The sequence below is a fragment of the Geofilum sp. OHC36d9 genome (assembly GCF_052400685.1).
In the GTDB taxonomy this organism is placed as follows: Bacteria; Bacteroidota; Bacteroidia; order Bacteroidales; family Marinilabiliaceae; genus CAZHHH01.
Genome location: NZ_JBQTGJ010000003.1, coordinates 329 through 231,014, shown reverse-complemented (window position 1 = coordinate 231,014; position 230,686 = coordinate 329). Strand labels below are relative to the sequence as shown.

Genomic DNA, 230,686 nt, shown 5'->3' with positions numbered 1-230,686 from the left:
CCGACCTGTGAGGTAAGCGTCTTTAACGCCCTGATAGCCATAAATAGTTCCTCCTGTGGGGAAATCAGGAGCTTTAATAATACCGATCAAAGATTCGATATCTATCTCCGGATTATCAATATAAGCAATAATAGCATCTACCGAATCGGACAAATTATGAGGTGGCATATTAGTTGCCATACCGACCGCAATACCCGACGCGCCATTGACCAGTAAAAGCGGAATACGCGTTGGTAATACGGTTGGTTCTTTCAACGAATCATCAAAATTCAGTTGAAAATCAACCGTATCCTTTTCGATATCAATTAAAGCTTCTTCGGCTAATCGATTCAGGCGCGCTTCGGTGTAACGCATAGCAGCAGGGCTATCACCGTCAACTGAGCCAAAGTTACCTTGACCGTCGACTAATTGATACCGCATTGACCAAGGCTGAGCCATTCGAACCATCGCATAATAAACGGAAGTGTCTCCATGCGGGTGAAATTTACCCAACACCTCCCCTACAATACGGGCTGATTTTTTATACGGCTTGCCGGAAGTAACGCCTAATTCATTCATTCCGAACAATACACGACGATGAACAGGTTTCAAACCGTCGCGAACATCGGGCAGTGCCCGGGAAACAATCACCGACATCGAATAATCGATGTAGGCAGATTTCATTTCCTCTTCAATGTTAATTTTAATTATTCTATCTCCTTCAACCATTTAAATACCCTTTAGATGAGTCTGGAACACAAAAAAAGGCCCAATACAGACCTTTAAATTTGGCAGCCCTAAATTAATCATTTCTAGCGTAAGAATAAAATCTATGATACTTGTTTTTATTAACAATTGACGACTCTGGGAAAATTCTTCAAATTATACTAATTTTGTATCAGTCTCAAAGTTGCAAAAATTGAAATTAATGTAACATTAGGGTTAACAAAAGCTGTTAAACAGCGTTAAATGATAAGGAATTCTCCTTTTTTATAATATTTTTATGACATCAATTTTTGAAAACGAAGACGCAATTATATGGATTTAAATTTTTCGTCACGAGTCCGCGATGTTTTAGCTTACAGCAAGGCAGAAGCCATTCGGTTAGGTAATCAGTTTATAGCGCCGGAACACCTAATGCTTGGGTTGCTCCTGCAAAAAGAAGGGAAAGCCCTCAGTTTACTGGAAAAGCTTAAGGTGGACATAGACCAGTTAAAAGAAACGCTGGAAGACAAAGTCAGAGGCACCGGTGTCGTGACTGACACCACGCAGGTTCCGCTACTGAGATCGTCTGAGCAGGTTTTAAAACTGGTTCATTTAGAAGCACGTGCTTTTAAGTCAGACAAGGTTACGACCGTTCATTTGCTACTGGCTTTAATGCGCGATACAAATGGATCAATTGCAGAAATTATGGATACATTTAATGTTAAATACGATTCTTTGAAGCATTTACTCACCCGTAAAACACCAACGGCAAGAGCTCAAATGCCTGAAGATGATGATATGGACAGCCCTTTTGGTGGCAGTTCTGAAGGCAATAAGGCGTCGCAATCCGGAAAAACATCCAGCGACACCCCAGTGCTTGACAATTTTGGTATTGACATTACCAAAGCAGCTGAAGAAGGACGTTTGGATCCTATTGTAGGGCGTGAACGTGAAATAGAACGCCTGGCACAGATTCTTAGTCGCCGCAAAAAAAACAATCCTGTTTTAATTGGAGAACCAGGTGTGGGCAAATCGGCTATCGCCGAAGGGTTGGCCTTACGTATTATTGAGCGCAAAGTATCGCGAGTTCTTTTTAGCAAACGGGTGGTTACACTGGATTTGGCTTCTATTGTTGCCGGGACTAAATATCGCGGACAGTTTGAAGAACGTATCAAAGCCATTTTGAATGAACTTTCGAAAAACACCAATATCATTCTTTTTATAGATGAAATTCACACAATTGTGGGTGCAGGTGGTGCTACCGGTTCATTGGATGCAGCTAATATGCTTAAGCCGGCGCTGGCTCGAGGCGAAATACAGTGTATTGGTGCAACTACTCTCGACGAATACCGCCAGCACATTGAGAAGGATGGCGCATTGGAACGTCGTTTCCAAAAAGTGATGATTGAACCCACAACTGTTGACGAAACAGTGGAAATTTTGAATAATATCAAAAGTAAATATGAAGATCATCACAATGTGTATTATACACCCGAAGCTATTGATGCGTGTGTTAAGCTAACCGAGCGGTATATTTCTGACCGCCACTTACCTGACAAAGCGATTGATGCTTTAGACGAAGCTGGGTCAAGAGTACACATCTCAAACATTGTGGTGCCCGAAAAAATTGTGGAACTGGAACAAACGATTGAAGCGACCAAAGAGAATAAAATTAAAGCCGTAAAAGCTCAGAATTTTGAATTGGCAGCCAGCTTCAGGGACAAAGAAAAGCATTTGATTGAAGAACTGGATCAGTCAAAAGCCAAATGGGAAGAAGAACTACAGCAAAACCGTGAAACTGTTGACGCAGAAAAAGTGGCTGAAGTGGTTGCCATGATGACTGGCATACCGGTACAGCGTGTTGCACAAGCCGAAGGCTTTAAGTTGCTTCAGATGGGTGAACAACTAAAAGGCAAAATTATTGGTCAGGAAGAAGCCATTCAGAAAATTGTAAAAGCCATACAGCGTAACCGTGCGGGGTTAAAAGACCCCAACCGTCCCATTGGCTCTTTTGTTTTTCTGGGTCCTACAGGTGTTGGAAAGACTCATCTGGCAAAAATATTAGCCAAATATTTGTTTGACACCACCGATGCTCTGATTCGGATAGACATGAGCGAATATATGGAAAAATTCAGCGTCTCTCGTCTGGTTGGAGCACCTCCCGGATATATCGGTTATGAAGAAGGCGGACAATTAACCGAAAAGGTTCGGCGTCGCCCCTACTCTGTGGTATTGCTCGACGAAATAGAGAAAGCTCATCCCGATGTCTTTAATCTAATGTTACAGGTGATGGACGAAGGTCGGCTAACCGACAGTTTGGGGCGCAAAGTAGATTTTAAAAATACCATTATCATTATGACGTCAAATATCGGTTCTCGCGAATTGAAAGATTTTGGACGGGGAGTTGGTTTTAGTCATGCAAGTAATAATAACGAGGGCAGTCATTCCAGAGGAATTATTGAAAAAGCGCTGAAAAAAGCATTTGCCCCTGAATTCCTTAACCGGATTGATGATGTTATTATTTTCAATAGTCTAAGTGAGAATGATATTCACAAAATTATAGATATAGAATTGACAGGATTGTATGAACGTATAAATGCACTAGGCTATCAATTTGTTCTTAGTGATGAAGCGAAAAATTTTATAGCTTCCAAAGGCTACGACGTACAATACGGCGCCCGTCCTTTGAAACGAGCCATTCAAAAATATCTTGAAGATGAAATGGCGGAAGTTATCATTCAGGCTTCGGTGAGTGAAGGTGATGCAATCGAAGTGGATTTTGATAAGAAGAGTGAAAAGATTATTACTCGTATAGTTTCAAATTCCAAAAAGAAATCGATTGCAAAGACCCAAAGCAAAGAGTCGAGTAATTAAAGTCTGTTTGTTAAGTTATAATTTTGTCTGCATTACGCTTACAATAATGGCTATTTGCCATGTAAACTCATTTTGTTGGATTAACAAAGGCTTTGAGTTTGCATATTTATTTCATTTTTCAGGCGCTTGAGCTTTTTTACTGATTCAGACATAATTACAAAAAGAAAGGCCACCCGAAAATTCGGGTGGCCTTTCTTTTTGTAATTTATTAAAGTACTTGTGTACTAATTTTCAGCATTTAGCCGTTTATGAATTTCTGATAAAGAAGCTTCTGCATTCTGATTTGAAGCATCAATGGCCAGTACTTTTTCGAACCAGGGTTTAGCCGCAGCAAAAGCTTCATTTGCTTTGGCTGTTATTTCGGCATACTGTTCAGGCTGGGCGTTAGCAGCCGTTGCCAAAATTTGGTTTGCCTCGTTATACGATTCGGCACCTTTTTTCAAATAAAAAGTGGTTAGTTTCTTTTTCATATGTCCAACTACACCACTTGTTTTATAATCCTCAATAGCCTTTAAAAGGACAACTTCCATCTCCTCTTCATTTCCCATGTCTTCATAAGCGGAAGCAATATAAAAAGTTGCGAAATCGGGTTTATAATTTAATTCAACCGATTTTTTATAATATTCCAAAGCTTGCTCATTCATTTTTGCACGGCGTGCACAAGTTGCCATATTAAACACCATTGCAGCATCCATTTCTTCTCCTTCCGGCCACTGTTTAAATGACGACTCATACAATTCAAAGGCTTTGGCATAATTTTTACCTTTCAGCGCCTCATTTCCCTGATTTTTCAACTCGATATATGCTGTTTCGTCCTGAGCAAAACTAACCAACGAAAACATCAACATCCCTACAATAACAAAATACTTCATAACAAACTTATTTTATGTTTTTTACAATACTAATTAATTGATTTTCATAAATTAAACAACAGTACACAAAGACTGTTAACATTTGACTTGCAAAAATAGCATTTTTTTGAAAAAAGCCTAAGTTCAGTATGCTCAATCTTAAAATGTATTAACAAGTATTATGCCAGTCGTTCAATTTTAGATCGTAATTCCCGATACCCGGCATTCATCACAGCCGACGCATCCCTTACTGGCAGCTCAAATTCGATGGTATATCCTGCACCATTTAAACCACCATCAATTAACGGATCAATCACATCGCCAAATTTAAAAGGATGAGCTGTTGAAACAAAAACGCCGGTCTCGTCATTTTTAATTTCGTTTTTAAGAGCCAGATAGCCGGAAGCCGTATGCGGGTCCATCAGGTAATGACGCGATTTATAAACCGACTTAATTGTCGTTCTGATTTCTTCATCGGTTACAGATTGCGAAACCAGCTGTTTTTTCAATAATTCCAGATTATTGTTATAAATACGGAACATACGAGGAAAATTACTTGGATCGCCCACATCCATGGCATTTGCAATGGTTGCAATGGTTAAATGCGGATCGTATGCGCCCGACGCCATAAATCTGGGAACCACATCATTGGCATTGGTAGCTGCGATAAAACGTTTAACCGGCAATCCCATTTTGTGCGCCAGCATAGCGGCCGTAATATTACCAAAATTCCCGCTGGGGACTGTTACTACCGGCGCTTCAGTGAAACCCTGACGTCTTAATAACGCAACACTCTGGAAATAATAAATCATCTGTGGCAACAAACGGCCTATATTGATGGAGTTAGCCGATGTCATATACACTTTTTCACGCAGCTCATTATCTTTAAAAGCCTCTTTAACCAGGCGCTGACAGTCATCAAAACTACCTTTAACGGCATAGGCATGAATATTATCACCCGGACTGGTAATCTGGTATTCCTGATAAGGACTCACCTTACCATCAGGATAAAGCACAACCACTTCGATGCCTTTCACGCGATGAAAGCCATTGGCTACTGCCCCACCGGTATCGCCTGATGTGGCGGTTAACACCATTAATTTGCGCGACTCACCCTGATTAAAATACCCCAGCAATCGGGATAAAAAACGCGCTCCAACATCCTTAAATGCTTGTGTAGGACCATGATATAACTCCAACGCAAACATTCCATTTTCAACTTTAACCAATGGGATTTCGAAGGAAAAAGTTTCTTCAACAATGCGTTTCAACACATCATCGGGGACCTCAGCAGTCACATATGGCTTTAAAACTTCAAAAGCAATTTGTGGGAGTGATAAAGTATGAAAATTGGAAATAAAATCGGAAGATAAAGCCGGAATATTTTCAGGCATAAATAAAGTCCCGTCGGGTGCCAGTCCTTTAAAGAGCGCATCTTTAAGTGAAAAAGACTGATCAGGTGTACCCAAACTTACGTATTTCATGTATTTATAATTTTATTTTTAAGGTCACATGGAACTTATCGGAATTAATCTTACTCCTGTGTGTAAAGCAATTCCTAAGGCTCGTTTCATCTGTCTCAGGCTATTTAAAAAACAGATCAAGTAAACCATCTCCATTAATTTCTTTTAACGCCCCCTGTTTAACCGATTCTTCATTTAACCGTTCTACCCCATCGGCCGGCATTCCGGGTTTCAGCATCATAAACGGCACCGGCGACATGGTATGCGTGCGTAATATACAAGGCGTTGGATGATCGGGGAGCAATAATAACGAAAAAGGTTCGCCCATCTCATTCAATCCTTTCCAAAGCGGGTTGAGCAAGCGGCGGTCAAAATCTTCGATCACTCGTTTTTTAAGATTGTAATCCCCTTCGTGTCCGGCTTCGTCCATGGCTTCGACGTGCAGAAATACAAAAGAATGACGGGATAAAGCATCCAAAGCAGCAGCAGCCTTACCCTCATAATTGGTATCGTGAAGCCCTGTTGCCCCCTTCACGTGAATTAATTCAAGTCCAGCTTGCTGGCCGATACCAAAAATCAGATCAACAGCCGATATAACGGCACCAGAAGGAATGCCAAAACGCTTCTTAAAAGGCGGAAACTGAGATTTAAAGCCTGGCGACCATGGCCATATTGAATCAGCCGCTTTAAGCCCTTCGGCTCGACGTTTAACATTAACCGGATGTTGGGCCAATACTTTCAAAGATGCCATCATCAAATCATTAACCAAGCGAGCGGTTTCTTCAGCCTCAGGCACAAGGGCCACAGGCATCAACGGTTTAGCCGGTTTACCTGGATGATCGTGAGGTGGCGTACATTTTAGCTGTTTATTACCACCTTTAATAATCAAAATATGTCGGTAGCTGGTCCCTGCATAAAAACGGATATTATCGTTTCCCAACGACTCATTCAGAGCATCAATCAGCTCGGCTGCCTCCTGAGATGAAATATGTCCGGCTGAGTGATTAACTAAAATACCGTCTTCCAATGAAACAAGGTTACAGCGGAAAACCAAATCATCAGGATCCGCATCAATACCCATAGCGGCTGCCTCAAGCACGCCGCGACCATCAAAATATTTGGCTGGTGAATAGCCAAGAATATTCATATTGGCAATTTCACTTCCGGGATGAAATCCTTGCGGTACGGTGTGTACCAAACCCGTGGCCGATAGCCTGCAAATATCATCCATAACAGGCGTATTTGCCGCCATAACAGGCGTTAATCCACCAAACGCTTCGATGGGCTCATCGGCCATACCATCAGCTAAAACAACAATATATTTCATTTACATCTATTTTTCAGTTCCCGTTTATTCGGGTTAATACGGAACCTTTGGTAATTGACATCTGTTTTTATACGAACAATTTCAATACCGATATCCCTCATCATTTCGTAGCTGGTTTACTCAAATTCAAACAGATTTAATCTAATTCCGATTTATTATCACAAAATCATAAGAAAAGACCTTACAAAATTAACATTTTATCAGAACATAGAAAGCTCGCACTGTTGAAAAGAACAATAACATTTTATATTGGTTTATAATCGCCTCAAAAAAATGTAATTTTAAGGCAATATTCAGATAAAACAACTGCAATGTCGCAATTAAAAATATTTCGGGCCTCGGCGGGTTCTGGTAAAACTTTCACTCTGACTGGCGAATACATCCGGCTATTGTTTAAAGATCCGGCTAATTATCGACATACACTGGCCGTAACGTTCACAAACAAAGCCACGGCCGAAATGCGCTCCAGAATTTTACGCACGCTATATGCCTTATCGGATGCAAAAACAAAAAATCCGGATTATTTGAGCGACTTAAAAAAAGAGTTTAATTTATCAGATAAAAGTATAAGATCGACAGCCGGCTCATTACTGCGTTTATTACTGCACGATTACTCGCGATTTAGCATCAGCACCATCGATAGTTTTTTTCAGAAGGTAACACGTTCCTTTGCCAGGGAAATGGGCTTACCCATTGGTTTTCGACTGGAGCTGGAGGCCGAACAAATTATGCAACAGGCGATTGATCAACTGATACAAGAGATGGATCTACCACAGCATAAAGAGCTAAGGAAATGGCTTATTCAATTTGCCCGCGAACGTATTGAAGACAACAAAACCTGGAATATTGCCGGCGAAATTAAAAATATAGGGCAAGAAATTATTAAAGAAAACTTTCAGGCCAATGCTGGCACCATCTCCCAACAGATTAACGACCGTAATTATCTCAGCGTCTATAAAAAGGCACTGGAAGAAATCATACAAAACATTGACAAACAATTTATCAATATAGGACAAAAAGCTTTAAAAATTATTGCGGATTATGGATTAAATATTGAAACTGATTTTAAAAATAAAGGACGGTCGCCTGTCATGGTTTTTAAAAAAATGACAGAACTTAAGGATCATATGAAACGCGACCGCTACCTGAAAATTGTTGAAAATATTGATAATATAATCACAAAAACAGCACCCGACGAAATCCGAAGAGCCATTGAGGCAGCTTATAGCGGAGGATTGCATGATTTAGCCCAATCGGCTATTGACTTACTCAACGCCAAAGAAAAAGATTATAACACGGCCTTACTCATCCTTCCCAACCTTAATGCTTTGGGTATGATCAACGATGTAAATGAAAAGATGATGGAATTGTGCAGGGCCCAGAATGTTTTCCTTATTTCGGGCACCAATTATCTGCTCACACGCATTATCGACAATAATGAGACTCCGTTTATATACGAAAAGACAGGAACGCGGTATTCCAATTATATGATGGATGAATTTCAGGATACATCGACCCTTCAATATTTAAATTTCATTCCTCTGGTTAATGATTCGTTGGCAACAGGCAGCTATTCGCTGATGGTAGGTGATGTTAAACAAGCCATTTACCGATGGCGTAACTCCGACTGGAATTTATTGGCCGAAGACGTGGAGAGCGATTTTAACCGTTACGGAATAGATATTAAAACCCTTGACACCAACTGGAGAAGTGCCAAAGAAGTGATTCGTTTTAACAATTTGTTTTTTAAACTATCGGCAGAGGCCATGCAAACGCAATTTAATGGTCTCATACCAGGTGATACGGAACCTTCATTAACCGTCAAAAAGTTACAAAACAAAATTACCAACGCCTATAGTGATGTATTTCAGAAAGCTGCCGAAAAAGCAACCCTCAACGGTGGTGAAATAGAGATTAAATTTTTAGAAGGTGAAAATAAGGAAGACTTCTTTGAGGCCGCATTGCCCAAAGCCATTCAGCGTATCTCCGAATTGGTACAACAAGGCTTTCGGTTGTCAGACATTGCCGTACTTGTACGCAATAACAGAGAAGCCGTTTTAATAACCAATGCGTTATTGTCGGGCGATTACAGCGAAAACAACGAACATTTCCCCGTTATCAGCAACGAATCACTGGTAATATCCAATTCGGAAGCCATAAAACTAATCGTTGCTCAGCTAAAACTGATTCTTCGTCCCGATGATGCGGTATTAGAATCATTTGTACGACTGCATATTTTAAAATACCAGTCGTCGATCAATACACCGTTGGATGCCAGCAATGCCTTTAACAATTCAGACATTGAAACCACCTGGGATCTTTATAAACAAAAGCTATTCAGCCACCAACAGAAACCTTTATATGAATTGATTGAAAACATTAGCTTATTATTACCTGCCGGTTTATATGAGCAACACTCGGTTTATTTACAAGGTTTTATGAGTTTGGCGCTTAGTTATATTAATCAGGAGACCTCCGATCTAAACCAATTTTTGAATTATTGGGATCAAAAAGGCGCCAAAATATCACTAACCGTTCCCGACAACCAGGAGGCCATTCGTGTTATGACCATCCATAAATCAAAAGGACTTGAATTTGAGGCCGTTGTTATTCCTTTTGCCAGCTGGACCATGAACCATTTGAGTCATACGGATTTATTGTGGTTAAAGCCTGCTCAAGCCCCCTTCAATGCCGTTGCAATGGTACCGGTAAAAGGGGTGTCGGCCATGACCCGCTCTCATTTTGCCGATGACTACTTCCGTGAAACCCTGCTTCAATACGTCGACAATTTAAATGTAACCTATGTCGCATTCACAAGAGCCTGTCAAAGCTTATCGATCATTGCGCATCTAAAAAACGAAGACTACAAAAAAATTGATACCATTGCGCATTTGTTACATTTCGTTGTAACACAGCCGACGGTTTTAGAGCAATATCCGCAAGGCTGGGATGCCACACAAATGACTTTTAAAGTTTCAGGTGTTATTCAATTTAAAGCAACCAAAGAAGAAACCCATTTGCGGGCTCTGACACAAACAACCCCGCCCCCCATGAAACGTATTCCTGCAGGGACCCGAATCACAAATCATTTGGAAAGCTACCGTTCATTTGAAGACAGCACCCAGCACCAACAGCTGAACTATGGTAAAATTATGCACCAGCTTTTTGAACTGATTAAGACTGAGAAAGATATTGATCCGGCTCTATTACAACTACGATTACAGGGGAAAATCTCCGGTAATGAAATACCAGAACTAAAAAAAGGAATCTTTGAGCGCATTCATCATCCCAAAGCTGCACATTGGTTTGATAATACCTACCAGGTTAAAAATGAAGCAACTATATTATCGAAAGAAGTTAAACGCCCTGACCGTGTAATGCTTAACAATAATGAAGTGATTGTTATTGATTACAAATTTGGGCACCAGCGATCACCAAAGCATCACAATCAGGTTTTACAATACATGCAGTTGATTCAAAAAATAGAATCCAAAAAAGTAAACGGTTTTATCTGGTATATGGAAAAAAACGAAATTGTGGAAGTGAATACACAGGGCTCCTTATTTTGAACCGGATAAATCAGCCAACGAAGCCCTGAATAATATCAATAAGCAGTCACCGTGCATTTTGGATAAACTACACCCAGCCAGATCATGGCTATAGTGCAACAAACCGGCCGATTTGTAAGGCTTGTTATATTTTGTAAGAATTTTCAATTCTCAACCCCGTTTTTTCTTTTTAGACTTCTTTTTTTGTACCGAAAAGCCAAATTTGCCAATGGGTTTTCCTATGTCGAAATACCGACCATGGGAGTAGCAAATTAAATTGGCACGATCAAGTGCGAAGGCATTAGTTTTTGAATCCAGATATTCATCTTCGACCTTTACATTCAACACTTCAGCCAAAAACATATCATGCGACCCCAAAGGGATAATTTGAGAAATACGACACTCAATATTAACCGGTGATTCAGCAATAATCGGCGCATTAACCACCGATGCAGGTGCGGGGGTCAGTTTCATTTCCCCGAACTTATTGTAATCACGTCCCGAACGTACGCCGCACCAATCGGTGGCGAAAGCCAGGTCGTGCGTTGTCAGATTAAGCACAAATTCACCGGCCTTTTTCAGAAGCTCATATGAATGACGTTCGGGTCGCACCGAGATATAACACATGGGCGGATTGGAGCAGGTCGTTCCTGTCCACGACACCGTAATAATATTGTACTCATCCACAGAAGTACCAACCGAGACCATCACGGCTGGCAATGGGTAAATCATGTTACCCGGTTTCCAATCAATTTTAGCCATAGAAAGGTGATCCAAATAAAAAACAGTATCAAATCATTTTCAGTTCCTTACTGGTGGTTATTTTTTCGCAATAATGGCATTTCAGAGCCAAATTTGTCTTGTCCTGCACAGTAAAACGCGTAACAATTGCTTCTGTATTGGTAATACACTTGGGATTGAAACAGCGAACAATACCCACCACCTCGTCAGGAATTGTTACGTCTCTTTTTTCAACGACTTCATAATCGCGGATAATATTTAACTTGGCATGAGGCGCCACAAGTGCAATTTTATTAATCTCATCATCTTCAAAAAACTTATCTGAGACCTTAATAATCGCCTTTTTACCCAGTTTATGGCTGTCGAAATTAGCGCCAAAAGTAATTTGGTTTGTAATGTGATCAAGTCCCAAAATGGAGATAACGTAAAACAGTGATGGTGCCGGAATATGATCAATAACGGTTCCATTTTGGATGGCACTAACCTGTAATTGTTTTTGCTTTCCCATTTTTCAATTCTTAAATGCTAGTAAAATCTGTGTCAAATTATTTCAATCCCATAATAGCAGCAATGATTGCCATACGGGTATATACCCCATTTTTTGCCTGCTGAAAATAATATGCTTTGGGATTGCTATCCACCTTCACATCAATTTCGTTGACACGCGGCAGAGGGTGTAATACTTTAAGGTTATCGCGCGTATTTTTAAGCATCTTATTTTTAAGCACAAATGCATTTTTCACCCTTTCATATTCCATGGGGTCGGAAAACCGTTCTTTTTGAACCCGCGTCATATACAATATATCAGCCTGATCGAGTTCATCCATGGTTGTACTTTCAAAGAACGGGATGTCCCTTTCATTCAGAAATATTTTGTATTCCTGAGGTATTGCCAATTCTACAGGAGAGACAAAATGAAAGACTGGGTTAAAATGTGATAAAGCCATTAATAACGAATGAACGGTGCGACCATATTTTAAGTCGCCCACCATAAAAATATTCAAATTATCGAGCTTTCCCTGTGTCTTTTTTATGGAATAGAGATCGAGAAGTGTCTGCGAGGGATGCTGATTTGCCCCATCGCCGGCATTGATAATGGGAACAAGCGATTGTTCTGAGGCGTAACGGGCACTTCCTTCCAAAGGATGCCGCATGACAATTAAATCGGCATAATTACTCACCATTTTTATGGTATCCTTAAGTGTTTCACCCTTCGTGGTAGACGATGACGATGAATCGGAAAAACCAATGATGCGTGCCCCCAAACGATTAATAGCCGTTTCGAAACTTAATCGGGTGCGTGTGGATGGTTCAAAAAACAGGGTTGCCACCACTTTATCGCGCATGAGCGGCTGATTGGGATTGGCCTCAAAATCGGCCGCTAAATCTAAAATCCGAAGAATTTCTTCCTTCGAATAATCTGTAATTGAGACTAGACTTCTATTTTTCATGTGTTTATAATTTGTTTCTCAGTTGCCATATGGAACTCGCCGGAATAATCATTATCCTTTGTGAGAATCAAAGATCAGCGAAGCTAAATCTTACTCATGGCTCGTTTCATATTTTAACGAAAACAAAGCGTATAAAAAAAAGCAAAAAAATACCCAATCGAACCGACCGGGTAAAATTATTAAAACCATTTCTGAATATCTGAACAAAAAGGGAATAGACTATAAAGGGAGTCATTTCCCCGTAAAAATGTCTTCCAAAATATAAAGAAGACCAAAATCTGGCTGTTTTGTATTTGTACATATCAAAAAACAAAATTAACCAAATCATTAAATAAAGCGGAACAAAAGCCCGTTATTTTTTTCACAACTGCGAATATGCTTCAAAATTTTGATTGAAATAAAACTCAATCCAGTTCAACAAACACCACTTCCACATCAACAACCATTGTTAAATAGCTGCGGCCTGTACTAATGGTAGAAGGCAGAATTAAAGTACTTTTACCAAAATTCTTCATGTAACTCACACCCTCTTCCAGACCAGTATAATAAGCATCACCTGAGCCAACCACAAATGTATGAGGCGCAGGTGAATTTGTATTCGATTCATATAGAAAAAGAGCTGGCTTACCCAATGAATCCCGATCGAGCACATACGACGAAAAACGAACGCCCACTTGCTTTCCAACCAATACAGAATCGCCAGTTCCCTTAACCCGCTCCAAATACATCAGACCAGAAGAAGACCGTTTATCGATGGTATCAGTAGAAATCGTCAGAAGACTATCCCAAGCGTCCGAATTATCATAGAATTCGCCAAGAATAGCAAGCTCTTCGGCCTCCATCTCTTCATAATTAATGGAATTATAACTATTATCTTCGCAGGCTACAGAAATTGCGAGAATGGACAATAACAAAAACGGCAAACGGAAAATCGATACTTTCATTCTATTTTTATACTTAAACATAAACGCAATTTTATCTAATATTAATCAACTCAACCTCAAACATAATTGGTGCCCCCGGTAAAATAGAGCCTGAGGCAGTTCCTTCATCGCCGTAGGCTTGTTCGGCTGGTAAAATAAAGATGGCTTCACTCCCTTTTTTAATGTTTCCAAAACCTTTATACCACCCTGAAATATAACTTGTTAATGTGTCGTTATATTCAAAAACCATTAATGATTTACTGCCTATCTGTGGTAAATATTCATCAGCAGGTCTTTGATGTGTCGTATCAAAGGGTGTGCCATCAAGCAGTTTACCTTTATAATAACAATACAATGTTTCACCTTGCTGCGGTATATCTCCGGTTCCTTCTTTGGTCACTACCACATAAACACCGCTCTCATCGACAGGTTGAAGACCCGGATAATTTGTATCAATAAAATCTTGCAAAGAGATACCGGTGTATACTTCTTCAGGCTCACTGTCTTCATCTTTATCGCAAGCCCAAAACATTGTTATAGAAAGCAAAGCGCCGATCATCAAATATTTATTCATCTATCACGTTTTTTTGGTTACTCTTTTTACAATAACATTTAAATTAAACGATTCATCATACCATGGTAGTCATGGTCATTAACAATGACGAATCACTGCCGACTATTTATTTTTAACATCAATTACAGTCACTTCATAATGAAGAATAGCTCGTGCCGGAATTTTCTCACTATCACCTATCAGTCCATGCGCAAGATGCGGAGGCATGATAAAAGTTGCGTGGCTTCCTTTTTTCAGCAACAAAACACCTTCTTCCAAACCCGATTCCACCCCACCCTGTCCTACCAAAAAAGTCTTATAACCAGTGCTGTCAGAGCTATAGCAAATTGTCCCATCCAAAAGACTGACTTTATACGCCAAAGTAACGACTTTTCCTGCTTGAATAAGGCTGCCACTTCCTGCTTCATCAATATGATACCACAATCCGGTTTCAGAAGCCTTCAGGTTAAGGTTGTTCTCTTTTACATAGCGCGCTATTTCATTTTGCTCATTGTCAACCATTCTTCGGTTCATCTCAATGGTCTCGTCAAGAGTCAAAGGGGCGTGTTTTTTGTTACCTCTTTTGCTTTGCGAATTTGAACAACTGGTAAAACCGCTAAAAAAAGCAATAATAAGCACCTTAATCAAAAACGAATTCCATTTATTCATACCGAAGCCTCCTCATTGGTTTTGCTTGTATTAAACAAAAAAGACTCTACCGTTTTTTTAAACAAATTTACGGCTTCACTTAAAGGTGCATTATTAAACTCACCACCGGCAGCATTTTTGTGTCCGCCACCACCAAAGTATTTGCCCGAATAACTATTAACAGGCAAATTGCCTCGTGAACGAAAAGAAACCTTCACAAATCCACTCTCTTTTTCTATAAAAAGGGCAGCCACGTCAATGCCTTCAATCGATAATGGCTGATTGACGAGACCTTCGGTATCGCCTATGGTGTAATTGAAACGATCCAACTCTTCACGTGATAATGCGATTAAAGCCACCCGTTGAGACGGCAATATTTCCAGTTTATTACATAAAGCGTGCCCAAAAAGACGAGTCCTGTTTAAAGAATTACTATAAAACAGTTTCTTGTGAATAAATTCCTTGTCTATTTCTTTTTCAACCAAACGGGCTACCATGTGATATATTTCCGGACGCGATGAATTATGATTCAGTAGTCCGGTATCGGTCATAATACCTGAGTAGAGACAAGTTGCCGCTTCACGAGACACGGCCCAGCCAAGCGTCTCCATCACCGAAAAACTCAATTCGCAAGTCGATGAAACCGAAGGCTCTGACACCATAACATCAGCAACGCCGGCATCCGGAAAAGGATGATGATCAAACATAATTCTTTTACCCGATGATTTTTCTACCAACGACTTCATCTCCCCTATTCTTGTTAGCGCATTGAAATCGAGCAATATTATATAATTGGCGTTCGAAAGAATATCAGCAGCCTGTTTTTGTTGCTGCTTATAAACAACAATTTCGTTTGCGCCAGGCATCCACTTTAAATTAGACGACAATTCATTGGGACAAACAACCGTTACCCTAAGCCCTTGGTCCGACAGCACCTGCAACCAGGCCAAAGACGAACCGATGGCATCACCGTCGGGATCTTTATGAGGAATTACAACAATATTATCGAGGGCTGATATTTGATTAAAAAAAGATGAAATAGTTTGCTTATCCAACATCATGTCTGTTTATTCTTGAAACAACAAATATAAGTAAAATTGAAGGCCATTTATGACAATCAAAAAAAAAACGCTATTTTGGTGCATCGTGTCAGCAAGAAAACGCCATTTTGTTGTTACGCTCACCTTCAAAATGGTCATTTGTATCAGTAACTTCTCATTTTTCAAGTCTGGCAAGGCTTAAAAGTGAAGTTTTCTTGTTTGTCACTTGAGATTCGGTTAAACTACTGCATATAAAACTATACAATTGATAAACTTATGAGTTCAATGAAAAAAGGGAATATTACCTTAACTATGATCAAACCTTTCGCGGTAAAGGAACATCATATTGGTGAAATTATCACACAAATAGAAAAGGCTGGTTTCACAATCAGGGCTTTGAATATGACTCAATTGCCAGCCGAAAAAGCGGCACTTTTTTACAGCGAACATAAAGGCAAGCCTTTTTATGAGAGCCTGGTTCAATTTATGTCGTCGGGACCGGTTGTTGCCGCCATATTGGAAAAGGAAAATGCAGTGGAAGATTTCAGAACCCTTATAGGAGCCACAGACCCCTCTCAGTCGGCCGAAGGCACCATACGTAAGCTATATGCCAAAGATAAGACGCACAATGCTATTCATGGTTCAGACAGCGATGAAAGTGCCATTCGCGAGGCCCGGTTTTTCTTTAGTTCCATGGAACAATTTTTCCGTTGATTACCTCAGGATTATATCAAACACAATTTTTCCGCCGGCTTCCTTGTTAAGCGACTCAATAATATGATCTTTATGCATTAACAGTTCGCTGCGGATAATACTGGAATTAAGACTGACGAATAGATTGCCGTTTTTAAAGTGCAGTTGTGTTGTTATTCGGGCTACGGCAGGCCCCATGACTTTAGGCCAGGCCTGAATAACTCTTGTTTCACGTAAACCACGACTTAATTCAGGTCGTTCCACTATTTTAGCCAAAATATCGCCCAGCTGTTCGCTGCTATTGGCGCGTTTATTCTTTTTGTAATACATCATAATAAGCTAATTAGTGTTTGTCTATAAAGTCAACTTCTGCGTTACGCTTGTCATAAAAACAGTCATTTACGAAAAGTAAACGCCTTGATTTTTATGACTTCGTAAGCCTTGAATTTGAACTTTATATTTCAAACACTTAGTTTATAGGCAGACTCTAATTCGCGATTTCCACCCCGCCATCTTCGACTTTAAAAAACGTGTATTTTTTGCCCGTTTGTTCAACAATATTTTGCAGGCGGTTACGCTGCGTATCGGTAATAAAAATTTGTTTAAACGTTTCGCGGCTGACCAATTCAATCAAACGACTTGCCCGAATCTGATCCAGTTTATCGAACATATCATCGAGCAATAAAATCGGATAGAAACCACAATGTGACTGTAAAAACTCATACTGAGCCAACTTCATAGCCAGAAAGAAGGTCTTTTTTTGCCCCTGTGATCCGTCTTTTTTCACCGGATATCCATTTAAAAGCAGCTCCAGGTCATCGCGATGAATTCCTTTGGTTGTATAGCCTAAAACGCGATCCTTTTCAAAACTATCTTTCAATTGTTGCTCCAGGTCTCCCTTCTGGTGATGTGAATGATAAATCATCCGTACTTCATCGTTACCACCGGAAATAAAGGTATGGTATTTTTGAAAGACAGGCTCCATCTCTTTCAAGAAGTCAACCCGACGCTGATATAATAACAAGCTTATGCCGGCCAGTTGCCCGTCCCACACTTCTAATTGTCCCTGAATATTATGCGCCGACCCGTTTTGTGCCGATTTAAGCAGAGCATTTCGTTGGTTCAACCCCCTGTTGTAACGCAGCAATTGCTCCAGGTACTTCTTATCAAACTGAGAAATCACACTATCCAAAAATTTCCGACGCAAATCACTGCCTTCCATTATCAGCTTTTCATCACCCGGCGAAATCATCACCAGTGGCAATAACCCAATATGGTCCGACAAGCGAGGATACTCCTTTTTATTGCGTTTAAATTGTTTTTTTTGATTAAGTTTAAGTCCTGCATAAACAGCTTCTTCTTGTCCTTGTCGTTCATAATTACCCTGAATAACAAAGAAATCTTCACCGTGACAAATCAACTGGCTGTCGATGGCATTAAAATAACTTTTACAATATGATAAATAATAAACAGCATCCAAAAAATTGGTTTTACCCGCTCCGTTATTTCCCACAAAACAATTGAGACCTCCACTCAGCGTCACATCAGCCTGTCGGATGTTTTTAAAATTCAATAAATGTATATTTTTAAGATACATGGGTTATTTCTACAATTACAAAAAAAACAATAGTATAAAAGTGTCGGCAAAAAAGCCCCATTTCACTGGAATAAACTCACATTTTTCAAGCTTTGAAAGCCTTGAACCGGTATATTTCTTCTCAAGCTCCTGAGTTTTCGGGCAAGCAATATAATAGTACAAATGTAAGAAAAGTGTTTCAACTTTGGGATGAGAACAGAGAGAGTGCCCCAATTAATTAAAGTTTGGCCATAAAGCCCAAATTCTGCGTTACGCTTGCTCTTAAAATGGTTTTTACAGAAGTAATACCACATTGTCCGCAATGGTCAAGCTGTTAAGCAGGGTTTAATGAGTCAAACATCTGATTTGATGACGAGCCCTGGGAATCATTTCACACACAGGAGTATGATTAATTCCGGCGGGTTTCATATGACAACTGAGAAACAAATTATAATCATATGAATATTAATTAAACAGTATAAAAGAATGTAAAGCAAAGAGATAAACTCAAAATCAGATAATATTTTTAATAAAAGGCTGAAAAACGCAAACAGCTATTTTTAATTTACCTTAAATTACTAAATTTGCGCATTCAATAAAACCAATGAAGTATGTCTAAGAAAGAAACCAATACAGAAAATAATCTGGAAAATGTTGAACAGGCCCTGGGCAGGACTGAACAATTTATCGAGAACAACCAAAAAACAATTACAATAATCATATTGGCATTAATTGTAGTTGTGAGCGGTTACTGGGCTTACAAAAAACTATATGTAGAACCGATGGTAGCTGAAGCCCAACAACAGATTTTTCAGGCCCAGATCAGTTTTAACAACGATCAGTTTCAGGAGGCCCTGGACGGTGATGGTAACAGCCCCGGATTTTTGGAGATTATTGACAACTATGGCAATACTTCCATTGGTAACCTGTCATACTACTATGCAGGAATCAGCTATTTGCATTTGGGACAATTTGAGGAAGCTATTGAGTACTTAAAGAAATTTAATACCTCAAATATAGAACTCGAAGCCCTTGCCACCGGAGCAATAGGCGACGCCTATCTGGAGCTGGGAGATAAAGAGGAAGCTGTTGGTTATTACAAAAAAGCAGCCGCCGTTGAGAAAAGTGATATTACCACGCCCTACTATCTTTTTAAATCGGGTTTGGTTTACGAAGAACTTGGACAAAATGATATGGCGCTGCAGGCTTATGAAATGATTAAAAACGATTTTAAGAGCAGTACCGAAGCCCGTCAGATCGACAAATATATTACAAGAGCTTCCTTAAAGTAAAAATACTTTTACAAGTTTGATAAAATTTATAGAGAGATTGTCTGATAAAGGCAATCTTTTCTATTCTAAAAAGCAGCATAAATGGCAACCAATTTAAAAAATCTGTCTTCATACGATGAAAAGAGTGTCCCATCGGCTGAAAAGATGAAATTTGGCATTGTGGTGTCAGAGTGGAATCCTGCCATTACTGATGCCTTGTACAAAGGCGCCTACAACACGCTTCTAAAGCAAGGTGCCAAAGAAGAAAATATTCTAGTAGCCCATGTTCCCGGCAGTTTTGAACTTACAGCAGGTGCTCGCATTCTGGCAAAAAAAACTGATGTTGACGCTGTTATTTGTCTGGGGTGTGTTATTCAGGGCGATACGCCGCATTTCAATTATGTTTGCCAGGGTGTTACCCAGGGTATAACGCAATTAAATGTAAAATTTAAAATTCCATTTATATTTGGATTATTAACAACTCTGAATCAACAACAAGCAGAAGACAGAGCCGGTGGAAAGCTAGGAAACAAAGGAGATGAAGCAGCAATTACGGCGATAAAAATGGTTGATTTGAATTGCAGAATTAAAAAATAATTGTATTTTTGTGCAACGAAAATTCAGGGGGGGATACCAAAGCGGCCAACTGGGGCAGACTGTAAATCTGTTGTCTTACGACTTCGGAGGTTCGAATCCTCCTCCCCCCACGCTTAACAATAAGAATTATTATTTGCGGGAATAGCTCAGTTGATAGAGCATTAGCCTTCCAAGCTAAGGGTCGCGGGTTTGAGTCCCGTTTCCCGCTCAAAGAAAGAGAGATAGAAATTCTATCTCTCTTTCTATTTTCCGTCATCCAGACAAAAAGAAATTTGGTTCTGAAACAATCCCGGGCTTCAATTCGGTTTTTCTGTTATATCCCGTTATTTTAGTGTCGGATAAAAATCCCTTTTATTTAGTTCTGCTCGCATTCAAAACGGTGAGTTGCGTCAATAATTACCCTTTTTTACGGCTGTCTAAGCCTTGAATTGTAACTTTATAACTCAAACCCGGCCCTTTATAAACAGTCGCATTATTTTCCGTGAAATAATAAACAAAAGACAGGTCAAATCGTTGCTTTACATAAACGATTCTATTTCATGATCAAAAATTCAAAAAAAACAAGCATGTCATGCTACTAAACAGGCAGATATTTAGGTATCGCGACAAAATTATCATTGAAAAAATCATCTTTAGTGCACCTTATAAACAAGAAGTTGTTTTTCAAAACGGAGGCTGCTTCATGTACATCAAAGGTGAAGGTTCCAAACTGCTTTCAGTGGATGATAAAATTCAGGTAAAAAGTAGGGAAGCCGTTCTTCTTAAATGCGGCACCTACTTTTTAGATATGGTAAAAAACGTTGATGACGACGTATTGGAGGTTATTGCTTTTCATCTGTTTCCCGATATTTTAACGGATCTTTTCGCAGATCAAATACCGGAACTGATCGAAAAGAACACCCGTAATCCCGAAACACAAGTTATAATACCCAGTGACACTATTGCCCAATTTGTGGAATCATTAGAGTTTTATTTTAAAAATCCGACATTGGTCAGTGATAACTTGCTGGAATTAAAAATAAAGGAATTGATTCTTTTATTGGTTCAAACAAATAATGTAAAATCCATCATCGACTTACTTGCCGACCTATACTCAAGCAGGACTGTCAATCTACAGAAAACTATGACTTTACACATCTACTCCAATTTATCGATGAAAGAACTGGCCAAAATATGTAACCTCAGCCTGTCATCATTCAAGCGTGAATTTAAAAAAGCATTTAACGACAGTCCGGCCAATTACATACTTACTGAGAAGCTGAAAAAAGCCAAAAAACTTTTAGCCATATCTGATCTGCCCATAAATGAAATTGCTTACGAAACAGGATTTAATGATCCATTGTATTTTACACGACAATTTAAGAGTAAAACAGGCCTCTCTCCCACCAATTATCGCAAAATAAATGCTGTTGCGTAAAAAATATTTTGTTCTGTATTTTCAAAACTGAGACTGTCTTATAACTTTTTTGTATGGCGTTTGTTTCTGTTTTTATATCACTAAAATTGTGCCTGCAAGCAAAGTTCAATTTTGGCATTAGGCTGGTCCTCAATCTTGATCATTTTTATAGCATCAAAAAAAAAGCAGTTTCTTACTAACACAAAATAAAAGACAATGACCCGACAGCTCATAATCAGGAACTAATAATCCATTCAAAATCATTTGTTAACACTTAAGTTTGTATCCCTAATAATATAACTATTAACCATATCAGATTAAAAACATCAATTAATCTGACAGAAAATCATTTTATGGAAATATTTGAACGAAGAATCTATTTCTTAAAACTGTTATCAGAACACATCCTTATTTCTTTTGGCGCCCTGGCTATTACCACAATAGCCGGTATTGCACTGGGCATTTGGGTGTTTTATTCTTCCCGGTCGCGATCGCTGGTAATGCCAATCATCAATTTTTTGTATACCATTCCATCCATTGCCATGTTCGGTCTGCTGATACCACTGGTTGGCATCGGACTTAAAAATGCCCTTATTGTTTTGGTATTATACGGTTTGCTTCCAATGGTCAGGAATACGTTCACGGGATTAAACGAAGTACGGTCCGACATCGTGGAAGCAGCAGCAGGTATGGGCGCCACACGATACCAGATCTTTAAAGATGTTTATTTCCCATTGGCACTGCCTTCTATCGTCTCGGGGTTGCGCATTACCACTGTTATGCTGGTGGCCCTGACCGGATTGGCGGCACTAATAGGCGCCGGCGGTCTGGGACAGGCTATTTTCCGTGGACTAAATACCATGAACACCCCCATGATTGTAGCAGGCTCGCTGGGCATCTCTCTTTTTGCCATTTTAGGCGATCGGTTTGTGGGCGTTTTTGAAAATAAAATAGTCCGCATTGTCAGTCATAATGCCACCAAAAAGCAACGAATCAAAGTATGGATTAACATCGCGCTGCTGGCCATCGTGCTGATTTCCGCAGTGGCCAATACCAACCCATTTTCATCAACCAATAAAGAGACCGTAACCGTCGCTTCCAAGCCCACAGGCGAACAATTTATTTTGGGTGAGATAATGGCCCAGTTGATTGAAAATGAAACCGACTTACAAGTGATCCGGAAATTTGGCATTGGTGGTGGCACTACCAATATCCATCCGGCCTTGATGAACGGGAAACTGGATATGTATGTGGAATATACCGGAACCGGATGGATGAATGTGCTGAAAGAGAAATTGCCCGATGACAACCAGGTAAATTTCAAGGACATACAAGCCCTGTATCAGGATAAATTTCAGCTAAAATGGCTGGGGCTCCTTGGATTCAATAATACTTATGCACTGGCTATACCCGACAGTCTGGCCCGTAAGTTTAACATCAGCACCAGCTCCGATTTGGCACGTAACAGCGGCCACTTTAAATTTGGCGCCGAATTTGATTTCTTTGAGCGTCCCGATGGCTATCAGGGTCTGGTAAAAACCTACGGATTTAATTTCGCATCCATTCACGAAATGGATATTAACTTAAGATACAATGCCATTATTCAGGGCAAGGTAAATGCCATTGATGCGTTTACCACCGATGCCAAAATAGTAGCGCAAAACCTGAGAGTCCTGAAGGATGACTTGCACTACTTTCCAAGTTATGAAGCCGGAATCATTATTCGAATGGAAACCCTTGATAAACATCCTGAACTGGAGCCATTGCTAACCATGCTCAATGAAAAAATAAGCACCACTACCATGATGCAGATGAATTATGAGGTTGAAGTAGAAAACAAGGATCCTAAAGAAGTGGCTCAATCATTTATTGCAACGATTAAACAAGAAAACAAAGATGAATAATTCAGATAGCATTCATTTCGAGAAAGTCGATTTTTCATACGGCGAGCAAAAAATACTGCATGATCTCACTTTTACGGTTGATAAAGGCGAATTTGTTTGTCTCACGGGCAAGAGTGGCTGCGGAAAATCAACCTTGTTACGTTTAATAAACGGTCTGTTAAAGCGGCAAAACGGGCAAATAAAAGTGTTGGGTCAGGATATAGACAGCTGGGAGATACATCGCTTAAGAAGAGACATGGGATACGTACTGCAGGAAGGCGCCCTTTTCCCCCACCTCACTGCCCGCCAAAACATGTGTTACGGTATGAAACTGAATGGGTACAGCCATGAAAAGTGTGAGCAGCGAATCAATGAACTGCTGCCGCTGGTCAATTTAGACCCCGCTGTTTTAGATAAATTTCCGGATACGCTAAGTGGCGGACAGCGACAGCGCGTGGGAATTGTCAGAGCCATTGCGCATAATCCGGATATGGTGTTAATGGACGAACCATTCTCGGCACTGGATGCCGAAACCCGCAGAAACCTGCAGGACCTGGTTAAGAATATCCATCAAAAATTAAACACCACCTTTGTTATGGTGACCCACGATGAGGAAGAAGCCAAAAATCTGGGCACGAGGATTATACACATGGATGCCGGTAAAATAAAAACAATTAGTTAATCTTTGCAAGAAAAGGCCAAATACTGCGTTATTCTCGTTTTTGAAACAGTCATTTACGAAAAGTAAACGCCTTGATTTTTAGGATTTGACAAGCCTTGTATTTGAACTTTATATTTCAAACAGGTCGTTTACCGACAGACTTTAGTCAACAATAATTTAAAAAAACATTATTGCTTTAAACCAACAACTATGCACAAACTATTTATGGCATTGCTATGCCTTTTTGTTTTACAAAATACGGTCAAAGGACAAACATCTGCTAATAAAGATACACTTATTATAGGTGGCGCGTTCAGATATACCTATATGAACAACAGTTGGGACAAAACCCATCAAAAGACAGGAGGACGAGCCATTTTCGATGTTCTGATTTTAAGCGCAAAAGGACAACTAAAGGGAATTGATTTTGCCGTTGAAAACCGATATTATGCCGAATCGTATGGCGGATTTATGCTGCGTAACGGATATGTGGGCCTCCCGCTAACCAACAACTTAAAGCTTAAGCTGGGAATGCCCCGGACACCTTTTGGCATTATGCCGTTTACCAGCAACAGCTTCATGTTTAACATGCAGTATTATCTCGGTTTTGAAGATGATGCCGACATAGGCGCCCTATTGGAATACAGCAGAAATGAGTGGGAAGCTCAGCTTAGTTTTGCCAAAAATTCAGAAGATATTTTCAGCCAGAAAAACAATCGTTATGCTTACGACTTAAGCGGAAGCAATGAAGAAATAAATCAATTAACGGGAAGAACGGTTTATCATTTTGGAAGTTCAAAACAATCGCAAGTTGGTATTTCGGCACAGCTTGGGGGCATATACAATACCGACACCAAAACGGTTGGCAACAAATGGGCCGTGGCCGTTCATAGCGTGTTGACCAGGAACAACTGGGACTTTAAAGGCGAGGTGATGGCCTATGAATTTGCGGCCAAAGATACCGTGGCACGCAAGTATATTGATATGGGTGCTTTTGCGGCCGATTACCAGGTGGCCGACAAGGGCATCAGTTACAGTCTGGCGCTGGGGTATAAAATAAATGTTAACCATCTGCTTTTAAACGACATCAAATTTTATAACGATTTTTCGGCTCTGGAAAAGACCAATAAAGATTATGATGCGTCGTATATGAATGTTACCGGATTTATGATTCATACCGGGCCCATTTACATGCTGGTTGATTACGTCATTGCCAAAAACCATCCCTGGATAGGCTCCAATTATTCACAGGCACTGGCAAAGGGAGGCGATACCGAATGGAACAAACGCTTCAATATCAATCTGGGAATTTATTTTTAGCACAACGGCGACAATTATAGGTTAGTACCGGTCACCGCCCCGGGAACAAATACGAAAGCTCCATTTTTGGGGCTTTTGTTCGTTAATAATGAATCAATTTATTGGTCGTATATAATTCACAGTCCAATTTTCATTGAAATTCGTGTTTTTCATAATCTCTGTTGAACAATTCCCCGGTTCAGGGCAAACCAAGAATCAAATCTCATCTCATTACAGCCAAGTCTTGATCTTGTCACGGCGAAGTCCTGATCTCGCCGCAGCGAAGTCTTGATCTCGCCGCAGCGAAGTCTTGATCTCGCCGCAGCGAAGTCTTGATCTCGCCGCAGCGAAGTCTTGTTCTCGCCGCAACGAAGTCTTGATCTCGCCACAGCGAAGTCTTGATCTCGCCGCAACGAAGTCTTGATCTCGCCGCAGCGAAGTCTTGTTCTCGCCACAACGAAGTCTTGATCTCATCGCAACGAAGTCTTGATCTCGCCGCAACGAAGTCTTGATCTCGTTACAGCGAAGTCTTGTTCTCGCCGCAACGAAGTCTTGATCTCGCCGCAGCGAAGTCCTGATCTCGTTTTGGTCATAGGATGCCGGCACCAACTTCAACCAGCCAACCTTAAAACAGAAAAAGCCAGGCCCCCAATGGTGGCTTAGCTTTTTCTGTTTTTTATTGATCAATTTGCTGATATCAGGTTCGCCTTCACAAAAGACAACGCCTCATTCTGCAAAAAATTACTCCCACTCAATAGTTGCCGGTGGTTTTGAGCTGATGTCATACACAACCCGGTTAACGCCCCGCACCTTATTAATGATTTCGTTTGAAATGCGGCTTAAGAATTCATAGGGCAAATGAACCCAATCGGCCGTCATGCCATCGGTTGATTGAACAGCCCGTAAGGCAACCACGCTTTCGTAGGTACGCTCATCGCCCATCACGCCTACCGACTGAACGGGCAACAACATGGCCCCTGCCTGCCATACCTTATCGTATAAATCATTGGTTTTTAAACCTTCAACAAAAATATGATCAACCTCCTGAAGCAAAGTCACCTTTTCGGGCGTTATTTCGCCCAGAATGCGAATGGCCAAACCAGGACCGGGGAATGGGTGACGTCCCAGTATATTCATTGAAATATTAAGCTCTTTACCAACCCGTCGCACTTCATCTTTAAAAAGAAGTTTAAGCGGTTCAACCACTTTAAGGTTCATCTTTTTAGGTAAACCACCCACATTATGATGCGATTTGATGGTTACCGAAGGGCCGTTAACCGACACCGACTCGATAACATCAGGATATATGGTTCCCTGAGCCAACCATTTGACATTGTGTATTTTTTGAGCTTCAATATCAAAAACTTCAATGAAGGTGCCACCAATGATCTTACGCTTTGTTTCGGGATCGCTAACGCCATTTAACCCGTTCAGGAAACGATCCTTGGCATCCACCCCTATTACATTTAATCCCATGTGTTTATAGGAATCCAGAACGGTTTGGTATTCATTTTTCCGCAACAAACCGTTATCCACAAAGATGCAGGTAAGATTTTGTCCTATAGCCTGATGCAACAACATAGCTGCCACCGAACTATCAACGCCACCCGATAATCCCAAAACGACTTTATCGTTACCGATTTGAGCTCTTAAATCGTTTACAGTTGTTTCAATAAACGATGCCGGGCTCCAGTTCTGTTGGCAGCCACAAATATCAACCACAAAATTTTGAAGTATTTGAAGCCCTTGGGTGGTATGATACACTTCGGGGTGAAACTGAATGCCGAATATTTTAGATTCTGCCACATGGTAACCAGCTACTTCAACATCATGAGTACTGGCAATTATATCAAAACCTTTGGGTAACGACATAATTGTATCGCCATGCGACATCCACACCTGTGAACCGGTATCGACTTCCGAAAACAAAGGATTATCATGGTTAATATAGGCCAGGGTAGCTCGTCCGTACTCACGCGAATCGGACGCTTCAACAGAGCCACCTTTATATTGTGCCAAAAACTGAGCACCATAGCAAACCCCTAAAACCGGATATTTGTCTAAAAAGACACTGACATCAGGCACAGGTGCACCTTCCTCACGCACACTTGAAGGACTTCCGGAAAGGATAATACCCTTCACCGATTCGTCGAGAACCGGAATGGTATGATAAGGATGAATTTCACAATACACATTGATTTCCCTGACCCGTCGGGCAATGAGTTGCGTATATTGGGATCCGAAATCGAGAATGATGATTTTGTTCTGCATCTATCTGTTCTTAAAAATAGGTTACAAATGAATATCGGGTTATAAAAAATACAAGGGCAAAGATAGTCGAATTATAGCAAATGGCCGATGCCTTACCGGGGCGATTCATACGGAATCTCAAAGACAGACCCCTCTCTGGCCAGGCTGGTGTTTGGAAAAACGGCTTTCGCCTCTTCTTCAAATGGCGATAAATCGTAATACCTGGTACTGTAGTGACCTAATATAAGTTGCTTAACATTTGCTTTAACGGCAATCTCAGCTGCTTGTGAAGCGGTACTGTGATACGTTTTTTTTGCCAATACTTTTTGAGCTTCTAAAAAGGTTGATTCATGATAAAGTAAATCAACACCCTCTACAAGTGGAATGATTTTTTCAAAATAGGCGGTATCAGAGCAAAAAGCATAAGAGCGAGGCTTTGCAGCAGGCTTTGTTAAACGTTGATTTTGAACCACCTCACCCGAAGGTAAAACATAATCGGCCCCTTTCTTAATGGAAGGAATGGCTTTTACAGGCACTTCAAAAAAATCAATGGCATCACGCTTTATATGTAAATCGGATTGTTGCTCTCTAAAGAGAAAACCACAAGCCGGAATTCGATGACGTAATGGAATGGTTGTCACTGAAACTTTTGCATCTTCATAAATGACTTCACTCTCCACAGGATTGATGGCGTGAAAGATGACATTATAGGGCAAATCAGTGGCAAAATAGTCAAGCTGAGGCTGCATCATACGCTCCAAATCGGCATGGGCAAAAATGTGTAAATCGGCTTTACGGCCTAACAAACCAAACGTAGATATCAGACCAATAAGGCCAAAACAATGATCGCCATGCAAATGAGAAATAAAAATATGGTTGATTCGTGAGAATCCAATTTTATATTTACGCAATTGCATTTGCGTTCCTTCACCACAATCGATTAAAAAGAACCGCTCAGACACATTAAGTACCTGAGCGGTTGGATATCTTTCCGATGTTGGCAACGCTGAATTACTACCAAGAACTGTAACGGAAAATTGCATGCACTAATTAATTTGATTTCAAAGCATTACGCATCATTTCAATTCCGTCGTTAGTGGTTGGAGCAATGCTGATAACGGAATCGAGTTGCGATACCGTTATCAGTTTTTCAACAGCGGGTTGTAACCCGGCCAAAACAAAAGCACCTTCACTGTTTTTGCACAATCGATTGGCTACAAGGATGGCACTTAGGCCGGAAGAATCGCAATAATTACACTTACTCAGATCGAGAAGAATATTCTTCTCATTGTTACCAGCCAACAAAACCAATTCTGATTTAAGGGCGGGCGCAACCGAAGTGTCCAACTTCTCTTTAAGAAGTTGAACCATAACGAATCCATTCTGCTTTTCGATATTAAAATCCATTGTAAGACAATCTTAACTTAAACAATTAGGCCTTTTTTTCGTCGGCTTCCATTTGATCTTTCAAAGCAGCCAATTCAGAGATGTCACCAAGTGTGGTTTTCTCAAGATTGTCTTTGAGTTTTTTCACGTTTTTCTTGGTAGCTGCAGCAGCTTTTGCATGCTCTTTCTTAGCGGTTTGTTCTTCACCTCTTTTCTCATCTTCGAAGATGCGTGAGTGTGAAAGAATAATTCTCTTAGCGCCTTTGTTGAACTCAATGACTTTAAAGTTAAGTTTCTCTTCAACTTTAGCCTGAGTACCATCTTCTTTTACCAAATGACGAGGGGTTGCAAAACCTTCAACACCATAAGGCAAAGCTATTACAGCACCTTTATCAAATACGTCAACAATAGTACCTTCGTGAATTGAATCAACGGTGAAAATGGTTTCAAAAACATCCCATGGATTTTCTTCCAGTTGTTTGTGGCCAAGGCTCAAACGACGGTTTTCTTTATCGATGTCAAGAACAACCACTTCAATTTCAGCACCAATGGTCGTAAATTCAGCCGGATGTTTCACTTTCTTAGTCCATGATAAGTCTGAGATGTGAATCAATCCATCAATACCTTCTTCAATTTCTACAAACACACCAAAATTGGTGAAATTGCGAACTTTTGCAGAATGCTTGCTGCCGATCACATATTTCTTTTCGATATCATCCCAAGGATCAGCTTTCAGCTGTTTGATACCCAACGACATTTTTCTTTCGTCGCGGTCGAGCGTCAAAATGGTTGCTTCCACTTCATCGCCAACTTTCAGGAAGTCCTGAGCGCTACGTAAGTGCTGCGACCATGACATTTCGGATACGTGAATCAAACCTTCTACACCCGGTGCAATTTCAACGAAAGCACCATAGTCGGCCATCACAACAACTTTACCCTTAACAATATCGCCCACTTTAAGTTCCTGATTCAAGGCATCCCATGGATGTGGGGTTAATTGTTTCAAACCTAAAGCAATCCGTTTTTTCTCATCATCAAAATCAAGGATTACTACATTCAATTTCTGATCCAGTTGAACAATTTCTTCGGGATGAGAAACACGTCCCCATGACAGATCAGTAATGTGAATTAAGCCGTCAACACCACCCAGGTCGATAAATACACCGTATGAGGTAATATTTTTAACGGTTCCTTCAAGTACTTGTCCTTTCTCCAATTTGGAGATAATTTCTTTTTTCTGCTGTTCGAGTTCAGCTTCAATCAATGCTTTGTGTGAAACAACAACGTTTTTGAATTCAGGGTTAATTTTAACCACTTTAAATTCCATTGTTTTACCTACAAACACATCGTAGTCACGAATGGGTTTCACATCAATTTGTGATCCCGGAAGGAATGCTTCAATGCCAAATACATCTACAATCATACCACCTTTGGTACGGCATTTAATGTATCCTTTAATGACTTCATCTTTTTCCAAAGCTTCGTTTACCCTATCCCATGAACGCAATGCGCGTGCTTTTTTGTGAGAAAGAGCCAACTGGCCTTTTTTGTCTTCCTGACTTTCAACATACACTTCAACTGTGTCGCCTACTTTTAAGTCGCTATTGTAACGGAATTCGTTACGGCTTACAATACCATCAGATTTAAACCCGATATTGATAACCACTTCACGCTTGTTCATGGCGATAACCGTACCATCAATCACTTCTTTTTCAGAAATGGTAGACAGCGTTTGGTCATACATCTTTTCAAGATCTTCTTTTTTGGTACCTTCTAGAGCCAGATCGTTAGACTCATAGCTATCCCAGTCAAAATCAGCATTAGCCGTTTCAACTACTGTTTGCTGCCCTTTAGCAGCTGCTTTTTCGGTCTGAGCATTTTGTTGCTCCTGACCTTTTTCTTCTAATTCTGCCATTAATAATTAATTACAAAACTACTTGGTTAGACAATATATTACTTAAAAATTGCTGCAAAAATACGATATTAAGTTTAAATAAATATCAGAAAACCCGAAAAAGAGCAATATTTATTTACCAAAATTTATTTTCAATCAAAGTTTTACGTTATTACTTTTAAGATGAATGTAATATATCAATTTTCATTTCACTAGTCAATTCATTTTAGGCATGTCATTAAAATAGTGTTTGTCTATAAAGTCAACTTCTGCGTTACGCTTGTCATAAAAACAGTCATTTACGAAAAGTAAACGCCTTGACTTTTATGATTTTGCAAGCTTTGGATTTGAACTTTATATTTCAAACACTTAGTTTATGGACAGACTCTAAATAGAGTCTGTCTATAAAGTCCAACTTCTGCGTTACGCTTGCTCTCAAAATGGTCATTTACGGAAGTAAACTCACATTTTTCGAGCTGCGCAAGCCTTGAATTTGAACTTGATAGCTCAAACTCCCGACTTTATGGACAGGCACTAAATAAGGTTCGTTTAAAAAACACGACTTCGGCACTGAGCTTGCTCAAAAAATGGCCTTTTACACCAGTAAACCAGTTTTTTCGGAGCGACACAAGTATTCAATCAGTATATTTTAGTGTCTGGCACTTGAGCTTTCTTGCTGATACTACATTATAATAAACCAATTATTAGCGCATAAATGCCTCTGAACTGCGATGCGTCAATAAAGCATCTTTAAATCACAACCTGGCTTTGGCGAAAATGTTTAAAACCAACCATCTCGACGTTAATTCATTATGAATAAAAACAGGCGCAGCGCTCCAAGTCCACTCTGGTTCGAACATGGGGAAAAATTACGGCAAAGTATATTAAGTTAACAGATAAAGCCTTACTTTTGGGTTTAAATTGAAAGCAAAAACGAAAGACAATCAACTAATGAAAAGAATACTGATAACTGGTGGCGCCGGTTTTATTGGCTCACATTTATGCGACAGGTTGATTAACGAAGGCAATGAAGTCATCTGTTTAGACAATTACTTCACCGGCAGTAAAAGTAACATAGTGCATCTGCTAAATAATCCGTACTTCGAATTAATACGTCATGATGTGACGCATCCTTTTTTTGTTGAAGTCGACGAAATTTATAATCTGGCCTGCCCGGCTTCACCGGTTCATTATCAGTATAACTCCATAAAAACCATAAAAACGTCGGTAATGGGTGCTATAAATATGCTTGGTCTGGCCAAACGTATTAAGGCTAAAATATTGCAGGCATCTACCAGCGAAGTTTATGGTGATCCTGATATTCATCCACAACCGGAAAGCTATTGGGGGAAAGTCAATCCCATCGGCATCCGTTCCTGCTACGATGAAGGAAAACGCTGTGCTGAAAGTCTCTTTTTGAATTACCACCGCCAGAACAATGTCAATATAAAAGTGATACGGATATTCAATACGTATGGTCCACGAATGAACCCCAACGATGGTCGTGTTGTCTCAAACTTTATTGTACAGGCTCTGAAAGGAGAACCAATTACTATTTTTGGCAACGGAATGCAAACCAGGAGTTTTCAGTATGTTGACGATTTATTGGAAGGAATGATTCGTATGATGCAAACGGACAACTCGTTTACTGGTCCTATTAATATAGGTAATCCAAACGAATTTTCGATGATTGAGCTGGCCAAGGAAATACTGGATATTACCGGCTCATCTTCAAAAATTGAATACAAACCATTGCCCGAAGATGATCCTACGCAACGACAGCCTGATATTTCTTTGGCAAAAGAAAAGCTCAATGGCTGGGAACCAAAAATTCAATTAAGGGAAGGTTTGATAAAGACCATTCACTATTTTGATCAACTTTTGCAGCAATCATAAGCTTTTATTTAAAGCAATGTTATGCTTTAAGACTCGGGATTAATGTTTGTTTTTTAGCAATCATGAGTTTCGATGCTGTTCTAACAAAATAATTTCTAAACAGATGAAACGAACCATAATAAAGTATTTCTCTCATAGGGAAATATCTTTGCGGCGAGTTTCATGTGACCATTAAAATAAAAATTATAGACATATGAAGGGTATTATATTAGCCGGCGGCTCAGGTACACGACTGTATCCTGCCACCAAAAGTATTTCTAAACAAATAATTCCGGTATATGACAAACCAATGATATATTACCCCTTATCGGTGCTGATGCTGGCCGGCATAAGAGAAATACTCATCATTTCAACACCAACCGATTTACCACTTTACAAGCGGTTGTTCGGTGATGGCTCTGACTGGGGCTTAACGCTGTCGTACGCAGAACAGCCCTCGCCCGACGGTTTGGCCCAGGCTTTTCTTATCGGCGAAGCATTTGTGGATAACAGTCCCGTTTGTCTTATTCTTGGAGACAACATATTTTATGGCTTCGATTTTAGCAAAACACTTCGCGAAGCCAGTGAACTGACCAATGGCGCCTTAGTTTTCGGCTATTATGTAAACGATCCTGAACGCTATGGTGTGGCTGAGTTCGATAAAAACGGCCGCGTGCTAAGTTTGGAAGAGAAACCTTTGCAACCCAAAAGTAAATATGCGGTTACCGGACTCTATTTTTATGGTCCTGATGTCGTCGAAAAAGCTAAATCACTAAAACCAAGCAAACGCGGTGAACTTGAAATAACCGACTTAAATAAACTATATCTTGAAGAAGATAAACTGCATGTCAAATTGATGGGACGAGGCATGGCCTGGCTCGACACCGGAACACATGACAGCTTATTGCAGGCATCCAACTTTATTTCAACAATAGAGAAAAGACAAGGCCTGAAAATTGCCTGTATAGAGGAAATTGCCTATAAAAAAGGGTGGATCGATAAAACAACGTTGTTACGCCTGGCACAACCCCTACAAAAAAATGAGTATGGCAAATATCTGAAAGCCATTGCTGATGAAGATATTCAAGATATAAAAAACCAATTATAACATTATATAAAGCCAGGTAAAATGAAGGTACAAACCACGCCCATACCGGGACTTCTTATCATCCAGCCAAATGTATATGGCGACAGCCGGGGTTATTTTTTTGAGGCCTATAATGAATCCGTATACCGGGAAGCCGGTATATGCCAAAAGTTTATCCAGGACAACGTTTCATTGTCATGTAAAAACACGATTCGTGGTCTCCATTACCAACTGGCCCCATTTGCGCAAGCCAAACTGGTTCAGGTGCTAAAAGGCCGGGTTTTGGATGTTGCTGTTGATCTAAGGCAAAACTCACCAACCTACGGACAACACTATGCCGTAGAGTTATCGGATGAAAATCATTATCAGTATTTTATTCCCCGTGGGTTTGCTCATGGATTTAGCGTTTTGAGTGATGAAGCCACTTTTCATTACAAATGTGATAATCCCTATAATAAGGAATCAGAAAGAGGACTCAATTTTAATGATCCAACGTTGAACATCGACTGGAAAGTCCCTTCCGAAAAAATTATCATGTCTCCTAAAGACGAGGTTCTGCCCGGCTTTAACGAAGCTGATATGAATTTTTTCTTTGCAGAGGATTAAAATGTATCACCTAAAACACGGTAATTTCAACCTTTACATTATGAAACGAGCATGAGAGTGGTCTCTCACAAAGGGGAATGATTATCCCGGCGAGTTCCATGTGGCAAAAACAAACAAATTATAAACAGATGAAACGAGCCATGAGAGCGAATTCTCATAAAAGGACGATTATCCCGGCGAGTTCCATGTGACCTTAAAAATCAAATTATAAACACATGAAACGACCATGATATAAGAATTCTCACTTAAAGGATGATTATTTCCACGGGAGTTCCATGTGACCTTAAAAATCAAATTATAAACACATGAAAGTATTAATCATTGGTGGCGAAGGACAATTGGGAAGCTCATTGAGCCAACAAATACAAAATGAAACATTTGCCCAGTTTGAAATAACCACCATGAATGAATTGGATTTGAGCAAAGAAGAAAATATTAAAGAATTCTTTGAACACACCGATTTCAATTATGTGGTAAACTGTACGGCCTATACCGCTGTTGACAAAGCCGAAAGCGATCGTGTTATGGCACGGTTAATCAACGCAAAGGCCATTCAATGGATTGGACGACATGCAGCCGAAAAAAAAGCAGGCGTTATTCATGTTTCAACCGATTATGTTTTTAGTGGAGAGGGCAATACCCCCCTATCACCACGCGAACCGGTAAATCCGACATCGGTTTATGGTACTACCAAAGCTGAAGGAGAACAACTGCTGGCAATGGAAAATAACCAAAGTATTATAATACGTACCTCCTGGTTGTATTCGGAGTATGGTAATAATTTCATGAAAACCATGCTTAAACTGGGCAGCGAAAAGGAGACAATCAATGTGGTTTACGATCAGATTGGTACGCCAACCTATGCCGGTGATTTGGCCGCCGCAATTCTGCATATATTGCGAAAAACAGCTGCCGACGCTCAAAATTTTGTGCCGGGTATATACCACTATTCAAACGAAGGTGTGTGTAGTTGGTACGACTTTGCCAGTATGATTTTTAAAATTAAAGGCTTAAATTGTTTCATCAATCCTGTTCTGTCCGATGCGTTTCCGTCAGTGGCAAAACGCCCTGTCTATTCGGTTTTGGACAAGAAAAAAATACGGCAACAATTTGGGCTGACCGTCCCCTTTTGGGTCAACAGTCTCGAAAATTGCATTAAAAACATTTAACACGAACACAAATAATCAATATCTTTTCAAGGACCGATAATACTAAAAAAAACAAGACGATGGATAACAACGAAATTCTTGAACAAGTTAAAGCAAAAGCCCGGCAATGGCTTAATGGAGCCTACGATGCTGAAAGCAAAGCACAGGTAAAGGCCATGCTTGAAAATAACGATACCACCGAACTCATTGATTCTTTTTACAAGGATTTGGAATTTGGAACCGGCGGTTTGCGTGGAATCATGGGAACCGGATCGAACCGGATGAACAAATACACCGTTGGTGCTGCCACACAAGGGTTGTCGAATTACATTAACCGGGAATTTGCCAATTTGCCAGAGAAGAAAGTTGTTATTGGTCACGACTGCCGTAACAACAGTCGTTATTTTGCCGAAACAGCGGCAGCCATATTTTCGGCCAACGGCATTACGGCTTATCTATTCGAAGACTTACGTCCAACCCCCGAAATCTCATTTGCCATCAGGCATCTGGGCTGTCAAAGCGGAATCATTCTAACGGCATCGCATAACCCGAAAGAATACAACGGTTACAAAGCCTATTGGAATGATGGTGCTCAGGTCATTGCGCCACATGACAAAAACATCATTAATGAAGTCAACAAAATTACGGATGTCAAATCCATTAAATTTGAAGGCAATCCGGCGTTAATAAAAACACTGGGGACAGAAACCGACGAACTCTTCATCAATGAGGTGAAAAAAATATCGCTAAACCCCGATATCATCAAAAAGCAGCACGATCTGAAAATTGTTTTCTCGCCCATCCACGGAACAACCGTTAAAATTGTGCCTCAGGCGTTACACCAATTCGGCTTTACCAATATTATTAACGTACCCGAGCAGGATGTGGTAAGTGGTGATTTCCCGACAGTAATATCACCCAACCCGGAGGAGCCGGCAGCACTAAAAATGGCCATTGAAAAAGCAATTGCCACCGATGCCGAGCTGGTTGCTGCATCCGACCCCGATGGTGACCGGTTAGGTATTGCCATTCGTAATGACAAAAACCAGTTTATACTTGTTAACGGTAATCAAACAGCATTGTTAATTACGTGGTATATGTTAACTCAATGGAAAAAACTGGGTAAACTAACCGGCAAAGAATTTACGGTTAAAACAATCGTAACATCAGAGTTGATCAAGCAAATTGCGCTGAACAATAATATCGAGTGTTTTGATGTTTATACCGGCTTTAAATGGATTGCCGCTATAATACGTGAGCTGGAAGGCAAAAAGAAATATATTTGCGGCGGCGAAGAGAGTTACGGCTTTTTGCCCGGCGATTATGTCCGCGACAAAGACTCTGTGGGCGCCATCTGTATGATTGCCGAAGTAGCAGCCTGGGCCAAAGAAAACGGAAAATCACTATACCAACTGCTGCAAGATATTTATATTGAAAATGGTTTCTCGCAGGAGCGTCTCATTTCTGTGGTAAGAAAAGGCAAGAGCGGAGCCGATGAAATCAAAGCCATGATGGCTGACTTCAGAGCCAATCCGCCAAAGTCATTGGGTGGTTCAAATGTTTCGGTTGTAAAAGATTATGCCACTTTAACAGCAACCAATTTTCAAACCGGGAAAACAGAAAAGCTGAATCAACCAGAACCATCTAATGTGTTGCAATTCTTTACCGAAGATGGCTCAAAAGTTTCGGTACGCCCATCGGGCACTGAACCTAAAATTAAATTCTATTTCGAAGTAAAAGTAGATTTACCGTCACGCAACGAATTTGAGAAGTCAACCTCAGCAGCGCTGGCAAAAATTGATACAATTGTAGCCGACCTTAAATTAAATTAAGACCCGGTTGTAAGTCTAAGTTAACAAATGTCTTCTGAAAAGAATGACAGCCTTCACCCCCCGGACTCTGTCTGGGGGGTGATTTTTTTAGATCAAGCAAGAAAATACCATTTATGAATGAAATAAGCTACTCATAAAATGCCTTCGGAAAATTCACGAAATATAATCGCTCGGTAGCCCTTGTAACGGCCGTGTACAGCCAACGTACCATCTCACGCGACAAATATTCATCCGTAAAATAGCCCAAATCAATAAAAACAGCTTTCCATTGGCCACCCTGCGACTTGTGGCAAGTCATTGCATAAGCAAATTTCACCTGCAATGCATTATAAAAATCGTCTTCCCGCGCCTTTTCAAACTGCTGACGTTGTGGTTTCACATCCTGATAGTCTTCCAACACCTTTTGTAAGAACCCGGCCTGTTGTTGTTGCGTTAAACCAAGACCTTCGCTTTGAATACTATCAAGTATAATACGTACATCAATATCTACTTTACGGTAATCAACCAGTTCGCAGGTAATATCGGCAAAACGATAACCAAATAACTCGTAATGTCGTTTTACCCGGGTAACACGGGCAATATCGCCATTCGCAATAAAACTAACCTGCTTATCGTCTTTTAGCCAGTGATAATTATTTTTCATCACCAACAGATAATCACCATTTGTAAGTTCGTCTTCCCGATAAAGAACCGAATTACGGATACCCTGATTATACATATTGGCCCTTTTATTGGTGCGACATACAACCAATGTTTCCTCCAAACCAAAATTGTCGTAGCACCAATTTAGCTCTTCCATTAAATCGGCGCCCGATAGTTGTTTAACGTCATTTAGCCCGTCAACCTGAAGTTTGGGATAAAAGTCAATCTCTTCAAATTCGTCCAGGATACCACGTAAATAGGTGGCATTATCAAGAATTCCACTACCCATTTTTTGACGAACCACATCAGTCAATACAGCTTGCCAAAGTTCAACGTTATACCCCTCCAGATTAGCCGGTTCGAGAGCTGGACTAATGGCCAAACCAACGGGAGGTAACTGAGCCGTATCACCAATAAGTAACAAACGACAATTATTGGCTTCGTAAACAAACTGAATCAAATCATCGAGCACCCGACCAGAGCCAAACAAAGAGCCGCCTGCCGACTCATTTGATATCATGGAGGATTCATCTACAATAAAAATTGTGTCTTTATAAAAACTCTTATTAAGCTGAAAACCGCCAAATCCATCTTTTGACGATTGCTGGCGGTATATTTTTTTGTGAATTGTATAAGCCGGCTGCCCGACACTATTTCCCAAAACTTTAGCGGCACGTCCCGTAGGCGCCATCAATAAAGTCTTAATCCCCAGTCCATCAAGCGTTTTAACCACTGCACTCATCAGAGATGTTTTTCCGGTACCGGCATATCCTCGTAACAGAAACAAAGGCCGCTCCGAAACAGCACAAATAAAACCAGCTATTTGTTCAATAGCAAAAAGCTGTGAATTAGTTGGTTTAAAAGGCAAGTTATTTTGAATGTTTTGAAACAGGTTATCTTTTATCATTTTTCCGGTAATTATTTAAGCAAAAAAAAATGGATTGATTTTTTTTATATAAATTTGTGCATTGTTTCAAAAACTAAAATTCTAAAGCTCTAAAGATAATGAAAACAATTATTCAAGTCCTTCTGACCATTGCCATCATCGTGTTAGGCTATTTCTGCGTCGAAAGTATTAACAAACCGGTACGTTTCAAAAAAGAGTACCAACAAAGATCCGAAAAAGTAATCGAGCGTCTAAAAGACATTCGTTCAGCTCAGGTTGCCTTTAAAGCTGTTAACGGACGATACACAAGTAGTTTTGACACATTAAGCACATTTATAGCCAATGATTCTCTTCCTATGGTAAAAATGGAAGGAAGTTTGACTGATAGCATGATTGCCGCTGGCATGAATGAGTTGATGGCATTAAGAAAAGGGATTATACGAAGGGATACATCAAGAATAAGTGTGATGGATTCGCTATTTTCTCAGAAGCCCTGGATGCCTGATTCTATCGGCATTGTCCCATTTACCAACAATGCAAAATTTGAAATGGGTGTAGGCGTTATCGAAACAGCCTCAGGTGTTAATGTAATGGTTTTTGAAGCAAAAGTTCATAATAACGTATATCTAAATGGATTAGATCGGCAGGAAGTTATTAACATTAACGACAAACAAAGAAAAATGGAAAGATATCCGGGCCTTAAAGTTGGTTCATTGGAAGAAGCTAATAATAATGCCGGTAACTGGGAATAATTTTCCTCTCATGACTAATTTTTCAATTGTTGACGATTCATTTGATTACAACATAACATTATCCTATTTTTTATCCATCCGGATTACTCCGGATGGATTTTCTTTTTGTACGCTGGATCCGGTCAAAAACAAATTCATTCAGATTCAAAATATCATTTTTGATCCCTCTGGTGATCCTTTACAACAAGCAGAGTCGTGTTTTAAGACCATCGAAAAGCTTAATTTACCGTATAAAAAGACCTTAATACTGCTTCCCACCCAACATTCAACGCTGGTGCCTGCCGGTTTATACAATGATTCCAATAAGGAAACATGGATGCAATTTGTTCATTCATCACCTCAATCAGGCGGAACAACAAAAATTAACGAGGAGAGCGTTATTGTCAATTCTATAAAATTAGCTGATGCTGTCAACCTGTTTCACGTTAACAACAAATTGGCTTCATTAATGAAACGCCAGTTTCAGGAGCCTCAATTTTTTCATCAGCATACCCCTATTATAGAGAATCATTTATCAACCAATTTAACCGACGGCGATCGGCAATTAATGTTTATAAATTTGGAATATGGCTACTTTGACATTCTTATTTTTGGAAAGAATAACTTGAAGCTGTGTAATACTTTTAACATTAGCAACAGTAACGATTTTATATACTTCACACTATTTGTATTTGAACAGATGAAGCTTAACAGTTCAACAGTATCAGTTATAATAAGTGGTCATCATCCATCGTTCAAAGATATGGTTAACCATCTAAAAAAATATTTGAAGAACGTAAAATTAGCACAATTTCCGCATCAATTTCAATACAGTCATCTGTTCAGAGATATCGATGCTCCAGCTTATCATACATTACTAAGTCTTTCGGTATGCGTATAGTTAGTGGTTCACTAAAAGGGAGGCGTTTTTCGCCACCAAAAAACTTCAAAGCAAGACCAACAACCGATACAGCTCGGGAAGCGCTTTTCAATGTTCTGTCCCACTCCATGGATATTACGGATTTAAAAATTTTAGATCTGTTCTCCGGAACCGGAGCGATATCCTACGAATTTGCCTCAAGAGGTTGTTCAAATGTGACGAGCGTGGAAAAGAACTTTCATCACCAAAAGTTTATTCAGCAATGCATCAGTGAGCTCCATATGGAAGACGTGATTCATTCCGTAAAAGCCGATGTCTTTAGCTATTTAAATCATGCACCCAAAAAAACGTTCGATCTGGTATTTGCCGATCCTCCTTTTGAGATGAAAAATTTTGAAGAAGTTGCTGAAGCGGTAATAAAAGCAGACATTATTGTAAATGGCGGATTGTTTATATTGGAACATGGTCCGCAACGCGATTATTCAAGTCACACCGGCTTTGAACAAATACGAAGATACGGAAAAGTATGCTTTACCTTTTTTAGAATTTAGATTACGTTTTCAGATTATTGTAGTCCACACAAATAAAAGTCCAAGCGACGTGAGACTGTCAATACAGAATAGATTTTTGACGGCCAATATTGATTTTTTTAATACAAAAAAGCCTGATTTATATAACATAAATCAGGCTTTTTGCGGTTTGGACGGGACTCGAACCCGCGACCCTCGGCGTGACAGGCCGATATTCTAACCAACTGAACTACCAAACCAAAAAAATCAATAAATAAAATAATACATCCGGGCGGTTTGGACGGGACTCGAACCCGCGACCCTCGGCGTGACAGGCCGATATTCTAACCAACTGAACTACCAAACCAGTATGATGATTTTCTCTGTAGCCCTTTCTTTCAAAGGCGTTGCAAAGATAGTGCTTCTTTTTGTTTTTGCAATACCTGCCCCCTCATTTCATCGCTTTTTTTTGCTAATTTTTTAGTTTTAGCTTATTTGAGAAAAATAAAAAACCCGGAAGGAATAACCATCCGGGTCAGAACACTTTAATTATCTTTATTTAAGCTAATACTAATCTCTATAACATCGATAAATAAAAATTCTTATCAGTAGATTAATAAATTATGTTAAACTAATCAACGTAACGGTCTATTTTATTGAGTAAACCTGAAACCGTAATAATCTCCAGGTAGGTAGTGCCACCACCTATTCCGAAACTACCACCCAAATAGGCAACCAAATCATCGTCTTCGAGCACATTCTTTTTCTTAAGCTTAATAAGGGTATTGTGCATTATTTCACTTTTAGAGCTTCCTGGCTCGGTTAACCGGGGAAATACGCCATACGATAAAGCCAATTCACGACCAACACGCTTATTATAGCAAAGAGCCACAACGGGTAAATTACCCCTGAAAGCCGCCAGATAACGTGCCGTTTTACCGGTCAAACTATCGGTCAGAACCGTTTTAATGCACAATTCTTTGGAAGCTTTAACCGCGGTATCGGCCAAATAGGCAGTAATATCATGCTTAACAAGGTTTACAGGGATATCGTTACGGGAGTCTTTGGCAGCCTCAACTTCCTTGGCAATTTTAGACATTGTTTTAACCGCCTCAACGGGATAAGCACCATAAGCCGTCTCGCCACTGAGCATAATCGCATCCGTTCGATAATAAATAGCATTGGCCACATCGGTTACCTCAGCTCTGGTCGGACGCGGGTTTTTAATCATGCTATGGAGCATCTGTGTCGCTACAATCACCGGTTTTTTTGCCTCCACACACTTGCGGATTAGTTGACGCTGTACCAAAGGGATTTTTTCCTGAGGAATTTCAATCCCCAGGTCACCACGGGCAACCATTACACCATGTACTTGTTCCAATATTTCGTCAATATTCTCCACTCCTTCCTGATTCTCAATCTTAGCTATAATTTTTACAGCACTGTCCCGATCATCCAAAATTTTCTGAATTTCTTTAACGTCAGCGGCATTGCGCACGAAAGAGTGAGCGATAAAATCAATATCATTTTCAATGGCATAATTAATAAAATGAAAATCACGCTCCGTTAAAGAAGGCAAGTTAATACGCACACCAGGTACATTAACGCTTTTACGACTTCCCAACACACCATTATTCAACACACTACAGACCAATTCATTGCCTTTTTTCTCCTTTACCAATAAATCGATCTCGCCATCGTCAATTAAAAGATGACTGCCAACCGTGACATCGTCGGCCATCTTAAGATAAGAAACACAAATACACTCTTTAGTTGTTTGCTGGGTGGGCTCTCCAACCACTTTAACCACATCACCGGTATTAAGACTTATATTTTCCTCGCATACTGTGGTCCTAATTTCAGGACCTTTGGTGTCAATAAGCAAGGCAATCTTCTCCGATACTTGTCTTACATTGGTTACAATTTTATTCAACCCTTCAGTATCCAAATGCGCCGTATTCATTCGAACCACATTCATGCCCGCCTTGTAGAGTTCGCGGACAAACTCCACATCACAACGCTGGTCAGAAACCGTAGCGACAATTTTGGTATGTTTATTCATTTTCATGCGTAAATAATTTGTTTGTGTAGGTTGGAAGGAACTTCATGTGTGCTCTCTTCATTATATTTGTTTTATTTTGCAAACAGGATTATTTCTCCGTCCAAATTGAGTTTCAATTGTCGCATAAATCTTCCCATTTGTAATTGACTTCCATATTTAGTGTTTGCAAGAAAAGGCTGCCTTCTGCGTTATGCTGGTCAGCTAAATGGTCATTTACGGGTAGACTCACATTTTTCAAGGCTTCGAAAGCCTTGAATTTGAACATTTCTTATCAAACACTTGAGTTTTCTTACTGATGCCATTTAAGTTAATTCGCAAACAAAATGTTGGTAATCAAAAAAATCTGTTTTAAGAGACCGTTACCATGCCAAATTTCCTAAATTCAGCTTTGTATAATTTATCTTATCAAACAAATCATTTTAATAATAAAATAAATTTTAGATTAAATAGATAAGGAAAAAAATTACAAAATGTTCAAAAGGGCTTCCAGTGCCAGACGATATGAATCAAGTCCAAATCCCCCTATAATGCCATTAACCACTGGTGATAAAAATGAATGATGGCGATACGATTCACGTGTAAAAACATTGGACAAATGAACTTCAACCGCAGGAGACGAAACCGAACGTAAGGCATCTGCAATAGCCACCGACGTGTGAGTATAAGCACCGGCGTTGATAATAATACCATCACACTCCAATCCAAATTGCTGTATAATATCAATAATAGCCCCCTCGCTATTAGACTGATGGTAAATAATATCTACCTGTTTATAATTCTTCCGAAGTTCTACAAGGAAATCATCAAACGACCGGCTGCCGTATATCCCCGGTTCGCGAAGCCCCAGCATATTTAAGTTAGGGCCATTTATAATCAATATCTTCATAAGTAGATATTAGGTTTATTTGCACAAAAGTAAAACAACTGATTCAAATAAAAAAATAGGTTGTTGATTAAACTTTTACATAAAATAATTGCCTTTACATAAAAAAAAATGCAATTTTAGCAGCTTGTATTTTTTTGATCATATTATTATATTAGTTATAACGAAAACTGGTAGTTTTAAACGGGAAATAAAATAATACTATTATGAATTGGGAATCAGAAATTAGTGCATTTCGAAACTATCTGAAATTAGAAAAGGGGTTATCAGATAATTCGATACATGCATATGTTACAGATCTTTATAAGCTGGTTCAATTTTTACAAGATCAGGGATTAAGTTTAGGTCCCGACCAAGTAACACTTCAGCATCTAAAAGATTTAATGGGGTGGATCAATAACAGAGGAATAAGTCCAAGAACACAGGCCCGGATAATTAGTGGTATCAAATCATTTTATAAATTTTTATTAATAGAAGAGAAAGTAGAGAAAGATCCGACGGCACTTTTAGAGGCGCCCAAAGTGGGCCGTAAATTGCCCGAAATATTATCAGTTGAAGAAATTGATTTAATAATTAATGCGGTAGACACCCGTAAGCCTGAGGGTCAGCGCAATAAAGCAATATTAGAAACACTATACAGCTGTGGATTAAGAGTTTCTGAACTTATTGATCTTAAAATTTCTAATCTGTTTTTTGAATCTGGCTTTGTTAAAATTGAAGGAAAAGGTAGTAAAGAACGTTTGGTACCTATCAGCACCAAAGCCATCAAAGAAATTAATTTGTATTTGAGTGAATATCGGCGTGTTCTAAATATTCATCCCGACCATGAAGATGTTTTGTTTCTAAACCGACGTGGTAAAAAATTATCACGGGTTATGATCTTTACCATTATTAAAAATATTACCAATAAACTTAATATGGAAAAGAACATTAGTCCACATACTTTCCGTCACTCTTTTGCAACCCATTTGATTGATGGGGGTGCCAACCTTCGTGCTGTTCAGGAAATGCTTGGTCATGAGTCAATTATCACAACAGAAATTTACACCCATTTGGATAAGGAATATTTAAAAGATACCATCATTCACTATCATCCGCGGACATAAAATTTCAAATTGCAAGAATCTCAAAAACCGACTAAAGTCGGTTTTTTTTATTTTCAGAAATATATTTATGGCAACAATAAAACAAGCTTGAATAATCGTGATATCAACGAAATTAGAATGAATTTAAATCGTTTGATTATACAAAATTAAACCCTTTTTAACGCTCTAAAATTCGGTTAAAAACATTGGTTAGGTATCTTTGGGCGTTTGCATAGATTATTTCTTGCCGTGAACAAACATCCTAAATCAAGAATATAAAATGTGGTTATTAAACGATACGGTGATGACACTGGGTGGGACTTTCAAGAACAACTGAATCAGATTCTGCCCCAAGGAAAAGATACAAAAAGGTGTCTCACACCTTATTCAGAGGAATAATTAAATAGACCAAAACCAAACCCTACTAACAAATGTTAAAATTGAAATTCAATGGAGAAAAACATTAAAGAAATATTTCTTTAATGACTTTCTTTTATATATTTGCATCATTCAGGATGATGATAAAATTTATCTGGGAATAGCAATTGAATTAAAGACATAAATAGTTGAATAATAAATACAAACAATTAATTCTTATGGCAAATTTGGATTTAAGTAAGTACGGTATAACCGACGTAAAAGAAATCGTACACAATCCCTCGTACGAACAATTATTTGAAGATGAAACAAAACCAGGACTTGAAGGTTTTGAAAAAGGTCAGGTAACCGAACTGGGCGCAGTGAATGTTATGACAGGCATTTTCACCGGACGTTCACCCAAGGACAAATTCATCGTTAAAGACGACGTAACCAAAGATACGATCTGGTGGACCTCAGATCATGCAAAAAACGACAACAAACCGACCACACCAGAGGTTTGGAAAGAGTTGAAAGAGACAACCGTTAAACAACTTTCAGGCAAAAAACTGTATGTAGTTGACTCATATTGCGGTGCTAATGCCAACTCTCGTTTAAAAGTACGTTTTATTATGGAAGTAGCCTGGCAGGCTCATTTCGTAAAAAACATGTTCATCCGTCCTACCGAGGAAGAATTGGCAAATTACGGTGAACCTGATTTCGTATCATTGAACGCATCAAAAACCACCAATCCCAGATGGAAAGAACAAGGTTTGAACTCTGAAGTTTACACCGTTTTCAACCTGACAGAAAAAATGCACGTTGTTGGTGGTTCATGGTATGGTGGCGAAATGAAAAAAGGACTATTCGCCATGATGAACTATTACCTGCCATTAAATGGTATGGCAGCTATGCACTGTTCTGCCAACGTTGGTAAAGATGGTGATGTTGCTATTTTCTTTGGTTTGTCAGGTACTGGTAAAACAACTTTATCAACCGATCCAAAACGCAAATTGATTGGTGATGATGAGCATGGTTGGGACGATGAAGGCGTCTTTAACTTCGAAGGTGGTTGTTATGCAAAAACCATTCATTTGGATAAGGAATCAGAACCGGATATTTACGCTGCCATTAAACGCAATGCTTTGCTGGAAAATGTAACCGTAGATGAAAATGGTAAAATTGATTTCAATGATGGTTCAGTAACAGAAAACACTCGTGTTTCATATCCTATTTACCATATTGACAACATCGTTAAACCTGTGTCAAAAGCAGGACATGCTAAAAAAGTAATTTTCCTTACTGCTGATGCTTTTGGTGTAATGCCTCCCGTTTCAAAACTGACACCTGAACAAACTCAGTATCACTTTTTGTCAGGTTTCACCGCAAAGTTAGCCGGAACTGAGCGTGGCGTAACGACACCACAGCCTACATTCTCTGCTTGTTTTGGCGCTGCTTTCCTATCATTGCACCCCACAAAATATGGTGAAGAATTGGTGAAAAAAATGAACCAACACGGTGCTGAAGCTTACTTGGTTAACACGGGTTGGAATGGTACCGGCAAACGTATCTCCATTAAAGATACACGTGGTATTATTGACGCTATTCTTGATGGTTCAATCGAGAAAGCAGAAACCAAAATGATTCCTATTTTCAATTTGGAAGTACCTACCGCCTTACCTAATGTAGATCCTAAGATTTTGGATCCACGCGATACCTATAGCGATTCAAAAGAATGGGAAGAAAAAGCTATTGATTTGGCTGGCCGATTCATCAAAAACTTTGAAAAGTACACCGACAATGCAGAAGGTAAAGCCCTTGTTGCTGCCGGTCCTCAGTTATAATATAACGATTATAACCATATTAAAAAGTCTGCTTCGTGATGGAGCAGACTTTTTTTTAATAAATATTTAAAGCGGCTTATTCATTTTCAGATTTAAGGTAAAAAATCCATCAAAAAAAATCAAAAGCCTCATTCACAGCTTCACTCTCCTACTCTACCCATACAGGGTCTCTCACTATTACTATTGTAACTAAAAAAACGAATATCAGAAACGATTATTTCCCTTTTTTCAGTTTTTTCTTTTTCTCCAAAAACCGTTGATAATCTTCAGGCGTTGTTTTCCATCGTTCATGCATCCACACCCATTGGGTTGGGTTTTCATGTATAAAGCGGCTTATCACCCCTGCATAAATTCGTGTGTTTTCGTAAAGATCATGTTCTCTGTTACCGGTATCAATTAATTCCAATGACGGCAAAATTTTAAATAAATGTCGATTATTAGGCTGTCGAATCATAAACATGGGCACCACCGGCGATTTCGTATCCAGAGCCAACCTTGCGGCCCCAACAGGCGTAAAAGCCCGTTTTCCCAAGAAATCAACAAAAACACCTGGCGCCTGGGTATCCTGATCAACCATAATAATTAAACAATCGCCTTTGGTTAATGCCTCTATTAAGCGCGGATACGCCTTTCCTCGCCCAATATTCTTCATACCTCTTTTTTGACGAGCACCTACAATTAATTTGTCTATACGCGGATTTGGCATTGGCCGACTAAGGGCCGTTGTTTCATACCCCATTACGGGCGGCATTATAGCCGAAAACTCCCACGACCCAATATGACTCATTAAGCAAAGAACACCATTGCCTTTTGCATAAGCCGCTTTAAGATGCTCCTCTCCCTCAATATCAATAATTTTAGAAAAGTCGTTACGCGAAATATAATGCAGCGTTTGCACGTAGTCACCAAAATTTAAAGCCTGATTAATAAATACCTCTTTGGCCATTGCATATAATTCATCATTTGTTTTTTCACCGCCATAAATAAGAGATAAATTATTGATCGTTTTTAGTCGTTCCTTCTTCACCAACCGAAAAGCCAATGCTCCCAGACGACGATTAACTCTTAAAACAAAACTTCGGGGCACAAATCGCACTAATAAAATAAATAGACGTATAAAAAAAACAAGAATAGGATATTTGATACCACGCCTGATTTTTTTCCAGGAAATCTTCATGAGTATTATTTTTCTATTATCAAATTTAATTTTCTTAAACACTACAATTTACAAAAACAAGCCTAGCCGGACTTTTTCAGGATATTGGATAAAGCTTGTTCCAGCGCGGGAAATGAAAATCTAAAACCATCGGCCAGCAAACGATGCGGAATCACCTGTTGACCTTCCACCAATATCCCGGCGCCTTCACCAAAAATAAGATGTAACAACCAAAGAGGAATGCTAAATACAACCGGGCGATTGAGTACCTCACCCAAAGTCATAGCGAAAGTTTGGTTATCAACAATTTGAGGTGATACAGCATTATAAATGCCTTTCACCTCAGGCGTACGCATAGCCCAGACCAAGGCATTCACTACATCGGTGACATGAATCCAGGGAAACATCTGTTTTCCGGAACCAATTACGCCACCCAACCCGAGTCGAAAAGGCAGCAACATATGTTTCAAAGCGCCATTTTTAGAAGAAAGTACCACCCCAAAACGAAAAACAGCCAGGCGCACGCGTAAAGCATCCAGCTTAAAAGCCTCCTGTTCCCAGTATTGGCATACGTCTGATAAAAAATCATTGGCAAATTGAGATGAAAACTCATCATGAACATCAATATTATTATAGATACCAACTGCCGAAGATGATATAAAAACAGAAGGTGCCCGTTCCATCTTGTTAATAGCAACCACCAGCAATCGTGTCGTTTGAATCCTGCTGGATAAAATATCCTGCTTGCGACGAGGCGTCCAACGACCCAGAATTGGGGCGCCAGCCAGATTTACTACGACGTCAACAGACTCCAGACAACCCATTAAGTGGTGCAAGCCCTGTTGCAAATCCTTCCGACCAATAGGGACCAAAGTCCCGCCCAGAGAACGTATCTCGGCACCTAAATGTCTTCCTATTAACCCTGTAGCGCCACAGATTGCAACTTTCAAATTCATTGAATAATAATTTTCATAAAAACAACACTAGTTAGTGTTTGTCTATAAAGTCCAACTTCTGCGTTACGCTTGTCATAAAAACAGTCATTTACGAAAAGTTAGCTCCTTGATTTTTATGACTTCGCAAGCCTTGTATTTGAACTTTATATTTTAAACACTTAGTTTATGGACAAGCATTATTAAGTGTCGGCAAGGAAACGTCATTTCCTTCGCAACGCACGCTTTCAAAATAATTATTTACACCAGTATACTAATATTTATCGGGTTCGCAAGTCTTAAACTTGAACTTTTTCGATCAAATTCTCTACTTATGAACAAACACTATTTATCCCTTTCATCGCCTTCCGATAAACGTTTCTCAAGCTCATCGGACGATAAATTGTATTCACCGCGGCCATTGCGAAATAAAGAGATACGCCCCGTCTCTTCCGACACAACAATAGTGGTGGCGTCAGTGGCTTCGGTAATTCCCATAGCGGCCCGATGACGCAACCCCAAATGCTTGGGCAACTCCATATTTTGCGAGACAGGTAAAATACATCCTGCGGCTTTTATTTTACTCTGACTGATTATGACAGCCCCATCGTGTAAGGGACTATTTTTAAAAAAAATAGATTTAAGCAACTGCTTTGAAATAACAGCATTCAACAATTCTCCGGTCTGAACATAATCAACCAGTTCACTTTGACGCGTAATGACAATAAGGGCACCTGTGCGTGATTTGGAAAAATCTTCACAGGCCCGTATCAAAGGGCTGATATAAAAATTCATAATCCCGGGCGACTTGCTCTCAAACAATTTTTCAAACGAAAAGCGATGCGACAAATTATAACGACTTCCTATCATCAAAAGGAAACGCCTGATTTCCTGCTGAAACACAACAATAATTGCCAATACTCCAACATTCACAAAATTATCGAGAATGGTTGCCGACAATTGCATATTTAATGCCTTTATCATCAGCCACAAAACAATAAAAACAAATATGCCTATAAAAATATTAAGGGCCACCGTACCTTTTATCAGCTTATACAGCTTAAACATCAGGTAAGCCACCAAAACAATATCAATAATATCGATAAACCGAATATCGAGAAAAGTCATAGTAAATTCTTTAGTTATGCCTCTCTATTTTTTAATTGCGACCATAGCTTCACACACTCCACTGCTTCTTTCACATCGTGCACACGTAAAATGTCAGCCCCTTTTGATAAAGCAATGGTATTTAAAACGGATGTACCATTCAGGGCGCCTTCCGAATCGGTATTCAGCAATTTGTAAATCATTGATTTACGAGACAACCCGACCAGAATAGGCAATTGAAAATAACCCAGTTGATCCATTTCATCCAACAATTGAAAATTATGGTTGATCGTTTTTCCAAACCCGAATCCGGGATCTATAATAATATCCTTGACGCCCGCAGATCTAAGAATATCGACCCGACGCGCCAACGACAATGATACTTCGGCGGTTACATCCTTATAATAAGGTGCATTTTGCATATCCTGAGGTGTACCCTGCATGTGCATTAAAATATAAGGCACGTTTAACCTGGCCACCGTGTCAAACATCAGCGTATCCATTTCGCCGCCCGCAATATCGTTTATTATATCAGCTCCGCCATCGTTCACCGCCTTTTCAGCCACATCTGCCCGAAATGTATCAACCGAAATAACAATATCAGGAAAATGCTTGCGAACAAGCTGAACAGCAGGTACCAAACGAGACATTTCTTTTTCGGCCGAAATATACTCTGCTCCGGGACGGGAAGAAAAAGCGCCCAAATCAACCATATCGCCACCTTGCTTTAAAACTTCTTCAACACGCCGCATCACATCATCAAGACTCTTCATTCGGCTGGCCGGGTAAAACGAATCAGGCGTAACATTAACAATACCCATAACTCTAGGCGATGATAAATCCACCAGACGTCCCCTGCAATTAATATCTTTTTTCCTATTTAGAAAAGGTTCTATTTCATCTGCCGATAGTATCATAATCCTTTTAAATACATTGATCTCACAAATATAACCGAAAATGAACGATAATGAAGTGAAATATCTCAAACCTATAGCATAAAAAGCCCAGATATTGAATGTCTGACATCCACATATACGATACAGATATTTTAACAACCCGTTTTACAAAGAAAAGGAGGTATTCCAATAGCAACAACACTTACAACAAGTGTCTTAAATGTTAAAACAGCTGGTATTTAAAAAAATTTAACAATCAAATTTCTTCAAATTGTACAAAAATTGTTGTAGAGCCCCATAATTATTAAAAAAATTAAGGAGGATATTTTTATGAAAGTAAAAAAACTTGTTCAAAGCATGAAAATGCCGTTAATTATTGGGTTGATGATTTTAAATTCTTCGGCAGCATGGGCTGTTGACAACCTTATTCTTTACACTCCCAACACTAAAATATCAGTAGCGCCCGGAGCGACCATCGATTATACAATCGATGTCATCAACAAAAGTGAGGTTTTAAAAAATGAATCACTCGTAATCAGTCATTTACCACGAGGTTGGCGATACACCTTAAAATCGGGGGCCTACATTATTAATAACATAGCAGTATTACCAGGTGAAAAAAAGACGCTGAATCTGAAAATAGAAGTCCCCTTTCAGGTTAATAAAGGAGATCATTCATTTTACCTAAAAGCCAGCAGTACCAGTCTTCCATTGGTTGTCAGAATCACAGAAAAAGGATCGGACGAAACAGAGTTTACTACCACTCAAGCCAACATGCAGGGCAATAGCACCTCTACCTTTTCCTATAAAGCGACATTGCGCAATCGTACCGCCGAGACGCAACACTATGCTTTAATGGGCGATGCGCCGCGTGGCTGGTCGCTTACCTTTAAAGCCGACTATAAAGCCGTGACAGCCGTTGAAATGGAGCCCAACAGCACGAAGGAAGTCACCATAGAGCTCAAACCTTCGGCGCATGTCAGTGCCGGCACCTATAAAATTCCTGTCAGAGCTTTAACAGGCTCCACTTCCGCAAACCTAAAACTGGAAGCTGTTGTAACCGGTTCGTACGACATCGAACTTACCACCCCAGCAGGATTATTAAGCACAAAACTGACTGCCGGCAAAGAAAAGGAATTACAACTTATGATTCGTAATACCGGTTCTTCAGATTTGACCGATGTAGAGATGAAATCCTCTCTGCCTTCCAATTGGGAGATGGCCTTTAAACCGGCAAAAATTGACACCATTCGCCCTGGCTCTTCAGCCACTGTTAATGCGACACTGAAATCGCATAAAAATGCAATTCCAGGCGACTATATTGCTAAAATAGAATCCAAAACACCTGAAGCAACTTCAAAAGTATCTTACCGTGTCATGATAAAAACTCCTATGATTTGGGGATGGATAGGCGTCATTATTATTTTGGCAGCTCTGGCGGGTGTCTGGTATCTGTTCAGGAAATTTGGAAGGAGGTAAAATATGACAGATAACATTATCACATTAAAAAGACTTTCTAAAAAATACAAAGGCTTTACAGCTGTCGATCATTTGAATCTTGACATCCGTAAAGGTGAAATATTCGGATTATTGGGATCGAACGGTGCGGGAAAGTCCACCACCATACTGATGATGCTGGGCATGACAGAGCCCACTGAAGGTACGGCTGAAGTTTGCGGTTTAGACCCAACGCGTCAGCCGGTGGAAGTAAAACAACAAACCGGCTATCTGCCCGAAGATGTGGGTTTCTACGATGACCGAACAGGATTGGAAAACCTGATGTATACAGCACGCCTTAACAGTATACCTGATCGTGTGGCAAAAGAACGCGCATTGGAGCTCCTCGACCGTGTTGGGCTATCAAAAGCCACCGACCAAAAAACAGGCACTTATTCGCGAGGTATGCGTCAACGTTTAGGGTTAGCCGATGTACTCATCAAGGCGCCAAAAGTCGTTGTGCTGGATGAACCCACCTCCGGCATCGACCCACAGGGCGTAAAGGCTTTTTTGGAATTAATTGTTCGTCTCAGAGATGAAGAAGGTCTCACAGTCCTTTTTTCATCACACAATCTGAATCAAGTAGAACAAGTGTGCGATCGGGTGGGCATTTTTGTAAAAGGTCGATTAATGGCGACTGGTGATATAAAGAGTCTGTCACAGCAAATTTTTGGCAATGCAGGCCAGTCGCTGGATGCAATCTATAACCATTTTTTTGAAGGAGAATCAGACCATGAATAAAGTACTACCATTGACTCATAACAACATGGGAACCAAATGGATTTTCAGAAAAAGCAAAAAAGGAGATACGCTCAATCGGCATCCGTTATGGACTATGATTCAAAAAGAGATGTCAGATCAGATTCGAAGCTGGCGTTTCATAATACTGATAGGCATTATAGCACTCACATGCATGGGATCTATGTATGCCGCATTGACACAAATCGGCAAAGTCCCGGCAAAAGAACTGGCCAACGGTGCTTTCTTTTTTCTAAAACTGTTTACCCTTTCAGATGGCACACTGCCATCGTTCACGGTATTTATCGGGTTTCTGGGTCCCTTGCTGGGTATAGGCCTTGGTTTTGATGCCATCAATTCAGAATATAACCGTGGTACGCTGAGTCGAATCCTCAGCCAACCTATTTATCGCGATTATGTCATTAATTCCAAATTTATGGCATCGCTGGCCATCGTAAGTGCACTTCTGACGGCTTTGGTATTATTGGTTGTTGGCTGGGGACTGATAGCCATTGGTATTCCGCCAACACCCGACGAAATACTTCGCATCATTAGCTTTTTGATTATCAGCATATGCTTTGTGGCACTGTGGCTCAACCTGTCGTTGTTCTTTTCCATCAAATTCCGACAAGCATCAACATCAGCGCTGGCAGGGTTATCCATCTGGTTATTTTTCAGCATCTTTTATAACATGATTGTCAATTTGTTGGCCAAAGGACTGGCACCTAAAAGACTATTCAGTGAAGCACAGGCTGTCGCTTTTAAAAATTTCATACTAAACCTGATGCGTATCAACCCCATTTATCTGTTTAATGAAGCCACAGACATACTGCTGATCCCAACCGTTCGCAGTACCGGTGCATTAACGATGGAACAGGTGCAGGGCACTTTACCAACACCTTTACCAATTGGTCAGAGTTTGCTGATGGTATGGCCTCAGGTTACCGGGTTAATAGCAGGAAGTATTGTTTTATTTGCGCTTGGTTATTATACCTTCATGCGACGAGAAGTCAGGTCCAGGTAATATCGATCACTGCTGCAATCAATCAAAAAGACAGGAAACAAAAAATGTTTTCTGTCTTTTTTCATATTGAACTTTTCTTAAAAGAGTTAAAATCACTCATTCAAATAATTAACCAATCGTTGACGGTCAACAATTTTCACCATTTTCCCATTCACCTCAAGAACACGTGCATTATGCATTTCGCGCAGTGCCCGGCTCAAAGAAGGTCGCGCTACACCAAACAAATTAGCCAACACCGAATGAGGGACCGGCAATACTACCCATTCATTTACCTGATTCAGGTTTAAAATATAATTGGCCAGTTTGCTTTTAATACTTCTAAACGATAAAAACGACAACTTATCAGACAAAAATTGAGCCCGGTTAGAGACGGCATTTAGATAGTTAACTAAGAAACGGACATTTTGCTGCATCATGGTTAATACCAACTCACGTGAAATAACAGCCATCAGCGTCGGCTCATTGGTTGTTATAGAAACCGGATAATAATTTTTGGCTCCAAATAAAAATGCGACCGCCAAAGGACGTCCAGGGCTAATATCTTCAATCTTTAGGATTTTACCTGAGGCGTCAAGCATCTCTCCCCGTACCGAACCTTTCAGCACCACTTGAAGCGAACGGCAAATTTCTCCCGCCGTCACCAAAATTTGTTCAGCGGGATATTCCTTCGTCATTATCGAGTTATTCTGAAGTAATTCGATTAAATCAGACGCCTCAATACCCCTAAAAAGAAGCGTATGCTTCAGTAATTCTATGGTATCAGTCATACTAATTCAGTATATCCATTTACGCTGATGAACAATGTCAGCAAAAGAAAAATTTCGTTACGATCTCTCGAAAAATAGTTATTTACATCAGGAAACTCACATTTTTCAATCATCGCAAGCCTTAAAAATGCAGCTTCCTAGTCTGCTGCCAAAGTTTCTGGCAGTATTGGCGAATATCATCTTCTATTAAAAGCAACAGATATCACCAACTTGTTTAATAGATGCATAATATAAGATTCACATAGATGAACTAATCATCCATATATCCGAACTTTTGATTCATATATTCTTCATTAAAATGTAATAAATTTGCAGCATTGAAAGTCAAATATCCTCATTAAAAAAAGACAACTCTACTGAAAAGCACCTGGTTTTCAGCTGTATAATATCAGTCTAAGAATATTACTGATTTCGTTACTTTCATAAATATTTACACACAACTAAAAAACAACACAATGACCAACTTACAAAAAACAATCACCAGCATTGTGGCATTTTTTCTCCTCATTCCCGGATTGCTAAAATTTAGCGATCCTTTTAAGACAATGTTTACGATTCAGATAGAAAAAAGTGGACTTCCTTTTCCACACCTAAGTTTTATAATTGATCAGTCGAGTGAAATTTTAACCGGGATATTACTCTATAGCCTTTTATATTTCTGGAAAAAATTCCCTCCAAATTTAGGCAACCAGCTTTTCTACATCGGTTATATCATGGTTTTTCCAATCATGGTGTTAGCCATATATATACACCTACATCCCAATGTCCCTGCAAGTCTATTGCCATTTGAAAGTAAACTTCCCCTTTTATCTTTAACTCTACTGATTCTATCCGGTTTAAACCTTTATTTACAACAAATAAAAGGTACAGAACCAAACCAGCCTTTGAGAGTTAAACAAAGTGGATCTGATTAAGTCAAATAGCTATACCATTTTTATCTAAACGCCTGACATAATAGGCAAGTAATGTACTATCTATTCCTACAAAATTCAAATCAACGGAAAAATGGTTAATAGATCTTACAGGTCCTCTCACCCTTTAAAACTTCCAGAGCATTCATATTCAAGGCTTCCATTTCATCCTCGCCAGGGTATATTGTGATTTTGCCAAAACAGTTAATATGCTCACGTATAAAGCCCACAACCATTTTATTTTGAGCCATTCCTCCGGTTAAAATAATGCCATCGACCTCGCCTTTGAGAACGGCCCATTGAGCGCCAACCGCTTTAGCCACCTGATACGCCATGGCATATAAAATCAGACGTGCTTTTTCGTTACCCGCATTGGCCCATTCGGCCACAATATGAGCCTGATTCGTTCCCAGATGAGCCACAAGGCCCCCTTTCCCGGTAATCATAGCTTTCACCTCTTCGATGGTATATTTACCGCTGTAGCAAACATCAATCAGTCGGCCAGCCGGTACCGTACCAGCTCTCTCCGGCGCAAAAGGACCAAAGCCATCTAATGCATTATTAACATCAATAATTCGCCCTTTACGATGAGCACCTACCGAAATACCGCCCCCCAAATGTGCTACAATTAAATTCAACGCCTCGTAGGGCTGTTCAATGGAAGCCGCGAACTTACGAGCCACCGCTTTTTGATTTAATGCATGAAACTTCGATTCGCGAGGCATCAGTGGATGCCCCGTTATACGGGCCACCTCTTCCAATTCATCAACGACTACCGGATCGGCAATAAAAGCACGACAGCCATCTATTCCTTTGGCAATATCATGAGCAATCAAACCTCCCAAATTACTGGCATGCTGTCCCATTATGCCGTTAATTAAATCGGTTCGTAAAGCGTCATTCACCTCATAAACCCCCGATTCAATGGGACGAACCAACCCCCCACGACCGATTACACCTTTTAATTCATTAATATCAATATCAGCCGTTTCCAATTCTTTTAGTATCGCCTCTCGACGAAATTCAAACTGAGAGGGAATATTCTTAAATTGATCAATCTCTTGCGAAAAATGCCTTAACGTTTTTAATAACAAAACTTTGCTATCCTCATAAACAGCGATTTTAGTTGATGTGGAACCTGGGTTTATGACTAAAACTTTCAACATAGAGTATATTTATTTAAAGTTTGAATTTGGATATTTCACAATTATTACGATAAGGTTTGCACAAATGCAAAATTTCAAACATAGCTTACCATGCCTTTATTTATACAATAATAGGAATATTATTCTTGACCACATGCCATCAACAACCAATAACCAGATTCAACTTTTTCGTTACGTTTGCTTTTAAAATGATTATTTTAAGCATAAGAATAATTCATTAGCTGGACTTCTCTTGCAAGCACTAACTATAATTGAAATTAAAAAAAGAGTAAAACTTACCCTAAAGCTGCCATCAGAATGCTGTAATACTTACTATCATCCGAATCGGAGCGTGAGGTCACTACAATAGGTGCGGCAGCTCCAAGTACCAATGAAGCGACCTTAGCCTTAGCGAACCATACCAGGCTTTTGTAAAGCACATTACCCACTTCAATATCAGGCATTAAAAGAATATCAGTATCGCCTGCCACCTCGCTTTTAATACCTTTATTCAGGGCACTTTTAGTACTTATAGCATTATCAAACGCCAGTGGCCCATCAACAATACAGTTAACAATCTGATCGCGCTGGTTCATTTTACTTAACAGGGCCGCGTCAAGCGTGGCCTGCATATTTTCGTTAACCATTTCAATGGCCCCTAGCACAGCCACTTTTGGTCTTTCAATTCCAATTTTATTAAAATACGCAACCGAATTATTAATAATTGCAATTTTATCTTTCAGTGACGGGGCAATATTCATAGCCACATCTGTGACGCCAATCAACTTATGATAAGTGTCAACCTCGAAAATCGACAGATGCGAAAGAAGGTGTCCAGAACGCAACCCCCACTCTTTATTGAGCACCGCTTTCAGAATAACCGGAGTTGCCACCTTACCTTTCATGAGAATATCGGCCCGTCCATCGTGAACCATACGAACGGCAAGCTCGACAGCACGATCAGGCACAGGCTCATCAATAAAACTGGCACCGTAAAAATTAAGTCCCAACTCTTTGGCCATTTCAGCCGTATCTTTCTCCGAACCAATTAAAACCGGCTCGATAATTCCATTCGTAAAAGCTTTATGAACAGCTTCGAGCGAATAGCGATCGTGCGATACTGCCAAAGCCAACCGTTTGCGGGGCTTAGACGTATCAATTAATTTTTGTAACTCGTCAAGTTTCTTAAACATTCAGTATAAAATAAAAGCCGGTGGCTGTAACAATTGTAAAACAAATATACAACTGTTACGGTAACCGGCTTGTTCAATCGCCGCAGAACTTTAATAAAGTTCTGTTATTTTTTGATTAAACCTTCAACTATTTGCATGGTATCCTGTGCAATCACAAACTCCTCGTCGGTTGGAACAACCATAACGCTAACTTTTGCATCATCAACGCTGATTACTTGTTCCTCGCCTCTTAAATTTTCATTTTTAGAAGCATCCACCTCTACACCAATAAACTGAAGTCCTTCGCAGACATCAATACGTGTTTGAGTGTCGTTTTCGCCAATACCACCGGTAAAAATCAAGACATCAACGCCTCCCATAGCAGCCGCATAGCTACCGATGTACTTACGAATCCGATACGAATACATTTTCATGGCCATAATAGCCATTTCATCTCCTTTTTTAACAGCGTCTTCTACCTCGCGCATATCAGAAGAGATACCTGTTACGCCAAGCATTCCACTCTGTTTATTAAACAGCACACTGGCCGAACGAGTCCCAATTACTTCCTTATCCATAATATAAGTTGCTGCGCCCACATCTAAATCACCACAACGGGTTCCCATCATCAACCCTTCCACCGGCGTAAAACCCATGGATGTATCAATAGACTGGCCATTTTTTATGGCTGTAATTGAAGCACCATTACCCAGATGGCAGGAAATGATACGTTGCTTAGAATAGTCTACGCCCAAAATTTCACAAGCTCGTTGTGAAACATAACGGTGACTGGTACCATGAAAACCATAACGACGCACGCCATATTTTTTATACAAAGAATAAGGGATGGCATACATATATGCATGCATAGGCATCGTTTGATGAAAAGCCGTATCGAAAACAGCCACCTGAGGGACATGAGGCAATAAGTCAGTTATAGCCTTGATACCCTTAAGGTTTGGAGGATTATGAAGTGGTGCCAGGTCGATACATTCTTCCATCTTGGAAATTACCTCGTCGGTAATAAACACACTGGAGTTAAAAGCTTCACCACCATGTACAACACGATGGCCCACTGCGTCAATATCTTCCAGGTCGGTAATACAACCGTGTTTATCACTGGTTAAAACCCCCAGGATATAATCAATACCTGTTTCGTGATCAAGTATTTCACCTTCGAGCAACACCTTTTCGCCCGATTCTTTCGTGTGCTTAAGAAAGGATCCTTTCAGCCCGATTTTTTCAATACCACCCTTCGCCGTCACATGCGATGATTGGCCATTCATATCGAAAAGCTGATATTTTATGGAAGAACTGCCACAATTTAGAACCAATATTTTCATCCGTAAATAATTTGTTTATTAAAATCGGATCAAATGCTACGTCTGCAATTTTATCGATATTCGCATTTTTTACAAACCGCATTGTTATATCCGTATAATTTTGTTTAAAGGTTGTGTGAAACATTCCGTTAACGATATTATTGAATATCATCCATCGAAAACCGATTCATTTCTTCATATTTAGTACCAGCAAGAAAACGTCTTTTTCTTCATTTCCCGCTCTTTCAAATTATAATCGATGAAACAAACACCACTCAACCCATAAAAACGTCTCATCAAAATGTCAGATCGTCTTTTATTCAGTTATAATTTTACCATTATCGTCGTAACGATAAAATCCTGCCCCCGATTGAATCCCGAAATGTTTGGCACGAACCAGACGTTTAAGAAGTGGCGAAGGTTTATATTTAGGATCACCAAACTCTTCATATAGATTATCCATCCAACGAACGACCTTATTAAGTCCGATAAGATCAGCATGTCTGAAAGGACCAAAACGCATACCTAAACCAACCACCATTGTTTTATCGATATCTTCCAGTTTGGCCACGCCTTCCATCAGCGCTTCGCAAGCCTCATTTAGAAGAACAACATATAAACGAACACTGATTAAACCAGCTGACTCCTCAACATGAATGGCATCGCGGTTAATAAGCTTCACAAACGTACTAACCTTATTATAAACCGCGTCGGTTGTGTATAAGCCACGTACTACTTCAACAATACGCGCTTCGGCAGAAGTCACAAAAAAGTGTAAACTAACACATCGGTCAGGATATTGTAATTCAGCTGCCAACTCAGATATCACAATCGTCGTTGCATTGGTGGCAATAATGGTATCGCGTTCCACAATAGCTTCCACATCTCTGAATACCTGCTTACGACTATCCAGGCTACGAACGCCCGTATTATCGTCAGAACGAATCGCTTCAATAACAAAATCGCAACCAGCCAAATCTTTATAGTCTAGCGAACCGCGGATTCGACCCATGATAGCTCTTTTTTCACTTTGAGTCAGTCCCCAGTTCTCAATTCTATTATCCAATTCACGACCTATATTATCGATCGCTAATTCAATTTTATCGTGACTTAATTCTACAAAAACAACCTCGAGCCCATGCCAGGCAGCAATACGGGCAATACTTTGCCCCTCTTTGCCACAGCCCACAACCCCAATACGCGAAAACAAAGTTTTGGCTTGTTTTCTTTTGTTGAGGCCATATTTCTCAATGGGTTCCACCACTATTTCTGCCATCTTAATTTCTTTATAAAAATTTTAAATCAAATATATTTAGAGTTTGAGCCAGCAAGTTCAAATTCAGAGCATGCTTCCCTGCAAGCATAAAATTCACTTTCGTAAAAGACCAATTTAAGAGCAATAATAGCTCAAAAACCGGACTTTATTATAGCTCAACTTTATCGACTGGTACTAGTTAAAAGTGCCAGCTGCCTGATTTGCCGTAATTGCGATCATATTGACAATATCGCTTACCGAGCAACCACGTGAAAGGTCGTTAATAGGCGCAGCCATACCCTGAAGAACAGGACCTATAGCTTGAGCATCAGCCAGACGTTGAACTAATTTATAACCTATATTTCCGGCTTGCAAATCAGGGAATACTAAAACATTGGCATGCCCGGCAATTTTGCTACCTGGTGCTTTTTTGGCTCCAATAGCGGGAACAATAGCCGCATCAAGCTGAAGTTCACCTTCAATTTGAAGCTCAGGCTGTTTCGATTTAGCTATAGCAGTTGCTTCCACAACCTTATCGACAAAAGGATGCTTTGCACTGCCTTTAGTGGAAAAACTTAACATGCCAACACGCGGCTCTATGCCGGCGATGTTACGGGCTGTAGCTGCCGAAGCCAAAGCAATGTCCGCCAATTGATTGGCATCAGGATCTGGGTGAACAGCACAATCGGCAAACACCATAACGCCATTATCACCCCACTGCTTATCCTTAAGCACCATAATAAAAGCACCTGACACCACACTAATACCAGGTACTGTTTTAACAATTTGAAAAGCAGGCCTCAACACATCACCAGTTGCATTTTCAGCACCTGCCACTTCGCCGTCTGCATCACCGCTTTTAATCATTAATACTGATAAATACAATGGATTTTTCACGAGCTCGTCAGCTTGTTCAAGGGTTAATCCCTTGTTTTTTCTCAAGGAAAACAACAAATCTCGGTATTGTTCTTTTTTGGGATGATTTTCCGGATCCACGATCATCGCCTTATGGATATTTTTCAATTGCAAATGCGCTGCTTCCTTTTTAATAGCATCCGCATTGCCAATTAATACGATGTCAGCGAAACCTTCTTCCAGCACAATATCAGCTGCTTTAAGAGTTCTCTCCTCAAGCCCTTCAGACAACACAATACGCTGTTTCGACAGCTTTACTTTTTCCTTAAGTTGTTCCAAAAAATTCATATACACTTATATATTAATAATTTAATTAGATAATTTAAATTCATCTTAACTATAATACAAACGATTGTCTTCCATTCGCATTTAAAGAGCCATGCAAAAACAACTTTGAACAGCACACCAGATTATTATTATAAATTTGGGGGTAGTTGAAATAAATCAAATAAAAAACGGAGAAAAACAAACCCACAAATGGTCTTTGCACCTTTTCTATCATTAAACAACAGCACAAAAGTATAGAAAATAAGAATAAAATAAGAAAAAAGGAGGAATAATCCTCCCTTTTCAAATAAAGAAAAAAAGCTTTAATTAATTTGATAATCAACCAAATGGCGTCGAACTGATTAAAAGTACCAAATTTCACAGATGGTACCATATTAAGTAACTCCACATATGAGTACTGCCTCAAAATGAGGCTCATTTATCAATTATCGGACAGGCGGGGTTCCGCGCTTTGACTCAATAATAACCACTCCATTTTTAGCTTCCTCCCCAAAACGTTTCACCGCATCATCACCTTTTAAAACTCTAATGGATTTGATATTGTAGGAAGGAATGTGAACTCGTGACATCACCACTTTGTCATCTAAGACATAAAGTGGAGGATTAATGTCAAGACCATATTTCTTCATTGTTTGCACAAATTCACGTTCAGCAGGCGACAAGGAAAAACGAACCGGAATCACCACATTACAGTTCACATTAGCCCCATTTACCTGCGCCGGTTTCCACGTTGTCATCATCTCAACCACTCTTAAGGCTTCCATATCAAGTAATGGATCAACCGACTCTTTAATGGACAGATTCAAAAGTGAGCCATCTTTTGCAACCACACCCTGAACCACAACCACCCCTTCGATTTGCTTTCGCCAGGCTTCATCGGGATATACAATATGTTGATCCACAAACTTAGTCACATTGGCAGGTTTTCCTTTAAACTTAGGCAATTTATCAACCTTGTCATAAACATTGGTCGTATCATTACCATTAGATTGAGCTTGTACAAAAACAACTGATGACACACTAAAAAGAATCCAGTAAACAATCCATTTAAACCTTCGGATACCAATAAAAGAATGAATTAAAATTGCAGTTTTCATGGCTAAATAGTTTAAATTAACTACCAACGAAGTACAACAATTATACCACAATCATAAAAACTATTGCGACTTACGGTTTCTATCCCTCTGTGCTTCAATACGTGTCATTACTTCCCTTAGATTTTCCATAACCTCTCTTTTGCTCTCTGCACTATCAGTGCCTTTGGCACCATGCTGCCTGGTAGGATATTTTGGATGATTATCCTTGGAGCTCATTTCAAACCCAGGGTAAATTCTGGGCTCAGAAAACCCTTCAACTTGTTCATAATCACAGAAGTCTAAATATCTCATCAACTCCTCAAAAAAATCCGCCTTCTCCTGTCTAACCTTAACTCTGTAATTTTTCATAAAAAGTAAATTAAAGTACGTTGCTAACCATACTCGAAAATGTAGTCACATTTTACATAAAAATTTATTTGTAACAATCATTAACAAACCATTATTTGACATAACTATTATTTGAATACGCTTTCGTACGTAGAATACGTAATAGCAGCTAAAAGGTTATTATAAAATACAAAGCGATGTCTATTTCAAAGCAATTTTAAATTGGTCGGAATCCTGCCAAAAAGGAAACTGTTGTTTAAATAAATTAAGGGCATTAAAATTTAAGGAAATTTTAATAGTTTGGTTCTCTGACGTAGCCGGGCCATACAACATTTGGCCTTTATAATCGATAACCATTGAATGCCCCGGATAAGAATTTCCTTTCGGATCGACTCCAACTCTGTTAACACCAACCACATAACACTGATTTTCGATGGCTCGGGCCATTAGTAACGAATCCCATGTCTGTATTCGCGAAAGCGGCCAATTCGCAACATAAACGGCTAAATCATAACCGGAAGTATTGCGACTCCAGACAGGAAAACGAAGGTCATAACAAACAAAAAAAGCGATTTTCCATCCGTACACTTCAATCATCAATTGCGATTGGCCGGGAGAATAGACGTTTTGCTCGCCAGCAATTGTAAAGAGATGCCGTTTATCGTAAAAATGAATTTCACCTTTTGGATAGACTACCAACAACCGGTTAAAATATTTATCATTTTCGGCAATAGCCATACTTCCAGCTACAACAGCATTATATTGGGTGGATAGACGCTTCATCCACTCCACCCCCTCGCTATCCATCGTCACAGCAATGCGGGCAGGCTGCATTGAGAAGCCCGTGTTAAACATTTCAGGCAAAATAATGAGATCCGTATTACCTTGTGATGTTTGGAGCAGATCTTCTATCGCCTGAAAATTTTCCTTATGACTTTCCCATATAATATCAAACTGAACCAATGTTATATTTAGTGCTTGATTTTTTTTGCTGGTACTATGTAGCTGGTTTTTCATAAATGCCGCTGTTTACAATATTCAGCCTGCCATCTAATGTTTGTCAATAAATCTGGCAATGACCAATTCAATTTCTTTTTTAATCACAGAAGAGGATGCGTTAACATTATTGAGCATTATACAAAATGCCACCTTGCGCCGTTTGTTTGTAGTGAGATAACCTGCATAATTAACGATTCCGGTCATAGAGCCACTTTTGGCCTGTATTGCGCCCCGATATGGTTTCGATTGCCACATGTAACGTAAAGTACCTGACACCCCACTTATTGGCAACGATTGTTTAAAAATTTCGCCATCAGGCACCCCATTCATAAATTTCAATATTTCAACGATATAATAAGCCGACACCCGGTTTCCCGTAGACAAACCAGAGCCATCGAGCAGCCGAACCGGCTCATCAATACCTTGCTTCAACCAATAGTTATTAAGAGCAAGACTTGCTTTATCCCATCTTGATGGCGAGGCACTATCATCGCCCGCCATGGCCAAAAACAGATGGTCGGCCGGCAAATTCAGGCTTTTGTTATTAACAACTTTAATTATTTCACTGAGCGGTTCAGATTGCCACACCCATATTTGGTTGGCCAGTGCGGCATCTACCGACTGCTGTTCTACTACAACACGCACATTTTGAGTATGTTCAAAAAGAGACAAAAATTCATGCGCAAAAACTTTTTCCGGAAAGGGCAATGCCGCTTTAATAGCAAATTCATCGGCGCCAGCAGGTATGGAGCCTGTGATATACCAGTGTGAAAGTCCCGGATAGCCATAAACGTAAGCACTGTCGCGGTTAATGGATGATGCGGTTACGTAGCAGTCAAAATTCAACGCACTATTGGGTATGGATGTTGAGACTACCCGGCATAAAAGGCCTGACTGCAAAGGAGATTCAAGCGTTATGGTAAAAGTGTTATCGCGCCATGAAAGAGCCGAAGGAGGTGCTCCGTAATAATTAGACATGTCTTCCCACAGACGCGACGATGGGTATCCGGGCATTGGTAAACGAGACACATCAACAATCAGTTTTCCATTAAGTCCTTTAATCCCTGCACCATCGAGCTTTTTTTTTGCTTCAGCCAGAAACGTTTCGGGTGTAGAAGTGCTAAAATAAGAGGAACCCAGAGTCGGATCGGCCCCGGCCTTTATGATTAGTGCGCCATTTAAGGTATCGTTTACGATCGCCCCCTTCGCATAAAATTCAGTTTGAAACTTATAATCAGGCCCAAGAACTTTGAGTGCTGAAGCCGTAGTTACAACTTTCAGCAAACTGGCAGGCACCATCCACTTGTGGCTGTTAACATCAACCAACGTTTCATTTGTGTTTAAATCAACTGCATAAAAAGAAAATGCAGCTTCTGGAAATGTGGTTTCTACGGATTGAGAAAAAATAACAAAAACATTTGCTACCGAAAGACCCAGAAAGAGAAACAAAAATCTATACGCATTTCTATAAAGGTCCCAACTGACTTTCAAGCTTAACCTTTTCATCTTCTCTTTCTTTAAGTCTAAGATAATAATGCTGTGACTGTATTTTATACATCCCGGCGGCACTAACAGCTCCAGGTTTATCAAATAAATTACGACTCACATCCGCCCATGCCATTGCTTCTGAAAAATTATTTCTCATTTCGTATGACAAGGCAATATTATGAGCTGCCATTGCTTTTTGCTTTTTATTACCATGTTCGTATACATAATACCAAATTTTTGCCGCTTCATTCCAGCTATTGACCTTTGCTAAATCAGTTGCCCGTGAAAACAAATAGTGGCCGCCCACAAATAAAGTACGTTGTTCCACGTCCCAATGCGGAGCCAGACGATCGGTATATCTTTCGCCCATAAAGCCGGCCAGCGCATCGAGCGATTCACTTAATTCAGGAATAGTTATCTTCACCTTGCTTACAGGCTCTGTGTTATCCCAAAAAATAGAATCACGCTGCAAGTAAGCATCCAATAAACGACCATGCCTATCATAAACTTTCCAAAACGCGGTTCCAGCTACATCTTGCGACACATAATAATAATCGGACAATTTTTCAACCTTAATAGAGCTGTTATAGCGATAGCTTTCGATGGAAACAACCGCCTGTACCTGATATTTTTCAATTAATTTGGTCAAAGTATCCGCATGAAGAGTTGGATAAGGAATACTATCAGCCGGTCGGTTAACAGGATAGGGATAGTAATAAACGGTATCAAAAAAAGCGCGTTCATTTAGTGTTTTAGCCAACATGCGAGCCGCTTCGGCGCCAAAACTATCGAAGTATGTTGAGTCGAGATAACTCTTTTCTCCCAACAGATCCAGTTTATGAATACTGTCCGCTCGATATGGGTAGGTATTATTTACGACAACCACAGACACAATAGAGGGATCAACCGAATAACCTGCCGGTTTCATCACCTCAATAGGGATGGTTGAAAAAGACGAACAGGAGGAAAAAACAGTGGATATAACTAATACAAAATATATATGCTTAAAAGAAACACGCTTCATATCGTCAAATATTAACATAATAGGTACAATACATCAAAAAGTCTGTTTATAAAATCCAACTTCTGCGTTACGCTTCAAACTCCCGACTCAATGGACAGGCGTTTTTTTAAACAAACCAATGCTTTAAAGATAAATAAATTTCGTCTATTATGCCATTTTGAAGGAATGCTTTAAGGTAAAAAAAATCCCCATATCAGAATAGATACAGGGATTATAAAACAATTTAAGCCTATTACATATTCATTCCGCCACACACATGAATAACCTGGCCAGTAACATACGACGACAAATCAGAGGCCAGAAACACGCAGGTATTAGCCACATCATCAGGAGTACCGCCCCGACGCATAGGTATTTGAGATTCCCAGGCTTTTCTTACATCCTCGGGTAAAGCCCCTGTCATATCAGTAATAATAAAACCGGGTGCCACAGCATTATGTCGAATACCGCGCACCCCCATCTCTTTGGCAGCCGATTTGGTAAAACCAATGATACCGGCCTTTGAGGCAGAATAATTACATTGATTGGCATTTCCTGAAACCCCAACCACCGAACTCATGTTGATAACACTACCACCAGCCTGTTTCCACATCACAGGTTGAACAGCCTTTGTAAAGTTAAAAACAGATTTAAGGTTAACAGCAATAACAGCATCCCACTGATCTTCGGTCATACGTTTTAACGCGCCATCTTTGGTAATACCAGCATTATTAACCAACACGTCAATACGACCAAATTCTTTAACAATATCGGCCACAACTTTGTGGGTATCGTCATAATTAGCAGCATTAGAAGCAAATCCTTTAACTTTAACTCCTAAAGCAGCAATTTCCTTTTCAGTTTCCTGGGCAGCTTCATTAATTACCAAATCGGTAAAAGCAATATTACAGCCTTCGGCAGCAAAACGCAGTGCGATAGCCTTACCAATTCCGCGAGCAGCACCGGTAATAACAGCTGTTTTTCCTTCTAATAATTTCATCTTAATTTAGAATTTTAAAGTTACTTTGTATTCTTACAAAATAGATTTCCAATCAGTTACACAATCAGAACTCATTTAACATGCTTAACAAAAGCAAAACAAAGTTAGAAAAAAATGGATATTGAACAACTCAACAACTTCTCCTGCATGACCAGAACAAGCTTAAAAAAGGAAACGTGAAAAAATCTCAAAAAAAAACTTCTTATCTGTAACATTCCTTTTCGGGCTTACAGGAAATAACGATTAACGGTGGCGCCAAAAAAATCTTTGAGGTCTTCATCATGGCCTCAGCCACCCATCCCAAAAATTAAAAGAGAAACTTCTCCAGTTCTGAAAATACTTCACCGGCCTTGCCCTTTAGATGGATATCGGTGATATTTCCTGTAAAATGGGATTCATCCGGGTTAATTTCAATGACGACAGCCTTATTTCGTTTCGCTTCGGACGGAATAATAGCTGCCGGCATCACCTCCCCGGTGCTTCCAACAATAAGGCAGACATCGGCTTGTCGAGCTGCAACTACACTTTTCTCATAGGCTTCAACAGGGATTTGCTCACCAAAAAAAACAAAATCAGGTTTCAATAAGCCTCCACATTTGGGACACATCAAAGGCAATTTTGAAAAATCGGCGTCGGGTGCCATAACTCTATAATCGCATCGCGTACAAATAATGCGTTGCAAGTTACCATGAAACTCATACACCTCTTTTGATCCTGCATCCTGATGCAGATTATCAATATTTTGTGTTACCACACACTTCAGCATGCCTGCTTGCTCCATGCGCGCCAGCACCTTGTGTGCCTTATTAGGTTTAGCCAATCCAAAAAAATCGTAGAATATCTCCTTGATAACAGGCCATGATACTTCGGGTGACGCCTTAAAAAAATTCAAATCCAACACTTTAGGATCGTACCGATTCCACAAACTATTTTCGCCTCTAAAAGGTGGAATACCACTTTCGACGGACACCCCGGCACCTGTAAATGCGATGCACGATTTGGCGGACAAAATAATTTCTGCCGCCTTTTTAACACTTGATTCATCCATGAGGATCTATATCTTATAATTTATCTCAAAGGTACAAAAAAGAGATAAACATGAACCTACAGATTAATCCCCTTACACATGAAAAAATTCTGTATTGTGCACTATCATGACCTTCATCAAAGGGCAAAGCCGCCCAATACAACTACTCGCAACGTGCCTCCCTATAAACCGAAATTGACTTAAACATCAGCAGCTTTGCCCTTTCCAAAACGCAAAAAAGACAAAATGAATTATGAATGATCGTCCAACCTAAAATACTATTAAAAAACGCTTAATCAACCAGCGCCTTTTTCATGGTAATGCCAATATCGGCAGGACTTTCCACCACATGAATGCCACATTCTCTCATTATGGCCATTTTGGCCTCTGCTGTATCATCTTTACCTCCAATAATGGCACCAGCATGTCCCATACGTCGTCCGGGAGGGGCTGTTTGACCTGCTATGAAGCCAACAACCGGTTTGGTAGCATGTTTTTTAATCCAACGTGCAGCCTCTGTTTCCATATCCCCTCCAATTTCACCAATCATAACAATACCCTTGGTGCCGGGATCATCCATCAACAAGCGAACGGCATCCAACGTTGTGGTTCCAATGATAGGATCGCCACCGATACCAATACAGGACGATTGGCCCAGACCTAATTTTGTAAGCTGGTCGACGGCTTCGTAGGTCAGCGTGCCCGAACGGCTAACCACACCAACAGAACCCTGTTGATGAATAAAACCAGGCATGATACCCACTTTTATTTTACCCGGTGTAATAACCCCCGGACAATTAGGACCAATTAACCGGGTAGGACGACATCCCAAAAAGGATTTAACCTTGACCATATCTGCGACCGGAATGCCTTCAGTGATACAAATAATTAATGCAATACCGGCATCAGCAGCTTCCATAATAGCGTCGGCAGCATAGGCCGGCGGCACAAAAATGACAGACACATCGGCTCCTGTTGCTCCAATCGCCTCTGTCACCGTATGAAAAACCGGCAGGTCCAAATGAGTGGTACCACCTTTACCGGGTGTAACACCACCAACGACCTTTGTGCCATACTCAATCATCTGACTAGCATGGAAAGTTCCTTCGGCACCCGTAAATCCCTGCACGATGACCTTGGAATTCTCATCAATTAATACGCTCATAAAAAATGTGATTAACAGTTTATGATTTAGAAAATTAAATAATAGTAGCAAAAAAAGTGTCATTTACACAAGTAAACACACCACTTTCAAACCAGCAAGCCTGGAATTGAAATTTCGAGCTAAAACACCTGTCTATGATTGACAGGCACAAAACAATTTAACAGACAGCAAAAACAAAAGTTCAACATCGATCAACAAACTTAAGCCTTATATAGCCTCAGTGAAAAATACAATTTTTCATCACGCTTGCTTTCAAAATAGCCATTAACAACAGTAAGCTCAAATTTTTCAGAAATTGCAAATCCTAAAACTGAACTTTTCTTTTTAAGCACTTTTTTGCTGATACTATCAACCTCTCTTGTTTTAGGGCTGCCTGCAAAAATAAGGCTTCCTTAATATTAATTTAACAGAAAAACAGTCTTCCATGTTTACATTCGCGGTCAAACTAAACCTCAACAAATGAAACACTGGAATTCACTACCTATAAAAAAAAAGTTACTGCTAAGTTATGCCGCATTGATATTTCTTTTTTTAATTGGCGGAGGCGTTGTTATGGTTGCACTGATCCGTATAAACCAATCGGCAAAAATCATGCATCAAAAGCTTATACCTTCAGTGGCACTGGTCAACAACCTTGAATCAGCCTGGCAACAATCTATCTTCTACATGAGAAGTTATACCATTCATAAAGATACCGATTATTATAAAATATCTGAACATCATTTACAACGCACTCTTCTTTTAATGGATTCGTTAAAACAAACAGCTTCGACGGACAATAAATCATTGGTAAACGATATTGAAAAAGAAATAAACCGCTACAGTAACCAGTCGAATCTAATACAATCGGCCATTGGAAACATTAACAACAACTACCAGCGACTCGATTCCGCCAGTCGCAACCTACAGGCTTACAGCAACAAATACCTTAATCTTCAGTACAAAAAATTAAAGGCTGACATCGATAAAAATGAAGCCGATTACATCATCAAACGAAGGGTAGATAAAGTTAGTATGATGAGCGAAATAGTATCGGTAACCGAGCAGATAAAATCGACCATTGGAGAAGCCAATTATAACCATGACTATGAATTATTGGATTCGGTTCCCGACCGTATGAATATTATTTATCGCAATGTATCAACCATTCGTCCAATGACTACCAAGCAATACGACCTTGAATCGTTGAAAGCGATAGAGTCACTTACTCTAAAATGTAAAGAAGCGGTTAAACAACTCAGCAATAGTTACAAAAGCAGTAGTTTCCTGACCGACCACGACGAGACAAAAAAAGGCTTAGAACTGCTAGTTGAATTGGCCAACAAAACGGAAGAATTTGCAACGGGAGAAGCCGTGTCGTACCAGCAACAGACACAAAGAGCTCAAATAACATGGTGGATCTTTTTAGGCCTTATTATCGGCGCCGGCGTCCGCTTGTCAGTATTTATAAGTCGTTCGTTATCAACACCCATTGTTTATCTTACCCATATTATGAGCATGCAGGAAAAAGGATTATTTCCCGACATCGAACAACTTGCACGCAACGATGAAATAGGACAACTAACCAACGTCGTACGATCGGGACAGGAAAAGACCAAAGCGCTGGTAGAAAACCTGCGTAAGATGGCCGAAACCATCGACATTCTGATTAACAAGCTACATCAAAAAAGCGTTAAACTAAGTCATTCCGGAACAACACAAGCTGTTAACACAGAGGAGATATCGGCATCGATAGAAGAAATGGCCAGCCTATCGACCGGTAATGCCATGAAAGCTGGAGATGCTGTTAAAGAAATTCAAAATGCGGGCACCATTATTCATCAACACCTGTCACAAACCAAAGAAACAATGGAGATGACTCAGCAACTAATGGCCAAAACCGACAATATCACACTACTGGCCTCACAAACCTATATCTTATCTCTAAATGCCTCAATTGAAGCAGCACGTTCGGGCAACAAAGCCAGAGGCTTCTCGGTCATAGCACGTAACATGCGCGAATTATCAGAGCGGGTAAAAGCCACCGCGGAAGAGATGACAGCTATAACGGCTCATGGACGCTCAAGTGCTGCCGACACGATCGAAAACATACAATTAGTGGGTAGTGCCATCAACAAATCCATAGAAATGTTACAAGTATTTGCTGAAGCGGCGTATTTGCAAAATCATGAAATAACGCAGGTCAATCAATCTATTCAGGATCTGAATCATCATACACAACAGAGCTCTCTGCTGGCTGAAGAGTTAACCGACGAAGCTGCGAGGCTGGGTAAACAATCGCAATATTTACATGAGTTATTGGAATTTTATCAAACAGAAGAATCTATGTTCAATGAAATACCAATAAAACAAAATCCGGCCCCGCTGGAAGACCTCTCGGTGTACGAATCGAAACCTGATTTGTCTGTAAAGTCAGATACTTCGTTATGCTTGTCATAAAATTTGCAGCGACAGATTTGCCTCTGCCTTTACTTCGTTCGTCAGTTTCTTGGTTCCAAGACATTCGAACCGACTGACAAGGAGCTCATCAACACCATTAAAATAAATAAAGTCCTTTCTTTGACGGTATCTTCCAAAGACAAAAAAAAGAAATTTTGCTTTTCAGGCACGACTTATGAACAATGCCCATTCAGCAGCAAATTACCATAATAAACGACACCATTAAAATACAGCTTATAGAAAAATAGTAACTTTGCCGCAAAGAAGGTAAATTATGATGACTGAGGATACCATTTGCGCGATATCGACTGCACCGGGTATGGGGGCTATTGCTGTTATCCGAATGGCGGGTGACAAGGCGTTTGAAATAGGTGATAAAGTGTTCAGGCCTGCCGGAAAGGCTAAAAAGCTGCATGCACAAAATGCTAACTCCACTCATTTTGGGACGATTTACGACAACGATAAAGATCTGGATGAAGTGCTGGTGACAATTTTCAAAGCGCCCCACTCCTTCACCGGTGAAAATATTATTGAGATAGCCTGCCACGGCGCTCCATATATTCAACAACAACTGCTTCAGCTATTGGTTAAAAAAGGCGCCCGTTTGGCCCGGCCGGGTGAATTTACGCAAAGAGCTTTCCTGAATGGGAAGATGGACTTGAGTCAGGCCGAAGCTGTAGCCGACTTAATAGCCAGCGAAAACGAAGCCGCACGACGAGTCGCACTGCAGCAAATGCGTGGTGGCTTCTCCTCTGAACTGTCAACCCTGCGGGAACGATTGCTGTGGTTTATATCACTCATTGAACTGGAGCTTGACTTTAGCGAGGAAGACGTAGAATTTGCCAATCGCGATGAGCTCACCAAACTGGTGAATGAGATAGAAGCACATCTATCACGTTTAATTAGCTCCTTCTCACTGGGCAATGCCATTAAAAACGGAATCCCGGTTGCGATTGTGGGCCATACCAATGCCGGTAAAAGCACACTCCTCAATGCCCTGTTAAACGAAGAACGCGCCATTGTCTCCGAAATTCATGGCACCACACGCGATGCCATCGAAGACACCATCAACATAGGCGGTGTCACTTTCCGGTTTATCGACACGGCGGGCATACGTACCACAGCCGACAAAATTGAAAATTTGGGCATCAAACTCACCTACAGCAAAATGTCACAGGCTGCTATCGTTCTTCTGTTGGTAGATGCCACCGACAGCCAGCAAAAAATAAACGATGCCATTAATAATGTCAGGTCGAAGATAGACGCAGACCGTCAACATCTTATTGTGGTTGTAAATAAGATTGATTTGATAGACCAGCCTCAATCCTTTGCCATTACGGCCATGCCTAAGCCCACCCAAAACAGTTCCATCGTTACCATATCCGCCAGGAAGCAAATCAATATGGATCAGTTAACCAACGAACTGCTTAAAACTATAAGCCTGCATGCCATAGACAACAATGAGGTCGTGGTCACCAATGCGCGCCACCATGAAGCACTCACCAACGCCCTCGAAGGAATTGTTCGTGTTAAAGAAGGACTCGCGTCGGGTATCTCAGGCGATTTCCTGGCACAAGATATTCGCGAAGTGCTGCATCATCTTGGAACTATAACAGGACAAATATCGACAGATGAAGTCCTTGGAAATATTTTTAAGAATTTTTGTATCGGAAAGTAAGAATCCAATTTTCAACCTTCTTATTAACAACTTTTACTTAGTAGTATCCAATAGCTACCGACGTTACAAAAGCACATAAATTCGTAAAAAAAATTGGCTGGTAGTCAACCTTAATCTCTCCCCACAAATTCCACAAAGGGAAAGCTGTGTTTGTCCGCTTTATTCGCCATGCGTATTGCTAGCCGTTCCTCATTTTTTTAGATAATTCAAATTTAAAAATAAAAAAAAGCTGAATAAAACGGAGCATTACCACCCATTGTGAGTTAGTAAAGCCTAGAATAAAATTCATACCTAAGTTCTGCCACCCAGAGTGATCCTCCGTAACCCTTCGGCATTTTTCCTATTGTACCTATTTTTTTGAGCTATAGCTTTATTTATCGTAGAAAAACAATCAAAAAAGAGCGAACAGCAAAATAGTTTCTCTTTAGTCCGTTATAACAAATGCCAGAATAATGCCCAACTGGAGTTTGTTTTCCCAAAACAATGAAAGTGCTTCTTAAGAACAATATTGATATTATCTTACTAAGACTATTGTTCTTTTATTCGACTAAAGGCGGTGTCCTTTTCTTCATAAAGCCGCACCATCCTTCATCCTTTGGTACCCCTCATTGCTACCTTTATAAAAATAAAGAGTCATAAAAACTGATCGCAATGGACAAGCAAAAATATTTGATTATCACCATCGGTGACTCTGCCTGCCAAACAGACCAAAGCCCAAATGCAAATTTACCTACCACTCGTTTTTTAATCCGCCAAAGATGAATCCGGAGATTCACCATATCTACGTTCCGCCAACCGATAAGCTGATCAGAGATATTTGTACATATAGAAAATAGGTTATTAGATCCAAATGATAAAATAATACTCAATAATAAAACTATTGAACTATTTAACTTTGATGATCAATTCGTTTTACTGTCAGGTCTTAGCGGTTATGCCGGGGGCTTTATGACCAAAAAGTTAACGCTTAAACGTCATGCTTCAAATAAACATTTCAAGACAATCTGCCGTCCACCTTTCAAATTTTAAAACATAGTGAACCGCAACAATACCCTGGCAGCACTCAACCCTATCCGTCATCCTCCTGAAGAAGATACCTGGACCTTGAAGACCTACGACAAAAATATTCGGATTTACAATTAAGTAACTGCTTTGATTGTGCAAATATGGAGCTTTGGGAAACCTATAAATCATTTTAATTTCAATTGGCCAGATTCTATTGCTCGTCAGGAAAACAGCCAACTTCGTTCTCCAAACTAGTTAATGGCCCCCGAATTCCAACAAGAACCAGTATCACCAGATTATCCATCATATTTATTAAATATTCCAAAAAATCGATATCTTTCAGTAGTACCTTTCACTATTATCCAGTTTTTTTTTTGTTTCTAGTCCGTCCCTCACAAATCTTTAAACACTATATTTGATCTTATTTATAAAATTGTTCTGCCTCTTTATGAAGATTCAGTATTGTTCTGATTTACATTTAGAATTTGCACAAAACTCAAAGTTTCTGCATGAAAATCCGATCAAACCAATTGGTGATATTTTGGTTCTGGCCGGAGACATAACCTATTGGGGTAAAAGGCATTTTAAGCATTGGTTCTTCGATTATGTTTCCGACAATTTTGAGGCGGCTTACTATATCCCTGGGAATCACGAGTTTTATACCGGAAAGGATGTCCAAATATTGGATCATCCTGTATTTGAGCCGCTGAGAAAAAATGTTTTTTTAGTGAATAACAAGGTGCTTAATATCGAGGGTATTGATTTCTTTTTCACCCTATTTTGGTCACGTATTCCGAATAGTAAATCTTTGATTATTGAGCAAAGTATTAATGATTTTCACAAAATAAGGCATAAGGGGAAACAATTAAAAAGTGCTGATTTCAACAGGCTACATGAAGAAAGCCTTGACTTTTTAAGATATGAAATTAAAAATTCTACTGCTGAAAAAAAAATTGTGGTCACACACCATATTCCAACACAGCGTTGTAATCCGGAGCAGTTCAAAAACTCAATAATTAATACTGCTTTTGTCTCCGAGAATTATGATTTTATTGCTGATAATAATATTGATTTATGGATTTATGGGCATCACCATGTAAATATGCCGGAGACAGAAATAAAAGGGACAAAATTGGTGACGAATCAATTAGGGTATGTACATCTGGAGGAGCATTCTAATTATCGGAATACCGCTATTATTGAAATTGAAAACAGCGACCTTTAGATCGCTGTTTTCAATTTGTATTTTTTATTCTGTGAATCGACGTTTCAAAGAAAGAATAAATTCAGAATTATTTTCGTCAAGTAAATAACTGTATATTTTACTGTCATTATAAGAAGCGATTCTTTGCCAACTCCAATATTCGATCTCGTCAGGTAAATCTGGATTTATAAAAGTAATTTCAGAGGTGTTTATTTCTATAAAATTTGTCATTTGTGGAGTATAATAGTAATTTTGATCAACATCATTTTTATCTATAATTTTTTGTCCTGCAAAATATAATTCATTTTTAATAATCAGTACAAATTGAGCTGTATAAGATGAATTTGGTACGCCATCTTTATATATTTTATTTAGAAATACTTAATCCAGTATAAATTTTTACTGGTTGTTTTGAAGTTGATTTAAATAATACAACTTCAAATTCTTCATTTTCAACAAAAATTTGTGCTTCTCCTTCCCCATCTTCATCAAGAAAAAGAATAAGTTTTATATCATTAGTAGAATTAGAAAATTTAAGGTTGTTCAGAATTTCGCCTGGCTGCCAGGTTGTTTCTGCTGAAGACAGTTCTATATATTCATCATAATGAAACATATCACAAGTAATAGCATCATCTCCATTTTTTAAATTGATTCTAAAAATGTACTCTCCAGCTAAAGAAGAACTAAAATAGACGCCTCCGCTTATATCTTCCACCTCACTGTCGGAGACGTTTGGGTCTAAATTTATTTTATCATCATCATCTGATGAACAAGCTGCAAAAAACATTGCAATAAGGGCATAGTTCCTAATGACGGCAAACTCTGTTTTTAAATTCAAATACATATAAAATAAACATAAAAGCGACAACTATATCTTATAACATATAATCTCACTAGATTTGATGTGATTATATTCAAAAACATATAATGAATCAATTAGCTAACTTTGTAAAGCAACGCAGAAAGGAGGTGAACCTAACCCAGGAGGAGTTTGCTGAAAAAGCGGGTGTGGCACTGACCGTTATTCGCAAGATAGAACAGGGCAAAACCAACCTGAACGTGGAAAAGGTCAATCAGGTATTGGCAATGTTTGGTCATGAAATGGGACCAATCCCTATTCAGGCATCTTCAGAAAATGGTGAATCATGAGAAAAGCAAACATATACTATCAGGATGTTTATGCAGGCTTGCTGGTTGAGACAGACGATGGCGAATATGAATTTACTTAGGATAAGGAGTCTGTCAAGAATTTCCCTGACCGTTTCCAGACTTTTACCATACCTGTGTCAACAAAAAACTATCGTTCCAACCGCCTTTTCCTTTTTTATTTAAGGATTAATACCGGAAGGTTGACTTTGGGAGATCGCTCCAAAAAGCTGGAAAATTAACCAAACCGACCAGATGGAATTGTTATTGGCCTTATGCAAAAATTATATCGTTGACGTAAGTGTCATACCATCAATAGATCAAAGTATTTTCCGAGACTTCAATACGCAATTGAATCATATTGTATCCCACTTACACCCTGTCTTCATAAGTTATTGATTTTATGGTATATTTGCTTTCCGCATCAAAACAAAAATTATTTAACGGCATTTTAACCGATAAAAGTCATTTATGTGTATATTTACCGATAAATATCGACAATTATGTATCGTGCAACCATTTCGGCAGATGTAATTTCATATACATCTTTAAATGAGTATGAAAAAAGAGAATTAGAACAATCCATTCATCAACTTATCGATGAATTGAAAGAATTATACAAAGAAGAAAATTTCTTTGGAAGGCTTGTGCAAGGCGATTATATAGAATTTGCAATGGACACCCCCACCCCTTCACTTCGTATTGCACTTATATTAAAAGCTTTCGTTAAATCCCTTTCCTATGATGTCGATAAAAAAGATAAATCGAGATTACGATATTTCAACGAGCATGGTATCAGGTTAGCAATCGCAGTTGCCCCACTGGAAACTTTCAATCCTCAAAAAGGAATTATTGATGGTGAAGCGATTTATCTGTCAGGAAGAACAATTAAAAATTTCTCTACTTCCAACAAGCAAAAAGTAGTCATTAAAAACACAATGTATTTTTGTAGTTCCAATGAAAAATTACAAAATGAATTTGATATTATTTTATCCTTACTTGATACCATATTTACCCGGTTCTCAGCAAAACAAAGTGAAGTAATCTACTTAAAATTGCTTGGCCTTTCCGAAAAAAGAATAGCATCCAAATTACATAAATACCAATCAACCATTAGCCAACATTCCACAGCTGCCGGTTGGTTATCAATCGAAAAAGCTGTTAACTATTTTGAAAACTATTTCCAGCATGCTCATTAAATTAATTCTCTTATTATTCATAGCCCATTTGTTATCTGACTTTATTTTTCAATCTCAATCGATATCAGATAAAAAAAGCAGAAAAGCAATTACATGGTATCATATTTATCATGTAGCCATTGTTGGTGTGCTAAATTTCATCATATCAATGGATTTAAACTTCTGGAAAGCCGCTATCATATTAATGCTGCTTCACCTACTAACTGATATTGCCAAAAGCGCACTTCAATTAAAGTACTCTTCAAAAAACTTCTTTTTTATCGATCAGGCAATCCACTTAATACTAATAATTATTGTTGCATATGCCTATGCTTATTGGGGAGAAATAGATTTTTTGATAAACTTAAAAATAAAGACCATAGCCACAATTGCAGGTTTTATTTTCATCACCAAACCAACCAATATAATTATAGGTAATTTGCTCAGTGTATTTAAAATACAAATCTCAGATTCAACTGGTGAGAGTTTACCAAATGCCGGCAAATTAATTGGCATAGTAGAACGGTTGCTGGTACTTGCCTTGATATTGATAGGCGAATTTGCTGCAGTGGGTTTAATTTTAGCCGCAAAATCAATATTAAGGCTCAACGACACACAAAAAAGTGAATATGTACTAATTGGAACCTTATTAAGTTTTGGATTTGCCGCACTTGCAGGAATCCTAATCACCCAATTTGCATGTCAGTAACGGCAATTTTACCGATAACAATCATCTATCGGTATTTTTACTGATAAAAATTTCATATGTTTATAATTCGTTTTTCAGTTGTCATATGGAACTCGCCTAACTAATTATCCCCCTGTGTGTAAAACAATTCCCATGGCTCGTTTCATATGTTTATAATTTGTCTCTCAGTCGCCATATGGAACTCGACAAGACAATCATCCTCCTGTGTGTGAATTCATTCACATGGCTCATTTCATCACACAAATTCGACACAGAAAGGCGCTGTTCGTGCCTCCCCGGGTAAAAATAGTGACAACGCAATATCGATATGATCAGACCACGTCGCGCCTGCACTGCTGCACGTTATTGAAAGTAAATTTGTTTTATCTCTCAAGAAATTAAGTAATTTTACATTTCAACAAATAAAAAACTCCGACAGGCCGCTAAAATAAGACTTGGCCCGGTCACAAGATCAGCTAAAAATGGCAAAATTTGAGAAAATTGAAGAACTGATTGGTGATCTATATAAATACAGAAAATTGTTCGCTGCCCTATTCGACAAACGAATGTTTCCGATACAGGAGGAGATGATTTTACCCATAGTTGACCATGATACAGAAAAATTAGAACATCTGGCTGCCTATAATCTGCTTTTTCGAAATCAATCTCAAGTTAGCTTAGACTCTCGTTTGCAGGAATTCTTTGAAGAGTTTCTCGAAGTTGACGAAACCGTTCATGTCCTGTATATTCAAGAGAATCTAAATCAGATTAAAACAAATCAGTCCTACTATTTGAAGGAAAATCAAGCAACCAAACGGGAGCAATATCTCATAAAAATAAAAAAACATCTACGTCGCATTGACCAGGTGACACTTCAGAATGTTAAAACACTCCGAAACAATACCGACGAAACCTATAAAACGGAAACGAACTTCGAAATTAAAAAAGAAAAATTAACCAATATCAGAAGTCAGCGGGATGCACTCGAGGGTGTTATTAAAGCCGTTGAGCGATTGATTCAAGAGGATATATTCTTTAAAACAGCCACCGACTCCGAGTTACAACTAATCGTTCATCGGTTACGCATAACACTGAATAGCAGTTTTCACAATCTCATCGAAATCCAGCAACAAATCATTGAATATCTCAACCACATCGAAAAAAGAGTTCAAATCGTTGAAAAAGTGCTGCAATTAAAGTCGCTTAGAGACAAACACTACTTAAAAGAAAGAACAAATTTTTATCAGTTAGCGGCAACAAACCAGGATATTCCAATCAGTCAGGCAGAAAGCTACCGCACCCGACTCTCGATTTCGGTATTGCTCAATGATGAAGAGACCCAAAAACTAATTTTTAAAGTCCGCAATAAAATAAAAAACCGAAAATTGCTGGCCTTAAATATAGCCGGGGCCATATCGGAGGAAGCTTTAACAGATCAGGAACAAATTGAGGAAACCATTAATCTGCATGGGCTCAAACAAATTTTCATGGGAAAAAATCAGGATCTGTTTTCCTTTACCATGCAACATCGGTTTAACAAAGAAATACCAGCCAGCCAACGAATTAAACTTTTTTGTCACTTAGCCTCGCTCTTCGAATCCGAATTTTATTTCACCGACCAAACCGGAACCTACGAACAGGTGGAATACGCATTAATTTACCCTTCAAAGTTAAATGATCAGAGTTCAGCCGAACAACGGCGGACCAATTAAAAACTGCAATAACAATGAATAGCCGAACTCCCGAAATATTTGAAATACTGAGCAAAGGAAATTTCATTTGTTCGAATGCCGTCGACGCTCAGCAACGCTATCTTTACACCTACCTTGAAGAACATTTTGACGATCTGAAATTAAAATTTAAAGAAGTTGGCTTTCAACTCGAAGAGGGAAATAATTACTATTATTTTTCCAGAATTAACGAAAGCAATCAAAATATAGAGAATAAAATTGAGAAAGCGCTTCGCTGGTTAGATATCCTGGCCTTTTTTACCACCTTCCGAAAGGATCTGTGCCGGGGTGCCCGGTTTAAGCCTCTTGACATTCTTAACCAGATAGAAATAAACCTTTCACTGAAAGAACAATTGCAAAATCTCCAAAAAAGAACCAATAAGGGGAAAAACTATATCGAGATGCTCGACGATCTGCTTAAAGAAATGCAAAAAGAGGGCTTTATTGATTTAGAGAATGAGATTGAACAAACATGGAAAATCCTCGACGCATGGGATTATATGGAAAAGATGGTCTTAGCCGTCAATATTCAGGAAGAAGATGAAACCGACGACAACGACACACTTACTTCATTATAAATAAAACGTTAAGTCGACATCAAAAACCAGCGTTTCAACATAGAAATCGTTGAAGCGTAATACGAGAAATAAAAAAATAACGATAAAAAGGCATTAACCAGACATGAATCAACTAAATAAGATAATTCTGATTAATAGTGCAAAAGTAGATTTCCATGAAATCCAACTTGATGGAAATATTCATTTCATCGGCACACAAGGAACCGGCAAAAGCACCCTGCTGAGGGCTATTTTATTTTTTTACAATGCCGATGCCCGCAAGTTAGGAATCTCAAAAGAGAAAAGTTCCTTCAGCGACTATTACTTTCCTTATGCCGATTCATACATTATTTATGAAGTCCGTCAAAAAAATCGAAATTTTTGCGTTTGGCTCTACAAAAAGCAAAACAGATTGTGTTTTCGCTTTATCGACGGCCCTTATGGACGCGATATATTCATTGAAGACCGACGTCCATTGTCGGAAACTGAGATAATTGAAAAAGCCAATTTACTGGGATACAGAGTTCATCGACCAATCTATAGTTTCACCGAATACCGCGACATTATTTATGGCGCAAATAAAAGTATGAGTCGTTTTCACCTGCTACAAAATCCCACTTATCATAACATCCCAAGAACCATCTCCAATATATTTCTGAATTCATCGCTCGATGGTGGATTCATAAAAACGACCATCATCAATTCGTTGAGCGATGATCCCTTTGAGCTCAACCTTGACACCAACCGACACCATATTGAAACTGCAAGAAATGATTACAGAGATGTCTCTCAATTTGTGGCCCATGAAAAGATGGCTCACAATATCGTTTCCTCATACAATAATCTGCTTCAGATGGAAGAAGAACAAAAAAAGATGGCATGGGAAATAGGCGCTGCGTACAATAAGGCCCGGCATCAGAAACAAGAAAATGAGGATAGCCATAAAATCATTGAAGCTAAACTAAACGACCAGAACGAAAAATTAAAAAAAAGCAAAGCTGAACATTCCATAAACCAGAATCGGATTCGAAGCAGATTATCAGTAGTCAAAAGTGACATTAAAAAAGCAAATCAACTGGTAAAAGATTATGCAGAACAAAAAATCGACCATATCATAGCTGAAAACGAAAAAAAAGCATCCTATGAAGCACAACAATCGCAAATTCAAAATCAATTGCAATTGGCCACAGCAAATCTGAAAGATGTTGAAAAACAATACCAAAACGAGAAACAGAGACTGGAAAACGAATGCCAAATGCAAGTAATCGACTCCCAAAATTCAAAGTCGAAAGAAAAAGAACAAATTGGTAATAATATCGCGGAACTAAAGGATGCTTTTCACCTGCATAAAGAACAATTGGCCAACGAATTTAAGGCCGAATCCGACGAATTAAATTCGTCAAAAACACAAATTGTACACCAAATAAATGAATTGAATTTTAAAATACGAAGTATTTCGCAACAACAATTTTTAAAAGAAGAACAAGACGATCTGAACAATAAAATTCAGGCGGCTGAAAAAAGAAAGCAAGAGTTGGTTTCACAACAAGAAATCATTAATCTTAACAGGGAAAACAAACAAAAAGAAGGAACCAAAGAGCTGGAACTAATTGAACTAAAAAGCAGTCAAATAACCAAAGGTTTTGTTCGGCAGAAAAAGGAACTGGAACAGGAATTGGAACGAGTCAAATCGGAACTACAGGCATTATCCGGCTCCTTAATTGAATTTCTGGAAGAACATCAGCCGGCATGGAATCAGACCATCGGGAAAATAGCATCAAAAGACATATTACTACGAAATGACTTGAACCCGGAACTTTCCGTTGGCGATAACTGCTACGGATTAAATCTGAATCTGGAAAACCTGAATCCGGTTCAATTATCAAAAACAGATCTGGAGAATCAGGTAGAGACAATTACCCAAAAGCTACAAAAACTAAATATAAAAATTGACAATCATTCCCTTGAGGTACAGGATCAGAAGGACAAACTGCAAAAGAAATACAACAAGCAACTCTCTGATTTAAAGCAGCAAAAAATAGTCTCTGTTTCTGAACTTGAAAAAACGGAAATTAATCTTGAGAAATTCGGGCTCAGTCTTAACCAGATTGCAAAAGATGTCGAAAAAATAAAGCAGGAACAACAGGAACTGGCACAAGCTGAAAAACATAAGTTGGAACTGGAAAAACAAACGTTGATAAGCCTCATCACAAAGCGCACCGAACAATATCATCAAGCAATTAAAAGCCTTGAGGCCACAACCAAAACAAAAGAAAAAAAACTAAAATCGGAACAAAAAACGCTTGAGCTGAAAATTAACAGCGACGCTGAAAAAATCAGGAACGATTTCAGATCAAAAATTAAAGAACTGGAATCACAGCGCAATAAACTACTTGAAGATAAAGGCGTAGATACAAAAGAAATTAAAAATCTGGAAGAAAAACTTGAAACTGTCAACGCCAAACTAAAGGAAATTGAAACAAATTTCCCGTTGGTAATCCGATACAAAAAAGATTGTGAGGACTATATCGACAAATTGGCCGACTTTCAACAGACCAGAAAAGAACTGGAAAATGCGTTGGACCATGCTGAAAACCTCTTCCAAAATAGAATGGCCAGGGAACACTCTATTCTAAATGAGTTATTGACACAAAAAAATAAGATTGAAATATTACGAAAAGAGTTAAAACGAGAGTTGGAAGAATTTGATCAGTTCCGAAAAAGGCGGTTGTATGAAGAACTTCAAAACTTCATAGAGCATCACGATATTGGTGATTCCTGGCATTGTGTCGCAAATATCAGTCAACTTCAGGATCTGTCGTTGAGATATGAAAAACAGGATAAAACGCTCACCGAAAAAATCACGACCTTTGCCGGTTGCTTCAACCCAAACAATTGCCTTGGTTTTGAAACAAATTTATCCGGGAATCAACAATACAGAGCTTTCGCCGAAAATTTAAAAGAATTTGTGCATGAACAAAAAATTATTGACTATAAAACGGAAGTCACCCGTAAATATGCGATGGTATTGGCTAGTATCGTAAACGAAACCAATGAGCTGCTAAAAAGAGAAGAAGATGTACTCAAGGTCATTCAACGGATCAATGGTGACTTCCGAAAATCCAATTTTGTAGGAGTTGTAAAAAGCATTGAAATGCGAATTCAGGAAAGCTCCAATAAAATTATTCAACTGCTTCGAAAGATTAGAACCTTTCAGGCTGAACACAACCTCAATTACGGCGAAATAAATTTGTTTAATCAGGATGCAACAGGCTCAAATAACGAAGAGGCGGTAAATTTGCTCGAAAGTCTGCTCCAACAGATCGGACAAGCCAAATCGAAAACCATAAAACTTGAGGATGCCTTCGACCTCGAATTCCGCATCAGAGAAAATGAAAATGACACCAATTGGGTTAGCCGACTGGCAAACGTTGGCTCAAACGGAACCGATGTTTTGGTCAAATCAATGATATACATTAACCTGCTTCACATATTCAAAAGCAATGGCTCAAAACCTCAATCTGAGGCCATTTTACATTGTTTAATTGACGAGGTCGGCATTTTGCATGACAGCAATGTAACGGGATTAATCTCCTTCGCCGGCGAACGGAACATTCGATTGATTAACGGATCGCCCAACTCACATAACGAATCGGACTACAGACACATCTATATGTTCCGCAAAAACCCAAAATCGAATAAAACAGGCATTACAAAATTGATTAGCCATGAACTCTAAGCCGATCCCATTATCATTTGCCCGCTGCCTGCTGAGACTTGCCAATGGAGAAAAACTATCAGCAAGCGAAATTAGTGCCAAAGGTTTATTAAAACAGTTTACCGAAGATGGTATTATTCAAAAATGGCCCGTTGCCGGCCGCCGGGTAAATTACAGTTGCCCAAATTCATTGCGCCTCAAGACATATTTACAGGTTCAAAACGACATCCTTTCACTGGAAGACTATATCTCCCGCTTCGGGTCAACAGATGCCGATGGTGAGAGTTCCCTATCGGCATCAAAGTCCACAAAAACGTTTCGTGCTAAAAGTTTACAAGGATTTTTCATAAAAGCCTTTAAATCTGAAATTACCGTCTCAAATAAAACGGTTATGGCACCTCCCAAAGGAATTGAACTCTTTGTATGGCGTCCCGAACAGTTACAAATTTCACCATCGGCTTTGGTAGTAGGAATAGAGAACCCTGAATGCTACCTTAAATTTGACAAATTAATTAAGTTATTCCCTCAAAAAGAGCTCATTGTGGTGATGCGATACCTGAGTCAAAGTCCTAACCGATGGCTTCAAACCATTCCCAACAGTTATCTTCATTTCGGAGATTTCGATCCTGCCGGGTTGAGCATTTACATTCGGGAATATAGAAAGTTACTGCCGGCCAATCGTTGCCGCTTTTTCGTCCCGCCTGATATTGATCATCTAATTGATAAATATGGAATAGAGCATCTTTACAACCAACAGGTTCATCTTCTCGACTCAATTAACATTCATGAATACCCCGAAGTTGAAGAGCTTGCCAACCTATTAAGGAAGTATGGAAAAGGACTTGAGCAGGAACGTCTATTGAACGAACAGACACTTTAACGAATTGGTCTAAGTTGTGCCTGCCATAAAAGTCGGCCGTTTGAGCTAGAAAGTTCAAATTCAAGGCTTACGTAGCTCAAAAAAGACGCCTTGTATGTATAAACGCTAAAACATTGAAAAGTGGAGCTTTATACATATAATAATTGCGTCACCTACCAATTATTTTTTTTTGTGCTTGTTCAGACTGTGTATGTGTATGAAGTTTGGCCCAAAACGTTTAAAGTCTAAGTTTTCATTTTTGATTGATTATTCCGACCTTTTTGAGGTCGCAGGTTTGTAGCCAATAATTGGCTACAAACCTGCGAAGTTGGACTTCAGAGACAAACTTTAATTCGTTTTTCTAAAAAAAATAGCTGTACCTCCACCTTTTGCCTGATGAATCATTAAAACACTGTCGGCGGTGACCTGAGTCTCCTCAATAGCTATTGAATATGGATTTGTCAGATAACTCGCATCTTTTCCATCTCTGAATATTTTGGCTTCATAGGTGGTCTTTTCATCCAGAAAATGCAAAGGTAACCTCATCTCACGCTCAGACTCATTAGTAATGCTGCCCACAAACCAATTATCACTGTTTCTATCCTTTCGGGCCACGGTGACATATCGGCCTATTTCTGCTTCAGGCACCTCCGTTTTGGCCCAGTTAACCGGACAGGACGTAATAAACTCAAAAGGTTCAGGATTTTTCTCGTAATTTTCAATCATATCTGCAGCCATTTGCAACGGACTGTACAATACCACAAACAGAGCCAACTGCTTGGCCAGTGTTGTTTGCACCCTTGTACCTGGCATTGCTGTATTATCAAAATTAAAAATTCCTGGTGTAAAATCCATGGGTCCTGCCAAGCCGCGGGTAAAAGGGATTATCGTAGTATGATTGGGCGGATTACCCCCATCTTTGGCCCAGGCATTCCACTCCTGTCCACGCACCCCTTCCTGTGTCATCAAATTGGGAAAAGTACGCTGTAAGCCGGTAGGCATCACCGGCTCATGGTTATCGATCATAATATGATACTTTGCTGCCTTTTCAAAGACATTGCGATAGTGACGTACGGCAAACTGGCCACTGTGTTTCTCTTTTCCGTTGAGCAAAGTTCCCACGTAACCGGTTTTCACAATATTGACACCATACTTTTGATATATCTCAAAAGCAGAATCCAATTGGGCTTCATAATTATCAACATTGCCACCTGTTTCGTGATGGCCTATGAGCCTCACACCTCTCTGCGCTCCGTATTCTGTTACTTCTTTGAGGTTGAAGTCAGAATATGATTCTGTAAAACTAAAATTCCGCCAGTCGTCCCAACCTTTGTTCCATCCTTCTACTAATACCCCTGCAAAACCATGCTTCGCGGCAAAATCAATATACCGTTTGGTGTTTGCGGTGGTAGCGCCATGAATGGGACCTTCATGCCAGCTATATTTCTTCATGTGCATCCCCCACCATATACCAATGTATCGACCAGGTTTAATCCATGAGGTGTCCTCCAACCTGCAAGGCTCATTCAGGTTCAGCATTAATCGCGAAAGCATCAAATCACCGGCGCTATCTGCAATAATCATGGTTCGCCATGGCGTATTACCAGGAGCTTTCATAAACACTTTTTCGCCGGTTGACCAAGGTGTCAGATAAACTTTCAACTTGTTATTAGCTACCGGATAAAGATTCATACCAGCATAATTGGTCAGATTGGCTTCATGAATGGAGAGATACAGCCCTTCACTGGTTTTCATGGTGAGTGGCGTATTAACCGTATCCAATTCATTGATGGCGGTTTGCCGGTACAACCCTTCATAAGACTCTATATCGTATGGAATGGACCATGCCGTATGATTTGAAGGAAGAGCAAACTCTGTCAACTCGTCCATAATAACAAAATCAGTGAGATTCTTCTGCTCAGGAAATTCGTATCGGAAACCAAAGCCATCATTAAACAACCTGAAAGTAATGAAGAAATAGCGTTGTAAGCCACCTTTCTCTTCCACCCGAATCTTCATTTCGTTATAAATCTCATTCACTTCCAACACCTCACCCCAAATCTGTTGCCAGGTGTTGTTAAAAGAAGTATGAACAACCTCTTTCAAAACAAAACCCGATGCCAAATCAGGCGCATCTTTAAGCTTAAAGCCCAAAAAAGATTTATTAACTATAGGGTGCCCTTCTCTGGTCACTTCATAATAAATTTGCCCCTGATCTATACCCAGTGTAGCAGTCATTTTCGTATTGGGAGATTTCTCCTCATATCGCTCACCGGATTTACAGGCCACTAATCCTGCAACCAGACACAGCGCTAAATATTTTACACCTAAATTCATCAAACAGCTATCATTAAACAATTTAACACAAACAAATTTTATTCATTAATCAAGAGTTCATATTGAAACGGGTCAAGATTAATGGATTCAGCAATATGGACGGAATTGTTAGTTAACATATCATGCCAATCACTTCCGATAAATTTTTGCGGCACCGTAAACGATAATGCCTGATTACGTACATTGACCACTACAAGCGCCTCCTGTTGATCCAAAGTATGGGAAAAACAAACCACATCCTTATCACCAAAGAACTCAAGACTTCCATTTCTGAACACATCATACGTTTGATAAGCACTCATTATATTTTGATATTCAGAGTGAATGCTTTCATTTTCATCCCAGTTGACTGGCACATAATTAAAAAAGTCAACAGTATTCGCATAAGCCACCTCCTGCGAACTGTAGATAAGTGGAACCCCACCCATGGTAGATGAAATGACAAACGACGCCAAAGCACCCTGTGCATTCTGATACTTTGTAACCGGACTATATTCATTGGCCCTGTCGTGATTGGTATTATGTCTCAGTTTTTGTTTCCCGTCGGGTATTACCTCATACTCGTCGAGATGCGACTGATAAAGGCTGGCGATGGTTTTGGTGTCATTAAAGACACCCTCCAGTACATCGCAAAAATTCCAGCCGTAATCCATGTCGAAGCCGGCCTGCAAATTCTTTGGCTCCGTACCTTCGGCAAGCATCAGGATAGTGCGGTCTTCTTGCATATAACGTAGTTCGTAAATAGCCTCACGCCAGAAATCTATCGGCACCCAGTCGGCCGCATCGCAACGAAAACCGTCTATATTGGCTTCACGCACCCAGAACTTCATCATCTCAATCATTTCTGCCCTCATCTCGTGGTTGTTGTAGTTCAAATCCACCACATCGCTCCAATTTGTGCCGGCCGGCGCCATAGGATTACCGTCGGCATCACGGGTGTACCACTCAGGGTGCTCATCGAGCCAGACATTATCCCACGCGGTATGATTGGCCACCCAATCAATGATAACGGCCATCTCTCTGTTATGCGCTTCCTTAACCAGAGTTCTTAAATCGTCAAGAGAGCCATATTCAGGGTTGGTAGATTGATAATCCTTTACACAATATGGTGAACCAAAAGCATTCTCTTGCCCCTGCTTCGTAACCGGCATTAACCAAAGCACATTCACCCCAAGCGACCGGATCTGATCCAAACGCCCGGTAATGGCCCCGAAAGAGCTATTTGCCGCAAAAACACGTTCATTGGCCTCATACATAACCACATCTTTCAATGCAGGCATCTTGTCAAAAGGCTCACCATAAAACTCTTCCAACGGATCAGAATCATGAACAATGGAGTCGTCATCATCACAGGAATAAAGTGCCAAAAAAGACAGAAGAAAAAGTATACTATTAATAATATGTCCGCTCATTATTGAATTGGTTTGGGTTATATCGAGTCAACAAAAAAGGTCATTTTTAAAACTTCGGGAACGTCAAAATGAAGTTTCCTTATCTTGCACTAATGTTTTAGGCACATGAATTTTCTTACTGAAACGATATACCAGTTAATTTATTTTTCGGTCCTGACAGATAAACACCAATTAAGCGCCTATCTATCATGACCCTAAAAATAATTTATTAAGCTTTAAAACAGTCCGTTTTCAACCGTTTCATAATTATTCACAATCCACTACGGTATAGGAATCGGAGGTGATCTCGAAACAAGTATTCTCGGTCACAGTTATAGACACATCAAACTGGGCACCATCCCCGCCTGTTCCATTGTTAAAAATGATGTTGCCTGCCGTTTGTCCCGATGCAAAGGAGACCGTACACCAACCATTTGCGTCGGGTACTCCAACCGTTCCCGGCCACGCTCCAAAAGTTTCTCCGGTAGGCTCTCCGCCCCAGGCATAAATGGCCGAGGTAGTCCAGTCTGTCCCCGCATATTTCCATCTTATTGTAATGGGTAAAGCAGGGCACTCCACAGCGCTCCATGTGCCATCACTGGTATTCAGTTCATAACAGGCATCAGATACAGGGTCGGTTAAAAAATCCATCTGCTGTCCGTTACCATTATCATTAAGAATAAAATTGATGGGACGGTTTATGGGCACAGTAAAAGAGTACCAACCATCGGTTCCAACTTCCAACACTTGACCGGGCCACCCCCCATACACTTCCGAATCGCCATAGGCATAAACTGCGAACTCTTCCCAGGCGCCGGCAGTTTGTTTGAAGCGTATGGTTAATTCTTCCGGTTCTACGGTTTCTTCCTGCAAAAGCACCACCGTAACAGAGTTAGAAATAAGGGTATCTGAAGACCCATTATAAGTGGCTAAAACGCGCAACTCCAGATTAACAGTGCCGGCAAAATTTTCTTCAACCAATTCTTCAGCCACACGGTAAAATTCACCTGAATAGATATCGTCAAAAAGCTTATCCGTTTCAGTAATGGTAACCGCCTGTTCATATTCATTTCCCAGCACACCTGCCTGAAGTTCGTATTGTATGTTGGAGACTTCCACAGGCAGACCATTGGTGTAAGAGATACGGGGAGCCGTCCAGGATGATCTAAAAAGGAAGTCTCCATCTTCACCATCGACTGCCTTCTCAATTAAAAATTCATTTTGCGAAAGCATATTTAAAACCGGGTTATTGGATGTGATATCACCACCAGAACTTCTGTCATAGTCATCTGAACAGGCAAAGAAAATGACTGACAGAACCAAAAGATTTATTATATATTTAAAACTTTTCATGTGTTTATAATTTAATTTTTAAGGTCAGATGAAACGCTCCGGAATTAATCATCCTCCTGTGTGTAAGATAATTTCCATGGCTCGTTTCATCTTTTTCTTATTAAAAATTATTCCTGAATCAAAACAACGTAATGACCTGTTAAATCATTAAAACGAACATGGTATTGTCCCAATCCTTGTTCGGACAAATCAATATTATTGTCATGTGAAGAAGGGTTATAATCAGCTATACCATACGGGCTATCGGTGGGTACCTGCGGACACCAACGGTCGTCCCAGCCATTATTGGCTCTAAATTTCACCCCATAATCGATGTCCTCGAGGCTGATATCCAAAGTCCACTGGTGCGGATCGTAATCAGAAGCAACCATATCCGGCTCATTATCGACGCCCCAATTTGAAAATTGCCCCACAAAATTTATAACAGGCCAGATCACAGCACCACTGGCGTCATACGGTTCAAGGTTCCAGGTCATATTTTCAATATTTATATTGAGGGTATAATAACCTTCCGTTTCAATATAAAAGTCATTTTCAGGAGCTTCGCCAAACAACAGGACGTCATTTTCGCCGGCACCATAATAATTGTCGGTACCCAATTCACTTTGGGGAAATAATTTGAAACGGGTATCGTCATCAAACCGACCCGTGTAGGTATAAACATAATCGTCGTCGCTGCTACTGTTTCGGTACATCATAAACGCAGTATTTTCCAGTGTAGTCCCCTGCATATCGCCCACGAGGTAAACGGGCTCTATCTCTTTAGGCGGAAAATACGGAGTAATAGTTACCGGCAGCGAATTAGCCGAAACGACCTGCTGAGCTTCGGTACCTGCACCATAAGAAGCCACCACTCTGAGTTCGTAATTAACAGGCTCGCCGGCATTTGCGCCCAAATCGTTTAATAAAAAAGTATTGAGATCTGTCACAAGTATATCCGCAAACAAATTCCCCGTAGCAGCCAGAACAACCGCATTATTAAAGCTGTTACCTTCTTCATCCATTTGCAATGAATAGCTGACCGGTCCCACAGGAGTTGCCTGCCCGGCATGGTCGAGAATAAAAGAGGTCTCAGTCCAGGTAATTGTGAATAACAAAGGAGTGGTTCCGTCATCAGGTTTTTGCAATTCAATGGTATTGAAAGGCAAATAATCCAGTTCGCTGGGCTGTATATCGGTAAGTACCGGACTCTCATCCTCATCCTGACAACCGTAAAAAACGGTTATGCAGGCAAGAATCAAATTGACAATAAATATATTCAGTTTCATTTTTATCGTTTTTTATGAGTTAGTAACCCGGATTTTGTTTGATATTAGGATTTGCTACGAGCTCTGTTGCAGGAATAGGAAAAACCTTATAGACATTGCTGATGTTAGCGGTGCCGCTGTATACGCCATTTTTCCAGGGCCAGGTGTAATTAGTCGTAAAATGGTTAAAACGAATTAAATCGGTTCGGCGGTGACCTTCCCAATAAAGCTCACGGGCTCTTTCTTCAAGAATAAAATCGAGTGTCAAATCGCTCTCAGCAATACTTGTGGCCTTAGCTCGATCACGAATTTCATTCACATAGTCCAAAGCCGTTCCTATATCGCCCCCCTCGCCACCTCTCAGCACGGCTTCGGCATACATCAGATAAGCATCGGCCAGTCGAAACATCGGGAAATCGGTATCGGGAAACTGGGTATCCGACCCAAATTCTCTGTCATCAACAGGTACATTCAGGGGATCACTTCGTTTGATGTTAGTAAATTTAATGATGGAATAGCCTGAATTAAAATCGTTCAGAGTAGAGGTCTCCAGCGTTCTTTTATCGGTCCAAAACATGGCTCTGGCATCGTCGCCTTCGAACAAAGTACTCAGAGTTTCCTCTGCTCTTAATCCTGACCATGATTGGGAAAGGCCAAAATTACTTCCCGGTTCCATATCAGAGCCCCAGGCTGCGGCCATAAGGTAGGTCATACCGCCATAACTGGTGGCTTTTTTACCATCAAAAATAATCGGGAAAATAATCTCAGGCGACAAATGATTGTCGGCACCAAACAGATAACTGTATTTGTCGTCGAGGCTGTAACCAGCCCCTAATAGCTTATTTAAATAGGTGAGACATTCGGTATAATAATCCTCGCCAATATAAACTTCGGCATTCAAATACATTTTGGCCAGCAGCATCCAAACCACAGCATCCGTAACTTTACCATAATTAAGTTCTGAATTGAGAGGCAGCTGTCCTTCACAGGCTTTAAGTTCGCTCTCAATCCATGGAAAAAAGAAATCGCGTCCCTTTTGCTCTGGTAAAAAGGCTCCCACCCCATCTTCAGGTGTTAAAAAGGGCACATTGGCAAACAAATCCATCAAGAAATAATAATTCATGGCCCGAAGCACTCTCACCTCGTTACGATACTCCTGAATTTTAGTTTTAAACGACTCATCAACGCCTCTTTCTTCCAACAAATCATCCTCCGTTTCTCTCATAAACTCATTACAAAAGGCAATGGTTACCAGCATACGGTTATAACTCAATTCGGCAAACCGATTGCTGGAAGTCCATTGGCAAAAAGTTAGGCCATCGAGCCCATCATCAGACCAGGCACAAACCGCTTCATCGGTTGGCAATTCCTGCAGATTCCAGTAAGAGCGAAGAAAAGTGGCTTCACCCTGATCATCACTGGCAATGTCATCGTATCCGTTAGGTCCCTGATTTCCAGACAAAGCAAAACAGGCATATATTTTAGCAACAAATTTGTTATAAGTATCCGGATCGCTCCAGGCTTCTTCGGCAGTGGTCTCCTTGCCCCCAGGAGGTGTCGTATCCAGATCGTTCGTACAAGAACCGAACAACATAATGACAAGCAGGCAGATGCCCCATTTGGATATTTTATATATTGACTTCATACATGTAGTTTTTATTTATTAAGGTTGTATGTAACTCGTTTCGACGATTCGAAACGTTTCTCATTTTCTTCCCGATTTAAAAACTTAGACTCAACCCAATCATTGTGGTAATGGGACGCGGGTAAAAATTATTATCAACACCTCCGTATACTTCAGGATCCAATCCCTCGTAGGAGGTAAACACAACAGGGTTTTGAACCGAGCCGTAAACACGCCCCGTAATTTTTTGCTTCAACAGGTTCTTAAAAGAGTAACCCAGAGTGATATTATCAATTCGGAAAAAAGACGCATCCTGTACATAATAATCGGACAACACGCGTTTGTACTGGAAATTAGTCTCAAAGGCTGATTGATGACGATTACTTAAAAATTCATTGGCATAGACCCGGGCCGGAGCCAGCTCGGCATTATTGGCTGCAACAGCGTTGTAATTATAATTTCCAAAGCTACCATGCGACGAAAGAGACAAATCCCATGCTTTCCAACTCACCTTGGTATTAAAACCAATGTTCCAGTCGGGGGTAAATTTGTGATACAGATACAAATCTTCTTCATTGATCTGCCCATCGTTGTTACGATCAACATACATCCCTTCAATTGGTTTTCCACTATCATCGTAAACCTGTTCATATACATAATACATAGAGTGAGGATGCCCAACTGCATGTGCCAAAAGGTTAAAACCCCCATCACCACCGGTATTACCAAAGCGATTCAATGCTGATTTATCATTTTGCGTCAGAGCGGTAATCTCATTTTCATTATACGCAAAATTAAAGCCGGCCTCCCAATTCCAATCATCGTTAACCACCGGCACAAAATTGACGGAGAATTCAGTTCCAATATTTTCCAATGTTCCCACATTAGCTACCACATATTCGCTGAAGTTACTTCCGGCCGCCACCTTAACCTCAGCGTTGAACAGATCTTCTGTTTTCCGATAATACAAATCTATGGTACCATTGATGCGATTATTAAAGAAACCATAATCAATACCAGCATTCCATGTGGACGTTGACTCCCATTTCAGGTCTGCATTGTACGACAATGGTTTAACAAAGCCAACCCATCCCCCGTCTCTGTAATAATTTGCTGATTCGCCCACGCTATTTTGATAAACTCGTATAGCCGGGTATACACCACCAACATCCTGCTGTCCGGTAATACCCCATCCCAAACGGACCTTAAGATTAGATAAGGCATTAAATCCATCCATGAAAGACTCTTCATTAACGCGCCATGCAAGAGCCAATGCTGGAAAGATACCCCACCGGTTATCCTTACTGAAACGAGACGAACCATCCTGACGCAACGTAAGCGTCAAAAGGTATTTATTGTACATATTCCAATTTACCCTACCAAAAAAGGACACCAGGTAATACTCTTCAGCATATGGGGCATTGTCTTCAATCACTTCCGAATTACCATCCTCATCAGACAACTCCGGGTCGGTACGAACGGCTAAGTTGCTGTTTTCCCACCAGAAATGCTGCCATGAATACCCTCCCATCACATCAAAGGAGCTCTCCATAAAGGACAGGTCTTTTTTGTATCGGGCGTAAAAGTCAAGCAAAGAATTTCTTCTTTCATTATCCCAGTTGTTTTTATACCCACCTGCGTTGGCTTGGGCAGGTGCAGTATGTAGGGTCTTATTTTCGCCGGAAGTATTGGAGTAATCCAATCCTAAATTCAAATTCAGGTTAATGGCGGGAAAAAAATGCAATTTATAGTCTAACTGCGCATTTCCCATAAGCTGGTAGCCGTCGGAGACATCATTTCTCAACTCCAGCAACGAGAGCGGATTTTTAGTAGCTACACTCAAAATTTTACCATCATTGCCCACCCACGACCAGTAACCGCCATAGGGACTGTTTTCGTCGTAAACAGGTTGTGAAGGATCCATAGACACCGCTGCACCAATAGCTCCCTGATCGGCAAACCGATTCTTAATGTACATTCCGCGTCCATTCAAATCGATGGTAAGATGGTCGGTCAACAATTTTGGTTTTAGCGAAAAACTACCGGTGTATCGCTCCATATTTGAAGTTTTCAAGATACCATTCAAGTTGGTATATCCCATCGAAACCCTGTAAGGCATCATTTCGTTCACCGAACCCATAAAACCCAGGTTATGCTCGGTATTTATACTTGTCCGGAAAATTTCATCTTGCCAGTTGGTATTTGCTGTCCCCAGTTTGCTAATGACTTCAGTCTCGTTAGACAAACCTGAAAAAATTTCAGAGATGAAAGACCTGAACTCATCGCCATTTAACACGTCAATACCTTGCTTACGTTTACTTACCGACACATTGCCATCATAAGTAATCTGAAGTTTGCCAGAGGCGCCTTTACGGGTCGTAATTATGATGACCCCGTTGGAAGCACGTGAGCCATAAATAGCCGTGGCCGATGCATCTTTCAACACCGTGAACGACTCTATATCCGTTGGATTGATAGTGCTAAGCATGTTACCAACTCCACCGGGACCACCATTTAAAGGAATTCCATCGACCACGATGAGCGGATCGTTATTGGCCGACAGAGATGATCCGCCACGAATACGGATGGTGGATCCGCCACTTGGTGATCCGCCGCTTGTCACGACTTGTACGCCGGGGATTTTACCAATCAAAACATCCTGGGGGTTAGGAGCCATACCACGTCCGCCCAGATCGGGTTTAACTACCGAGACAGAGCCGGTTAAATCTTCTTTTCTCACAGAGCCGTAACCAATTACTACCACTTCGTTCAAAAACTCCATATCTTCTTTCAGCACCACCTTCAGAGGTTGCTGGCCGGAATAAACAACTTCCTGCGTTATAAATCCGATAGACGAAAAAACCAAACTGTCGCCCTCTTCTACGCCGGATAGATTAAAAGCGCCATCTAAATCGGAAACCGTACCATTGATGGTTCCTTTCACAATAACATTAACCCTGAGGATTGGCTCGCCGTTAACGTCGTAAACAAAGCCGCTAACAGAGTGCGACTGCGCATCGACATTGCTGGATAAAAAGAATAGAATTCCAATTAAGGGAATTATCCTTTTTAAATTAAATAACATTCGATTTTTCATGATTTGAATTTTAAATTTTTCTCTTGCAGTAAAAGATCTAAGCCACATTCAATGAATATCTGTCATTTTTTTGCAGCTTACCTTATAGAAACTATTTTTGGATTTAACCAGTTCCGGGTAATACAAAAATGGAAAGCGGTGCCTCTTTTTTAAGAATGGCACTCGTTACATTTAATAGCTCAACGTCTTATTACAATCATACCCCATAATCAATTTATGTTTAACAAGTTTATTTTTATAAATTTTAACACAAAACAAACTTATTCTGGTATAACCATCAATAAGAGGTAACTCTAAGGTAAATATTCTTTGCGTGGGGTAAAATGCAATATATTTAAAAAGAGGCAATTACAATAAGATCGCATATTTCCCAAAGTAAATAGGCCAATATGACAATTGTTATTAAATGTGGACTTTAGTTAAAAAAACGCGGGCTTTAAAAACAAAGCTGATGTACTTTCTCCTCAAAATTGTCATTCTGATTCAAAGCTTTTGATTTCACTTTACTGCGGTAGTTGTAAATGGTTCGTAAAGTGTAATGAAGAAATGTGGCTATTTTATTACTATCGGTAATGCCCAGCCTGATTAAGGCAAAAACGCGCAACTCATGATTAAGCGCCCCATCTGCCGACTCTTTATACTGCTCTTCAGGACGAAGCAATTTGTTAAATTCTTCAATAAAATTAGGATAGATATTAAGGAAGGCGCGGTCAAAATTCGCATAAAGCTCTTTGAGTTCGCGTGCAGTATCAGAGGCCGAATCGGTCATTCTCAACACATCCTTTATCTGCCCTGCGTTGACCTTTAAGTGAATGGTCTGCTTCAACCGTCCCAACTTATCAATGTACTCAGTACATATATCAAGAAAATTACTAATAAACTGCTCTTTGATGTGGTTTGCGTCTGCTAGCGACACATTGGTTTGAAGATATTGCTCATTGGCCAGTTGCAAGTTATGATTCAACACCGTCAACTGATCATTAATATGCAGAATTCGTTTCTGAGCTTTCGACAATTTAAACATCTGCCTTATAACAGCTAAAATGGCCACCAAAAGGATAAAAGAAAGAATACTGATAATAATTAACAGCAACGACAGTTTCTTTTCCTGGCGAGCCTTGTCTTCCTGATAGGCTTTGTCGATAATTGGCAGTATTCTGGACGTTTGAAGATTTCGTAGTCGGGCGTTAAAAAAGTTGGCATCGTCCATACATTTTTTAATGTACATATTGGGACGTTGCACCTTCCCTTCATTAAAAAGCAATAACGCAAGCGTTCGTAAAGACGTATTTTCCATTATCGCTCCCTTAATATCGGCCAAAGCAGAAAGGGCGAGAAATTGCTTCTGCTTCTCCGCATTTCCCTTCTGATCATAAAGATATGCAAGCAATGAGGTAAGAACAGCATAATCGCGGGTGTCAGGTTTAAGCCTGGGTAGAAATTTCATAAGAATTACCTCGGCCTGATCATAGATGCCCGATTCAATGAACCTGGTTCCATTATGAACGGCATATTCATATGAATCAACAGGAAGAAGTTGTATTAATGAATCCTGTACTCGACTTTTCTTTTCAACCAATGATGAGACATCAATCCCATCATTAAACTCCATCCAGTAAACATAGGTATCCGAATAGGCAATATAATAGTTGATTAATTGCGTCCGGGTAAGGATTTTTTTGTTGATGTCGTCTAAAATATCTACCGCCGAATGAAAAAAACCGGATTTTGCCTGCACCAGAGCCATATTAATTTTACTGTCGGTAATCCACTCCTTGTTGGTCGTAGCCATCGCTGCTGTCAACCTTTTCTGAGCATAAAACTTTAAAGAATCGGCTTGATAGGCCTGATATTCATCAGCCAGTTGTTTGTATATCAAATATTGACTTTCGCTGGTGAGATTGGAATACACTAACTGCGCTTTTATCTTTTCAATAAAAAGTTCTTTCTGCTTAACGATGAAATCTTGATTTTTGATGGCCACGTCAATTCGATTCAACAAGGAGTCCAATTTTGAGATCTCGGCAGAGAAAAGCGAGCCAGGGCACACCAACATGATCGGCAAAATGATTACAATTAAACAGCGAGAATATTTTTGAAACATACGGTTACATTAGTTTATTAATTTTTAAGCCAGACCTAAAGCATCATTCACTGCAAGCTTCTCAATTTGTGATCATCCACAACATGTTATTAGTGCATACCCGAAAATTGCCGAGGCAGATAAAAAAGCGTCATTTGAGGCTTGGTAATCTTGAAAAATGTGAATGGACTGATGTAAAAGGTCGTTTTCATATTAATTCAAATTTAACATTTATCTTCTAAGGAAAAAATGTCTGCAAATTTGTTCGACCACGCCCCTGCTGATTGATCAAGAATACTTAGTGTTTGTCTATAAAGTCAACTACTTCGTTACGCTTGTCATAAAAACAGTCATTTACGAAAAGTAAACGCCTTGATTTTTATGACTTCGCAAGCCTCGTATTTGAACTTTATATTTCAAACACTTAGTTTATGGACAGACAAACTCTAAATAGTTGAATTTCTATTTCCATAATCGTTTAAAACAGCTCGACAAAATTAATTAATACATTATATTTGCTACTACATAGTGCCTGTTCAGAAATTCAGAAATTAGAGCTGAGAAGTTCAAATTCAAGGCCTGCACAGCTCGAAAAAGGTTATTTACTATAGTAAATAACCTTTTTGAAAGTAAGCGTAACGTATAAATTGTGCATTATAGACAAACTCTAATTATTCTATCAATTAACGACCTATGAATATTACAATTGAAAACATCATATTAATCGGATCAATATTACTTTTTATCAGCATAGTAGCGGGTAAAACAACCTACAAATTTGGAATTCCAACATTGTTATTATTTCTTACGATAGGTATGCTTGCAGGGTCTGAAGGTATCGGTGGAATTCATTTTGAAGACTCTGCTATCACCCAATTTATCGGCGTAGTATCACTAAATTTCATTCTCTTTTCGGGCGGCTTAGATACTCAATGGAGTAATGTAAAACCCATACTCAAGGAGGGCTTGGTTTTATCGACAGTTGGAGTGCTTTTAACAGCAACTATATTAGGTCTTTTTGTGTGGAGAATTACTGATTTTTCTTTATTTGAAAGTCTGCTTTTAGGTTCAATCGTATCCTCAACCGACGCCGCCGCAGTCTTTTCCATTCTGAGAGGTCAAAACGTTCGGTTAAAAAATAATATTCGGCCAACCCTGGAACTCGAAAGCGGTAGTAACGACCCTATGGCTTATGTGCTTACGATTACCTTTCTGTCGCTGGTAATAAACCCTGAAAAAAGCTTCTGGTCCATTTTATTGTTATTTATACAACAAATGGCCATAGGGTCATTAGCCGGATATCTTTTTGGGCGGTTAAGTAAATGGACCATCAACCGCATTGGCCTCGATTTCGAAGGCTTATATCCGGTTTTGGCTATCACATTAATGTTTATAACATTTTCAGCCACCAATTTTATTGGCGGTAATGGTTTCTTAGCCATCTATATATGCGCGGTTTATTTGGGTAACCACAGCCTCATTCATAAAACCAATATCATGCGAATGTTTGATGGGCTGGCGTGGCTTATGCAAATTATACTTTTCCTCACCCTTGGATTGTTGGTATTTCCGTCTCAAATAGTGCCACTCATCGGTATTGGGCTGCTTATTGCTGCCGTTTTAATATTTGTAGCCAGGCCATTAGCAGTAATTATCGCAATGCTTCCATTTAAAACAAAATTCAGAAACAAGATATTTGTTTCATGGGTCGGACTAAGAGGTGCAGTCCCCATTGTTTTTGCGACTTACCCGTTACTGGCCGGAATTGAAAAAGCAAATTTAATTTTTAATATTGTATTCTTCATTTCCGTTACCTCGGTAATAATTCAAGGTACATCGTTATCTGTAATCGCAAAATGGTTAAAAGTAGGTACACCGGAGATTAAAAAATCGGCCTCGGCCACTGAAGCCTTAAAAGAAGAGCATCCGAGTAGCATCCTTAAAAAGATTAGAGTTAAAGAAACCTCTAAAATCATAGGTAAAAAATTGGTTGATTTAAACTTTCCTCAAAACTCAATTATTGCAATGATTGAGCGCGATAAAAAATATTTTACTCCCAATGGCTCAACCATCATCCATTCAAATGATGTTTTAGATATCATTACGGATAAAGAAGAAAACCTCTTGAAAGTTTATGAATGCTTATGTATAGAAAATAACGAAATATCATAAATAATGCTTACCCTAAAAACAGTCATTTACGAAAAGAAAACTCTTTATTTTCATGATTTCACAAGACTTGTTTTTCTACTTTATATTTTAATCTGTATCAAAACAAGGGATGATGTAAAGAGTTAATTTCGAGCCCTGGCTAAATTGGTTCTGACTGCCTCGTGATAAGAAGAAATGCTTTTAGCCTTTTTAATAATCTTATAAGTTTTATGCGGATTTTCAAACAAAGAGGAAAAATAAGCCCAAAAACTCTGCATTTTTAACACAATGTGTTTAGGCCCCGATAGTGCTTCATCGTAATATTGGAAAAGCGCATCGTGAAAATCACTGAATTGATCCATCCAATTATGCGGCAAATGTTCACTATCAGTTTTTATCATTTCTGCTAAAAAAGGATTGGAGACAACACCTCTGCCAATAGCCCATTCATGAATATCCGGGAAACGTTGTTTTAACTCCCGGAATTGCGTTACAGATTGGATATCTCCATTATAACAGACCGCATGGCTGGTATTTTCGACACATCGATGAAAAATGTCCAAATTCACCTCTCCTTTGTATAACTGTTTACCAATCCTTGGGTGAATGATAATACTCTTAATTCTGTGCTTTTCCAAAATGGGAAGCAAATTCAAGATTTCATGACTGTCTTCATACCCCAGACGCATTTTCAGCGAAATGTTAATATCCGATTCATCCGAGACTCTCTTTAACAACCGATCGATCTGCGCTGTCTCTTTTAGTAAACCTGAACCAAGTCCGCGTTTGGTAACCATAGGATATGGGCAACCCAAATTCCAGTTAAGCTCTGTATATCCCAATGTCTGAACATAATGAGCGACAAAAAGAAATTCCTCTGCAGAATTGGTCATCACCTGCGGTATTAGCTGCTTAACGTCATTGTTCAAAGGCGACAAATCTCTTTTATACGAATTTTTTATTTCCATCTGCCCCTGTAAATGGACATAAGGTGCAAAATAGGTATCCACTCCACCAAAAAACTTATCAACCGCGTTTCTAAATCTAAAATCAGTAAATCCCTGCAAGGGCGTCGCCAGAAGTTTAAAACTCATAAAAAATTAAATAGATAAGAAATTAAAACAAACATAACACAAAAGTTGGACTTTATAGTCTAGCAATACAGGGTCTCCCCTCTGAATACAATTTAAAGAATAGTCAACAAAATGAAACCTAAAATTCAGGTTCTGATATCACCAAACGAATGCCCTTTTTAAGCAGCCATTACAACATTCTCATAATCTTAAATTTGCAGAACCCCCAAAAAAATAGTATCTTTAACCAAATTGCATATTTACAGGCAATATAACCCAAAAACTCTCACCAACAAGACAACTGTGAAATAGCTCATTAAGAATACCCGACAACAACCAATGCGTGCTATTGATTATACGCATTTTACAAAATTATCCTTAAACACTATCCTTTTGCAACTGAATCTAAAACAGCAATAGAGATTTACAATAGATATTTATAAACCATTACTAATAATAGAAAGGGAACAAAATGCAGGATAAAAAAGGAAATACTATTAAATCGCCTGATTTAAATAAAATGAAAGCTATGGTTATTGATGCCAGAACAACTATTTACATCAGCGCTGATGCAAATGAAGAAGAAGCAAGAAACAGGTATCTGGCCAGAAAAAACGAAGGTAAAAAGCCGTGATATTAAATCAGCAAAAAAAATAGTATGAATTGGCTCACAAAAATCATTCTATGAATACATAAAAAATATCTGAATCAGGAAGTCAATTATATTATAAAAAAAATCCCTTTGCGAAAGCAAAGGGATTTTTTAATTCATAAATACTTATAATAATATAAACTTATGCAAGTTTAACATTTATTGCATTTAATCCTTTACGTCCTTCAGCTAAATCAAAAACGACTTCGTCATTTTCATTAACTGTGTCGATTAGACCTGAAACGTGTACGAAATACTCTTCTGATGAATCTTCGTCTTTAATAAATCCGAAACCTTTGGTTTCATTGAAAAATTTTACTACTCCTTTATTCATGGTAATATTGATATTAATTAATGGTACAAACGTACGGTAATAAATCTAATAAATCTAATTATTTCGTATAGACTCCAAAAAAAAATTTGAGTTGAGGACAAATAGCCTAAATTTTAGAATCCAGTTTTCAACCACAATACACTCACCCATGCCCTGCTTAAGACTAGCATAGCGCAGAAATTAGACTTTTCACTAAATATATTTTTGAGTCTTTATGAGCCTGTTTCTGCAGTATTGAATACTTATCACTATTATCCGGTAAAAAATATATTTTCCATTTAAGTGCTCAAGCCGCACGGGCTTTTACTTTTTTTACTCATTGAAGTTTTTATTTCAAAGGTATTCGTGATCCGCTTCGCTCCACTACAGCAAAAAAAAGTAAACAAAAATTTTGCGTTTAGTGAGTGCAGTGTACAAACTTGTTTGCGACAATGCCGAACGTAGCAAAATTCAATTTATTAAAATGCCGCCGCTGCAAGTAATTTCTTAAAAATCAATTTCATTGTCTAAAATCCGATACTCGCTTCGATCAAACAGCCCGGATTTCTTTACGCCAATAAAATTGTTTTTCTTAACGGAAATTTCTTGAGGCGGAAAGCAACCCCAATATCTCCTAAAATATCTCTGGCTCGCACATTGGAGCTGGATTCTAATCATTTCTCTAAATTTTTACCGGACACCAATGAATATTTACATAAAATCATCAGGTTATAAACAAAAAACACGCATCACCTTTTTCAAATGATGCGTGTTTTACTAAGTGATAATTTCACAAATATCTGACAAGCAGACTATACTGCGGAGAGTCAGGGATTCGAACCCTGGAAACCCTTGTGAGGTTTACACACTTTCCAGGCGTGCGCCTTCGACCACTCGGCCAACTCTCCAATAAAAATATAAAAAGCACGGGAGGAGAGGCTCGAACTCCCGACACCTGGTTTTGGAGACCAGTGCTCTACCAACTGAGCTACACCCGTATTTTTGTGCTTTACGGCTGCAAAAATAGAATTTTATTAGTATTTGAGGCAACTAAAGCAATAATATTTTAAAAATTTAAGCTAAACAACTGAATTTCAAAACTGTTTATTTAAACAACATTTTTCTATATTTCAAAATATTTCTGTTTAGCAGATATTAAAGCATTCAAAAATTTGTTTAGGTAAAAGCTCTGCCTATTTTTACGCCCAGTTCTATTAAAATTTAACCATACTTTTATGAAGAAATTACTCGCTATTTTAGGCGTTATTGCCTTTTTATTTACCGCTTGTAGCCCTACAAAAAAAATAACTGCAATTCAAACTCAGATGGGAATCGCCTATCAGCAAGATGACTATGAGACAGTTCTAACCCAATACGAAGCATTAAAACAAGTGGCTTCGACAAAAAAAATAGAACCCGCAAATACCGTCAAAACACAAGCCGCCAAATCAGCTTATAAACTAAAAAAATACGACACAGCCGCTTTGTTGTTTTCTGAGATACCTCAAAATTTGAAAGATGGTGAGTCCATTTATATGCAAGGCATTTCCTACAACAAAACCAAACAGTCAGAAATGGAGTACCAACACTGGCGGGACTGTATAAGACTGTTGAAAGAAAATGAAAATTATCCACTTGTTCTTCAACGACTCTTCTTACTCGAAACCGCCAACGGGAAGTACCATGAAGCTGACACATTATGGCGTCATTTATCAATTACCAAAGACGAAATTATCCTGTCGGCACGGCTGCAAGGATTAAAAGAATTAGGCAGAGAAAAGGAAGCACTTCAAATAACTAAATCAATACTTAAACTGAATCCTGAAAACACTGATGCTATCTACTTCAAGGCTGCGTATCATTATGAAAAAGGAGAAACACTATACCAATCAGAAATGACGAAATACAACAAAAACAGAAACTACACCACTTACGCCTATCTGCGTCGTGAATTAAAAAAAGTATCCATTCAGTTTCGAGCAGCTCGTGAACTTTTCGAAAAACTTCACCAACTAGAACCCAAAAATAAAACTTACATCAATTATTTAAAAAATTGCTATATCAGATTGGACATGAAATCCGAAGCCGCGAAAATGGATAAATTATTGTAAATAATACCATATTTGTAAATGGGAATACAGATATACAAACGACTGATCCTTAAATAATTACAATAGAAATACAGTTAATTGCCTCCAATTGCTTTAATAGTAGTTCTCCCTCCCAAATTTAAACAACAGATAATAAACCTTCATTTTTGAGGCTTGTGAGGCTAAAAATATGAATTTACCGGTGTAAATTATCATTTTCAACATGAGCGTAACTAACTAATTGGGACTCTCTTGATGACACTATATAAGTTTATTTCAAAACAATTTTTTATTTTAAAACACGCATAAATTACATGCCCAGAAACAAAAAAGCAGCGATAATATAGAACAATAAATAAAGCCCTATTAGTGACAAAAATGCACTTGGCATTTAAAATTAACTTACATCATTTCTTTTTACTATTATTCTTAACAATTCGAAACACTTCTTCAAGTAAAAACCCATTCAATACTCCTGTGTTCAAAGGCTAATTAGATAAATCAACTACTATATTTAGTTAATTAAGCACACGCTCATTTATTTTAATCGATGTAAAATTGTAAACAAAAGTTAATACATGTAACATCATGTAATAAACCTTAAAACAATTCAAAATGAGAAAAAAACTAATTAAATGTTTAGCGGTAGTTGTCTTATATTTAATATCAACTATTGCATACACACAAACTACCAGGACAATAACAGGACTGGTTGTAGACGGACAGTCACTCCCTCTGCCCGGAGTTAACGTTGTTATTCAGGGTTCGACTACAGGCACGATCACTAATTCTGAAGGAAAATTTTCATTAGAACTCAAAACTCCAGCTCAAAATTCATTAGTCTTTTCATTTATCGGATTTAAAGAGCAGGTGGTATCTATTGGTACACAAACGACACTAAACGTCACCATGGAGGAGGATTTGGTTGGTCTTGACGAAGTTGTCGCCATTGGCTATGGCGTCATAAAAAGACGTGACTTAACAGGTTCAGTCGGGTCGGTTGGCGCAGACCAAATATCAAAGACCACCGGCAGTAATGCCATACAAGCCATACAGGGACGCGTACCAGGCGTAGACATTCAACAATCAAGTGGAGAAGCTGGCGCAGGTATATCGATAAACCTGCGAGGCAACAGATCCTTAACTGCCAGCAATGATCCTTTAATTTTGGTCGATGGCATAGAATACGGCTCCACACTTGACATCAATCCTTCTGACATTGAAACGATGGACATCCTTAAAGATGCTTCATCTACAGCTATTTATGGCAGCAAAGGTGCAAATGGGGTAATTATCATCACCACAAAAAAAGGGAAAGCTGGAAAAACAGTTGTTAACTTCAATTCATTTGTTTCTTCCAACCAACCAACACATGTACCCAAAGTAATGTACGGATTAAAAGAGGTTCAAAGACTAATTGACAAATCCAATTATGCAGCCAATTATGAAGTGTACAAAACAACAGGACAATGGGGAGCAACCTCGTATTCCGTAGAGGATGTACTAACAGAAAGCGGGGTAGATTTTACGGAAATGGATGTTTACAATGATGGCTCCTACACGGACTGGTTAGATATCATCCTTCAAAATGGCCTTACGCATAGCTATGATGTATCGATATCAGGAGGAACAGAAAAAACTACCTTCAATATTTCCATGGGAGCGATGTATGAAGAAGGCCTTATGAAAAATGATGAACTTGACCGATACAATATCAAAACAACAATCGACCATAAAATAAGCGACAACTTTAAAGTTGGTACAAATATTATGTACACTTACAAAGATCATGATGCCCGTAATTCAAGCGTTTTCGGACAAGCACTAAAAATGACATCAATAGCGCACGCCTACACTCAGGATGGGGAAATTATTGAAACTCCGAACCCGCGTTATGCAGCTCACGCCAATCCATTACTGGATGAAGTGGAAGGTGCCTATCAAAAAAACACGGAATCAACTCGGTTTTTCGGTATTTCATACCTTGAAATTACACCTATAACAGGTATTCATTTTAAAACCACATTTGCATTAGACCGATCAAATTCCCGTATTGGGACGTATCAGGATTACCAAAGTGTAGCACGTTATCAATCTCCTGGCACCAGCTATATTTCTTCTGAATACCAAAATAGCACAAAATACACCTGGGAGAATATTTTAAGTTATCACACAAACTTTTCCGATTCATTTCATGATCTAACGGCCATGTTAGGACATAGTATGGATCAAAAAGTATACGAACAAAATATCACCTCCGGCGATGCTGGAAGAGAGCACTATTACGAAAGTGCCTTTTACGATCTCTCTAAAATTTCAACTTCCACAACAACCAGTGATTACGAAAAAGAATCTCGTATATCCTATTTTGGACGCCTTAATTACAATTACACAGAAAAATACCTATTAACAGCTTCAGTACGCGCAGACGGTGCCTCAACGCTTGCGTCTGGTAATAAATGGGGTTATTTCCCTTCCATATCAGGCGCATGGCGCATTAACGAAGAATCATTTATGTCTACCACTAATAACTGGTTGACGAATTTAAAACTTCGCTTATCGTGGGGTGCCACAGGAAACTCTGCCATCAAGCCATATGAAACGTTAGGTATGTTAAGTGAGCGCCAATATTACTACTATATCAATGGCAGCGATATACCGGCAAACCTTCCAAGCAACTTTGCCAATGCGAACCTAAAATGGGAAACCACATCTGCCTATAACTATGGAATTGACTTTGGACTCTTCAATAACAGAGTCTCAGGTAATATTGACTTCTTTACAAGTAAAACGAAAGATTTACTTTACTTCAAAAGCGCGCCTCCAACATCTACATACCCAAGTATCATCGATAATATAGGGGAAACAAAAGCCAGCGGAATCGAAATATCTCTAAACACTTATATCTTTAAAAGCACCAATTTCTCATGGGATATAAACTGGTCATATTCCTCCTTCAAGGATGAAGTTACAGGTCTGGCCGATGGCATTGAAAAAAACATTATTGGACGAACAGCTCACATCATCGGTGAACCAGTAAGTATTTACTACGATTACAAAGCCAATGGCAATTGGGATATTAATGAATATGCCAATTACCTTGCAGAATGGCAAGATCGTCATCCCGATAGCTCGCCCGAATATATTTCGGCATACGGCGCTCCCGGGACCATTAAAATAGTGGACCAAAATGACGATGGAAAAATTGACGATGAAGATAAAGTTGTATACAACCGATCACCAAAACATATTTTTGGAATGAATAACAACTTTAGCTATAAGAATTTAGCGCTATCTGTTCTTGTGTACGCACGAGTTGGTGGATATATGCAATATGATATGAATTCCCAATTAAATTTTGAATCAGCTAACTGGGGTGATCTGGACTACTGGACGCCAAATAACACGAACGCAAAATTCCCCAATCCGGGAACCGAAAGCGCCACATACGGAAGCTATGGCACTTCATTGCTTTACGAGAAAGCAAACTATTTAAAGATCAAGGATATTACCCTAGCATATAGTCTCCCAACAAATATGTTAGAGCGCGTAGGTATAAATAAAATAAAAATTTACGGGTCATTAAAAAATTATTTCACCTTCAGCAGTGTTAGTAATTATGACTCTGAACGAGACGGATCAATTAACTTTCCGTTAGCTAAACAAATGGTTTTCGGTATTAATGTTCAATTCTAATCCTTAAAAGGTATACAAATGAAAAAGAAAATATATAGTCTTATTACTGTTTTAGCACTAATAATAGTCACGCCTTCATGTTCTGATTTTTTGGAAGAAGAGGTGAAAGTTGGTGCAGCACCAGAGCTATCGTACGCAACAAGCGCAGGAATTGATGGCCTTGTCGCCTCTGCTTACAGCTTTGCACGCGGATGGTATGGAAAAGAAGCCGGATTAGGTTTATCAGAAATGGGAACCGATCTATTTTATTATGGTTACGACAACAAACAAAAATCGTTAAACTCCTATAATTTAACAGCCGAAAGTTTAGACATGAATACCAGTGATAATGCAAGCCTGGATCATTACTGGGAACTATTCTTCAGTGCTGTTGATGTTTGTAACAACGTTTTAAAATACGTCCCATTAAATGAGATTCTGAACGATACAAAAAAAAGTCAATATTTGGGTGAAGCATACTTTCTGCGCGCCTTTTATTACTGGCATATAGTAAACATCTGGGGTCCTGTACCATATAATGAAGAAGCTCAATCCTATATCGAATACAATCCCGACAGACTTCCTGAAGAACAAGTTTACAGTAAAATCTTAGCTGATTTAGATAATGCTGTAACCGCGTTTGAAACAGCCGGCTACATGACAAAAGCGGATGGTCGGGCAAACTATTGGGCTGCCCGCGCACTTAAAGCCAGAGTTTTGTTATATGCCGCATCCTGGTTAGGGCCAAACAGCATTACCTCAAATACAAAATATTCGGGTCAAAACCTTTATACTTTAGCTCAAACAGAAGCTCAAGATGTTATTGGAAGTGGAATTGCAGAATTTTACAGTAATTATGCTGACACCTGGACTTTAAACAACGAAGACGTCACATCCAATCTAGAAGCTATTTGGGGGGTTACATATTCTTCTGACATCTCCACAACGGCCAATTGTATCCCCAAACGGTATAGAAAAGACACAGAAGGGGAGCCTCTCGATTACAATTCTCTGATTACAAGAACCGGTTACTCACGAGGTGGAAATGCCATGCTTCTTATGTTCGTCGGTATGTGGAATAATGGAGCCTCTGACCTTGGAAACAATGGTAATGAAACGTTTGTACGTGCCCTCAACGAAAAAACATTCTATATTGAACACTACGTAACCAAAGAAATGATACGAGTTGCCGAATACTATTCTCCATATAGCCGTGGCTTTACCCGTTACCTGCCTTCATTATACCTTTGGCAACTCCTCGAAAAAAATCGCGACACAGATCAACGCCCGGAAGCGACTCTGTTAAACGCTTATACCATTGCACCCGGTTTGGAAGGCAGTTCTAAAAACTATCCAAACATACTGGATACGGCAATATTCTATGCCCCATTGGACGGTGATTCACCAGAAGGCATATCACTTCAGGCATGGGCAAAGGATCGTTATCGCGTTCAATTCATGGCAAATGGTGACATACCTATTTACACCACAATGAATCCAGCAACAGCTCTTCCTACGGAAACCGCTAAAGCAACATCAAGTGTATATGGTGATGATCGATACAACTCGTACAAAATCGGAGGTTGGTGTTCATTTCCTGGTATTAAAAAATTCCTAAACGATGTCTTTGACCCTAATTATCCCACACACGACATTTCAAAACGAGATGCAGTTGTGATAAGGTTAGCCGAGATGTACCTGATTAAAGCTGAATGCCAACTATATACAGGGAACGGAGATGCCATGAGCACCATAAATGAACTACGAAAAGTGAGAGCTATTCCTGGTATGGAAGATGAAAATCAATTAACTGGAACTGCAACTTTAGAAACTATTCTGGAAGAACGTGCCATAGAATTGTGTGGCGAACAACAGCGCTGGTTCGATTTAAAACGCACCAAAACACTGGTTAACAGAGTTAAATCCTATAATGCACAAGCCGCAGGACAAATTGATGAACATCACTTATTACGTCCGATACCACAAACTCAAATCGATGCCGTTACCAACTATAGTGTAACGCCAGGCAGTGGATTTTGGCAAAATCCGGAATACTAATCTATACCCTAAATCCAATAAAGGCCACCTTTCGAGGTGGCCTTTATCTTTTGCAAAATGACATAATAATCACATCTGTCGTAAATAAAACCAATTAGGCTTCAGTTTCTCGGAGCGATTATTTTTGTGGTATCAAAGCATAAAAAAACAAATTGGTTACCTCCTTGGTGAACGAGAGCTCCCTTAAAACTGACATCAACATATACGTGTTGACGAATACTTCGAACTGGAGTACGCGAAAACCCAAAGACAATATTAAAAAAGACTCAGACGTGTTGTTGTTTGGGATGAAATCAACCTACAAACCATAGAACAAATCACCAACCAATTTACTTGGTCAGCAAATACCACATCGGATCTGGACAAAACCCAATGGGTGATTGAGCAATTCTTCAAAGGCATAAAACAATTGCTGAACATCAAATTCTTTCCAGACGCATCGACTAACGCAGTTTTAATTCAGATTTGGACAGCAATGATTACTCTATATCTCAAGGCTTCTACAAAACATGACTGGTGTATGTCTAATCGGGTTGCCTTTCTAAAATTAAATCTCTTGGTGAAATTTGAACTGAACCGATTATTGGATAATCCCTTTGAACAGAATACAAAACCAATCCCAAAGATTTTATCAGATTCAATATTTAACTTTAGAGTCCTTTTGTCAACTCTGATAATAATATAAAACCATGCTAAAAATGGAGATTATGGCTCCGCCATTTTACTTGCACATAATCCTCCCTCACTAGCTATAACACAACAAACTAATACACAACAACAATCAATTAAACAAAATACCACACATAATTTATCAAATAAACACACTTTGAACTAACGAGAATTCGCTACAATTGCAAATAGATGTTAAAATCATTTATAACAACCATTAAATCTTAGAATATGAAAAAAAGTATTTTTAAATGTTTTGTTTTTGTCGCCACACTGATGCTTTCATCAGCTGTTCTGGCACAAACAACAAAATCAATCTCGGGGAAAGTTTCCGATTCCCAGGGGCTCCCATTACCAGGAGTTAATGTTATAATATCAGGAACCACCAATGGAACAATCACAAATGCAGATGGAGAATTTTCATTGAATGTTTCCAATGCAGAAAAGGCTTCATTAACCTTTTCATTCATTGGGTTTAAAGAGCTGACTGTACCCATTGGGAGCCAAACGATTTTATCGGTTGTGCTTGACGAAAGCTTCATAAACCTTGATGAAGTCGTCGCTGTAGGTTATGGCGTTATGAGAAAATCTGACCTTACAGGTTCAGTCGGTTCAGTTGAAAGCGAAAAACTGACGGCCAAAGGTTCAACCACCGTCATGGAATCTTTACAAGGGCAGGTAGCCGGCGTAGACATCTCACAAAGTTCCAGCCGGCCGGGCGACGGATTTAAAATTCAAATAAGAGGAAAAAGTTCATTACAGGGCGGAGAACCCTTATATGTTGTTGATGGAATTATAACAGACAATATCAACTTTTTAAATCCGTCCGATATCGAAAAAATTGATATTTTAAAAGATGCCTCATCAACAGCAATCTATGGTTCAAGAGCTACCAATGGAGTGGTATTGGTAACAACCAAATCGGCCAAACCGGGTAGTGGTAAGAAATTTACCGTGACCTACGATGGATACTACGGAACCAAAAAAGTAGCCCGCATGCCTGATTTTATGGACGGACGCGAATGGGCAGCTTATCGTTTTATGCGCTATACTGATACCACGATCAATCCCGATGGCTCAGTAACAAGATCAATTACCGACGGAAGTATTGCTAACGTTTGGGCTGGCAACAGTGATACCATGAAGGAAATGTATCGAAATGAAGATTTCATTGACTGGCGCGACTTAATGCTGACCGAAGGAACCCAACAAAATCATTATTTGAATATTGCAGGAAACACTGATAACATTTCTTACCACATGGGTATCGGTCGTCAGGAAGAAGATGGCATTCTGGGTGATAAATACGATCGCACAAACGTCAAAGCCGTCATCAACAGTGAGTTAAATGAAAAATTTACAACTGGAATCTCCATAAATCTGGCAGTAACGAATCAGGACTATGGCAGCCAAAATTCAGTCATTAATAGCTTTAGAGTTAACGACTACTGGCTGCCCTACGATGAAAACGGAGAACTCAATTACCAACCGGGTAAAGACGCTCGATATCCAACCGGATTCTCTAGTACGGTTAGTCCTTTGGTCGACAGACTAAATTCAGCCGACGAGACTCGGACATACAACATTCTCACCAACATATACTTACAATACAGTCCAATAAAAGGATTAAATTTAAAAACAACTTTTTCACCCAGCTATATGCACAGCAAACGAGGACAATGGTATGGACCTGATGCTGAAGTAAACTCAAAAACACGCACCCACCAGTCAACTATCACCAACAAGGAAAATTTCTCTTACACTTGGGATAATCAGTTAGAATATGCTAAAACATTTAACGACCATAACATTAACTTACTAGGAGTTGTTAGTATGTATAGCAGCGAGTACCAGGACGATGGCCTTACAGGAATTGATTTTCCTTTTGCCACAGAATGGTATAATTTAGGTGCAGCAGCCAGTATTCAAGATCCGAACAGCTCATACAGTAAGATTACTATGCTCTCTTACATTCTTAGAGCCAATTATTCGTTTAAAAACAAATATCTGGCAACCATATCTTCACGTTGGGATGGAAGTTCAAAATTTTCTGAAGACAATAAATGGGGCGCTTTCCCCTCTATGGCACTGGCCTGGCGTTTAAACGAAGAAAGCTTTATTAAAGACAACTTAGCATGGCTTTCAAACCTCAAAACACGAGTAAGCTACGGAGTTTCAGGCAACAACGCCTCTATTGGTGCTTACACAACCCAACCTCTGGCTAGTACAAAATACTGGTATTCATTTAATCAGGAGCTGGCAGGAGGCTATGGTCCTTCAAACTTTGTCAATGAAGATTTAACCTGGGAAAAGACCAAAGAATTTAACGTTGGTCTTGACTATGGTATTTTTAATAACCGTGTTAATGGATCTATCGACTGGTACAACAGAACATCTGAAGATCTGTTGATGGAACAAAAAATACCTGTTGAAATGGGTGCTTTAGGTGGCACAATGTGGAATAACGTAGGGAAAGTCAAAAATACGGGTATTGAACTAATGCTTAATACATTAAATGTCAAAACATCAAATTTCAGGTGGGAAACTTCTTTCACATTCTCCAAAAACAAAAATGAAATACTTGAACTGAACGGGAAAAAGGAAGATATTGTGGCCAACAAATGGTTTATAGGACAACCTATTGACGTTATGTATGAATTGGAGTATGATGGTATTACAACCGCACAGGATCTTGCTAACGACCCTTCATTATACACCACCTATGGCTTTTATGAAGGCAGCATGAAAATCGTCAATCAAAATGATGATAATGTCATTGATAGCGACGACAGAATCATTCAGGGACATGCTCTTCCAGACTGGACGGGAAGTTTCAACTCAAATATGACCTATAAAAACATCGATTTCTCATTCTCTATCTATACCAAACAAGGAAGTACTGTTGCTAGTCCGTTTATGGCTGAATTTACTGACTATTCAGACCGAGGTAGGACTAAATTAAGTATGGATTTTTATGTACCCGAAGGCAATCCCACTCTTGGGGGTCTAAACAGTGACGGTTCTACAATTATTAATACAGCAGGCCAAATGGGCTCCTATCCATATCCGGATAATGACCGACCCAATCACCATGGAGGTGGTTATGGCTGGGGAACAGGAAAACATAAAGAATTGTACACCAACCAATATGTTGATGCCTCTTTCGTTAAAGTTAAAAACATAACCATTGGTTACACCATGCCTCAAAAATGGATGGAGCAAATAAAAATTGCGCATATGCGTGTATACTGCAATGTACTAAATCCATTTACTTTTACCGATTATAAGGGTTTTGATCCTGAATGGGCTGACGCCAGCCTTACCGACGGTACTGGAGGACCTAGCTCTATTACATATCAATTTGGGGTAAACTTAAAATTCTAAAACTGAAATCTTATGAATTCAAATAAAATATTCTTGTTTTCGATCCTATTATCTTTTATGATTGCAGGCTGTTCAGATTATCTCGATCAGGATAATAGGTCAAATGTTCCGCAGTCCGATTTTTACGGGACAGAAGATGGCTTTACAAGCCTTATTAACAGTGCCTATTCAAGTCTGCGTACCACCTATGGCGGCGATCCCTGGGTCTTCTGTGCCGGCACCGACCTTTTTGCATCAGGAAGAACTGCCGTTGACGACATTGGCCTGTACGGCAGTGGCTACAATAATACTGTATCAAGTATTTCAACCTTCTATTCTGATTGCTACAGTGCCATTAGCCTTGCCAATGATGTAATTTATTATGGAAACATAGTTTCTGATTTTGCAGAAAAAGATCAGTATATTGATGAAGCCCGTTTTCTGCGTGCCTATTACTATTTTCTGCTAGTTGAACAATTTGGCGACGTAGTGTTAATTAAAGAACGTATATCGGGAGCAATGCCAGCAACACCTCGCACCGAAGCTGAAGAAGTTTATCAATTTATCATCGACGAACTGTCCGATCTATCGGGCTCGGGAAGTGCCCTACTTGACAAGGCTACCGATTCAAACTTTGGACATGCAGACAAACGGGCCGCTATGCATTTTTTAGCAAAAGCTTATCTTTCAATAGGATACCTCACAAACAGCAACGAAGATTTCAATAATGCCAGATTGTATTCCGATCAGGTAATTGCAGCCAGTGATCAGCTCACACTGCCCTTTGCTGAATTAATGGATATAGATAATGAACAAAACGATGAAATTATCTTTTCAGTAGTTTACAGTGAGACATCGGTCTCCGATCCCTCAAGTGACGGATCCAAACAACAAGCCCATTTCAGCACATACCTTGATGGTCCCGAAGCAGGACATAAATACTGTACCTCTACCCTTACCCCTACATTAAGAATGCATCAACTATTTGCCGATGATCCCAACGACGAAAGATATGAAGGAACTTTCATGGTTACACTTTATAACCATTACTTCGACTATTACAATGCTGATTTAGCCAACACCAAGGTATTTGCTTACTACCCACCCGAATGGCTAGTAAGCGACACCGCAGCCTGGCGTGCTGCCGACCCTGAAAATCGTGCCGACTCATACATTATACCAATGACGGAAAGCGGACCCAACTTTAATAAAGACAAAAGCGCCATCGTCGTTACTTCATATGAAGACAAAATGGTAAACGATGTATTTGGAGTCTCTTGCTTTAAAAAGTTTGATGATAAAACTTCTGCGAAGTATTTCAGCACCACATGTAGCATGCGCGATGTTTACCTGGCTCGGTTATCAGAAACCTATTTAATTGCTGCCGAAGCACTTATTAAAGCAGGCAAACCAGGGGAAGCTGTGCCGTATGTCAATGCTGTTCGCACACGCGCCAAAGCGTCTGAAGTAGCCACAGAAGACATGACTATTGATTTTATTCTGGATGAGAGAGCACGTGAATTAGCAGGCGAAAATCATCGATGGGTAGATCTTAAACGTACCGGCAAATTGATTGACAATTGTCTTATGTATAACCCGGATATCAACTCAAGCGATCTCTTTGTTGGCGCTGATGGTCAACAAAAGTTACTGCGCCCGATTCCTCTTTCGGCCATGGAATTAAATGAGGCATTAACTCAGAATCCCGGATTTACGAAATAAATAATAATGGAAGCAGCCGGAAAGATACCTTCCCGGCTGTTTTTTTCCTATGATAAGCCAATGGTTGAACAACTCATTAAAAAACTTGATTTCAAGCCACTTTAATAACTATATGGCCAACAAAAAAACTCCCGACTACTTTCGTAATCGGGAGCTTTTTTGTGCCCAGAACAAGACTCGAACTTGCACGCCGTAAAACCGGCACCAGCCCCTCAAGCTGACGTGTCTACCAATTTCACCATCTGGGCAATAAATGGAGCGGAAAACGAGACTCGAACTCGCGACCCCGACCTTGGCAAGGTCGTGCTCTACCAACTGAGCTATTTCCGCATAGCTGCTAATAATTATTAAGCGGTTGCAAAGATATAAAATTTTGCAACTCACAAAATGCTTTTCAACAAAAAATAAAAAATAATAAGTTTTGATGAATTAACCATTGAATTTGATACGTGCAAAGGTTTCAACAAGAGCTAACATTAAGCCTGAAAATGGATATAAATGACCAAATTATGATTAACCATACAGGATATCCACAAATTTTCTTAATTTTCGGCTTGAAAAATAAACCCTTTGAAAATTTTTCCGTAATCCAAAACTAGCAATTAAATCTAATCTACTCTAGAATGGCAACTTTCTTAGGCATTCCTTTTGGAAGCAAATATCCCTCAACTCAAAAGTATGAGGATAAAATCAATAAGCTTACATCAAATTTTGAACGCTTTACAGAATTTAAAACATCGCCATTACTGGCTCGTTTTTACGAACTTGACCAACTTGTTCATTCCGGCGAATTTGAAAAAAAAGTTCAAAACCTTAAACATTTAAAGTTTAAGAACAGCGAAGAATGGCGACAATTAGATCAATACAAAGCACTTAAGTCGTCATCCGACATTAAAACCTATCTTAAATTCATCAAAATAGGAAAACTAAAAAGGATGGAGCAAATAGCTGCCTCGCCAATTTTTGAAGAATTTCAAACACTTACTGACTATATCAATTCAGCAGAATTTCATGCCGTGAAAGCCGCAAAAGGTTTTAAAAACAGCGAGGCGTATCAAAAATATCAACGCTATAAGACTCTTAAAAAAGATACCGATTTAAAATTCTATCATAAAACGATACGGTCAAACCAATATAAAACCGTTATCAATTTAAAGGACAGCGATCGTTTAAATACCTTCTTTCAACTTGAAGCCGTTGTACAATCGCAGACTTTTTTAGATCAAAAAGCATTTTTGGAAGATAAAAAGCGGTTCGAAAAATCGGAAGAGGCTGCGCTTATCAACGAATATAAAACACTTGAAAAAAATGAAGAAATCAAATGGTTTCTGCAGATTCAGAAAACGAAGCCATTTGAAGAACTAAAAAAATGGGATCTCACATTTCAAGATGATTTTGACCAGCTAAAACTTAATGAATCCAAGTGGATGACTGGGTACTATTGGGGTAAAGCTCTCATGAACGATAACTATGTGCCGGCGAGCGAATACCAGATGTTTACCGATCTAAACGTGGAAATCCGCAATAGCATCCTAAAAATTATCACACGTAAAGAATCTATAAATGGAAAGTGTTGGGACACTACGCATGGTTTCATCGATAAATCCTTTGAATACACATCTGGATTAATCAGTACTGGACAAAGTTTTCGCCAACAATACGGTCTTTTTGAAGCAAAAGTCAAATTCGACCAAACCTTTCCTGCTGTCAATGCCTTTTGGCTGGTTGGAGAAAAACAGACCCCTCATATTGACATATTCAAAACGGCTTTTACCAGAAATAATGCCATTGAATGTGGCTTGTATAACGGATCGACCAAACTCACAAAAACAGTAAAAGGGGCAACTTTTACCAATCGTTATTACATTTACAGTCTTGAATGGACCAAAGAAGCCTTAATATGGCGTATTAACGGCGTCGAAGTTTGGCGTCAAACCGACAACGTACCTCAGGAACCAATGTATTTATCCCTGTGTACCATTCTCCCAACTGAACCCACAAAAATGCATCTTCCTGCTGAAATGGAAATTGACTGGATAAAATGTTATCAGAAAAAATAAAAAGTCTGGAACTGCTATCGCCGGCCCGTGATTTGGAATGCGGTTTCGCAGCTATTAATCACGGTGCCGACGCAGTATATATTGGTTCCGACAGGTTTGGGGCCCGTAAGCAGGCCGGCAATAGCCTGGGTGATATACAAAAACTCACTGAATATGCCCACCTTTTTGGTGTTAAAATTTATGTAACGATCAATACGTTATTGTTCAACGAGGAGCTTAAAGCTGCCGAAACTCTCATCAATGAGCTCTATAAAATAAAAGTTGATGCCATTATTGTGCAGGATATGGGCATACTGGAAATGAATCTCCCTCCTATCCCACTACATGCCTCCACTCAAACAGATAACAGAACACCCGAAAAAGTAAAATTTCTGGAAGATGCCGGCTTTAGGCAAGTGGTGTTAGCACGCGAACTAACTTTGGATCAAATTCGTGATATAAAAGCCAAAACGTCGGTTCCTCTCGAATTTTTTGTTCATGGAGCGTTATGCGTATGCTATAGCGGCAAATGCTATATGAGCCATCAAACGACGGGACGAAGCGCTAACCGTGGTGAATGCAGTCAACCCTGCCGGTTACCCTATACACTGACAACACCCCAAGGCAATGTCCTTATTAACAACCAGCATATACTGTCACTTAAAGATTTAAACCTGAGTAATAGTCTGCAACAGCTTATTGACGCTGGTATTACCAGCTTTAAAATAGAAGGACGCCTGAAAGATGCTGGTTACGTAAAAAATATCACCACCTATTATCGTCAAAAATTAGATGAAATTATTGACTCTGACGATCATCTAAAAAGAGCTTCTTCGGGAATCACCCATCCATTATTTGCGGCCAGTCCTGAAAAATCCTTCTCGCGCGGTTTCACCTCTTATTTCATCAATGGACGTCAACATTCTATCTGGTCGCCTCATAGCCCAAAAAGTATGGGAGAAAAACTGGGTAAAGTGATTAAAACCGGAGCTGACTATTTCATCCCGGAAAAGGGCATCTCCGTTAATAATGGCGACGGACTCTGTTTCCTGACAAAAAAAGGAGAATTAAAAGGCTTCCGGGTTAACCGTACCACCGGAAACAAAATAGAAGCCGACGACACAAATCAACTATATGCAGGCGCCACATTATTCCGAAACCATGATCAGGCCTTCGATAGGCAGTTAAACAAAAGCGAAGGCCAGCGAAAAATAACTATATCGCTACACTTTACCGAAACAGATAAGGGGGTTAAGCTATCGGTTACCGACGAAGATAAGATAACGACTGTTATTGAAAAAGCATTAAAAAAAGAACTGGCCCAAAAACCCGTGAAAGCGCTGGAACAGATACAAAACCAGTTAAGCAAATGGGGTAACACTATTTTTAAGCCCATAAACATACGAGTTGATTTAAGCCAGTCTCTTTTTATAACAGCCGGATTTATCAACCAAATGCGTCGCAATTTGTGTGATCTGCACCAACAAAACAGAATGAAACAATACCGGCAGGAGACAGCCGAATTATTACCGACAAACCATCCTTACCCATACAAGTTGGATGATTACAGCAGTAATATCACCAACACTCTGTCTGAAGAATTTTATCGACACCATCAGGTAGAAAAAATGGCGATGGGTCTTGAGCTTCAGCCTGCCAATGGAGAGATAAAAGTGATGACAACCCGCCATTGCATTCGCCACGCCAATAATTTGTGTCCACGTGAAAATAAAGATGTCAAATCGACACCATTAATTATGTCGCGTGGCGATCAAACTTTTGAACTTCGTTTTGACTGTGCAAAATGTGAGATGGAAATATGGAAAAAATCATAACCAGAAAACGATAAATTCGCCGCTTGTTAAGATAAAGCAACATCAATACCACGTTGCAATTTCAAATCTATTTTCTGCATCCGTCACAAAAACAAAAAGCCCCTGCCGAAACAGGGGCCATTATTAATAACAAGAATAGCAGAAATTAGAACTCTACTTGAAAGCATCTATTATATAAAGCTGTTATCAATTATACATAATCCTTACCGTAATTTTCCATCACAAAATCAATATCCTTATCGCCACGTCCACTCAGGTTAACAAGAATAGACTTTTGGGGCTGCTCCTGTGCCAGTTTAGTTGCAAATGCCACGGCATGTGAACTCTCCAGCGCAGGAATAATTCCTTCCAGACGACTTAACTCAAAAAAAGCATCAATCGCTTCCTTATCATTAGCGACCACATAATTGGCACGTTTAATATCTTTAAGCATACTATGCTCTGGCCCCACGCCGGGATAATCCAACCCACTGGCAACCGAATAAACAGGACTCGGATCTCCTTTTTCATCCTGTAATAAGTAACACTTAAAACCATGAATCAAACCAGGTGTTCCTTTGGCCATTGTGGCAGCATGATCACCCAGATTCATTGAGCGGCCACCGGGCTCCACGCCATACAGATCAACTTCTTCATCATTCATAAAACCTGAGAAGATCCCCATGGCATTACTACCACCACCAACACAAGCCACCACACTATCGGGCAATTCACCGGTCATCTCCAGAAACTGTGCGCGGGCTTCATCACCCACCACTTTTTGAAAATCACGCACCATCATAGGAAATGGGTGCGGACCAACCACTGAGCCGATGCAATAGATCGAATTAATAGGATCTTTCACGTAAGCCTCAAAAGCTGAGTCAACAGCTTCCTTTAGCGTTTTAAGGCCATGCGAAACAGGCACTACTTTTGCACCTAAAATCTCCATCCGAACAACATTAGGATGCTCCTTGGCGATGTCAACTTCGCCCATGTGAATTTCACACTCAAGGCCGAAATAGGCTGCGGCTGTCGCCAGGGCTACCCCGTGCTGTCCGGCACCAGTCTCAGCTATCAGCTTCTTTTTCCCCAAATATTTAGCCAACAACGCTTCTCCCATACAGTGATTCAATTTATGAGCCCCACTGTGGTTCAGATCTTCACGCTTCAAATATATGCGACCGCCATACTTCTCCGACAAACGGTTGCAGTAATAAACCGGCGTCGGACGGCCCTGATAATGTTTACGAATGCTGCGTAGTTCGGAGATAAAACTATGCGATTTGCTAATGGCAAAATAAGCATCGTTAATCTTCTTCATTTCAGCCTCAAGCGCCGGTGGTAAAAAAGCACCACCGTACTCTTTATAAAAACCATCTTTTGATGGATACTTCTTAAAATAGTTGGCAGACATAATTTCCTTTTTTTTTGATGCTTAAAATTAACAAATAAAATCTAAGCAGGGGCTTTTGGTTACAGTTTTTACAGTAAAAAATACAAATCAAAAAATATTGTATTATGCTACTCTAATTAGTGCATATCCATAAAGTCAGGATTTTAGAAAAAAATGAAATTAAAGGCTTGTGCAGATTATAAAATGTGAGTTTACAGATGTAAATACCAAATTTGAATGCTAGTGTAGCGTAATTTCAAAAATCACGGTGTCAAAAACATTCTGATTATCTACACTTAAATAAGGCAGGCTTCTCGGATACTATACATAGCACTTCCCTAAAAAATGAGAACCATTTTCGCGTTGTGTTGGGGGTATACGTTTCACCTCTCTTGCTTACATCTAAAGCTTCAACAATAGTCTCTTTTTCATCCTAAAACAACTTATTAGGCGAATCAGAATTTTCAAATTTTCATTAAATAACCTCAACATTTAAAAAAAAATCATAAAAAAAGGCATTAACCAAACGGCCAATACCTTTTTTTATTAAACGAATAACATTATTTTTCCTGCTCTTTCCACACCAAAGCGCTGGCGCCAACAATAGCAGCGTCGCCGGCCTTCAGTTTAGAAGGCAATACCTTAATCTTATTTTTAAAGATGGGCAACAAATGGTTCTCCATACTGGCAATGGTTGGTTTAAAAATATAATCACCTGCTGCTGTTGGGCCACCAAAGAGGAAAATGGCTTCAGGAGACAGGTGATGAACTGTATCGGCCAATCCTTGACCAAGATAAGCACCAGTAAGCTCAAAAACCTCCTGTGCAATTTTATCACCTTTCTCAGCGGCCTCAAAAATCATTTTGGAATTTAACTCTTTAAAAGACTTATCGGCCAAAAGACTATCACTGGCATTGTATTTAACCATCAATTCAAAAGCGGTACGTTTCATTCCAGGTGCCGAGCAATATGCCTCCAGATGGCCCTTGGCGCCACAGCCACATAAACGACCGTTGGGTATTAATGTAGTATGACCACACTCTCCGGCAAAACCATCGTGTCCATAAACCAAATCACCATTTACCACAATACCACTCCCTACGCCTGTGCCAAGTGTATACATTACAAAATTCTTCATGCCTTTGGCGCCACCGTAAACCATCTCACCAATAGCCGCAGCATTGGCATCGTTGGTTAAAGCCACATATTTATATTCAGGAAATTCTTCTTTCAGCAAAGCAACCAGATGTACAACACCTTTAAACGAAAGGTTAGGCGCGTATTCTATGGTTCCATTGTAATAATTACCGTTAGGTGCACCAATTCCAATACCTAATATTTCGGAATCATCGTTGGTCAACTTAACCGATTTGGCCATTTCACGGAGTGCGCCAGCCATCTCTTTTACATAACGATTAACATCCCCATGCGAAGGGGTATCAATGCGACCTTTGACCAATACATTTCCTGCTTCATCTACAATTCCGATAGCCGTGTTTGTACCACCAATATCAATTCCTACTGAAAATTTCTTCATTTTAATATTTTTAAAATTATCAACCCATTTAAGCTATTCTGATTTTACTTCCTTTAACTGCGAAGAAGAAAATATAAAGATAACAAATAGCCGGAACGATATAGGCATAAGTATAGCCATAGTTATCGGCAATTGACCCCATCAATGGAGGAATAACAGCACCACCAATAATTAAGGCATTAATAATACCTGAAGCAGAGCCCAATTCTGATCCATCTAAATCTTTCACCGCCAAAGCAAAGATATTGGGGAACATGATAGAGTTAAACAATCCTATTGAAACCACCGTCCATAAAGCCACATGACCGGTCGTAAATGTGGTAACAAGCCCCAGCATACCGGCCACCAATGCAAAGATAGCCAACGTACGGGCCGGCTTACCTTTACCAAATTGCATAATAACAAAATTTATAAATGCAATACCTGTGAATATAGCGCCGATAGTCCAGTTCCATTCGGTAACAAATGCTCCTGAGATAAAGGCCAAAACCAAAACCAACGCCACATAAATGTATTTCTTTGATTTAATGTCGGAAAACATAATAGAACCGAAGAAACGTCCTACCATAGCACCTCCCCAATAAATAGAAGCATATATAGCTGCCATTTCAGATGAAAGATTAAGAGTTCCACCTTTAAGATAGTTGGTCATCAAACCAGCGTTACCCGCCTCAGCTCCTACATAACAAAAAATGGCGAAAGCCCCCAAAAGAACATGTGGGTGTTTATATACACTTTTCCCCTTCTGCTTATTCTTGTCAATGGCTATAACCGGCAGTTTAATCAGAAACAGAGCTATAGCGACGACCACAACAATAATGGCCATGATAATAAAAGGAAACGGGATACGATCAGCCACCTGCAAACCATAATTAACCTTCATATCTTCCGTGGCATCAACAGGTAAATTTAACCCTTTAAAAACAACTACAGCAATTAGCCATGGGGCCACCATTGTTGCAATAGAATTTAAAGCCTGGGTAAGGTTAAGCCGACTGGAAGCTGAGCTCTCTGGACCAATAGCTGTTACATAAGGATTGGCTGACACCTGTAAAAATACCACGCCAATTGCCAAAATAAATGTTGCTCCCAAAAAAAGCGGATAAGAAGGCAATTTGGCCGCCGGCAAAAAGATAAGACTACCAATAGCCATCAAAATAAGACCTAAGCTTACCGTCCATTTGTATCCGATACGGTTAACCAGCATACCAGTAGGTATGGACATAATAGGATAGGCGATAAAAAAAGCCGAGGTTAAAAGTTGCGCCTGAAATTCAGACAAATCGAACACCGCCATTACCGGAGCGCTCAATTGAATAATAAACGTGGTGGCAAAACCAAAAATAAAGAAAATGGCGCCGAAGACCGACATGCCGACCATGACATTGTTGTTTTTATTTTCCATAGTTGTTTCTTGTTAGATGTGGATGCAATGTTAATTTAAATTTCAATTTTTTACAAAAATTCAGAGATTGATTAAGCCGTTCAGATTCTAATTATTTTTGATATATTTAACAAAACTGTATGAAACAAAAAAAACACAAACTAAAAAGACAAATACTTCTATAATTCAAACTAAAACAGTACTTTTGTGGCCGTTTCGTGTAATCTCTTGATGAACGTAGGGGTCAGACAATATTGCACGAATAAAGTTTAATCCTCAAAAACTAAAAAAATGGACTTGATTAAAGTTGCTCAAGAAGCAATGAAAACAGGTATTGAAATACCTGCATTTAAGTCGGGTGATACTATTTCAGTTCACTACAAAATTGTTGAAGGAAACAAAGAACGTGTTCAGATTTTCCGCGGTGTTGTTATTCAGATTAAAGGCTGTGGCGAAGGTAAACGTTTTACCGTTCGCAAAATGTCGGGTAACATAGGCGTTGAGCGTATTTTCCCAATGAATTCACCTTTTATTGACAAAATAGAAGTGAATAAAATTGGTAAAGTTCGTCGTTCAAGAATCTATTACTACCGTGATCTTACCGGTAAGAAGGCACGTATCAAAGAAAAAAGAGTTTAAGACTCCTTTTCAATTTAAACATAAAAAACCGCGGGCATTTTTTGTTCGCGGTTTTTTATGTTTAAGCAACACATTTATTATTATAACGGCTAACGATGAAATGTAATAATAAAACCACAACAAAAGCTTCTGTTTTATTAAATAGAGTCTGTCTATAAAGTCTAACTTCTGCGTTACACTTGCTCTCAAAATGGTCATTTACAGGAGTAAACTCACATTTTTCGAGCTGCGCAAGCCTTGAATTTGAACTTGCTAGCTCAAACTCCCGACTTTATGGACAGGCATTATCCAGTGATTGTCTATAAAGTCAACTTCTGCGTTACGCTTGTTCTTAAAATGGTCATTTACCATAGTAAACTCACATTTCTCAGACTTCGTATGTATTTCTAGCACTCAAAATTTCGGGCAAGTACTAATAATCAGCTTTTCGTTAATCGAAAAGGCCTTTCAATTTGTCACCTATTTCTTTTGCCTTTTCCTGTAATTCTGGATTATTTTTTATCTCTTCGGCAGCCTTTTCGAGCAATTCCTCAGCCTGCTGTTCTACCTTTTCACCAACAGCCTCCTTAAGAGCCGATTTAACACTTGAGCCGGTGTCGTCCATATTCAATTTCACCTTAGGATCGCTGACCTTACCGGTAATCTTCAGTCCTACCATAATGTCACCTGTCGATGCAGGTAAGGCCCCACCCAACAAAGAAGCCACACTATTAAGTTCAGCCCGGCTCACTGGCATCTTCATATTATAATCCATGGTTTGGTCAAGTCGTTGCGTTCCTTCAATGTTAACCTTTTTTCCAAAAACGTTAACATCAAAAGGCTTCACTTTAACATCACCATTTTCGATGGTAAAATTAACCAGCAAGTCTTTAACATCGGCCACGCTGTATTTGTCATTCTTAAGCAACGACACCATGGCCGATTGCACTTTTGTTCCTTCCACCTTAACACTCCTGGAAGAGAGCATTCCGCTTCCATTCATAGACTTCAGTATAGGTGAAAAGCCTTCGCCAATTAACGTCTCAAATTTCAGATTAGTAGACACGTTGCCCTTGGCCATTTTTGCCACCGGCAATAATGAATCGACCATGCTAAACGAATTGGCTGCCCTGTTAATATCTATAGATTTCACTTGCAGGTCAAAATCTGCAAAAGGCTTCAAAGTATCCTGTGTATTATACTGACCGTTCATAACCACCGAACCTTCTAGCATTTGACTGTTAAGATTTTCCAAACGAACCCGGCCATCTTTTACTATTAACCGGCCCTGCGTATTGTTCATCTCAAGTTTATCATACAACAAACGGACAATATTTGTGGTTACCACAAAATCCAGATTTTTAGGAACCAAAATCGTTTCAAGAGGTTCACTGACCTGCGTGGTATCTACCACCTCTTCTTCGCCCGATAAAGCCATGAGCTCATTACTATTAATAAATTTTGAACTGTGCGATAGCGACCCCTTCAAAATATCATTGCCGAGGGCATAGCCCAAATAATTTTCAAGTTTTCCATTTAAGGTAAAATCACTTTCGCCTAATAGAACCGACATATTACTAAGTTCTACCATACGAGGCGTGAATTGCATATCAGCTTTAGGAATCTGAACACCCATTGGTAAATCGGGACTCCTAAACTCAAAACCATCGAGCTTAATAAAACCATTGGCCTTAATATCTTCATATTTTTCTTCCTCTATGGTTTTATAATCACCATCAATGGTCAGGTCGGCTGCGACCAAACCCTTCAGCTCAATGCTGTCCAACATAACAGCATCCATCAAAGCCCCCAAATCAATACGTCCTTTCATTCCCCCTTTAAATGTAGCATTGGAAACAGGCGTTATCACTTTCAAATTGGCATCAAAAGGCGAATTATCAAGTTCAAAATGAAATTTTTTAATTTCGGAAATCGTATTATCGGGAGAACCACCAGGGTTGGACACAACCATATCTATGCCAATATTATCAATACTTTTGGGTAAATCGGGATACTGAATATAGCCACCGGCAACTTCAAATATCATATTAAAAGCCGGCAAATGATCGGCATCGATAAACACCCCTTTGGCTGCTGCTTCAAAAGCCAGCGTCCCTTTTGTTTTAAGTCCTTCTAAATCGGTCATAAAAACATCAGGAACCATCGCCAATAAAGTACTGAACTCGGTTGCTTTTGAAGCCAACTTAACATCCATATCATACCCCTCGTCCAACAATGCAAATGAACCGTCAAAAAACAGCGGCAGTTGATTAAACACGAACTCATTATCCTCAAAAACAAACTTCATAGTCTCAAGATCAGCTCCCACATTGGCACGTAAATCCACCGTACTGTTTGACAAATACTTAATGCCATCCATATTTACATTTAAGGCATCAATGGTACTTTGAATATGAATGGTAGTATAAGCCGCTGACAAATCGCCCTGCATGGCCAGATTAAAACCATCAATAGTGGATGAAAAATTCATTGTAGAATCAGCATAAGCCAGACGAGCCTCTCGTATTTCAAATGACTGAAGTAAAACTTTAAAGGAAGTAGAGCCTGCGGAGATGGTATCTTCCTCAACCATTTCATCCGTTGTTGGAACAATATCCCAGTTGGCAAGCGAGTCGGCATTAACCATTAAATTAATAAACGGTTGATCAATCAATACCGATTTAACATCAATGGCATCACCTGTTATCGCGCTCATCACATCCACAGCCAACGAAAACCGTCCCACAGACACCAAAGTATCTCCCTCAAAAGGCGCCTTATTAATAACAGATAAACCATCCAAACCGATTTCCAAATTAGGAAAATGACGAATAAAAGAGATGGAAAAATCATCCCAGGTCACAACGGCATTGACCTGATCGTTAATTACATCTTTAACTTTTTTCTCGATGGGCCCCTTAAAAATGATGGGAAGCACCAACAATAACAAAAAGATAACGGCAAGTGTGCCAAAAAAGATTTTTAGGAAACGTGTCATAATTAATGAGTTTTATGGGCTTTACAATAATCATCAAATTTAATAAAATGATGTGATTTACCTGTTAGCAGTCCTTAAAAAAACAAAATGCTTGCAAAAAAGCAATTTCGGCGTTTTACATATCCTAAAAATAGTCTATTGTCATAGTAAACTTAAAATTTTAAGAGTTCAAAAGCCTTAAAATTGAACATTTATTAGCAAGTACTAGTTTTATTGCTGACACAACAAATTATAACATTTGCAGCTGAAATACAATACATTACAAACACACAACTCGATTAATTTCAGTTGATATAAAATAAAACCCACGATTCTTATCAGAATACCTTCCTCTTAGCAAACAAAAAAAACAATCATTATTATGACTATGTTATAGAAAATCAATAACTTTCGTCTGATATTAAATTTCCTTATAATCTTAATTTCAACAAATCACTATGGACAAACTACAACCTTACGTGAATCTGTCTTCTCAAAAAGACAGTAAAGGCAACATTGAAGCCTTCATTATTAAAGCAGTGGCATTGCTCCCCAAAGGAAGCAAATCACAAATCACAGGCGGTGGCGATGTGGCAGACAATGTGACGGCCCGCCCGGTCGTCATTGAATATACGCCACTATTAACCAAAGACTTCGAAGTGGCTGAATTCGAACTGGTCATTAAAAGAGCTGAAATTGGACTATTGGAAAGAGGCGTTGAAATTCAGGTTAAGTCATCAGATATCACATTAAATATCGCAGAAAGCAAAGCGGGAAACCCTGAAAGCAAAGGAATAATCGTTGATTACGGTGACGATTAAACCGTCTGGTTCTTTAAACAATTGAAACGGCATTAGGCAACCAATCCGCCGTTTCAATTGTTTTCGATAAAAAAACTCTATGAAAAAACGGTTTTTAATTGGTATTCTTCAATGTGTTATTGTCTTTTACTTTAGCAGTGAAAACATCGCAGCAATAAAAGAAGATTCAGAATTTCCCGCATTTATTGACAGTTTACTGAAAATTCAGGACAGCCAATCAGTTGAAAAGACATCTCCCCTTTCGGCAGCTTTAACCAAAGCAATAGCATTTCAAAAAAGGAAAGAATATAAAGAAGCACTCACGCTATTCGAAGAAATAGAAGTCCAGCACAAAGAAAAACAAGAAATTACTTACTTCATATACGAGCAAAAAGCGCATATTTTTTGTTCGTTAAAAGAATATTCCAGAGCGCTTAATTACTCGCATAAAGCGATTGCCGGCTACGAAAAAGTACACAACACAGAAGGACTTAGCAGAATTTATAAACGAATTGGCTTAATTCACAACTACACAAAAAACTTCAACAAAGGAATAGACGCACTAACCACTTCTCTTGACTATGCAAAAGCCACAGGTAGCCCAGATTTAATTGTTGATTGCTTAGCTACAATGGCTACAACCTACCTGCTCACAGGAAATTTTCAGGAATCCATAAAAATCAATACTCAAATATTAAAATTCGAACAAATATCGGATTCTCAGAGAGCCACCGTGTTATTCAACTTAGGTTCAAGTTACCTGTCGACTCAAGCATACGAACAAGCTCAGGAAAATTACAACAAAAGTCTGGCTCTATTACTCGAGCTGGAAGACACAACTCGAATTATTAACACCAAAAACAATCTGGCTCATATTTACTTAAATACCGGCAAATGGACCGCGGCCGAAAAAATATTTAAAGAAGTCCTTCTATACGGAAAAGCAACAAATAATTATCAAACTCTGGTGGCCGTATATTACAACCTGACCAACCTGTATGGCCGGCTACAAAAACCGGATTCGGTTTTACGATACCTTGATTTATATAGCTCTGCCCGCGATTCAATATGGAATGAAACCACCACTCAAACCATTTTAGAACTGGAGCAAAAATATCAGGCTGAAGAACAGCAGCAACAAATAGCCATTCTGCAAAAGGAAGAACAACTGAGTAAAGCACAAATCCGTACTCAACGTGTTACCATAATGGGCATTAGCGCCATATCCATTTTACTGATGTTTTTTGGTTACATCATCAACAAACAGCGAATAAAACTCAAAAAAGGCTACCAACTACTTGAAAAAGGACAAAAAGAAATTGTGCGCATCAATGGAGAACTGAACCAAAGTATAGCCGCTAAAAACCGATTACTCTCAATTGTAGGACATGATTTACGCGGCCCAATACATGCCATTCGCGACATATCTGAACTATATCAGACGATGGAAGAGCCATCAACAAACGAAATAAAAGAATTTATAGGGCTGACCTACGAATCAACCTGTGCCGTATCGTTGCTACTTGAAAACCTTTTGACATGGGCCAATTCGCAAAAAGGGGCAATTGCCTTCACGCCTGTAGAAATTCAGATAAAACCTCTTCTGAATCAAATTGTAATGATGATGGACAAAACAATGAACCGCAAAAACATTATATTTTCACTTAATGTAGCAGATAAACTTGTATTGACCGCCGATCCGCAAATGCTGAAAACAATTCTTCGAAACCTGCTCTCAAATGCCATCAAATTCTCGCCTGAAAATACCACCATTAATATTTCAGCAGCTGAAAAAAATAATTTTATAGAAATTTCAGTTGAAGACCAGGGCTGTGGTATGAGCCAGGAACAGTTAATTAATCTTTTCGATAAAAAAGAAACCTTTTTTCTCGAAGGCAAAAACAATGTCAGCGGATCAGGACTTGGACTCATTTTATGCAAAGATTTTGTAGAACGCCATGGCGGAACCATAAAAGCCTTATCACAACAGGGTGTTGGAACCAATATAATATTTACGTTACCCAAAATACCAAAATAAACGCTTTATACCATCTGCGCTCAAAAAAACAATGGACGCATCACAACAATTCTTGGAGATTAACGACAAATAAGATTTAGAGTCTGTCCATAAACTACGTGTTTGAAATATAAAGTTCAAATACGAGGCTTGCGAAGTCATAAAAATCAAGGAGTTTACTTTTTGTAAATGACTGTTTTTATGACAAGCGTAACAAAGTAGTTGTCTTTATAGACAAACACTATTTAGGTAGTGCCTGTCCGTATAGACAGGCATTTTAGTACTAAATTTTAAACATCGGACTTTCGGAAGCTTGAAAAAGATCTGTTTACCGATGTAAATGACCTCATTGACGACAAGCGTAACACTAAAATTGGCCTTTCCCTGCAAAGACTATATAACACATTCGTGGCCTTGCATCACAAATAGGATTCAAAAAATATGTATTTTTGTATCAACACCATTAAAAGGACAAAAATGATCGGCACCTTAGTCAATGTCGCAACCGTAATAATCGGAGGAGCCATTGGCATACTCTTCAAAAAAAAAATCCCGCAAAAGGCAATGGGTATTGTTTTCCAGGGAATCGGACTTATTACACTCGGACTGGGTATTTCCATGTGGCTTAAGAGTGAGGCGCTTATTGTGGTTGTTTTAGCAATATTGGCGGGGGGAATTACAGGCGGCATGCTTCAACTGGAAGATAGAACCAATCACGCCCTGAATAGTATCAAAAAAAGATTTAAAAATACCGGGGAAAACTTCACGGAAGGACTACTGACTGCATTTTTGTTGTTTTGCATTGGAGCCATGACGATTGTCGGTGCCATTGATGAAGGGATGGGCAATGGTTCTGAGCTGCTGATTACCAAAGCCATTATGGATGGATTTGGCGCTATAGCACTGGCTGCCGCCCTGGGTATTGGGGTCTTGTTTTCAGCCATACCACTCCTTCTTTATCAGGGTAGTATAACATTGATGGCCCATTATCTCGGCCATTTTTTCGACCCGGCTATTGTTAACGAGTTGTCGGCAACAGGTGGCATCCTATTAATGGGACTGGGATTCAACTTAATGGGTATCATCAAAATTAAAATTATGGACTTATTACCCTCGCTGGTCTATGTAGTCCTGTTTACCTATCTCTATACCCTCTTTATATGAATATCAAAAACATAACACTGTGACTGCACCAGATAGCCTGATAACATTATTTGAGAAATGGGCCGACGAACCCGTCGTATCCATAATTGCCCTACCCCCTTCCGGATCGTACAGATCTTATTTTCGAATGAACGGGAAAACGGCAGGTGCCATGGGGGTTGTGAACAATGATATTAAAGAAAACAGAGCCTTTATAGAATTCAGTCGCTTTTTTAAACAACAGGGACTAAAGGTTCCGACCGTTTTAGCGGTAGATGATAATACAACCGGCTACCTATTGGAAGACTTTGGTAATCAAACTCTCTTCGACTGGCTAACGACAACCCGCACCAGTCAGGAGATACCGGGTGCAATCACCAATTTCTACAAAACAACAATTCAGCAGCTGATAAAATTTCAGATGACCGGTCGCGATCTGGATTTTTCACTATGTTATCCACGTGCCACCTTCGATAAGCAATCGATGATGTGGGATTTGCACTATTTCAAATATTACTTTCTGAAGTTAGCCAGGATTGAATTTGACGAACAGTTACTTGAAGACGATTTCAACCGTTTCTCCGATGATTTGTTACAGGCCGACAGCAATTATTTTATGTATCGCGATTTTCAGAGTCGCAATATCATGGTGGTAAATGAAATACCCGCATTTATCGACTACCAGGGCGGTCGTAAAGGTGCCTTGCAATACGATTTGGCCTCGCTGCTATACGATGGCAAAGCCGATTTGCCGGCTGCCTTCCGCGAAGAGATGTTAAGTTATTACATTTATCAACTTTCACAGGAAACCAAAGTTAATGAAGCTGCTTTCAGAAAATATTATCACGGTTTTGCACTCATTCGAATTATGCAAGCAATGGGTGCTTATGGCTTCCGTGGCTTCTATGAAAAAAAACTTCATTTTTTGAAAAGCATACCATTCGCCATCAGCAACCTGAAGTACGTGATGCAAAAATTGCCGCTTAACAATGACTACCCCATGCTGTATAAGGCTCTTTGTGACATTGCATCGTCACAAAGATTACTGGAAATAGCCGGCAAAACGCAGTTAACAGTCACCATCACCAGCTTTTCGTATAAACGGGGTATCCCCATTGATTATTCAGGTAACGGCGGCGGCTTCGTATTCGACTGCCGCGCCATCCACAATCCGGGACGTTACGAAGCCTACAAAAATAAAACCGGCAAAGACGCCGAAGTGATTGCCTTTTTTGCCAAAGAACCTGAAATGCATGAATTTCTTGAAAACGTATACCGAATGGTTAACGCTTCAATCAACAAATATCTGAGTCGAAACTTTAAACATTTAATGGTGAATTTCGGTTGTACTGGAGGACAGCATCGGTCGGTATATTGTGCCGAGCAGCTGGCAAAACACTTGTCGTCGACAAATGGCGTAAAAGTAATCATTAAACATGTGGAACAGGAAATGCGACAGTAAAAAGCGGTTTCCTGCGCCAGCAAAACAAAAGGCAATATGAGCAAAACAAAATGTAAAACAGGTCAGGCTAAAGAGTTGAAACCATCGCATCAATTTCTATGTAAAAAATGTGGTCGTTCAGCCAAAAAAAAAGACAAACTCTGCAAGCCTGTTAAAATTGACACATAGCATCACTGTTTGCGAAAATAAATAAACAGTTACAAACGCATTGCAAATAGGAATGACTGCCACTTAAAAAAAGGCTGTACTTCAATAGATAAAATAGTAATGCAAAAAAATATTACGAATTCAATTTGTCGCATTTAAAATCATTGTACTTTTTAACATTAACAAAACCGCCAGACCTTTATGATTAGTTTGCTACCGTTATTCATCATATTGATTCTTTTTTCCGGAGTGGCAATCCCTGTGACCAAAACGTATGGGCTGAAAAATCCCGGCAAACTATTGGCAATACTCCCACTCATTGTTTTCGCATTGCTGCTGCATGAACTTCTTAATCTGGGGCCACGTGAACTGGCATTACTTGAATCAGGTTGGGGGTTTATGAACGGCATGGAATTCACCTTTCGCATTGATGGGCTCAGTCTTATTTTTGGATTGATGATTAGCGGCATTGGAACGCTAATTTTGTTGTACGCTTCTTTTTACATGAAAAAATACCAACGTAAAGGTCATTTTTTCACCTATCTGATGGTTTTTATGGGCGCCATGCTGGGCATGGTTTTAACCGATAACCTGATGGTCCTGTTCATGTTCTGGGAACTCACCAGTGTTGCATCATTCTTTCTCATCGGATTCGACCATCACCTGGAGAAGCCACGTCAGTCGGCCCTGCAGGCATTACTTATCACCGGATTTGGTGGCTTGTGTTTGCTTTTTGCCACCATTCTGATTGGTCAAATTACCGGCACTTATCGCATTAGTGAGTTGCTCGACTCAAGCATTCATCTGGGCAACCATCCCCATTACTATCTGATGCTGGCATTGGTTTTGGTAGCTGCTATCACCAAATCGGCACAATTTCCTTTCCACTTTTGGCTGCCGGGAGCCATGAATGCCCCCACGCCTGTCAGTGCCTATCTGCACAGTGCAACCATGGTAAATGCCGGCATTTTTTTATTACTGCGTCTGCACCCCATTATGGGAGGCACTTTTATATGGCGTTACGTACTAATACTATTGGGCGGCATCACCATGTTTATTGGCGCCTTTCTGGCCCTCGGCGAACGTGACTTAAAACGCATACTGGCGTTCACCACCATCAGTGCACTGGGCACCATGACACTGCTCATTGGCATTGACACATCACAATCGCTCAAAGCGGCATTGCTTTTTTTCATCATTCATGGTTTATATAAAGGCGGTTTATTCATGATTGCCGGTATTATTGAAAAAAGTACCGGTTCACGCGACATATACAATTTAGGCGGTCTGTTCAAGCCACTGCCACTTACTGCCATCGCAACCTTTCTGGCCGTTATATCAATGGCCGGACTGCCTCCAATGATTGGTTTTATAGGTAAAGAACTTATCTACGAAGCCAAATTACAGCTGCAGGGCCTCAACTGGATTCTAATTCCATTAGGCGTCGGTGCCAACATATTTATGGTAGGCATTTCCATCATTGTATTTTTTGAATTGTTTATAAAGCGCCGCCGCGCATCAACTCCTGCCATCAATTACCGGGAGCACGATTTTCCCTGGTCATTTCTTATAGGTCCTTTGGTGCTTGCAGTGTTAGGCCTGCTGTTGGGAATTGCACCCCGCATACTGGAAATACCTATGACCAACGGTCTGTATTATATTCAAAGCCGCATGGTTAGAGTTGACCTTAGCCTTTGGCATGGTTTTAACGACGTATTGGTACTAAGTATCTTCACCATACTTTCCGGAATACTTGTATTTCTGCTGCGCCAACCCATTACCAGGTGGGCATCAAAAATATCCAAATGGCTCAACATATATCATTTACCCAGCCTGTTTTCTAATCTGATCAACAAATATTTAAAAACAGCCTCTAAAAACACCGACCGATTACAGCATGGGTATCATCGGTATTACCTCATGACCTTTTTTCTGGTCACAGTGGCACTGGCATCTATACACTTATTTGACATCAACGATTTCACTCACACCGATTTTCCGGCGTCGCCCATTCGTCTGCACGTCATACTCCTGCTAACAGTTGCATCGTTAGCCGTAACATTTACCGTATTTACAAAATCTCGCATTTCAGCCATTCTCTCAATGGGAATCGTTGGCTATGGCATAGGCTTACTCTACCTTTACTATGGCGCTATCGATCTGGCCATAACACAATTCCTGGCCGAAACTATTCTGCTGGTATTGTTTGTAATGGTCATATATTATCTGCCCGATTTTGCCATCCTATCAAGCAAGGCATCACGCATACGCGATGGTGTTATTTCGCTGGTAGTAGGTGTTTTTGTCACGCTGATTGTTTTAAAAGCCAATTTTATTAATATAGAGGCACCTGTCTCTGATTTCTTTTCGGCCAATGCACTTACCAAAGCCCATGGTCGAAATATTGTCAACGTAATACTGGTTGATTTCAGAGCTTTGGACACTCTGGGAGAAATTACGGTACTGACACTTGCAGCCGCAGGTGTATACTCCTTATTCCGATTCCAGATTAAAAACCTGAAGAACAAAAAAAATAAATCTTTAACAAAACACTAATTATCAAATACATATATAAACAAACTGAAAATTATTATTTTTATCTGTGTTGCATTATCCTGAGATAGCAAGTTTATGAGAAACATCATACTAGAAAAAATAGCCACTTTATTTCTGAGAGTAATGGCACTGGCAGCCATCGCACTTTTGCTGCGGGGGCATAATCAGCCCGGTGGCGGATTTATAGGGGGCATCATCCTCGCCACCGGCTTTATCCTTTACGGAATGGTGTTTGGCACATCCCAAATCCGCAAGGTCATGATTTTCAACAGCCGTACCTGGATGGGCATTGGCTTACTTTTGGTCGTAATAGCCGCGCTGATACCTGCCTTTGCAGGACAACTACCCTTAACAGGTCTCTGGATCACTGCGCAACTGCCGTTAATCGGAACATTTCATCTGGGCACACCCCTGCTATTCGACATCGGCATTTTTATCGCCGTGGTTGGGGTAATCCTTTCAATAATAATAACCATAATGGAGGTATTGCAATGGAATACGTAATAGCTATATTTATAGGGTTACTATACGCTGCCGGAGTATATCTGGTGTTGCGACGTAGTATCGTAAAAGTAATTCTAGGCATACTGGTGCTTAGCAACGCGACTAATCTCATTATATTTCTGGCCGGTGGGCTTAAAAACAGTGCTGCCGCATTTATCCCCGAAGGGGCCCAAACAGTTGATCCCACAACAGTGTCCGATCCTGTTCCGCAAGCCTTAATACTTACAGCCATCGTTATAAGTCTGGGGATATCAGCATTTTTACTGGCACTAAAATACCGCTATTTTGACGTGACTGGCACCCATGACCTCGACCAACTTAAAAATACCGACCAACGATGATGCTATTTAGCTTGATAATACTGCCATTAACATTCATGATTTTGTCGCTGCTGATAAAAAAGGCAGGGATAAAAAAACGATTGGCTATCCTTATGGCCGGTCTCAATTTTTTCTTAACACTGGTTTTAGTGCCGGTTGTCCATTTTAAAGAAATCATTGTGGTGAATATGGGTTCATGGCCGGCTCCTTATGGTATCAGTCTGGTTGCCGATCGGTTTTCCGTTTTCATGTTAGTGGTATCAGCGGTCATCTTTTTTATCACAATCATTTATTCAACGCAAGCCGTGGACAAACCACGACGCAAAAATGGTTTTTACTTCTTTTCATTTGGTATACTGATGGGCGTTAACGGCAGTTTTATGGCCGGCGACATCTTCAATCTGTATGTGTGGTTCGAAGTCATGCTCATGTCATCCTTCATACTCATTAGTCTGGGCGGCGAAAGAGCTCAACTCGAAGGGGCCATCAAATATCTGATACTGAATCTTATTTCATCTTTCTTTTTTGTAGCGGGAATTGGCCTGCTGTATGGTAAGTTGGGCACCCTCAATCTGGCCGACCTGTCCTACAAAATGAGCCAGATAAATGATCTCTCTCTGATCAGTCCCGCTCTTATTCTGATATTTGTAGGGTTTTCAATCAAAGGAGCTCTCTTTCCTTTTTTTTACTGGTTACCGGCGTCGTATCATACACCACCTCCAGCCGTTTCAGCGCTCTTTGCGGGATTGCTTACCAAGGTCGGCATCTACGCAATTATTCGTTTATACACCCTGCTATTATACCACAACGAACCCTTCTGGAGCGTGCTGTTATTCTGGATTGGCGGGCTGTCGATGGTGATTGGGGTAATTGCCGCATCGTCGCAGTACGATTTTCGTAAAATATTGTCATTTCATATTATCAGCCAAATGGGCTATGTGATAATATCACTGGCTTTTAATACTGTAGCAGGGCTCACCGCGGCCATTTTTTTTCTGGGTCATAACATGCTGGCCAAGACCAATGCGTTTTTGGTAGCAGGCTGGGTATATAAAAGCAGAGGCACGCTCAACCTGAAGTCACTGGGCGACGTATTCAGACAAAGCCGCATTTGGGGCTTTCTGTTCTTTATATCGGCCTTTAGTCTGGCAGGACTGCCTCCTCTCAGTGGCTTTGCAGCAAAATACCTTGTGCTGAAAGCCGGTATTGAAGCACACCACATTGGCATTAGTCTCGTTGCTTTATTCGTTGGCTTGTTTACCCTGTTCTCAATGGTAAAGATATGGATGGAAGTATTCTGGAAACCAACTCCCTCTGACACCATGATGCCGCTTCCACCGATGAAACAAAAAGACAAATGGATGGTGGTATCGTCCGTCATGCTGGCCATTGCAATTATTGGCATGGGTATCTGGGCCAAACCAATTGTAGACTATTGTGAACTGGCTGCCGCTGATTTATTAAACCCTTCAAAATATATTTATCATGTCCTGGGACTATAAACAAAACCATATCATAAGCTACATTATAAAGCTTTGGTACCTTGCCTACCTGATGCTGTATTTCATCCTGAATGTGATGGCATCCGGATGGGCAGTGGCCCTGCAGGTCTTAAAAGGATCAAAAGGAGACGAAGGCGGACTGATTGACTACCATACGAGGGTAAATAAACCATGGCAAATGATTCTGCTTTTCAACATGCTAAGTATGACGCCCGGCTCACTGTCGACAGATATTGACGAAAAAAATCAAATCATAAAAGTTCATCTTTTAAATATGGCGGAGAAAGAACAATTTTACAACGTAACCTCTAAAATTGAAGCATTGCTAATGAAAGCAATATAGTTATGGTAGAATTAATACATCAAAATATAATAACAAAGCACATTGTAACCCGAAAACCTGAATTGCCAACTAATATAAATGAAATAGCAGATCTATTATCTTAAAACTGATTCATCGCACAAAAAAAATAAAACATGGAACCAACTATATTTATGCAAAATGCGGCCCTAATAGCCATGTGGGTGATGACACTCAGCCTGTTTTTCCCTATGTACCGCGTGTTTAGAGGCCCTTCATTGCCCGACCGGATTGTTGCGCTCGACCAGATTACGGCAATAGTAGCCGGATTAATACTGGCCGACCTGATTTACACCGGCAACCGCCTTCTGTTGGATGTTGTGCTGGTAGTTTCATTTCTGATGGCTATGGGATCCATGATTATAGCCCGCTATCTATACAAACAAAGAAATAACCATGATTGAAATAATAATAGGCGTATTAGTCCTGATAAGTGCTTTGATTGTTTTAATTGCCTCAATCGGTATTGTCCGGTTTAACAATCTCTATGCCCGCATGCACGTTGTCACAAAAGTTACTTCTTTTGGATTGCTGACAATGCTTATAGCCGTTAACCTGCTATTTAGCCAGCTTTGGGTGCTCATTGAGTCGATTGTAATATTTCATGTTCTGATATTTTTATCCCCCATTTCGGCACACGTTATTGCCAAAGTATCGGCCTGGCTCGAAACAAATAAAATAGAGGATAAGTCATTTAATGATATAGAAAAACCAATGTCGTCTTCGACCAAAGACAACGATAACATAAAATAAGACCGTGATTAATGCCATGATATTAGCCGCAGGTTTAGGTACGCGCCTCAAACCATTTACCAGCCATCATCCCAAAGCGCTGGCAACAGTCATCAATCTGCCTCTGCTACATATTGCACTTCAAAAAATAAAACGTTTGGGCATTAAAAAAGTGGTTGTTAATGTGCATCATTTTGCCGAACAGGTAACCTCATTCATTCAGGACTATGATGCCGGCAATATGGAAATATTAATATCCGATGAAAGTGACCGATTGCTTGACACCGGAGGTGCCGTTCAAAAAGCAGCTCCACTCTTCGACCCGCAGGCCGACATCTTAATTTACAACGTTGATGTGGTTACCAATGCGCCACTTGAAGAACTGATAACCACGCATCAAAAGCAGCAAAACTTAGCCACTTTATGGGTGCAACCACGCACCACATCTCGTTTTTTACTATTTACTGACGACAACCAACTTTGTGGATGGCGCAATACCAAAACGGGTGATGAATTATGGGTAAAAGAGCCGGTCGCCGCCTCTCAACTGGGATTTAATGGAATTCAGGTAATCCAGTATCGTTTGTTATCACGACTCCCCCACAAAGGGGCATTTCCTATCATTCCCGAATATCTGAATCTGGCTGAAAAATATAAAATATCTGGATGGAGATCTGATGACAGTCGATGGTTTGATACCGGAACTCCTGAAAAATTAAAAAAGGCAACCGATTTTATAACCGGTTGCCCCTCCTCAGAACAATCTGAATTTTTATAATTACAGCCGACAAAAAAAACGCTTGAGGTTTTCTGCCTCAAGCGTTTTTTTTACAACATAGCCATTAAAATATATGTTCCGGCCCCGCCCAGATAACCAACCAAAGCCAACAAACTAATACGTTTCAGATACCAGAAAAAAGGAATTCCTTCCATGCTCATTGCAGCCACACCTGCAGCCGATCCAATAATCAATATACTACCACCCGTACCTGAACAATAGGCCAGGAAAGACCAAAAATGGCCATTTATAGCAAAATCAGAAACGACCCCTGCGGTTGTCGGAACCAGGTCGTACATCCCCATCGAAGCAGCCACCAACGGCACGTTATCAACCACCGACGACAGAAAACCAATTATTAAATTGATACCATATATGTTTCCAACATTTGCATCCAGCCATTGGGCCATCAGACTTAGGTGACCGGCTGTTTGTAGCGCAGCAACAGCCAGCAAAATACCTAAAAAGAAAAGGATGGTAGAAGTATCAACTTTCTCTAACACTTTAACGATACTTAACTTACGTTTATCGAGCGATGATTTACGTTTCAAACGACGATCGGTATAAATCCACAATGCACCTAAACCCAGCAACATTCCCAAAAATGGAGGCAAATGTGTCAGGCCTTTAATAACCGGCACGGCTACCAACGCAACAATACCCAAAATAAGAATAATTAAACGGTCTTTAAACGGTACAAACTCGCCCGATTCTTCTGGTATTTCTGCCGGACGGTGCGTTACACCTTTCATCATGCGACTTAAAATAAGTAAGGGAAGCACCATTGAAACCAAACTGGGTAACAATAACGATTTGACAATACCGGCAGCTGTTATATTGCCGTTAATCCATAACATTATTGTGGTCACATCACCCATCGGTGACCATGCACCACCAGCATTAGCAGCTATCACCACCATCCCGGTAAACAACCAGCGATTGTCCTGTTTGGTCAGTATCTTTTGGAGCAAGGCAATCATTACAATTGTTGTTGTAAGGTTGTCAAGGACAGCTGAAATGAAGAATGTAAGAATCCCAACAATCCACAGCAATTTAATAGGATTGGTGGTATGAATACGGTCGGTAATAATCCGAAACCCCTGATAACGGTCAATCACTTCAACAATGGTCATTGCGCCCAACAAAAAGAATATAATAGACGCCACATCCCCCAAATGTTCAATAACAGAATGCTGTGTTATAAACTCCATTGCTGAAGCATTTTCATGTGAAGCAGCAAACTTAATCCAGTTGCCATTTAGGTTTAAGGACATTAAATTAGGTCCATCAATAACAAGCATCATCCACAACAAAGCACCCACAAACAAAGCACTCCCGGCTTTGTCTATTTTGTTGACATGTTCAAAAACGATAAACCCATAGCCTATTATAAAGACCACGACCATTGCATAGAATAGAAACATAAACGAATAATATTAAAATGACTAAATTTTGAAGCGGCGAATTTAAGAATCATTTCGGGGGATTGTCACCAACATGGGTTCTTTTTTAATAATGTTTAACTGACTGGAACCAAATGTTAAGTAAACAGCTGACCCAAAGGCTGTGCAAAAAGAAAATTAAGCCACAAAAAATGTTTGTATATTTATCAAATTGTTAAACTTTTGCACTTGACTTAATTGATTTAACAAAATAGGATACACTATGAATCTAAGAAAAAGAAGAATTATCGTGCACCTTATTTCAAGTCCGTTCGACAAGTTTTTCAAACGACTATCGAGTGGCGGAATGCTCTTGATGCTTGTTACTCTGGTGGCATTAATTTGGGCCAATTCGCCCATTAAAGACTATTATCATTTTGTATGGCATCATCACCTGTCATTTAGTCTGGAGCCCTATCAGCTAAGCCTCTCGCTGTTGCATTGGATTAACGACGGTCTGATGGTTTTATTTTTCTTTGTCGTAGGACTGGAAATCAAAAGGGAATTTCTGGCCGGCGAGCTCAGTTCTTTTCGTCAGGCTGTCTTTCCGGTTTTTGCGGCCATTGGAGGAATGGTAATACCCATCCTTTTCTTCTTTTCGTTCGGGCTAACCGGGGATGCCAACCGGGGATGGGGTATCCCCATGGCAACCGACATCGCTTTTTCGCTTGCCATACTAAGCATGATGGGTCCAAGAGTACCTCTCAGCCTAAAAGTATTTCTAACCGCACTGGCCATTGTTGATGACCTGGGAGCCATCCTGGTCATTGCGTTATTCTATAGTACTCACATATACTGGCATTATCTGTTCATTGCATTCATACTGCTGTCTATTCTGGCAGTCGCAAACTATTATGACATTCAGATTATATCGCTATACATTGGTTTGGGTATCATTATTTGGTTTCTATTTCTACAGTCGGGCATCCACCCCACCATTGCAGGTGTTTTAGTGGCTTTAACAATTCCTGCCCGCAACCGGGTTAATATAAAATACTTCTCACCAAAAATAAAATGGCGCCTCAAAAAATTCTCCAGACTGCCTGGCAATGCTCACAGCTGTATTTTAACCACCGAACAACTCCATGCGATCGATGACCTCGAAAACATCGTTGAACGTGTGCAAAGTCCATTACAAAAGATGGAACACCGGCTAAGCGGTATGGTCAATTATCTGATACTCCCGTTATTTGCTCTATCCAATGCCGGGGTTACCATTCTGGCAACCGCAGCCCCTCTGTCGTCAGTTGTCGATGCACTAACACCATTGTCTCTGATTATAGCCATCAGCCTTATTTTTGGTAAATCCATCGGCATATCCTTATTCTCATGGTTGGCCGTAAAACTCAAACTAGCGGTCAAACCCAGAAACATTCCCTGGATGGCGTTTGTCGGATTAGGGCTGATAGGCGGAATCGGCTTTACCATGTCATTATTTATAGCCAATCTGGCCTTTGAAGCACCCGAATTACAGGATCAGGCCAAAATTGGCATTTTCATCGGCTCATTTATTTCCGGACTGGCCGGCTATCTTTTGCTAAAACGAGCACTTTCGCCAAATAAAAAACATAAAAAAAACGGCCAAATACTATTTTTCAGACGACTTAAACGAAATAAAACGATTGAATAAAAAGTGGAAAAGCAACAAAATTTTCAATAAAACAACAATACTTTGGAACAATAATTGATTACTCAAGCCCATATAAAATTAACTTAAAATGAAACGATCATGAATTTTGAATGGCCCGATTTTCAATCGGCACCATTAAAATTCATCGTAAATTCCATACGTCCCAAAAAAAATCATACGTATGATGAAACGACTATTCATTACAACTTTAATTTTCACACGAGTCACAAAGACTCCTTCTCAACGAACCCAACAATTCAAGGCTGATACCAATACGGCTGAATTCACAACTTGTGCTAAACGCAATCCTTCTGCAAGAGTGGCCGCAATCGCATCAGATCCTCCCAATAATCTCACGTTTCAACAATCACAAAACCTGTTAAAGGTAAGAGCAACCCTAGTAGGGTCAGCCATGCCTTTTGTTGCTTAAAACTGCTGTTTTCTTTTTTCATCTGCAATCACACCAATTTCAAAACAAAGGTTGGCCAACGGCAGGCGAAAAAACAATATCCAGCATTAAAGCAATATCCGGGTGTTGGAGTGTCAGCTCCTCTCCCATGCTATTCTGCGACATTAGCCGTATGGCTTTTGGCATAGCATAATCAAACAATTATTACGTGCATATAACCAAACAAAATAAGTGATATGGAAATTAATGTAAATGAGCTAAGCCATTATTATGGCCCTCAAAAAGCCCTTGATCGCCTTTCATTTAAAGTAAAGACAGGCGAAATTATGGGATTTTTGGGCCCCAATGGCGCCGGTAAAACCACCACCATGAAGGCCATAACCGGGTATTTAACGCCTTCGGACGGCGATGTCATGATTGATGGCATCAGTGTTTCCAAACATCCCGAAACAACCAAACAAACCATCGGTTATTTGCCCGAAAACAATCCGCTATACGGCGATATGCCGGTGATTGATTATCTCGTATTTGCAGGACAATTACAGGGTCTTGAAGGTGATAAACTAAAAAATCGGGTACACGAAATGGTCAAAGTGTGTGGCTTAAACGCCGAAAAACACAAAAAAATTGGCGAATTATCAAAAGGCTACAGACAACGAGTCGGTCTGGCTCAGGCACTGATTCACGATCCGGAGGTACTGATTCTGGATGAACCAACAACCGGACTTGATCCCAACCAAATCATTGAAATAAGGGAGCTCATAAAGCAAATAGGAAAAGAAAAAACTGTACTGCTGAGCTCTCATATACTGGCCGAAGTTGAGGCCACATGCGACCGGGTGCTCATTGTTAACAAAGGCAAACTGGTCGCCGATGGTACGCCTGAAGAACTTCGGCAACAAGCACACGGCAACGAAATTCTACATGTTTCAATTGCCGGCAACGAAGATCAAAACAATGTATTTAAAGCATTACAGGAATTACCTCAGGTTGCCGTCGTTGATTTCCGAAATGATAAAAAACATGGATTTGAAATTCAGAGCAAAACCGGAGAAAGCTCAACTAAAAGTATTTTCGATTTGTGTGTTAAAAATGGTTGGTATCTGACAGAACTTACTCCCTTCGAGAAAAACCTGGAAGATATTTTCCGCGAAGTAACCCGCGAGAATTAAAAGTACAGGATACATGAACCAAACATGTTTGTCCTCAAAAGCACCCTCTGTGCAAATGGCAAACAAATGTTTCGGTTCTGCTGATACCAACAGATTCGTGAAGAATGAAGACATACATTGATGCAGACATTCTATAAACAATGACTTAAATAAACTTTGTACGAATGAGTAAAACATTGATTATAACAAAAAAAGAGTTCAAAAGCTATTTTGATTCTCTTATGGCATACATCATGCTGTTCATGTTTTTAGGGCTAACAGGATTTTTCACCTGGCTCTACGGCACTGATGTTTTTTATACCAGCACAGCCAGTATGAGTCCCTTTTTTCAAACAGCATACTGGACACTCTTTCTGTTTATTCCGGCCCTGACAATGAAACATGTCGCTGAGGAGCTAAAAACAGGAACCATTGAACTACTGTTAACAAAACCTATCACTTACTGGCAAGTCATTGCCGGAAAATTTCTGGCAACATGGCTTCTCATAGCTGTTAGTCTGGCCCTCACATTGCCCTGGTATATCACCATTGCCAATCTGGGGCCAATTGATCACGGCAATGTGATTACAGGTTATCTGGGGCTTCTGCTCATGAGTGGCGCATACATCAGCATTGGTATTTTTACCAGCAGCTTAACACAAAACCAAATTGTAGCCTTTTTGCTGGCGCTGGTGAGTTGCATATTTTTTCAGATAATATTTGACATGCTGGCCTCTGTGTTTGACGGAACACTGGGAAACATATTCGAATATCTTGACCTCCGCGGTCACTATAATAATGTGACTCGGGGAATTGTTGACAGCCGCGATATTATCTATTTCCTTTCCGTAATTTCTATTTCGCTTTTTGGCGCCGAAGCATCATTACTTAAAAGGAACCTTAATTAAAGAATTGAAGCAATGACAAAAACAAAACTTAAAAATATTTTATTGCTATTGACAGGCATTCTGGTTCTGATCAACCTGATCGGGAGTGATCATTTTGTACGTTTAGATTTCACCGAAGACCAGCGCTACACATTAAGTCAAAGCACACTTGATCTAATCAACGACTTGCAGGATCCGGTGACGGTAACAGCATATTTCTCTGAAGATTTGCAACCACAGTTCGACCGTATGCGTCAGGATTTTAAAAATCTGTTGGAAGAGTATGCCACCCGCTCGGGCAGCAAAATAGTTTACACTTTTATCAACCCCAACGAAAGTGATGAATTGGAAAATGAAGCCCAACAAAAAGGGATTCAACCTCTGCTCATCTCCTCTCGCGAAAAAAACCAATCGGTGCAAAAAAGAGCTTACATCGGCGCCATCATCAACTATGGTGAAGCCACCGAAGTAATTCCTTTTTTGGAACCCGGCGCACAAATGGAGTATGCGCTGACCATGGCCATAAAAAAAATGACCGTTCCCGAAAAACAACCCATCGGAATTATTGAAGGTCATGGCGAACCGTCAATGGATGAAATGAATGAAGTTACCGCACAGTTACAAGTGCTGTATGCTCCTGAATCAACCTCTCTTGATGATTCGGTGAACCTAGACCGCTATAAAACACTGATTTGGGTTCGGCCAACCGATACCATTCCCCAGTCGCATCTCGACAAACTTGATTCATATATCAAAAATGGCGGGCACATAGTTATGGCAATTAACAAGGTTGACGCAAACTTTTCAAGCAGCATGGGACAAAATTTATATACCGGCATTGGCGATTGGCTCAAAAAACATGGCGTTAAAATAAACTCCGATTTTCTAATCGATGCCACTTGCGGAAGTGTCACCGTCAGACAGCAACAAGGTCCTTTTGTTATTAACACGCCGGTATCTTTCCCATATCTGCCGGTCATTTCTCAATTTGCCGATCATCCGGTAAGCAAAGGTTTAAGTGGGGTGATGTTACAATTCGCCAGTTCTCTTGAACCTGCCGATACCACGGTCAATTTTGTTCCTTTGGCTTTTTCAAGTAAACAATCGGATGTACAGCCGGCACCCACCTACTTTAACTTCCAAAAACAATGGAACGAAGCCGATTTTAGCCGGTCCAATATTCCGGTGGCTGCGCTGATCACAAAACGTGACGATGAATCAAATGGTGATTTTATTGTCTTTTCGGATGGTGACTTTGTAGTTAACGGAACCGGACAGGAGGCCAGACAATTGCAACCCGATAATATTTCGCTGTTTGTCAATTCTGTCGATTTCTTAAGCGACGATACCGGTTTAATGCAGTTAAGAACAAAAACAGTGAAACACCGCCCGTTAGATCAAATAGAAGAAAGCAAACAAACCTGGCTGAAAGCCCTGAATTTCGGTTTACCATTGCTTTTAATCATTATTATAGGAATTGTCAGATATCAGCAAAGCATTAATCTCAGAAATAAAAGAAGGGAGGAAAACTATGCTTAGAAAGATGAATATTAAAACTTTGGCCATTGTTTTCATCACACTGGCCGTTATCTACGCCATACAATTAATTATGGCCCCCAAAGGAACCGGGAATATGCCGACATACATCACGTCATTTAAACCTGATGATTGTAACCGAATTGTGATTTCTCCCAAAGAAAATGATAAGCCAGATATCATACTTCAGAAACGAGGCAATAACAGCTGGACTGTTTCTGACAGTAATGGACAGCAGTTTGCCGCAGATTCGAGCGTCGTAAATGGTGTATTAAAGACCATGAGCAGCTTAGCCCCCATACGTCTGGCAACACAAAACAAAGATCGGTGGAAAGAATTTAATGTAACCGACTCCACCGGCATTGAAATATCGATGTTTAAAGATGATGATGTGCTGGCAAATCTATTCATTGGTCGTTTCACCTATACCCAGTCGCCCATGGCCGCACAAATGGCTCAACGCAATCCGTATATGCGACAAAACCCGGGTACCATGAGCACCTATGTCCGAAACACAAGCGATTCGGAAGTATACGCCGTGGAAGGATTTCTGTCTTCGCAGGTGGGAACAGAACCCGATCGGTTTAGAGATAAATCATTCTTTTCAATGGATAAAGGTATTATTCAGCCGGTGGAACTGGCTTTCTCTTTTCCGGGCGACAGCTCATTTGTCCTCAAAAAAACCAATGAAAAATGGAAAATTGGGGATCTGGTGGCCGACTCGGCATCGGTAGTCACTTATCTTAGAGGGATTCGAAACTTAAGAGTTAGTAATTTTGCCAATGTAAAACCGCAGTCCATCTCTCATAAACTAATCATAAAAGGGCAAAAAGGAACCATTGCAACCATTGAGGCTGAATTAACTGATGACTCAACCGTAATCAGCTCCAGTCAATACCCGGAAAACATGGCGCTTGATAAATCACATTATCTGTTTGACAAACTATTTGTATCAAAAAATAAGTTTTTAAAAAATTAGATATTAAAGAATTTAGCTAACAGTTTTCTTAAAGGTAAGATAAGCTGATTCAGCTATAAATCGAAAACAGATATAAAATTGAAGCAGGCTGTATTGTCGCCAAATTAAAGACAACACAGCCTGCTTTTATTTTGCCTGTTACAAAAAAACTAAACAATATTATTATAGACAGTCACAAATGCCTGCTCCTGTATCTGATTTTTGTTTAAACTCATTTAACTTGTAACGCGTCTCTTTTTCCCTATTTTTGCATTCCCTATTCAACAAATGCAATAAAAAACCATGACAACAATCAATGGCATAACCCAAAATCACTACCAAGCCAACCTCAAGCTGGCCTATCCCGTGGTTCTATCGCAGGCCGGGCAAATGATTGTAGTTTTGGCTGATAACCTTATGGTGGGACAGTTGGGGGCAACCGAACTTGCAGCCGCGGCGCTGGCTAACAGCATTTTTATCGTTGGAATGGTATTTGGCATTGGTCTGACCATGGGACTGACTCCCTTGGCAGGCGCTGCTTTTGGCAGCGGTAACCGATCAGAAGCAATTAACTGGTTCAGACAAGGCCTTAAACTTTATCCATTACTGGCCGTAATTCAGACGCTTATAATGGCGATCCCGGCACTGTTCATGCCATACATGGGCCAAACCAATGAGGTTGTTCAACTGGCAATTCCCTATTATATAATATTGCTCTTTTCTATTCTGCCGTTCCAGTATTTCTTTATATATAAACAATATGCCGAAGGTCTGGGAAACACTAGAATAGCCATGACCATCACAATTTCCGCCAACCTCTTAAATATTGCATTTAATTATTTATTGATCTATGGAAAAATGGGCCTGCCCGCCATGGGCCTGAACGGAGCCGGTGTTGCCACGCTTATTTCGCGACTATTTATGCCACTGGCCTTTGTCTTTGTGTACCGTCGTGTCGACTTTTTTAAACCAGAAAGAATTTTCCATAAAAAAACAGTTCTCAACCGGGAAGCAGCAATAAAACTGCTTCGCATTGGTCTGCCAATTGCCGGTCAATCAATTGTTGAAGTGCTGACATTCAGTCTCGGAAGCATTATGATGGGATGGCTCGGCGAAAAAGCCCTCGCTGCACATCAAATTGTTCTGAGTCTGGCCAGTTTCACATTTATGGCGGCTTCAGGACTAGCTGCTGCAACGACTATAAAGGTGAGCCATTATAGAGGACAAAACAACAAATTAGCCATCGTTAAATCGGTCAGAGCATCCCTCCTGATGGTCGTCATTTTTATGTTGTGTAGCGTCACGGCCTTTATGCTGTTACGTTACAAAATACCCGGCTGGTTTGTGCCCGATGCCGAAGTGATTGAAATTGCAGGTAATCTCATGCTCATCGCCGGGTTGTTCCAAATTTTTGATGGACTTCAGGTCATCTCATTAGGCGCATTACGTGGACTGGAAGATGTAAAATACCCCATGCTCTTCCTGTTGATTGCCTATTTTGTAATTGCCTTACCCACCAGCTACATCGCATCCTTTGTCATCAAAGCAGGGCCACAGGGTATCTGGATGGGATACATGGTTGGTTTAATTATGGTGGCCACACTGTTACTATTTCGATTTCGATGGAAAATGAAAACGAATACAAGCGCGTAATTTAACTTTACAACAAATTCATCCATTATCACAAATAGATTACAAAGCCAGGTTCAATGACTTCAGCATAAACCTTATTATTTCCCTGAATTTCGTTTTTGGTCTTCGTTGTAAATTAGCTGTATCCTGAATAATACAGATTGCACCTGCAAGATTTCCAAATCAATTACCCTCTTTTTCTATTTCGTCGAAAAAGGACTAAAATAGGCTTTCATTATTCTTACACAATTCATAAACGTCTATTTGCGTTTCTTCAGGGATATGATTAAACAATATTAACGAATAACCCTTCAAAATATTTAGATATAGCTGAATTTGTTTTCATTTAGACCAAACTAAAATATAAAGTATAATCTAAAATACTTTGTTGAAACCGGAAAATCATAATTAATCCAAACACCAATATCTCTACTTCAAATTCATTCAAGCACTGAGTCCAGCATTCTTTCAAACGTGTACAAATGGCATAGCAATAAAGAAACAAAAACCTAAAGCACTCCGACTGAATGAATACTCCTTCCTGCCCGAAGAATTAAAACAAGGATGTTACTGTCATTGAATAGATGTTCGCAACGGCCAATATTGCGCGCGAAACAATTTACCAGGGTTGTGACGGGCTGCTAAAAGCCTGTGAAAAGGCTCGTATACGCCAAAGGTGTCGCGATGCTTCTACAGTCAAAAAAAAACAATGAAAAGAAAACCATAATACTCGCCTTTCACGATGGCATTTACCATTATTTCCAAATCACTTAAACAAATTATGTTAACAAAATGTTATCCTTATGTAAAAAAAACTCAAAATGGAAAACAAAAACTACAATGCAAGCAAAACTATTGACTTGACAAAGGACCTGGCAGATGAAAACAAAATTCAATCGAAGCCAAAATTATCAGCTAAAAAGAGTGTTAAAACAACTGCAGTAAAAAAGAGCGCTAAAACAACACCTATTAAAAAAACGGTTGAAACAACAGCTGTAAAAACGCCAAAAACAACTCTTAAAAAAACAACCGGTACAAGAGTCAAAAAAAACATTACCAAAGTGGCCCCGAAAACAACAACCTTAAAAAAAACGACAACTGCCGCAATTAAAAAGCAACAAAAGGCGCTTATTGATGCTCAGACTGAAGCAGATACCATAAAATCAGCCAAAATAGAGGAAATTATAAGTTCTATCCAAAATCAGAATAAGAACAAATCTGAAAAGGAACCTGAAAATAAGAAAACTAAAAAGAACATATCTGAGACAGTCTCAAAAACCAATAAGAAGATGAAAAAAGAAAAAAAACAAAGAAAAAAAGCGACAAAGAAAGTAGATGCTCTTAAAACCAAGCTTAAAAAAGCCAAAAAGAAGGATGCTAAAAAAAGCGACATCAAAAAAATGAAAAAGAAATTGAGCGGTTTAAAAAAAGCACTCAAAAAAATTGAGTCAAAAATGAAAAAGGCATTGAAAAAGAAAAAATAAAAAACAATGGCAAATCAGGATAGGAAAACAACAAACTATCTCTTTTTAAAATAAGTGGTTTAAGCAATGAAATTAAAAACCAAGGCTTAAACCACTTAAAAAATTAGAATTTGCCGGCATAAGCAACTGTTTTTTAAACAATATTCACTTCCATTTCCAAATCAATTCCAAATCGGGACTTCACATCATTTTGAATGGTTTCAGCCAAAGCGATGATATCATTCCCAACAGCGCCTCCCCTATTAATTATTACCAACGCCTGATTTTGATGAACCGCTGCCTGACCCATACTTTTACCTTTCCAACCGCACTGCTCAATAAGCCATCCGGCAGGAATTTTCACCAGCTTATGATCCGGTAGCCGGTAATATGGAATATTGGGATACAGAGCCACTAACGAATTGAACACGTCACCCGATACCACCGGATTTTTAAAAAAACTACCGGCATTACCCACTGTTTCGGGGTCGGGAAGTTTCGATTTCCTAATTTGAATAACCGCCTGACGAATTGTTTCCAGCGTAGCACCACCCAACGATTCTACAGCCTTCGATAAAGCGCCGTATTCAAAATTCAAAGAACCGTTTTTATTTAGTCTGAAATAGACATCTGTTAATACGACCTGTCCTTTCAGTGGTCCCTTAAACACACTGTATCGATAATCAAATCCGATTTCATCCTTTGATATTTCAAAATCGCCGCCTGTTTGTAGCCAGACGCCCGTTGCTTTTTCAAAAACATCCTTCACCTCCACGCCATAAGCACCAATATTTTGAACGGCCGAAGCCCCCACCTGACCTGGTATATATGATAAATTTTCGAGGCCATAAAAACCTTTTGCCACCGTCCAGGCCACCAAATCGTCCCAGGTTTCACCAGCAGCCGAACGAACAATCACCTCGTTGTCTGTTTCAGAGACCACTTCAACCCCTTTGGTAGCCGAATGAATTATCAACCCTTTAAAATCGCCAGCAAACAATAGATTACTGCCACCACCCAAAACCAAGATCTCACAATCGGGCTTCTGCTGCGACCGCAGAAAACGTTTCAGCTCTTCAACAGATCCATATTTGACGTAAAAATCAGTTTTAACATCCAGTCCAAACGTATTTAGTTGCCGAAGCGAATAATTCTTTTCAATCATCATAATCGTATTCTACCCTCTTTTTACGCCATCCGAAAAATACCCCGAAGTGTTATAACCATACCCCTGAGGCACCTCATTTACATCATTCAAGACCAACCCCAAACAGGATACCTTCTCATCTATTAAGCTTCGAATCGTTGTCTCAAAATGCTCTTTTACTGTTACGCCAGCTCTAACGATGTACAAATGACAATCAGACAAATCCATTACAATACGGGCATCAGAAACCAAACCTACAGGAGGCGTATCAACAATAACAATATCAAACTCCTGACGTAAGCGCTTAAAGAGTTCAGCCGTAGCCGGGCCCGATATCAACTCCGAGGGATTAGGAGGCACATCTCCACCATGTAGCACCCAGAGATTATCAAAATCAGTCTTTACCAACACGTCATCCCATCCGGCCTGACCTATCAGATAATTACTCACACCTGGCTTTTTGTCAAGATTAAATACGGGACTTAAACGAGGCTTACGCAAGTCAAGTCCCACTAAAATCGTCTTCTTCCCCGATATGGCAAAAACAGATGCCAGATTCACCGCACAAAATGTTTTTCCTTCTCCTGTGTTGGTTGATGTAACACTTATTACCTTACCCGGTGCTTGCAGCATAAACCGCAAACGCGCCCTTAGCGACCTAAACGACTCACCAATAAACGTATTCTGCTGCTCCATTACAACCAGTTCCTGTTGAAACTTATTATGCAAAATACTACCCACCAGAGGCAAACCCAACTTTAGCGACTGCAAATCATCCTTGCGCCGAATTCGGATATTAAAAAATTCTTTCAGTCCTATAATTAAAGCCGGCAACAACAATCCCACCAGCAATCCCTTTGTATAATCGTTTTTTTTATCGGGTAAGATAGGTCCATATACATAAGCCTGATCAAGCACTTCGTTATCTGGAACATTCGAAGCCTTCGCAATCTGATTTTCAGAAGCTTTCTGCAATAAAAAAGTGTAGATGGCATCATTAAGCTTATGCGTGCGTTCCAAAGCCAAAAAATCACGTTCCAACTCAGGCAATTCTGATATGCGACTCGTTAACTGTGCCTCGTGACTATCCAACTCGTCGCGACTCAGCTCTATATTCTCCATTTGTTTACCGATGCCCGTCATCAGTGACTGCTCTGACACCTCTATTTTCTTTTCAAGTTCGGTAATATATGGATTTGAAGCACCCGATTCTTCTTCCATCAGTGAATACTCTTTCAGCAATGTTAAATGCTCGGTGATAAACTGCTGCAATATGGGACTGATTTTTTCAGAGAAAGCCGGTAACATAAAATCATTCTCATCACGACTATTATTTTTCAAACGTCGTCTGATAATATTGAGATAGTCGTATTGAAAATCAAGCATCCGTCGTTCCTTTTCCATCTCAAAAAATTCGTCCGACAAACGTTCCGACACTTCCGAGGGCATCATAAAACGATTTGATTTTCGAAAATCAATGAGCTTTTGCTGAATCAAACTTAAAGTATCGGCCACAGTGGCCAACTGACTTTGAATAAAATCAATGGATCGGTTGGCCATATCGTTTTTACGCTCCAAATTGTTCTTCACAATTTCTTCGGCCAGCACCTGCAAATAACTCTTCAGTTTTTGAGGTTGTTGCCCGCTTACGGTAACAAATACGATAGAAGACCCTTCGCTGTATGGCGTAACCGCTAATGAAGACCGGTATTTAGAGGCGACCGCACTTTGAGAATTAAACTTCACATAATATTCGCCAGCCTCAGGCCACGAACCTGTTTCCGACAATTCAACACTAAATTTAAACCACGGATGTTTAACCTCCTCTCCTCTCGTAACCGTTGTTTCAAAATTTAAAGCGTCGGTATATCCAACATCTGAATCGTCAGAGTAACGATGTAACACCGAGCGTTCGGTCTGAATTGAAACATGGACTTTATCATCACCCAAAAACTTCAGAAAAACGGGTGTATTTAACAATTGTGGATGAACCGAATCAAATCGTATAACGAAAGGAAATGGGTGGTACAACTCTGAGTCCTTAAGTCGTCCTTTGGAATAGTAGGAAACGCCAAAATCCAATCTGTTGATGGCTCGTAACGACATGGCATGACTGCGTATTATAAAACTCTGATTTTCGATACTTCGCATTTCTGCTGACAAGCCAAACCCTTCGGTAATAACCGATCGTGACAGATCCTGATTGGAATCGTCTTTAAATAATATCGTCACCGAAGCTTTATAAACCGGTAACGTATAACGATGATAAAGCCAGACGGCCGACAGGCTAAGAAAAAAACAAATAACGAACAGATACCAGTATGACAAAGCCAACCGTGTCATTTTTCGTATATCTGACAACCCATCACTCCCTTTATACAAAGGATTTGGCGAGCTGGCTGATTGTAAAGATGAAGCCATATCTGTCTATTTATTTAGTGCGTGCAAAAAATGTTAACTTCTGTGTTTCGCTTTCTCTCAGAAAGGTTATTTACCATAATCAAATTGTCCGGGTTGTAAAAACCTAAAATTTAAACATTTCTTATCAAGCACTTGCGTTTTCTTGCTGATACAATATAAAAAAGGACACCCTACTATACGGGCTACAAACATCAAAATAATACTCTCCATCGTAAAACTAATTATTTTTACGCGAAAAGAACTGCCCCACTTTACGAATATTCTTCATTATCAAAATAGGAAAATAACCCGACAAATGTTTTTTTATGGCACGCCAGTCTTCCCGCGATTTCCGAATCATACTACGCAAGTCTTTATTGCTGGCCCCTCCAATACGCATTTGCACAGCAACCGTGGGCATATACACCACTTTTACGCCGGCCGTAAGCACGCGTAACATCCACTCATAGTCAGCCGAAATACGGTAAGACGTATCAAAATCCCCAAAACGCACCAGCAATTCACGTTTAAAATAAACCGTTGGATGCGGCGGCATCCAGCCCTGACGAAGTTTATTCATCGAAAAAACACCACTCTTCCAATATCTCACTACCTTAGGGGCAGCCTCATTGGTAACATACTCTAAATCGGCATACAAAAAATCGGCTTCATGGTTAAAAAAGAATGCCCTGATTTCTTTCAAAATGTTGGCATCGGCAAATGTGTCGTTCGCATGCAAAAAACCAACCACATCGCCGGTTGCCATTGCCAATCCTTTATTCATCGCCTCATAAATACCATGGTCAGGCTCACTAACCCATTTGGTTACCCCAGTATTCCCGTCCTTTAACCATTCAGCCGTACCATCCGAAGAGCCCCCGTCTACCACAATGTATTCAAGATTATCAGCAGACTGAGATGCGACCGACTTTGCGGTTAACATCAGCTCATTCAGGCAATTATAAGAAACAGTAATGAGAGAAACCCGCATAAAAAAGCTAATTTTTATCTTTAGGCGATAATCCTTCCTTACGCATCTTTTTCATTCTAAAATGAATTAACAAAGAAGGTATTTGAAACACCAACCATCCGGTTACAAAATTAAGAACCAACAGCCGAACTGTTCCAAAATTACGAAGCCAAAAAGAAAGAACAATAAAGAAAATATTTACTGAAGCCAACACCAAAGATATTTGGAGATGTGTAAGTCCGAGGGTCAGCAAACGATGATGAATATGTGATTTGTCCGCTACAAAAGGCGACTGCCCCAGAGAAATTCGTCTAAAAAAGACCCGAAGTGTATCAATCACAGGAACGATAATAACACCAAGCGTTACAGCAGGCGCCGAAGTCATGGTAAAAAACTTTAAGTGCTGACGCATTGGCTCAGTATTTGCTTCCATAAATTTAATAGCAAATACTGCGACAAACAGACCGATAAGTAAAGAACCCGTATCGCCCATAAAAATTTTTTGCCGCACAGAAAAAACGTTATAATAAACAAAGGCCGTCAGGCTGCCTACAATAATAGTTCCCAACACCGGCATAGCCTCAAACCCGTTAAAATAAAACCAAAAAGAGAACGTGCTAATGGTGATAATACCTGCAAATGCCGCCAATCCATCCACCCCGTCAATTAAATTAAATCCATTTAAGATAAATACCACAAAAAGAATGGACAAAAACATACTCCAAAAATAATCGGGCTCAAGACCAAAAAAACCATGAAAATCGGTAATGCGAACGTCGCCCAGCCCCACAATTATAAAGGCGGCCACCAACTGTCCCAAAAGTTTCATGATAGGTGCCGTAATCAGGATATCATCTTTAATACCAATCGCAAAAATAACGATAGCAGCCGGAATCAAAAATGGAATATCGCGACTATGAAACAAGTCACCATATAAAAGGAAAGTAAAAACCACTCCCAAAAAAATACCCATACCGCCCAGGTTTGGTATTTTATGTTTATGAACTCTTCGTTTTCCCGGCTCATCAAAAAGATTTTTAAAATAAGCCACATTCAAAATCGTTGGTATCGAAATAAATACAATAATAAATGCCATCAATCCCGCCCCAACAACTTTTATAAAAAGGATATAATCATTCATGAAAAAGGCATTTCTTTGCACAAAGATAACTAAAAACAGTAGTTGTGAATAATTATCGTCAATTAAACCAACCAATTTTACAAACGAATTTTTATTGTTGACAGCATTTAATCGAAGGTGGTCTGCTATATTTAAAAAGAAACCCTAAATTTGCCCTAAGACAGGGTATTGACCGCAGTACATATTTTAAGGCATTCCTGCACAACGTGATAAACAAAATAATATAATTCATCCACCAACCATCATTCAGGTAAAAGCTATGAACAAAATAAAGCTATTGAGTTCCTTCGTTCTAAGACTAAGCATCCTGGCTCTTATTGCTGGATCGGGGTGTATTCCTCAAAAAGAGATCATTTATTTACAGGATAAAACGTCAAATAAAGACTATGTCAATCCGTATCAGAAAAATGAAATCGTAACAGAAAAATACAAACTTCGCCCCAACGACATTTTGTTTATACATGTAAATACCTCCAATCCCAAGCTCTCCGAATTCTTCAACCCCAACAGGACAGGCTCGGGTAATGCCGCTAATTTAAGCGCGCTATACAACTATCCCATCAACGACGACTATGAAATTGATTTCCCTTTTGTTGGAAAAATAAAACTCCAAAACTGTACCCGAAGTCAGGCTGCCGACACCATAAAAAAAGCCTTAAAACCTTTTTTAACCGATGCACAGGTAACAGTACGGCTTTCTGAACCTTCATTTGTGGCGCTGGGAGAAGTTACCACTAGGGGAAACATCGCTATGACTAAAGAACAGGTCACTATCTATGAGGCGATAGCTTTAGCGGGCGACCTCCGCACTTTTGGCAAACGAAAACAGGTAAAAGTGGTACGCCCACAGGGCGATTCTTTTGAAACATTTTATATTGATTTAACCGATAATAATTTGTTAGGTTCCGACAAATACTACATTTATCCCAATGACGTGATATACGTAAGACCGATGAAAGCCAAAGCATGGGGCATTGGTGAATCGATCTCCTTTGGTATTTTTTCATCAGCATTGGCATTGTATCTGACCATTGCGACGCTCATTAAATAAACCTTATTTAAGGCCGTTGTTTCAACCAAAGTATAAAAGTAAAAGCATTATCAATGAATACAACTTATAAGGGATCAATCAACACTCCAACACCATCTGTTAATAAAGCAACCGGAAACCAGTTTACCATTGATTACCGCAAACTTTTAATGGACGGCGTTCAGTATTGGTGGTTATTTCTTGTAACGATTGGGCTGGCACTTATTATAGTAACACTAAAGCACCGCTACGTACAGCCTCTCTACAACGCCACAATGACAATTCTGATGGAAGACCGGGGCACAGAACAACCTCAGAGCGATATGATGGAAGGCTTCGGACTTAGCAGTGCCATGCGTAGTCTTGAAAATCAGATGGCCATACTGTCGTCGTGGCGCACTATGCGACAGACCATTTCTGAACTCAATTTTAATATTTCATATTACAAAACCGGACGTGTTAAAAACTCTGAAATGTATGGAAACATACCCTTCACAGTTCAATATGATCCTTTTGTTCCTCAATTAACTGATGTTGATATCTATCTCAGCGTTATTGATGCCAAAACATTCAAGCTAACATACAGCACCGAAGGCGCAAACTATTATCTTTATAACAAACAAAGCCAGTCTGGCAATTCTGGCGCCATAAATTACGACAACACACATCACTTCGGCGAATGGCTTGATCTGCCGGGAATGCGAATCATGATTGAGAATCATTCGCTGTCCAAACCGGAAGAAAAAGGTTATTATTTTCACTTTAACAACCCCGACGTTCTGGCGGCTGAGTATCAAAGAAATTTTAAAAGCCTTCGCTCCAACGAAAACACCAGCATCGTAAAGTTATTCCTTACAGGAAAAACCAGCGCTAAAAACATTGATTTTCTGAATAAATTAGCCGCAGTATTCATTCGCAACAACCTCGACAAGAAAAACCAGATTGCCACAAACACAATACGTTTTATTGAAGAGCAATTAATCATTATATCCGATTCCTTGTCTGACAAAGGAACCGAATTAAGCCATTTCAGAACATCCAACCAGATTCAAAGTGTCCCGGCACAAGCTGAACTACTATTCGGAAAACTGGAACAACTGGCGGGACAAACCTCTCAAATAAAACTTGAGAAAAACTATTACCAGTATTTAAACACCTATTTCAGTAACGATAGCTTGTTTAATCAAAGTCTCGCGCCGGCGAGCTACCCCATACAAAACAGTGCAGTTACCACACAAACCGCCAACCTCATTGAATTAAGCATGGAATTCCAGACGCTTAAAGAACAGGGAAGTCAGGAAACGGTGAACCCCTACATTATTGAGTTAAAGGCTAAAATGGAAATAGCCAGGCAAACCTTGCTAAAAGCCATCAATAACCAAATTGCAATGATAAACCGGGAATTGCTCCGAATTACCGAGGAAGAACACAAAATCACAACCGAATTATACCAACTACCGGAAAAAGAACGTCAACTTTTTGGAATTGAACGGGAATTCTCTCTTAACAACGAGGTTTACACCTTTTTATTACGAAAACGAAGCGAAGCACAAATCCAAAAGGCTTCAAACACTCCTGACCACAGTGTGCTGGAGGAAGCACGGTATGCCGGACAGGTTTATCCCATCGAAGGAAGCGACCGGCAAAAAGCTCTGCTGATTGGTCTCTTTTTACCATTTCTGTTTTTAGTTGGAAAACAGGTGTTAAATAATAAAATCGGTGGAACTGATGATGTTGAAAGACTCACCGACCTCCCAATCATTGGCAATGTTATCCACAACAACAAAGAGCTTCCAAATGTTGTTTTTAACCATCCAAAATCGGTTATTACAGAAGCATTCAGAAGAGTACGCGCCAGGCTGGAATACTTTACGGGCAGCGAAAAATGCCCGATTATTGCCATCTCATCATCAATGCCGGGCGAAGGGAAAACTTTTTGTGCCCTCAATATCGCATCGGTGTTTGCCATATCCGGCAAAAAAACTCTCCTGATGGGTTTTGATCTGCGAAAACCGGGCTTAAACAAAGTTCTTAATATACCTAAACACAATGGCATCTCTAACTATTTAATTGGTCAGGCGGTGCTGGAAGATATTATACAGCCGCACTCCGACTTACCTAATCTTTATATTTTGCCTTCGGGCACAATACCTCCCAACCCCTCCGAACTGATAGGATCACACAAAACAACAGAGTTGCTCAATCACCTAAAGCAGCAATTTGAGGTTATTATTATTGACACCCCGCCTATGGGAATTGTTTCGGATGCCTATCTCTTGGCCAGACATGCCGACTCAATGATCTTCCTGTCACGGCAAAACTTCACCGTACGCAGTGTCTTTACAAATACAATTAAACAGATGAAGGATGAGGGTATAAGTAATATCGGCATTCTTTTAAATGACATTCCCGTTAAAAAAAGTGTTTTCGGGTATAACTACTATTATGGTTCTAAATACGGTTACGGATATGGCGTATACGGTAATAATCATGGCTATTACGAAGATTAAACGCAACGCATTTAAGGTGCGGAATCGGGCTATAAAACTGTTTTTAGCAATGGGGTGGCTTCTCATTGCCGGCTCTCTTACGGGACAAACCTACAGTATTTATCAGAACAATACCTACGATCCGGTTACCAGAGCCTTGTTTCAACCGGGGATTAATATTCACACCGCCATACGCCCATACCGAAATGATCAGTTAGCAGCATATTACAATATCGACTCACTGATTCAAAGAGGGTTGAACCAACCTTCAGGCCATCAAAACATCTTAAAACGATTTGTTAACAGTGATCTTCTAAGTTGGAAAACCGGAGAGGCGCCTGAAAAAACGATTAAAATACGTATCAACCCGTTGTTTCATTTTGAGGCAGGCAAAGAAAATAGTACCGGCAAGTCAACCTGGATCAATATGCGAGGCGTTATGCTCCAAGGTCAACTGGGACGAAATCTGGGCTTTTATGTCGATATCTACGAAAATCAGGGCGTATATGGTGGCTATATGAACGACTATATTCAGGCCAACGGCGTTGTTCCCGCACAGGGACGAATAAAGCAAATGCAACCCGACACACGTGACTATTCACAAAGTACCGGTTACCTTTCATACAACGCCGGACCATGGATCAACCTGCAGGCCGGATATGGCAAAAACTTCATTGGCGACGGCTATCGAAGTCTTTTGCTTTCCGATAATGCCTATAGTTATCCATACTTTAAGATGACGGCCACTTTTTGGAAAATTGAATATATGGTGATGATGTCCCAATTTCTCCACATCAACGAGCTGGTACGATCGACTGACGATCGATACGACTACAAATATGGCGTATTTCACTACCTGTCGTGGAACATCGGAAAACGCCTCTCTCTGGGACTGTTCGAAAGCGTTATTTATGCCGCTCAGGACACCACCGGATACCGTGGATTAGACATGAATTACATGGTGCCTTTCGTTGTTTACCGTCCGGTGGAACACGCCCTTGGTTCGCCCGATAATGTTACCATGGGCCTTAATATTAAGTATATTCCCTGGAAAAATGCCGCTATCTACGGCCAGTTTGTTATGGGAGAATTTAAACAGGACGAAGTGTTTAATGCAACAAAATGGTGGGGCAACAAACAAGGCTTTATGCTGGGCTATAAAAATTACAACTTTTTAAGAATAGAAAATTTAGATGTCAGGACTGAATACAGTCAGGTACGACCCTATACGTATTCGCATTATGAGCCCATTACCAACTACGGTCACTTAAATCAACCGCTGGCACATCCGCTGGGCGCAAATTTCAGAGAAAGCCTTTCGTCCTTGACCTACCGTGTGGGACGATGGTATCTCAACCTTGAAGCTATGATCGCCATGCATGGTGAAGATTACGACGAAACAACCAGCTACGGAAGTAATATTTACCGGCCCAACACCACCAGACCTGCCGATTATGGAATTTATATCGGACAAGGACTTAAAACGAATATTCAAAATATCTCAGGATCCATCTCTTTTCTAATTAACCCCAAAACAAATATGAATATCAGCATAGGTGGCAGGTACCGAAAAACGAGCAACGATATTGAAACCATTGAAAACACATTTATCAACCTTTCACTCAAAACATCACTCCGAAATGTATACTGGAATTTTTAAAGTTTGCGATGGTGAACTTTAACAGCCGGATTCCCTCGATAAATAGAATAAGCCTCCAAATTTGAAGACGCCACACTGCCAACGCTCAATACGGCGTGAGAATGACAGATAACACCGGGCGTCACACTCGAACCGGCTCCAATCCATACACCATTTTCCAAAATAACCGGTTTTACCATTAAATTGAAAATGGGCGATGAATAATCATGATTTCCCGTGATAATGACAGCCCCCTGCGACAAACAACAATGGGCACCTATGGTTACTTCACACAACGAATCAATCCATACATTTTCACCGATCCAGGTGTAATCACCAACCGTTAAATGCCATGGATACTTTATATTTACGCCTGGTTTAATCACAACCCCTCGACCAATATGACCGCCAAAACACCGCAACAACCACACCTTGAGTTTCGAAAATGGATTCAATGGATTGATAAAAAACAAAACATTAACGATGAACCACATCGACCGAATAAGGACTCCCCTGCCCGCGTGGTACCAGCTATTATCGTATTTTGAAAGATCGGTTGTTGACATTGTGTTTGTTTAAAATGCGATGTCGAAGATACAAAGTAAATTTTATTTGGCAGCAACAAAACCCGCTGTTATCAATCCGAACAAAGTAGAGCAAGCGTCTCTGAAACCACTTCAGCCACCATCCCGATAAGAGTCGGCCAACGATGACCTGAGTTTTCGTTATACTTTCGCTTAATATGTTCACTCACAACAATATTACAGTATTTTTAAACTTCCTAAACCTCAAAATTTAACCCCTCTGCTTTGTCGAGAGTCATAAAATAAACCATTAAAATATAATTAGGACTAAAAACTCTTGTTTATCTGATTCCAATTGTTTTAATTTGTAGTGTCATAAAACAAAAAGCTATGGAAAATAAATTTGAGACAGAAAAAGGCGAAGTTTACATCTATAATGATCAGTCGAAAGAGCCGGGCACTTGTGCTTGTGGCGGTAACTGTGGTTGCAAAGATGGAACAAAACAAGAGCCATGCTCATGTGGCGGAACCTGCAATTGCCAATAACATTTTATCAAAAAAAACTTTAGTTGTTACTTCCTCCAATTGTAACAACATCTTTTGTAGTTAATCTGGTTTAAGGGAAAAAGAGACTGTTTGAAAAAGCAGTCTCTTTTTTGTTCTCAGCAAATCAATAAAGCTAAAAATATTGTTACTTTGCCAATTCCGAAAATCATATTAAAAACACGCGACAAATGCACGACTACATAGCCAGCCATATAGGAGAAATAGCTGCACTTATGACGGCTGTATGCTGGACTTTTACAAGTTTAGCCTTCGAATCGGCCGGGAAAAAAGTAGGTTCATTACAGGTTAATATCATCAGATTGGTAATAGCCCTCATCTTTCTAGGCATCTACACAGCCATCACCAATGGCAATTTCTTTCCTGCCAATGCCGGAATGCATGCCTGGCTATGGTTAAGCCTTTCGGGACTGGTAGGATTTGTCGTGGGCGATGTGATGCTGTTTCAGGCATTCGTGGTCACTGGGGCCCGCGTTTCCATGCTCATCATGTCGCTATCACCACCTCTAACCGCCTTTTTCGGATGGCTGATACTGGGCGAAAAAATGTCGTGGAGCAACATCCTCGGCATGACCATCACAATTTGGGGAATTGCCATTGTTGTGCTGGCCCGTTCAGCCAAAGGACAAAAGATGCATTTCAATTACCCCTTAAAAGGCATCTTACTGGCACTGGGTGGCGCTATGGGGCAGGGGTTAGGACTTGTATTAAGCAAACTGGGGATGAAGCAACTCGACCCGTTTATGTCGACTCAAATAAGGGTTATTGCAGCAATAGCCGGGTTCACAATACTATTCACCATCACCCGACGCTGGCCGATGGTCTTTAAAACCATAAAAAACAAAAGCGCCATGATACGCATAGGTACGGGTGCGTTTTTCGGCCCATTTCTTGGTGTCTCATTAAGCCTATTGGCCATACAATACACATCCACCGGTGTGGCCGCAACACTTAACAGCCTCACCCCTGTTTTAATTATTCCACTGGCCTATTTCTTCTTAAAAGAATCAATAACATTTAGAGAAATAGCAGGAGCTGTGCTGGCAGTTATAGGAGTTTCTATATTTTTTATTTATTGAATATGATAGTGGACCACACACAACACTAAAGTCGTAAAGTTTAAAACCATAACGCAAACAACCGACTTATATGCACTGATATTTTTTAGTGCTTGCAACAAAAATAGGGGTAACCGGCTAAATTAAAAGTGTAACACAAAAAGCAGACCCTAAATAGAATCTGTCCATAAACTAAGTGTTTAAAATATAAAGTTCAAATTCAAGGCCTGTGAAGTCATAAAAATCAAGGAGTTTACTTTTCGTAAATGACTGTTTTTATGACAAGCATAACGCAGAAGTTGACTTTATAGACAAACACTAAATAGAATCTGTCCATAAACTAAGTGTTTGAGCTATAAAATTCAGATTCAAGGCTTGCGCAACTCTAAAAATGTGAGTTTACTCCAGTAAATGACCATTTTGAGAGCAAGCGTAACGCAGAAGTTGGACTTTACAGACAGACTCTAAATAAAAACCGCAGTTATTGTTAAACTTTAAAGCCCTGACCACTGAATTGGTCCACCATTGACCAGGAAAAGGCGGGGCGAAATACCCAAATACCTCAAATAAATAAAAAGCACCCACTCTGACACGCCAAATGGCAACCTTTATACATATAATAATCTGTATGCCCAACATCAAAGTTTATCAGACACGCATAGATGCTCGTCTGACACAGTTAGAAACTTATTCTCAGACATAGAAGCTTATCTGACACACTTAGTTACTCATCTGGCACACTTAGATGCTTATTCTCAGACATAGAAGCTCATCTGGCACACTTAGGAGCCCATCTGGCACACTTAGTTACTCATCTGGCACACTTAGATGAGCATCTGGCACACTTAGGAGCCCATCTGGCACACTTAGAAGCTCGTCTGGCACACTTAGATGCTTATCTGGCACACTTAGATACTCAAAATGTAAGTATTAAATTGTAAATGACCACTTTTTTGAATCACAACGCAGAAGTTGACTTTGCAGACAAACGCATTTATCCTTTTCCAAACAAAAGAATTAAAATACCCACAAGAATCCCCATCATAAAAATTCCTTTACGCCACAAATTCCGTTCGTGAAAAAACATTGCACCCAGAGCAAACGCCACAATAACACTTCCACGTCGCAGGGCCGACACCACAGAAATAAGACTATCGGGGTAGTCAAGCGCCAGAAAATAAAGAAAATCGGCTACTATTAACAAAACAGCAATGGCAGGTACACTCCAACGCCAACGCATGGGCAGCGCATTGGGATTGTTTCGACGTATTATAACAACCACCGGAAACAACAGCACCACCTGGTAAATAGAAAAATAAGCCTGAACAGCCATCCGATCTACAGTATGTATCAAAAACTTATCGAACAACCCACTGGCCGAAGAAAACAAAGTACCCAAAACTGCCAGCCAGACCCAATGATTACGACGGAACGAAATACCCTCACGTTTCCCGGCGGTCGAAAACAAAAAGAAAAAGATTAGCGTGACCAACAAACCAAGCCATTGAGTTGATGTTAACTTTTCATGATAAATAACCAACGCTCCTATTAAAGTCCATACCGGTCCCGTTGAACGAATAGGTGAAGCAATCGTTAACGGCAAAAATTTTAATGAAAAATAGGAACAAATCCAGGACGTCAATACAATGGCAGTCTTCAAAAGTATAAAAAGGTGCTCTTTTAATGTAATGGAAGGAATAAATAACACATCACCCGGTTCAAACCACCCAACCATTGATGCACCGACTATCGGCACAAAGATTAAAGCTGCCGTTAGTGTGCTGTATAACAAAACCAGCCACACCGCATTATCACGTACAGCATGTTTCTTCGAAAATTCGTACAAGCCCAGAAAAAAAGCAGATGCTGCAGTGAGAAATAACCAAATCATACATACATAAATTAGCTACAAAGATAATGCGATCCTCAAAAAGAACCGTGAAATTAAGATTCATTAAACAATTCACTGAATAGATTCGGGGGCGGCTTTTGGTTAAACAAAAATATATCTTTATTAAGCATGGGGCTAAAACCGACAAAACCCCTCAAAACGAATGACAAACATCTATTGTTCGACTCATCACTTTTACGAATCAAAACACGCTATCAAAAAATAAAATTCATTAACTTTCATACGAAAACAATTTGTTTGCCAGTGTCAGCAGAAAAACACCATTTTTTCGTCACTCTCGCTTTCAAAATGGTTATTCATACAGGCAAACTAACATTTTTCAAACTTCGAAGGCCTCAAAAATGACGCTTTTATCTGCCAACAAAACTTTCAGGCAAGCACAAGTTATAATAAAACAAAATAGTCTGACTTGTTTGTGTATTACTAAACATGGTCGTTTCAAACATTCAAAGACCTTAAAACAAATTAAAAGATGGAATATCTTCTACTGAAAAACGGACACCTGGTAACGTCAGCATCAGGTATCTTAAAAAATGCAGATATACTATCTGGAAACGGTCGAATCATGGAAATTGGCCACAATATAAAGGTCCCCAATTACCAAACCAGAACCCTCGACCTCAATGAGCAATATGTATTGCCGGGAATGATTCATTATCTCTGTCCATTTATCCGGCAAGAAGAACGAAACTCTTTGTCAATCATCGACAAAGCCCTGGCGCAGGGCGCAACAGCAGTACTCGACCACATAAAAAAAAGTACTACCCCCATTTCGTTATCTCGTATCAAACAACTACAAAATGAATTTTCGTTACTGCTACCTTCGTTTGGGTTTCATTTATCGTTAAGAGAATTAACCCATCAGTCAAAAGAACAATTAATCAGCAGATTTGCACACAGCGGATGCACGAGTATGATTGTTCGATGGAAACACATTGAATTAGTATACAACGATGAATACCGGCAAATCCTCCAAAACATCTCTGACCTTAATTTTCTACTGATAATAAGAACTGAAGGCATAAAGCAATCATCGCTAATAACAAGACGTCCGTTTTTTAAGGCTTATCTAAACAGACTAAAAAAAACAGCATCTTATTTGCAGCAATACCGCGTAAATGTGTTATTCACAGAAATCTCATCACACGAAGAAATAGCCGCTATCCAGTCAGTTGACGTTAACAATCCGGAACATATAAGCATGGCTCTGTTGCCTGGCTCTGACTTAATACCATCGCCACTTACATTAACCAACATCATAGAATTGGGACGGCAAAATCAGTTTATACTTCAACCTCCCACCCTGACATCGTCGGGACCTCTAAACGCCATATTTCCGCACAATAGTGAAAATTCTTCTTTCATAAAGCAATACATTGATCCGATCAGTTTAGAAGAAAATTTAAAAGTATTAATTGAGATGTATGCCACACGGCCCGCAAAACTCCTGGGTATGCACCCCAAAAAAGGCGGTATTATAATTGGCGCTGATACAGACCTGATTATATGGAATCCCGCAGGCAACACGCAAAATGCCAACTCCTTACTGCGCCACGACATAAAATACCTGGTAATTAGAGGGGCGGTGGTGGAACAGTCTCAATTGATAATGCCCGAGGTACAGGCCGATTATTTATACAGATTTCCGGTTATGGCACCATGAACAAATTACATTACACGCTGTTATATAAGCCTGCATGCATTAACATGAATCCGGAAAACTCGTTAAGACACTTCAAATTGCAAAAGCAGGTATTCCCATATTCCCAACCAGCTCTTAAACGAGTCATTCGAAAGCTTCCTCTTACGGGAGATCAGGATTGAAGGGTTTCATCCAATGCGTGTAAATGACAAAATAAGTATAAACATATGAAACGAACATGAATTTTAGCATTCTAAAATACACACAGTAGAATGATTAAAATTCATCGAGAGTTCCATATGACCATTGAAAAATAAATTTAAACATATGAAACGAGCCATGGGAATTGATTCACACACAGAAGTATGATTATCCTGGCGAGTTCCATATGACCTTAAAAAACAAATTATAATCATATGAAACGAGCATGAGTGTAATCTCTCACACAGGTGGATGATTATCCGGTGAGTTCCATATGACCATTGAAAGATAAATTTAAACATATGAAACACCTCCTTTTAACAGTCGCAACAATGATATTGATGACAACAGCTGTAAACTCGCAAAAACCAGAAACCGGCTTTTACCAGCTGGAAGCCAAAACAATTGACGGAGAAGCATTTAACTTTGACAGTCTGCGCGGTAAAAAAGTAATGATCGTAAACACAGCTAGCAAATGCGGTTTTACGCCGCAATACGAGCAGCTGCAGGAACTGTATAAAACCTACGGTGACAACGATTTTACCATCATTGGTTTCCCTGCCAACAATTTTTTGCGGCAAGAACCCGGCACAGCTGAGGAAATAAAAGAATTCTGCCGCTTAAACTATGGCGTTACCTTCACCATGATGGAGAAAATTTCAGTCAAGGGTGACGACATGCATCCAGTGTATCAATGGTTGACACAAAAAGCCCAAAATGGTTTTGAGGACAGCAAAGTACAATGGAACTTTCAAAAATATCTGATCAATGAAAACGGGCAATTGGAACAAGTCATCCCGCCAAAACAAAAGCCCAACGACCCCGCAATCATTTCGTGGATTACAAAAGAATGATCAATGTATAACGGTCATAATATAATATTAAAAAACCGACCATAATATAACATTTAGCTTCGCTGATCTTTGATCCTGACACACGGAGACAATTATTGCAGAGGTATTCCCTCTGGCGTTTTAAAAAAATCAGGGAAAGATAAAATTCAATAAAAAACCCGCCGATTACAGCGGGTTTTTTATTGAAATGAAAACTATCAACCAACACTCATATTACCTAAACAAATATGAGTATTATTGACTGAGAACCGATGTTTACTTTAAATCAGAATAAAGCTTTATGGCTCTGACATTACTTGAGCCCCATACGCTCCAGCAACGGTTCAATTGAAGGATCCTGACCACGAAACTTACGGTATTGATCCATTCCTTCGCCCTCACCCACTTCTGACAAACAATACTTACGGAATTTTGCGGCCAATTCCGGGTTGAACAGGTTACCCGATGATTTAAACGCATTAAAAGCATCGGCATCCAGCTGTCCGGCCCAGTAATACACATAATAGCCGGCAGAGTAACCGCCATCAAAAATATGCCCAAAATAAGTAGACCGGTATCTCGGTAAAATTTCATCAATAAGGCCAATGCGATCCATGGATTCTTTTTCAAAGGCATCAACATCGTCGATAACCGTACCTGGTACAATGGTATGCCAATCCATATCTAAAATGGCAGCTGCCAAAAACTCGGTAGTATTAAATCCCTGATTAAAGAGACTGCTATTTTGAAGCTTCTCAATCAACTCATCGGGTATCACTTCTCCCGTTTCAAAATGATGCGCATAATGACGCAACACTTCAGGCTCAGCAGCCCAGTTCTCCATCACCTGCGAAGGTAATTCCACATAATCACGCGGCACAACACCCGCTGTGCGACGATATTTGCCATCGGTAAACAAGCCATGCAACGAATGGCCAAACTCATGAAACAAAGTTGTTACCTCGTCCCAGGAGAGCAATGCAGGTATGGCTGAATCGGTAGATCGGGTAAAGTTACAGGTAACAGTTGCAATAGGATAAATACGTTTATCGCCATCGTAACCGGCATCACGGAAACTTGAACACCAGGCCCCTACCCCTTTGCTGTCGCGAGGATAATAATCGAGATACAACAATCCTACATGATCGCCATTGGCTTCTTTCACTTCAAAGACTTCTACGTCGGACTGAAAAACAGGCATATCATCCAACCTGGTAAAGGTTATACCATAAAGCTGATTGGCGACCCAAAACATCCCATCACGTACGTTATTCAAAGCAAAATATGGTTTCAACAACGATTCGTCCAGGTCATATTTCTCTTTACGAAGTTTTTCGGCATAGTACCACCAGTCCCACGACTGGATTTTAAAATCACCGCCTTCACGATCAACAATAGCCTGCATTTCGGCCAACTCACTTTTGGCGCGTTTCAACGCCGGTGTCCAAAGCTCGTGCAAAAAATCGTAAACGGCATCAGGTGTTTTGGCCATATTAACATCAAGCACAAATGCCGCATGATTTTCATAACCAAGTAACTGAGCCCGTTCAGCACGCAATGTCACCATCTGACGGATAATATTTTTATTATCGAACTCATTGTCATTGTCGCCACGCATAAAATAACCGCGGTAAAGTTTTTCACGCAAACTACGGTTATCGGCATAAGTAAGAAAAGGTAGCAAACTGGGTTTTTGAAGCGTAAAAAGCCATTTATCCTGATAACCAGCTTTTTTTGCTGCCTCTAAAGCGGCGCTCTTAACCGTTTGGGGTAATCCGGCAAGATCGGCTTCATCATCAATGACCAATTCAAAATTCTTATTGGTTTCGGCCAATTCATTTTCGCCAAAATGAAGCGTTAACATTGAAAGCTCATGATTGATTTCCCGTAAACGGGCCTGATCCTTATCCGACAGATTAGCACCATTGCGTTCAAAATCGGAGTAATATTTCTCCACCACACGAATCTGAGAACTATCCAGCTCCTGATCAAAACGTTGGTTATAAACGGCCTTAATACGCTCAAAGAGTGCCTTATTCATCATGATATCATCAGAATGGGCAGTCAAAAGCGGCGTTATTTCTCGTGCTGCTGCTTGTAACGCATCGTTGGTATTAGCAGACCGCATATTATCATAAACCAATGAAACCCGATTGAGCAGCTGACCCGACTTATCGAAAGCCAAAATGGTATTATCAAAAGTTGCCGGTTCTGAATTAGCAATAATTGCATCAATTTCAGCCTTTTGTTCGGCAATACCCTGCTCAATGGCCGGCTTATAATGTTCCACCTTAATACGCTCAAAAGGAGGAACTTCAAATGGCGTATCATACGCCTTCAAAAACGGATTATCAGTTCCGGCTGTTTGACAACCAGACATCATCGAAATCGCCATAATAATAACTACTGGTAAATACTTCATGTGATAAATATTAATCGTTACAAAAACATGTAAAGAAATTAACAAACAACAAACTCTTTACTCATCACCCCCAAATTAAATCGATCAATCACCTATAAATGTAACCATCAATTGAAAATCAATACCCATTAAAAAATATTCTTCAAAAAAAGGGCTAACCAGTCAATTCAAATAAAAAATATATCAGAGCACTAAATTAAAAAATTAGTTGCAAACACAAAAGAAAAGTGCCACCCTTAACGGAATGGCACTTTTAATAACAAAACAAAAAAAATTATCCCAGCATTGATATTAATACCCCTGCAGCAACAGCTGATCCAATAACACCCGAAATATTTGAAGCCATACAATATTGCAAAATATGGTTACTGGTGTCGTGCTTCAAAGCCAATTCATTGGCCACACGCGAAGCCATGGGTACAGCACTTAAGCCGGTAGCACCAATCAACGGATTAATTTTCTTTTTAGCCATCAGGTTATATACTTTAACAGCAGTAATTCCGCCCGCAATAGAAATAGCGAAAGCCAAAAAGCCACCAACAATAATAGCTATTGTTTGAAAATCAAGAAATACTTCTGATGTCATGGTTGCTCCCACTGCCAGTCCCAAAAAGATAGTAGCTGTGTTCATGATTGGGCCGGTGGCAGCATCTGCCAGTCGTTGCGTAGTCGTTCCTATTTCTTTAATAAGATTACCAAAGAGCAACATTCCCAACAATGGTACTGATGAAGGCACAAAAAGAGCAATAATAACACCAAGAATGATGGGAAACATAATCTTCACCATCTTCAAATTTTTAATCTCATGTTTGGCAGGATAAAGCTTATCCTGTTGCTTCATGTTGATTTTAAATTCTTTCTTGGTCATCAACAAATTAGCGACCAATGGCACAATCACCGGAACCAAAGCCATGTATGAATATGCAGCAATAGCAATAGGACCCAACAAATGCGGAGCCAGCATAATGGTGGTATAAATGGCAGTAGGTCCATCAGCCCCTCCAATAATACCTAACGAACCGGCTTCCTTGGGCGTAAAACCAAGCGCAATGGCAGCCATTATAACGGTAAAAATACCGATCTGAGCGGCAGCACCAAAAAAGGCCAGACGTAAGTTACGCAGCATCGGACCAAAATCGGTTAATGCGCCAACTCCCATAAAAATAATAGGCGGTAAAAAGCCCGTTTTAATGAGCGAATAATAGATATAGTTCATGATTCCATATTCATGAGCGATCTCAAACAGGTTCAGATACCTGTGATTATCGAGTTCGACCATGGATGCCGGCACAACCCCCATGCCACCGCCGGGAAGGTTAGCCAGGATTACACCAAAAGCAATGGGCACCAATAAAAGCGGCTCATACTTTTTAGCAATTCCCAGATATAGCAATACGAAACCTATTAACAACATCAGTAATACTCCCGGATCATCAGCGATGGATCCGAAAGCCGTCATTTTATAAAGTTGATCTAATATGTTCATGAGAACAGTTTTTGAAATAACACAGCAGATCGTTCAATCGGCCGGTATTGAGATAACAATTTCGGGTTTTACCGATTTATTTCAACAAAAAACAGCTTATAGAAAGAATAACAGGTTACCCCTGCTATTCTTTGTTATGTAAGCAAAGCTTATTGAATATAAACCAGTACATCATCTTCTTCGACATCGGTACTGTTAGTCGCCTCAATTTTTTGTACCACACCGTCGCGATCGAACCTAACGGCGTTGAACGTTTTCATGGCCTCAATGTAACCAACCAGGTCGCCGGCTTTAACTTTATCGCCAACTTTAATGGCCGTTTCACTGCTATCCTTGGTAAAATAAAACTTACCTTCCAAAGGAGCTACAACCGGTTCACCTGCCCCACCCGTTGCCGGTGATGCAGCAGGAGCTGCCGGTGCCGATGCTGCGGGCGCTGCCTGAGCACCATCATAAGAAACCGTCACAACAAAGTTCTCTCCATTCACATTAACGTTCATGGTCGAAGGTTTCCAGTTGGCCGGCATTGCTGATTCGACAGGTGCTGAAGCGGCCTGTTTCTTGGCTTTAAGTTCGGCTATTTCTTTATTAAAGTTTTCCTTAGCCTGACCCGATTTATACATCCGGTACTGCTCAGGATGCATAGCCAGTTCAAATAGCTCTTCGTCATCCTGACCATACTCCCAACCATTCTTATCCATTTCGGCACGGAAAGTATCCAAAGCGTCGGCATAAGGCGTTTGTGGATGACCCGTATAAAACTCACGACCTTCTTTTTTGGCAATGGCTAAAATCTCATCACCCACTTTACCGGGCAATTGACCGCTCTTACCCAAAACCATATCCCAGATGTTATCAGCGACCATACTCCAGCGTTCACCACCTTTTTCAAGCTGAATAACGTTCATCAGGGCTACATTCTTAACATACTGGCTGAAAGGTGTCACCAATGGCGGATAGCCTAATTTTGGCCATGCATACTGCACTTCATCAAACAATTTAATGAGCAAATCGTCTTCAGTCAGCTCTGGCTGATTGTGTTTAACTTTCCACTTATTCAAACTGGCCAGATTGTTGGTCAGGTCAGCCATTAAGCTACCCATCATACCACCGGGCAATCCGGGACCTATGAGCAATGAATTCATCAAACGATTTTTGGGGCTTATGAAATAACCCAGAAAATCATCCATAAATTCTTGCGTAAGTGAACGTACCTTCATGTAAGCCTTCATGTTAATATCCGGCACATCAAAGCCTGCATCTTTCAACATAGCCTGAATAGTGAGCAAATCGGCATGCCCTGTACCCCATGAAAGCGGCTCCATAGCCACATCAACATAATCAACGCCTTCGCGGCATACTTCAAGCACCGTTGCGACAGAAAAACCCGGTCCGGCATGACCATGATACGTTAAAGGAATTTCCTTATTTATGGCACGAATTCCTTTCACAATTTTACCCAACCAGGCAGGACGGGCAATGCCGGCCATATCTTTCAGGCAAATTTCGTCGGCGCCACCCTCTATCAAAGTCCTGGCCAAATTGACATAATAATCAATGGTATGAACTTCAGAATAGGAAATACTCATGGCAGCCTGAGCAATCATGCCGCCTTCCTTGGCGTATTTAATGGAATCGATAATGTTACGTGGATCGTTTAGACCACAGAAAGAACGGGCAATATCTGTTCCCTGTTTCTTCTTGACCTTATACATCAGCTTGCGGATGTCGGCAGGAACAGGAGACATGCGAATGCCGTTCAATGCACGTTCCAGCATATGTGTTTGAATCCCGGCATCGTTAAACGGTTTTGTCCAGGCACGTACAGCCTTATTGGGGTTCTCCCCAAACAACAGATTAATTTGTTCAAACCCACCACCATTGGTCTCAACACGGGCAAAACAACCCATTTCAACAATATGTGGCGCCACTCTTACTAATTGGTCCATCCGGGGTACATATTTACCCGATGATTGCCACATATCTCTGTAAAGCAGAGAAAATTTTATTTTCCTTCCCATAAAATAATCAATTATAGTAGTTGATATTATTTCTTTTCAATGTTCACAACCCGGCCCTGGCCAGTTGTAACAATATTTACGGCGGCTACAATAGCTGCCGTTTTAGAGGCACTAATGCCCATGGAAGCAGGCTTGCCTTTAGCAACTATGCTTTCCGGAAAAAACCGATTTACAAAGGCAATTATTAAATTACCTACCCATACTACCAAAAGCAGAATGATAAAAACTGTAACCATTCCAACGCCCAATAATTCAATAGCAAGTTCAAAATTCTCACCCATATCCAAATATTTAGTATCAAACTGTAATTAATTGACTTAAAATCACACCTTTTGGATTGCAATGATAGAGATTTAATACGACTTTAAAAACGATTTATCACAAAAATTCATGGTTTTTAAGCACTCATGCTTCATGAATTACTATAATACAAGACCTTATGTTTATTAAAGATTTTTTTACGTATTTACTATTTTAACCCATAAAATTTGTTAATTTATAACTAAATATTGTTAATATGTGCATATTTAAACCGTCACTAAAAAAAAAATTTTACACAAATAAAACACAAACACATACAATACAATAACTTAGCACCAATTTCTCATTCAAATAAAAACAACTATCAATTTTAAATCTTATACCTGAATATTGGCTTACATTATTTTGTAATTTAGGTAAAAATTTTAGCCATGAAACAACCTGCCGCCTCCAACTACACCCTACAAAATGGCGTCATTTCCGAAATGCCGGTGAACGAAAACATCTTTGATAACCGCGAAATTATTTATGAAGTATTCAGAATTGAACAAGGAATACCACTGTTTATCGACGACCATCTCCAACGGCTGTATTCGGGTATAGATCAATGTGGATATCAATTTAGTACGGACCAACAAAAATTAAAAACGTTACTCAGTCAACTGGCCGCTCAGTCAAAAACCGGGATCGGCAATATCAAAACAGAATGTTTTTTTAAGCAAGGAGAGACGAGAGAAAGAGGCTATCATGCCTATTTTTTATCCACCAACTATCCGGATAATCATTTATACCAAGATGGCGTTCACTGTCAGTTGCTGGAAAAATCACGCCCACTGCCATCCGTTAAAATAGCCAATCCAGCTTTACGAAAACTGTCAGACAGCATCATTCAGCAAGAAAACGTATTTGAAACCATCCTGCACCACAATGGAATCATAACAGAAGGGAGTCGTTCAAACCTTTTTTTTGTTAAGGACAACACCCTGATAACAGCCCCCGACGAGCTGGTATTACCCGGGGTGATGCGTAAAAAAATTTTGCAGCTGATTAATGAAAAACATTATTCCATTAAGATGACTGCACTAAAGGTTAGCGAACTTAATTCCGTTGATGCGGCATTCATCACCGGTACATCACCACGAATTTTGCCAATACTTAAAATTCAAAACATAGTCCTGAACCCTTTGCACCCAATCATTATAAGCCTAAGAAATGGTATTAGCCAACTTATCCAAAACGAAATTGAAAGCCGGCAATAACAAAAAAGCGAACAAAGAGAATGCTCTGGCATTCCATTGTTCGCTTTTTTAAAAAATCCGGCTAATTAGTGTTTGTCTATAAAGTCAACTTCTGCGTTACGTTTGTCATAAAAACATTCATCTACAAAAAATAAACGCCTTGATTTTTCAGACTTCGCAAGTTTTATTTTTAAACTTTGTACTTCCATTCGCGTGCTGCCTCATACATCGCAACAACATTTTCAACCGGCGTTTCAACTTTATACTTATGTGAAGGACCTAAAATAAAACCGCCTTCAGGTGCCATTATATCGAGGAGCTCATTAACGCCCTCCTTAACACGCGACGGTGTTGACTTACGCAGTAACATTTCTTCGTCTAACCCTCCGCAAAAAGTTATGTAGCGACCAAAATCCTTTTTTAATCCTTGAGGAGACATACCTACTGCGCGGGTCTGCATGGGATCAAGGACATCGGCACCGGTAGTAATAAATTCAGGCAATAATTTACGAACTCCCCCACAACTGTGCATATAAAACTTCACGCCCAACTTACGTGGGATTTGAAGAAAACGATCATAAACCGGTTTAACTACCTCTGCCCAAGTCTCATTGCTGACAATTAAACCATCAGGCGAACCAAAATCATCCGAAAACCGGATAAAATCCACCCGAGAGCCAGTCACTTCAAAAAAAGCTTCGATAAAACGCTCATAAAATTCAGAGACTTTATCAATAAGGTGATTAAAAAATTTGGGATGGTACATCATAACATCTAAAAACTCATCCTGACCTATCAAACGCTTTATGATGCGAAACAAGCCAGGTGAAGAGAATCCGGGTGCTGTCATGATGGCAAAATCTTTATACTTTTCAACCTGAGCATCGAGAACCGAAAAATCAAATAAACCGATAGTAGGCCAGGTATAGTCATCCAAAGCCACCGGATCGGTAACCCCCTTTAGCGGGGAGCTTAAAATGTCCCAATATTTAAGGTCACCTCGACCCACCAATTGGTATTCAACCCCCCATATATCTTTCTTGCGGCCTTCGGCCAGATTAATTAATTCGGGCCCGATGTAATCAGGCTCAACCCATCTAAAATCCACATCCAAAAACTCCAGCAGCTCATCGCGAGTAGAAAAGCCAAAATGATTCATCATTTTTGTTGTGAACTCAGGGACGCCCCAATAAAAAAAAGGCACCCTGTCGGGTTGCTCATGGTTAAGTGTTTTTAACACTCTTTCCTTATTAGTCATAATAATAGCATTAGTTTGTTAAAACCCCCTGACAGAGGTCTGTAAAACCGGATTTTTCAACGTGATGAAAAACCATTGATCGTTTCAAAACTATGAGTCAATCAGGATCGCATAAAGCAATTCAGAAAGACCCAAAAACAGCCCAATTTAGATAAAAAAAAAACCAAACGCCAAATATGCTTTAAGAAAAGAGCTCATCAAGAGTTCGTCGCAACACGTAACATTCTATTTCATAATTTCATAAATAAGAATACCGGCAGCCACAGAAACATTAAGAGAATCAATCTCACTTTTAACAGGTATCGCCACCTGTTGATCAACCATCTTCATGACTTGCGACGAAATACCGGTATCTTCGGCTCCCATAACCAGGGCTATAGGTCCGGCATAATCAACCTGTCGGTAATTAACACCGGCCTTTTCGGAAGCCGCAATAATGGTGAAATTATGGCTTTTAAGAAACTTCATGGTATACCAAAGCCGCGGCACACGACAAACCGGAATCCGAAACAGAGCGCCCGCCGATGTTTTAATGGCATCACCGTTAACCGGTGCACTCCCCTTTTCGGGAATAACAATAGCAGATACGCCTGCACATTCAGCCGTACGTGCGATGGCACCAAAATTGCGCACATCGGTAACGCCATCCAAAATGAGAACAACAGGACGTTCCCCATCTTCCATTTTCTTCTGCACTACCGTCTCAACATCCTGATATGACACTGGAGAAACCAAGGCGACTACGCCCTGATGATTTTTGGTCGTAACACGATGAATGCGTTCAATAGGTACCAGCTGAAAGGGTGTATTATTATCTTTCAATGCCTTTTTAAGTTCATTGAATAGCTCTCCCTGCAAACCATTTTTTACCAGAACCTTTTCAATGATCTGATCACTCTTCAGAGCTTCAATAACAGCTCGTATTCCAAATATCACATTACTTTCTGCCATAATTATTTTATATTTTTAATGACGACCAGATATTTTCCAGATATCCTTACGGTACGCAACCCATATATTCCATTGATATTCATGCCATGATATTATTTAATGCTTGCAAGGAAAATACAACTTCTGCGTTATGTTTATCCTCAAAATGCTCATTAACTAAAAAACTAACAACTAATGGGCACATTAAGTATGCACGAAAGGTAATACCAAAATAGTTATTTACCCAAGGACTCCAATTGAGATTCAACCAAAGCCATTTCGTTATGTAACTCTTCCCATCGTGCCATTTTCTGATTTAACTTCTTACCAATATTCTCGTAATCAGTATATAAATTCAGATTTCCAGCCTCTACAGGATTTTGAAGTGCTATTTCCAACTCAGCATGCTTCTGCTCCAGTTCTTCAATTTCCTTCTCTACGGCAGCTACGTCGTTACTGAACCGCTTTAATTGCCGGTTTAATTCCTTACGCTCTTCAAAAGAACGCTTATTGGCAGATACCTCGGAAACATCGGCCATTTTTTCAGCCTTACCGGAAATTGAAGGCGACGCCTCCAATTCTCGAAAAGACTCAATTTTTTTATTTTTAAGAAATTCATAAATTCCGCCCAGATGCTCTTTAATATTACGGTTGGTAAATTCGTAAACCTTATCCACCAAACCATTTAAGAAATCACGATCGTGAGAAACCAAAAGAACTGTTCCATCAAAATCAAGCAAAGCCTGCTTCAAAATCTCCTTCGATTTAAGATCGAGATGGTTGGTCGGCTCATCCAGAATAAGAAAGTTAACCGGTTCAAGTAACAACAATACTAATGCCAGACGGGTTCTTTCGCCACCTGATAAAACAGCCACTTTTTTATCAACGGCTTCACCACTAAACAAAAAACCGCCCAATAAATCTCTTATTTTGGTTCGGATATCACCTACAGCAACATTATCAACCGTTTCGAACACCGTAAGACGCTCATCCAAATTGTCAGCCTGATTCTGGGCAAAATAGCCAATTTTAACCTGGTGTCCCAACTCCACGGTTCCGGTATGCTCCAATTCATTTAAAATAATGCGGGCCATGGTTGTTTTACCTTCGCCGTTTTTCCCTACAAAAGCGACTTTTTCACCACGCTCTATCTGAAAATCGACCTGTTCAAGTACCTTGTGATCTCCAAAAGCTTTAGAAATATTACGACCTTTCACCGTTATACTTCCAGCGTGTGGGGCCGGCGGAAATTTAATGCGAAGAGCTGATTTATCAAATTCATCAACCTCTATTCTTTCAATTTTATCCAACTGCTTGATGCGCGATTGCACTTGTACTGACTTGGTGGCTTTGTAACGGAATCGTTCAATAAAAGCTTCTGTATCCTCAATCTTTTTCTGCTGATTTCGAAAAGCAGCCATCTGTTGTTCGTAACGTTCAGCGCGAAGCGTCAGATAATTGGAATAAGGCACTTTATAATCGTATATTTTACCCAACGAAATTTCAACAGTCCGATTCGTAATATTATCGAGAAAGGCCCGGTCATGCGAAATCAATACCAAGGCACCACCAAAAGCTGACAGATAATCCTCCAACCACTGAATCGACTCAATATCCAGATGATTAGTGGGCTCATCCAACAAAAAAACATCAGGCTTTCGTAAAAGAATTTTAGCCAACTCAATCCGCATGCGCCAACCGCCACTAAACTCAGACGTTGGCCTGTCCAAATCACTTTGTTTGAAACCAAGTCCTTTAAAAGTCCATTCCAATTGAGACTGGTAATTATGCCCGCCTAAAATTGTGTAGCGTTCATTTTTTTCAGCCAGCAGATCCAACAATTTAAGATAACTCTCAGATTCGTAATCGTCGCGTCCACTAATTTCCCGGTTAAGATCCGACAATTCATGCTCCAAAGTAATAATCTCTTCGAAAGCACGCTCCGCCTCTTTCCTAACGGTCAAAGTGTCAGAATAGGTCATGTGCTGAGGCAAATAACCCAGAGTAATATCTTTTGGCTTAGAAACAAGGCCTTCGGAAGGCTGCTGAAGACCTGCAATAATTTTCATCAAAGTGGATTTTCCTGCACCATTTTTCCCTACCAGTCCAATACGGTCTTTCGTATTTATAAGGAAAGAAACATTATCGAATAAAAGAAAACCACCAAAATTAACGGTTAATTGGTTTATTGAAATCATTCAAAAAAATCAAATTACATGTAAAAATTGACTTACTCGCAGGTTAAAGGTTCTTGAATGGTCTGTAAATCGGGTGTGAACCGAAGTTTAAACAATCCATTATTATAAAAGCCTCCCCAATTAGAAACGCGTTTAAAATCAAATCTAAACTGAATTTCATCGTGTTTAACCAGCGGCAAACAAAGGTCAAAATTACGCCCATACTGAACCATTGCAGAAATAAAAAAAAGCGTCACATCATATCCCCAAATACCAAATCGACTGTAGGCCGAAGTCGCATCGGAATATTGAAAATAAGGCGATATAGCATGTGGCTCAGTATGAAACCAGCTACGATATCGACTGATAAACCTACGCGTTGCAGCATCATTATAATCAATAATAAAGCTATTAAACAATGTAGTATTCAAGGCATAAATATTTTCAGGTTCGATGGTTTGCATACGCAACCATTCCGAACGGCCAAACAAACTAAGATTAACTCTGGCCTTTTCTTTAACGCCGGTTAAAACCGGTATGATTTTAGATATTTCGGCGGGAACAACAGAAGGTACCACAATATAATTTTCCGAATTTTTGCTCACCAATGTTTGTATAGACACAAGATCATTATTCCCCGGACGATACTCCTGATATTTAATTTTGCGACCTTCAGCCAATAATCGGCTGGCACGTTCCTTTATTTTAAGCACTAACAGATTTGCCTCAATTTCATTTTCAGGCGGCAAAATCACCAACAAACTACTTCCCGAGGCCTGTTTAACAATGTCATCGGCCATTTGATCGAACATCAACGAATCGGGTGTATTAACCTGATACAGATACGGATTCGAATACAATTCATTCCTCGAATTATTTGAAATAGGATAAACCAATGGAATTGAATGCGTCTGCGCAAATTTTGAGACCAACGGCAGCTCTCCGGCCAGACCCGGTCCTATTATTAAATCGCACTGCGCCAGCCATGGATTGGACAGAACACGCTTGAGCACCAAAGAATCGGGCGCAATATCAAAAACCGACATTTCAACATTTACACCGGCACGCTTCAAACTATCCAAGGCCAGCAATGTACCGCTGTAAAACTCCATAAACACCTTGGATCTCCGTTGAGCTGTTTGAATACTACGCGTAAACCTCAAAGAATCCTTATCATCGTAATACAAACTGCTTTGATTAGCGTCAAAAGGTAACAGCAATGCCACACGTACAGGCCTGGCGTAACCAATTTCCTTATTGGGCACACAATGGGTAAAATCATAAGCTGCGCCAAGTGTGCTATCGGTCGACAGCTGTTTTTGCTGCTCAACCAAAGCCATACGAGCATTACCTGCAAACCACTCGTCACGGGGAATACGAATAATCGTTCCTTTGTTTAGCGAGCTGAAATTTACCCCGGGATTAACCTTTTTGATAATATCCATATCCACATGATATTCGCGGGAAATACCAAAAAGCGTCTCCTTTCGTTTTACCTTATGATTTACAAACAACTGAGAGTCATCAGTTTGTTGATCAAGTGTCATAGACTGAATTCCGCTGCGTGGTATCCGCAACAGATAACCTACTTTTAAATCATCTTCATTTAAGCCCGGATTTGCCGCACGAAGCTCTGCCACATCAATTAAATAACGTCGGCTAATAGAATAGAACGTTTGACCGGGTTCAATCAAATGGTATAAATAATTATCTCCGGAAATAAAACCGGCTGATGTTTCTCCGACAGAAGGTGCGTTTTGTTCATTAGAAACACTTTGCCTGGCGGGTATTTTTATCTTATCGCCAATACCAAGAATTCCGTCACGAAGACCGGGATTATCATGTATAATAGCATCAACCGAAGTCCCATACAAACGAGCAATTCCGTACAGAGTTTCTTTAGGCTGGACAATATGTGTAACGCCACTATTAATTTTATTACCATCGCCATCAGCAGGTTGCAGTGCATTAGTATTATTCCCTTCCACCGGAATTTGGAGAATTGCTCCCAAAACCAACCCATTTTCAGTACCCGGATTAAACGAATAAAGCTGCTCAACAGTAATACCATATTTACGTGCCACAAAATAGGCTGTTTGCCCCTTCTCAACGGTGTGAAAAATAAAAGCACGAGACTGCTGCAATTCTGAAGAATCACTATTCCGGCCATCAATAACAGGAATTCGGATAATTTGGCCGACCTGCAACTTCTCATTAATATCGTTATTGGCTTTTAAAATTTCGCTCATTGAAACACCGTAATCAACGCTGATACGATAGAGACCTTCGCCGTTTTTTACGACATGCAGATAATACTCTTTCCCGTTTAACTGGATTTTATTAGTGCTGTTATTTATGGTTTGTGTTTGCGACAAGCCGGCATCAAAAGACGCGAGTATTAAAAACAAAACCATTAAAATTTGCAATCTTAGTTTCATCCGTACGTAAATAATTTGTTTATAGAGTGCTTGCTACAAAAGTCCAACTTCTACATTATGCTTGTCCTAAAAATAGTCATTTACATTAGTAAACTCACATTTTTCAAACTTCAAAAGCCTCATAAATGAAGCTTTCTTTTCTGCCAAATGAAGTTCTAAGGCAAGCACTTATTTCATAGGAGTTAAGATTCCTTGGCAAACATGATCATTTTATCCCATCCTTTTTTTAAAAATGTATTACAATTTCAAAAAACAAACAAACAAGCATGTACATGCTTAAAAACAAAATTTCATAAAGCAAATACCCTGACTGTATAAATTAAAATTCAAAGATAACCAAAATCCCCAATTACACACATTACGTCTAAAATAATGGCCGAATCGGTTAGAGATAATGATTTTATGACCTTGCAAAGCATAACAATAACACAATACGAAACAACAAAAAAACAGTGCAACTATAAGAGATTAATAATTGCACTATTTCTGTATATTTAACTGAAAACGGAATTTAAGATTTTAACTGGGCTTCGATCTCCCTGATCTGTGACTTAAAGTCACGGTCGGTTTCAATAAGATTAGAAATTGTTTTACAGGCATGCAACACCGTAGCATGATCTTTCTTCCCAATACGGGAACCAATGGCAGACAAAGAGGAATTTGTCAGATTTTTCGAAAAATACATAGCAATTTGCCGCGCCTGAACAATCTCTCTCTTGCGGGTTTTCAACTGCAAAGAATCAGGTTCAAGGCCATAATAATCACAAACAGTCTTCTGAATATAATCGACAGATATTTCACGTTGTGAACGTCGTATTAACTTATCAACTACATTTTGGGCTGTAGAAAGCGTTATTTCGTTTTTATCAATGGTCGATAAAAACAATAAAGAAATAAGAGCACCTTCCAGTTCACGAACATTACTATTGATATGGCTAGCCAGATAATGAATAACATCAGCAGAGATGCTAATACCATCCTTATGTATCTTCTGTTTCAGAATATCAATACGGGTCTCATAATCAGGAGCCAGGATTTCGGCCGGCAACCCCCATTTAAAACGAGACAACAGACGATCTTCCATCCCTTGCAAATCCGCCGGTGCCATATCAGAGGTCAAAATGAGTTGTTTGCCACTCTGGTGCAAATGGTTAAAAATATGAAAGAAAGTATTCTGGGTTCCTGTTTTTCCTGCAAACTCCTGTATATCATCAACAATTAACACATCGATCATCTGATAAAAATTAAGAAAATCGTTTACGGAATTGCTGCGAATGGAATCGGTATATTGAGTTTGAAATTTATTGGCACTAACGTACAAAACAGTCTTTTCCGGCGAAACATTTTTAACTTCTACGCCAATGGCCTGCGCCAAATGTGTTTTGCCTAATCCTGACCCTCCATACAAAAACAAAGGGTTAAAAGCGGTTTTACCGGGATTTTTAGCGACTGCAATACTGGCCGAACGCGCTAATCGGTTACAATCACCTTCAACATAATTATCGAACGTATAATCAGGATTAAGCTGGGGGTCAACATTCAACTTGGCGATGCCGGGAATCACAAATGGATTCTTAATAACAGTTTCAGAAGCATGATTGGTACTCACGGCTCGATTACGTAAATCGACTTTATTAGACGTTGGAAAATTAACTGTGATAGCATCATGTTTAGACACGGCTGAACGACCTTTGTCCATAACAACACTGTATTCAAGTTTAGCCGTAGGTCCAAGAATAGAACGTAAACCCTTACTAACCAACTCAATGTACTGCTCCTCTATTATTTCATAAAAATACAAACTGGGAACCTGTATCGTTAACACATCGCTACGTAATTGCAACGGAACAATGGGGTCAAACCAAGTTGCAAAAGCCATGGGCTCTATGGATTGTTTAACAAAATCCAAACACTTACTCCAGACTTTATGGTGATCCGGTTTCATTATAATCTGCCTTCCTTTATATTTATGAATTATTTTTCCCTAATCGAGGTAAGACAAAAATTGTGAAAAAAAACCTGATAAAAAAACCAAAAGAGACTTGCTTTTTCAGAAAAAGGCTATGACTTTAATAGTCAAAGACTTCAATTCGGCAATCATAAAGCACTGTTTGTCAAGTGACTTAATAGTTCATTTAACTTCACTTAACATTAACAAAACATTGAGATATAACATCTTGTGAAGCATTGTTTAAAAAAAATAAACGTTCGTCAATTTTTTTTTAAAGCAAAAAATTATACCACAAAATCAATTTTTCAAATTTACTTTTCGTAGGGCTTTTTTAACCTTTATAGGTTGCCCTTTCCGAAAAGCCAATAAGGAAGCAGAAGGATATTCAGGCAGTAATTTATCCAATAAAAACAAAGCCTTAGAGTATGAGTTGGTTTCACCTACAGTATATATGTATTGTTGCCCATTGGTATCTTCAAAGACAGGATACTCACCCAAAACAATCTTATTCCGCAAATCATCCAAAGGTTTCTGCGATTGATCAATTTTTATTTTAAAAACGATATCTTTCTTATCAGCTAAATCTTCATCGGCATTAACATAGATCTTACGCCCCAGATTAATCGCAGAAAAGCTCACGTAACGTTCGGGATTATGCCTTACATCAGCCAGTAAACGATCCAGATTAGCCGAGGCATCCGTCAAATTATAGTACAATTTTGGATCGTTGAGTAACAAACCCGCCGAGCCTTCACCTTCAGCCACCAATGACAAAACGGTTTGAACAGTGGCCAGAGTAGAATCGGCTTGCGTAACCAACCCTTGCATATCAGCTTTTCTAAGACCATTGGTGATGGCCTCAAGATTTTGCATTGTCGCGGATAAAGCGTCGGCCTGCTGGCTCAATGTTCCGGTGAACGACTGAATATTTTCAAGACTTTTAGTTATTTCGCCATTGGGCTCCAACGATTGATTTAATTTGGAAGTCATTTCCTGAATATTTTGCATGGTGATGGTAAAATCATAGATGGCCATATCAAGACTCTTCTTGTTGCGGTCTGAAAACACCTCTCCGATATTTGTCATAACAGTGTCAAGTCGAACCAGCAAACGCTCTGCTTTATCTTTCAACGGCAAAACTTCCATTCCCATTTGATCAATCAAATCGCCCATTACATTCGTCTTCAACGTATCACCAGGTACTAACAAAGCCTCACTGTCGCCTTCCTGCAACTGAATCGCTTTACTCCCCATTAAATCAACACTATACAGCTGAGCAATCGTATTGGCCGGTAAAGGCAGATCTTCAGTTAAAATAAACGAAATCAAAAAACGCCTTTTCTGAACAGGGTGTAATTCAATACTCTGCACACTTCCCACTTTAAAGCCCTTATAATAAACCGGACCGCCTTCGTTCAACCCTACCACTTGTGAATATACAGCATAATACCTATCACCTTTTAAAAGCAAATTACGCCCTTTCATAAAATGAAATCCCCAAATCAGGACTGCCAAAGCAACCATTACCAATAAAGCTATTTTGTACTCTTTCTTTATCATGAACTATATTTTACAGCTATTTTAACAATATAAAGAGCTTCAAATATACAAAGAATAAGCCATTCAACCTGTCAATAAAAATATTTAGTGCCAGTAAGGAAACGCCATTCTTTAAATTATAATCACTGTCAAAATAGTTATTAACAGCAGTAAATTAAAGAAAATTCAACCTTCAACACAAACAGATCTGCGTAAAAACGCAAATCCAATAAATAATCGGAGAATGGGTTTCAGCCCAGCTATCAAACACAAACTATTTATTATCAGCAATAAAACCAGACTGCTTAACAAATCCGGAAAAGGTAAGTGTCCCTATTGGGAAGACAAAAATAACAGAAGTAAAATTTTTCAGACAGACTTTAATTACTCTACCGATGAGACAGGCACCCGCTCCGAACCATCAAAAGCAACAATAAAGCTATCGGGGACTTTCTTTCGGACTTCAGCCAAAATATCACAAATCTCTTTGTAGGACGAAGAACTACCAGTGGTATACTTATACATATTATTTTCTTGATACATCCACACATCATTAAATAGGGCCAAAACACCATACTCATTAGAGACCTTCTGAGAAGAAGAGGCTATTTGAACACGAAACAAAATCTTTGAAGCCTTCTTTTCTTTTTTGCTATCGTCTAAAGCTGAATCCGACTGTTTTGCGTGGTCGGATTTCAGTGCTGGTGATGAAACAGAAATATTATTACGTGCTTCAAAACGATCACGGTAATCTCGAATAGCTCTAAAAATACCAGATGCAATATAAGATTGTCCATCTTCAGACATCATGTATTTTTCTTCTTTGGGATTACTTAAAAAACCGACTTCCACAAGAATTCCGGGCATTGAGGTTTTTCGCAAAACCAAAAATCCGGCTTGCTTCACGCCTCTGTTATGACGTCCCACTCTTTGTTCAAACTGATTCTGAACCAATGATGCCACAGCAATACTTTGGTCGAGATAAACATTTTGCATTAACTCAAAAATAATATACGACTCAGGTTGTGTAGGGTCAAAGCCTTCATATTTTGTGGTGTAATCATCTTCAAGAATAATCACAGAATTCTCCTTTTTAGCGACTTCGAGGTTCTCTTCCGAACGGTGAAGTCCCAAAACAAAAGTCTCGGCACCATATATTTTAGGATTGCTAATCGAATTTCCATGTATCGACACAAATAAATCAGCTTTAGCTTTATTGGCTATCTCAGCCCGCTCATCCAAAGGCACAAATACATCAGTAGAACGTGTATATACCACTTCAACGTCTGGCATATTTTCTTTAATATAAGCACCTACTTTAAGAGCTATCGACAAAACAATATTTTTTTCCTGTGAAAGCTTTCCTACAGCTCCCGAATCCTTACCGCCATGCCCCGCGTCTATAACAACGGTCTTAAAACGAATTGGCGAATTATCCTGAGCCTTAAGCGGAATAATAAATAAAAACAATAATAAGAGACAAACTTGAATCTTTGGGACAGTATTTGTATATAAAGTCATATAATTTCCGGTAATTTATAAAAAGACAATAATAAAAGCTCCCCCAAAAAAGGATAAAACCGTTATGCAGACAAAGATAAAAAATATCTGACTGTAAGCCAGACCATACTTAAAGTTTTATACATCGGAAATACCTGTAGACCGAAATTTTAATTTATTTTTGTGGCACACCAAAAGGCGAGAATATTTTGACACCCTTAATAAACATCCATTCAAATAAAATAATGCGAGCGGGCATACTATCTGTATTAGCAACATGGATGGCTGTTGCTGGGCCTATAAATGGTCAAACCAACGAACTAATCCAAACTGAAAACGTCACATTTTCAGATTCACTGGCAACACCATCTGACTCATTATCGCAACCCCGTGATTCAACCACCGCAGCCAATAAAAATACCAGTTCCCCTTTTATTGATGCAGAAGTTAAATACAGCGCTAAAGATTCCACTCTCTTTGATCGTGGAAAAGTATTTTTATATGGGGATGCCTCTGTTAGTTATCGCGATATTTTACTGACGGCTTATTACATTGAACTTGATCTGGACAGCAATTTGGCCTATGCGGCCGGAACACGTGACTCACTTGGAGTTGAGCAAGGCCTTCCTGTTTTTAAAGATAAAGGCGGTGAATACACCATGCGCCGTTTAAAATATAATTTCGAAACAGAAAAAGCCATTATTGAACACGTTGTAACCGAGCAAGGTGAAGGATATATCATAGGTGAAAAAGCCAAAAAAAATGCTGACAACACTTATTTCCTGAAGGATGGGCGCTACACCACATGCGATAATCATGACCATCCCCACTTTTATATTAATATGACAAAAGCCAAAGTGATTCCGGGCGACAAAGTGATTACTGGTCCGGCGTATCTGGTGGTGGAAGATGTGAAAATATTCCCATTATTTGTCCCCTTTGCTTTTGTTCCAATGACCAGCTCATATCACTCGGGATTTTTAATGCCCTCGTATGGAGAAGAGAGCACCCGAGGCTTTTTCCTAAAAGATGGTGGATACTATTTTGCTTTCAACGATTATTTTGACATGGCCCTGACCGGCGATATTTATGGCAATGGTTCCTGGGGTATGCGTGCCTCCTCTAATTATAAGAAAAGATATAAATTTGCCGGGAGTTTCAAATTTCAACATATTACAAACCTTACAAGCGAAAAGGACCTGCCCGATTTTGCGAAGCAACAGGATATGAGCCTGAACTGGACGCACAGACAAGATCCCAAAGCCAATCCGAACCAAACATTTTCGGCCAGCGTTAACTACTCAACCAGTTCATTCGACCGTAACAATGTGGGAAGTATAATTAACCCTGAGGTTTTGGCAACCAACCAAAAACAATCCAGCGTCTCCTATTCGCGGAGCTTTCCAAATTCGCCATTCAACTTTTCAAGTACTTTAAGACATTCACAAAACAGCAAAGACAGCACCATAAGCCTCACGCTGCCAGATGTTACATTAACCATGAACCGAATATATCCATTCAAACAAAAAAACAGACTGGGAAAAGAAAAATGGTACGAGACCATCGGTTTTAGTTATACCGGAAACATGAGCAACTCAATTAGCAACGCCAAGGAAAGCGAATTAAGTCTTACACCCAAAAGTTTGAACGATGACTGGAAAAACGGCGTAAAGCATTCAATTCCGGTTTCGATGAATCTCAAATTGCTAAAATATTTCTCATTAACACCCAACGTAAGCTACACCGAACGCTGGTATTTTAAAAGTATCTCGAAACAATGGGATGAAGACGAGAATAAAATCGTATCGAAAGATACCACATCTGGATTTAACAGGGTGTACGACTACAGCTTTGGGGTGGGAACATCCACTAAAATATACACCTTCTTCACGCCAAGCAGAGCTATTTTCGGAGATAAAATAAACACCATCAGGCATGTCATGACGCCTTCAGTAAGCTTTAGCTATCGGCCTGATTTCTCGGATCCCAAATACGGCTTTTACGATTGGTTTGAATATTATAATTCCACACAAGACCGTGTAGTAAAACATGAATATTCATATTACGACGGCTCACTATACGGTACAGCAGGCAAAGGGAAGTCCGGATCAATGAGCATTGGACTGGGGAACATGCTCGAGATGAAAGTTAAAAGTGATCGTGACAGTACAGGCTTCAAAAAAGTAAGCATTCTGGAATCATTAAACTTCAGCACGTCATATAACTTCCTAGCCGACTCACTAAATTTATCAAACATTTCAATGAGTGGCAGGACTAAAATTTTTGGAACTAGCATCAGTTTTGGGGCCACATTCGATCCATATGCCCTCGATACAATCCCCACAAACACAAGCACCGTCTCGGTTTACCGATCAAGACACTACGAAGCATCTAAAAACAGTCGTTTGGTCAGACTGCAAAATGCCAATCTGAGCTTTGGTTTAAACTTTGATTCCAAAACTTTTAAAAAAGATAAAAAAGAAACAGAAGAGGCAGCTGCGCCGCCAGACGATCCTAATTACGATCCAATGTTTCAGGATCAAATGCAAAACGAACATACACAAGGAAGTCCCATGCCAGACAATGTGAAGGCAGCCTCGATGGATGACGATGGTTACACTAAATTTGAGATGCCGTGGAATGTCTCAATCAACTACAGCATGCGTTTGGTACAAAGTGATTTTAACAAACAAAAAATGGCCTATGACCATGATGTCACAGCAGATATAAACCTGTCGGGCCGCATTTCACTCACACCCAAATGGGATATTAGCATGTCAAGTGGTTACGATATTATACAGAAAGAAATTGCCCACACCAACTTACGGATAAATAGAAATCTGCACTGTTGGAGCATGAGCTTTAATCTGGTTCCTATCGGTAATTACAAATCATTTTTCTTTTCTATCGCCGTCAATAGCAGTCTGCTGAGAGACCTGAAATACGAAAAAAGAAGCAGTGCAAGAGACAATCCGGGATGGAATTAAAGAGACATCAGATTGTAAAATACATCAATAATAAATTTTGTATGAAACGAATTATTAACACGCCAAAAGCACCGGCCGCCATAGGTCCATACAGTCAGGCCATCGAAGTAAACAACACACTTTACATTTCAGGACAAATTCCGATCAATCCGGCTACCGGAAAGCTCGTAGAGGGCGATATCACATCGCAGACTGAGCAGGTTATGAAAAATATAGGGGCCATTCTGGAAGAAGCGGGATACTCTTTTTCGGATGTCATAAAATCAACTTGTTTATTGGCGTCCATGGATGATTTTAAGGCCATGAACAGTGTATATGGAAAATATTACAACGAGAAAGAACCGACACGGGCCGCTTTTGCCGTAAAAGCATTGCCGCTGGGAGCTTTGATAGAAATAGAAACCATCGCTTCAAAATAAAAACAAATAATAGTGCGTAAAATAGAAAAGCCCGGTGGTTAGCCGGGCTTTTCTTTGTTTGAAAAACGTAGTATGTTTGAAAATCTAAATTATTCGCTAACAACTTCAAATTCGACAGTTGCTTTCACATCGCGATACAGTTTAACAGTTGCAGAGTAGGTTCCCACTTCTTTAACCTGATCTTTAATCGTGATATTTTTGCGCTCAATGGTGAAACCATCTTTTTCCAATGCTTCAGCAATCTGAATATTATTAACAGAACCAAAGATTTTACCAGTAGAACTGGTTTTAGCACCAATGGTTAACTTTTTGCCATCCAATTTACCGGCCAAAACAGTAGCTTCTTCACGCAGTTTGGACTCTTTATGAGCACGTTGCTTTTGGTTTTCGGCATGGACTTTACGAGCTGACTCGGTAGCCAAAATACCTATTCCACGAGGAATCAGATAATTTCTTCCATATCCGGGCTTAACGGCAACGATATCGTCTTTGTGACCCAAATTAGTCACATCTTCTTTCAAAATTACATCCATAATGGTCTTTTCCTCCTTAATTTATTTCATTAAATCGGTTACGTAAGGTAACAGGGCCAAATGACGAGCTCTTTTAATAGCTTGAGCCACTTTACGTTGATACTTCAAAGAGGTACCGGTTAAACGACGGGGTAAAATTTTACCTTGTTCGTTCAAGAACTTTCTCAAAAAATCCGGATCTTTGTAATCCACATATTTAATTTTGTTCTTTTTGAAACGGCAATACTTCTTCTTTTTAATCTCTACCGATGGAGGGGTAAGATATCTTATTTCGCTTTGATTTTGTGCCATAGCTTATTTCTCCTTTTCAGTTTTTGATTTTGATTTTGCATTTCTTCTTTTTTCGCTGTATTGAATAGCGTATTTTTCCAACTTAAAGGTCAGAAAACGGATTACGCGCTCGTCGCGACGATAATTCAACTCCAGTTTCTCGATGAAAGAGGGTTCAGCTTTAAACTCTAACAGGTTATAAAAACCTGTCGATTTCTTCTGAATAGGATAAGCCAGCTTACGGAGACCCCAATTTTCTTCATTGACAATCTCGCCTCCGCTTTCCAGGACCATGTTCCTGATTTTTTCGACCGCTTCCTTCATCTGAACATCAGACAAAACGGGAGTTAAAATGAAAACGGTTTCATAATGGTTTAACATAGAAACAAATTTTAATGATATAAATGTTATTTGCGGCGCAAAAGTAAGAATTATTTTTGATTAAACAATAACTTATACGACCTCTTTAAAAGACGACACGATCTGCATCAGATCAATGAGTCCGCATCAAAATCACATTATTAAACAGAGCCATTCCAAGTGCCATTGCCCGCTTAGTGCCGGCTCTTAAAATCAAGAGCTTAAGCCAGAAAATCCAAGACTGCGTATGCCAGAAAGAATAATTTACTGGAGTGACCATCTTTAAGACAGACACAAAACAGAAGTTAGCCTTATCATTCAAAAACTAATTATTACGTTTTTCTCTAATCTCCACACGACGAATTTTGCCACTGATGGTTTTAGGCAACTCCGTTACAAAATCAATAATTCTGGGATATTTGTATGGAGCTGTTACCGTCTTCACGTGTTCCTGAATTTCTTTCACCAGCGCGTCATTACCAGGGCAATATTCTTCGGCAAGAATAACTGTGGCCTTAACAATTTGCCCCCGAATATCGTCGGGAGCTCCGGTAATAGCACATTCAACAACAGCCGGATGAGTCATCAACGCATTTTCCACTTCAAAAGGACTAATCCTGTATCCTGAACTTTTAATCACGTCGTCAACACGTCCAACAAACCAATAATAGCCATCTTCGTCGCGCCACGCCAAATCGCCTGTATGATAGTTTCCGTCATAGTGGCAAGCTGCATTTTTCTCATCATCCATATAGTAGCCCAAAAATAACCCAACGGGCACCTTATCGGCTGTATGAATGGTTATTTCGCCCACTTCACCATCTTCGCAAGGCTGACAATCTTTATTTAACAAACGAATATCAAATATAGGCGAAGGAATACCCATAGACCCCGGTTTTGGTTCCATCCATGGGAAAGTCGCTATTTGCAAAGTCGTCTCTGTTTGTCCAAACCCTTCCCGAAGCTTTAAGCCAGTCTGTTTATAAAAGGTATCGTAAATAACCGGATTTAATGGCTCGCCAGCCACCGAGGCCCATTTAAGTGCCGAAAGATCGTATTTAGAGAAATCTTCACGAATCAAAAAGCGGTAAATGGTAGGTGGTGCACAGAAACTTGTGATTTTAAAGGCACTAATTTTTTCAAGCAAATTGGCTGGAATGAATTTATCAAAATCATAAACAAATATAGCCGTTCCGCACAACCACTGCCCGTATAATTTTCCCCAGACCGACTTGGCCCAACCAGTTTCCGAAACTGTAAGATGAAGACCATTATCCTGAACATTCTGCCAGAATCTGGCGGTAACAATATGACTAAGAGGATAAGTAAAATTATGAGCCACCATCTTGGGGTTAGCCGTCGTTCCGGAAGTAAAATAGAGCAACGAAATATCTGAATTCTCAGGAGCACCATCACCCTGTGGCCGGACAAATGGCGCAGCTTCCTCAATTCCCTTATGAAAAGACAGCCAGCCTTCGGGCACAGTATCTTCAACCGTTACCAGCTTCTCAACAGTTGGAGAATCAGCCATCGACTCATTGATACTATCAACCAAATCAGGCTCTGAAACCGCTAGTATCATCTTAATCCCGGCCGCATTATTTCTATAACTTAAATCTTTGTGTTTTAACAGATGCGTAGCAGGGACCCCAATGGCCCCAATTTTATGTAAAGCAAGTATGGAAAACCAAAACTCATATCGTCTTTTAAGAATCAGCATCACCTTATCACCCCGACGGATGCCCAACGATTGAAAATAAGACGCAGTTTTATCACTGGCTTCTTTAAAATCAGCAAACGTAAAATTATGCGTTTCTCCTTCATCATTAACCCAGCACATAGCCCTTTTTGAAGGGGAAATACGGGCATATTCATCAACTACATCGTACGCAAAATTAAACCGCTCGGGAACAATTATTTCAAAATTTTCCTGAAAATCAGTTAGCGATGAAAACTCCGATTGTTTTAAATACTTTTTAAACATGCAAAAAAAAATTTTAAAGAATAATGGCCAAAAATGTGGCCGGTTGATTATCCATAGCGACCATGCCATGATTCAACTCGGAATTAAAATAAATAGAATCGCCCGCTTCGAGGATCATCTCTTTACTGCCGATAAAGAATTGCATTCGACCGCTTATCATATAGTTAAACTCTTGTCCTGGATGTGCATTAAAAGCCATTTCCTTGTTTTCTTTGGGCTCAACCGTAACTAAAAAGGGTTCGCACTTACGATTTTGAAAATTACCGGCTAGTGCCTGATAAATATAGGCTTTCTGTCTATCAACACTGCTGCCCTTACCTTTACGGGTCAGCGTATAAGAACGCATCAGGGGCTCTTCGCCCGATAAAAGCGCCGTAAGATCGAATTTATAACGTTGAGCCATACAAAAAAGAATACTCACGGGAATATCCACTTCTCCACTTTCAAATTTCTGATATTGCGCTTGCGTAACACCACAGGTCGCAGCAGCCTCTTCGGTCGAAATCTCCAAAACTTCACGCATTCCGATGAGACGATCGGCTATTTGTTTTATTTGTTCTTCCATAGATCTAAATATTGTTCGCTTAATTTATATCGATTGGATAAAAACAGCATTTGTTATAAACCTTAACACCAAAAATAAAATTAACACATATCATGCAACACATTGATAGAACTACCTTTGGATAACTTTTTAAGTAGTAGAATAACGACTAATTCACAAGGATAAGAGGTTCTAAAAATAAGCATTTTTGTAACCAAATGACAAAACAATTTACAAGTTCAAATAAAATATCCTATCAAAAGGCTGTTACTTTGATCAATTCACAAATAATTATTACGTATTTTTAATTAAATTTGAATTACTGATATTCAAAAAATTCCACAGCTACTTCATCAAATATTCATATAAGATCAGTATAATGTTTCAAATCAAATAAAGCTTGCGCAAAAACGTCTGCGAAAAATCACACAGCTTCATTTATCAGGCTTTAACAACATGAAAATGAATCCTTACAATTACAAATAATCATTTTGAATACGAACGTAACGAAAAAAACAAGAATATTTCACAATATCAATGGTACAAAAAGAGGAAACGTCCCCTCGGCCATACAAAAATAATGTTGTTCTCCTGAGCAACACCAGATGAAAAATATCAATTCGGACTACCGCACTATCTTATATATTTAGTTTTGAGAAATAAAACAAATCATTATGCTTGAAAAAATAATTGATTTCAGCATTAAGAATAAACTAATTGTTATTCTGTTTACCCTGACTATTGCCGCCTTTGGATTATATGCGGTATTCAAAATACCGGTTGGAGCGGTGCCTGATATTACCAACAATCAGGTTCAGGTTATAACAACTTCAGGAAATTTATCGACGCAGGAGATAGAACAATATATTACAGCTCCTGTGGAGATGGAAATGGCCAATCTTCCGGGCGTCAATGAAATCCGCTCTATCTCAAAATTTGGCATCTCATTGGTGACTATCGTTTTTGATGAAGAGATGGATACCTACCTGCCGCGCCAACTTATCGCCGAAAAAATCAAAAGTGCTACGGCCAAAATCCCGGAAGGGTTCGGAGAACCCGAAATGGGACCTATTACAACAGGATTGGGCGAGATTTACCAATACACACTCGACCTAAAAGATGGCTACGAAAACAAATACACGGCAACCGACCTGCGCACCATTCAGGATTGGGTTATCAAACGAAGGTTGTCTGGCATCAAGGGTGTCGTTGAAATTAATAGTTGGGGTGGCAACTTAAAACAATATGTCGTATCAATAAACCCGACACAGCTTTCGGCCATGCATATAACTCTTTTAGAAGTGTTCAATGCATTGGAAACGAACAATGGCATATCCGGTGGCTCATATATCGAAAAAGCTAACCAAAGTTACTTCATTCGAGGCGATGGACAGGTTAAATCGGTTGAGGACATAAAAAATATTGTTGTTAGCACTAACGATGGAATCCCCATTCTCATTAAAGATATTGCAAAAGTAGAATTTGGTCACGCCAACAGATACGGGGCAATTACTGCAAACGGAAAAGGTGAAACCATCCTCGGGCAAGTAATGATGCTAAAAGATGCAAACTCCAAAGAAGTTATCAATGAAGTTAAAAGCCGGGTTGCCGAAATTCAAAAAAATCTACCGGAGGGTATTTATATCAATCCAATCGTTGACAGAAGTGAACTGGTTGCCAAAACGACTCTCACTGTAACTGAGAATCTTATACTTGGTGCATTCATAGTGATGCTCATGATGATTTTATTGCTCGGGAACATTCGCGCAGCATTGGTAATTACCTCCATGATTCCTCTGGCACTTCTTTTTACCATTTCAATGATGTATATCTTTGGCATCGATGCCAATCTGATGAGCCTTGGAGCTCTTGACTTCGGGATTATAATAGACGGAGCCGTTATTATTGTTGAATTTATAGGGATTAAAATAACCGAACGAAAAACTGACCTAAAAGACGCCAATGGTGACACAAGGGCGGGCATTATGGATGCAATATCTTTTGAAGGGGCATCAAAAATGATGAAATCGGCCATATTTGGACAAATTATTATTCTTATTGTATTCATTCCCATCCTCTCATTAACCGGGGTGGAAGGCAAAATGTTTAAACCGATGGCCTTATCATTCTGCTTCGCTATCATTGGCGCAATGATAATGGGACTAACGTGGTTACCTGTTGCCTCCTCATTATTTCTAAAGCCAACCACATCCAACAAAAAAAATATTGCCGACTGGGTTATGAAAATGGCACAAAAATCCTACTCCCCGGTCATTCGTTGGGCCTATATACACAAAAGAATGGTTCTTGGAGCGGCCATTCTCTCATTATTCGTAACGGCTTTTCTTTTTACAAAAATAGGGGGTGAATTTGTTCCCACACTAGACGAAGGCGACTTTGTTATCCAGCCCGTTTTAAAAACAGGCACATCGCTCTCAAAAACCATTGAGACGACCACCCAAATGGAACAAATTCTCATAAAAAAATTTCCGGAAGTAGAAAAAATTGTTAGTCGGATTGGTGCCGCAGAAGTCCCTACCGACCCAATGTCGATGGAAGAAATTGATATGATTATTAAATTAACCCCACGTAAAACATGGACTAGTGCTACAAGTAAAGAAGAATTAGCCGACAAATTTAAGGATGCTCTGTCGGCAATTCCGGGTATTGATTATGAATTTACCCAACCAATAGAAATGCGCTTTAATGAGCTAATCACCGGCGTACGTTCCGACATCGCCATTAAAATATTTGGTGATGATTTAGCTTACATCGATCAAAAAGCACTCGAAATAAAACAAGTAATAGAAGGAATACCCGGTGCAAGCGACATCATTCTGGAGAAAACAGCTGGTTTACCCCAAATCAAAATTAATTACAACCGCAGTAAAATAGCCTACTACGGCGTCGATGTTACTCTACTGAATCGTTATCTGTCTACAGCTTTTGGAGGGGATGCCACCGGCGTTGTTTTTGAAGGGGAAAAACGATTCGATTTAGTGGTTCGTTACAATGCGCAAAACAGAACAGACATCAATGACATTAAACATTTGAAAATACCAATACCCAACGGCAGCCAAATACCGCTATCAGAACTTGCCGATATACAATACGCGCAAGGTCCTGCCAAAATATCCAGAGAAAACACGCACCGCAGAGTCGTAGTGAGTGTTAATGTACGAAACAGGGATCTTCAATCAGTGGTAAAAGACATACAATACACCATTGATAAAAACATCACCTTAAATCCCGGCACTTACATCGCCTACGGAGGTCAATTTGAGAATTTGCAAAATGCAACAAACCGACTACTGCTGGCTGTCCCTGTAGCCCTATTGCTCATATTTATTTTTCTGCATTTTGCCTTCAAATCGCTAAAAGACGCGATCATGATCTTTTCAGCTATTCCACTGGCTACTGTTGGAGGTGTTCTTTTGCTATGGCTACGAGGCATGCCTTTTAGTGTATCGGCAGGCGTCGGATTCATAGCCCTTTTTGGTATCGCGGTACTCAATGGAATTGTTTTAATAGAACACCTGAAGGAACTTAAGCACAATGGAACAATGAGTATGCGTGAAATCATCATTCGGGGAACAAAAGACAGGCTGCGCCCTGTTATGCTTACAGCCGGAGCCGCTGCAATGGGATTCTTACCGATGGCAATATCAACCGGCGCCGGAGCGGAGGTACAACGCCCATTGGCAACAGTAGTCATTGGCGGGCTATTCACATCCACCATGCTGACGATGATTGCTCTTCCTTTGATGTTTGAAATTTTCTACAACGTGATAGGTATAAAACTATTTCCCTTAAAATTTATAAGAGCCAAACAGGGATTGGTTCTCTTACTTCTGCTTCCGGCCTTTAGTTTATTCTCGCAAAATAGTGAAATAAAAATGGATAAAGCGATAACTATTGCGCTGCAAAACAACAAAGAGCTTAAAGCCTATTCGCTTAAAGTGGATGAACGAAACACATTAATAGCCTCGGCCCTGGCACTGGATAAAACAACTTTTACATTTGGTACCGACCAAAATAATATAGCGGAAAACAACCATCCTTTAAAAGTTTGGGGCGTAGAACAGAATTTTAGCTTTCCAACGCTGTATCGTGCAGAATCGAAGGCAAAAAAAATTGAACGCAACATAGCCGAGGCCGAACTGAAAATTCAAATTGAAAACATCATCAAACAAGTTTCTTTAAATTACATTGAATTACAAATACTTAACAAAAAACGTGATATTTATGATAACATTGATAGCCTGTACCGCAATATTCTAAGAGAAGCCATAATAAAATACAGCAGTGGTGATATTAGCAATCTCGATTTGCTAACCATTAAAGCCAAGCAAAAACAAACAAATAACCTGCTCAACGAAATAAAACATGACATTGATAATACCTATTCACAACTTAAAAATATAATGGGGTATGATAGTTCATTTGTCGTTTCGCAGGAAATAACCCAAATAAACTATACAAACCGAACCATTGACGCAACCCCCTCTTTTTCATGGTTAAAAAGCAAAGAGGAATTGGACAATGCCAATATTGGCATCGAAAAAAATAAGCTCCTACCCGACATCTCGTTCAACTATTTTATTGGAACAAATTTTTTTGAAGATGCAAAATACTACCACGGATTTGAGGCAGGGCTCTCCATTCCAATATTCTTCAACGCCCAAAAATCCATCATCAAAGCATCAAAAATAGCCTTAAATGCTACCAGACAATTTTCAGAATATGACATTGACCTCCTTAAAATTAAACAGAAAGGACTTCTGGACTCACACATAAGACTAAAGGCACTCTTAAACGACTATGCCGATAATAGCAGCAAACTTTACGATGAAATTATCAGAACGGCGCAATTAAGCTTTGACAATGGTGATATTGATTTTTTTAAATTCGCATCAAGCACCGAAACAGCTCTACAAATAAAGCTGAACTACCTCAACAACCTTATGAATTACACCAACGTGACACTTGAACTTAATTATCTCTCAAAATAAAACGATATGAAAACTCTAAAACAGATCTTATATAACGTCAGCAAAAAAACGCCATTTTTTTCGTTACGCTCACTTTCAAAATGGCCATTTTCATCAGGGAAAAGCAATTTTGAGGAAAAGCACAACACCGATGTTCGACTTTTCAAGCAAGCTTTATATATAATAACAATTCCACTCATCGTACTATCGTGTGCAAGCGAACCTGCAACAGTTGAACAAGAATCAAACCTGATTGAAATAACTGAACAGCAGTTTACCACAGAGGCAATGCAAGTGGGCAAAATAGAACGTCAAATTTTTGAAAAAACAATAAAATGCAATGGCAGCATCGTTCCATTACCTAACGGGAAAGCAAAAATTAGCACACCACTACCCGGTGTTGTTAAGGATGTTTACTGTCATAACGGTCAATTTGTAGAAAAAAATCAAACGTTGCTAATGGTATCAGGAAACCAAATAATTGATATCCAAAAAGATTATGCCGAAGCCTCGGCAAATTACAACCGTTTGAAAAACGAATATGATAGGGTCAGTTTACTTTACAATGAAAGAGTGATACCTGAGAAAGAATATATTATTACCAAAGGAGATTACGAAATTTCCAGAGCAAATTATATCGCATTAAAATTGAAAATTGAAGCCCTGAATTTGTCAATTGCAAAAATCGAAAATGGTAATTTTTATGCTTCATATCCAATAAAATCACCCATTAGCGGCTATATTTCCAACCTGAAAGCCAACATCGGCAGTTACATAGATCAACAATCGGCACTCATTGACATAACAGATCCATCGATGTTTCAGGTAGAACTATCGGTGTTTTCGGCAGATATCGCAAAACTAAAAAAAGGACAAACCGTTCGCTTTAAACCTGTCAATTCAGAAAACCCACATCTGGCTGTAATTACTTCACTGGGCGTTGCCATCAGCGATGAATCAAAATCCATATATTGTTATGCCGCGTTATCAGATAAAATTACGAAACCCATTGCCAATGAATTTATTGAATCAGAAATAATACTCAGCACAGACACCGTAAATGCGCTACCTGCAGAAGCCATTATAAATTCAGATTCAAAATATTTCATTTTGGCCCTTAATAAAAAAGAAGACGCAAAATACTATTTTGATAAAATTGAAGTCAACATCGGACAGCAATACAATGGCTACACGGAAATAATAAATCCAAAAATTGATGGGTTAGTCGCATTAAAGGGGGTGTATAACATTCAACTTTAAAAGGTAGAATCTGTCTATAAACATTAGTGTCCAAAATATCAAGTTCAAATACAAGGCTTGTGAAGCCTTAAAAATAAAGGCGTTTACTTTTCGTAAAAGACTATTTTTATGACAAACATAACGAAGTCGTTGACTTTATAGACAAACACTAAGAAAAATGCTGAATGATTAACGAAACCTCAGACGCTTCAATAAAAATAAAAGGTACTTAATTTGGAATAATCATTCCAAATTAAGTACCTTTGCCACATGACCAAGAAGAAAGCCATACTATTGAGCGCGTTAAACCTTCTAACAGAGAAAGGCATTCACAATACCCCTATGTCGGCAATAGCTAAAGAGGCAGGCACAGGAATGGGAACCATATATAATTACTTCTGCAGCAAAGACATACTCATCAATGAAATTTATGTAGATATCAAGGAAAAAGAAAAAAGTCTATTCCAAAACTTTGATAATGATCAGCCCCTAAAAACGCAATTTGATAATTATCTGGCTTCAACTATCGATTTTTTCATCAACAACAAAGTCTATTTTGTGTTTATGGAGCAACTTCATGCATCACCCATAATTACAGATGAAAGCAGAAACAAAGGACTAGAAGCAGTTGGTCCGGTCATTCAACTCTTAGAAAGAGGAAAACAAGAACGAATTGTAAAAAGTATTGATACCGATGAGTTACTGCAATTTATAGGAGGTGCAATATTGGCCTACTTAAGATGGTATTTCAACCAAAATAAACCAGTTAGCAAATCCATCCAAAATCAGTTAACAATGGTTTGGGATGCCATTAAAGCGTAAAAAATTTTCAACAACAATTGGAATGAATGTTCAATCCAATATAACAATTATACGATGAATAAAAATGTATTGATTACCGGCACGTCAAGTGGCGTCGGATTGGAAAGTGCCGTACTGTTTGCACAAAATGGATACAAGGTATACGCTACCATGCGAGATATTAATAAAGCCCAGGCACTTAAAGAAAAAATAAAAAAAGATAATCTGAATATTATCTTGCTCCCGCTTGATGTGACGGATAAGCAAAGCATACAAACGGCAATAGAAACCATTATTGAAAAAGATGGAAAAATAGATGTATTATTGAACAATGCAGGAGCCGGCTTTGCCAAAACGACCGAACAATCGAGCGAAGAAGAAATAAGATGGGTTACGGAGGTTAATTACCATGGCGTTGTATTTTGCACCCAGGCCGTATTGCCTTTTATGCGCAAACAAAAATCCGGGCAGATCATTTCAGTCACTTCGGTTGGAGGGTTAGTTGGACAACCGTTTAATGAATTATATTGCGGGGCCAAATTTGCCGTTGAAGGGTATATGGAAGCGCTTGCAACCTATGTGAGCGATGCGTTCAACATTAAAATTAGTTGTGTAGAACCTGGTGGCATTAGCACTGAGTTTATGAAGTCAGCCATAGGAAAAACGGCCGTAGACGGACAATTCGCAACGGGCGAATACTTACCTATTTTTGAAAAATACATGGCCGGAAATCAAAAACGAGCCAACGAAAGCGGCGAATCAGTATATCAAACCGGACTTGAAGTGGCGGAAGTCATATTAAAAGTGGCACAGAATGAAAACCCGCCTATTCGCATTCGTACTTCGAAATGGGCTGAGGACTTTTGTCGTTTAAAAACACAAGCCGACCCCGACGGGACAAAACTGGTCAGTGAAATTAAAAAGAGCTTTTTATAATAAACACCTAATTTTCATTGGCATTTACGCTTTTCTGCAATGATATTCGTCTCACAATTCTCAAAATGTGAAGTTCCTTTCGTTAATGATCATTTTAAGGGCAAGCCCGACAAAAAAAATGGAGTCGTATTGCAGACTCCATTTTTTTCGTTGCGATTATTTAATGCTTGCTAGAAAAACCCAACTTCCACGCTATGCTTATCCTCAAAATAACCATTTACCAGAGTAAACTCCCATTTTTCGAACTTCGCAAGCCTTGTATTTGAACGTTATATTTCAAACACTTAATTTTAGAGAGACACTATTTATAATCACTAAAATATTTCATAAACTGCACCCTTTCAAACATCTCTGGATTTGCAGGTATCAGCTGTTTTCCTAAAGCGTGAACATCAGCCACCGTAGCCAACCCTTTGTCGTCCATCCACTTTTCTAAAGAACGAACAAAATCGATGATATAACCGGGTCCATTTTTATAGATAGCTGTTACCACCTGAACAACAGAAGCACCCGCCAAAAGCATTTTAATAAATGTTTCGGGGCGATGAACGCCGGTAGACGCAGCAATATCCGCTGTTACCACATCCGAAAGCACCGATACCCAACGTAAAGGCCACACATAATCGCCAGGATTGGAATACACCTGTCCGGAAGTCAAACGCATGTTGTCAAGGTCAAAATCAGGATTGTAAAACCGGTTAAACAGTACTAACCCGTTAACGCCTGATTTGTCGAGACGTGTCGCCACATTGGCCAGGTCGGTAAAAAAAGGAGACATCTTAACCGATACCGGAATGGAGACATGCTGACGCACCTTATCCACAATTTTCAGATACCGATCGGTAATCGCAACGGCATCTTCGTCTGGCGACACGGGCATACGAAATAGATTAAGCTCCAGCGCATCGGCTCCGGCAGTTTGCAGACGACTGGCATAAGCAAACCACTCACCAACCGACCGGCAATTTATACTGGCAATGACAGGAATATCACTTTTGGCTTTCACATCCGAGATTAATTCGGTAGTACGCAAAAGCATATCATCCTTGAGTTTATAATCATAATAATCAAAGAACTCAAGATTATTCTCCATATCACCCAACTGTTCCTTAAAAGTATCACGAAATTCCATCTGAATTTCCTCTTCAAAAACAGACTTAAGCACTACCGCACCTACCCCGCTGCGAATCAGCTTATCAATAGATTCTGCGGTAGCGGTAAGACCAGAACTGCCCACGATTAAAGGATTTTTCAGCTCCAGACCTAAATATTTTGTTGTTAAATTTGCCATTTCTTCAACTTTTTGATTTAAGGGTTTTCGAAACAGTGTTTTGAAGAAGTCAATTGCCAAAAAAACAGGACAAACCTATTGGCAAAACTTATACGCAAAAACGACTATTTCAACACCTTCTATCTGATTATATCTAACGATTCATAAGATACTCATTCATTGATTTAGCGGCTTTACGACCATCGCCCATGGCCAAAATAACGGTCGCCCCACCCCGAACAATATCACCACCGGCAAACAAATCCGGGATTGATGTTTGCAGTGTATCAGGATTTACCTCTAAAGTTCCCCAACGGCTGACTTTTAAATCGGGTTGCGACTGAGGAATAAGTGGGTTGGGCGAAACACCGACGCTCACCACAACCGTATCGGCATCGATGATATACTCAGAACCCTCTACAGCCACAGGCGACCGTCGGCCACTTGCATCCGGTTCACCGAGCTCCATTTTTTGTAGCCGAATCTGTTTGACACGTCCTTTTTCATCTCCAATGTATTCAATGGGATTATGTAGCATCAAAAAATCAACCCCCTCCTCCTTGGCATGTTTAATTTCTTCCACACGAGCGGGCATCTCCTCCAACGAACGACGATAAATAATGACGGCCCTCTCAGCTCCCAAACGAAGGGCAGTCCGCACCGAGTCCATAGCAGTATTACCACCACCAATTACCGCCACATGTTTACCTTTCACCACAGGGGTATCCATTCCATTTTTAAAAGCCCCCATGAGATTCACACGCGTCAGATATTCATTGGAACTTAAAATACCCACTAAATTTTCACCCGGGATATTCATAAAACGGGGCAAACCGGCACCACTGCTGACAAAAAAGCCTTTAAAACCTTCAGTTCGCAGCTCATCGATAGTCGCTGTTTTCCCAACAATAAAATTGGTTTCAAATTGGACGCCCATCGTTTTTAAGCTATTAATTTCAACGTCCACCACACGATTGGGTAAACGAAACTCCGGAATACCATATTTAAGTACGCCGCCTATTTCGTGCAACGCCTCAAAAACCGTCACATCGTAGCCACGTTTAGCCATATCTCCGGCAAAAGCTAATCCGGAAGGTCCGGATCCTATAACAGCAACTTTAACACCGTTGGCAGGCCCCACTTCGGGTATGGAAACCGACCCGCTCTGCTGCTCAAAATCAGCCGCAAACCGCTCCAGATAACCAATAGCCACCGCAGGCTTATTCAGTTTTATGGTATAAAAACAATGGGCTTCGCACTGTTTCTCTTGTGGACAGACGCGACCGCAAACAGCCGGCAACGTACTCGTTTCTTTGAGCACATGAGCTGCCTCCAAAAAGTTACCCCGCTCAATATTCTTCACAAACTTGGGGATATTGATCTCCACAGGACAACCGGTGACGCAAGTGGGATTAGGACAATCAATACAACGTGAAGCTTCACGTAAAGCCTGTGCCTCCGACAAACCAGAATTAACCTCGACATAGGAATGCCGACGTTCGTCAGCAGGTGCTTCCGGCATTTTTACACGAGGCGTATCGGTACGCTCTTTATTCTTTTTTTTACTTCTCAGGTCCGCGCGCCACTGGGCACTACGTTCTTGTTTATAATATTCTTCAGAATTCATGAACAGTTACTTTTTAATAGACTGACAGGTATACGCTTCATTGGCCTTTTGCTCTTCATCACGATAGCCACCCAACCGTGATAACATCTCGTCAAAATCGACCTGATGTGCATCAAATTCAGGACCATCAACGCAAACAAACTTTGTTTTGCCGCCAACTGTGACGCGACAGGCACCGCACATACCGGTTCCATCAACCATAATGGTATTCAAACTGGCAATGGAAGGTATATTGTATTTTTTAGTGGTTAAAGACGCAAACTTCATCATAATACCCGGACCAATAATCACAGCCTGATCAATTTTTTCCCGCTGAATTATCTGCTCCATCCCTTCGGTAACGAGACCTTTGCGTCCATACGACCCATCATCAGTCATGACAATAACCTCATCAGAATACTTTCGTATCTGATCTTCCAGAATGATTAAATCTTTGGTACGTGCCGCCAATACCGAAATGACCCGATTGCCAGCAGCCTTTAGTGCCTCAACAATAGGAAGCAATGGTGCAACACCAACACCTCCACCACAAGCCAGTACCGTGCCATATTTTTGAATATGCGTGGCTTGACCAAGTGGCCCCACCAGGTCGAGCACCGTATCTCCCGGCTCAAGTGCCGCCAGTTTACGCGATGAAACCCCAACGGTCTGAACCACTAACGTTATCGTTCCTTTTGACACATCTGCTCCTGAAATAGTCAACGGAAAACGCTCTCCATGCTCATCCACCCGAACCATCACAAAATGGCCTGCTTTTCGTGCTTTTGCAATACGGGGCGCCTCTATTTCAAGACGAACCACATTTTCCGAAAAATAATGTTTACTAATAACTTTATTCATTACCTAATGCGTTAATTTACCTGGTAAAACAATCAATTTTTCTTCCGCAATAAATAAAAAACTGATAAACTAATTTTTCATTTTTCATCATATAAAAAGAAAAAACCAATGATATTTTTCATAAAATATGACAAAATTAGTGATTATTAATATGCCAAAAAGGTCCAAACTTGAGTCTTCTTCTTATTTACAACTATTCTAAATTACTAAGGCCGATATTGTGTCGGGACTTCGGTGATGTTAAGCAAAATGAATATATTTTTCTATTTTTGCCACAAAGCAATAAAAACATGTCAAAAAAAAAATCAACTGGCGGAATAATTTACAGCACCAATCCAAACTTCCAGCCAGATATTACAAATGACGAAGCCGGTGCACTTCCTCCAGAAAAACAAGACCTAAAAGTCTGGCTTGATAAAAAACAGCGCAAAGGTAAAATTGTGACACTCATCACCGGTTTTGAAGGACCTTCGAATGATTTAAAAGCGCTGGAAAAGCAGCTTAAAAACCATTGTGGCAGTGGCGGCAGCTCCAAAGACGGCGAAATATTAATACAGGGCGATCACAGAGAAAAAATTTTAACTTTTTTGATCTCCAAAGGCTTCAAAGCAAAAAAAGCAGGTGGATGACAGCGTCGCATCAACTAAAAAACGATTAACCCGTTAGTTAAATAAAACGACAAAAATGCCTAATAATTGGGATTGCGGGTTGTAGTTTTTTTGTACAATTTTGCAACATCCAAAAGAAAAGAATGAACAAGAAGCATAATATTTTTATACGTCTTCATCTGATTAAGCCAACCGGATTCATGCTGTTGGCCATTCACTTGTTCATTGCATTGTCATATACGTTATTTCTACACTCCCACACGCTTGATAACGGGGAAGTCATCACCCACTCCCACCCCTACGCACATCCCTTTGCGCCTCTTGGCGAAAAAGAAAAAGGAGGTCACCATCACAACCATTCTGCTTACCAGATTCTGCCGAACCTGCATCATTTTATGCTTCAGGAAATACCGGCAGGCCTGTTCATTGTTACGGTAAGAACATATATTTTTCTTCTACCACAACCACCTTACCACAATGTACAACCAACAACCAATCTACTGCGGGGTCCTCCCGCCTTTATTGCGTAATAAATTATTTCTTTTTAAACCATCCATTTTCCGTGTAAAAACACAAAAATGGGTATTTCTGTGATTTAACGAGTTGACAGCAATCAGCGTTAGACCTTACAATATGATATTGCCATAGACAAAACATTCCGATGGCGGATATTAGCATATTGATTGAGTTAGCCGTGTCTTGCTCTGCATTGACTCATCGTAAAAATAAAACAAAATAAAATGAAGTTCAGAATACTATTATTCCTGACCCTGGCATTGGTATATATTAAAACATACGCCGGTACTGAAAAGCCTCCCGTCAACATTATAAAAGGAAAAGTGACTACCAACGGTTCACCTTTACCTTATGCTACCATTCAAATAAAATCCACCACTATCGGAACGTCCTCCGATGTCAATGGGACATTTTCCCTTGAAGTTCCTGATGGCGATCACAAATTAAGAGTACAAGCAATGGGCTACAAGCCGATTGAAATCTCGCTTAACACTGAGAACCAAAATCAGAAAACACTAAATATCCCAATGGAGGAGGACGCTTTACTACTTGAGCAAGTGGTGGTAACCGCCGACCGTAACGCCAGAAAACGCACCGAGTCGTCGGTTGTCGTTAACACACTCGACGCCGACCTGCTGGCACAACTTCAGAGCACCTCTCTTAGCGAAGGCCTCTCTTTTTGTCCCGGATTAAGAGTTGAAAACACATGCGGAAACTGTGGCTCCAATCAATTGCGCATGAATGGACTTGATGGCCCCTACTCCCAGATACTCATCAACGGCCGACCCATCTTCAGTGGACTGGCATCGGTTTATGGTTTGGAATTGATGCCGGCCAACATGATTGAACGTATTGAAGTGGTACGTGGCGGCGGCTCAGCATTATACGGCAGCAATGCCATTGCCGGTACCGTAAATGTAATTATGCGAGAACCCCTGATCAACCAATACGAAGTTCAGCTGCAATCGTCGTTAATTGGTATTGGCGGCCAGCCGGAACCCGATAACACCATCCGGTTCAATACCACCATCACATCCGACGATCGTAAACAAGGACTGGCATTGTATGGCTTTTATCGAAACCGTTCGCCCTACGATGACAATAATGATGGTTTTTCGGAACTGGCTAAAATACGCAACACCACAATGGGTTTACACTACTCACTAAAAACGGGCTATAAAAGCAAAATTACGGCAGACTATTTTCACATCAATGAAATGAGGCGTGGTGGCAATGCTTTCGATAAACCATTACACGAAACACTCATTGCAGAAGCAACCGACCATCAAATCAACTCGGGAAATCTGACCTATCACCTGTTTACAAAACCCGATCACGAACTAACCCTCTTCATGGCAGCTCAAAGCGTTGACCGTGATTCGTATTATGGCGCTTCACGTGCTTTAGACGCTTATGGCACCACCAACGATCTCTCAATTTCAGCAGGGAGCCAGTATAAAATGACGACCGGCAGCAACACGCTAATTTTTGGTGCCGAACTGAATGGCAGTCAGCTTGAAGACGAAAAGTTAGGCTATAGAACAAATGAATATGATGCCGTACAAGACAAAATTACAGAGATCTACCACGACAACCGCCAGGTTGCCGATCAAAAAAACACCGTGGGTGGGGTCTTCTCTCAATGGGAACGTCGGATGGGAACCTTTTCTCTGTCTGCAGGATTAAGATTGGATTATTACGACATAAAAGACCAACTATCGGCGGCTCCAGACATTTCGAACACCGTCTTAAGCCCCCGGTTGAATCTGCTATATGGTCTCAACAAACCAATTCAGGCACGAATTTCTTATTCAAAAGGCTATCGTGCACCACAAATTTTTGACGAAGACTTGCACATCGAGACCTCTGAAGCCCGACAGATAGTACACGTAAACGATCCCACTCTGAAACAGGAAACAAGCAACAGTTATATGGCATCGTTAAATTACCAACTGCAAGGTGCTTCAAATAATATTGAATTGTTAGCCGAATTCTTTTACACCGATCTGCAAAATCCATTCTACAACGACATTGGATTACCCAATGAAAATGGTGTGGTAACCTATACAAGGGTAAACGAAAAGGATGGCGCGATAGTGAAAGGAATTAACATGGAAGCTACATGGCTACCGTCGTCTGAATGGCGTCTAAACGGCAGCTACACCATTCAAAGCAGCGAATATGGAGCGCCGCAGGATTTTAATGAAACTCGATTTTTGCGCACGCCCAACCAGTATGGCTATTTCATGATAGAATGGAATCCTCTTTCTACATTTTCTTTAAGCAGCAATGGCACGTACACCGGCGAAATGTTAATTCCCTATTTTGGCCCGACCATTGCAAATCCGGAAATAGGCGAATTACGAACCTCCGATACCTTCTTCGACTGGTCAGTAACAACCGATTACACACTGGAGACTAAAGCCGGTCATTTTCAATTTATCATCGGGATGAAAAACATTCTAAACAGCTATCAGGACGACATCGACATTGGCAGCAAACGGGATCCCGGCTACATATATGGCCCGATGACGCCACGCACATTGTTCTTTGGAATAAAAATCAGCAATATATAGCTTTCAAAATGGTCATTTACAGCAATAAATTCACTTTTTGAATGCTACGTAAGCCTGGGAGTTTGAACTTTAAAGTTCAAACTCCTTACTTTATGAACAAATACTGAATATCGCCGGCATCAGTTAATCCGTAATTACAACTTCAGGTGTTATTCCACTCGGAATAACCACTACGCATTAATACCCAATTTAACTCAATCGGGTATTCAATTACTAATTAATAGCTATTTTTACAGTTATGAGCATTTAGCTATCTTATAAAAAAAGAGAGCTAGGGTAATAAAAAATATAAACAATCAGCCGAAAAGTACTTAATGGATTTTTCAATAGTTAATCACATATTACTCCCGTATATCATTGCCATGTTTTTGGCTATTAATATGGGTGGAAGCGGAACAGCACCATCATTTTCAGTAGCCTACGGCGCAGGTCTGATTCGTCAGAATCTCATCCCCGGACTTTTTGGTATTATGGTATTCCTGGGCGCGGTGATAGCCGGTAAAAACACCTCAATCACCATTGGCAGCAGTCTTCTTCCGGCAGAAATGATGAATTATGCGCTGGTAAGTATCATTTTGCTGGCAGTAAGTATATCGCTGCTATTTGCCAATCTCACAGGTATTCCCCAGTCAACCAGTCAGGCAACAATTCTGGCAGTCACAGCTCCGGCTCTGTATTTTAACACATTAAACACGCATGTGCTATTAATAGACATTATCCCCACCTGGTTCATTCTTCCATTGGTATCGTTCGTGGTTTGTCTGCTAATCGGAAAATACATCTATAATCCAATTCGTCGCCGCGGCTATTTGATGTCGCCAAAAACCTACAATCACCCAATATTAAAAATTCTTGTCATTGCAATGTCGCTATACGTTGCTTTTAGCATCGGAGCCAACAATGTGGCTAATGCGGCTGGCCCCATCGCCTCAATGACCATGAATGAGCTGGGCATCACCAACAACGAAAATAATTATAAATTGATCTTGATGCTGTCTATTTTAATTGTAGCCCCGAACTTTGGAATTGGCAGTTCTGTCTTTGGCAAAAAGATCATGGAAAATACAGGTAAAGAAATTATCCTTTTCGGTAAAATTGAAGCCATTATCATCGCGTTTGTTACGGCCAGCTTGTTGCTTGTAGCATCGCTTACCAAAGGAGTTCCCACCTCACTGGTGCAGCTTAATGTAGGCGCTATTTTAGGTATTGGCGTTGCAAAACTTGGCGCCAAAAACATCTTCAAAAAAACACAGGTCAACAGATTTTTTATTGTCTGGCTAATTGCACCGGCCATTGCCTTCTCCACATCGCTGCTACTTACCTGGATAGCTGATAACAGCGGATGGCTCACGCTTTAGAAGTTTTCAACTGATTCTTCAAGACCATACTTCTGTGTGAAAATTCGGGATTTTAAATAAAATCAAATTATATGTATTGAGCCAGATTAACACAATTAATCTGGTTTATATTAAGTTGGCACGAAAACGCTATTTGTTTATTCTCGCTATAAAAAAAATTATGTAGACAGAAGACTGCTGTTTTTAAAGCTGCGCAAGCCTTGGATTTGAACTTTTTAGCTTAATCTTCACACTTTATGTACAGGCAGTAACTTGTCATAACAAACAAACTTAGCATAGACATTAGAAGTTATATTGTTGCATCTATTAATATTTATTCACAATATTGCACAATAATTTTTTCATGATGCCGATTGAAGCCATTCTAATAGAAGAATTAAATAAAGGAAGTATCGAAGCTTTTGACGAATTGTTCAGAAGGTATGCACCACGCCTACATGCCTTTGGCCTAAAATATTTAAAATCAAACACAGATGCTGAAGAACTGGTGCAGGATGTATTTTTAAAAATATGGAAAAACAAAAACAAACTAGACAAAACCCAAAATTTTAAATCTTACCTTTTCACAATAGCTTTTAACCAAATCAAAGACTATTTTACACACAAACTTTTATATCTTGAAACAATCAACGACACCCTATTGCCTCCCGACCTATCTCCATTGGAATCGATCTCTTACCAATCAATTCTTGACAATATTTCTGTATTGATAGAACGGCTTCCTTCACGAAAAAAACAGATATTTAAACTAAGCCGTTTTGAAGGTAAAAGTTCTGCAGAAATAGCTGCCTTACTTAAAATTACACCTAAAACGGTAGACAATCAAATATCTGAAGTTATTCACCTCCTTAAATCAAAAATTAACCCATCAGATCTTTTAACCATTCTATTTTTCTACCTCTTTGTAAATTAATGACTTTCTACTAAATTTCATTACCTGAATTAAACTTAAAACCTGGTAACAGCTACGTGATCAAATATCTATTTATCAATCAATAATTGCAAATAAATGCGAGTCGCAAGCAGATTTTCAATCCATCTTTTGTAAGAAAATTTTTATAGTTAAAAAAGCTTCATTTCTAAGGCTTGCAAAGCATAAAAAATACTACCAAAGGACGCTGCTATCAATTTCCCAATTTAAAAAAAATATAAAAATTATACGGGAGATTTTTATATTCAAAGGGTATAATTATTAAACAGCAGAATTAGACCTTCCAAATAATATTCGAAGGCAAGCATAAAAAGCTGCTAAAATAGTCAAACAATCGAAAAAATATCAAGATTGATCTGACTAACAAAAAATATATTTACGCATGAAAAACAGATGAACGAGACGCAACAAAAATTAAAAAAATTAACGGATTTTACGAGAAAAAATGATTCTTCATTTGTCAAAGGAATGACCAAACTGTTGACCTCTCCACGAACAAGAGGCATCGTCAAATTAGAGATGCAAAAAGATTTGGAAGAGATGAAGGAAGATCATTTTTTTTCCGAAGAAAAGAGTAATCGTCTCTTAATTAATATTCATCAAAAAATTAATAAGGATGTTCTTTTCCGGGAAAGCAAAGCGATCTATAAAATTATTTCGTGGTATACCAAAGTGGCTGCCATTCTGTTACTTCCATTATTGACATGGGCCATTATAGCCCAACTGAAACCGCAATATAATGCAAAAACAACAGCGTCAATAAAAATTTTTGCACCAATGGGTTCCAGAATACAATCAAAACTGCCTGACGGTTCCAGAGTTTGGCTAAACAGTGGTTCTTCACTCGAATATTCCCAACCATTCTATCGCCGCAATGTGAAAATTATGGGAGAAGCTTACTTTGAAATTGCAAAGGATATGTCACACCCATTCGTTGTAACAGGACCCAATGCTGACATTATTGTTACCGGCACGGCTTTTAATGCCATAATGTGGCCTGATGATAACTTAACAGAAATAGCCCTCTCCAGAGGATCTGTAAAGATGAAACCTCATGGCAGTAAAAAAATATTTTCAATAAAACCAGGCGAACTGTTAACATATCAAAGACACGAAGCCGTCATTACAAAAAAACAAGTTAATCCGGAAAATTATTCAGCCTGGCGGGAAGGAAAACTGATTTTACGAGATCAAAACATGAGTGAAGTTGCTAAAAAACTTGCACGCTGGTTCAATGTCGATGTAGAAGTCCAAAATAGCAAATTAGATCAATATTGTTTTCATGCCACCTTTAAAGATGAAAAAATTGAAGATGTCCTGCGATTGTTAAAAATGACGTCACCAATAAATTATGAAATAATTAACAACCATCAAGAATCAGATGGTACTTTTTCGAAGAAGAAAATTATCATTAAATAGAGTCTGTCCATAAACTAAGTGTTTGAAATATAAAGTTCAAATACGAGGCTTGCGAAGTCATAAAAATCAAGGAGTTTACTTTTCGTAAATGACTGCTTTTATGACAAGCGTAACGAAGTAGTTGTCTTTATAGACAAACACTAAATAGATAAATGCCTATGTGAAACAAAAATGGGGAACAGAAAGCGGTCACTTTCTATCCCCCTAAAAAAAAGAATTTAATTGTGTAATTAAAATCAAACAAAACTATGAAAAAAAATCATTTTTTGCAGATAAGAATACCGATGGTCTGCACCAAAACATTTAGAATTATGCGACTGACACTGATTCTTATTTTCGTTAGCGTAGGACAACTTTTTGCAGAACCTTCCTATGCACAAACAAAAATGCTCGATCTGAATATTGAAAATGAAAGCGCTGAAAAAATCCTAGAGGAAATAGAAAATCAAAGCGACTTTTATTTTCTTTATAATAAGAAGATGGTAGATGTGAATTTTATCACAGATGCAAAATTTACCAATACAAATATCTTTCAAATTCTGCATAAGATATTTGACGACAGAAATATCACTTACAAAGTTGAAGGGCAACAAATCATTCTAACAAAAGAATCCAATACCCAAACTCAACTTCACAAAATAACAGGAACGGTAACTGATAGTTCAGGGGAGCCTCTTCCTGGTGTCAGTATTGTGGTTAAAGGCACTACAACAGGCACTATCACAGATTTAGATGGCAATTTCTCCATTCAAACCAAAACCGATGATCAAGTATTAATTTTTTCATTTATTGGTTTTGAGAATCAGGAAATCATAGTAGGTAATCAATCGAAACTGAATATCACCTTACAAGAATCAAACATCAATTTAAAAGAATTGGTGGTAATAGGTTATGGAACGATGCGTAAATCAGACGTAACCAGCGCAGTAGCATCGGTTAAAACGGATGATTTTGTTAAAGGTAGCGTTCAGGACGTAGGACAACTTATACAGGGAAAAGTGGCCGGTTTAACAATTGCTTCAGTTAGCGGAGACCCAACTGCTAACACCCAAATACGGTTACGGGGCAACACGACGTTATACGGAACAAGCACTTCTCCGCTGATCATTATCGACGGCGTTCCAGGAGACTTCAACTCAGTGGCACCAGAAGATATTGAATCCATTGACGTATTAAAAGATGGCTCAGCAGCTGCCATATATGGTACCCGGGGAACAAACGGCGTTATCATTATCACAACTAAAAGAGCTAGTGGCAACTATAACTCAACAGTTGAATATTCAGGGTACACCAGCACACAGGTGATTGCCAAACAACTCAACATGTTAACAGCAAGCGACTACCGCCAACAAATCGCAGATGGTACGAGGAACGCAGAAGATGATTTGGGTGCCTCCACCGATTGGCTGGATCAAATTACCAGAACCCCTTTTACCCATGTGCACAATCTTATTTTTAGAGGAGGAAACGAAAAAACCAATTACCTCGCTTCTGTTAACTACAACAATGCCCAAGGTATTTTTTTGAAATCTGATAAAGAAACATTCACTGTCAGAACCGATGTTAATCACACGATGTTTGAAGGCCTGGCTAAAGTTAATATGGGTATCATTTCAAGAAACACCAAATATACCACCACGGGTGATGGTTATGGATTCAATGGTTACACATACCGACAAGCGGTTATTTACAATCCAACAACGCCCATAAAAGATGAAACAGGCGAATGGACCGAAAACACGGGCGCTTTTAACTATGACAACCCCTTGGCTAGGCTCATGGAATGCGATGGTAAAAATAGTGATCAATGGACTCGTTTCAACAGTACAATATCAATTTTTCCTTTTAGCGGAATGGTACTAAAGGCGCTGATGAGCTATTCTAAATACAATCAAACCCGAGGCTATTATGAAACATCAAAAAACATTTCAACCAAAAGAAGTGGTCTTAACGGATATGCGTCTAATGGAGCCGTTGAATCAATTGATCGCTTGGCTGAAATAACGGCCGAATATTCAAATAACATAAACGTGCACCGCTTTTCAGTTTTAGGGGGATACAGTTATTCTGAAAATGACTGGCGCGACTTTTACCAGACAAATCAAGATTTTCCAACTGACGCGTTTGGTTATAATAACATTGACCTGGGGCAAGGTATCGACGAACAAGGCACTTCATCAGGCATCGGAAGTTCCAGAACAGAAACCAATCTGATTGGATTCTTTAGCAGAGTAACTTACAGCTATGACGACAGATACTTGTTTATGGGAAGTATGCGATACGAAGCAGCCAGTCAACTTTGGGGCACCAAAGAACCTTGGGGATTATTCCCTTCAGCTTCGTTAGGATGGCGCATTTCAAACGAATCCTTCATGGAAAACATATCATTCGTCAACGATTTAAAACTTAGAGCCGGATACGGCATCACGGGCACACAGCCGGCCTCATCCTTTCTTGGGGTCGCAACAATGGGCTACACTGGGCAAGTGTATTCCAATGGTGGTTGGGTTCAAACCATTGGCCCAACCCGTAATGAAAACCCTTACCTAAAATGGGAAGAAAAAAAAGAAACGAATATAGGACTTGACTTCGGATTGTTTGACAATCGGATTAGTGGAACAATTGACTATTACAATCGCGACATAGATGGTCTGTTATGGGACTATGCCGTACCAGTGCCACCAAATATGGTTAGCACCACTACCGCCAACGTAGGTGTAATGACCAACCAAGGTTATGAAGTGTTGATCAACAGCATTCCCATTCAAACCCAAAAATTCAAATGGAACACCACTTTGAGTTTCTCAACTAATAGTAATACGCTCAAAAGCCTTTCAAATGATCTGTATCAAAGCGATAAAGATTATTTCACGACCGGATCGACCGGAGAGCCTATTCAAACTTATACCCACCGTGTTGACATTGGCGGTCCAATTGGAAATTTCTTCGGCTTTAAAGTCATAGATGTTGACTCTGAAGGCAAATGGGTTTACGAAGATGCAGAAGGCAATGCCATAGCTTATGATGATTTTGAAAAATCTGACGAAAACAAACAAATTCTGGGTAATGGGCTACCTAAATACTATGCGTCATGGAATAATACCTTCAAATACAAAAATTTTGACCTAAACATCTCTATGAGAGGCGCTTTCGATTTTCAAATTTTAAACTTTGATCGGATGTATCTGGAAAACACAAAAACAGTGCAGTATAACCGCCTCAAATCAGCTTATGACAAAGTTTTTGGCAAAGCTGTGTTAAGTGATGAAGTAGACTTAGAATACAACAGCTACTACATTGAAGATGGAGACTTTTGGAAAATTGATAACATCACCCTAGGATATAACATTCCGGTGAGCAGTCAATATATTAAAAATCTAAGAGTTTACGCATCATCATTAAATACAGCAACATTTACCGGCTATAAAGGTATTGATCCGGAAGTAACGGTAAATGGCCTTGCTCCGGGCAACGATTACAGAGATAAATATCCCACGACCCGAACCTATACTATAGGTGTAAATGTTAGTTTCTAATTCTAAAAACAGACATCCGATGAAAAATAATTATATAACCCATCGCATTCTTTTATTAATAGGCATCATTATGATAATGAACGCCTGTACTGAACTAAAGGATGAAAATTACAGTGAATTTATAGCAAGTGAATTCACCCCTACAGAATCTGATCTCCCGCGTATCACACTTGCAGCCTATGGAGATTGGCGTAAAATAGTACTATTTTGGGATGGTTTTTGGCGTGCACAGGAAGTTAGCGCCGACCAAATTGTTATTCCATCACGCCCAAATGGTTGGGTAGACGGTGGTGTATACAAACGCCTCTTCCAACATTCATGGCTATCAAGCGATGCCATCGTTAATGAAACATGGTACCGAACCTATTCAGGCATTAATAATTGTAACAGAGTTATTTACCAATTGGAAAACCTGTTAGGTGAAGAAGACGCTGCTTCCGCAATTTCAGAGTTAAGAGCATTAAGAGCCAGCTATTATTACGTTCTTTGCGACATGTATGGAAACATACCTATTGTAACAGATTTTGATGTTCCTGAAGGATATCTGCCTGAGCAATCCTCTCGTAAGGATGTTTATAACTTTATTATCCAGGAATTAACCGAAAGTATTCCGTATCTCACAGAAGACAATAATGTAGAAACATACGGACGCTTTAACAAATGGACGGCTCGGACGCTACTTGCAAAAATGTATCTAAATGCTGAAGTCTATTCTGGAACACCTCAATGGGATAAATGCATAGAACAATGTGACTCCATTATAGAATCAAATAAATTCGAACTGGAAGCAGACCAAAAGGATGTTTTTGTCACCGAAAACCAAAATTCCAAAGAAATCATTTATGGTATTTCCATTGACGACACATACACCACCGACTGGAATACTTTTGACATTCACATGCAAACATTACAACCGGCTAACCAGGCTACCTACGACTTGACCAGTACGCCTTGGGGCGGCATGTGTGCTGTACCGCAATTCATAAATACATTTGATGCGGATGACAAACGTCTAACGAATAATTTTATTTATGGACAGCAATATTCCATCTCAGGCGATATGCTATATTGTACAATGGGCAATTTAACAGGACAACCATTAGCCTATACCAATGAAATACCGAGCATTGACCAATCAGAGGAAATACATGGCTATCGGTTTGGCAAATTCGAAATCGCTATTGGCGCGTCCAATATTCTTAACAATGACTTTCCGCTATTTAGATATGCAGATGTACTAATGATGAAAGCTGAATGTCTTCTTCGAACCGGTCATGAAGACGAAGCAGCAATCATTGTTTCAGAAGTCAGGAACAGAGCTTTTGACAACAGTACCAATAAAGCAAATGTATCAGGAGAGGAGTTATTACAAGGAAGTATTTATGATTATGGACTAAGAGATAATAATGCATCAACATCCGAAGGTGGTGAAGATATTGCATATGGTCGCTTTTTGGACGAACTAGCGTGGGAATTTAATCAGGAAGGCCGACGGCGTCAGGATATGATCAGGTTTGGAGTATTCACAAGCAAATCATGGTTTTCTCATGCGCCAAACGGAAATTATCGTCATCTATTTCCTATACCTTTAAATGCTATGGAAACGAACTCTAACTTAACCCAGAACTCTGGATATACAGATTAGTGAGGTAAAAAATACCATCTCGTTTTTTATATTGACCTTAGAACTTTTTCTAATTTTAATTTTATAACAACCTGTAATTTATGCCTTTAAAATATTTAAAAGATATAAATTACAGGTTTGTTTACAATGAGATGATAATATACCACCGGCATCGCATTTGATTTAGTTTCAAGAATCATCTGGTAACACAGATCTCTCAATTATAAATTTCAAGTGATTTATAATTTATCGACTAAAATATTGTCTCAGCACAAAAAGCCTTTAATTTCGTTGCTCTCGCTTTCAAAAGGGTGATTTACGACTATAATGTCATATTTCTAAAACTTCGAAATGAACCTACTTGCTAAATAATGCAGCTTTTTTATCTGCCGCAAATGTTTTCGGGTAAGAATTACTTAAAAAATTTCCTACTACAAAAACATTTTAATAAAAGTATTTTATACCTTTAAACTAAATTTTACAAAAGCAAACAGACGTAACAAATACTGATAATACTATCCATGAATGAAGAAAATAAAATTCAGTGACGCTAACCGACTCTTTCCAACAAATTTCATATGATTATAATTTGTTTTTCAGTTGCCATATGGAACTCGCCGAAATTAATCATTCACCTGTGTGAGAGATCACTCTCATGGCTCGTTTCATATGATTATAATTTGTTTCTCAGTTGTCATATGAAACTCGCCGGAATAATCATTCACCTGTGTGAGAGAGTACTCTCATGCTCGTTTCATATAATCATTACAAATCAAATTCCAAACGAATGAAAACGATTAATTATCTTTTGTCATTGCTTCTCGTAATCCCTCTATTTTCCTGCCAAAATCAAAAGCATCCGGCACCTTTTAAAGTGGGCGAGTTTAAGACCTGGGCAACGACACCTCCCATGGGTTGGAACAGCTGGGATTGCTACGGCCCTACGGTAGAAGAACACGAAGTGAAAGCCAATGCTGATTACATGGCTAAATACCTGAAAGATTATGGATGGCAATATATAGTTGTGGACATCCGTTGGTTCGTTGAAAACGATAAAGCTGGTGGCTACAACCAAACTGATCCACGCTATGTGCTGGATGATTATGGCCGGTACCAACCTGCCGTCAACCGATTTCCTTCGGCCAAAGATGGCAAAGGTTTCACAGAACTGGCAAAATATATACACAGTAAAGGATTAAAATTCGGTATTCACATTATGCGCGGGATACCCAAAGTTGCAGTTGAAAACAAATTACCCATAAAGGGCACCAACGGCATTACCGCCGACATGATATATTCCACCGAACAACAATGCCCATGGCTGCGTGACAACTACACCATTGTTGCTGACCAACCGGGAGCTCAGGAATACTACAACTCAATCATTGACATGTATGCCGATTGGGGCGTCGATTTCATTAAGGTGGATGACTTATCGCGCCCCTATCATCAGGCTGAGATAGAATTAATCCGTAAGGCCATTGATCAAAGTGGACGCCCCATCGTTCTCAGCACCTCTCCAGGCGAAACACCCATTGACGCGGCCAAACATATTAGCAACCATGCAAACATGTGGCGAATGGTTGACGACGTGTGGGATACCTGGCACCACATTACACATCTTATGGATGTTTGCCAAAAATGGTATCCATATATTGCACCAGGCACATGGCCCGACTGTGACATGATTCCTCTGGGACGACTATCTATCAGAGGCGAACGTGGCAATGACCGTATGACCCGATTCACTCAAGATGAACAGTACTCGTTAATGACGCTATTTACCATTTTTAAATCACCTCTATTCTTTGGTGGCGACCTTCCCAGCAACGATGATTTCACCCTTTCATTGTTAACCAACAAAGAAGTGCTAAAAATGCATCGGGAAAGTAGCAACGTGCGTCAACTTTTCCAAAAAGATGGAAAAATTGCGATTACTTCACTAAATCACAACACCGGCGAAATCTATCTGGCCCTATTTAACATTACCGACAACGAAGAACCCATTGAAATTTCGGTTGCATTAAAGGAGTTGGGAGTACAACCTGGTTGTGAGGTCACAAACATGTGGAATGGGGGAAAAGAGATTCAGAATTCTGATATGTTTAGCAAAAAACTATCGGCACATTCCTGTGGGTTATTCAAACTAATGCCATAAATAAAATTTAAAAAATCATCCGATGAGATTTCCTTTTGTAAACCAAACAGCGCTAAAAAATCTGGTAGTACTTATTATCATTATTAGTCCGCTAAGGTCAATAAATGGACAAACAAAAGATGTCGAAACATTTGCGCTTTCGCAAGTTCGATTACTCGATAGTCCTTTTAAAACAGCCATGCTGACCGACATGAAGTACATTCTGGCCCTCGATGCAGACCGTTTACTGTCTCCCTATTTAAGGGAGGCAGGCTTGACCCCCAAAGCTCAAAGTTATGGCAACTGGGAAAACACCGGATTAGATGGTCATATAGGAGGTCATTATCTGTCGGCCGTATCAATGATGTATGCAGCCACCGGCGACCAACGCATGAAAGAACGTATGGAATATATGCTTTCAGAGCTGCGGCGTGCTCAAATAGCCAATGGCGATGGATATCTGGGCGGTATTCCGGGTGGCAAAGCCATGTGGCAGGAAATTTCGGAAGGCCATATAGATGCCGGATCATTTAGTCTTAACAAGAAATGGGTACCTCTCTACAATATCCATAAACTATTTGCCGGACTACGCGATGCCTGGCTATATGGGAATAGTGAGATAGCAAAACAAATGTTGATCGAGCTTTCAGACTGGATGATAAATTTAGTTAAAGACCTCTCGGACCAACAAATACAAGAGATGCTTAAAAGTGAACACGGCGGTTTAAATGAAGTATTTGCAGATGTGTCAACTATCACCGGCGACAAAAAATACCTCCACCTCGCCATTCAATTTTCACACAGAACCATACTGGAACCGTTAATAAATGGGGAAGATAAACTGACCGGTCTACATGCCAACACACAAATACCTAAAGTAATAGGCTACAAACGTATTTCTGAAATAAACGGTGATAGCGCCTGGGCGAATGCCGCACGTTTTTTTTGGGAAGATGTTATTGACAAACGTTCTGTTTCAATAGGTGGTAACAGCGTACGCGAGCATTTTCACCCTGTAGATGATTACTCCGAAATGATATCCAGCGAACAGGGTCCGGAGACCTGTAACACCTACAACATGCTGAAACTGACAAAACATCTTTTCCTGTCAGATCCTCAGGTAAAATATACCGACTATTATGAGCGGGCTTTGTACAACCACATTCTTTCAACCGAAGAACCTGAGCATGGAGGCTTTGTTTATTTCACACCCATGCGCCCTGGTCACTACCGCGTTTATTCACAACCCCAGACCAGCTTTTGGTGCTGTGTGGGATCCGGCCTCGAAAACCATACCAAATACGGCGAAATGATTTATGCCCACTCCGGTAATGATATTTATGTCAACTTATTTATCCCTTCGGTGCTAAACTGGAACGAAAAAAAAATCCAAGTGACGCAGGAAACAAATTTCCCGGATGCAGAAGAAACGACATTGACGATCAATCCTGCTAAAAAAAGCTCTTTTGCTCTTTTGATACGCTACCCCCAATGGATGAAACCGGGAACGCTCAAAATAAAGGTAAACGGAAAAATGCAGACCATAAACGCCAGCCCAGGACAATATGTATCACTCAGACGTACCTGGAAAAAAGGTGATAAAGTAGAACTGCAACTGCCCATGCAAACCACTGTTGAGCAATTGCCCGATGGCGAAAACTACTTCTCCTTTAAACATGGTCCCATTGTATTGGCGGCTAAAACTGACACGTTGCACATGGACGGCCTCTATGCCGACGACAGTCGCGGCGGGCACATCGCGGCAGGACAAAAATACCCGCTTGACAAAATGCCGGTGATTGTAGCCTCCGACGAGCAACTTCCCGCTCTGGCAAAACCAATTCCAGGCCATGCATTGACTTTCAGGCTCGATAGCATATACCCTGAGAAGTATGCCGGGTTGGAGCTGATGCCATTCTTTAGGATACATGAATCAAGATACATGATTTACTTTCAGGTTATAAAACCCGAAGAGCTAAAGATGAAAGAAGCTGAAATAGCACTTATTGAAGCAAAAAAACAAGCTCTGGAACAATCCACCGTCGATCTGGTATTCCCTGGCGAACAACAGCCCGAGTCCGACCACTTTATTGAAAGCAATCAATCCAACTCAGGCGTTCATCTGGGCAAACACTGGCGCGATGCATCAGGTTGGTTTAGCTATCTGCTGACCGACAAAAATAAAGAAGCCACGAAATTGCGGGTAATGTATTACGGTGCCGACAACAATCGGGAATTCACAATCAGCATCAACGAGTATAAAATTGCAGCAGTAAAACTGGATGGCTCCAAAGGTGACAACTTCTTTACAGTTGATTACACGATCCCTCAAGACATGATTAACCAATCGAGTGGTAAACTAAGGGTGAAATTTGAAGCCCATCCAGGGTCCATCGCCGGTGGCATTTTTGAAGTGAGGCTTATGAAATAATATATGAATAGTGGCAGCAGGAGAATACCATTTTGTTAGTTATTCAAAATGGTCATTTACGACCGTAAACTCAAAGATAAAGTCTCGTATCTGCTGCCACTGTCGCTTTCGGGCAAGCACAATTATAGTAACCAATCAAACATCGCAGCATGAATCGTATAATATTCGCAATTTCACTCCTTTTATCCATATTTTGGAGCAATAACGTAAAGGCATCAAAACTACCTGCCGATTCGGTGTATCTGTTTGCATACGCCACCACTAAAAATGATAACCACAACGGGTTGCATTTTGCCTGGAGTGACGATGGCAAACATTGGAATACCATTGGCCCCGAATTCGCTTTTATAAAAAGTGACTATGGCGCCTGGGGTAGCGAAAAAAAAATGTTTTCCCCATTTCTATTTCGCGACAAACAAGGACTGTGGCATTTAATATGGAGCCTGAACCAGTACGACGATGTATTTGCACATGCGGCTGTCGATGATTTAATTCATTGGCGCAGACAATCGTACCCCCAGGCGGCAAAAGGACTAAACTGCCTGATGCCCGAAGTCTTTTACAATAACAAAACCGACAAATACAACATCACGTGGCTGTCGGTCGTTGATAATGACACCATCTGCTACAACTCGACAACCAGCGATTTTAAAAACTACACACCAGCCATACAAATCGCCACTGAGAAACGTAAGAATCTGAGACAAACCTTTATTGTCTCAGGGAAACGAGAACAGGGAACTCTGCATAAAGTAAAACGGGCTGTTGTTGAAAAGCTGATTGCGGAACATCAAAAAACAGTGCAGCGCAATAAACTTTGGTCGGAAACAACCAAAGATGATTCGGTTAGATTTGCATCTCTGAAGTCTCTTGAAATAGCCATTACCGCCGATGCTGGTAAGCCAAAACAGATTAGTGACAAACTCATTGGTGTCTTTTTTGAAGACATTAACTACGCAGCCGATGGTGGAATTTATGCAGAACTAATTGAAAACAGGGGTTTTGAGTACAACCCTTCAGACAAAAAAGGACGTGATACCACATGGAACAGCCTTAAAGCATGGTCGGTTACCGGCAATATGGCTCATAGGGTTGACACCGTTAACCCGCTACATCCCAATAACCCGCATCATGTGGTGCTCACCGTTAACCACAAAGGCGGAAGCTTAGTCAATGAGGGTTTCAACGGGATTGCAGTCAAAGCAGGCGAGAAATACAATTTCTCTATATTTGCCAACGTTACAAAAGGTAAAAAAAGCCATATCGTCGTACGACTTTCAGACAGCCATAACCAAACCATTGCCGAAACTACCATCAATAAAATTACCTCCGGCTGGCATCAATACAATGCAATTCTCTCAGCCAAAACTACTGACAGCCATGCCCGACTGGAGATCATTCCACAAACGCCGGGAGAACTGGCACTGGATATGATCTCATTATTTCCCCAAAAAACGTTTAAAGGGCGTAAAAACGGACTAAGAGCCGATCTGGCACAAACCATTGCCGACATCAAACCACAGTTCGTAAGGTTTCCCGGCGGATGCGTTGCCCATGGCGACGGATTGGGGAATATATACCACTGGAAAAATACCATTGGGCCATTAGAAGCGCGTAAACCGCAACGTAACATCTGGAACTACCACCAATCAGCAGGTCTGGGCTACTTTGAATACTTTCAATTTTGTGAAGATATTAATGCTGAGCCTGTTCCTATTGTGGCAGCAGGCGTACCGTGCCAAAACTCTTCATGTGGTGGTGCCGGACAACAAGGCGGTATTCCGATGTGTGAGATGGACAACTACGTTCAGGATGTGCTTGACCTGGTTGAATGGGCCAATGGATCTGCCGATACTTATTGGGGGCACAAACGAGCCGAAGCAGGACATCCCGAGCCCTTTAATCTCAAATACATCGGCGTAGGAAATGAGGATCTCATTACCGACATTTTTGAAGAACGTTTCACTATGATTTATAACGCCTTAAAAGATAAACACCCCGAAATTACTGTAATAGGTACCGTTGGTCCCTGGTTTGAAGGCACAGACTACCGTGAAGGTTGGGCACTTGCCAACAAGCTTAACATTCCTATGGTTGACGAACATTATTATCAATCGCCGGGTTGGTTTATCTACAATCAGGATTTCTACGATAGCTACGACCGCTCAAAAACAAAAGTTTACCTTGGCGAATACGCAGCTCACCTGCCGGGACGGCCCAATAATTTAGAGACTGCTCTGGCTGAAGCTATTTATCTTACTTCGCTGGAACGAAATGGAGACATTGTTGCGATGGCCTCCTATGCCCCTCTATTGGCTAAAGATGGCTTTACCCAATGGAATCCCGATCTCATCTATTTCAATAATAGTGAAGTAAAACCAACTGTTGGCTATTATGTGCAAAAATTATTCGGAAACAATGCAGGCAACACATACATTAACAGTCACATTGATCTGAAGGAAGAATACTCCGAAGCCGTAAAAAAACGTATAGCAGCGTCATTCGTACACGACAATAAGACCAACGATCTGATAATTAAACTGGTTAATATCCTTCCGGTACAAATAAAAACCAATTTAAACCTTCAAAGCCTGCCAATCAGTTCGTCTACGGCGACCCGAACACTGTTAACCGGGAAGCCGGAAGACAAAAAAGCACGTCCAAAAAATGATATGATAACCATTAGCAACAATTTTGACGTAGAGCTTCCACCCTACTCATTTACTGTTATCAGACTAAAAATGAAATAAAACATCTGCACAGCAAAAAAAATGAAAAAGATAAGTTTAATTATGGCGACTGCAATATTGGGAGCCTGTCAGGTAAAAGAACAACCACAAATAGCGACTGATTACCCAATCAGTCCGATTCCTTTTAACGAAGTACACCTGAACGACCAATTTTGGTTACCAAAAATCGAAACCAACCAAACGGTAACAATTCCTGTTTCATTTGCAAAATGCGAAGAAATGGGACGCATGGACAACTTTCTTATTGCCGGCGGTGTACTCAAAGGAACTACCAAAGGTGCAATGCCATTTGACGACTCAGATGTTTATAAAATTATAGAAGGGGCGTCATACTCTCTTACAACTCATTATGATAAGGAACTGGATGCCTATTTAGATTCCATTATTGCAATCATAGCCATTGGACAGGAGGAGGATGGTTATTTAACAACATGGAAAACCATCGATCCAACCCAATCGCCCGCATCGTGGTGTCCTCCCGGACAGCGTTGGGAAGGATTGGCTTCGAGTCACGAACTCTATAACAGCGGTCACCTTTTTGAAGCGGCAGCAGCCCACTATCGGGCTACCGGCAAATCCAACTTCCTAAATATTGCCACAAAAAATGCCGACCTGCTGGTGAGCGTTTTCGGTGATTCGCCGGATAAAAATCCGGAGGTGCCGGGTCATCAAATTGTTGAAACAGGTCTCATAAAACTCTATCTAATCACCCAAAATAAGTCCTACCTCAACCTGGCCAAGCATTTTCTGGACCAACGGGGCGATAGTACCAAACGACAGCTATGGGGTGCCTACAATCAGGATCACCAGCCGGTGGTTGAGCAAAAAGAAGCCGTTGGTCACGCCGTCAGAGCCGTCTATATGTATGCCGGGATGACAGATGTTGCAGCTCTATTCAACGATTCGGCCTATCGGCGTGCTGTGGACAGTCTGTGGAAAAACGTGGTTGACAAAAAAATTTATATTACCGGCGGCATTGTCGCACGCCACAACGGTGAAGCATTCGGCGATAATTACGAATTGCCAAATCTTACGGCATATAATGAAACATGTGCTGCAATAGCCAATGTCTATTGGAATTATCGAATGTTTTTGTTGCATGGCGAAGCCAAATACATCGACGTGTTGGAACGAAGTCTTTACAATGGTGTTATTTCAGGTGTCGGGATGGATGGCAAAACCTTCTTTTACCCCAACCCGCTTGAATGCGACTTACAATATCAATTTAACCAGGGAGCGCTCACACGCCAGCCATGGTTCGATTGCTCATGTTGTCCAACCAACCTGTGTCGCTTCATGCCTTCAGTACCGGGTTACATCTACGCCCACAATAACGACCAGTTATTTGTTAACCTGTTTGTTGCAAGCAATACGGTCATCAAAATTAAAAACAGAACTGTTGCGGTTAGCCAGCACACCAACTATCCATGGGAAGGAAATATAACTCTAGCAGTAAACCCTGATAAACCGGCATTATTTACCCTTAAGCTGCGTATTCCAGGATGGGCCGAAGAACAGCCGGTACCAAGCGATTTATATACCTTTTCTTCACCAGCCTCGACGCATATAAACATCAAAATTAACGGTAACGAAGCCGATTTTTCCCGGGCTGACGGATATGCCGTGCTAACCCGTAAGTGGAAGCAAGGCGATGTAGTTACTTACACACTGCCCATGGAAATAAGAAACGTGCTTGCCAACTCAAAGGTAAAAGACGATAAGGGCAAAACAGCCATTGAAAGAGGTCCCATTGTCTATTGCTTCGAAGGCGTTGACAATCCTGCCATTGATCAGTTGATCTATTCACCCGGGATGAAACTGACAAATCGTTTCGAGGCCCTATTACTTGACGGCATTGAAACCCTACAGCTATCGGATGGCACCATAACTTATACCGCCATCCCTTATTATTCCTGGAACAACCGTGGCGTCACAAAAATGAAAACCTGGATTCCACAAAAATAAATCAACTTCAGAGACACCCATTTTCAGGAATTCGCCACATCCCCAAGGGGAGAACCATTATTCCCAAGGGGAGAACCATCATTCCCAAGGGGAGAGCCATCATTCCCAAGGGGAGAGCCATCATTCCCAAGGGGAGAACCATCATCCCCAAGGGGAGAACCATCATCCCCAAGGGGAGAGCCATCATCCCCAAGGGGAGAATCATCATCCCCAAGGGGAGAACCATCATTCCCAAGGGGAGAACCATCATCCCCAAGGGGAGAACCATCATCCCCAAGGGGAGAGCCATCATCCCCAAGG

Annotated in this window: 169 protein-coding genes and 8 tRNA genes (1 of these 177 only partly in view); 92 read left to right on the top strand and 85 right to left on the bottom strand. The window is 39.8% G+C overall.

Annotation, left to right across the window (positions count from 1 at the left end):
• Nucleotides 1–708, bottom strand: partial view of a DNA gyrase subunit A gene (gene gyrA / locus ACT3CD_RS05850; RefSeq protein ID WP_444643826.1) — the 5' portion only. Its footprint begins 1,833 nt before the window's first position; 708 of the gene's 2,541 nt are visible here — the first part of the coding sequence; it begins with the start codon at nucleotides 706–708; its stop codon lies off the left edge, out of view.
• A 309-nt stretch (nucleotides 709–1,017) separates the two neighbouring features.
• On the opposite strand from gyrA, the gene ACT3CD_RS05845 reads away from it, so the two are divergent.
• The gene (locus tag ACT3CD_RS05845) at nucleotides 1,018–3,558 is read left to right on the top strand and encodes an ATP-dependent Clp protease ATP-binding subunit (RefSeq protein WP_444643824.1); all 2,541 of its coding nucleotides are present in this window, start codon (nucleotides 1,018–1,020) and stop codon (nucleotides 3,556–3,558) included.
• A 224-nt stretch (nucleotides 3,559–3,782) separates the two neighbouring features.
• Here the strand turns inward: ACT3CD_RS05845 and ACT3CD_RS05840 are convergent, their stop codons facing one another.
• The 3 genes from ACT3CD_RS05840 to ACT3CD_RS05830 form a co-directional block, all read right to left on the bottom strand.
• On the bottom strand, nucleotides 3,783–4,430 hold the full coding sequence (locus ACT3CD_RS05840) for a tetratricopeptide repeat protein (protein ID WP_444643822.1): 648 nt from the start codon (nucleotides 4,428–4,430) through the stop codon (nucleotides 3,783–3,785).
• Between the two features lie 158 nt (nucleotides 4,431–4,588).
• The gene (gene thrC / locus ACT3CD_RS05835; RefSeq protein WP_444643821.1) at nucleotides 4,589–5,893 is read right to left on the bottom strand and encodes a threonine synthase; all 1,305 of its coding nucleotides are present in this window, start codon (nucleotides 5,891–5,893) and stop codon (nucleotides 4,589–4,591) included.
• A 100-nt stretch (nucleotides 5,894–5,993) separates the two neighbouring features.
• Complete coding sequence (locus ACT3CD_RS05830) at nucleotides 5,994–7,199, bottom strand: cofactor-independent phosphoglycerate mutase (RefSeq protein ID WP_444643819.1); 1,206 nt, start codon at nucleotides 7,197–7,199, stop codon at nucleotides 5,994–5,996.
• Between the two features lie 311 nt (nucleotides 7,200–7,510).
• Here ACT3CD_RS05830 and ACT3CD_RS05825 point away from each other — a divergent pair, with 311 nt between their 5' ends.
• Nucleotides 7,511–10,768: a UvrD-helicase domain-containing protein gene (locus tag ACT3CD_RS05825; RefSeq protein WP_444643817.1), complete on the top strand. Its 3,258-nt coding sequence runs from the start codon at nucleotides 7,511–7,513 to the stop codon at nucleotides 10,766–10,768.
• Nucleotides 10,769–10,918: 150 nt separating this feature from the next.
• Here the strand turns inward: ACT3CD_RS05825 and ACT3CD_RS05820 are convergent, their stop codons facing one another.
• The 7 genes from ACT3CD_RS05820 to ACT3CD_RS05790 form a co-directional block, all read right to left on the bottom strand.
• Entirely contained in the window at nucleotides 10,919–11,509 is a 591-nt protein-coding gene (locus tag ACT3CD_RS05820; protein ID WP_444643815.1) for a flavin reductase family protein, read from the bottom strand.
• A 28-nt stretch (nucleotides 11,510–11,537) separates the two neighbouring features.
• Nucleotides 11,538–11,996, bottom strand: coding sequence for an aspartate carbamoyltransferase regulatory subunit (gene pyrI, locus ACT3CD_RS05815; protein ID WP_444643813.1), 459 nt, complete (start codon nucleotides 11,994–11,996; stop codon nucleotides 11,538–11,540).
• Nucleotides 11,997–12,033: 37 nt separating this feature from the next.
• Nucleotides 12,034–12,939: an aspartate carbamoyltransferase gene (pyrB, locus tag ACT3CD_RS05810; protein ID WP_444643811.1), complete on the bottom strand. Its 906-nt coding sequence runs from the start codon at nucleotides 12,937–12,939 to the stop codon at nucleotides 12,034–12,036.
• A 404-nt stretch (nucleotides 12,940–13,343) separates the two neighbouring features.
• On the bottom strand, nucleotides 13,344–13,904 hold the full coding sequence (locus tag ACT3CD_RS05805) for a hypothetical protein (RefSeq protein ID WP_444643809.1): 561 nt from the start codon (nucleotides 13,902–13,904) through the stop codon (nucleotides 13,344–13,346).
• 10 nt (nucleotides 13,905–13,914) lie between these two features.
• Entirely contained in the window at nucleotides 13,915–14,436 is a 522-nt protein-coding gene (locus tag ACT3CD_RS05800; RefSeq protein WP_444643807.1) for an FKBP-type peptidyl-prolyl cis-trans isomerase, read from the bottom strand.
• A 102-nt stretch (nucleotides 14,437–14,538) separates the two neighbouring features.
• Entirely contained in the window at nucleotides 14,539–15,084 is a 546-nt protein-coding gene (locus ACT3CD_RS05795) for an FKBP-type peptidyl-prolyl cis-trans isomerase (protein ID WP_444643805.1), read from the bottom strand.
• Nucleotides 15,081–16,124, bottom strand: a complete 1,044-nt coding sequence (locus ACT3CD_RS05790) for a DHH family phosphoesterase (RefSeq protein WP_444643803.1) — start codon at nucleotides 16,122–16,124, stop codon at nucleotides 15,081–15,083. Before ACT3CD_RS05790 ends, ACT3CD_RS05795 begins: the two co-directional genes overlap by 4 nt.
• A 264-nt stretch (nucleotides 16,125–16,388) precedes the next feature.
• Here ACT3CD_RS05790 and ndk point away from each other — a divergent pair, with 264 nt between their 5' ends.
• Nucleotides 16,389–16,817 (top strand): nucleoside-diphosphate kinase, encoded by a 429-nt coding sequence (gene ndk, locus ACT3CD_RS05785; RefSeq protein WP_444643801.1) that lies wholly within the window; start codon nucleotides 16,389–16,391, stop codon nucleotides 16,815–16,817.
• Here the strand turns inward: ndk and ACT3CD_RS05780 are convergent, their stop codons facing one another.
• Both ACT3CD_RS05780 and recF read right to left on the bottom strand, forming a co-directional pair.
• Complete coding sequence (locus tag ACT3CD_RS05780; RefSeq protein WP_444643799.1) at nucleotides 16,818–17,129, bottom strand: DUF721 domain-containing protein; 312 nt, start codon at nucleotides 17,127–17,129, stop codon at nucleotides 16,818–16,820.
• A gap of 154 nt (nucleotides 17,130–17,283) precedes the next feature.
• A complete protein-coding gene (recF, locus tag ACT3CD_RS05775) occupies nucleotides 17,284–18,393 on the bottom strand; it encodes a DNA replication/repair protein RecF (RefSeq protein WP_444643797.1) in 1,110 nt (369 codons plus the stop codon).
• Between the two features lie 590 nt (nucleotides 18,394–18,983).
• Here recF and ACT3CD_RS05770 point away from each other — a divergent pair.
• The 8 genes from ACT3CD_RS05770 to ACT3CD_RS05735 all read left to right on the top strand — a co-directional run bounded on the left by ACT3CD_RS05770 (nucleotide 18,984) and on the right by ACT3CD_RS05735 (nucleotide 25,500).
• Nucleotides 18,984–19,664 (top strand): tetratricopeptide repeat protein, encoded by a 681-nt coding sequence (locus tag ACT3CD_RS05770; protein WP_444643795.1) that lies wholly within the window; start codon nucleotides 18,984–18,986, stop codon nucleotides 19,662–19,664.
• 81 nt (nucleotides 19,665–19,745) lie between these two features.
• Complete coding sequence (gene ribH, locus ACT3CD_RS05765) at nucleotides 19,746–20,240, top strand: 6,7-dimethyl-8-ribityllumazine synthase (RefSeq protein WP_444643793.1); 495 nt, start codon at nucleotides 19,746–19,748, stop codon at nucleotides 20,238–20,240.
• Between the two features lie 27 nt (nucleotides 20,241–20,267).
• Nucleotides 20,268–20,350, top strand: a tRNA-Tyr gene (locus tag ACT3CD_RS05760).
• 25 nt (nucleotides 20,351–20,375) lie between these two features.
• Nucleotides 20,376–20,448, top strand: a tRNA-Gly gene (locus tag ACT3CD_RS05755).
• A gap of 363 nt (nucleotides 20,449–20,811) precedes the next feature.
• Complete coding sequence (locus tag ACT3CD_RS05750) at nucleotides 20,812–21,657, top strand: helix-turn-helix domain-containing protein (RefSeq protein WP_444643791.1); 846 nt, start codon at nucleotides 20,812–20,814, stop codon at nucleotides 21,655–21,657.
• Nucleotides 21,658–21,989: 332 nt separating this feature from the next.
• Nucleotides 21,990–23,540: an ABC transporter permease/substrate-binding protein gene (locus ACT3CD_RS05745; RefSeq protein WP_444643789.1), complete on the top strand. Its 1,551-nt coding sequence runs from the start codon at nucleotides 21,990–21,992 to the stop codon at nucleotides 23,538–23,540.
• Nucleotides 23,533–24,201, top strand: coding sequence for an ATP-binding cassette domain-containing protein (locus tag ACT3CD_RS05740; protein ID WP_444643787.1), 669 nt, complete (start codon nucleotides 23,533–23,535; stop codon nucleotides 24,199–24,201). Before ACT3CD_RS05745 ends, ACT3CD_RS05740 begins: the two co-directional genes overlap by 8 nt.
• A 189-nt stretch (nucleotides 24,202–24,390) precedes the next feature.
• Nucleotides 24,391–25,500: a hypothetical protein gene (locus ACT3CD_RS05735; RefSeq protein ID WP_444643785.1), complete on the top strand. Its 1,110-nt coding sequence runs from the start codon at nucleotides 24,391–24,393 to the stop codon at nucleotides 25,498–25,500.
• Nucleotides 25,501–26,220: 720 nt separating this feature from the next.
• Here ACT3CD_RS05735 and guaA read toward each other — a convergent pair.
• From guaA to rpsA, 4 genes are all read right to left on the bottom strand, one after another.
• Nucleotides 26,221–27,750, bottom strand: coding sequence for a glutamine-hydrolyzing GMP synthase (gene guaA / locus ACT3CD_RS05730; protein ID WP_444643783.1), 1,530 nt, complete (start codon nucleotides 27,748–27,750; stop codon nucleotides 26,221–26,223).
• Between the two features lie 92 nt (nucleotides 27,751–27,842).
• Nucleotides 27,843–28,772: a ribonuclease Z gene (locus ACT3CD_RS05725; RefSeq protein ID WP_444643782.1), complete on the bottom strand. Its 930-nt coding sequence runs from the start codon at nucleotides 28,770–28,772 to the stop codon at nucleotides 27,843–27,845.
• A gap of 7 nt (nucleotides 28,773–28,779) precedes the next feature.
• A complete protein-coding gene (locus tag ACT3CD_RS05720) occupies nucleotides 28,780–29,136 on the bottom strand; it encodes an STAS domain-containing protein (protein WP_444643780.1) in 357 nt (118 codons plus the stop codon).
• Between the two features lie 25 nt (nucleotides 29,137–29,161).
• Nucleotides 29,162–31,030 carry a 30S ribosomal protein S1 gene (gene rpsA, locus ACT3CD_RS05715; RefSeq protein WP_444643778.1) on the bottom strand — a complete coding sequence of 623 codons (1,869 nt, stop codon included), beginning with the start codon at nucleotides 31,028–31,030 and terminating at the stop codon, nucleotides 29,162–29,164.
• 930 nt (nucleotides 31,031–31,960) lie between these two features.
• On the opposite strand from rpsA, the gene ACT3CD_RS05710 reads away from it, so the two are divergent.
• The 5 genes from ACT3CD_RS05710 to ACT3CD_RS05690 all read left to right on the top strand — a co-directional run bounded on the left by ACT3CD_RS05710 (nucleotide 31,961) and on the right by ACT3CD_RS05690 (nucleotide 37,557).
• Nucleotides 31,961–32,905, top strand: a complete 945-nt coding sequence (locus tag ACT3CD_RS05710) for a UDP-glucuronic acid decarboxylase family protein (RefSeq protein ID WP_444643777.1) — start codon at nucleotides 31,961–31,963, stop codon at nucleotides 32,903–32,905.
• Between the two features lie 193 nt (nucleotides 32,906–33,098).
• Nucleotides 33,099–33,992, top strand: coding sequence for a glucose-1-phosphate thymidylyltransferase RfbA (gene rfbA / locus ACT3CD_RS05705; protein WP_444643775.1), 894 nt, complete (start codon nucleotides 33,099–33,101; stop codon nucleotides 33,990–33,992).
• A gap of 21 nt (nucleotides 33,993–34,013) precedes the next feature.
• Entirely contained in the window at nucleotides 34,014–34,577 is a 564-nt protein-coding gene (rfbC, locus tag ACT3CD_RS05700; protein ID WP_444643774.1) for a dTDP-4-dehydrorhamnose 3,5-epimerase, read from the top strand.
• A gap of 305 nt (nucleotides 34,578–34,882) precedes the next feature.
• Nucleotides 34,883–35,746: a dTDP-4-dehydrorhamnose reductase gene (gene rfbD, locus ACT3CD_RS05695; RefSeq protein WP_444643772.1), complete on the top strand. Its 864-nt coding sequence runs from the start codon at nucleotides 34,883–34,885 to the stop codon at nucleotides 35,744–35,746.
• Nucleotides 35,747–35,805: 59 nt separating this feature from the next.
• On the top strand, nucleotides 35,806–37,557 hold the full coding sequence (locus tag ACT3CD_RS05690; protein WP_444643770.1) for a phospho-sugar mutase: 1,752 nt from the start codon (nucleotides 35,806–35,808) through the stop codon (nucleotides 37,555–37,557).
• Nucleotides 37,558–37,684: 127 nt separating this feature from the next.
• Here ACT3CD_RS05690 and ACT3CD_RS05685 read toward each other — a convergent pair whose 3' ends face one another.
• Entirely contained in the window at nucleotides 37,685–39,106 is a 1,422-nt protein-coding gene (locus ACT3CD_RS05685) for an ATP-dependent DNA helicase (RefSeq protein WP_444643768.1), read from the bottom strand.
• A 98-nt stretch (nucleotides 39,107–39,204) separates the two neighbouring features.
• On the opposite strand from ACT3CD_RS05685, the gene ACT3CD_RS05680 reads away from it, so the two are divergent.
• From ACT3CD_RS05680 to ACT3CD_RS05670, 3 genes are read left to right on the top strand one after another with little or no spacing between them, the layout of a single operon-like run.
• The gene (locus tag ACT3CD_RS05680) at nucleotides 39,205–39,837 is read left to right on the top strand and encodes a hypothetical protein (protein WP_444643766.1); all 633 of its coding nucleotides are present in this window, start codon (nucleotides 39,205–39,207) and stop codon (nucleotides 39,835–39,837) included.
• 10 nt (nucleotides 39,838–39,847) lie between these two features.
• Nucleotides 39,848–40,717 (top strand): DUF3822 family protein, encoded by an 870-nt coding sequence (locus tag ACT3CD_RS05675; RefSeq protein WP_444643764.1) that lies wholly within the window; start codon nucleotides 39,848–39,850, stop codon nucleotides 40,715–40,717.
• Nucleotides 40,708–41,247 (top strand): RsmD family RNA methyltransferase, encoded by a 540-nt coding sequence (locus ACT3CD_RS05670; RefSeq protein WP_444643763.1) that lies wholly within the window; start codon nucleotides 40,708–40,710, stop codon nucleotides 41,245–41,247. Before ACT3CD_RS05675 ends, ACT3CD_RS05670 begins: the two co-directional genes overlap by 10 nt.
• A 144-nt stretch (nucleotides 41,248–41,391) precedes the next feature.
• Here ACT3CD_RS05670 and ACT3CD_RS05665 read toward each other — a convergent pair.
• The 4 genes from ACT3CD_RS05665 to aroQ all read right to left on the bottom strand — a co-directional run bounded on the left by ACT3CD_RS05665 (nucleotide 41,392) and on the right by aroQ (nucleotide 44,153).
• Nucleotides 41,392–41,465: transfer RNA gene (locus tag ACT3CD_RS05665), tRNA-Asp, on the bottom strand.
• A gap of 33 nt (nucleotides 41,466–41,498) precedes the next feature.
• Nucleotides 41,499–41,572 (bottom strand) — tRNA-Asp (locus tag ACT3CD_RS05660).
• Nucleotides 41,573–41,836: 264 nt separating this feature from the next.
• Nucleotides 41,837–43,273: a pyruvate kinase gene (gene pyk, locus ACT3CD_RS05655; protein WP_444643761.1), complete on the bottom strand. Its 1,437-nt coding sequence runs from the start codon at nucleotides 43,271–43,273 to the stop codon at nucleotides 41,837–41,839.
• Between the two features lie 457 nt (nucleotides 43,274–43,730).
• A complete protein-coding gene (aroQ, locus tag ACT3CD_RS05650) occupies nucleotides 43,731–44,153 on the bottom strand; it encodes a type II 3-dehydroquinate dehydratase (RefSeq protein ID WP_444643760.1) in 423 nt (140 codons plus the stop codon).
• A 203-nt stretch (nucleotides 44,154–44,356) separates the two neighbouring features.
• Between aroQ and xerD the strand changes: the two genes are divergently transcribed.
• Together xerD and pckA are read left to right on the top strand one after the other, a co-directional pair.
• Nucleotides 44,357–45,256: a site-specific tyrosine recombinase XerD gene (gene xerD / locus ACT3CD_RS05645; RefSeq protein WP_444643758.1), complete on the top strand. Its 900-nt coding sequence runs from the start codon at nucleotides 44,357–44,359 to the stop codon at nucleotides 45,254–45,256.
• 575 nt (nucleotides 45,257–45,831) lie between these two features.
• Nucleotides 45,832–47,436, top strand: coding sequence for a phosphoenolpyruvate carboxykinase (ATP) (gene pckA / locus ACT3CD_RS05640; protein WP_444643756.1), 1,605 nt, complete (start codon nucleotides 45,832–45,834; stop codon nucleotides 47,434–47,436).
• A 214-nt stretch (nucleotides 47,437–47,650) separates the two neighbouring features.
• On the opposite strand, the gene ACT3CD_RS05635 is transcribed toward pckA, so the two are convergent.
• The 4 genes from ACT3CD_RS05635 to folP all read right to left on the bottom strand — a co-directional run bounded on the left by ACT3CD_RS05635 (nucleotide 47,651) and on the right by folP (nucleotide 51,548).
• A complete protein-coding gene (locus ACT3CD_RS05635; protein ID WP_444643755.1) occupies nucleotides 47,651–48,613 on the bottom strand; it encodes a lysophospholipid acyltransferase family protein in 963 nt (320 codons plus the stop codon).
• Between the two features lie 62 nt (nucleotides 48,614–48,675).
• Nucleotides 48,676–49,548 carry a TIGR01777 family oxidoreductase gene (locus ACT3CD_RS05630; RefSeq protein WP_444643753.1) on the bottom strand — a complete coding sequence of 291 codons (873 nt, stop codon included), beginning with the start codon at nucleotides 49,546–49,548 and terminating at the stop codon, nucleotides 48,676–48,678.
• 321 nt (nucleotides 49,549–49,869) lie between these two features.
• Complete coding sequence (cdaA, locus tag ACT3CD_RS05625; RefSeq protein WP_444643751.1) at nucleotides 49,870–50,652, bottom strand: diadenylate cyclase CdaA; 783 nt, start codon at nucleotides 50,650–50,652, stop codon at nucleotides 49,870–49,872.
• Between the two features lie 14 nt (nucleotides 50,653–50,666).
• A complete protein-coding gene (gene folP, locus ACT3CD_RS05620) occupies nucleotides 50,667–51,548 on the bottom strand; it encodes a dihydropteroate synthase (RefSeq protein ID WP_444643749.1) in 882 nt (293 codons plus the stop codon).
• A gap of 336 nt (nucleotides 51,549–51,884) precedes the next feature.
• Here folP and ACT3CD_RS05615 point away from each other — a divergent pair, with 336 nt between their 5' ends.
• The 3 genes from ACT3CD_RS05615 to ACT3CD_RS05605 are packed head-to-tail and all read left to right on the top strand — an operon-like array spanning nucleotide 51,885 to nucleotide 54,786.
• A complete protein-coding gene (locus ACT3CD_RS05615) occupies nucleotides 51,885–53,006 on the top strand; it encodes a COG1470 family protein (protein WP_444643747.1) in 1,122 nt (373 codons plus the stop codon).
• A 3-nt stretch (nucleotides 53,007–53,009) separates the two neighbouring features.
• Complete coding sequence (locus ACT3CD_RS05610) at nucleotides 53,010–53,765, top strand: ABC transporter ATP-binding protein (protein ID WP_444643745.1); 756 nt, start codon at nucleotides 53,010–53,012, stop codon at nucleotides 53,763–53,765.
• Nucleotides 53,758–54,786: an ABC transporter permease gene (locus ACT3CD_RS05605; RefSeq protein WP_444643743.1), complete on the top strand. Its 1,029-nt coding sequence runs from the start codon at nucleotides 53,758–53,760 to the stop codon at nucleotides 54,784–54,786. Before ACT3CD_RS05610 ends, ACT3CD_RS05605 begins: the two co-directional genes overlap by 8 nt.
• Before the next feature lie 92 nt (nucleotides 54,787–54,878).
• Here ACT3CD_RS05605 and ACT3CD_RS05600 read toward each other — a convergent pair whose 3' ends face one another.
• Nucleotides 54,879–55,553: a Crp/Fnr family transcriptional regulator gene (locus tag ACT3CD_RS05600; RefSeq protein ID WP_444643741.1), complete on the bottom strand. Its 675-nt coding sequence runs from the start codon at nucleotides 55,551–55,553 to the stop codon at nucleotides 54,879–54,881.
• A 455-nt stretch (nucleotides 55,554–56,008) separates the two neighbouring features.
• Here ACT3CD_RS05600 and ACT3CD_RS05595 point away from each other — a divergent pair, with 455 nt between their 5' ends.
• Nucleotides 56,009–56,467 (top strand): hypothetical protein, encoded by a 459-nt coding sequence (locus tag ACT3CD_RS05595; protein WP_444643739.1) that lies wholly within the window; start codon nucleotides 56,009–56,011, stop codon nucleotides 56,465–56,467.
• Nucleotides 56,468–56,562: 95 nt separating this feature from the next.
• Here the strand turns inward: ACT3CD_RS05595 and buk are convergent, their stop codons facing one another.
• The 13 genes from buk to sucD all read right to left on the bottom strand — a co-directional run bounded on the left by buk (nucleotide 56,563) and on the right by sucD (nucleotide 70,667).
• On the bottom strand, nucleotides 56,563–57,630 hold the full coding sequence (gene buk / locus ACT3CD_RS05590) for a butyrate kinase (RefSeq protein ID WP_444643738.1): 1,068 nt from the start codon (nucleotides 57,628–57,630) through the stop codon (nucleotides 56,563–56,565).
• Nucleotides 57,631–57,905: 275 nt separating this feature from the next.
• Nucleotides 57,906–58,802 carry a bifunctional enoyl-CoA hydratase/phosphate acetyltransferase gene (locus ACT3CD_RS05585; RefSeq protein ID WP_444643736.1) on the bottom strand — a complete coding sequence of 299 codons (897 nt, stop codon included), beginning with the start codon at nucleotides 58,800–58,802 and terminating at the stop codon, nucleotides 57,906–57,908.
• A 104-nt stretch (nucleotides 58,803–58,906) separates the two neighbouring features.
• Nucleotides 58,907–60,124 (bottom strand): acetate/propionate family kinase, encoded by a 1,218-nt coding sequence (locus ACT3CD_RS05580; protein WP_444643734.1) that lies wholly within the window; start codon nucleotides 60,122–60,124, stop codon nucleotides 58,907–58,909.
• Nucleotides 60,125–60,419: 295 nt separating this feature from the next.
• The gene (locus tag ACT3CD_RS05575) at nucleotides 60,420–61,379 is read right to left on the bottom strand and encodes a 3-hydroxyacyl-CoA dehydrogenase family protein (protein ID WP_444643732.1); all 960 of its coding nucleotides are present in this window, start codon (nucleotides 61,377–61,379) and stop codon (nucleotides 60,420–60,422) included.
• 174 nt (nucleotides 61,380–61,553) lie between these two features.
• A complete protein-coding gene (gene pta / locus ACT3CD_RS05570) occupies nucleotides 61,554–62,561 on the bottom strand; it encodes a phosphate acetyltransferase (RefSeq protein ID WP_444643730.1) in 1,008 nt (335 codons plus the stop codon).
• A 425-nt stretch (nucleotides 62,562–62,986) separates the two neighbouring features.
• Nucleotides 62,987–63,658 carry a TonB family protein gene (locus ACT3CD_RS05565; protein WP_444643728.1) on the bottom strand — a complete coding sequence of 224 codons (672 nt, stop codon included), beginning with the start codon at nucleotides 63,656–63,658 and terminating at the stop codon, nucleotides 62,987–62,989.
• A 60-nt stretch (nucleotides 63,659–63,718) separates the two neighbouring features.
• Nucleotides 63,719–64,006: a hypothetical protein gene (locus ACT3CD_RS05560; RefSeq protein ID WP_444643726.1), complete on the bottom strand. Its 288-nt coding sequence runs from the start codon at nucleotides 64,004–64,006 to the stop codon at nucleotides 63,719–63,721.
• Nucleotides 64,007–64,186: 180 nt separating this feature from the next.
• Nucleotides 64,187–65,002: an amidohydrolase gene (locus ACT3CD_RS05555; protein WP_444643724.1), complete on the bottom strand. Its 816-nt coding sequence runs from the start codon at nucleotides 65,000–65,002 to the stop codon at nucleotides 64,187–64,189.
• 33 nt (nucleotides 65,003–65,035) lie between these two features.
• On the bottom strand, nucleotides 65,036–66,490 hold the full coding sequence (gene dacB / locus ACT3CD_RS05550; protein WP_444643722.1) for a D-alanyl-D-alanine carboxypeptidase/D-alanyl-D-alanine endopeptidase: 1,455 nt from the start codon (nucleotides 66,488–66,490) through the stop codon (nucleotides 65,036–65,038).
• Nucleotides 66,450–67,496, bottom strand: a complete 1,047-nt coding sequence (locus tag ACT3CD_RS05545; RefSeq protein ID WP_444643720.1) for a DUF6340 family protein — start codon at nucleotides 67,494–67,496, stop codon at nucleotides 66,450–66,452. Before ACT3CD_RS05545 ends, dacB begins: the two co-directional genes overlap by 41 nt.
• A 232-nt stretch (nucleotides 67,497–67,728) precedes the next feature.
• Complete coding sequence (fabG, locus tag ACT3CD_RS05540; protein ID WP_444643718.1) at nucleotides 67,729–68,475, bottom strand: 3-oxoacyl-[acyl-carrier-protein] reductase; 747 nt, start codon at nucleotides 68,473–68,475, stop codon at nucleotides 67,729–67,731.
• 307 nt (nucleotides 68,476–68,782) lie between these two features.
• Nucleotides 68,783–69,523: an SIR2 family NAD-dependent protein deacylase gene (locus tag ACT3CD_RS05535; protein ID WP_444643716.1), complete on the bottom strand. Its 741-nt coding sequence runs from the start codon at nucleotides 69,521–69,523 to the stop codon at nucleotides 68,783–68,785.
• A gap of 271 nt (nucleotides 69,524–69,794) precedes the next feature.
• Nucleotides 69,795–70,667 carry a succinate--CoA ligase subunit alpha gene (gene sucD, locus ACT3CD_RS05530; protein WP_444643714.1) on the bottom strand — a complete coding sequence of 291 codons (873 nt, stop codon included), beginning with the start codon at nucleotides 70,665–70,667 and terminating at the stop codon, nucleotides 69,795–69,797.
• A 459-nt stretch (nucleotides 70,668–71,126) separates the two neighbouring features.
• Here sucD and ACT3CD_RS05525 point away from each other — a divergent pair, with 459 nt between their 5' ends.
• From ACT3CD_RS05525 to ACT3CD_RS05515, 3 genes are all read left to right on the top strand, one after another.
• The gene (locus tag ACT3CD_RS05525) at nucleotides 71,127–73,106 is read left to right on the top strand and encodes a methyl-accepting chemotaxis protein (protein ID WP_444643712.1); all 1,980 of its coding nucleotides are present in this window, start codon (nucleotides 71,127–71,129) and stop codon (nucleotides 73,104–73,106) included.
• A gap of 274 nt (nucleotides 73,107–73,380) precedes the next feature.
• Nucleotides 73,381–74,784 carry a tRNA uridine-5-carboxymethylaminomethyl(34) synthesis GTPase MnmE gene (gene mnmE / locus ACT3CD_RS05520; RefSeq protein ID WP_444643710.1) on the top strand — a complete coding sequence of 468 codons (1,404 nt, stop codon included), beginning with the start codon at nucleotides 73,381–73,383 and terminating at the stop codon, nucleotides 74,782–74,784.
• A 1,453-nt stretch (nucleotides 74,785–76,237) separates the two neighbouring features.
• A complete protein-coding gene (locus ACT3CD_RS05515) occupies nucleotides 76,238–77,014 on the top strand; it encodes a metallophosphoesterase (protein ID WP_444643708.1) in 777 nt (258 codons plus the stop codon).
• Between the two features lie 346 nt (nucleotides 77,015–77,360).
• Here the strand turns inward: ACT3CD_RS05515 and ACT3CD_RS05510 are convergent, their stop codons facing one another.
• Nucleotides 77,361–77,837, bottom strand: coding sequence for a hypothetical protein (locus tag ACT3CD_RS05510; protein WP_444643706.1), 477 nt, complete (start codon nucleotides 77,835–77,837; stop codon nucleotides 77,361–77,363).
• Between the two features lie 83 nt (nucleotides 77,838–77,920).
• Between ACT3CD_RS05510 and ACT3CD_RS05505 the strand changes: the two genes are divergently transcribed.
• From ACT3CD_RS05505 to ACT3CD_RS05475, 7 genes are all read left to right on the top strand, one after another.
• Nucleotides 77,921–78,142, top strand: coding sequence for a helix-turn-helix transcriptional regulator (locus ACT3CD_RS05505; RefSeq protein WP_444643704.1), 222 nt, complete (start codon nucleotides 77,921–77,923; stop codon nucleotides 78,140–78,142).
• Nucleotides 78,143–78,642: 500 nt separating this feature from the next.
• Nucleotides 78,643–79,338 carry a hypothetical protein gene (locus ACT3CD_RS05500; protein WP_444643702.1) on the top strand — a complete coding sequence of 232 codons (696 nt, stop codon included), beginning with the start codon at nucleotides 78,643–78,645 and terminating at the stop codon, nucleotides 79,336–79,338.
• Complete coding sequence (locus ACT3CD_RS05495) at nucleotides 79,328–80,026, top strand: DUF3307 domain-containing protein (RefSeq protein ID WP_444643700.1); 699 nt, start codon at nucleotides 79,328–79,330, stop codon at nucleotides 80,024–80,026. The genes ACT3CD_RS05500 and ACT3CD_RS05495 overlap by 11 nt, the downstream gene beginning before the upstream one ends.
• Nucleotides 80,027–80,487: 461 nt before the next feature.
• Nucleotides 80,488–81,717 carry a hypothetical protein gene (locus tag ACT3CD_RS05490; protein ID WP_444643698.1) on the top strand — a complete coding sequence of 410 codons (1,230 nt, stop codon included), beginning with the start codon at nucleotides 80,488–80,490 and terminating at the stop codon, nucleotides 81,715–81,717.
• Between the two features lie 14 nt (nucleotides 81,718–81,731).
• Nucleotides 81,732–82,313 (top strand): condensin complex protein MksE, encoded by a 582-nt coding sequence (locus ACT3CD_RS05485; protein WP_444643696.1) that lies wholly within the window; start codon nucleotides 81,732–81,734, stop codon nucleotides 82,311–82,313.
• Between the two features lie 103 nt (nucleotides 82,314–82,416).
• Nucleotides 82,417–86,031 (top strand): ATP-binding protein, encoded by a 3,615-nt coding sequence (locus ACT3CD_RS05480; RefSeq protein WP_444643694.1) that lies wholly within the window; start codon nucleotides 82,417–82,419, stop codon nucleotides 86,029–86,031.
• The gene (locus ACT3CD_RS05475; protein ID WP_444643692.1) at nucleotides 86,021–86,890 is read left to right on the top strand and encodes a DUF7281 domain-containing protein; all 870 of its coding nucleotides are present in this window, start codon (nucleotides 86,021–86,023) and stop codon (nucleotides 86,888–86,890) included. Before ACT3CD_RS05480 ends, ACT3CD_RS05475 begins: the two co-directional genes overlap by 11 nt.
• Before the next feature lie 327 nt (nucleotides 86,891–87,217).
• Here ACT3CD_RS05475 and ACT3CD_RS05470 read toward each other — a convergent pair whose 3' ends face one another.
• The 7 genes from ACT3CD_RS05470 to ACT3CD_RS05440 all read right to left on the bottom strand — a co-directional run bounded on the left by ACT3CD_RS05470 (nucleotide 87,218) and on the right by ACT3CD_RS05440 (nucleotide 99,920).
• The gene (locus tag ACT3CD_RS05470; protein ID WP_444643690.1) at nucleotides 87,218–89,206 is read right to left on the bottom strand and encodes a glycoside hydrolase family 97 protein; all 1,989 of its coding nucleotides are present in this window, start codon (nucleotides 89,204–89,206) and stop codon (nucleotides 87,218–87,220) included.
• Between the two features lie 38 nt (nucleotides 89,207–89,244).
• A complete protein-coding gene (locus ACT3CD_RS05465) occupies nucleotides 89,245–90,618 on the bottom strand; it encodes an alpha-amylase family glycosyl hydrolase (protein ID WP_444643688.1) in 1,374 nt (457 codons plus the stop codon).
• A 246-nt stretch (nucleotides 90,619–90,864) separates the two neighbouring features.
• Complete coding sequence (locus ACT3CD_RS05460) at nucleotides 90,865–91,950, bottom strand: starch-binding protein (protein WP_444643686.1); 1,086 nt, start codon at nucleotides 91,948–91,950, stop codon at nucleotides 90,865–90,867.
• 107 nt (nucleotides 91,951–92,057) lie between these two features.
• A complete protein-coding gene (locus ACT3CD_RS05455; RefSeq protein WP_444643684.1) occupies nucleotides 92,058–93,218 on the bottom strand; it encodes a SusE domain-containing protein in 1,161 nt (386 codons plus the stop codon).
• A gap of 19 nt (nucleotides 93,219–93,237) precedes the next feature.
• Nucleotides 93,238–94,842, bottom strand: a complete 1,605-nt coding sequence (locus tag ACT3CD_RS05450; protein WP_444643682.1) for a RagB/SusD family nutrient uptake outer membrane protein — start codon at nucleotides 94,840–94,842, stop codon at nucleotides 93,238–93,240.
• A 76-nt stretch (nucleotides 94,843–94,918) separates the two neighbouring features.
• A complete protein-coding gene (locus ACT3CD_RS05445) occupies nucleotides 94,919–97,918 on the bottom strand; it encodes a SusC/RagA family TonB-linked outer membrane protein (RefSeq protein WP_444643681.1) in 3,000 nt (999 codons plus the stop codon).
• Nucleotides 97,919–98,354: 436 nt separating this feature from the next.
• Entirely contained in the window at nucleotides 98,355–99,920 is a 1,566-nt protein-coding gene (locus ACT3CD_RS05440) for a DUF6377 domain-containing protein (protein WP_444643679.1), read from the bottom strand.
• 774 nt (nucleotides 99,921–100,694) lie between these two features.
• On the opposite strand from ACT3CD_RS05440, the gene ACT3CD_RS05435 reads away from it, so the two are divergent.
• Nucleotides 100,695–102,173 carry a potassium/proton antiporter gene (locus ACT3CD_RS05435; RefSeq protein WP_444643677.1) on the top strand — a complete coding sequence of 493 codons (1,479 nt, stop codon included), beginning with the start codon at nucleotides 100,695–100,697 and terminating at the stop codon, nucleotides 102,171–102,173.
• 122 nt (nucleotides 102,174–102,295) lie between these two features.
• Here the strand turns inward: ACT3CD_RS05435 and ACT3CD_RS05430 are convergent, their stop codons facing one another.
• Nucleotides 102,296–103,246, bottom strand: a complete 951-nt coding sequence (locus tag ACT3CD_RS05430; protein WP_444643675.1) for a tRNA dihydrouridine synthase — start codon at nucleotides 103,244–103,246, stop codon at nucleotides 102,296–102,298.
• 451 nt (nucleotides 103,247–103,697) lie between these two features.
• Here ACT3CD_RS05430 and ACT3CD_RS05425 point away from each other — a divergent pair, with 451 nt between their 5' ends.
• Nucleotides 103,698–103,859 (top strand): hypothetical protein, encoded by a 162-nt coding sequence (locus ACT3CD_RS05425; RefSeq protein WP_444643673.1) that lies wholly within the window; start codon nucleotides 103,698–103,700, stop codon nucleotides 103,857–103,859.
• A gap of 160 nt (nucleotides 103,860–104,019) precedes the next feature.
• Here ACT3CD_RS05425 and ACT3CD_RS05420 read toward each other — a convergent pair whose 3' ends face one another.
• The 3 genes from ACT3CD_RS05420 to ACT3CD_RS05410 all read right to left on the bottom strand — a co-directional run bounded on the left by ACT3CD_RS05420 (nucleotide 104,020) and on the right by ACT3CD_RS05410 (nucleotide 105,188).
• Nucleotides 104,020–104,211, bottom strand: a complete 192-nt coding sequence (locus tag ACT3CD_RS05420; protein WP_444643671.1) for a cold-shock protein — start codon at nucleotides 104,209–104,211, stop codon at nucleotides 104,020–104,022.
• Nucleotides 104,212–105,010: 799 nt separating this feature from the next.
• Nucleotides 105,011–105,098: transfer RNA gene (locus ACT3CD_RS05415), tRNA-Ser, on the bottom strand.
• Nucleotides 105,099–105,115: 17 nt separating this feature from the next.
• A tRNA-Trp gene (locus tag ACT3CD_RS05410) sits at nucleotides 105,116–105,188 on the bottom strand.
• A 237-nt stretch (nucleotides 105,189–105,425) separates the two neighbouring features.
• Here ACT3CD_RS05410 and ACT3CD_RS05405 point away from each other — a divergent pair.
• The 5 genes from ACT3CD_RS05405 (at nucleotide 105,426) to ACT3CD_RS05385 (ending at nucleotide 117,767) form a co-directional block, all read left to right on the top strand.
• Nucleotides 105,426–106,301 (top strand): tetratricopeptide repeat protein, encoded by an 876-nt coding sequence (locus ACT3CD_RS05405; protein ID WP_444643669.1) that lies wholly within the window; start codon nucleotides 105,426–105,428, stop codon nucleotides 106,299–106,301.
• A 594-nt stretch (nucleotides 106,302–106,895) separates the two neighbouring features.
• Entirely contained in the window at nucleotides 106,896–109,976 is a 3,081-nt protein-coding gene (locus tag ACT3CD_RS05400) for a SusC/RagA family TonB-linked outer membrane protein (protein WP_444643667.1), read from the top strand.
• 18 nt (nucleotides 109,977–109,994) lie between these two features.
• Nucleotides 109,995–112,013 (top strand): RagB/SusD family nutrient uptake outer membrane protein, encoded by a 2,019-nt coding sequence (locus ACT3CD_RS05395; RefSeq protein WP_444643665.1) that lies wholly within the window; start codon nucleotides 109,995–109,997, stop codon nucleotides 112,011–112,013.
• A gap of 900 nt (nucleotides 112,014–112,913) precedes the next feature.
• Nucleotides 112,914–116,066: a SusC/RagA family TonB-linked outer membrane protein gene (locus tag ACT3CD_RS05390; RefSeq protein WP_444643663.1), complete on the top strand. Its 3,153-nt coding sequence runs from the start codon at nucleotides 112,914–112,916 to the stop codon at nucleotides 116,064–116,066.
• Nucleotides 116,067–116,078: 12 nt separating this feature from the next.
• The gene (locus ACT3CD_RS05385; protein ID WP_444643661.1) at nucleotides 116,079–117,767 is read left to right on the top strand and encodes a RagB/SusD family nutrient uptake outer membrane protein; all 1,689 of its coding nucleotides are present in this window, start codon (nucleotides 116,079–116,081) and stop codon (nucleotides 117,765–117,767) included.
• A 162-nt stretch (nucleotides 117,768–117,929) separates the two neighbouring features.
• Here ACT3CD_RS05385 and ACT3CD_RS05380 read toward each other — a convergent pair.
• A tRNA-Leu gene (locus tag ACT3CD_RS05380) sits at nucleotides 117,930–118,015 on the bottom strand.
• Nucleotides 118,016–118,021: 6 nt separating this feature from the next.
• Nucleotides 118,022–118,097 (bottom strand) — tRNA-Gly (locus ACT3CD_RS05375).
• Nucleotides 118,098–118,390: 293 nt separating this feature from the next.
• Here ACT3CD_RS05375 and ACT3CD_RS05370 point away from each other — a divergent pair.
• On the top strand, nucleotides 118,391–119,827 hold the full coding sequence (locus ACT3CD_RS05370; RefSeq protein WP_444643659.1) for a glycoside hydrolase family 16 protein: 1,437 nt from the start codon (nucleotides 118,391–118,393) through the stop codon (nucleotides 119,825–119,827).
• Nucleotides 119,809–121,641, top strand: a complete 1,833-nt coding sequence (locus ACT3CD_RS05365; RefSeq protein ID WP_444643657.1) for a peptidase U32 family protein — start codon at nucleotides 119,809–119,811, stop codon at nucleotides 121,639–121,641. Before ACT3CD_RS05370 ends, ACT3CD_RS05365 begins: the two co-directional genes overlap by 19 nt.
• Before the next feature lie 190 nt (nucleotides 121,642–121,831).
• On the opposite strand, the gene trpB is transcribed toward ACT3CD_RS05365, so the two are convergent.
• The 3 genes from trpB to ACT3CD_RS05350 form a co-directional block, all read right to left on the bottom strand.
• Nucleotides 121,832–123,037: a tryptophan synthase subunit beta gene (gene trpB / locus ACT3CD_RS05360; RefSeq protein ID WP_444643655.1), complete on the bottom strand. Its 1,206-nt coding sequence runs from the start codon at nucleotides 123,035–123,037 to the stop codon at nucleotides 121,832–121,834.
• 539 nt (nucleotides 123,038–123,576) lie between these two features.
• On the bottom strand, nucleotides 123,577–124,554 hold the full coding sequence (locus tag ACT3CD_RS05355) for an ROK family protein (protein WP_444643653.1): 978 nt from the start codon (nucleotides 124,552–124,554) through the stop codon (nucleotides 123,577–123,579).
• Nucleotides 124,555–124,582: 28 nt separating this feature from the next.
• Complete coding sequence (locus tag ACT3CD_RS05350) at nucleotides 124,583–125,959, bottom strand: MFS transporter (protein WP_444643651.1); 1,377 nt, start codon at nucleotides 125,957–125,959, stop codon at nucleotides 124,583–124,585.
• 270 nt (nucleotides 125,960–126,229) lie between these two features.
• Between ACT3CD_RS05350 and rplS the strand changes: the two genes are divergently transcribed.
• On the top strand, nucleotides 126,230–126,577 hold the full coding sequence (gene rplS / locus ACT3CD_RS05345) for a 50S ribosomal protein L19 (protein WP_444643649.1): 348 nt from the start codon (nucleotides 126,230–126,232) through the stop codon (nucleotides 126,575–126,577).
• 430 nt (nucleotides 126,578–127,007) lie between these two features.
• On the opposite strand, the gene ACT3CD_RS05340 is transcribed toward rplS, so the two are convergent.
• Entirely contained in the window at nucleotides 127,008–129,554 is a 2,547-nt protein-coding gene (locus ACT3CD_RS05340) for an AsmA-like C-terminal region-containing protein (protein ID WP_444643647.1), read from the bottom strand.
• A 437-nt stretch (nucleotides 129,555–129,991) separates the two neighbouring features.
• Between ACT3CD_RS05340 and ACT3CD_RS05335 the strand changes: the two genes are divergently transcribed.
• The 12 genes from ACT3CD_RS05335 (at nucleotide 129,992) to ACT3CD_RS05280 (ending at nucleotide 141,855) form a co-directional block, all read left to right on the top strand.
• The gene (locus ACT3CD_RS05335; protein WP_444643645.1) at nucleotides 129,992–130,354 is read left to right on the top strand and encodes a hypothetical protein; all 363 of its coding nucleotides are present in this window, start codon (nucleotides 129,992–129,994) and stop codon (nucleotides 130,352–130,354) included.
• Between the two features lie 79 nt (nucleotides 130,355–130,433).
• On the top strand, nucleotides 130,434–132,371 hold the full coding sequence (locus tag ACT3CD_RS05330; protein WP_444643643.1) for a tetratricopeptide repeat-containing sensor histidine kinase: 1,938 nt from the start codon (nucleotides 130,434–130,436) through the stop codon (nucleotides 132,369–132,371).
• Nucleotides 132,372–132,827: 456 nt separating this feature from the next.
• Complete coding sequence (locus tag ACT3CD_RS05325; protein ID WP_444643641.1) at nucleotides 132,828–133,514, top strand: DUF554 domain-containing protein; 687 nt, start codon at nucleotides 132,828–132,830, stop codon at nucleotides 133,512–133,514.
• Between the two features lie 19 nt (nucleotides 133,515–133,533).
• Nucleotides 133,534–134,955 carry a RapZ C-terminal domain-containing protein gene (locus ACT3CD_RS05320; protein WP_444643639.1) on the top strand — a complete coding sequence of 474 codons (1,422 nt, stop codon included), beginning with the start codon at nucleotides 133,534–133,536 and terminating at the stop codon, nucleotides 134,953–134,955.
• Between the two features lie 348 nt (nucleotides 134,956–135,303).
• Nucleotides 135,304–137,658: a hydrogen gas-evolving membrane-bound hydrogenase subunit E gene (gene mbhE, locus ACT3CD_RS05315; RefSeq protein WP_444643637.1), complete on the top strand. Its 2,355-nt coding sequence runs from the start codon at nucleotides 135,304–135,306 to the stop codon at nucleotides 137,656–137,658.
• A 75-nt stretch (nucleotides 137,659–137,733) separates the two neighbouring features.
• A complete protein-coding gene (locus ACT3CD_RS05310; protein ID WP_444643635.1) occupies nucleotides 137,734–138,162 on the top strand; it encodes an MnhB domain-containing protein in 429 nt (142 codons plus the stop codon).
• Nucleotides 138,150–138,503, top strand: a complete 354-nt coding sequence (locus ACT3CD_RS05305) for an NADH-quinone oxidoreductase subunit K (protein WP_444643633.1) — start codon at nucleotides 138,150–138,152, stop codon at nucleotides 138,501–138,503. Before ACT3CD_RS05310 ends, ACT3CD_RS05305 begins: the two co-directional genes overlap by 13 nt.
• Nucleotides 138,500–139,984, top strand: coding sequence for a proton-conducting transporter transmembrane domain-containing protein (locus ACT3CD_RS05300; RefSeq protein WP_444643632.1), 1,485 nt, complete (start codon nucleotides 138,500–138,502; stop codon nucleotides 139,982–139,984). The genes ACT3CD_RS05305 and ACT3CD_RS05300 overlap by 4 nt, the downstream gene beginning before the upstream one ends.
• A complete protein-coding gene (locus ACT3CD_RS05295; protein ID WP_444643630.1) occupies nucleotides 139,968–140,327 on the top strand; it encodes a Na+/H+ antiporter subunit E in 360 nt (119 codons plus the stop codon). Before ACT3CD_RS05300 ends, ACT3CD_RS05295 begins: the two co-directional genes overlap by 17 nt.
• A gap of 134 nt (nucleotides 140,328–140,461) precedes the next feature.
• Complete coding sequence (locus ACT3CD_RS05290) at nucleotides 140,462–140,749, top strand: monovalent cation/H+ antiporter complex subunit F (protein WP_444643628.1); 288 nt, start codon at nucleotides 140,462–140,464, stop codon at nucleotides 140,747–140,749.
• A complete protein-coding gene (gene mnhG, locus ACT3CD_RS05285) occupies nucleotides 140,742–141,098 on the top strand; it encodes a monovalent cation/H(+) antiporter subunit G (protein ID WP_444643626.1) in 357 nt (118 codons plus the stop codon). Before ACT3CD_RS05290 ends, mnhG begins: the two co-directional genes overlap by 8 nt.
• Before the next feature lie 16 nt (nucleotides 141,099–141,114).
• Entirely contained in the window at nucleotides 141,115–141,855 is a 741-nt protein-coding gene (locus ACT3CD_RS05280; RefSeq protein ID WP_444643624.1) for a sugar phosphate nucleotidyltransferase, read from the top strand.
• Nucleotides 141,856–141,905: 50 nt separating this feature from the next.
• Here ACT3CD_RS05280 and nhaD read toward each other — a convergent pair whose 3' ends face one another.
• Complete coding sequence (gene nhaD, locus ACT3CD_RS05275) at nucleotides 141,906–143,279, bottom strand: sodium:proton antiporter NhaD (RefSeq protein WP_444643622.1); 1,374 nt, start codon at nucleotides 143,277–143,279, stop codon at nucleotides 141,906–141,908.
• A 241-nt stretch (nucleotides 143,280–143,520) separates the two neighbouring features.
• On the opposite strand from nhaD, the gene nhaA reads away from it, so the two are divergent.
• The 8 genes from nhaA (at nucleotide 143,521) to ACT3CD_RS05235 (ending at nucleotide 152,984) form a co-directional block, all read left to right on the top strand.
• A complete protein-coding gene (gene nhaA, locus ACT3CD_RS05270) occupies nucleotides 143,521–144,927 on the top strand; it encodes a Na+/H+ antiporter NhaA (protein ID WP_444643620.1) in 1,407 nt (468 codons plus the stop codon).
• A 184-nt stretch (nucleotides 144,928–145,111) separates the two neighbouring features.
• Entirely contained in the window at nucleotides 145,112–145,357 is a 246-nt protein-coding gene (locus tag ACT3CD_RS05265) for a hypothetical protein (protein WP_444643618.1), read from the top strand.
• Nucleotides 145,358–145,572: 215 nt separating this feature from the next.
• Nucleotides 145,573–146,508, top strand: a complete 936-nt coding sequence (locus ACT3CD_RS05260; protein WP_444643616.1) for an ATP-binding cassette domain-containing protein — start codon at nucleotides 145,573–145,575, stop codon at nucleotides 146,506–146,508.
• Nucleotides 146,509–146,672: 164 nt separating this feature from the next.
• Nucleotides 146,673–147,395: an ABC transporter permease subunit gene (locus tag ACT3CD_RS05255; RefSeq protein ID WP_444643614.1), complete on the top strand. Its 723-nt coding sequence runs from the start codon at nucleotides 146,673–146,675 to the stop codon at nucleotides 147,393–147,395.
• A 12-nt stretch (nucleotides 147,396–147,407) separates the two neighbouring features.
• Nucleotides 147,408–148,913, top strand: a complete 1,506-nt coding sequence (locus ACT3CD_RS05250; RefSeq protein WP_444643613.1) for a GldG family protein — start codon at nucleotides 147,408–147,410, stop codon at nucleotides 148,911–148,913.
• Between the two features lie 4 nt (nucleotides 148,914–148,917).
• On the top strand, nucleotides 148,918–149,889 hold the full coding sequence (locus ACT3CD_RS05245) for a DUF4340 domain-containing protein (RefSeq protein ID WP_444643611.1): 972 nt from the start codon (nucleotides 148,918–148,920) through the stop codon (nucleotides 149,887–149,889).
• Between the two features lie 282 nt (nucleotides 149,890–150,171).
• The gene (locus ACT3CD_RS05240) at nucleotides 150,172–151,521 is read left to right on the top strand and encodes an MATE family efflux transporter (protein WP_444643609.1); all 1,350 of its coding nucleotides are present in this window, start codon (nucleotides 150,172–150,174) and stop codon (nucleotides 151,519–151,521) included.
• A gap of 800 nt (nucleotides 151,522–152,321) precedes the next feature.
• Entirely contained in the window at nucleotides 152,322–152,984 is a 663-nt protein-coding gene (locus ACT3CD_RS05235; protein WP_444643607.1) for a hypothetical protein, read from the top strand.
• Between the two features lie 133 nt (nucleotides 152,985–153,117).
• Here ACT3CD_RS05235 and murB read toward each other — a convergent pair whose 3' ends face one another.
• The 4 genes from murB to ACT3CD_RS05215 all read right to left on the bottom strand — a co-directional run bounded on the left by murB (nucleotide 153,118) and on the right by ACT3CD_RS05215 (nucleotide 158,621).
• Entirely contained in the window at nucleotides 153,118–154,128 is a 1,011-nt protein-coding gene (gene murB, locus ACT3CD_RS05230; RefSeq protein WP_444643605.1) for a UDP-N-acetylmuramate dehydrogenase, read from the bottom strand.
• Nucleotides 154,129–154,140: 12 nt separating this feature from the next.
• A complete protein-coding gene (locus tag ACT3CD_RS05225) occupies nucleotides 154,141–156,531 on the bottom strand; it encodes a polysaccharide biosynthesis tyrosine autokinase (RefSeq protein ID WP_444643603.1) in 2,391 nt (796 codons plus the stop codon).
• 217 nt (nucleotides 156,532–156,748) lie between these two features.
• Nucleotides 156,749–157,501, bottom strand: a complete 753-nt coding sequence (locus ACT3CD_RS05220; RefSeq protein ID WP_444643601.1) for a glycosyltransferase family 2 protein — start codon at nucleotides 157,499–157,501, stop codon at nucleotides 156,749–156,751.
• Nucleotides 157,502–157,508: 7 nt separating this feature from the next.
• On the bottom strand, nucleotides 157,509–158,621 hold the full coding sequence (locus tag ACT3CD_RS05215) for a glycosyltransferase family 4 protein (protein ID WP_444643599.1): 1,113 nt from the start codon (nucleotides 158,619–158,621) through the stop codon (nucleotides 157,509–157,511).
• A 259-nt stretch (nucleotides 158,622–158,880) separates the two neighbouring features.
• On the opposite strand from ACT3CD_RS05215, the gene ACT3CD_RS05210 reads away from it, so the two are divergent.
• Genes ACT3CD_RS05210 through ACT3CD_RS05200 form a run of 3 tightly spaced genes read left to right on the top strand, consistent with a single transcriptional unit; the run spans nucleotide 158,881 to nucleotide 163,800 of the window.
• Nucleotides 158,881–159,672: a polysaccharide biosynthesis/export family protein gene (locus ACT3CD_RS05210; protein ID WP_444643597.1), complete on the top strand. Its 792-nt coding sequence runs from the start codon at nucleotides 158,881–158,883 to the stop codon at nucleotides 159,670–159,672.
• 53 nt (nucleotides 159,673–159,725) lie between these two features.
• A complete protein-coding gene (locus ACT3CD_RS05205) occupies nucleotides 159,726–162,161 on the top strand; it encodes a polysaccharide biosynthesis tyrosine autokinase (protein ID WP_444643595.1) in 2,436 nt (811 codons plus the stop codon).
• The gene (locus tag ACT3CD_RS05200; protein WP_444643594.1) at nucleotides 162,121–163,800 is read left to right on the top strand and encodes a hypothetical protein; all 1,680 of its coding nucleotides are present in this window, start codon (nucleotides 162,121–162,123) and stop codon (nucleotides 163,798–163,800) included. The genes ACT3CD_RS05205 and ACT3CD_RS05200 overlap by 41 nt, the downstream gene beginning before the upstream one ends.
• On the opposite strand, the gene ACT3CD_RS05195 is transcribed toward ACT3CD_RS05200, so the two are convergent.
• A complete protein-coding gene (locus tag ACT3CD_RS05195; RefSeq protein WP_444643592.1) occupies nucleotides 163,797–164,345 on the bottom strand; it encodes a WcaF family extracellular polysaccharide biosynthesis acetyltransferase in 549 nt (182 codons plus the stop codon). The two genes, ACT3CD_RS05200 and ACT3CD_RS05195, sit on opposite strands and share 4 nt — an antisense overlap.
• A 348-nt stretch (nucleotides 164,346–164,693) precedes the next feature.
• On the opposite strand from ACT3CD_RS05195, the gene ACT3CD_RS05190 reads away from it, so the two are divergent.
• Together ACT3CD_RS05190 and ACT3CD_RS05185 are read left to right on the top strand one after the other, a co-directional pair.
• Entirely contained in the window at nucleotides 164,694–164,849 is a 156-nt protein-coding gene (locus tag ACT3CD_RS05190; RefSeq protein WP_444643590.1) for a hypothetical protein, read from the top strand.
• A gap of 188 nt (nucleotides 164,850–165,037) precedes the next feature.
• Complete coding sequence (locus ACT3CD_RS05185) at nucleotides 165,038–165,946, top strand: DMT family transporter (protein ID WP_444643588.1); 909 nt, start codon at nucleotides 165,038–165,040, stop codon at nucleotides 165,944–165,946.
• A gap of 973 nt (nucleotides 165,947–166,919) precedes the next feature.
• Here ACT3CD_RS05185 and ACT3CD_RS05180 read toward each other — a convergent pair.
• Complete coding sequence (locus ACT3CD_RS05180) at nucleotides 166,920–167,816, bottom strand: EamA family transporter (protein WP_444643586.1); 897 nt, start codon at nucleotides 167,814–167,816, stop codon at nucleotides 166,920–166,922.
• A 493-nt stretch (nucleotides 167,817–168,309) separates the two neighbouring features.
• Here ACT3CD_RS05180 and ACT3CD_RS05175 point away from each other — a divergent pair, with 493 nt between their 5' ends.
• Together ACT3CD_RS05175 and ACT3CD_RS05170 are read left to right on the top strand one after the other, a co-directional pair.
• On the top strand, nucleotides 168,310–169,500 hold the full coding sequence (locus tag ACT3CD_RS05175) for a hypothetical protein (RefSeq protein WP_444643585.1): 1,191 nt from the start codon (nucleotides 168,310–168,312) through the stop codon (nucleotides 169,498–169,500).
• A 482-nt stretch (nucleotides 169,501–169,982) separates the two neighbouring features.
• Complete coding sequence (locus tag ACT3CD_RS05170; protein ID WP_444643583.1) at nucleotides 169,983–170,534, top strand: glutathione peroxidase; 552 nt, start codon at nucleotides 169,983–169,985, stop codon at nucleotides 170,532–170,534.
• A gap of 292 nt (nucleotides 170,535–170,826) precedes the next feature.
• Here the strand turns inward: ACT3CD_RS05170 and ACT3CD_RS05165 are convergent, their stop codons facing one another.
• Both ACT3CD_RS05165 and ACT3CD_RS05160 read right to left on the bottom strand, forming a co-directional pair.
• Nucleotides 170,827–172,935, bottom strand: coding sequence for a M3 family metallopeptidase (locus ACT3CD_RS05165; protein ID WP_444643581.1), 2,109 nt, complete (start codon nucleotides 172,933–172,935; stop codon nucleotides 170,827–170,829).
• Nucleotides 172,936–173,209: 274 nt separating this feature from the next.
• Nucleotides 173,210–174,421, bottom strand: a complete 1,212-nt coding sequence (locus ACT3CD_RS05160) for a sodium ion-translocating decarboxylase subunit beta (protein ID WP_444643579.1) — start codon at nucleotides 174,419–174,421, stop codon at nucleotides 173,210–173,212.
• Here ACT3CD_RS05160 and ACT3CD_RS05155 point away from each other — a divergent pair.
• On the top strand, nucleotides 174,420–174,563 hold the full coding sequence (locus tag ACT3CD_RS05155) for a hypothetical protein (protein WP_444643577.1): 144 nt from the start codon (nucleotides 174,420–174,422) through the stop codon (nucleotides 174,561–174,563). The genes ACT3CD_RS05160 and ACT3CD_RS05155 overlap by 2 nt on opposite strands.
• A 7-nt stretch (nucleotides 174,564–174,570) precedes the next feature.
• Here ACT3CD_RS05155 and ACT3CD_RS05150 read toward each other — a convergent pair whose 3' ends face one another.
• Together ACT3CD_RS05150 and ACT3CD_RS05145 are read right to left on the bottom strand one after the other, a co-directional pair.
• Nucleotides 174,571–176,442, bottom strand: coding sequence for a biotin/lipoyl-containing protein (locus ACT3CD_RS05150; protein WP_444643575.1), 1,872 nt, complete (start codon nucleotides 176,440–176,442; stop codon nucleotides 174,571–174,573).
• Nucleotides 176,443–176,468: 26 nt separating this feature from the next.
• The gene (locus ACT3CD_RS05145) at nucleotides 176,469–176,723 is read right to left on the bottom strand and encodes an OadG family protein (protein ID WP_444643573.1); all 255 of its coding nucleotides are present in this window, start codon (nucleotides 176,721–176,723) and stop codon (nucleotides 176,469–176,471) included.
• Nucleotides 176,724–177,134: 411 nt separating this feature from the next.
• Here ACT3CD_RS05145 and ACT3CD_RS05140 point away from each other — a divergent pair, with 411 nt between their 5' ends.
• Nucleotides 177,135–177,962: an aminotransferase class IV gene (locus ACT3CD_RS05140; RefSeq protein WP_444643571.1), complete on the top strand. Its 828-nt coding sequence runs from the start codon at nucleotides 177,135–177,137 to the stop codon at nucleotides 177,960–177,962.
• A gap of 169 nt (nucleotides 177,963–178,131) precedes the next feature.
• On the opposite strand, the gene ACT3CD_RS05135 is transcribed toward ACT3CD_RS05140, so the two are convergent.
• The 7 genes from ACT3CD_RS05135 to ACT3CD_RS05105 all read right to left on the bottom strand — a co-directional run bounded on the left by ACT3CD_RS05135 (nucleotide 178,132) and on the right by ACT3CD_RS05105 (nucleotide 189,755).
• Nucleotides 178,132–179,199, bottom strand: a complete 1,068-nt coding sequence (locus ACT3CD_RS05135) for a uroporphyrinogen decarboxylase family protein (protein WP_444643569.1) — start codon at nucleotides 179,197–179,199, stop codon at nucleotides 178,132–178,134.
• Between the two features lie 225 nt (nucleotides 179,200–179,424).
• On the bottom strand, nucleotides 179,425–180,150 hold the full coding sequence (gene rlmB / locus ACT3CD_RS05130) for a 23S rRNA (guanosine(2251)-2'-O)-methyltransferase RlmB (protein ID WP_444643567.1): 726 nt from the start codon (nucleotides 180,148–180,150) through the stop codon (nucleotides 179,425–179,427).
• A 215-nt stretch (nucleotides 180,151–180,365) separates the two neighbouring features.
• Entirely contained in the window at nucleotides 180,366–182,327 is a 1,962-nt protein-coding gene (gene abc-f, locus ACT3CD_RS05125) for a ribosomal protection-like ABC-F family protein (RefSeq protein ID WP_444643565.1), read from the bottom strand.
• A gap of 32 nt (nucleotides 182,328–182,359) precedes the next feature.
• Entirely contained in the window at nucleotides 182,360–184,744 is a 2,385-nt protein-coding gene (locus tag ACT3CD_RS05120) for a LysM peptidoglycan-binding domain-containing protein (RefSeq protein ID WP_444643563.1), read from the bottom strand.
• Nucleotides 184,745–185,255: 511 nt separating this feature from the next.
• Entirely contained in the window at nucleotides 185,256–186,689 is a 1,434-nt protein-coding gene (dnaA, locus tag ACT3CD_RS05115; RefSeq protein WP_444643561.1) for a chromosomal replication initiator protein DnaA, read from the bottom strand.
• Between the two features lie 303 nt (nucleotides 186,690–186,992).
• On the bottom strand, nucleotides 186,993–188,255 hold the full coding sequence (locus ACT3CD_RS05110) for an MlaD family protein (RefSeq protein ID WP_444643559.1): 1,263 nt from the start codon (nucleotides 188,253–188,255) through the stop codon (nucleotides 186,993–186,995).
• 363 nt (nucleotides 188,256–188,618) lie between these two features.
• Nucleotides 188,619–189,755: an N-acetylmuramoyl-L-alanine amidase family protein gene (locus ACT3CD_RS05105; protein WP_444643557.1), complete on the bottom strand. Its 1,137-nt coding sequence runs from the start codon at nucleotides 189,753–189,755 to the stop codon at nucleotides 188,619–188,621.
• A gap of 224 nt (nucleotides 189,756–189,979) precedes the next feature.
• Between ACT3CD_RS05105 and ACT3CD_RS05100 the strand changes: the two genes are divergently transcribed.
• Both ACT3CD_RS05100 and ACT3CD_RS05095 read left to right on the top strand, forming a co-directional pair.
• Entirely contained in the window at nucleotides 189,980–192,721 is a 2,742-nt protein-coding gene (locus ACT3CD_RS05100; protein ID WP_444643555.1) for a putative LPS assembly protein LptD, read from the top strand.
• Nucleotides 192,722–192,762: 41 nt separating this feature from the next.
• Nucleotides 192,763–193,140: a RidA family protein gene (locus tag ACT3CD_RS05095; RefSeq protein ID WP_444643553.1), complete on the top strand. Its 378-nt coding sequence runs from the start codon at nucleotides 192,763–192,765 to the stop codon at nucleotides 193,138–193,140.
• Nucleotides 193,141–193,229: 89 nt separating this feature from the next.
• On the opposite strand, the gene rplI is transcribed toward ACT3CD_RS05095, so the two are convergent.
• The 5 genes from rplI to ACT3CD_RS05070 all read right to left on the bottom strand — a co-directional run bounded on the left by rplI (nucleotide 193,230) and on the right by ACT3CD_RS05070 (nucleotide 196,852).
• Entirely contained in the window at nucleotides 193,230–193,673 is a 444-nt protein-coding gene (gene rplI / locus ACT3CD_RS05090) for a 50S ribosomal protein L9 (RefSeq protein ID WP_444643552.1), read from the bottom strand.
• A 21-nt stretch (nucleotides 193,674–193,694) separates the two neighbouring features.
• Nucleotides 193,695–193,964: a 30S ribosomal protein S18 gene (rpsR, locus tag ACT3CD_RS05085; RefSeq protein ID WP_444643551.1), complete on the bottom strand. Its 270-nt coding sequence runs from the start codon at nucleotides 193,962–193,964 to the stop codon at nucleotides 193,695–193,697.
• A gap of 3 nt (nucleotides 193,965–193,967) precedes the next feature.
• Nucleotides 193,968–194,324, bottom strand: a complete 357-nt coding sequence (gene rpsF, locus ACT3CD_RS05080; RefSeq protein WP_444643550.1) for a 30S ribosomal protein S6 — start codon at nucleotides 194,322–194,324, stop codon at nucleotides 193,968–193,970.
• Nucleotides 194,325–194,628: 304 nt separating this feature from the next.
• Nucleotides 194,629–196,287, bottom strand: coding sequence for an AMP-binding protein (locus ACT3CD_RS05075; RefSeq protein WP_444643548.1), 1,659 nt, complete (start codon nucleotides 196,285–196,287; stop codon nucleotides 194,629–194,631).
• A 13-nt stretch (nucleotides 196,288–196,300) separates the two neighbouring features.
• A complete protein-coding gene (locus tag ACT3CD_RS05070; RefSeq protein ID WP_444643546.1) occupies nucleotides 196,301–196,852 on the bottom strand; it encodes a helix-turn-helix domain-containing protein in 552 nt (183 codons plus the stop codon).
• 653 nt (nucleotides 196,853–197,505) lie between these two features.
• Between ACT3CD_RS05070 and ACT3CD_RS05065 the strand changes: the two genes are divergently transcribed.
• The 4 genes from ACT3CD_RS05065 to ACT3CD_RS05050 all read left to right on the top strand — a co-directional run bounded on the left by ACT3CD_RS05065 (nucleotide 197,506) and on the right by ACT3CD_RS05050 (nucleotide 204,798).
• A complete protein-coding gene (locus ACT3CD_RS05065; protein WP_444643544.1) occupies nucleotides 197,506–201,843 on the top strand; it encodes a CusA/CzcA family heavy metal efflux RND transporter in 4,338 nt (1,445 codons plus the stop codon).
• Between the two features lie 6 nt (nucleotides 201,844–201,849).
• The gene (locus ACT3CD_RS05060; protein WP_444643542.1) at nucleotides 201,850–203,082 is read left to right on the top strand and encodes an efflux RND transporter periplasmic adaptor subunit; all 1,233 of its coding nucleotides are present in this window, start codon (nucleotides 201,850–201,852) and stop codon (nucleotides 203,080–203,082) included.
• A gap of 249 nt (nucleotides 203,083–203,331) precedes the next feature.
• Nucleotides 203,332–203,883, top strand: a complete 552-nt coding sequence (locus ACT3CD_RS05055; RefSeq protein ID WP_444643540.1) for a TetR/AcrR family transcriptional regulator — start codon at nucleotides 203,332–203,334, stop codon at nucleotides 203,881–203,883.
• A 54-nt stretch (nucleotides 203,884–203,937) separates the two neighbouring features.
• Nucleotides 203,938–204,798, top strand: coding sequence for an SDR family oxidoreductase (locus tag ACT3CD_RS05050; RefSeq protein ID WP_444643538.1), 861 nt, complete (start codon nucleotides 203,938–203,940; stop codon nucleotides 204,796–204,798).
• A gap of 301 nt (nucleotides 204,799–205,099) precedes the next feature.
• On the opposite strand, the gene ACT3CD_RS05045 is transcribed toward ACT3CD_RS05050, so the two are convergent.
• From ACT3CD_RS05045 to ACT3CD_RS05035, 3 genes are all read right to left on the bottom strand, one after another.
• Nucleotides 205,100–206,089, bottom strand: coding sequence for a dihydroorotate dehydrogenase-like protein (locus ACT3CD_RS05045; protein ID WP_444643536.1), 990 nt, complete (start codon nucleotides 206,087–206,089; stop codon nucleotides 205,100–205,102).
• A 133-nt stretch (nucleotides 206,090–206,222) separates the two neighbouring features.
• Entirely contained in the window at nucleotides 206,223–207,695 is a 1,473-nt protein-coding gene (gltA, locus tag ACT3CD_RS05040) for an NADPH-dependent glutamate synthase (RefSeq protein ID WP_444643534.1), read from the bottom strand.
• 6 nt (nucleotides 207,696–207,701) lie between these two features.
• Complete coding sequence (locus ACT3CD_RS05035) at nucleotides 207,702–208,535, bottom strand: sulfide/dihydroorotate dehydrogenase-like FAD/NAD-binding protein (RefSeq protein ID WP_444643532.1); 834 nt, start codon at nucleotides 208,533–208,535, stop codon at nucleotides 207,702–207,704.
• Nucleotides 208,536–208,825: 290 nt separating this feature from the next.
• Here ACT3CD_RS05035 and ACT3CD_RS05030 point away from each other — a divergent pair, with 290 nt between their 5' ends.
• The 12 genes from ACT3CD_RS05030 to ACT3CD_RS04975 all read left to right on the top strand — a co-directional run bounded on the left by ACT3CD_RS05030 (nucleotide 208,826) and on the right by ACT3CD_RS04975 (nucleotide 230,386).
• Nucleotides 208,826–209,164 (top strand): translation initiation factor, encoded by a 339-nt coding sequence (locus tag ACT3CD_RS05030; RefSeq protein ID WP_444643530.1) that lies wholly within the window; start codon nucleotides 208,826–208,828, stop codon nucleotides 209,162–209,164.
• Nucleotides 209,165–209,286: 122 nt separating this feature from the next.
• Nucleotides 209,287–209,673, top strand: a complete 387-nt coding sequence (locus tag ACT3CD_RS05025) for a hypothetical protein (protein ID WP_444643529.1) — start codon at nucleotides 209,287–209,289, stop codon at nucleotides 209,671–209,673.
• A 210-nt stretch (nucleotides 209,674–209,883) separates the two neighbouring features.
• Complete coding sequence (locus ACT3CD_RS05020; protein ID WP_444643527.1) at nucleotides 209,884–212,235, top strand: TonB-dependent receptor; 2,352 nt, start codon at nucleotides 209,884–209,886, stop codon at nucleotides 212,233–212,235.
• Nucleotides 212,236–212,549: 314 nt separating this feature from the next.
• Nucleotides 212,550–213,593: an anion permease gene (locus ACT3CD_RS05015; RefSeq protein ID WP_444643526.1), complete on the top strand. Its 1,044-nt coding sequence runs from the start codon at nucleotides 212,550–212,552 to the stop codon at nucleotides 213,591–213,593.
• A 343-nt stretch (nucleotides 213,594–213,936) separates the two neighbouring features.
• Nucleotides 213,937–214,506, top strand: a complete 570-nt coding sequence (locus tag ACT3CD_RS05010) for an RNA polymerase sigma factor (protein WP_444643524.1) — start codon at nucleotides 213,937–213,939, stop codon at nucleotides 214,504–214,506.
• 411 nt (nucleotides 214,507–214,917) lie between these two features.
• Nucleotides 214,918–215,943, top strand: coding sequence for a FecR family protein (locus ACT3CD_RS05005; protein ID WP_444643522.1), 1,026 nt, complete (start codon nucleotides 214,918–214,920; stop codon nucleotides 215,941–215,943).
• A 248-nt stretch (nucleotides 215,944–216,191) separates the two neighbouring features.
• Entirely contained in the window at nucleotides 216,192–219,479 is a 3,288-nt protein-coding gene (locus tag ACT3CD_RS05000; protein ID WP_444643520.1) for a TonB-dependent receptor, read from the top strand.
• Between the two features lie 19 nt (nucleotides 219,480–219,498).
• Nucleotides 219,499–221,124, top strand: coding sequence for a RagB/SusD family nutrient uptake outer membrane protein (locus ACT3CD_RS04995; protein WP_444643518.1), 1,626 nt, complete (start codon nucleotides 219,499–219,501; stop codon nucleotides 221,122–221,124).
• A gap of 766 nt (nucleotides 221,125–221,890) precedes the next feature.
• A complete protein-coding gene (locus tag ACT3CD_RS04990; RefSeq protein WP_444643516.1) occupies nucleotides 221,891–223,261 on the top strand; it encodes a glycoside hydrolase family 27 protein in 1,371 nt (456 codons plus the stop codon).
• Nucleotides 223,262–223,283: 22 nt separating this feature from the next.
• Nucleotides 223,284–225,671 carry a beta-L-arabinofuranosidase domain-containing protein gene (locus ACT3CD_RS04985; RefSeq protein WP_444643514.1) on the top strand — a complete coding sequence of 796 codons (2,388 nt, stop codon included), beginning with the start codon at nucleotides 223,284–223,286 and terminating at the stop codon, nucleotides 225,669–225,671.
• Between the two features lie 149 nt (nucleotides 225,672–225,820).
• A complete protein-coding gene (locus ACT3CD_RS04980; RefSeq protein WP_444643512.1) occupies nucleotides 225,821–228,421 on the top strand; it encodes an alpha-L-arabinofuranosidase C-terminal domain-containing protein in 2,601 nt (866 codons plus the stop codon).
• 21 nt (nucleotides 228,422–228,442) lie between these two features.
• On the top strand, nucleotides 228,443–230,386 hold the full coding sequence (locus ACT3CD_RS04975) for a glycoside hydrolase family 127 protein (RefSeq protein ID WP_444643510.1): 1,944 nt from the start codon (nucleotides 228,443–228,445) through the stop codon (nucleotides 230,384–230,386).
• A gap of 23 nt (nucleotides 230,387–230,409) precedes the next feature.
• Here ACT3CD_RS04975 and ACT3CD_RS04970 read toward each other — a convergent pair.
• Nucleotides 230,410–230,686: hypothetical protein (locus ACT3CD_RS04970; RefSeq protein WP_444643508.1), on the bottom strand; the 277-nt coding region annotated here is incomplete at its 5' end.

Excerpts from the sequence above, each read along its gene's own strand:
- ACT3CD_RS05150 (WP_444643575.1), bottom strand. The coding sequence starts at position 176,442 with ATGGGAAGGAAAATAAAATTTTCTCTGCTTTACAGAGATATGTGGCAA.
- ACT3CD_RS05260 (WP_444643616.1), top strand. The coding sequence starts at position 145,573 with ATGGAAATTAATGTAAATGAGCTAAGCCATTATTATGGCCCTCAAAAA.
- ACT3CD_RS05605 (WP_444643743.1), top strand. The coding sequence starts at position 53,758 with ATGAATAAAGTACTACCATTGACTCATAACAACATGGGAACCAAATGG.
- pyrI (WP_444643813.1), bottom strand. The coding sequence starts at position 11,996 with ATGGGAAAGCAAAAACAATTACAGGTTAGTGCCATCCAAAATGGAACC.
- ACT3CD_RS05465 (WP_444643688.1), bottom strand. The coding sequence starts at position 90,618 with ATGAGCGGACATATTATTAATAGTATACTTTTTCTTCTGTCTTTTTTG.
- thrC (WP_444643821.1), bottom strand. The coding sequence starts at position 5,893 with ATGAAATACGTAAGTTTGGGTACACCTGATCAGTCTTTTTCACTTAAA.
- ACT3CD_RS05170 (WP_444643583.1), top strand. The coding sequence starts at position 169,983 with ATGAAACACCTCCTTTTAACAGTCGCAACAATGATATTGATGACAACA.
- xerD (WP_444643758.1), top strand. The coding sequence starts at position 44,357 with ATGAATTGGGAATCAGAAATTAGTGCATTTCGAAACTATCTGAAATTA.
- ACT3CD_RS05675 (WP_444643764.1), top strand. The coding sequence starts at position 39,848 with ATGACTAATTTTTCAATTGTTGACGATTCATTTGATTACAACATAACA.
- ACT3CD_RS05575 (WP_444643732.1), bottom strand. The coding sequence starts at position 61,379 with ATGGCAGAAATAGTGGTGGAACCCATTGAGAAATATGGCCTCAACAAA.
- ACT3CD_RS05035 (WP_444643532.1), bottom strand. The coding sequence starts at position 208,535 with ATGAATAAAGTTATTAGTAAACATTATTTTTCGGAAAATGTGGTTCGT.
- ACT3CD_RS05355 (WP_444643653.1), bottom strand. The coding sequence starts at position 124,554 with ATGAAGAAATTTTCAGTAGGAATTGATATTGGTGGTACAAACACGGCT.
- ACT3CD_RS05200 (WP_444643594.1), top strand. The coding sequence starts at position 162,121 with ATGGCGTATACGGTAATAATCATGGCTATTACGAAGATTAAACGCAAC.
- ACT3CD_RS05580 (WP_444643734.1), bottom strand. The coding sequence starts at position 60,124 with ATGAAAATATTGGTTCTAAATTGTGGCAGTTCTTCCATAAAATATCAG.
- mbhE (WP_444643637.1), top strand. The coding sequence starts at position 135,304 with ATGATTAGTTTGCTACCGTTATTCATCATATTGATTCTTTTTTCCGGA.
- ACT3CD_RS05485 (WP_444643696.1), top strand. The coding sequence starts at position 81,732 with ATGAATAGCCGAACTCCCGAAATATTTGAAATACTGAGCAAAGGAAAT.
- nhaD (WP_444643622.1), bottom strand. The coding sequence starts at position 143,279 with ATGTTTCTATTCTATGCAATGGTCGTGGTCTTTATAATAGGCTATGGG.
- ACT3CD_RS05565 (WP_444643728.1), bottom strand. The coding sequence starts at position 63,658 with ATGAAAACTGCAATTTTAATTCATTCTTTTATTGGTATCCGAAGGTTT.
- ACT3CD_RS05245 (WP_444643611.1), top strand. The coding sequence starts at position 148,918 with ATGAATATTAAAACTTTGGCCATTGTTTTCATCACACTGGCCGTTATC.
- ACT3CD_RS05070 (WP_444643546.1), bottom strand. The coding sequence starts at position 196,852 with ATGGAAGAACAAATAAAACAAATAGCCGATCGTCTCATCGGAATGCGT.
- ACT3CD_RS05600 (WP_444643741.1), bottom strand. The coding sequence starts at position 55,553 with ATGACTGATACCATAGAATTACTGAAGCATACGCTTCTTTTTAGGGGT.
- ACT3CD_RS05750 (WP_444643791.1), top strand. The coding sequence starts at position 20,812 with ATGCTACTAAACAGGCAGATATTTAGGTATCGCGACAAAATTATCATT.
- nhaA (WP_444643620.1), top strand. The coding sequence starts at position 143,521 with ATGAATCTAAGAAAAAGAAGAATTATCGTGCACCTTATTTCAAGTCCG.
- rlmB (WP_444643567.1), bottom strand. The coding sequence starts at position 180,150 with ATGGCAGAAAGTAATGTGATATTTGGAATACGAGCTGTTATTGAAGCT.
- sucD (WP_444643714.1), bottom strand. The coding sequence starts at position 70,667 with ATGAGCGTATTAATTGATGAGAATTCCAAGGTCATCGTGCAGGGATTT.
- ACT3CD_RS05290 (WP_444643628.1), top strand. The coding sequence starts at position 140,462 with ATGGAACCAACTATATTTATGCAAAATGCGGCCCTAATAGCCATGTGG.
- ACT3CD_RS05495 (WP_444643700.1), top strand. The coding sequence starts at position 79,328 with ATGCTCATTAAATTAATTCTCTTATTATTCATAGCCCATTTGTTATCT.
- ACT3CD_RS05800 (WP_444643807.1), bottom strand. The coding sequence starts at position 14,436 with ATGAATAAATATTTGATGATCGGCGCTTTGCTTTCTATAACAATGTTT.
- ACT3CD_RS05560 (WP_444643726.1), bottom strand. The coding sequence starts at position 64,006 with ATGAAAAATTACAGAGTTAAGGTTAGACAGGAGAAGGCGGATTTTTTT.
- ribH (WP_444643793.1), top strand. The coding sequence starts at position 19,746 with ATGGCAACCAATTTAAAAAATCTGTCTTCATACGATGAAAAGAGTGTC.
- ACT3CD_RS05265 (WP_444643618.1), top strand. The coding sequence starts at position 145,112 with ATGAAACGACTATTCATTACAACTTTAATTTTCACACGAGTCACAAAG.
- ACT3CD_RS05450 (WP_444643682.1), bottom strand. The coding sequence starts at position 94,842 with ATGAAGTCAATATATAAAATATCCAAATGGGGCATCTGCCTGCTTGTC.
- ACT3CD_RS05105 (WP_444643557.1), bottom strand. The coding sequence starts at position 189,755 with ATGACTTTATATACAAATACTGTCCCAAAGATTCAAGTTTGTCTCTTA.
- pta (WP_444643730.1), bottom strand. The coding sequence starts at position 62,561 with ATGAATTTTTTGGAACAACTTAAGGAAAAAGTAAAGCTGTCGAAACAG.
- ACT3CD_RS05165 (WP_444643581.1), bottom strand. The coding sequence starts at position 172,935 with ATGAAGTATTTACCAGTAGTTATTATTATGGCGATTTCGATGATGTCT.
- ACT3CD_RS05745 (WP_444643789.1), top strand. The coding sequence starts at position 21,990 with ATGGAAATATTTGAACGAAGAATCTATTTCTTAAAACTGTTATCAGAA.
- ACT3CD_RS05635 (WP_444643755.1), bottom strand. The coding sequence starts at position 48,613 with ATGAAGATTTCCTGGAAAAAAATCAGGCGTGGTATCAAATATCCTATT.
- ACT3CD_RS05020 (WP_444643527.1), top strand. The coding sequence starts at position 209,884 with ATGAAGTTCAGAATACTATTATTCCTGACCCTGGCATTGGTATATATT.
- ndk (WP_444643801.1), top strand. The coding sequence starts at position 16,389 with ATGAAAAAAGGGAATATTACCTTAACTATGATCAAACCTTTCGCGGTA.
- ACT3CD_RS05325 (WP_444643641.1), top strand. The coding sequence starts at position 132,828 with ATGATCGGCACCTTAGTCAATGTCGCAACCGTAATAATCGGAGGAGCC.
- ACT3CD_RS05545 (WP_444643720.1), bottom strand. The coding sequence starts at position 67,496 with ATGAAGCGTGTTTCTTTTAAGCATATATATTTTGTATTAGTTATATCC.
- ACT3CD_RS05725 (WP_444643782.1), bottom strand. The coding sequence starts at position 28,772 with ATGCAATTTTCCGTTACAGTTCTTGGTAGTAATTCAGCGTTGCCAACA.
- ACT3CD_RS05845 (WP_444643824.1), top strand. The coding sequence starts at position 1,018 with ATGGATTTAAATTTTTCGTCACGAGTCCGCGATGTTTTAGCTTACAGC.
- rpsA (WP_444643778.1), bottom strand. The coding sequence starts at position 31,030 with ATGGCAGAATTAGAAGAAAAAGGTCAGGAGCAACAAAATGCTCAGACC.
- ACT3CD_RS05490 (WP_444643698.1), top strand. The coding sequence starts at position 80,488 with ATGGCAAAATTTGAGAAAATTGAAGAACTGATTGGTGATCTATATAAA.
- ACT3CD_RS05470 (WP_444643690.1), bottom strand. The coding sequence starts at position 89,206 with ATGAATTTAGGTGTAAAATATTTAGCGCTGTGTCTGGTTGCAGGATTA.
- ACT3CD_RS05135 (WP_444643569.1), bottom strand. The coding sequence starts at position 179,199 with ATGACTAATAAGGAAAGAGTGTTAAAAACACTTAACCATGAGCAACCC.
- ACT3CD_RS05825 (WP_444643817.1), top strand. The coding sequence starts at position 7,511 with ATGTCGCAATTAAAAATATTTCGGGCCTCGGCGGGTTCTGGTAAAACT.
- ACT3CD_RS05305 (WP_444643633.1), top strand. The coding sequence starts at position 138,150 with ATGGAATACGTAATAGCTATATTTATAGGGTTACTATACGCTGCCGGA.
- ACT3CD_RS05405 (WP_444643669.1), top strand. The coding sequence starts at position 105,426 with ATGAAGAAATTACTCGCTATTTTAGGCGTTATTGCCTTTTTATTTACC.
- ACT3CD_RS05510 (WP_444643706.1), bottom strand. The coding sequence starts at position 77,837 with ATGTATTTGAATTTAAAAACAGAGTTTGCCGTCATTAGGAACTATGCC.
- ACT3CD_RS05435 (WP_444643677.1), top strand. The coding sequence starts at position 100,695 with ATGAATATTACAATTGAAAACATCATATTAATCGGATCAATATTACTT.
- ACT3CD_RS05180 (WP_444643586.1), bottom strand. The coding sequence starts at position 167,816 with ATGATTTGGTTATTTCTCACTGCAGCATCTGCTTTTTTTCTGGGCTTG.
- ACT3CD_RS05120 (WP_444643563.1), bottom strand. The coding sequence starts at position 184,744 with ATGAAACTAAGATTGCAAATTTTAATGGTTTTGTTTTTAATACTCGCG.
- ACT3CD_RS05690 (WP_444643770.1), top strand. The coding sequence starts at position 35,806 with ATGGATAACAACGAAATTCTTGAACAAGTTAAAGCAAAAGCCCGGCAA.
- ACT3CD_RS05185 (WP_444643588.1), top strand. The coding sequence starts at position 165,038 with ATGCACGACTACATAGCCAGCCATATAGGAGAAATAGCTGCACTTATG.
- ACT3CD_RS05615 (WP_444643747.1), top strand. The coding sequence starts at position 51,885 with ATGAAAATGCCGTTAATTATTGGGTTGATGATTTTAAATTCTTCGGCA.
- ACT3CD_RS05060 (WP_444643542.1), top strand. The coding sequence starts at position 201,850 with ATGAAAACTCTAAAACAGATCTTATATAACGTCAGCAAAAAAACGCCA.
- ACT3CD_RS05770 (WP_444643795.1), top strand. The coding sequence starts at position 18,984 with ATGTCTAAGAAAGAAACCAATACAGAAAATAATCTGGAAAATGTTGAA.
- ACT3CD_RS05555 (WP_444643724.1), bottom strand. The coding sequence starts at position 65,002 with ATGAAAAACCAGCTACATAGTACCAGCAAAAAAAATCAAGCACTAAAT.
- ACT3CD_RS05595 (WP_444643739.1), top strand. The coding sequence starts at position 56,009 with ATGACCAACTTACAAAAAACAATCACCAGCATTGTGGCATTTTTTCTC.
- ACT3CD_RS05480 (WP_444643694.1), top strand. The coding sequence starts at position 82,417 with ATGAATCAACTAAATAAGATAATTCTGATTAATAGTGCAAAAGTAGAT.
- rfbC (WP_444643774.1), top strand. The coding sequence starts at position 34,014 with ATGAAGGTACAAACCACGCCCATACCGGGACTTCTTATCATCCAGCCA.
- rpsF (WP_444643550.1), bottom strand. The coding sequence starts at position 194,324 with ATGTTAAACCATTATGAAACCGTTTTCATTTTAACTCCCGTTTTGTCT.
- ACT3CD_RS05205 (WP_444643595.1), top strand. The coding sequence starts at position 159,726 with ATGAATACAACTTATAAGGGATCAATCAACACTCCAACACCATCTGTT.
- ACT3CD_RS05475 (WP_444643692.1), top strand. The coding sequence starts at position 86,021 with ATGAACTCTAAGCCGATCCCATTATCATTTGCCCGCTGCCTGCTGAGA.
- ACT3CD_RS05830 (WP_444643819.1), bottom strand. The coding sequence starts at position 7,199 with ATGAAATATATTGTTGTTTTAGCTGATGGTATGGCCGATGAGCCCATC.
- ACT3CD_RS05680 (WP_444643766.1), top strand. The coding sequence starts at position 39,205 with ATGAAAACAATTATTCAAGTCCTTCTGACCATTGCCATCATCGTGTTA.
- ACT3CD_RS04985 (WP_444643514.1), top strand. The coding sequence starts at position 223,284 with ATGAGATTTCCTTTTGTAAACCAAACAGCGCTAAAAAATCTGGTAGTA.
- ACT3CD_RS04990 (WP_444643516.1), top strand. The coding sequence starts at position 221,891 with ATGAAAACGATTAATTATCTTTTGTCATTGCTTCTCGTAATCCCTCTA.
- ACT3CD_RS05500 (WP_444643702.1), top strand. The coding sequence starts at position 78,643 with ATGTATCGTGCAACCATTTCGGCAGATGTAATTTCATATACATCTTTA.
- ACT3CD_RS05000 (WP_444643520.1), top strand. The coding sequence starts at position 216,192 with ATGAAAAAAAATCATTTTTTGCAGATAAGAATACCGATGGTCTGCACC.
- dnaA (WP_444643561.1), bottom strand. The coding sequence starts at position 186,689 with ATGAAACCGGATCACCATAAAGTCTGGAGTAAGTGTTTGGATTTTGTT.
- ACT3CD_RS05790 (WP_444643803.1), bottom strand. The coding sequence starts at position 16,124 with ATGATGTTGGATAAGCAAACTATTTCATCTTTTTTTAATCAAATATCA.
- ACT3CD_RS05350 (WP_444643651.1), bottom strand. The coding sequence starts at position 125,959 with ATGGAAAATAAAAACAACAATGTCATGGTCGGCATGTCGGTCTTCGGC.
- pckA (WP_444643756.1), top strand. The coding sequence starts at position 45,832 with ATGGCAAATTTGGATTTAAGTAAGTACGGTATAACCGACGTAAAAGAA.
- ACT3CD_RS05295 (WP_444643630.1), top strand. The coding sequence starts at position 139,968 with ATGTCCTGGGACTATAAACAAAACCATATCATAAGCTACATTATAAAG.
- ACT3CD_RS05840 (WP_444643822.1), bottom strand. The coding sequence starts at position 4,430 with ATGAAGTATTTTGTTATTGTAGGGATGTTGATGTTTTCGTTGGTTAGT.
- ACT3CD_RS05735 (WP_444643785.1), top strand. The coding sequence starts at position 24,391 with ATGCACAAACTATTTATGGCATTGCTATGCCTTTTTGTTTTACAAAAT.
- ACT3CD_RS05585 (WP_444643736.1), bottom strand. The coding sequence starts at position 58,802 with ATGTTTAAGAAACTTGACGAGTTACAAAAATTAATTGATACGTCTAAG.
- ACT3CD_RS05055 (WP_444643540.1), top strand. The coding sequence starts at position 203,332 with ATGACCAAGAAGAAAGCCATACTATTGAGCGCGTTAAACCTTCTAACA.
- ACT3CD_RS05025 (WP_444643529.1), top strand. The coding sequence starts at position 209,287 with ATGAACAAGAAGCATAATATTTTTATACGTCTTCATCTGATTAAGCCA.
- murB (WP_444643605.1), bottom strand. The coding sequence starts at position 154,128 with ATGATTGAAAAGAATTATTCGCTTCGGCAACTAAATACGTTTGGACTG.
- ACT3CD_RS05400 (WP_444643667.1), top strand. The coding sequence starts at position 106,896 with ATGAGAAAAAAACTAATTAAATGTTTAGCGGTAGTTGTCTTATATTTA.
- ACT3CD_RS05335 (WP_444643645.1), top strand. The coding sequence starts at position 129,992 with ATGGACAAACTACAACCTTACGTGAATCTGTCTTCTCAAAAAGACAGT.
- ACT3CD_RS05685 (WP_444643768.1), bottom strand. The coding sequence starts at position 39,106 with ATGATAAAAGATAACCTGTTTCAAAACATTCAAAATAACTTGCCTTTT.
- trpB (WP_444643655.1), bottom strand. The coding sequence starts at position 123,037 with ATGTCTGCCAACTATTTTAAGAAGTATCCATCAAAAGATGGTTTTTAT.
- ACT3CD_RS05515 (WP_444643708.1), top strand. The coding sequence starts at position 76,238 with ATGAAGATTCAGTATTGTTCTGATTTACATTTAGAATTTGCACAAAAC.
- ACT3CD_RS04975 (WP_444643510.1), top strand. The coding sequence starts at position 228,443 with ATGAAAAAGATAAGTTTAATTATGGCGACTGCAATATTGGGAGCCTGT.
- ACT3CD_RS05740 (WP_444643787.1), top strand. The coding sequence starts at position 23,533 with ATGAATAATTCAGATAGCATTCATTTCGAGAAAGTCGATTTTTCATAC.
- ACT3CD_RS05235 (WP_444643607.1), top strand. The coding sequence starts at position 152,322 with ATGGAAAACAAAAACTACAATGCAAGCAAAACTATTGACTTGACAAAG.
- ACT3CD_RS05075 (WP_444643548.1), bottom strand. The coding sequence starts at position 196,287 with ATGTTTAAAAAGTATTTAAAACAATCGGAGTTTTCATCGCTAACTGAT.
- ACT3CD_RS05420 (WP_444643671.1), bottom strand. The coding sequence starts at position 104,211 with ATGAATAAAGGAGTAGTAAAATTTTTCAATGAAACCAAAGGTTTCGGA.
- ACT3CD_RS05330 (WP_444643643.1), top strand. The coding sequence starts at position 130,434 with ATGAAAAAACGGTTTTTAATTGGTATTCTTCAATGTGTTATTGTCTTT.
- ACT3CD_RS05140 (WP_444643571.1), top strand. The coding sequence starts at position 177,135 with ATGAAACAACCTGCCGCCTCCAACTACACCCTACAAAATGGCGTCATT.
- ACT3CD_RS05780 (WP_444643799.1), bottom strand. The coding sequence starts at position 17,129 with ATGATGTATTACAAAAAGAATAAACGCGCCAATAGCAGCGAACAGCTG.
- fabG (WP_444643718.1), bottom strand. The coding sequence starts at position 68,475 with ATGAAATTATTAGAAGGAAAAACAGCTGTTATTACCGGTGCTGCTCGC.
- buk (WP_444643738.1), bottom strand. The coding sequence starts at position 57,630 with ATGTTGAAAGTTTTAGTCATAAACCCAGGTTCCACATCAACTAAAATC.
- ACT3CD_RS05160 (WP_444643579.1), bottom strand. The coding sequence starts at position 174,421 with ATGAACATATTAGATCAACTTTATAAAATGACGGCTTTCGGATCCATC.
- ACT3CD_RS05250 (WP_444643613.1), top strand. The coding sequence starts at position 147,408 with ATGACAAAAACAAAACTTAAAAATATTTTATTGCTATTGACAGGCATT.
- ACT3CD_RS05370 (WP_444643659.1), top strand. The coding sequence starts at position 118,391 with ATGGCAACTTTCTTAGGCATTCCTTTTGGAAGCAAATATCCCTCAACT.
- rfbA (WP_444643775.1), top strand. The coding sequence starts at position 33,099 with ATGAAGGGTATTATATTAGCCGGCGGCTCAGGTACACGACTGTATCCT.
- ACT3CD_RS05145 (WP_444643573.1), bottom strand. The coding sequence starts at position 176,723 with ATGGGTGAGAATTTTGAACTTGCTATTGAATTATTGGGCGTTGGAATG.
- ACT3CD_RS05195 (WP_444643592.1), bottom strand. The coding sequence starts at position 164,345 with ATGTCAACAACCGATCTTTCAAAATACGATAATAGCTGGTACCACGCG.
- mnhG (WP_444643626.1), top strand. The coding sequence starts at position 140,742 with ATGATTGAAATAATAATAGGCGTATTAGTCCTGATAAGTGCTTTGATT.
- cdaA (WP_444643751.1), bottom strand. The coding sequence starts at position 50,652 with ATGACTTTTCTCGATATTCGGTTTATCGATATTATTGATATTGTTTTG.
- ACT3CD_RS04980 (WP_444643512.1), top strand. The coding sequence starts at position 225,821 with ATGAATCGTATAATATTCGCAATTTCACTCCTTTTATCCATATTTTGG.
- ACT3CD_RS05100 (WP_444643555.1), top strand. The coding sequence starts at position 189,980 with ATGCGAGCGGGCATACTATCTGTATTAGCAACATGGATGGCTGTTGCT.
- ACT3CD_RS05430 (WP_444643675.1), bottom strand. The coding sequence starts at position 103,246 with ATGAGTTTTAAACTTCTGGCGACGCCCTTGCAGGGATTTACTGATTTT.
- ACT3CD_RS04995 (WP_444643518.1), top strand. The coding sequence starts at position 219,499 with ATGAAAAATAATTATATAACCCATCGCATTCTTTTATTAATAGGCATC.
- ACT3CD_RS05225 (WP_444643603.1), bottom strand. The coding sequence starts at position 156,531 with ATGGCTTCATCTTTACAATCAGCCAGCTCGCCAAATCCTTTGTATAAA.
- rplS (WP_444643649.1), top strand. The coding sequence starts at position 126,230 with ATGGACTTGATTAAAGTTGCTCAAGAAGCAATGAAAACAGGTATTGAA.
- ACT3CD_RS05175 (WP_444643585.1), top strand. The coding sequence starts at position 168,310 with ATGGAATATCTTCTACTGAAAAACGGACACCTGGTAACGTCAGCATCA.
- guaA (WP_444643783.1), bottom strand. The coding sequence starts at position 27,750 with ATGCAGAACAAAATCATCATTCTCGATTTCGGATCCCAATATACGCAA.
- ACT3CD_RS05505 (WP_444643704.1), top strand. The coding sequence starts at position 77,921 with ATGAATCAATTAGCTAACTTTGTAAAGCAACGCAGAAAGGAGGTGAAC.
- ACT3CD_RS05215 (WP_444643599.1), bottom strand. The coding sequence starts at position 158,621 with ATGAATGATTATATCCTTTTTATAAAAGTTGTTGGGGCGGGATTGATG.
- ACT3CD_RS05310 (WP_444643635.1), top strand. The coding sequence starts at position 137,734 with ATGAGAAACATCATACTAGAAAAAATAGCCACTTTATTTCTGAGAGTA.
- ACT3CD_RS05365 (WP_444643657.1), top strand. The coding sequence starts at position 119,809 with ATGTTATCAGAAAAAATAAAAAGTCTGGAACTGCTATCGCCGGCCCGT.
- ACT3CD_RS05095 (WP_444643553.1), top strand. The coding sequence starts at position 192,763 with ATGAAACGAATTATTAACACGCCAAAAGCACCGGCCGCCATAGGTCCA.
- ACT3CD_RS05535 (WP_444643716.1), bottom strand. The coding sequence starts at position 69,523 with ATGGATGAATCAAGTGTTAAAAAGGCGGCAGAAATTATTTTGTCCGCC.
- ACT3CD_RS05210 (WP_444643597.1), top strand. The coding sequence starts at position 158,881 with ATGAACAAAATAAAGCTATTGAGTTCCTTCGTTCTAAGACTAAGCATC.
- ACT3CD_RS05460 (WP_444643686.1), bottom strand. The coding sequence starts at position 91,950 with ATGAAAAGTTTTAAATATATAATAAATCTTTTGGTTCTGTCAGTCATT.
- ACT3CD_RS05385 (WP_444643661.1), top strand. The coding sequence starts at position 116,079 with ATGAATTCAAATAAAATATTCTTGTTTTCGATCCTATTATCTTTTATG.
- ACT3CD_RS05280 (WP_444643624.1), top strand. The coding sequence starts at position 141,115 with ATGATATTAGCCGCAGGTTTAGGTACGCGCCTCAAACCATTTACCAGC.
- ACT3CD_RS05190 (WP_444643590.1), top strand. The coding sequence starts at position 164,694 with ATGGAAAATAAATTTGAGACAGAAAAAGGCGAAGTTTACATCTATAAT.
- ACT3CD_RS05045 (WP_444643536.1), bottom strand. The coding sequence starts at position 206,089 with ATGGCAAATTTAACAACAAAATATTTAGGTCTGGAGCTGAAAAATCCT.
- rpsR (WP_444643551.1), bottom strand. The coding sequence starts at position 193,964 with ATGGCACAAAATCAAAGCGAAATAAGATATCTTACCCCTCCATCGGTA.
- ACT3CD_RS05005 (WP_444643522.1), top strand. The coding sequence starts at position 214,918 with ATGAACGAGACGCAACAAAAATTAAAAAAATTAACGGATTTTACGAGA.
- dacB (WP_444643722.1), bottom strand. The coding sequence starts at position 66,490 with ATGAAAAGGTTAAGCTTGAAAGTCAGTTGGGACCTTTATAGAAATGCG.
- ACT3CD_RS05065 (WP_444643544.1), top strand. The coding sequence starts at position 197,506 with ATGCTTGAAAAAATAATTGATTTCAGCATTAAGAATAAACTAATTGTT.
- ACT3CD_RS05390 (WP_444643663.1), top strand. The coding sequence starts at position 112,914 with ATGAAAAAAAGTATTTTTAAATGTTTTGTTTTTGTCGCCACACTGATG.
- ACT3CD_RS05795 (WP_444643805.1), bottom strand. The coding sequence starts at position 15,084 with ATGAATAAATGGAATTCGTTTTTGATTAAGGTGCTTATTATTGCTTTT.
- ACT3CD_RS05630 (WP_444643753.1), bottom strand. The coding sequence starts at position 49,548 with ATGAATTTGAAAGTTGCAATCTGTGGCGCTACAGGGTTAATAGGAAGA.
- ACT3CD_RS05340 (WP_444643647.1), bottom strand. The coding sequence starts at position 129,554 with ATGACACGTTTCCTAAAAATCTTTTTTGGCACACTTGCCGTTATCTTT.
- ACT3CD_RS05220 (WP_444643601.1), bottom strand. The coding sequence starts at position 157,501 with ATGCGGGTTTCTCTCATTACTGTTTCTTATAATTGCCTGAATGAGCTG.
- abc-f (WP_444643565.1), bottom strand. The coding sequence starts at position 182,327 with ATGATTTCAATAAACCAATTAACCGTTAATTTTGGTGGTTTTCTTTTA.
- ACT3CD_RS05720 (WP_444643780.1), bottom strand. The coding sequence starts at position 29,136 with ATGGATTTTAATATCGAAAAGCAGAATGGATTCGTTATGGTTCAACTT.
- ACT3CD_RS05050 (WP_444643538.1), top strand. The coding sequence starts at position 203,938 with ATGAATAAAAATGTATTGATTACCGGCACGTCAAGTGGCGTCGGATTG.
- ACT3CD_RS05395 (WP_444643665.1), top strand. The coding sequence starts at position 109,995 with ATGAAAAAGAAAATATATAGTCTTATTACTGTTTTAGCACTAATAATA.
- ACT3CD_RS05015 (WP_444643526.1), top strand. The coding sequence starts at position 212,550 with ATGGATTTTTCAATAGTTAATCACATATTACTCCCGTATATCATTGCC.
- ACT3CD_RS05425 (WP_444643673.1), top strand. The coding sequence starts at position 103,698 with ATGCAGGATAAAAAAGGAAATACTATTAAATCGCCTGATTTAAATAAA.
- ACT3CD_RS05445 (WP_444643681.1), bottom strand. The coding sequence starts at position 97,918 with ATGAAAAATCGAATGTTATTTAATTTAAAAAGGATAATTCCCTTAATT.
- rplI (WP_444643552.1), bottom strand. The coding sequence starts at position 193,673 with ATGGATGTAATTTTGAAAGAAGATGTGACTAATTTGGGTCACAAAGAC.
- ACT3CD_RS05155 (WP_444643577.1), top strand. The coding sequence starts at position 174,420 with ATGAGAACAGTTTTTGAAATAACACAGCAGATCGTTCAATCGGCCGGT.
- ACT3CD_RS05525 (WP_444643712.1), top strand. The coding sequence starts at position 71,127 with ATGAAACACTGGAATTCACTACCTATAAAAAAAAAGTTACTGCTAAGT.
- ACT3CD_RS05240 (WP_444643609.1), top strand. The coding sequence starts at position 150,172 with ATGACAACAATCAATGGCATAACCCAAAATCACTACCAAGCCAACCTC.
- ACT3CD_RS05805 (WP_444643809.1), bottom strand. The coding sequence starts at position 13,904 with ATGTTTAAGTATAAAAATAGAATGAAAGTATCGATTTTCCGTTTGCCG.
- rfbD (WP_444643772.1), top strand. The coding sequence starts at position 34,883 with ATGAAAGTATTAATCATTGGTGGCGAAGGACAATTGGGAAGCTCATTG.
- ACT3CD_RS05300 (WP_444643632.1), top strand. The coding sequence starts at position 138,500 with ATGATGCTATTTAGCTTGATAATACTGCCATTAACATTCATGATTTTG.
- folP (WP_444643749.1), bottom strand. The coding sequence starts at position 51,548 with ATGATACTATCGGCAGATGAAATAGAACCTTTTCTAAATAGGAAAAAA.
- mnmE (WP_444643710.1), top strand. The coding sequence starts at position 73,381 with ATGATGACTGAGGATACCATTTGCGCGATATCGACTGCACCGGGTATG.
- recF (WP_444643797.1), bottom strand. The coding sequence starts at position 18,393 with ATGTATCTTAAAAATATACATTTATTGAATTTTAAAAACATCCGACAG.
- gltA (WP_444643534.1), bottom strand. The coding sequence starts at position 207,695 with ATGAATTCTGAAGAATATTATAAACAAGAACGTAGTGCCCAGTGGCGC.
- aroQ (WP_444643760.1), bottom strand. The coding sequence starts at position 44,153 with ATGAAGATATTGATTATAAATGGCCCTAACTTAAATATGCTGGGGCTT.
- ACT3CD_RS05110 (WP_444643559.1), bottom strand. The coding sequence starts at position 188,255 with ATGATAAAGAAAGAGTACAAAATAGCTTTATTGGTAATGGTTGCTTTG.
- pyrB (WP_444643811.1), bottom strand. The coding sequence starts at position 12,939 with ATGAAAAATAGAAGTCTAGTCTCAATTACAGATTATTCGAAGGAAGAA.
- ACT3CD_RS05710 (WP_444643777.1), top strand. The coding sequence starts at position 31,961 with ATGAAAAGAATACTGATAACTGGTGGCGCCGGTTTTATTGGCTCACAT.
- pyk (WP_444643761.1), bottom strand. The coding sequence starts at position 43,273 with ATGAAAATGAATAAACATACCAAAATTGTCGCTACGGTTTCTGACCAG.
- ACT3CD_RS05610 (WP_444643745.1), top strand. The coding sequence starts at position 53,010 with ATGACAGATAACATTATCACATTAAAAAGACTTTCTAAAAAATACAAA.
- ACT3CD_RS05255 (WP_444643614.1), top strand. The coding sequence starts at position 146,673 with ATGAGTAAAACATTGATTATAACAAAAAAAGAGTTCAAAAGCTATTTT.
- ACT3CD_RS05820 (WP_444643815.1), bottom strand. The coding sequence starts at position 11,509 with ATGGCTAAAATTGATTGGAAACCGGGTAACATGATTTACCCATTGCCA.
- ACT3CD_RS05455 (WP_444643684.1), bottom strand. The coding sequence starts at position 93,218 with ATGAAACTGAATATATTTATTGTCAATTTGATTCTTGCCTGCATAACC.
- ACT3CD_RS05670 (WP_444643763.1), top strand. The coding sequence starts at position 40,708 with ATGCGTATAGTTAGTGGTTCACTAAAAGGGAGGCGTTTTTCGCCACCA.
- ACT3CD_RS05010 (WP_444643524.1), top strand. The coding sequence starts at position 213,937 with ATGATGCCGATTGAAGCCATTCTAATAGAAGAATTAAATAAAGGAAGT.
- ACT3CD_RS05030 (WP_444643530.1), top strand. The coding sequence starts at position 208,826 with ATGTCAAAAAAAAAATCAACTGGCGGAATAATTTACAGCACCAATCCA.